The following is a 227,669-nucleotide window of genomic DNA, read 5'->3' as shown; positions in this document are numbered from 1 at the left end:
TGACCCAGCGCACCGCCGCTGCCATCGCCACGAACATCGTCGTCGGCCACTCCGGTCCGCAGCGTCTGCTGAGGCTCGGTGCCAGGGCGATCGGCGCCGACGCGGCGTTCGTCGGGGACACCGCGGATGGTCCGTCGCTCGACAGGGTGGTGCGGCCACGCGTCGTCCCGATCAGGAGCCTTCCGCTGCCCGCGCGCCTGATCGGCCTGACCGGTCCGCATCCGTCTGCCCGCCCCGGCGACGGCGGCGAGTTCCGCGACGTGGATCGGTTCCAGCCGGGGGACAGGCTGCGCCGCATCGACTGGAAGGCGACGGCGAGGCGCTCCCAGAATGCGGGGGAGCTCTTCGTCCGCCGCACAATGGCGACCTCGGACGCCTCTGTGCAGTTCGTCATCGACAGCAGGGACGATCTGACCGCGAGGGTGGCCGACTGGGCGGCACTGCATCCCCTGCCGGGGGTCTCGTCGCAGGACTTGGCGCGGGAGGCCGTCGTATCGCTCGCCGGGGCGTATGTCGCCGCGGGGGACATGGTCGGCTTCGACGACCTCGCCGATCCTGCTCGTGCCGTCCCGCCGCGCGCGGGGGCACGTCACCTGCACCGGGTGCGTCGCGCCGTCGAGCTCACCGCTCCCCGGGGCGCCGCGACCGAGCGGGTCCGCGCCCCGATCCTCGCGCCCGGCGCGCTGGTCTACGTGATGTCGACGTTCCTCGACGAGCAACCGCTGCGGCTGGCGCTCGCCTGGCGGGCGGCCGGGCACCGGGTGATCGCGGTCGACGTCCTCCCGGCCAGGCTCACCCGCGACCTGCCCGCCAGGGAGCGGCTGGCGCTCCGCGTCGTGGAGCTGGAACGCACCCTGCGCCTCCGCAGGCTGGCCGCAGCGGGCATCGACGTGCTCGTCTGGCAGGATGCCGACGCGTCCGGCCTGCCGACAGGAGCACGGGATGCGCGGCTGCGCGAGCTGAGCAGGCCGCGGAGGGCGCGATGAGCGACGCGACCACCCCGCAGCCGGAGCTCGGCTTCACCGTGCCCGGCTGGTGGGTCAGGGCACTGTTCGCCGTCATCGCCGTATTCCTCTGCGTCACGGTCGCCGACTCCGGCTTCTGGGTGGCCGTCTCGCTCGCACTGACCGCCGCGGCCGTGGCGGTTCCGCGCTGGCTGACCGCGTGGTTCCTCATCGGGGCGCTCGCGTTCACGGTGCTGCTGCATCCCCAGTCGGTCGGGGAGTGGCGCGTATACGCGCTGATCGCCGGCGCGCACGCCCTGCACCTCACGGCGACGTGGATGCTCGTCGTCCCGCCGTTCGCGCGTCTGCAGCCCGCCGTCCTGCTGTCGTCGCTGCGCAGGTTCGCTCTCGTCCAGGTGCCCGTTCAGGCGGCGACGGCCGGTCTGCTCGCGCTCACCGGTGCCGCGCGCGGCGCCGCCGCGATCTGGCCGGCCGTGCTCGCCGGGGCGACGGTCGTCGCCCTCGTGCTCGTCGCCGCCCCCGTGCTGCTGCGCCGTCCGCACCAGTGATCCGCCGCTGTCTCCAAGCAATGTCGGTGGTGCGGCATAGACTCGGCGGCGTGCGGTGACAGGTCTGTCGATGAGCCGGTACAATCGAACATATCTTCGATCTGCGCTGGGCGAACACGGCTGGCGTGCGGCGGAGAGTAGCGGAGAATTGATCGAGTGACTGAAATTGATCGGGTGGTTATGGGCAAGGTGACCGGTTCACACCTCAGCGTGCGGGGAGCGCGTGTGCACAACCTGCACAACGTCGATCTCGAGATCCCGAGGGATTCGCTCGTCGTCTTCACCGGGCTGTCGGGGTCGGGCAAGTCGTCGCTCGCCTTCGACACGATCTTCGCCGAGGGGCAGCGCCGCTACGTCGAGTCGCTGTCCGCGTACGCGCGCCAGTTCCTCGGTCAGGTGGACAGGCCGGACGTCGACTTCATCGAGGGTCTGAGCCCCGCCGTCTCCATCGATCAGAAGTCCACCAACCGCAACCCGCGGTCCACGGTCGGCACGATCACCGAGATATACGACTACATGCGCCTGCTCTGGGCGCGCATCGGCGTGCCGCACTGCCCGGTCTGCGGCGAGCCCATCCAGCGCCAGACGGTGCAGCAGATCGCCGACCAGCTCATGGAGCTCGAGACCGGCCGTCGCTACCAGGTGCTCAGCCCGGTCGTCTCGCAGAAGAAGGGCGAGTTCGTCGACCTCTTCAAGGAGCTGGCCGCCAGCGGTTACTCGCGCGCGCTCGTCGACGGAGAGCCGGTCCAGCTCAGCGACCCGCCGACCCTCAAGAAGCAGTACAAACACGACATCTCCGTCGTCGTCGACCGCCTGGTCGCCGGGCCAGACATCCTGAGCAGACTGACCGACTCGCTGGAGACCGCTCTGCGGCTCACCGACGGTCTCGTCCAGGTCAACTTCGTCGACGAAGAGGGCCCGGATGCGTGGCGCACGTTCAGCGAGAAGCTGTCCTGCCCCAACAACCACCCCATCCAGCTCACCGAGATCGAGCCGCGCACCTTCTCGTTCAACGCACCGTTCGGCGCCTGCCCGGAGTGCTCCGGCCTCGGCACCCGCATGGCGGTGGACGAGGATCTGCTGCTCGGCGACGAAGACGTCAGCATCGCCGATGGCGTCATCATCCCGTGGACGACGCAGGGCAGGGGACTGTTCCAGTACTACGAGAAGCTGCTCGACGGCCTCGCCCGCGACCTGAAGTTCTCCCTGAAGACGCCGTGGAAGAAGCTCTCGGAAGAGGTCCGCAACGCGGTCATGCGCGGCGACAACTTCGAGGTCAAGGTCAAGTGGAAGAACCGCTACGGCCGTGAAATGAGCTACACCTCCGGCTTCGAGGGCGTCGTGCCGTACATCGAGCGTCAGTACCTCCAGGCCGAGACCGACACGCAGCGCGCCCGGTGGGCGGAGTACCTGCGCGAGGTCCCGTGCTCCGTGTGCGGCGGCAAGCGCCTCAAGCCCGAGGTCCTCGCCGTCCTCGTACACGGCGCCAGCATCGCGGACGCGTCACAGCTCAGCCTCAGCGACGCCCGGCTCTTCATGGACAAGCTCCACCTCACCGAGCGCGAGGAGAAGATCGCCGCGCAGGTGCTGCGCGAGATCAAGCTCCGTCTCGACTTCCTCATCCAGGTGGGGCTCAACTACCTCGACCTGTCGCGCGCTGCCGCAACGCTCTCCGGTGGCGAGGCCCAGCGCATCCGGCTGGCCACGCAGATCGGCTCCGGCCTCACGGGCGTGCTGTACGTGCTCGACGAGCCGAGCATCGGGCTGCACCAGCGGGACAACCGACGCCTGATCGACACCCTCGTCGCCCTGCGTGACCTCGGCAACACCCTCATCGTGGTCGAGCACGACGAAGACACCATTCGCACGGCGGACTGGGTGGTCGACATCGGCCCAGGCGCCGGCGTCAACGGAGGTCACGTCGTGCACTCCGGCTCCTACGACGAGCTGCTGCAGAACAGAGACTCTCTGACCGGCGACTACCTCTCCGGCCGCAAGGAGATCGAGATCCCGGCCAAGCGCCGCAAGATCGACAAGAAGCGCATGATCTCCGTGGTCGGCGCCGAGGCCAACAATCTGAAGAAGGTCACGGTCGACTTCCCGCTCGGCACGTTCGTGGCCGTCACCGGGGTGAGCGGCTCCGGCAAGTCGTCGCTCGTCAACGACATCCTCTACCGGGTGCTCGCCAACAAGCTCAACGGCGCTCGCAAACTGCCGGGCAAGCACAAGGCGGTCACCGGGCTGGAGAACCTCGACAAGGTCGTCCACGTCGACCAGGCGCCGATCGGGCGCACCCCACGGTCCAACCCGGCCACCTACACGGGCGTCTTCGACCGCATCCGCACGCTGTTCTCCGAGACGATGGAGGCGAAGTCGCGCGGTTACCTGCCCGGCCGGTTCAGCTTCAACGTCAAGGGCGGGCGCTGCGAGGCGTGCTCCGGCGACGGCACGATCAAGATCGAGATGAACTTCCTGCCGGACGTCTACGTCGCGTGCGAGGTCTGCGGGGGAGCGCGCTACAACCGCGACACCCTGGCCGTGCACTACAAGGGCAAGAACATCGCAGAAGTGCTCGACATGCCGATCAGCGAGGCGGCGGAGTTCTTCCGGCCGATCTCGGCGATCCACCGCTTCCTGCAGACCCTCGTGGATGTCGGACTCGGTTACGTCCGGCTCGGCCAGAGCGCCACCACCCTCTCCGGAGGCGAGGCGCAGCGCGTCAAGCTCGCCACCGAACTGCAGCGCCGTTCCAACGGCCGCAGCGTCTACGTGCTCGACGAGCCGACCACCGGTCTGCACTTCGAAGACGTGCGCAAGCTGCTGCTGGTGCTCAACGGGCTCCTCGACAAGGGCAACACGGTCATCGTGATCGAGCACAACCTCGACGTGATCAAGTCGGCGGACTGGATCATCGACATGGGCCCGGAGGGCGGTGCCGGCGGCGGCGAGGTGATCGCGACGGGCACACCGGAGCGCGTCGCGGAGACACCGGGCAGCCACACCGGATACTTCCTCAAGGAGATCCTGCAGGGCGAGAGCGCCCGGGGCGCCGCGTAGGGCCCGCGGTGGCAGACACCGTCAGCTACCGGCCCAAGACCGGGGAGATCCCGACGCAGCCGGGTGTGTACCGCTTCCGCGACGCCAACCGGCGCGTGCTCTACGTCGGCAAGGCCAAGAACCTGCGCGCGCGGCTGAGCAACTACTTCCAGCCGCTCCGCAGCCTGCACGAGCGCACCAGGCGCATGGTGACCACCGCCGCCTCGGTGGAGTGGACGGTCGTCGCGTCGGAGTTCGAGGCGCTGCAGCTCGAGTACACCTGGATCAAGGAGTTCAACCCTCCGTTCAACGTCCAGTTCCGGGACGACAAGTCGTACCCGTACCTGGCGGTGACGCTCGGGGACCGCATCCCGAGGGTGATGGTCACGCGCAACCGCGGAGTGAAGGACGCGCGCTACTTCGGCCCGTACACGAAGGTGTGGGCGATCAGGGACACGGTGGACCTGATGCTCAAGGCGTTCCCGATGCGGAGCTGTTCCGACGGGGTGTACCGCCGTGCGGAGCTGACGGGGCGGCCCTGCCTGCTCGGCGACATCGGCAAGTGCGCTGCGCCCTGCGTCGGCAGGATCAGTCCCGAGGATCACCGCGGCCTCGCCGAGGACTTCGTCTCGTTCATGGCCGGCAACGACACCAAGGCCATCCGGCAGCTCACCGAGCGCATGAAGGCGGCGGCCGGCACCCAGGACTACGAGGCGGCGGCCAGGCACCGCGACGCCATCCAGGCGCTCGAGGCCGCGATGGGCAAGAGCGCCGTCGTGCTTCCGGACAACGTGGATGCGGACGTGTTCGGCATCGCGCATGACGAGCTCGCGGCCGCCGTGCAGCAGTTCATCGTGCGCGGGGGCCGCATCCGCGGGGTGCGCAGCTGGGTGGTCGACAAGGAACTCGACGTCGAGCTCGGCGACCTCGTCGAGACGGTCGTGCAGAACGCGTACGAGGGCGCGGATGCGCCACCGCGCGAGATCCTGGTGCCCGAGCTGCCGGACGACGCGCTCGAACTCGAGCAGTGGCTGACGGCGCGCAGGCAGGAGATCGGCGACCCTGCAGCGCCGCGCGGGCGGCTCTCCGGGCGCGTCGAGTTGCGCGTCGCTCAGCGCGGCGACAAGGCAGCGCTCGCCCAGACGGTCGAGATGAACGCCAAGAACGCGCTCGTGCTCTACAAGACCAGGCGCAGCTCGGACTTCGTCGCGCGCTCCAAGGCGCTCAACGACATCCAGGATGCGCTCGGCATGGCCGACGCACCGCTGCGGATGGAGTGCTACGACGTCTCGCACCTGAGCGGCACCAACATCGTCGCATCGATGGTCGTGTTCGAGGACGGCCTGCCACGCAAAGACCAGTACCGGCGGTTCAGCATCCCGGAGTCCACGGACGACACGGAGTCGATCTATCAGGTCATCACGCGCAGGCTCGCCTATCTGAAAAACCCAGAGGCTGAGTTCGCGGATGCAACGGAGGAGGCGCCGGTGAGACCGGCCGACTCCGCCGACGACGGAGACGACCCGGAGATCGACATCGACGCCGAGCTCGCCGAGGCGGCGGAGAAGCGGCGCAAGAAGTTCGCGTACCCGCCCAATCTCCTCATCGTCGACGGCGGGCAGCCGCAGGTAGCCGCGGCCAGGCGGGCGCTGGAGGAGTCCGGGGTGCAGGGCATCCAGTTGGTCGGAATCGCCAAGCGCCTCGAGGAGATCTGGCTGCCGGACTCCGACTTCCCTGTCATCCTCCCGCGCAACAGCGACGCGCTGTTCCTCATCCAGCGCATCCGCGACGAGGCGCACCGGTTCGCCATCACCTACCAGCGTGCGAAGCGCAAGCGCGACATCGGCTCCGTGCTCGGCGAGATCCCCGGGCTGGGGCCGTCGAGGGTCAAGGAGCTGCTGAAGCACTTCGGCTCCGTCGCGCAGCTCAGGAAGGCGACGCCGGACGAGATCGCGCAGGTGCGCGGAGTGGGTCCGACCCTGGCGGCGGCCATCCACGAACGACTCGCCAGTCGCTAGGCTTGGGGGACACCTTTCGAGCGGAGGACAAGGCTGATGAGCACCGACACCGAGCAGCAGGAAGTGCTGATCGTGACCGGGATGTCGGGAGCGGGGAGGTCGACGGTCGCCAACGCGCTCGAAGACCTCGACTGGTACGTGGTCGACAACCTCCCTCCGCAGATGCTGCGCCCCCTGATCGAGCTCGCGAATCGCGCGGAGTCCGGTCTGCCGCGCATCGCCGCCGTGGTGGATGTGCGCGGCCGCAACTTCTTCGTCGACCTGCGCGACCTCATCCAGAGCCTGCGCGAGGGCACCAAGGTGCGCGTGCTGTTCCTAGAGGCGACGGACGCCGTGCTGGTGCGCCGGTTCGAGCAGGTGCGCAGGCCGCACCCGCTGCAGGGCGACGGCACGATCCTCGACGGCATCACCGCGGAGCGCACCCGCCTGCGGGAGATCCGCGAGGCGAGCGACATCATCGTCGACACGTCGGATCTGAACATCCACCAGCTCGCCACCAACATCACGGAGACCTTCGCTGCGGAGAACACCGCGGGCGTCCAGGTCACCCTGATGAGCTTCGGCTTCAAGTACGGCCTTCCCGCCGACGCCGACCTGGTGACTGACGCGCGCTTTCTTCCCAACCCGTTCTGGAACCCGGAGCTGCGCCCGTTCACCGGGCTCGACGCCGTGGTGCGCGACTTCGTCCTCGAGCAGCGCGGAGCACAGGAGTTCATCGACGCGTACGTCGCAGCACTGCGCCCGATCCTGGACGGCTATCAGCGTGAGAACAAAAGGCACGCCACGATCGCGGTAGGCTGCACGGGGGGAAAACACCGGTCCGTGGCGATTGCGGAAGAGCTCGCCGCCCGGTTGAAAGAGATCCCAGGGCTCGCGGTGAACACAAAACACCGCGACCTCGGCCGTGAATGAAGCCGGCCACACCCTCCACGGCCCCACGACAGGCCGTTCGACAGAAAAGGAACACGATTGGCTCTCACCGCCGACGTCAAAGATGAACTCACGAAGGTCGAGGTCAGCAAGACCACCGTCCGGGCAGCCGAACTCGCGACCATCCTGCGGTTCTCCGGTGGTCTGCACCTGATCAGCGGCCGCATCGCCGTCGAGAGCGAGCTGGACACGCCCGAGCTGGCGCGCCGCGTGAGGAAAGACCTCGCCGAGCTGTACGGCGTCCGCAGCGAGGTCTCCGTCATCTCCGCCTCCGGCCTCCGGCGAACCAGCCAGTACCTCGTCCGCGTGCTCGACGGCGGAGAGACCCTCGCCCGTCAGACCGGACTGCTGGATGCACGCCGCCGCCCGATCCGCGGCCTCCCGAACCGCCTCACCACCGGCTCCCGCGAGGAGCTCGCGGCCGTCTGGCGCGGCGCGTTCCTCGCGCACGGCTCGCTCACCGACCCCGGCCGCTCCGCGGCACTCGAGATCACCTGCCCCGGCAACGAGTCCGCGATGGCGCTCGTCGGCGCAGCTGGACGCCTCGGCGTCGCCGCGAAGGCCCGCGAGGTCCGCGGTGTGCACCGCGTCGTGATCCGCGACGGCGACGCCATCAGCGCGATGCTCGTCCACATGGGCGCCGCCAAGACCGTCGAGAACTGGGAGCAGTTGCGTCAGCGCCGCGAGGTGCGCGCTACTGCTAACCGTCTCGTGAACTTCGACGACGCCAACCTGCGCCGCTCCGCCCAGGCCGCCGTCGCCGCCTGCGCCCGTGTGGAGCGCGCGATGGAGATCCTGGGCGACGACGTTCCCGACCACCTGCGCTACGCCGGTGAGCTCCGCCTGAACTTCCGCGACTCGAGCCTCGATGAGCTCGGTCACCACGCCGACCCGCCGATGACGAAGGATGCGGTCGCCGGCCGCATCCGTCGGCTGCTCGCCATGGCGGACAAGAAGGCCGTCGACCTCGGCATCCCCGGCACAGAGGCGAATCTGCCGTCCGACCTCGACGAGGTATAGACCCCCAGCCTGGGGAAGCAACCGGTGGTCAAGACGGTTGCGCTCAGTAGACTGGAAACGTCGCTCGAAGCCCGGTGCGAACCGCTCGCGCAGGGAACCACATGAGGAGATGAGTAATGGCTGACTACACGCTCGCAGACCTTCCATACGATTACTCGGCGCTTGAGCCGAACATCAGCGGTCGGATCATGGAGCTGCACCACGACAAGCACCACAAGGCGTATGTCGACGGTGCGAACACCGCCATCGCCAAGCTGGCAGAGGCGCGCGACGCCGATGACCTTGGCAACGTCAACAAGCTCCAGAAAGACCTCGCGTTCAACCTCGCGGGTCACGTCAACCACACGGTGTTCTGGAACAACCTGTCGCCGGACGGCGGGGACAAGCCCACCGGCGAGCTCGCGGCGGCAATCGACGAGTTCTTCGGATCGTTCGACAAGTTCCGCGCACACTTCACCGCGTCCGCCCTCGGCATCCAGGGCTCCGGCTGGTCGATCCTGGCGTGGGACTCGCTCGGGCAGAAGCTCATCATCGAGCAGCTCTACGACCACCAGGGCAACCTCGCCGCGGCCACGGTTCCGCTGCTCCTCCTCGACATGTGGGAGCACGCGTTCTACCTGGACTACGTGAATGTGAAGGCGGATTACGTCAAGGCATTCTGGAACATCACCAACTGGGGCGATGTCCAGGAGCGCTTCACCAGGGCGCGCGAGAAGACCTCCGGCCTGCTGCTACTGTCATAGCGGGAACGGTGTCCCGGATGGTTCGCCGCCCGGGACACCGCCGTCCGCTCCCTACCCACAACACCGCGCCGTCGGGCGCCCATCAAGTAACTGGAGACATCTGTGTCCGTAAAGATCGGAATCAACGGGTTCGGTCGCATTGGTCGTAACTTCTTCCGTGCCGCTCTGGCCAAGGGCAGCGACCTCGAGATCGTCGCCGTCAACGACCTGACCGACAACAAGGCGCTCGCGCACCTGCTCAAGTACGACTCGATCACCGGTCGTCTGGATGCGACGGTCGAGCTCGACGGCGACAACATCATCGTCAACGGCAAGGCCATCAAGGTCCTCGAAGAGCGCGACCCCGCCAACCTCCCGTGGGGCGAGCTGGGCGTCGACATCGTCATCGAGTCCACCGGCCGTTTCACCAAGTCCGAGGATGCGCGCAAGCACATCGCGGGCGGCGCCAAGAAGGTCATCGTCTCCGCTCCCGCCACCGGCGACGACGTGGCCACGATCGTCCTCGGCGTCAACGAGGAGACCTACGACAGCGCCGTGAGCGACATCCTGTCGAACGCGTCCTGCACCACCAACTGCCTGGCCCCGCTCGCGAAGGTCCTGCTCGACAACTTCGGCATCGAGCGCGGTCTCATGACCACGGTTCACGCGTACACCGCAGACCAGAACCTGCAGGACGGCCCGCACAGCGACCTCCGTCGTGCTCGTGCGGCCGCCGCCAACATCATCCCGACCTCCACCGGTGCCGCCAAAGCCCTCGGCCTGGTCATCCCCGAGCTCGTCGGCAAGCTCGACGGCTACGCCCTCCGCGTCCCGGTCATCACCGGCTCGATCACCGACCTCACGGTCGAGGTCGCCAACCCGGTCACGGTCGAGCAGGTCAACGCCGCGTACAAGGCTGCCGCCGAGGGCCCCCTCAAGGGCATCCTCAAGTACACCGAGGACCCGATCGTCTCCACCGACATCGTCAGCGACCCGCACTCGTCGATCTTCGACGCCGGCCTGACCAAGGTCATCGGCGGCACGCAGGTCAAGGTCGCGTCCTGGTACGACAACGAGTGGGGCTACTCCAACCGTCTCGTCGACCTGACCGAGTACGTGGCCGAGCGCCTCTAACGACAGGGAACCGACGTGACGCTCCGCACACTTGATTCACTCGGTTCGCTCGCCGGCAAGCGGGTCATCGTCCGCTGTGATCTGAACGTCCCCCTGAAGGACGGCCAGATCACGGACGATGGCCGCGTGCGAGCGTCGATTCCCACCCTGAACGCCCTGATCAATCAGGGTGCGAAGGTGGTCGTCATCTCCCACCTGGGACGCCCGGAGGGCGCCCCGGATGCGAAGTACAGCCTGGCGCCGGTTGCCCAGCGGCTCTCCGAGCTGCTGGGCAAGCCGGTGACCTTCGCCAAGGACACCGTCGGCTCCGGCGCAAAGGATGCGGTGGACGGCCTGCAGGACGGCGACGTCGCCCTGCTGGAGAACCTCCGCTTCAACCCGGGCGAGACGAGCAAGGACGACGCAGAGCGCGAGGCCTTCGCCGCGAAGCTCGCCGCCTTCGGCGACGCCTTCGTCTCCGACGGCTTCGGCGTCGTGCACCGCAAGCAGGCGAGCGTCTACGAGCTGGCTAAGGCCATCCCGAGCGCCGCCGGACAGTTGATCGCCACCGAGCTGGATGTGCTCGACCGCCTCACCGAGAACCCGGAGCGACCGTACGTGGTCGTCCTCGGCGGCTCGAAGGTGTCCGACAAGCTCGGCGTCATCGGCCACCTGCTTCCGCGGGTGGACTCGCTGCTGATCGGTGGCGGGATGCTCTTCACCTTCCTCGCGGCGCTCGGCCACCCCGTCGGCTCCAGCCTGCTGGAGGCCGACCAGATCGACACCGTCAAGGGCTACCTCGCGAAGGCGAAGGAGCTGGGCGTCGAGATCGTCCTCCCGCGCGACGTCGTTGTTGCCTCGAAGTTCGGTGCGGACGCGGAGCACGTCGTGCGCCCCGTCGACGGCATTGAGAACACCGACTGGGGCTCCGCAGGTCTCGGGCTCGACATCGGCCCGGAGACGGGCACCCTGTTCGGCGAGTACATCCGCGGCGCACGCACCGTGTTCTGGAACGGCCCGATGGGCGTGTTCGAGCTCGCGCCGTTCGCCGCAGGCACCAAGGCCGTCGCGCAGGCGCTCACCGAGATCGACGGCCTCGGGGTCGTCGGCGGAGGCGACTCCGCCGCCGCCGTGCGCGCTCTCGGATTCACAGACGACCAGTTCGGTCACATTTCTACGGGTGGCGGTGCGAGCCTCGAGTTCCTCGAGGGCAAGCACCTGCCGGGACTGGAGGTCCTCGGATGGCAGCAGTGAGCTCTTCGGTGCGGCGTACGCCGCTCATCGCGGGCAACTGGAAGATGAACCTCGATCACCTGCAGGCGATCGCGTTCGTCCAGAAACTCGCGTGGAGCCTCAAGGACGCGAACCACGACTTCGCCAGCGTCGAGGTCGCCGTGTTCCCGCCGTTCACCGACCTGCGCAGCGTGCAGACCCTGGTGTCGGCCGACAAGCTCCCGCTCACGTTCGGCGGGCAGGACGTCTCCGAGCACGAGTCCGGTGCATACACGGGTGAAATCTCCGCGACCTTCCTCGCGCAGCTCGAGTGCCGCTACGTCATCATCGGTCACTCCGAGCGGCGCACGCTGCACGGAGAGACGGACGAGCAGGTCGCCGGCAAGGTCGCTGCGGCGCTGTCGCGCAACCTGTCACCGATCATCTGCGTCGGCGAGACGGCGGAAGACCTCGAGGTGCACGGCGCGAGCGCTGTGCCCGTCGCTCAGCTTCGCGCCGCCCTGGCGAACGTCACCTCGGCGGCCGACCTGGTGGTCGCGTACGAGCCCGTCTGGGCCATCGGCTCTGGTCAGGCTGCCACCCCGGAGCAGGCCGAGCAGGTCTGCGCCGCGTTGCGCGCCGTACTGGTCGAGGTGCTCGGCGAGGATGTCGCGGCGAAGACGCGCATCCTCTACGGCGGCTCGGTGAAGTCCGGCAACATCGCGAGTTTCATGCGCGAACCGAACGTCGACGGAGCCCTCGTCGGAGGCGCGAGCCTCGATGTCGCCGAGTTCGCGAGCATCGTGCGATACCAGAAGCACGTCGGACTCTGACCCCACCGGTTATACTGGTCGTTGGTCTTCCCGGGCGCTGAGTCCGGGTGCTTTGCGAAAGGTACGTCGTGCAAATTCTCCAGGTCGTCCTGCAGGTCCTGCTGGGCATCACCAGCCTCCTGCTGACGCTGCTCATCCTCCTGCACAAGGGGCGCGGCGGTGGTCTCTCCGACATGTTCGGTGGAGGCGTCACCTCCAACCTCGGCGCATCCGGTGTCGCCGAGCGCAACCTGAACCGCATCACCGTGGTTCTCGGGCTCGTCTGGATCATCTGCATCGTCGTGCTCGGACTCATCACCAAGTTCGATTCCGGCGCGTAGGCGCCCTAGTTCACCACGAGGAGCAGCATGGCATCCGGAGGAAGTGCAATTCGGGGTTCGCGCGTCGGCGCGGGCCCGATGGGGGAGCAGGATCGTGGTTTCCACGCTGAGCGCATCACCATCTCTTACTGGGACGCTCTCGGAAACGAGACGGTCCGCCACTTCGCGGCGAACCTTCCTGAGGAAGAGATCCCCGATGTGATCGACTCGCCGTCGTCGGGTCTGCCCGCCGGCCGCGACAAGGAGAACCCGCCGTCGGTCACCAAGCTCGAGCCGTACAAGACGCACCTGGCCTATGTGAAGGAGCGTCGCACGGAGGAGGAAGCCGAGCAGCTCCTCGAAGACGCGCTCAACCAGCTCCGCGCCCGTCGCGGCAAGCTGAGCCCCACCAACTAAAGCACGACACCAACGACGAAGCCCCGCCGGTCTCAGACCGGCGGGGCTTCGTCGTTGGTGCGTGTCGTGTCAGCTCAATAGCTGGGCGCGATCAGGTTCTCCGGCACGTCGACGGCCGCATCCTTGTCGACGAAGAACACCGTGCGCTTGCGGCCCTTGGCCCCGGCGACAGGGACCTCGGTGTAGCTGGCGCCGGCGAGGGCGAGACCGAGGGCGCTCGCCTTGTCGCTGCCGGCGAGCACCAGCCAGATGCGGTCGGATGCGTTCAGCACCGGACGCGTCAGGCTGAGGCGGGCGGGCGGCGGCTTGGGGGAGTCGCGCTCGGCGATCACCGTCGCCTCGGTCTCCCGGATACCGGCACGGTCGGGGAACAGCGAGGCGATGTGGCCGTCCGGCCCGACACCGAGGAAGGTGATGTCGAACCGGGGAGCGCGGGCGCCCTCCGGCGCGAACGCCTCCAGCTCGGCGGCGTACACCGCTGCGGCCTCGTCGATGTCGGGGATCTCATCGGACGCGGGGAACGCGTGGATGTTCTCCGGCGGCACCGCGATGTGGTCGAGCAGGGCTTCGCGGGCCTGCGTCTCGTTCCTGTCCTCGCTGGCCTTCTCGACGAACCGCTCGTCACCCCACCAGAAGTGGACCTTCGACCAGTCGACGCTGTCGCGTGCGGGGGACTCGTTGATCGCCTCCAGCACCGCGATGCCGACAGACCCTCCGGTCAGCGCGATGTTCGCCTCATCGAGCTCGTCGAGGATGTCGACGGTCTTGGTGAGGAATCGAGCTGCGACCGATCCGGTGAGCGCCTGCTTGTCGGGGTGGACGAGCACCCGTCGTTCGTTGGTCATGCTGTCGCGCCCGCTCCCTTGTCGGCGGTCTCGAGCTGTTCGAGGCCTCTGGTGATCACCTCACCGTACAGATCATCAGGGTCCAGCCTACGCAATTCCTCGGCGAGGCAGTCGCGGAGGCTGCGGCGCGGCAGGGAGAGGTCGTGCGTCGGCTGGTTCGGCTGCGACAGCCTGGCGACGTTCGGGATCTCGCGCTCGAGTTCGATGACACCGGATGCGCGCTCCATGCGGACACCGTGGATGCCGCTCGAGCCGGTCGCACGCGAGGTCAGGTCGTACTGGACGGGGACCTGGAGCTGCAGCGCCAGCCAGGACGCGAGCAGCATGGTCGACGGGGAGTCTGCCGCCCCTGCGACCTCGACGGCCGTGATCGGCTCATATGGCGGCTGATCGAGCACGGCGGCGAGCTGGGCACGCCACAGGGTGAGCCTGGTCCAGGCGAAGTCGGTGTCGCCGGGGGCGTACGTCTTCGACAGGTGACGCAGCGCCTCCTGCGGGTCCGGCTGCGCCGACGCGTCCGTGATGCGACGGGTCGCGATGCGGCCGAGCGGCGACTTCGAGACGACGGAGGGGGCGATCCCCGGCCACCAGACGACCACAGGCGCGTCGGGAAGCAGGAGCCCGGTGACCAGGCCCTCCTCGTCGCTCGCGGTCTCACCGTACGCGCGGAGCACGATGACCTCGCTCGCTCCGGCGTCGCCGCCGACGCGGATCTGCGCATCCAGCCGGCCATCGCCGTTGGACGTGCGCTCCTCCTCGGTGGAGACGACGATCACGCGCATCGGGTGCTCGCGGGAGGCGTCGTTGGCGGCCTCGATGGCCTCCTCCTCCTGGCCGAGGTGGGTCGCGATCACCAGGGTGAGCACGCGACCGAGGGCGACGGCGCCGCCCTCCTCGCGGATCTTGACGAGCGCCTTCGAGATGTTGCTCGTCGTGGTGTCGGGCAGATCGACGATCATGGACGCCTCCAAACGCGGCCGTCGCGGGCGAGAAGCTCGTCCGCGGAGCTCGGGCCCCAGGTGCCGGGACGGTACTGCTCCGGCTGACCCTGGGTGGCCCAGAATTCTTCGATCGGGTCGAGGATCTTCCAGGAGAGCTCGACCTCCTCATGACGGGGGAAGAGCGGCGGGTCGCCGAGCAGCACATCCAGGATGAGCCGCTCGTACGCCTCGGGGCTCGCCTCGGTGAAGGCGTGGCCGTAGCCGAAGTCCATCGACACGTCGCGCACCTGCATCCCGGCGCCGGGCACCTTGGAGCCGAAGCGGATGGTGACACCCTCGTCCGGCTGCACGCGGATGACGAGCGCGTTCTGGCCGAGCGCCGACGTCTGGCTCTCGGCGAAGAGCTGCTGCGGAGCACGCTTGAAGACCACGGCGATCTCCGTCACGCGACGGCCGAGTCGCTTGCCGGCGCGCAGGTAGAACGGCACGCCTGCCCACCGGCGGGTGCCGATGTCGAGCTTGATGGCCGCGTATGTCTCCGTGGTGGACTCCGGGTTCATCCCGTCCTCCTGGAGGAAACCGACGACCTTCTCGCCGCCCTGCCATCCGCTGGAGTACTGGCCGCGCGCGGTGGAGGTGCTCAGGTCCTTCGGCAGGCGGACCGCCGCGAGCACCTTCTCCTTCTCTGCGCGCAGGTCGGCCGCGTCGAAGGAGATGGGCTCCTCCATCGCGGTCAGGGCCAGAAGCTGCAGCAGGTGGTTCTGGATGACGTCGCGGGCGGCGCCGATTCCGTCGTAGTAGCCGGCACGGCCACCGACGCCGATGTCCTCTGCCATCGTGATCTGCACGTGGTCGACATAGTTCGCGTTCCAGATCGGCTCGTACAGCTCGTTGGCGAAGCGCAGCGCGAGGATGTTCTGCACCGTCTCCTTGCCGAGGTAGTGATCGATGCGGAAGACGGAGTCGGCCGGGAAGACGGACTCGACGACCTTGTTCAGCTCGCGCGCCGTCTTCAGGTCGCTGCCGAACGGCTTCTCGATGACGACACGACGCCAGCCGGTCTCGGACTGGTCGGCCAGTCCCGACCGGCGAAGCTGCTCGGTGACGAGCGGGAACGCCTTGGGCGGGATCGACAGGTAGAACGCGTGGTTGCCCATCGTTCCACGTTCTTTGTCGAGTTCTTCGACCGTCTCCTTGAGACGCTCGAAGGCCGCGTCGTCGTCGAACTCGCCCGGTACGAACCGGATGCCCTGGGCGAGCTGCTTCCAGACGTCGTCCTCGAACGGCGTGCGAGCGTACTGCTTCACGGCGTCGTAGACGACCTTCTCGAAGTCCTGGTCCTCCCAGTCACGACGGGCGAACCCGACGAGGGAGAAACCGGGAGGCAGGAGGCCTCTGTTGGCGAGGTCGTAGACAGCGGGCATCAGCTTCTTGCGGGACAGGTCACCTGTCACGCCGAAGATGATGAGGCTGCTCGGGCCGGCGATGCGATTCAGTCGGCGATCGGAGGGCAACCGCAGTGGATTGAACTCCGGGGTGATTTCCACCGGGGACATTGAGCTCCTAGGTCAGGAAGGATTCGCTGTTAGTTGACGGCCTCGAACAGCGAGACGACGCTCGCCTCGGGGTTCGTCAGGTTCAGGGTGAGGACCGGACGCCCGTGCTCGCCGAGCACGCTCGCGTCGCCCGCTGCCTGCGCCTGGATGAGCTGGCCGAAGGTGAACGGACGTTCCGGGATCTCCAGATCCTCCGGCGCTGCGGCCGTGATCTGCAGGAACACGCCGACGGCGGGGCCGCCCTTGTGGAACTGACCTGTCGAGTGGAGGAAGCGGGGTCCCCAGCCGAACGTCACAGGACGCTTGGCCTTGGCGGCGAGGAGGTCACGCATTCCGGCGAGCTGCGGGAGGGCGAGGCGGTCGACGTACGCCTGGATGGAGACGTAGCCGTCCGGGCCGAGCTGGGCGAGGAGCGCATCCACTGCCGCGTCGAGCGTGGCGGCGTCGCCCAGGAAGTCTCCCGTGGTGCGGACCTCGACGCCGTTCGCGACGAACGCGGGGGTGGCAGGCTCCGGACGGTTGTCGAGCAGCGAACGAGCGGCGACCTTGGCAGCCTCCACATCCGGCTGGTCGAACGGGTTGATCCCGAGCAGGCGACCGGCGACGGCCGTGGCGTACTCCCACACGATGAGCTGTGCGCCGAGGCTGCCGGAGACGAGGATCTCGCCGTCGTGGCGGTTGGCGGGGAACAGGTGGTGGGCCTCAGCGTTGTCGACGAGTCGCACGATCTGCAGGTCGGGGAGGTTCTCGCCGACCTCGGGGGAGAGCGGGTCGAGCACGACGGGAAGGAGGCCGGTGCATTCCTTGCCTGTCGATTCGGCGATCAACTGCTCCGCCCAGTCGGCGAAACCGACGATGTGCGTGCCGTCGGCGATGATGCCGAGCTTGTCTTTGAGCGGGCTGGTGCCGGCGATGGCAGCGCCGAGCACGAGCCCGGGGTTCTCGTCGTTGTCGACGGCGAGCTCGATCAGCGTCGCCTCCGCCTCGTCGAGCAGTTCGCCGATGTTCACTCCGGCGAGCCCGGACGGCACGAGGCCGAACGCGGTCAGCGCCGAGTAGCGCCCTCCCACATTGGGGTCGGCGTTGAACACGCGGTATCCGGCCTCGCGAGCCGACGCATCGAGCGGGGAGCCGGGGTCGGTGACGACCACGATGCGCTCGGTCGGGTCGATGCCTGCGTCGCGGAACCACTTCTCGTAGATGCGACGCTGGCTGTCGGTCTCGAGCGTCGAACCCGACTTGCTGGAGATGACGACAGCGGTCTCGGCGAGACGGTCGCGCAGCGCGGAGAGCACCTGGCCGGGGTCGGTGGAGTCGAGCACGGTGAGCTCGGCCTCCGCCGTCTTCGTGATGACCTCCGGAGCGAGCGAGGATCCGCCCATGCCGCCCAGCACGATGTGGTTGACGCCCTTGGCGTGCAGTTCCTCGCGCAGAGCGGTGATCTCGGCGACGAGCGGACGGGAGATCGCGACGGCCTCCGTCCAGCCGAGGCGCTTCGCCGCCTCGGCCTCGGCCGCGGGGCCCCACAGGGCGGGGTCCTGCGCGGTGATCCCGGAGGCGACGCGGTCGGCGACGAGCTGCGGGACGACGGCCTTGACGGCCTCGGCGGTGGCGCCCGTGACGTGGATGCGGAACGTCACTTCGCCGCCTCCAGCGCTGCGGTCACGGTGTCCAGCAGTTCGTTCCAGGACACGATGAACTTCTCGACGCCCTCCTTTTCAAGGAGCGCGGTGACGTCGTCGTACGAGATGCCGAGCGCGGCGAGCTGGTCCAGCACCGACTGCGCGTCTGCGTAGTTGCCCGTGACGGTGTCGCCCGTGATGACGCCGTGGTCGAAGGTCGCGTCGAGCGTCTTCTCCGGCATCGTGTTGACGGTGTTCGGAGCGACCAGCTCGGTCACGTAGAGCGTGTCGGGCAGGCTCGGGTCCTTGACGCCGGTGGACGCCCAGAGCGGACGCTGCTCGTTGGCGCCGGCGGCGACGAGCTCCTTGGCGCGGTCGGTGGCGAACGCCTCTTCGTAGACCTGGTAGGCAAGGCGGGCGTTCGCGACGCCGGCCTTGCTCTTGAGCGCGAGCGCCTCGTCGGTGCCGATGGCGTTCAGGCGCTTGTCGATCTCGGTGTCGACGCGCGACACGAAGAACGAGGCGACCGACTGGATGCCGGAGAGGTCGATGCCGGCGGCCTTGGCCTTCTCGAGACCGGCGAGGTACGCCTCGATGACGCCGCGGTAGCGCTCCAGGCTGAAGATGAGCGTGACGTTGACGCTGATGCCGGCGCCGATCACCTCGGTGATCGCCTCGAGGCCCTCGACCGTCGCGGGGATCTTGATGAGCACGTTGGGCTTGTTCACCTTGGCCGCGAGCTTCTTGGCCTCGGCGATGGTGCCCGCCGCGTCGTGGGCGAGGCCGGGCTCGACCTCGATGGACACGCGTCCGTCCGTGCCCTCGGTCTGCTCGAACACCTCGTTGAAGATGTCGCTGGCGGTGGCCACGTCATCGGTCGTGATCTCGAAGACCGCGTCCGTGACGTTCGCTCCGGCCGCGGCGAGCTCGCGCACCTGCGCGTCGTACGCCTCTCCGTTGGAGAGCGCGGTGGCGAAGATCGTCGGGTTCGTGGTCACGCCGACCACGTTCTTCTCCGCGATGAGCTTCTGGAGGCCACCGGAGTTGATGCGCTCACGGGACAGGTCGTCGAGCCAGATGCTGACGCCCGCTGCGGAGAGCTGTGCGGTGGGGGTGGAGTCTGTCATTTTCTTCTATCTCCTCTTGTCTCGCGCTCAGAGCGACGCGAGCGATTCCTTGGCTGCGGCGACGGCGTGCTCGGTGGTCATGCCGAACTCGCGGAACAGCGTCTTGTAGTCGGCCGACGCACCGAAGTGCTCGATCGAGACGCTGCGGCCGTGGTCGCCGACGTACTTCCTCCAGCTCAGCGCCAGGCCGGCCTCGATGGAGACGCGGGCCTTGACGGCGGAGGGAAGCACGGCTTCCTTGTACTCGTCGCTCTGCTCCTCGAACCATTCGAGGCTCGGAGCGGAGATGACACGGGCGTTGATGCCTTCGCCCTTGAGGACCTCGCGGGCCTCGACGGCGATCTGGAGCTCGGAGCCCGTGGCGATCAGCAGGATGTCCGGGATGCCGTTCGGCGCCTCGGCCAGCACGTACGCGCCCTTCGAGACGTTCGCAGCCGACGCGAAGGTGTCACCAGACGCCTCGCCGTCTCCACGCTCGAACACGGGGATGTTCTGGCGGGTGAGGGCGATTCCGGCCGGTCCGTTGCGACGCTCCAGGATGGTCTTCCACGCGTACGCGACCTCGTTCGCGTCGCCGGGGCGGACCACGTCGAGCTGCGGGATGGCGCGGAGGGTCGAGAGCTGCTCGATCGGCTGGTGCGTCGGGCCGTCCTCTCCGAGGGCGACGGAGTCGTGCGTCCAGACGAAGATCGACGGGGCCTTCATCAGTGCGGCCAGACGGACGGCCGGGCGCATGTAGTCGCTGAAGATCAGGAACGTTCCGCCGAACGGACGCGTCGGCCCGTGCAGGACGATGCCGTTCAGGATCGCGGCCATGGCGTGCTCGCGGATGCCGAAGTGCAGCACGCGGCCGTACGGGTTGCCCGTCCACTCGTGCGTGGAGTGCTCGGACGGCACGAAGGACGCAGCGCCCTCGATGGTGGTGTTGTTCGATTCTGCGAGGTCGGCAGAGCCGCCCCACAGTTCGGGGATGACGGCGCCGAGGGCGTTGAGCACCTTGCCGCTCGCTGCGCGGGTGGAGACGTCCTTGCCTGCCTCGAAGACGGGAAGCGCCTCTTCGATGCCCTCGGGAAGCTCCCCGGTGAGAAGGCGGTCGAGGAGCTGCTTGCGCTCCGGGTTGGCCGCTGCCCAGGCGTCGAAGCCCTTCTGCCACTCTGCACGCTGCTCAGCGCCGCGCTCGACGGCCTTGCGGGTGTGCTCGATGACCTCTGGTGCGACGTCGAAGTTCTTGTCGGGGTCGAAGCCCAGGACCTCCTTGACGGCGCGCAGCTCGTCCGCGCCGAGAGCAGAACCGTGGATCTTTCCCGTGTTCTGCTTCTTCGGGGCCGGCCAGCCGATGATCGTCTTGAGGATGATCAGGGACGGCTTGTCCGTGACGGCCTTGGCGGCCTCGATGGCGTCGTGCAGCTCCTGCACGTCTTCCTCGTAGACGCCCGTCTTCTTCCAGTCGACGACCTGGACGTGCCAGTGGTACGCCTCGTAGCGCGCCTTCACGTCTTCGGTGAACGCGATGTTGGTGTCGTCCTCGATCGAGATCTGGTTGCTGTCGTAGATCGCGATCAGGTTGCCGAGCTGCTGGTGGCCTGCGAGCGAGGACGCCTCGCTGCTCACGCCCTCCTGCAGGTCGCCGTCTCCGGCGATCACGTAGACGAAGTGGTCGAACGGGCTGGTACCCGCATCGGCGTCCGGGTCGAACAGGCCGCGCTCGAAGCGGCTCGCGTACGCGAAGCCGACGGACGAGGAGATGCCCTGGCCGAGCGGGCCGGTGGTGATCTCGACTCCGTCCGTGTGGCCGTACTCCGGGTGACCGGGCGTGAGCGATCCCCAGGTGCGGAGCTTCTCCAGGTCGTCGAGCTCCAGGCCGTATCCGCCGAAGTAGAGCTGGATGTACTGCGTCAGCGAGCTGTGTCCCGCCGAGAGGATGAAGCGGTCCCGGCCGAGCCAGTGCTGGTCGTGCGGATCGCGGCGCATCACCTTCTGGAAGAGGAGGTAGGCGGCTGGTGCGAGACTCATGGCGGTCCCGGGATGCCCGTTACCCACCTTCTCGACTGCGTCCGCCGCGAGGACGCGAGCGGTGTCTACTGCCTTGTTGTCAATGGGATCCCATTGCAGAGCTGCCACGTGAAAACTGACCCTTCGTAGAAAATGGTGAGGGCCGTCATGGTCCCGCACCGGTTGAGGTAGTGCGCGCCGTGGACGTCATCGGCGCCGGATTCGCATCCGTCCGACTCCTACAAAAGGACACGGGGATCTGCGGGTTCCGGCTGGCGAGCATCTCCAAGTATAGGTAACGCACACGAAACATGGGGTGTTCCCTCGGCCGGTTGTGGATAAGCCGCGAGCGGAGTACACGGGGGAGGGATCGGCGGCGGTATCGTAGAATCGCCTGGGGGAATCGGTCTAATCGTTAGAGGAGCAATGGACGTCGCTGTAGAGAGCCGTGTCGAATCGGGCCGAATCGGCTTCGCCCGCAAGGTCAAGGCCTACTTCTCTCTGACGAAGCCGCGTGTCGTCGAGTTGCTTCTCGTTACGACCGTGCCGACGATGATCCTGGCAGCCAACGGCATCCCGAACCTGTGGCTGGTGCTCGCCACCGTGATCGGCGGATACATGTCCGCCGGCTCCGCCGGCGCGTTCAACTGCTACATCGACCGCGACATCGACCGGGTGATGAAGCGCACCAAGAGCCGCCCGCTCGTCACCGGGGAGCTGACCGACCGCGAGGCGCTGGTCTTCGCGTACGCCCTCGGTGTCGCATCCGTTCTCGTGCTCGGCTTCTTCACCAACTGGCTCGCAGCAGGGCTCTCGCTCGTCGCGATCCTGCTCTACGTGGTCTTCTACACGCTGATCCTGAAGCGCCGCACCCCGCAGAACATCGTCTGGGGCGGCATCGCGGGATGCATGCCCGTGCTGATCGGCTGGGCGGCCGTGACCGGATCGCTCGACTGGCCGGCGTTCATCCTGTTCGGCGTCATCTTCCTCTGGACGCCCCCGCACTACTGGCCGCTGTCGATGAAGTACCGCGACGACTACAAGGAGGCCGGGGTCCCGATGCTCGCGGTCGTCCGCGGCCGCGCCGTCGTCGGGCTGCAGGTCATCCTGTACGCCTGGGCGATGGTCGCCTGCTCGCTGCTGCTCATCCCTGTGGCGCACATGGGGCTCGTCTACACCACGATCTCCGTGGTCGTCGGCGGCTGGTTCCTGTACGAGTCGCACCGCCTGTACAACCTGGCGATCCGTCACGCCGCCGTGTCGCCGATGCGCGTGTTCCACGGCTCCATCGCCTACCTGACGCTGATCTTCCTCGCCGTCGCGATCGACCCGCTGCTGCCGTTCTGACCATGACCGTGCTGCGCACAGAACGCCTGGTTCTGGATGCGCCGCGCGAGTCGGACATCGACGCCGTGTATGCGGCGTGCCAGGACCGGCTCATCCAGCAGTGGATCCCGCTGGCCTCGCCGTACACGCGCGAGAACGCCGAGTTCTTCGTCCGCAGCTACGTGCCCCACGGCGCGGCGAGCGGCCGGTTCACCGTGTGGGCGTACCGGATCGGCGACGGCCCGCTGCTCGGCGTGGTGGAGGTCCGCACGGACGAGGCGGAGGGTTCGGCGTCCCTCGGCTGCTGGCAGGCTCCGGGTGCGCGCGGGCACGGCTACATGCGCGAGGCACTGGCGCGTGTGGTCGCGCACGCTCTCGCTCCCGACGGGATGGGGTTCGCCCGGCTGCGCTGGGAGTTCCTGACCGGCAACGAGCAGAGCAAGCGGCTCGCGAACGACCTCGGCTTCGCGTTCGATCCGGCGAGCGTGCACACCGTCGATTTCCGCGGTGAGTCACGGGAGGCGGTCTTCGGCGTGCTGCGACGGAACCCGTCAGGCGACGGCGGCCCCGCGCCGCTCTGACGCTGCATTCGCCGGCGCGACGTCGGCGACCGGCGCCTTGAGCGACAGCACGACGGCGGTCATGGCGGCGGCGAGCGTGGCGGCGAGCATCATGTGGATGCCGACGAGGATGCCGGGCAGCCCGGTGTTCGCCTGAATCAGGCCGACCGCGATCTGAAGCACCTCGACTGCGAGGAGGTACATCGTGTAGCGGTGGACCCGCGTGGTGCGGATGCGGAGGGATGCGATGACGAGCACCAGCGTCAGCGCGAAGGTCACATACGCCGGAATGGCGTGGACGTGCTGCAGGATCTCCGGGTTGAGGTCGTTCCTCGGGGCGTTCGCGTCGCCGGCGTGCGGGCCGGAACCGGTGGTGAGGATGCCGACGACGATCGTCACGGCGACGACGAAGCTCGTGATGTGCGTGATGATGGCGAACCAGGCCGGCACGGCGCGCATCCGGGGTCCGGGGGCAGCGTAGAGGCGGAACAGGAACGTGGTGCACAGCGCGACGAGCACGATCGAGACGACGAAGTGCAGGCCGACGACGTACGGGTTCAGCTCGGTGAGCACGCTGAGGCCGCCGATGACCGCCTGGGCCGGGATACCGAGCCCGGCGAGCAGGGTGAGCCAGAACAGGTCCTTGCGCTCCTTGCGCAGGCGAAGGATGGCGACGAACGCCACGATCGCCACGATCCCGAGCAGCACGCCAAGAAGCCGGTTGCCGAACTCGATGACGCCGTGGATGCCCATCTCCGGTGTGTTCACCAGTGAATCGGCCGTGCACTTGGGCCAGGTGGGGCAGCCGAGGCCGCTCGACGTGAGTCGGACGAGCCCTCCTGTGCCGACCAGCACGATCTGACCGACGAGGTAGATCCACGCGATGACCTTCAGGCGAACGTCCACGCGGTCGGGCAGCCAGGCGATGATGCGCTTCATTCTCGGTCTGTTTTCCTTGCTTCTGGGTCGGATACTCGGGCAACGCGCAGGCGCGTCTCTACTATTACCGGCTCGCACCTGTAGAATTGGTGGGTTCGAGAAACGCGCCCGATGCGCGTGCCTGCAGCTTCTTGCAGCCGGGGCGATGGAGCCCGAGTCTCCGAACAGTTTAGGTACGCACACCAGCCACCCGCACAATCAGGACGCTCGTGCAGGTCGTGTATTCGACCTGTCCGAGGGAATGAGCCGGAATGATAGCCGGTTACGAGTGGAAGGAAACGAGGTAGATATGTCAGACATCCTGATCGACCGCCCCGAACTCGAGAGCCTTGGGCAATACGAGTTCGGCTGGGCGGACTCCGACGCTGCGGGGCAGTCCGCGCGCCGAGGGATCTCGCCTGAGGTGGTGACCGATATCTCCGCGCTCAAGAACGAGCCGGACTGGATGCGCGAGCGCCGCCTCAAGGCTCTGCAGCTCTTCGAGCGCAAGCCGATGCCCACCTGGGGCGCCGATCTCTCCGAGATCGACTTCGACAACATCAAGTACTTCGTGCGGTCCACCGAGAAGCAGGCCCAGACCTGGGAAGACCTGCCGGAGGACATCCGCAACACCTACGAGAAGCTCGGCATCCCCGAGGCGGAACGTCAGCGCCTCGTCGCCGGCGTCGCGGCTCAGTACGAGTCGGAGGTCGTATACCACCAGATCCGCGAGGACCTGGAGCAGCAGGGCGTCATCTTCCTCGACACCGACACCGCGCTCAAGCAGCACCCGGAGATCTTCCAGGAGTACTTCGGCACGGTGATCCCCGCCGGCGACAACAAGTTCGCGGCGCTGAACACCGCGGTGTGGTCCGGCGGCTCGTTCGTCTACGTCCCGAAGGGCGTGCACGTCGAGATTCCGCTGCAGGCCTACTTCCGCATCAACACGGAGAACATGGGGCAGTTCGAGCGCACGCTGATCATCGCCGACGAGGACAGCTACGTGCACTACATCGAGGGATGCACGGCTCCGATCTACAAGTCGGACTCGCTGCACTCCGCCGTGGTCGAGATCATCGTCAAGAAGAATGCCCGTGTGCGCTACACGACCATCCAGAACTGGTCGAACAACGTCTACAACCTCGTCACGAAGCGTGCGACGGCCGCCGAGGGCGCGACCATGGAGTGGATCGACGGCAACATCGGCTCCAAGGTCACGATGAAGTACCCGTCGATCTACCTGATGGGGGAGCACGCCAAGGGCGAGACCCTGTCGGTCGCCTTCGCAGGCCCCGGTCAGCACCAGGACGCCGGCGCCAAGATGATCCACATGGCGCCGTACACCCAGTCGTCGATCGTCTCGAAGTCGATCGCCCGCGGCGGTGGCCGCGCAGGCTACCGCGGTGAGGTGCGAGTGGATGCGAACGCGCACCACGCCGCGAACACCGTGCGCTGCGACGCTCTGCTCGTCGACTCCATCTCGCGCTCCGACACGTACCCGGCGATCGACATCCGTGTCGACGACGTGCAGCTCGGGCACGAGGCGACCGTCTCGCGCGTGAGCGAGGAGCAGTTGTTCTACCTGATGTCCCGCGGTCTCCCTGAGGACGAAGCCATGGCGATGATCGTGCGCGGCTTCATCGAGCCCATCGCCAGGGAGCTCCCGATGGAATACGCACTCGAACTCAACAAGCTCATCGAGATGGGCATGGAAGGCTCTGTCGGCTAAATGACCACCGCCACCCCGAAGACCATCGAAACCGAGGGAACGGCAGCGCCGAAGCACATGCGCAGCGCTGTGCCCGTTCAGACCCGCTCGGACCGTTTCACATCTACTGTCGTCTCCGAATTCCCGGACGTCACCGGCCGCGAGGCCGTCTGGAAGTACACGCCGGTCGCCCGTCTCGCCGAACTCATCTCCGGCGAGTTGGACGGCGCGCCGTACGTGTTCGACGCGACCGTCGCATCCGGTGTCAGCACCGAATGGGTCGGCCGCGACGACGCGCGCATCGGCAGTGCCGGCACGCCGGAGGACCGGGCGTCCGCGAACGCCTGGACGGCGTTCCAGCAGGCGCTCGTCATCTCCGTCACCGGAGACGACGACAAGGAGTTCACCCTCACCCGCTCCGCGCTCGGCAGCGGCCCTCGGGCGGCGCACACCGTCGTCGTGGCGGCGCCGAACAGCCGTGCCACCCTCATCCTGCAGAACAGCGGAGCGGCTCACCTCGCCGAGAACGTCGAGTTCATCCTCGGTGAGGGAGCGCACCTCACGGTCGTGACCGTGCAGGAGTGGGACGACGACGCACTCCATGTCGCCACCCACTTCGCGAGCATCGGCAAGGATGCGCTGCTCAAGCACGTCGCCGTCACGCTCGGCGGCAGTGTGGTCCGCCTCAACCCGTCGGCGCACCTCGCGGGCGAGCGCGCGGACGCGGAGCTCTTCGGAGCGTATTTCGCTGATGCAGGACAGCACCTCGAGCAGCAGGTGTACGTCTTCCACGACGCTCCCTCCACCCGCAGCCGTGTCACGTACAAGGGCGCTCTGCAGGGCGCCGGCGCACGCACGGTGTGGATCGGCGACGTGCTGATCGGCCCGAAGGCCGTCGGCACGGACACCTACGAGCAGAACCGCAACCTGGTGCTCACGGACGGCGCACGCGCAGACTCCGTGCCGAACCTGGAGATCGAGACCGGCGACATCGTCGGGGCCGGCCACGCGAGCGCGACAGGCCGCTTCGACGACGAGCAGCTCTTCTACCTGCAGTCCCGCGGGATCACCGAGGACGAGGCCCGTCGACTGGTCGTCCGCGGGTTCCTCGCGGAGATCGTGCAGCAGATCGGCTCTCCCGCACTGCAGGAGCGTCTGCACGCGGCCATCGAGGCTGAGCTCGAGTCCGTCGTCACGGTGGGGAGCTGATGGGCACGCGCGTCTGCTCCGCCGACGAGCTGGTGGTCGACCAGGCCACCCGCGTCGTCGTCGAAGGCACCCCGATCGCCGTGGTCAAAGACTCGGCGGGAGCCATCCACGCCATCGGCGACACCTGCACGCACGGCGAGATCTCGCTGTCGGAGGGTTTCGTCGAGGGCGAGACGCTCGAGTGCTGGGCGCACGGATCGCAGTTCTCCCTCCTCACCGGCAAGCCCATGAACCTACCGGCGTACGAGCCGGTCCCCGTCTACCAGGTCGAGCTCATCGACGGTGACGTCTACATCGACCCGAACGCAACGAAAGAGATTTAGTCCATGTCAGTCCTTGAGATCCGCGACCTGCACGTCACCGTCGAGACGGAACAGGGCGTCAAGCCCATCCTGAACGGCGTCGACCTGACCATCCGCGAGGGCGAGATCCACGCGATCATGGGCCCGAACGGCTCGGGCAAGTCCACCCTCGCGTACACGATCGCCGGGCACCCGAAGTACACCGTCACCGGCGGAACCATCACGCTCGACGGCGAGGACGTCCTCGCGATGACCGTCGACGAGCGCGCCCGCGCCGGCCTGTTCCTCGCGATGCAGTACCCGGTGGAGATCCCCGGTGTGACCAACACCAACTTCCTCCGCACCGCCAAGACCGCCATCGACGGCGAGGCGCCGTCGATCCGCTCCTGGGTCAAGGACGTGCGCGAGTCGATGGGCAAGCTTCGAATGGACTCGTCCTTCGCAGAACGCAACGTCAACGAGGGCTTCTCCGGTGGCGAGAAGAAGCGCAACGAGATCCTCCAGCTCGAGCTCCTCAAGCCCAAGTTCGCCGTGCTCGACGAGACCGACTCCGGTCTCGACGTCGACGCGCTGAAGGTCGTCTCCGAGGGCGTCAACCGCGCCAAGGAGAACACCGGGCTCGGCATCCTGCTCATCACGCACTACACGCGCATCCTGCGGTACATCAAGCCGGACTTCGTGCACGTCTTCGTCGCCGGCCGCGTGGCAGAGCAGGGCGGCCCAGAGCTGGCCGACCGGCTCGAGGAAGAGGGCTACGACCGTTTCGTGGACGCTCCGGAGCCGGCCAAGGCCGACGCCGCAGAGCTGACAGAGGCGTAGGCTTCCGGTATGCCCGCCACGCTGAGCCCCGCGCTCTTCGACCAGGTCGAAGAGGCGCTCAAGAACGTCATGGACCCCGAACTCGGGATCAACGTCGTCGACCTCGGCCTCATCTACGACCTGGCCTGGGACGACGAGAACAACGCGCTCATCATCTCGATGACGCTGACGAGCGCAGGCTGCCCGCTCACCGACGTGCTCGAGGAGCAGACGGCTGAAAGCCTGGACGGCATCGTGGAGGCGTTCCGCATCAACTGGGTGTGGATGCCGCCGTGGGGTCCTGATCGGATCACCGACGACGGGCGCGACATGATGCGCGCGCTCGGCTTCGCCATCTAGCGACACCCCCCAAACACCAAGAGAGTGGTCCCGAATTGCCGCGTGAGCTTCGGCTCGTACGGCGATTCGGGACCACTCGTGTGAACAGAATGGATTGACTGTGCTTGCCGTGCAAGACCTCGAGCTCCGAGTCGGAGCCCGGTTGCTCATGGAGAACGTGAGCTTCCGTGTCGCGCCCGGCGACAAGATCGGTCTCGTCGGCCGAAACGGAGCGGGGAAGACCACCCTCACGAAGGTGCTGGCCGGCGATCTGCTGCCGAACGGCGGCAAGGTGGACCGCACGGAGGAACTCGGCTATCTGCCGCAGGACCCGCGCTCCGGCAACCTGGAAGACCTGGCGCGCACCCGCATCCTGGATGCACGTGGCCTTGGGTCTATCGTGCTCGGGATGCAGCAGGCCACCGTCGACATGGCGAGCACGGACGAGAAGGTGTCCGCCGCCGCGATGAAGAAGTACGGCACGCTGGAGGAGCGCTTCCACATGCTGGGCGGCTACGCGGCGGAGGCGGAGGCCGCGTCGATCGCGAGCAACTTGAACCTGCCAGACCGCATCCTGGACCAGCCGTTGAAGACCCTCTCGGGTGGTCAGCGCCGCCGCATCGAGCTTGCGCGCATCCTGTTCTCCGACGCGCGCACGATGATCCTCGACGAGCCGACCAACCACCTCGACGCCGACTCGGTGATCTGGCTGCGCGAGTTCCTCAAGAACTACACCGGCGGCTTCATCGTGATCTCGCACGACGTGGAACTGGTGGGGGAGACCGTCAACCGCGTCTTCTACCTGGATGCGAACCGCCAGGTCATCGACATCTATAACATGGGCTGGAAGCACTACCAGCGCCAGCGCGCCGCCGACGAGGAGCGCCGCAAGAAGGAGCGCGCCAACGCGGAGAAGAAGGCGGGCGTGCTGCAACTGCAGGCGGCCAAGTTCGGCGCCAAGGCGAGCAAGGCTGCCGCGGCTCACCAGATGGTGGCCCGCGCGGAGAAGCTGCTGGCCGGTCTCGAGGACGTGCGCGCCGTCGACCGCGTCGCCAAGCTGCGCTTCCCGACCCCCGCACCGTGCGGTCGCACGCCGCTGCAGGCGAGCGACCTGTCGAAGAGTTACGGCTCGCTGGAGATCTTCACCGCTGTCGACCTCGCGATCGACCGCGGCTCGAAGGTGGTCGTCCTCGGCCTGAACGGCGCGGGCAAGACCACCCTGCTGCGGATGCTCGCCGGGGTCGACAAGCCCGACACCGGCCAGGTGGAACCCGGCCACGGCCTCCGCATCGGCTACTACGCGCAGGAGCACGAGACGATCGACGTCGAACGCTCGGTGCTGCAGAACATGATGTCGGCGTCACCGAACCTGGCGGAGACCGAGGCGCGCCGCGTGCTCGGGTCGTTCCTGTTCACCGGCGACGACTCGCACAAGCCGGCGGGCGTCCTGTCCGGTGGAGAGAAGACGCGTCTCGCCCTGGCGATGATCGTCGTCTCCGGCGCGAATGTGCTGCTGCTCGACGAGCCGACCAACAACCTCGACCCCGCGAGCCGCGAGGAGATCCTGGATGCGCTGGCGCACTACGAGGGCGCCGTCGTGCTGGTCAGCCACGACGAGGGCGCTGTGGAGGCGCTGAACCCGGAACGCGTCCTCATCCTGCCGGACGGCGTCGAGGACCACTGGAACAAGGACTACCTGGAATTGATCTCGCTGGCCTAGCGCACGGCGTCGATCAGCTCGTCTTCCACGTCGGAGTCCGTGCGCTTCAGCGCGCGTTTCCTCCGGCGCTCAGCGGCCTTGGCCTGCTCTTCCGGGGTGTGCTCGTTGCGCTTGCGGTACTCGGTGAGCAGCGCATAGCCGAGGCCGAAGAACCCGATCAGGGCGAAGATGATCCACTGGATCATGTACGACCAGTGAAGCCCCTCATCCTGGGTGGGAGGGTCGGTGACGGTGGGTGTCGGCGTGGAGGCGGGAGACGGCTTCTGCGAGTCGAGCAGGCCGTATGCGCCGGTGTACACCTCGTCCGTGTCGAGTTTCGACTTCACGACGGAGAGCTGGATGGTGCCGACCTGGCGGCCGACCGCCGTGCGGCCGGGAATGGACGGCTCGCTGGCCTTCAAGCGGGCGACGACCGTGACCGTGCCGGACGGCGCGGCGGGAACGTGGTCCGGCGCATCCGTGGTGTTGCCTGTCGGCACCCAGCCGCGGTCGACGATGAACAGCGCGCCGTCCGCCGTGCGCAACGGGGTGAGCACTTCGAAGCCCGGGCTGCCGTTGAACGGCCGGTTGCGCACCAGCAGTTCCTGGTCTTTCTCGTAGGTGCCGGTGACCTGCACGCGCGTCCATTCCTGGCCGGGCTTGTACGCCGTGAGGTCGGCGAGCTCGTCGGTGAGGGGGACGGGCTTCGAGTAGAAGTTGTTGGAGATGAGCGCGTTCGCCGCAGCAGCCTCCTTGCTGCGGGCGAGCTGCCACGCGGACAGGCAGCCGCAGGCGATCGCGAACGCGACGGCGAACGCCAGGTAGCCCAGCCAGCGACGCGAGAACGCGAACCGCCAGCTTCCGCGCTCCGTGCCGGTGCCGTCACCGGAGTCGTTGCCTGCGCCGCCGCTCACGCCGTCGTCCGCTCGGAGACCGGCGGCACCACGGGGTGCACGCTCAGCGGGAAGTCCCGGGCGCCCAAGAACTCTCTCAGGAAGTCGACGTGCTCGTCGCAGGCGAGCCAGACTTTCACGCGGTCCTCCGTGTGGATCTTCGGGTTGCGCCACTCGATGCGCCAGGACGCCTGTTCGTGACAGTTCGCTCGCGAGCAGGTCAGAGGTTCCGGTTCACCGAAGCCGATCACTCGTCCGTGTCCTTCGTGTCGTCGCGGGGTCCCGCCGGTGGCGGAGGGGTCATGGGAAGGATATTCCCCGGACGCTGAACTTCCGCTCGACGCGGGTCGGTGGAGACGTTCGCGACGACGACGGCGAAGTACGGAAGGAAGATGGCGCCGATGAGCGGGATGATCGCCCACCACCCCGGCACGAACAGGATCGCGAAGATGCAGAGCACACGGATTCCCATGGCGACCGAATACTTGATCATTCGGTGTCGTCGCTCTTCGTCGGGTGAGAGCGGAAGATTCGTGATCGACTGGTGTGGCTGCTTCATGTGCGTTGGTTCAAGACTACGTCCATAAACTGGTGATCGTTTCTATTGAAAGGAAAATGCATGACTACCCAGCGCACCGTGCTCGTCACCGGAGGAAACCGCGGAATCGGCTACGCCATCGCCGAGGAGTTCCTGGCTCAGGGGCACAGGGTCGCCGTGACGGCGCGCTCCGGCGATGGGCCGGAGGGGGCGCTCACCGTGCGCGCCGATGTCACGGACTCCGCCGCCGTGGATGCGGCCTTCGCCGAGATCGAGGAGAAGCTCGGCCCGGTCGAGGTCGTCGTCGCGAACGCGGGCATCACCCGCGACACCCTGCTGATGCGCATGACGGACGAGGACTTCGACACGGTGGTCGACACGAACCTCGGCGGGTCGTTCCGCGTCGTGAAGCGTGCATCCAAGGGGATGCTCAAGGCGCGTTTCGGCCGCATCGTCTTCATCTCCAGCGTGGTCGGCCTCTACGGCAGCGCCGGCCAGGTCAACTACGCGGCGTCGAAGGCCGGGCTGGTCGGCATGGCCCGCTCGATCACCCGCGAGCTCGGAGCGCGCGGCATCACGGCGAACGTGGTGTCTCCCGGCTTCATCGAGACCGACATGACCGCAGCGCTGCCGGAGACGCAGCAGGCCGAGTACAAGCGCAACATCCCCGCTGCACGGTTCGCCACGGCGAACGAGGTGGCGAAGGTCGTGGCGTGGGTCGCGGGGGAGGACGCCGGGTACATCTCGGGCGCCGTCATCCCGGTCGACGGCGGCCTCGGAATGGGGCACTAATCGAGTTTCAATATTGTGATATCCAAATGTCAATGTAAGTAGTGCACACGTCATTATCCCGATAGGTTTGCGCCAACCGGGATGCGGACGGCGAACGTTTTGCTGGCTCCACCGCATCCCGTGCAGCGCGAAAGCGCTCTATCTGGAGGTGGCAACAATGGCCAAGACCCTCACGCCCAAGGTCAAGATCCTGGCAGCCATGGGCATCGTCCTGACCGCAGCGGTCGGCATGACGCTCGCGGCGTTCACGGACTCGGGCAACGTGGAGACCCAGTTCACTGCGGGCTCGCTCGACCTGAAGTTCGACGACGACCAGGACGGCAATCCCACCAACTACCTGGTCGACTTCAGCGCCGGCTTCGACAACCTCGCGCCGGGCGACACGGTCGACCGCGACTTGCAGGTGTTCAACTCGGGAACGATCGACGCCGACGTCGTCCTCGCCGCCCCGCAGATCACGAACGACGCCGGCACACCGGCCGCAGCGCTGGAGGACAGCCTCTCCATCGTCATCACCGACGCCACCGTGCCTGCATCCCCTGTGACGCTCTACAGCGGCCCGCTGACCGCCGCGGCGTTCTCTGCACTCGACATCTCGTCGGGTGGCTCGGCCAACGGCCGCACCCTGCACCTCGAGGTCACGCTCGACCCGGCGGCGACTGTCGACGTCGCGGGGCAGAGCATTTCGGTGGTGTTCCCCTTCTCGGCTACGCAGGCGTAGCGGACGAGATGCAACGACGAGGGGATGCACGATGCAGCCAGACATGTCCGTCCAGCGCTCGTCGCTGATCTCAGACCCGCCGGGCCTGACGTTCAGCGATCTGCAGCCTGGCGACTCGGTCGACAGGACGGTGACGGTGACCAACACGGCGCCGTACCCGGTCGAGCTGAGCAGTCACGTGACGCGCGACGGCACGCTATTCGAGGGTGCGCATCCCCTCGTCGTCTCATTCGAGGTGACGACGGACGCTGCAAGCGGGAGCTGTCCTGGCGTCGCCGAGTCTCTGGCGGCGAACGCCACAGCGACCGTGCACGTCCTGGCCGACTTTCCCGTCGAGGCCGGTAACGAGTACCAGTCTCAGACCGGCACAGCGACGCTCTTCTTCACAGCCACCCAGTTGGCTCCCGCCGAGTGCGACGGCAGCGCCGTGTCTCGTCCGCCTGTCGTCGCCGATACGGCGCCGCGGCTGCCGCACACCGGCATCGACGCGACCGGAGTCGTGCTGCTCGCGGTCGTCCTCCTGGTGCTCGGCGTCGCGGTGCGGGCGGCCATCCGACGAAGCGACAGACGAAAGGCGGGCGTATGAGAGCGCCGCTGCGCATCCACCTGCTCGCTGTCGCGGGACTGGTGATCGTTGCGGGGATTCCCGCGTCGTCGGCCGGGTTCGTCGACGCTGGCCGGGTGGAGACGACGCTCGCGGCGACCGCGCCCACCAGGCTGGTGTTCGCGGGAGTCGACGCGGGAGTCGACTTCTCCCTGGGCTGGACGACGGACGGCCGGCTGTTCTCCTGGGGCGCCAATGCCCTCGGGCAGCTCGGTCTCGGCGACACGGTGAACCGTGACGAGCCGACCAGGGTGTGGATGCCAGGCGGGGCCGCTGTTGCGTCCGCATCTGCTGGCGTCGACGGTTCGATCGCGCTCACGGACGCCGGGGACGTATACACCTGGGGCAACAGCGACTATGCGCCAAGCGGGGTCGTTCCCGGGATCGTCACGCAACTGTCTGGACAAGGCGTCGTCGGCGTCTCCTCCGGCGGGTTCTACTTCCTCGCCTGGACGGCGGACGGGCGCCTGTTCTCCTGGGGCAACAACGGCGGAGGAAGGCTCGGCCGGACGGGTTCGGGAGTCGTTCTCACGCCCGGACAGGTGACCGCGCAGGGTGTGGCAGGCCGCTCCGTCGTCAGCGCATCCGCCGGCCGGCATTTCGGCACGGCGCTGGTCGACGGCGGCACGCAGATCCTGGGCTGGGGCTCGTTCTTCAACGCGACGAACGGCGTGACGTTCAGCGGCCTCCCGAGCGACTCCTCGATCGACGGCATCAACGCGGGCGACGCGTTCGTATTCGCCTGGACGGCCGACGGACGGCTGTACAGCGGCGACGGCACGTACGCGTTCACACAGAACACCGCGCTTGCCGGCGTCGCCATCCGCCACGCCGACGCGAGTATGCCGCAGTCGGGGCCGAGCTCGTACTTCGCCTGGGGCGACGACCACGTGCTCTATGGCTGGGGACTGAACAGTTCGGGCCAGCTCGGCGTCGGGGATACGGCGAACCGATCGGCGCCGACGCCCGTTCCCCTGCCGGACAGTGCAGGCGTCGCGGACGTCGCGGAAGGAAACGCGCACACTCTGCTCATCGGGACGGACGGCTCGTTCTCGGCCGCGGGGTCGAACTCCTCCGGTCAGCTCGGCACCGACGACACGGCGGACAGAAACACCTTCAGTTCACCGATCGCGATCCGCCGGTGGCCGTGACGACAGCTCGTCCACTCGGCAGGGCAGCCCGGATCACGCTCAATGCGGCGGCCAACGTCGGCCTGCTCTGCCTGGCGGCCGGCGCGGTCGCGTTCCTGACCGGGGTACGCCCGATCATCTTCCAGACGGGGTCGATGGCACCGGGCATCCCCGCCGGGTCGCTCGCGCTGACGGTGCCGGTGTCCGCCGCGAACATCCGGGTCGGTGACGTGCTGAGTGCGCCGAGAGCGGGCGACGGCAGACTGGTGACGCACCGGGTGGTGGCCACGGAGCGCCACGGCGACCTCCGGCTGGTGCGGATGCGCGGCGACGCCAACCACGCCGACGACGCAACGCCGTACGACGTGACGAACGGGGCCGCACGCCTGGTCTGGTCGGCGCCGGGCGTCGGCGCGACGATGGCGGACCTGCGCAGCCCGTGGCTGCTGGTCGGGACGCTCGCGCTGCTGGTGCTCATCGCGGTGCCGACCAGGCGGGCCAAGCACCGTGCGGCGAGGAACGCCAGGGTGGACGCTGCCGAGGGCGCCGCCGCGATCAGCCGCGCAACCCCAGGAGGGGGAGCACCTGCGACAGATCCTGGCGGTCGATCACGACGTCGGCCTCCGCGCGCACCCTCGGCTTGGCGTTGAACGCGACAGCGAGACCGGCGACCGCCATCATCCGCAGGTCGTTCGCGCCATCGCCGATCGCGACCGTCTGAGCCAGCGGGATGCCCGCCTGCTCCGCCCACGCACGCAGCGCAGCCGCCTTGGCCTCCGCATCGACGACCCCGCCTGTCACGGCTCCGGTGAGCACCCCGTCGACGACCTCGAGCCGGTTGGCGCGCCAGTGGTCGAGCCCGAGACGTTCGCCGAGCGGGTCGAGCGTCTCGTGGAAGCCCCCGGAGACCACCCCGACGACGCCGCCGGCAGCGTGGACGCCGGCGATCAGCTCCGGCACGCCGTCGGTGACCGTGATGCGCTCACCGACCCGCGAGAACACGGACGACGGGAGCCCGGCGAGCGTCTTCACCCGCTCGCGCAGACTCTGCTCGAAGTCGAGTTCCCCGCGCATCGCGCGCTCGGTGACCTCAGCGACCTCCTGGCGTGCGCCTGCCTCCTCTGCCAGCAGCTCGATCACCTCGTCGTGGATGAGGGTCGAGTCCGCGTCGAGGACGACGAGGAAGCGCGGCGTGCGCCGTGGCGTGGTGGAACGGGATGCTGTTCGGTTGTCACTGCCGGTCATGGAACGACGTGCACTCCCTTGCCGACCACGGTGAGACCGGAGTCGGTGACGGTGAATCCGCGCGCGCGGTCGCGCTCGGGGTCGACGCCGATGGATGCGCCCTCGGCGACCACGACGTCCTTGTCCAGGATCGCGCGCCCGACGAACGCGTTCGCGCCGATCACCGCGCGCTCGAACACGACGGAGTCGACGACCTTGGCGCCGGAGTCGACCTTCGCCCACGGTCCGAGGACGCTGCGCTCGAGGTGGGCGCCGGAGATCACAGAGCCGAGCGACACGATCGAGTCGATGGTGGTGCCGAGCGCTCCGCGGCCGTCGCGGACGATCTTCGCCGGGGGAGAGTTCAGCACCTGGCTGAAGATCGGCCACTCGCGGTTGTACAGGTTGAACACCGGGAGGGCGGAGATGAGGTCTTGGTGGGCCTCGAAGAACGAGTCGATCGTTCCGACGTCCCGCCAGTAGTAGCGGTCGCGGTCGGTCGAGCCTGGCACGTCGTTGCGGTTGAAGTCGTAGACGGCCGCCTCATCGCGGGACACGAAGTCGGGAATGATGTCGCCGCCCATGTCGTGGTTGGAGTCTGGCCGGTCGCCGTCGCGCACGACAGCGTCGATCAGGGCGTCGGCGTCGAAGACGTAGTTGCCCATGGATGCGAGCACTTCGTCCGGCGAGTCCGGCAGCCCGATCGGGTCGCTCGGCTTCTCCCTGAACGCGCTGATGCGGTCGGCCCGCGCCGGGTCGACCTCGATCACGCCGAACTGGTCGGCGAGTCCGATCGGCTGGCGGATCGCGGCGACGGTGGCCGGAGCGCCGGAGGCGATGTGCGCCTCGATCATCTGACCGAAGTCCATCCGGTAGACGTGGTCGGCTCCGACCACGACCACGATGTCCGGCTTCTCGTCGCGCAGCAGGTTGAGGCTCTGCAGGATGGCGTCGGCCGATCCGCTGAACCAGCGCTTGCCGAGGCGCTGCTGCGCAGGAACGGACGCGATGTACGAGTTGAGCATCCCGTCGAGGCGCCAGGTCTGCGAGACGTGACGGTCGAGGCTGTGCGACTTGTACTGCGTGAGCACGACGATCTGGCGCAACTGCGAATTGATGAGGTTCGAGAGCGCGAAGTCGATGAGACGGTACTGTCCGCCGAACGGAACGGCTGGCTTCGCGCGGTCGGCCGTCAACGGCATCAACCGCTTCCCTTCGCCACCCGCGAGAACAATGCCGAAGATCTTCTTGCCTGCCATGCCACCACAGTAGAGGCAACATGCGACCTGTACTAGCGTTCACGACATGCGCGTTGATCTTCTGACCCGGGAATACCCGCCGGACATCTATGGCGGAGCCGGTGTCCACGTGACCGAACTGGTGCGCGCTCTGCGCACGGACACCGAGGTGCAGGTGCGCTGTTTCGGCGAGCCGCGCACGGAGGCCGACGTGCACGCATACCGCGTGCCGCATGAACTCGCCGGGGCGAATGCCGCGATCAGCACGCTCGGCGTGGACTTGCAGATGGCGCAGGACTGCGGGGGAGCCGACCTCGTGCACTCGCACACCTGGTACGCGAACGGCGCAGGTCACATCGCGAAACTGCTGCACGGCATCCCGCACGTCGTCACGGCGCACAGCCTGGAGCCGTTGCGGCCGTGGAAGGCCGAACAGCTCGGAGGCGGCTACCGCGTGTCGAGCTGGGCGGAGAAGACGGCGTTCGAGGGCGCGGACCGCGTCATCGCGGTGAGCGAGGGGATGCGCAGGGACATCCTGGCCGCGTACCCCGCGCTCGACCCCGAGCGGGTGACTGTGATCTACAACGGCATCGACCTGGAACGCTGGCGACCGCTCGACGACCGGGAGCGTGCGCGCGCCCTCGGCATCGACCCCGACCGCCCCGCGGTCATCTTCGTCGGCAGGATCACCAGGCAGAAGGGCCTGCCGTACCTGCTGCGCGCGGCCAGGCTGCTGCCGAAGGAGGTTCAGGTCATCCTGTGCGCTGGGGCTCCGGACACGCCGGAGATCATGGCGGAGGTGACGCGCGGCGTCGAACAGCTCCAGGAGGAGCGAGACGGCGTGGTGTGGATCGATCGGCTGCTCTCCCAGGAGGAACTGCGCGTGGCGCTGACCGCATCCACTGTCTTCGTCTGCCCGTCGATCTACGAACCGCTCGGGATCGTGAACCTGGAGGCGATGGCCTGCGGGCTGCCCGTCGTCGGGACAGCGACAGGGGGCATCCCCGAGGTGATCGTGGACGGCGTCACCGGCAGGCTCGTGCCCATCGCCCAGGCGACGGACGGCACGGGAACTCCCACGGACCCGGATGCGTTTGTCGCCGATCTTGCGGCGGCCCTGACCGAGGTGGCCGGCGACCAGGAGCGCGCGGCGCTGATGGGCAGCGCCGGCCGGCTGCGGGCGGAGACGGCGTTCAGCTGGGAGTCGATCGCGGAGCAGACACGGGAGCTCTACCGGTCCGTCACCGCCTGACGTCGCCGCTAGGCTAGAGGGTATGTCCAGCGTTCTCCAGCTTCACGATGTGTCCGTTGTCCGCGACGGGAATACGGTTCTCGACTCGGTGAACTGGACGGTGGAGCCCGACGAACGCTGGGTCGTCCTCGGGCCGAACGGCGCGGGCAAGACCACGCTCCTGCAGATCGCCGCCGCCGCGCTGCACCCCACCTCGGGTGAGGCGGAAGTGCTCGGCGAGCCGATCGGGCACAGCGACCTGTCCGAGCTGCGTCCGCGGCTCGGCTTCGCGTCGAGCGCGCTCGCCAGGCGCATCCCGCGCACCGAGACCGTGCTGGACGTCGTCATGACGGCGGCGTATGCGGTCACCGGGCGCTGGAACGAGGAGTACGAGGAGATCGACGAGCGTCGCGCCCGCCGCGTGCTCGGCGAGTGGAACCTCGACCACCTCGCGGAGCGCACCTTCGGCAGCCTGAGCGACGGCGAGCAGAAGCGCGTCCAGATCGCCCGCTCGGTGATGACGGACCCGGAGATCCTGCTGCTTGACGAGCCCGCCGCGAGTCTCGACCTCGGCGGACGCGAGGAGCTGCTGCAGCTCCTCGGCGGTTACGCCAGCGACGCCAACTCGCCCGCCATCGTCATGGTCACCCACCACGTGGAGGAGATCCCGCTCGGCTTCAACCGGGCCCTGCTGCTCGCGAACGGCGCCGTCGCCGCCCAGGGCACCCTCGACGAGGTCATCACCGCGGAGCGCCTCAGTGAGACGTTCGGCGTGGAGGTGGACCTCACCGAGCAGGACGGCCGCTACGCCGTCCGGGCGCGTCGCGGCACCGCCGACTGAACATCTGCTAAACTCGATAGCTGGCCCACCAGCCGACATACTTTCCGCCCTGTGCTTCCACGCACGGGCACGACCGACAAATCACTACGCAACAAGGAAGTCCTGATGAAGACTGACATCCACCCCGACTACGCTCCGGTGGTTTTCCGCGACCTGGCCTCGGGTGCGACGTTCCTCACGCGCTCGACCGTGACGAGCGAGAAGACGATCGAGTGGGAAGACGGCACCGTCTACCCGGTGATCGACGTCGAAATCTCCTCGGAGTCGCACCCGTTCTACACGGGCAAGCAGCGCATCATGGACTCGGCCGGTCGTGTCGAGAAGTTCAACTCGCGCTACAAGAACTTCGGCAAGTAAGACCGCTGACCTTCTGCGCTGACTCGTCAGCGCCACGATAAAGGCCCCGACCGTTCTGGTCGGGGCCTTCGTCGTTGGCGCCGCTCGCTGGCGGCGCCAACGCGGATCAGGATCAGTACGTGTACGTGGACGGGTTGGCGGCGATGATCGCGACGATCGCGATCGTGAAGATGATGCCGATCACGATCTCCGCGAAGCCGATGATGACGGCGGCGATCGCGAGGCCGCGGCCCTGCTCGCCGGTCTTCTTGATCTGGGAGAGGGCGACGAAGCCCAGGATGATGCCGACGATGTTCACGAAGAACGCCAGGATGAAGGCCACGATGGCCATCGTGTTGTAGCCGCGCGCGGCAGGGGTGCCTTGGTACGGCTGCTGGTACTGCGGCTGCTGCTGGGGCGGAAGGGGCTGTGGGTTGAGGTCTGAATCGCTCATACCCGTGATGTTACCGGTCAGCAGATTCTAAGCCAACCGACAGGAATACACGCCGTGGAGCTCAGCGCAGCGGCCACGCGCCCGACGTCGTGAAGTGCGGGTCGCGGACGCGGCGCATGTACTCCTGGAAGTCGGCCGCCTGCTCGCGGCACCAGTCCACCTGCATCCGGTGAAGTTCCGCGGCCTCGAAAGCGAGGGCTTCGGTGTGCACCCTGGCGAGCGCCTGCGCCACCCGGCCGGCCGCGATGGCGTCTGCGCCCGCATCGTGCGCGTCGGTGAGGTCCACGCCGTAATAGGTGGCCGTGACCTCGAGTGTGCGCTTGCCCCTGCGGTACTTGTCCACGGCCTTGTCGATCACCAGAGGGTCGACGATGGGGCCGGGGGAGACGAGCGGAGCGACGCCGTGACGGCGCGCCTCACGGTCGAGCAGTGTGAAGTCGTACGGCGCGTTGTACGCCACCACGGGGATGCCGCGGCTGAACAGGTCGCGCAGCGCCTCCACGATCTGAGCGGTCGCCGCCGCGGCGTGCATCCCGTTGGTGCGCGCGTGCTCGGTGGTGATGCCGTGCACCGCTGTCGCACCCGCGGGGATCTCGACGCCGGGGTCGACGAGCCAGTCCTGGCGCTGCACAATGGTGCCGCTGTGGTCGAGGAGGCCGACGTGCGCCGTGACGATGCGCGCCGACTCCACATCGATGCCGGTGGTCTCCAGATCGAAGACGCCCAATTCCTGATGCCACTCACTCATGAAATCAGCGTATGAGCGACCACCGTCAGCCCGGGGACCGACACGGCGAACCGTGGATGCGCCCTGCTGGCTCCCAGCCGGGCGTCCCCGTCAGTTGTGGCGCGGCTCGACGTGCAGCCAGTAGAAGTTCTGCGTCCCGAGCGTCAGCGTGAAGCGGCCATCCTCAGCGACGGTCGGGAACTCTGCGCCGCCGAACAGGTCGTAGAGCGTGGAGCCGGCGAACTCCGGGGCCTCCAGCGAGACCGAGACCGGGTTGTGCGCGAACGAGAACACGCACAGCACGTCTTCCGGCTGGTCGCCGAAGTGCGTGCCGCTGCCCTCGTAGGAACGCACGAACGCGAGCACCGACTCGTGGTTGGTCTGCAGCACGCGGATCGTGCCGAGGCCGAACACCGGATGCGCCTTGCGCACGTGGATGACGTTGCGGATCCAGTGCAGCAGCGAGCGCGACTGGGCGAGCTGCGCCTCCACGTTGACCTGGTTGTAGTGGTAGACCAGCGACTGCACCACGGGCAGGAACAGCTTGCCCGGGTCGGCCGTGGAGAACCCGGCGTTGCGGTCGGGCGTCCACTGCATGGGGGTGCGGGAGCTGTCGCGGTCGGGCAGCCAGATGTTGTCGCCCATCCCGATTTCGTCGCCGTAGTAGAGGAACGGGCTCCCTGGGAGGGAGAACAGGAGCGCGTGGGCGAGTTCGAGCTCGGCGCGCGAGTTGTCGAGCAGCGGCGCGAGCCGGCGCCGGATGCCGATGTTGGCGCGCATCCGCGGGTCGTATGCGTACCAGCCGTACATGGCCTGGCGGTATTCTTCGCTCACCATCTCGAGCGTGAGCTCGTCGTGGTTGCGCAGGAACACGCCCCAGGCGGAGCCGTCGGGGACGTCCAGGGTCTCGGACAGCACCCGCACGAGCTCGGCGGACTGCTGCGAGCGCAGCGCGTAGAAAATGCGCGGCATGACGGGGAAGTCGAAGGCCATGTGGCATTCGGGCTCGTCCTCGGTGCCGAAGAACGCGGCGACCTCGCGCGGCCACTGGTTCGCCTCGGCGACCATCATGCGGCCCGGGTACTCGCGGTCGACCATCTCGCGGAGCTTCTTGATGAACTCGTGCGTCTTCGGCTCGCCCTCGCCGTTGCCCTCGTCGGACTCGTAGAGGTAGGGGATCGCATCCAGCCGGAAGCCGTCGACGCCGAGGTCGAGCCAGAACCGCACGATCTCGAACATGGCGTCGTGCACTGCGGGGTTCTCGAAGTTGAGGTCGGGCTGGTGCGAGAAGAAGCGGTGGAAGTAGTACTGGCGGCGCGCCTCGTCGAAGGCCCAGTTGGAGTCCTCTGTGTCGACGAAGATGATGCGGATGTCCGGGTATTTGTCGTCGGTCTCGTTCCAGACGTAGAAGTCGCCGTACGGGCCCTCTGGGTCGGAGCGGGACTGCTGGAACCACTCGTGCTGGTCGGAGGTGTGGTTCATCGGCAGGTCGATGATGATGCGCATGTTGCGCTCGTGCGCCTTCGTCACGAGGTCGCGGAACTCGTCGATCGTGCCGAACTCCGGCAGGATCGCGCGGAAGTCGGACACGTCGTATCCGCCGTCGCGCAGCGGGGACTGGAAGAACGGCGGGAGCCACAGCGCGTCGATGCCGAGCCACTGCAGATAGTCGAGTTTGGAGGTGAGTCCGGCGAGGTCGCCTGAGCCGTCGCCGTTGCTGTCGACGAACGACCGCACCATCACTTCGTAGAAGACGGACCGGCGATACCACTGCGGATCCAGGGTGAGCCCGGGCAGCGTGATGGGCGCAGTGAAACTCACGGTTCTCCTTCCGGCGCGAAGCCGATGCAAGCGATTACAACCAGTCGAGTCTAGGTGCTTGCGCTGGTGCTCTGTCCAGTCCTGGCAGCACATTGCCGGATGCGGTGATCCGCGCTGCCTAGACTGGTCTGCGATGACCGCTTCCTCGCCATACGCAGCTTCACCATACGCCGACGCGCTCGGCCGTCTCCCGGTGCGCACAGCGGACGTGTCCGTCCTCGGCGGCACGACCCGCTACTGGGACTACGGGGACCCTGCCGCGCACACGACGCTTGTGCTCGTGCACGGGTTCCGCGGCGACCACCACGGTCTGGAGCCCGTCGTCGCTCAGCTCGGCGGCGTGCGGATGATCTCACCCGACCTCCCCGGCTTCGGCGCATCCACTCCGTTGACGGAGGCGAAGCACGACATCGACGGCTACGCGCGCTGGTTGAGGGCGTTCGTGCGCGAGCTCGGCATCGACGGCCGGTTCGTGCTGCTGGGGCACTCGTTCGGGTCGATCGTGGTCTCGGCGGCCCTGGCCGACACGGCAGCTCCGGATGCGCTCCACCCGCACGACGTCGTGCTGGTGAACCCGATCGGGCAGCCGGCGCTGGAGGGACCGCGCGGCATCATGACCAGGCTCGCGATCTTCTACTACTGGCTCGCGGCAGCACTGCCGCGGACGCTCGGCTTCGGCCTGCTGCGCAATCGCGCCATCGTGCGCGTGATGAGCGTGACGATGGCGAAGACGAAGGACAAGACGCTCCGGCGCTGGATCCACGACCAGCACGACCGTTACTTCAGCGCGTTCAGCGACAGGGAGGTGGTGCTCGACGCCTTCCGCGCCTCGGTGTCGCACGACGTCAGCGAGTACGCGGCGCGCATCCAGGAGCGCACCCTGCTGGTGGCGGCGCAGAAGGACGACATCACGCCCCTGTCGGCGCAGTACCGCCTGCAGACGCTGTTCCCGGATGCGCGTCTGGTCGTGATCCCGGAGGTCGGCCACCTGATCCACTACGAGACGCCCTCCGAGGCGGCCAGGGCGATCGAGGACTTCCTGGCATGAGGATCGTCTTCGACTGCCGCTACACCAGGATCGGCCGCCACGACGGGATCAGCCGCTACACGGCCGGACTCGTCGCCGCGCTGGCGAAACGCCACGCCGTCACCATGCTCATCAGCGATCACCGCCAGCTCGAGATGCTGCCGCACCTGCCGTGGGAGCTCATCGGCGCTCCGACCAGCGCCGGCGAGCCGTGGGTGGCGAGACAGGTCAACCGGTTGAAGCCGGACGTGGTGTTCACGCCGATGCAGACCATGGGCGGCTGGGGCAGGCGCTACCGGCTCGTGCTCACGGTCCATGACCTCATCTACTACCGCAACCGCACGCCACCGCGCGACCTGCCTGCCCCCATCCGGCTGCTGTGGCGGCTCTACCACCTGGCCTGGTGGCCGCAGCGAATGCTGCTCAACCGGTCGGATGCGGTGGTGACGGTGTCGCAGACCACCAAGCAGCTCATCGCTGAGCACAAGCTCACCCGGCGCCCCGTGCACGTCGTGCCGAACGCGGCGGACATGCCGGAGCTCGACCCCGTGCGGGCAGCCAGGACAGGGCCGGAGTCGAAGTCGCTCGTCTACATGGGCTCGTTCATGCCGTACAAGAACGTCGAGACGCTGGTGCGCGCCGCCGCCTTGCTGCCGGACTACGAACTGCACCTGATGAGCAGGGTGTCCGACGCCGAGCGAGACCGCCTGACGGCGGTGGCGCCGGATGCGCGGATCGTGTTCCACGACGGAGCGAGCGACGAGGAGTACGCGGAGACGGTCGCAGCGGCCACGGCCCTGGTGACGGCGTCGCACGACGAAGGCTTCGGCATCCCCCTGGTGGAGGCGATGACGCTCGGCACGCCCGTGGTGGTCAGCGACATCCCGATCTTCCGTGAGATCGGGGGAGAGGCCGCCCTGTTCTTCTCGCCGGACTCCGCACAGGAGGCGGCCGCGCGCATCCGTCATCTGGAGGAGGAGGGCGTGTGGGCGGCGCGGTCGGAGGCGTCGAAGCGCGAGGCGGCCCGGTTTACCTGGGACGCGTCGGCTGAACATCTTCTCACGGTGCTGACCGCGGCCGCGGCGAGGGCGAAACGGAAGCTGGATTGATGCCATAATCCGATATGTGCACAGGTGCACTATTCGAGTGGGGGGACAATCGATGTCGGGTAAACGGTGGATCAGGACGGCCGCGGCCGTGGGAATCGCGGCAGCGACCGCGATCGCGGGGACAGTGCTCGGGGCGATGCCTGCCAACGCAGCGCAGTCGATGTATCGGATCGTCAACACGCTGCCTGCCGCCCCAGGAACCGACCCGTGGGCGACCGTCCCGACGATGGCCGTCGACCCGGCGACGAACACGATGTTCGCGCTGGTGTCGAGCAGCAGCGCCAGCAGTCTGACCGTGCTCGACCTCGCCGCCGGCTCGGTGAGCAAGACGCTTCCCCTTCCGCACATCCCGAACGGCGTGGACATCGACGCTGGGCGCGGACTCGTCTACGTGACGGTTGCGGACACCACACCAGGAACGGCCTCGCTGGCGGTGTTCGCGACGGCGACCAAGACCCAGGTGGCGACCATTCCGCTCGGCACCGTGAACCTGGTCGGCTCCAGCGGCAACAGCGGGATGGCCGTCGACACCGCCACCGGCTCGGTCTACTTCGTCGGCACGCGTTCCGTCGGCGGGACACCGACGCCGTCGCTGCTGGTGCTGACGGCGGCGCAGATCGCGTCCGCCATCGGCGGGACCGGCGTGACGCCGACGGCCGTGCCGCTGCCGCCGACGATGCAGGGCCCGATCGCCGTGACGGTCGACGCGGCGGGGGGCGTCGTGTATGCCGCGACGAGTTCGCCGACCGCCTCCACACTGTACGCGTTCAGCACCTCGACGAACGCGCTGAAAGCCACGGTTCCGCTGACCGGGGTCGCCGGCGTGGCGACGGTCGATCCGGCGACGGGCACCGTGTACGTCTCTCGCCGCACTGCGCCGTCGTCGACGACGTACGAGCTGGCGCTCGTTCCGCGCGGCGCGTCCGCCGTATCGTCGACCATCCCGCTTCCCGCGCAGGCCGAGTCGCTGGAGGTCGATCAGACCGCCGGCACGCTCTACGCTGCGGTCTCCCAGCCTTTCGAGGGCGGCACGATCAACGAGGTGCTGGCGATCGGCACCGCCTCGAAGTCGATCGTCGCCGGGGTGCCCGTGTCCGCGCCGGCGGACGTCGCGGTCAACCCGACGACGGGAACGGCATACGTGTCAGGCGCACGCGCCGGGGACACCCTGATCTCCGTCGTCCGGAAGCTCACCACCGACCGGGTGGCGGGCAGTGACCGGTTCGCCACCTCGGTCGCGGTCTCGAAGCGGGCGTTCCCCGGCACGGCTCCGGTGGTCTACATCGCGTCCGGCCTGAACTACCCGGATGCTCTAGCCGCAGGCCCGGCAGCGGCGAAGCGCGGAGGACCACTGCTCCTCACGCCCGCGACCGGACTGACCGCCGACGTCGCGGCAGAAGTCGCCCGTCTCAAGCCGGCGAAGATCGTGGTCGCCGGCGGCCTGGCCTCCGTCTCCGACCGGGTGCTGAGCCAGTTGCGGACGGCAGCGCCATCGGCGAGCGTGAGCAGGGAAGCGGGGGACGACAGGTTCGCCACGTCGCGCTCCGTGGTGAAGGGTGCGTTCACCTCCGCGAGCACCGTGTACCTGGCTTCCGGCACCAATTTCCCCGATGCTCTGTCGGCGGGAGGAGCCGCAGGCTCGAAGGGTGCTCCTGTGCTGCTCGTCGACGGAGCGGCGAGCGGCATCGACTCCGCGACGTCAGCGCTCCTGACGTCGCTCGGCGCGAGGACTGTCAAGCTCGTTGGCGGGAGCTCCGTGATGTCGAGCGGGATCGAACTCGCGCTGACGGGCGCGGGATACACGGTCGACCGTCTCGCGGGCTGGGACAGGTACTCGACGGCGGAGGCGGTCAACGTCAACACATACGCCAACGCCTCCACGGCGGTCCTCGCCACCGGATTCGGCTATCCTGACGCCCTCGCGGCGAGCAGCTGGGCCGGCACAACGTCGTCGCCCCTGTACCTCGCTCCTGGCGACTGCGTGCCGAGCGGCGTGCTGGCCGACATGGGGCGCCTCGGCGTCCGGACGGTCACGCTGATCGGCGGCCCGGCAGTCCTCACCACTGCCGTCGAGTACCTCACGCCCTGCAACTGGTGACGCGCGACCGCGGTTCTTGGTCCGGTCCTCTCGGCTAGAGCACGGAGGCGGTGAACAGGTCCCGGTCCTCCGGGTGCAGGTTGAAGCGGTCGAGCGTAAGGGTTCCGTCTTCGTAGACGAACTCGTGCACGGAGCCGTTCGGGATGACCTCGCCGGGGCCGGGGAGGGCGTGGCCGGTGACATGGCGCACCAGCGACCCGATCACGCCGCCGTGGCTCACGACGATGACCGACTCGCCGGGGTGCTGCTCGCCCAGCGCCAGCAGGGCGGGCAGCGCGCGCTCCACGACCTCGTCGCGCGACTCGCGGCCCGGCACCGGCGTGCCCTCCGGCCAGCGTGCCAGGATCTCGGCTCCGGTCAGGCCCTCAGCATCGCCGTAGCGGCGTTCGGCGACCTCGGGAAGGGGGAGGGGAGCATCCAGACCGGTGTGCGACGCGATGATGGTGGCCGTCTCGGTCGCGCGGCTCAGCGGGCTGGCGTAGATGGCGTCGTAGCGTCCTCCGGCGAGCGCGCGGCCCGTGGCCTCGGCCTGTTCGCGTCCGGTGCTGTTCAGCGGGATGTCGCTCGACCCCTGGATGCGTTTGGCGAGGTTCCAGTCGGTCTGACCGTGGCGAACGAGGGAGATTCTGGTCACGCGCGTCCTTTCATCGCGGACGCGGAGGCCCCCGGGAGCTAGGTGAGTCTGGCGGCGAGTTCGACGAGTGTCTCCGTCGTCCCTGCGTTCAGCTTAACGGTCGCGCGGCCGTCGCCCTTCGTCTCGCCCCTGTTGACGATCACGATGGGGAGCTTGCGGCGCCTGGCCTCCTCCAGCAGCCGGATGCCCGAATTGACCGCCAGGGACGACCCGGCGATCAGCAGCGCGTCCGAGCTGCGGACGAGCGCGCTCGCCTCGCGGTACTTCTCCGCGGGGATGAACTCGCCGAAGAACACCACGTCCGGCTTGAGGTGGCCGCCGCAGACCGTGCAGTCCGGAACCTGGAACGCATCCACATCGGTGACGATGGCGTCGCCGTCCGGGGCGATCTCGACGGCGCCGTCCGCATCCAGCCACGGGTTGGCCTGCTCGATGCGGGCGGCGATGGCCTCGCGGGCGAAGATCTGGCCGCAGACCAGGCAGAGCACCCTGTCCATCGCACCGTGCAGATCGACGACTTTGCGCGAGCCGGCCTGCTTGTGCAGGCCGTCGACGTTCTGCGTGACGACGCCGTTGGCCGCGCCGCCGAGCTCGAGAGCTGCGATCGCGCGGTGGCCGTCGTTCGGGGCCGCTGCCGCGAACCGGCGGTAGCCGAGATGGCTGCCTGCCCAGTAGCGCTTGCGATACGTGTCGTCGGCGAGGAATTGCTGGAACGTCATCGGGGTGCGCTTCGGTGCGCCCTCGCCGCGGTAGTCGGGGATGCCGGAGTCGGTCGAGACGCCTGCGCCGGTGAGCAGGGCGAATCTGCGACCTGCCAGCAGGTCGACCGTCCTGTCGAGGTCGCGCGCCAGCTCGGCAGAGAGCTCCGTCGTCACTGTTGCCACGTGCGCCTCCTGTCGATGCTCCTTGCAGTCTAAACACGCGAGTTTTCCGGAATGTTTCCGACGACTGGCAATCTGTAAGCTGCACCGCGATCCTTCGGTGCATGACGAGAGGCCTCAGCCGTGCGCATCCACCGCATCACCGACCTGACAGCAAACGGGCTCGCGGACTACTCGCGACTCACCGACGTCGCCCTGCGGCGCGTCAGCGAGCCGGAGGGCGGGCTCTACATCGCGGAGTCGTCGAAGGTGATCACGCGCGCGCTGGCGGCGGGGCACCGGCCGCGCTCTGTGTTGCTGCAGGAACAGTGGCTGGCCGACCTGGAACCGTTGCTCGCCGACTACCCGGACGTGCCGGTGTTCGTGGGGGACAGCGGCGTGCTGGAGGAGCTCACCGGCTACCACCTGCACCGCGGAGCGCTCGCGGCGATGCACAGGCCGACGCTGCCGGAGCCCGCGTCTCTGCTGCGGGATGCGCGGCGCGTCGTGGTGCTGGAGGACATCGTCGATCACACGAACGTCGGCGCGATTTTCCGCTCGGTCGCCGGGCTCGGAGCGGACGCCGTGCTGGTGAGCCCGCGCTGCGCTGACCCGCTGTACCGCAGGAGCGTGCGGGTGAGCATGGGTACGGTGCTGCAGGTGCCGTGGACGCGCATCCCGGAGTGGGACGAAGCGGCGCCGATCCTGCACGACGCCGGGTTCGAGATCGCCGCGCTGGCGCTAGCGGACGACGCTGTCGAGCTCGGCGCGTACGCGGAGAGCTCGCCGGAGCGGGTGGCGCTCGTGCTCGGCTCGGAGGGCGACGGCCTGAGCCGGAGGGCGTTGGCCGCCGCCGACACGGTGGTGACCATCCCGATGCTGCACGGAGTCGACTCGCTGAATGTGGCGTCGGCGAGTGCGGTGGCGCTCTGGGCGCTCACGCGCTAGCCGCGGCGCTCTCGGGGGTTATGGCGCGTTCTCAGCGGACGCCTCAGTGGCCCCGCATACAATTCTCGGGTGCAAGACCAGTCCCGTCGAGTTTCCCCCCAGGTGTACCGCCGTCGCCGGATCGTCGTCTTCAGCCTCGTCGGGGTCGTCCTCGCGAGCCTGATGTACCTGTCCGGGTCGCTGTTCGGACCCGTGCCGGCCACGGCCGCCGTCGTGCAGCACGAGAAGAGCATCGTGCAGCCTGCGGCGCAGCTCGCCTGGCCGGGCTGGGGCGCGAGCGCCATCTCCGCACCGGATGTGGACGGCGCGACCGAATACCACGGCAGCGACAAGAGCCTGCCGATCGCGAGCGTGACGAAGACGATCACCGCGCTGGTCGTGCTCGACAAGAAGCCCATCACCGGAGGATCGGACGGGCCGACGATCGATTTCACCCAGAAGGACGTCGACATCTGGAACGAGGTCATCAGCGAGGGCGGGTCATGGGCGCCGGTCGTCGCCGGGACGTCGATGACCGAGAAACAGGCGCTCACCGCGATGCTGCTGCCCTCGGCGAACAACTACGCCATCTCGCTCGCCAACTGGGCGTACGGCTCCACGGGTGCGTTCGTGAAGGCCGCGAACGCCTGGCTCGACCGCAACGCGTTCACCGGCACGCACCTCACCAGCCCCGACGGACTCGATCCAGGCAGCGTCAGCACCACCAAGGACCTGATCGGCATCGGCAAGCTGGTGCTCGCCGACCCCGTGCTGTCGGCCATCGTCTCGCAGAAGTCGGCGACGCTGCCCGGCGCCGGCGCACAGGACAACACCAACACGCTGCTCGGCTTCGAAGGCATCGACGGGATCAAGACGGGCAACACGGACGAAGCGGGCAACTGCCTGCTGTTCTCGGCCGAGATCGGCGTCGGCAGCACCAAGGTGCGCGTGGTCGGAGCCGTGCTCGGCGCGCCGACCCACGACGACCTCTGGGCCGCCGTCAAGGCGCTGCTGGTGAGCATGAAAGGCGGCTTCCACCAGGTGGATGCGTCCAGCGCCGGCCAGTCGTACGGCACGTACTCGACCCCCTGGGGAGCGAAATCCGCCCTCGTCTCCACCTCGACCAAGAGCTTCGTCGTGTGGTCGGACACGCCCATCCAGGTCGATCTGCAGACGCGCACCATCCAGTCGGGGCGCAAGGGCGATGTGGTCGGTCAAGTGACCTTCACGCTCAACGGCAAGACGCAGACGGCCGAGCTCGCGCTGGCGCGCGACGTGCCGGACCCCGGCTTCGGCTGGCGCCTCGCCCATCCCGGCGGCCTCGGCGCCTGACCCCGCCCGCCGCGCCCCGTCCCGTGCGCCGCGCCCCGTCCGCCCGCGCAGCAATCGAGCCCAGGCTTTTTCACCTTTAGATCCGGTTTGAAGGTGAAAAAGCCTGGGCTCGATTGCTTGAGGCGTGGGCGGTGCGGGAGCCGGTCAGAGTTCGGGGAGGCGGAAGGGACCGGCGTCTGGGCGTTTGGGGAGGACGTGGTCGCCGGAGGACTGGTGGCGGATGCGGCGGAGCACCCAGGGCACGAGGTATTCGCGCGCCCAGGACAGGTCTTCCGAGCGGGCCTGGCGCCAGGTGCGCTCGGGGAGCGGCTCCGGCTGCAGCGGCTGCAGATCGTTCTCGACATTGAGGGCGGCGAGCACCATGCGCGCCACCGTGTGGTGGCCGAGCGGCGCCAGGTGCAGGCGGTCCGGCGCCCACATCCGCTGATCCTGGATCTCGGTGAGCGCCCACTGGTCGGCCACGATGCAGTCGTACCTGGCCGCGACGGCGCGCACGTTCTCGTTGTAGATCGCCACCTTGCCGCGGATGCCGCGGAAGACAGGGGAGAAGCCGACGTCGACGCCGGTGAAGACGACAATGGTCGCCCCGTCGACGCTGAGCCGGGAGACGGCGTCGTCGAAGAGGGCGGCGATGGCGTCCGGGTCCGTGCCGGGGCGGATGACGTCGTTGCCTCCGGCGGAGATGGTGATGAGGTCCGGCCGGAGCGCGACGGCCGGCTCGACCTGCTCATCCAGGATCTGCTTGATGAGCTTGCCGCGCACGGCGAGGTTGGCGTACGCGAAGTCGTCGGTCTGCTGGCTGAGCACTTCGGCGACGCGGTCCGCCCAGCCGCGGTGACCGCCCGGGCTGCCAGGCTCTGGATCGCCGATGCCCTCCGTGAACGAGTCGCCGAGAGCGACATAGCGGGACCACGGATGCTGAGCGACTGCCATACCTTCATTCTGCACCCAGCCATTCTGCTCGCCCGCCGACCGCGGCGATCGAGCCCAGGGTTCTTCACCGCAACACCGCTGTTTGCGGTGAAAAAGCCTGGACTCGAGGGCTGCGAGGGATGCGGCACGCCCGGGGGTGGGGGACGCGTGGGCGAGTGTCGGTGGGAGCCGGTAGATTTGATCCAAGTGGAACAGCCGACAGAACCCGAGACCTCGCTTCGCCCTGGTGCGCACGCCGGAACCTTCGCCGCTGAACACCTGTCGCCCTCCTTCCCGGAGAGAGCGGCCTGGGGTACAGCAGGAAAACTGCGTGCCTGGCAGGCCGAAGCGCTCGACGCATACTTCGAGCACGAGCCACGCGACTTCCTAGCCGCCGCGACGCCCGGCGCGGGAAAGACGACGTTCGCTCTCCGTCTCGCCACCGAACTCCTCGCGCGGCGCGTGGTCGAGCGCATCACCGTGGTCGCACCGACCGAGCACCTGAAGCGGCAGTGGGCCGAGGCGGCAGAGCGCGTCGGACTGCATCTCGACCCCGAGTTCAAGAACTCGGACGGCCGGTACGCCCGCCACTACAAAGGCGTCGCCGTCACGTATGCGCAGGTCGCGATGCGGCCGAGCCTGCACAAAGACATCACCGAGAACTACCGCACGCTCGTCATCCTCGACGAGGTGCACCACGGCGGAGACGCGCTGAGCTGGGGCGACGGCATCCGCGAGGCGTTCGAGCGTGCCACCAGGCGCCTCTCGCTCACCGGAACGCCGTTCCGCTCCGACACGGCCCCCATCCCGTTCGTCACGTATCTGCCAGACAAAGCGGGAATCCGCACCTCCCTCACCGACTACAACTACGGCTACGGCCGCGCCCTCGCGGACGGTGTCGTGCGGCCGGTGATCTTCCTGGTCTACGCCGGGCACATGCGCTGGCGCACCAAGACCGGCGACGAGATGGAGGCGCGGCTCGGAGAGGGCAACACCAAAGACATCACCTCGCAGGCCTGGCGCACGGCGCTCGATCCGCGCGGGGAGTGGATCCCCGCCGTTCTGAACGCCGCGGACCGCCGCCTCACCGAGGTGCGGAATGCCATCCCGGATGCGGGCGGTCTGGTCATCGCGACCGACCACTATGCGGCCCGTGCGTACGCGGACCTGCTGCAGCAGATCTCCGGGGAGCCGGTCACGGTGGTGCTCTCCGACGAGAAGGAGGCGAGCGACAGGATCGCCGAGTTCGCGGCAGGCACGTCGAGGTGGATGGTCGCGGTGCGCATGGTGTCGGAGGGTGTCGACGTGCCCCGGCTGGCGGTCGGGGTGTACGCGACCAGCGCATCCACGCCGTTGTTCTTCGCGCAGGCGATCGGTCGTTTCGTGCGCGCCAGGCGCCGCGGAGAGACGGCGTCGGTGTTCCTGCCGAACGTGCCGACGCTGATGGCGCTGGCGAACGCTCTCGAACTGGAGCGCGACCACGCGCTCGACCGGCCGACGGACGAGAACGCCGAGGGCGACTTCTTCAACCCGGAAGACGCCATGATGGCGGAGGCGAACCGGCAGGATCGCGCATCCGAGGGGCTGATGGACGAGTTCTCGTTCGAGGCCCTCGGCTCGGAGGCGAACTTCGACAGGGTGCTGTACGACGGTCAGGAGTTCGGCAGCTTCGCGGTGCCCGGAAGCGACGAGGAGCACGACTTCATCGGCCTGCCGGGAATCCTGGAGCCCGAGCAGGTGCACGAGCTGCTGACGCAGCGGCAGCAACGCCAGGCGCGCCGCACGAGCTCGCGCCCACCGACGGCAGACGGGCACCCGCCTGCGCCGCTGTACCGCAACCTCAAGGAGCAGCGCAGCCTGCTGAACAGCCTGGTGGGGCTGTACTCGAAGAACACCGGTGAGCCCCACGGCCTCATCCACGCCGAGCTTCGCCGCGCCTGCGGCGGGCCGGCCGTGGCGCAGGCATCGGTGACGCAACTCCAGTCCCGCATCGACTACCTGCGCCGCCGTCTCGGCCGCGGCTGACGGACGCCGCCGCTACCGCCCGCGCCCTGCGAGACGTGCGGTGCCGCGCGCGGTGACCGCACGTGTCGCACGAGGTGACGGGATGCGTGGGTCGGGGGCTGCGCACGAGTCGTGCGAACGGTGCGGTGCGGGGCGAGGTGACCGTACGTTTCGCACGAGGCGAGGGGATGCGTGGGTCGGGGGCTGCGCACGAGTCGTGCGAACGGTGCGGTGCCGGGCGAGGTGACCGCAGGTGTCGCACGAGGTGACGGGATGCGTGGGTCGGGGGCTGTGCACGAGTCGTGCGAACGGTGCGGTGCGGGGCGAGGTGACCGTACGTTTCGCGCGAGGTGACGGGATGCGTGGGTCGGGGGTTGCGCACGAGTGGTGCGAACGGTGCGGTGTCGGGCGAGGTGACCGCACGTTTCGCACGAGGTGACGGGATGCGTGGGTCGGGGGTTGCGCACGAGTGGTGCGAACGGTGCGGTGTCGGGCGAGGTGACCGCACGTTTCGCACGAGGTGACGGGATGCGTGGGGCCGGGGGCTGCGCACGAGTCGTGCGAACGGTGCGGTGTCGGGCGAGGTGACCGCACGTTTCGCACGAGGTGACGGGATGCGTGGGGCCGGGGGCTGCGCACGAGTCGTGCGAACGGTGCGGTGCGGTGTCGGGCGAGGTGACCGCACGTTTCGCACGAGGCGACGGGATGCGTGGGGCCGGGAGCGGCGCACGAGTCGTGCGAACGGTGCGGTGCGGGGCGAGGTGACCGCACGTGTCGCACGAGGCGAGGGGATGCGGGGGCCGGGGCTGGACGGCGCGGACAGCGCGCCCGGTGGGCGGACGCGCAGCGCGCCGCCGCCCACCGCACGACGCGCGCCTAGATGACGCCCATCGCGATCATCGCGTCGGCGACGCGGGTGAAGCCCGCGATGTTGGCGCCGAGGACGTAGTCGCCGGGGGCGCCGTACTCGTCGGCGGTCTCCGCACAGCGGTCGTGGATGCCGACCATGATCTCGGCGAGGCGGCCTTCCGCGTACTCGAAGCTCCACGCATCCCTGGAGGCGTTCTGCTGCATCTCCAGGGCCGAGGTCGCCACGCCGCCCGCGTTCGCCGCCTTGCCGGGCGCGAACAGCACGCCGGCGGCGCTCAGCACGCGTACCGCGTCCGGCGTGCACGGCATGTTCGCCCCCTCGACCACGGCCGCGACGCCGTTGTCGGCGAGGGTCTTCGCCGCGTCGCCGCCGAGTTCGTTCTGGGTGGCGCACGGGATGGCGACGTCGATCGTCGTCTCTGCCGCCAAGGCCCAGGTGTCGCCGCCGGCGCGGTACTCGGATGCGGTGCCACGCGCCTCGGCGTAGTCGCTGAGGCGTCCGCGGCGCTGCTCCTTGATTTCGCGCAGGAGGTCGAGGTCCAGTCCGTCGCGGTCGAAGACGACGCCGGTGGAGTCGGAGCACGCGACGACGGTTCCGCCGAGCTGCTGCACCTTCTGGATGGCGTAGATGGCGACGTTGCCCGAACCGGAGACGAGCACGCGGGCTCCCTCGAACGAGCGGCCGCGGGTGGAGAGCATCCGGTCGGCGAACACGACGGCGCCGAAACCGGTGGCTTCCGTGCGCACCAGCGAGCCGCCCCAGCCGATGCCCTTGCCGGTGAGGACGCCGGACTCGTAGCGGTTGGTGATCCGCTTGTACTGGCCGAACAGGTAGCCGATCTCCCGGCCGCCGACGCCGATGTCACCGGCGGGCACGTCTGTGTATTCGCCCAGGTGGCGGTACAGCTCCGTCATGAACGACTGGCAGAACCGCATCACTTCGGCGTCCGACTTGCCCTTGGGGTCGAAGTCGCTTCCGCCCTTCCCTCCGCCGATCGGCAGCCCCGTGAGCGCGTTCTTGAAGATCTGCTCGAAGCCGAGGAACTTCACGGTGCCGAGGGTGACGGTCGGGTGGAACCGCAGGCCGCCCTTGAACGGGCCGAGTGCGGAGTTGAACTCGACGCGGAAGCCCCGGTTGATCTGCACGCGACCGCGGTCATCCGTCCACGGAACGCGGAAGATGATCTGCCGCTCCGGCTCGCACAGCCGCTCGAGGACGGCGGCCTCCGCGTACCGCGGGTTTCTGGCGATCACGGGACCGAGGGAATCGAAGACCTCCCTCGCCGCCTGATGGAATTCTGGTTCTCCGGCGTTCCGCTTGAGGACGTCGTCGAGGAGGGTGGTGAGGTCAGTAGTCACTCGCGGCCTTTCGATGGTGCACAAGATTTCTGAGTCTACTCTCAGAAACCTGACCCCTCCGCCGTGTGACGACGACGGGATGCGCGGGTGGATGCGCGGGAATGCACGACGGGATGCACGGGGATGCGCGTGTTCGGTGAGCCTGCACATGCTGGCAGCGCACGCCCCGACTTCCTAGGCTGAGCCCATGAGCGAGCAACAGGTCGACGGGCAGCACGCGGGGGAGCCGCACAAGGAAGGACTCGCCCAGCGCCTCAACTGGCTGCGGGCGGGGGTGCTCGGCGCCAACGACGGGATCGTGTCCGTGGCGGCGGTCGTGGTCGGTGTCGCGGGTGCGACGGGCGACATCGCGCCGATCCTCACGGCGGGGATCGCGGCGCTCGTCGGCGGGGCGATCTCGATGGCGCTCGGCGAGTACGTCTCGGTCAGCAGCCAGCGTGACAGCGAGCACGCCCTCATCGCCAAGGAGCGCAGGGAGCTCGCTGAGATGCCGGAGCAGGAGCTCGCCGAACTGGCCGGTCTGTACGAGGCGAAGGGCCTGAAGCCGGAGACGGCCAGGCAGGTCGCGGTCGAGCTCACGGAGCACGACGTGCTCGCGGCGCACCTGTCGGCCGAGCTCGGGATCGACCAGGACGACGTGGTGAGTCCCTGGCACGCCGCCCTCGCGTCGGCGGTTGCGTTCACAATCGGCGGGCTGCTGCCGCTGCTGACGATCCTGCTGCTGCCCGCATCCATTCGCATCCCCGTCACGTTCGTGGTGGTGCTGCTGGCCCTGGCGATCACGGGATACGTCGCGGCATACATCGGCGGGAGCTCGCGCGGCAAGGCGACGCTGCGGGTGGTGGTCGGGGGAGCGCTGGCGCTGATCGTGACGTTCGCCATCGGCGCGCTGCTCGGCACGTCGGGCGTGGTGTGATGGGGATGCGGGGCGCGCGGAGTGACGGGTGCGCCGGATGCGGGCTGGCATGAAGAGGCAGGCGGGATGACGAGGCTGGCACGAAGAGGCGGCCAGGGATGACGAGGCGGGTAGCGATGAAGGAGCAGTGGCGATGAGCAGCGAGACCGTGTTGACGGGCGTGACCGGCCTGCGGGACAAGCGCGACATCGTCGCCAACTGGCTGCCCCGCTACACGGGCACGGCGCTGGAGGACTTCGGCGAGCACATCCTGCTCACCAACTTCGGCGACTACGTGCAGCGTTTCGCCGAGTGGTACGGCGCGGAGGTGCGCGGCGCAGACAGGCCGATGCCGAACGCGACGGCCGACGGCATCACGATCATCAACTTCGGGATGGGCAGCCCCAATGCGGCGACGGTGATGGACCTGCTCAGTGCGGTGACGCCGAAGGCTGCGCTGTTCCTCGGCAAGTGCGGCGGGGTGAAGCGCAAGAACCAGCTCGGCGACCTCGTGCTCCCGATCGCGGCGATCCGCGGCGAAGGCACCTCGAACGACTATCTGCCGCCCGAGGTGCCGGCGCTTCCGGCGTTCCAGTTGCAGCGCGGTGTGTCGACCACGATCCGCGACTTCGGCCACGACTACTGGACGGGCACGGTCTACACGACCAACCGCCGCGTCTGGGAGCACGACGAGACGTTCAAGGCTCGGCTGCGCGAGACGCGCGTGATGGCAGTGGACATGGAGACGGCGACGATCTTCGCCGCCGGCTTCGCCAACCGCATCCCGTGCGGTGCCCTGCTGCTGGTGTCCGACCAGCCGATGATCCCCGAGGGCGTGAAGACGGCCGACAGCGATCGCAGCGTGACAGGCCAGTTCGTGGAGCGGCACATCCGCATCGGTGTCGAGTCGCTGCGGCTGGTGCGGCGCAACGGGCGCAGCGTTCGGCACCTGCGGTTCGAGGACGAGTAGGTGGGCTCGACAGGAGAAGTCGGGCGACACGCCGTCGCGGGCTCCGTTCGGACGGAGAACGGTGGGCTGGGGTGCGGAATCTCCGTCTGAACGGCGCGCGGGGGCGCGGTAGGTCACAGGGGCAGGGCAGGGCAGGGCAGGGCTGGGCAGGAGCAGGCAGGGGCGGGGTCAGCGGAAGTCGCGCGACATGGTGCGCATCCCCGCGTCCAGCGGCTCGAGGCGGTCGGCGATCACGTTGACCACGCCCTCCTCGCTGCGCTCGAGCATCCCGCGGATCACCATGGCGGGGGCTTCGCGGGCCACGCGGCGGTAACGGTTCCAGACACCGACAGGGCAGATCACATTGATGAGGCCGGTCTCGTCCTCCAGGTTGAGGAACGTGACGCCCGCCGCCGTCGCCGGGCGCTGCCGGTGCGTGACGACGCCGCCGACCTCGATGCGGCGGCCGGACTCCGCCGTCGCCAGGGCGTCGGCCGCGTACACCCCGCGGGCGCGCAACTGCGGGCGCAGGAAGCCGATCGGGTGGTCGTCGGTGGAGATGCCGGTGGCCCACAGGTCGCTCGCGAGCTGTTCGGCCGGGCTCAGCATCGGCAGCAGAGGAGGCTGCACGCTGATCGACGTTCCCGCCAGATACTCCGGCTTCTCCTGCGCGGCATTGCCAGCCTCCCAGATCGCCTGGCGGCGGCTCAGCCCGAAGCTCTCGAACGCGCCGGCAGCGGCGAGCGCCTCCAGCTGCGCCACGTTCAGTCCCACCCTCCTGGACAGGTCGCCGAGACTCAGGTAGCGGCCACCGGATGCGCGTTCGGCGACGATGCGCTCTGCCAGCTTCTCGCCGATGGTCGTCACTCCGGCGAGTCCCAGCCGCACCACGTGTCCTGCGTCGCGGCGGTGCAGCGCGTGGTCGAGCGGGATGCTGCGGTCGAACGGCGCGATCTCCGGCTGGTCGTGGGCGAGGCACGGGTCGGTTCCGGTCGGGCCGGCCGCAGCCGCATCCATCGGCTCGAGCACGGGGAACACCTGGGAGCGCTCGATGTCCGGCCGCTCCACCACCACGCCGTGCCTGCGGGCGTCGGCGGTGAGCGTGCGCGGCGAGTAGAAGCCCATCGGCTGCGCCCGCAGCAGGGCGGCGAGGAACGCGCCGGGGTAGTGCAGCTTCAGCCACGAACTCACGTAGACGAGCAGCGCGAAACTGATCGCGTGGCTCTCCGCGAAGCCGAAGTTGGCGAACGCCTCGATCTTGGCGTAGATGGCGTCCGCGTCGTCGCCGACGATGCCGTTGCCCGCCATGCCCGCGTAGAGCTTGTCGCGCAGCGAGCCGATCTTCTCCTGCCCGCGCTTGGAGCCCATCGCCCTGCGCAGCAGGTCGGCGTCCTCCGCCGTGCAGTCGCCGACGGCCACGGCCATCTGCATCAGTTGCTCCTGGAACAGCGGCACCCCCATCGTGCGTTCGAGCACAGGCTCCAGCGCCGGATGCAGGTAGGTCACCTTCTCCTGGCCGAGCTTCCTGCGGATGTACGGATGCACGGCGCCGCCCTGGATGGGGCCGGGACGGATGAGCGCGATCTCGATCACCAGGTCGTAGAACGCGCGCGGCTGCAGGCGGGGCAGCGTGCCGATCTGCGCGCGGCTCTCCACCTGGAACACGCCGATCGAGTCGGCGACGCAGAGCATGTCGTACACGCCCTGCTCCTCCTTCGGGATGCTGTCGAGCGTCCACTGCTCGCCGAGCGACTCCGCGATGGTCTTCATGGCGTAGTCGATGGCGCTCAGCATCCCGAGCCCGAGCAGGTCGAACTTGACCAGGCCCATCCAGGCGCAGTCGTCTTTGTCCCACTGCAGCACGGTGCGGTTCTCCATGCGGGCGTGCTCGATCGGGCAGACCTCGCCGACGGGGCGGTCGGTGAGCACCATGCCACCGGAGTGGATGCCCAGATGCCGCGGGAACTTCAGCACCTGCGTGGCCAGGTCGACCACCGCATCCGGGATGTCGTGGTCGGCTGTCGGCTGGATGGAGCCCCACGAGTCGATCTGTTTCGACCAGCCGTCCTGCTGGCCGGTGGAGTACCCGAGCGCCTTCGCCATGTCGCGCACGGCGTTCTTCGGCCGGTAGGTGATGACGTTCGCGACCTGTGCGGCGTTGTGCCTGCCGTATTTGCGGTAGACGTACTGGATGACCTCCTCGCGCCGGTCGGAGTCGAAGTCGACGTCGATGTCCGGCTCCTCCTCCCGCATACTCGACAGGAACCGCTCGAACGGCAGGGCGTACTTGATCGAGTCGACCGCGGTGATCCCGAGCAGGTAGCAGACGGCGGAGTTCGCGGCAGACCCCCTGCCCTGGCAGAGGATGCCCTGGCTGCGGGCGTACCGCACGATGTCGTAGACGATGAGGAAGTAGCCGGGGAAGTCCTTCGCTTCGATCACGTCCAGCTCGCGGGCGATGCGCTCCCGTTTGGCCTGGTCGCCGGCGAGGTCGGGGTAGCGCTCCTCCGCGCCGCGCCAGGTGAGCTCGCGCAGCCAGCTCATCGGCGTGTGACCGTCTGGCACTTCCTGCTTCGGCAGTTTCGGGCGGGCGCTGCGCAGCCGGAACTCGAGGTCGTCCGCGATCTCGACGGTGCGCTCCACCGCGCCGGGATACCGGGCGAACCTGGCCGCCATCTCCCTGCCGCTGCGCAGGTGGGCGGCGTCGGACGCCGGCAGCCAGCCGTCCATCTCGTCGAGGCTTCTGCGGGCGCGCACCGCGGAGAGCGCGGACGCCAGCGGGTATTGGGCCGGCGAGGCGTAGTGCACGTTGTTGGTGGCGACCACGGGCATCCCAAGCCTGGCGGCGATGCGGGCGAGCGCGTCGTTGTCTGTGGTGTCTCGCGGGTTGCCGTGATCGATCAGCTCGACCAGGACGTTGTCGCGGCCGAACAGCTCGCCCAGCCGCGCGACCTCCCGCTCCGCCGCCCGTTCGCCGTCGGCGGCGAGGGCGAGCCGCACGTCACCCTTTCGGCAGCCGGTGAGCGCCATCCACTCTCCGGCTGCGCGTGCCGCCAGAGCGTCGATGTCGTAGACCGGTCGTCCTTTCTCCTCCCCGGCGAGCTGGCCGTCCGTGATGGCGGCGGCGAGCCGGTGGTAGCCCTCCTGACGCCGGGCGAGCACGACGAGGTGACTGCCCTCCGGGTCTGCCTCGCCGTTCTGCGGTCGGCTCAGCTCCAGCGAGAGCTCTGCGCCGAACACGGTCTTCACCCGCTCGTACGCCTCGGCGGCCTCGGCCAGGTGCACGACGCCGTACAGACCGTCGTGGTCGGTGACCGCGAGGCCGTGCAGGCGCAGCCGGGTGGCCTCCTCCAGCAGCTCCTCCGGTGAGCTGGCCCCGTCGAGGAAGCTGAAGTTGGTGTGCGCGTGCAGCTCCGCGTACGGGACATGGCCGCCCTCCGGCTCCTCCACGGCGTCCGGGATGGGGGCAGGGACGTACGCGGGGCGCTTGCGCGACGACGGACGTTCGTCCGCCTGCTCGCTGGTGCGCCTGCCGGAGAGCCGCCGCTCGAACTCCGACCACGGGATGGGCGGGTTGTTCCAGCCCATCAGTCGCGCCTCGCCATCAGTCGCGCCTCGCCATCGGTCGAGTGGTCCCGAATTGCCGTGTGGATGCGCTGGCCCACGGCAATTCGGGACCACTCGATGCAGGCGGGCGTCCGCAGAGGTCAGTCATAGCGCGCTTCCGCCACCCAGGCGCCGTCCGCCAGCACCAGCAGCCAGGCGTTCCCGTCCGCGTCGACCACCTGGAACCGGTGCGCCGTGCGCGCGGCCGCCGCATCCCACCAGCGTTCCCGCACCGGCCACGGGCCGGCCCAGGAGTCCACGGGACGCGCATCCCGTGCAGCACCGGTCGACGAGTAGAGGGCGATCGGCGCCGTGACCACCCCGCGCGCCGTCACGCCGACCGGTTCGCCGTCGCCGCCCAGCACGGCCACCGCGCGCGGAGACTCGAACACCGTCGACGGCGCAGGCGCCGGCAGGCTGCCCGGCCACGGCTGGTCGGCGCGCGCCACCCCCACCGCCCTGTCTCCCCACGGCACGAGCACCTGCCGTTCGGTCAGCCCGCGCCCACCGCCGATGGTGGCCGTGAGCACGGCGTCGTGCCCCAGGATGCTCTGCACTCGCGACAGCCCGTGATGGATGCGCTCGTCGGCGCCACCGCCCCACAACCCCTCCTCGTGGTGCCCGATGTCGTCCACCGCCTCCGGCTCCACCAGCACGCGCGCGATCGGCGAGCCCAGCCCGCTCTCGATGCTGCCTGCGCCCTGCAACTGCCAGCGCACCCTGTCCACCACGTCCGCCGCGGAGAACAGCCGAGGGTGCAGCCAGGTCCGCTCGCTCACCCTGCCGGTCTCGTCCGTCACCTCGATCCGCAGCGCCGTACACACCAGTCCGGCCTTTGTCAGCCCGCCGATGAACGTCTCCGCCGTGCCGCGGAACGCGAACGTCACCTGATCCACCCTGTCCAGCGGCGGCTCGAACTCGATCGCCCTCTCCAACTGCTTCGGCGGAGTGCGCGGCACCACCGCCGTGCTGTCGAGGCCGCTCGCGATGGTGTGGCACCAGGCGCCGCGCTCCCCGAACCGCTCCCGCACATCCGTCGCCCCCAGTGCGGCCAGGTGGCCGAGGGTGTGGATGCCGAGCCTCCGGAACAGCGGCGTCAGTTCGTCCTGCCCGAGCTGCGCGATCGGCAGCGGGGAGAGGAAGGCGGGGGAGTCGCCAGGGGGGATCACCCTGACCCGCTCCGTCCCTGTCGTGCGGGCGGCCTGCTCAGCGGCGAACGGCCCGTCTGCGATGCCGATCCGCGCGTCCGGGATGCCGAGCCCCTCCAGGCAGCGCAGCAGTTCGGCGGCGGCCTGCTCCTCCCCGCCGTAGTAGCGGGCGGGGCCGCGGGCGCGCAGCACGCAGGTGCCTGGGCGCACCGGCTGGACGCCGGGGGTGATCTGCTCGATCGCGGCCAGCACAGGGTCGAAGGCCCGCGCATCCAGCACGGGGTCGTACGGCAGCACCTGAAGCCGGGTGCACCTGGACTGGGCCTCCCGGATGCGCAGCCCCCGCTTCACGCCATCGGCGCGGGCGGAGGAGGAGCAGGCGAACACGAGGTTGCGGTCGACGAGTGCCAGCGGGGTGTCCGCCGGCAGGTCGCCCGCGTGCAGGGCGGCGGTCACCGGCCAGTCCGGGCACCACAGCACGATCGCGCGGGTGACGGCCGGCATGTCAGCTCACCGCCTCCAGCCGGGTGGTGCCCGCCGCGGCGCGGAAGCTCTCGTCGAGACCGGGCAGCCAGAGCTCCGCGCGGCGGCGCTGGCCGGTGCCGCCGCGCGGAGCGGATTCGACGGTCACCCTGCGCGACGACAGGTAGCCCGTTCCTCCGCCGAGCCCGTCCCAGCCGCTGCGGGAGACCGTGAGTGTCGCCTCGACCTGCGGCCAGTCGCCCACCACGATCAGGGTGGCCTCGCGCTGCCGCAGCCGGGCGGAGAGCCGGGCGATGTCGCCGTCGCGTGCGCGGCTGGCGGGGGAGACGACGACCACGCTCAGCACGTCCACCACCGCGGCGGTGACGGTCAGCCACTGGTCGCCGGGATGCGGGACGAGCACCAGCCGGTCGAGGTCGACCCCGAACCGGCTCGCCGCCTCTGCGCCGAAGTCGGGCATCCCGACCACCCCGCACCAGGCGCCCGCGGCGCTCGGCCCGGCCAGCATGGCCATGACGAGTGTCGTCGACCCGCGGACCGCGTATGCGGCGCCCGCTTTCAGAGCACCGCCCGGCAGCAGAGGGGCGAGCGCGGGGTGCGTCTCCAGCCGCCTGCTCTCCAGCGTGGTGGCCTGCATCTGCCGGATGCGCGACTGCAGCTCGTGCACCTGCGCCCGGTCGACGACCGGTTCGGCGATGGCGGCTGCTGCTGACTGCATACCAACATTTTCGAACATATGTTCGAAGATGGCAAATGCATTTTTCGGGCGGGCGCGCCTCTCACGCAACCCCAGCAGCTCCGTTCACGCGGAGAATTCGCCGAATGCGGGCGATTTCTCCGTCCGGACGGTGAAACGAACGGCGTGTCGCCCGGGAGCTCCTGCAGAACAAAAAAACGGGGCCGCGCCGAAGCGCGACCCCGTTCGAAGCTCAGGGTTAGAGCGGGCGGATGTTCTCCGCCTGCAGGCCCTTGGGGCCCTGCGTCACCTCGAACTCGACCTTCTGGTTCTCCTCGAGCGAGCGGTAGCCGCTCGACGCGATTGCAGAGTAGTGAGCGAACACGTCAGCGCCGCCGTCGTCGGGAGCGATGAAGCCGAAGCCCTTTTCCGCGTTGAACCATTTGACCGTACCAGTAGCCATATCTCCTCCAGGAGCGATATTCCTCGACCCCGACTGTCGGGGCCTCGTCGCGTGTTCTCCTGCTCCTGTAAAGCTGGCAACGCTCCGGGTTTGGGACGCACCTATCCAACACATGCAAAACACACGACTGGGGTTAGCCTAGCCGCCAACCCGCGAAAAACACACCAGTGACGCCGAATCAACCTCACGGTTCGGTGACGAAATCGATCAACTGCTCGACTCTGCCGAGCAGCTCAGGCTCCAGATCGGCGAACGAGCGCACTGTTCCGAGGATGCGCTTCCAGGCGCGCGCGGTGTCGGCCTGCGTCTCGTTGGGGAGCCCGAGAGCGGCGCAGATCCCCTTCTTCCACTCGATCGAGCGCGGGATGCTCGGCCACGCCTCCAGCCCGACGCGCGCCGGCTTCACGGCCTGCCAGATGTCGATGTACGGATGCCCGACCACCAGCACGTGCGCCCCGTACGGCCCGCGTTTGACCGCGTCGGCGATCCTGCTCTCCTTGGAGCCAGGCACGAGGTGGTCGACAAGCACGCCGATGCGACGCGAGCGATCCGGCGCGAACTCGCGGACGATCGCATCCAGATCGTCGACGCCCTCCAGGTATTCGACCACGACGCCCTCCACCCGCAGGTCGTCGCCCCAGACCTTCTCGACCAGCTCTGCGTCGTGTCTGCCCTCGACGAAGATACGGCTCGCGCGCGCGATCCTGGCCTTCTGGTCGTCCACCGCGAACGAACCGGATGCGGTCCTCGCCCTGCCGCCGCCGCTCTTCTTCGCGTGCACCAGCGTGACGGGCTCCCCGTCGATCAGGAACGATCCGGAGATCGGGAAGACGCGTTTCTTGCCGAAGTAGTCCTCCAGCTCGACGAACTGGCCTTCGAGACGGGTGACGGCGCCGCAGAAGCCGCTCGCCGCATCCTCGACCACCAGGTCGCGCACGGCTTCGACCTGGGGGACGGCTTTGCGTCCGGCGTTCTTCCAGTCGCTCGCAAGCACATCGGTTCCATAGCGGTCGTCGTTCACCCGGTGAGACTAAGCGGTGCGGGGACTGTGGGAGCGGAGGCACGCCATCAGTCGAAGATCCTCACCAGGTGCCAGCTCCGGCTCGCGTTGTCGTGGCGAACGTCGAACACGTGCGCGCATCCCGCCTCGTCCGTCGCCTGGAAGCGCCAGCCGCCGATCTCCCTCGGCAGACTGCCGACGCCGTAGCGGTGCTCGCCGAACGGGCGCCACCACGCGCACACCTCCGCCCAGACCGTCGGAGTGTCGGTGACGCGGTAGCGGGTCGACCGCCAGACCAGCCTGGTCGGGATGCCATCGTCTGTCGTCCACACCGCGACGGCCTCGCCGATGTCGGTCATCGTACTCACCTCGATTCGACGTGCTCGAACGTATGTTCGATTAACGAGTGTACGACCATCGACCGACGAACGCACCTGCGCCATACTGGCTGCATGACCGACCTGACCGATCCTTCCGGCGCATCCCTTCGGCTCAGCGACGACGAGCGCGAGCGCGCCGTCGCCGCCATCCAGGCGCACGCTGCGCAGGGGCGCCTGACCGACGCCGAGGTGCAGACGCGGGTGCAGTCGGCCAGGGCCGCCGTGACCCGCGGCGACCTCGCCCCGCTGCTCGCCGACCTGCCGGGCGGCGTCGACCTCGACGGCGGGAGAGCAGCAGGAGCAGCAGGAGCAGCAGGAGGCGCGGGGGCCGGTGCGGGCGCAGCGTACGCGGCGCCCTCGTATGCGGCGCAGCCCGGTCGCGATCCGTACGCGGCGCGCTCGGACGACGCCGCCAGGCCCGCCAACCGCCGCTGGGGCCTCGCGATCGTCTCGGTGGCGCCGTTCGTCGCCGTGATCCTGTTCTTCGTGACCAGCTCGGTCTGGGGCTACGCCTATAGCTGGCTCTGGTTCCTGATCGTCCCGATCACCGGCGCCATCGTCTACGGCGCCGACGGCGGCCGCGACCGCGACCGACGCTGACGAGTCCTCCGAGCCACCCGTCGTCCCCCGCCGCGTGCGCGTTGAGTGGTCCCGAATTGCCGTGCGCACACGGTGACACACGGCAATTCGGGACCACTCAACGCACTGGCGGGCCCGGATGCGCGGGCTAGCCGATCGTCGCGCCGAAGAGTAGGCCGAGCAGGTACGTCGCCGCCGCAGCCCCGTAGCCGATGGCGAGCTGCCGCAGCGCCCTCTTGAGCGGCGACGCGCCGGACAGCAGCCCCACGATCGCGCCCGTTCCGAGCAGCACGATGCCGACCAGCACGGATGCGACGATCACGGCCGTCGTGCCCTGCAGCCCGAACAGGTACGGCAGGATCGGGATGAGCGCTCCGGAAGCGAAGAAGCAGAAGCTCGACACCGCCGCGTTCCAGCCCTTGCCGACCGCTTCGTGCTCGTCGATGTCCTCGCCGACCACCGGCACGGGCGCGGTCTCGACGGCGTGGGCGTGCAGTCGCGCGAGGACCGTGTCCGCGTGCGCCTTCGCCTCGTCGGGAGCCATTCCGCGCGCCCGGTAGACCAGAGTGAGCTCGTTGGCGTCGACGTCGAGATTCGGGAGCGCGGAGCTGGTCTCCGGATTGGGGCTGGACGCCTGCAGCAGTTCGCGCTGCGAGCGCACGGAGACGTACTCGCCTGCGCCCATCGACAGCGCTCCGGCGAGCAGGCCGGAGATGCCGGTCAGCAGCACGACGTGGTTCGCGACGCCGCTCGCGCTGATGCCGAGCACGAGGGCGAGGTTGCTGACCAGTCCGTCGTTCGCGCCGAACACGGCGGCGCGGAAGGTGCCGGACAGCCGCTGCCTGCCACGCGCGGCGAGCGCGCGCACGACCTCCTCGTGGATCTGCTCGTCCGCTGCCATCTGGGGTGTCGCATCCGCGTCGTCGCTGTACGGGGAGCGTGCCTCTGCGCGCTGCGCGAGCGCGAGAACGAAGACGGAGCCGAAGCGTCTGGCCAGGAAGCCGAGCACGCGAGTGCGGATGTCGCCGCGCAGTGGACGACCGACGTCGTCGCCGAGCAGGGTGAGCCAGTGCTGCTCGTGCCGGCCTTCGGCGTCGGCCAGTGCGAGCAGGATCTCGCGCTCCTCGCCCGTGCGCCGGCCGGCGAGGTCGCGGTAGACGGCGGCTTCGGCGCGCTCGTCCGCGAGGTAGCGGCGCCAGCGCCGGATGTCGGCCTGACTCGGCTCGCGCGGCGGGGATGCGGGGGCGGGGGCAGTCGTCATAACGATTCGACAGTCTATGTGACGGGCTGCGCGGCGCCGCCGCCTGCGCGGGTGAACCGCTCGCCCCACACCCGGGCCAGCTCGGCGACCTCCCGCGGCGCGAGGATATCGAACCGCGCATCCACTGCTGCCAGACCGAACAGCGCCCACTCCGCGCTGTCCGCCGACATCCGGATGCGCGTGGTCGCCGCATCCACCGCCTCCGCTGTCGCCCACCGGCCGATCCGGCTCTCCACCAGTTCGGCGGGCGCGTGCACGATCGCCTCGATCGCGAGCGTCTCCGCCGACGCGCCGAGCGACGCGGACACGAACGCCGCCGCGTCCTCCGCCGGGAGCTCGCGCGGGCGGAACCGCTGGCCGGTGGGATGCGGCTCCGCGAGCCGGTCGAGCCGGAAGCTGCGCCAGTCGAACCGGCCGAGGTCGTAGGCGACGAGATACCAGCGGCGCTCGACCGACACTAAGCGGTGCGGTTCCACCCGGCGCTCGGTCCGCTCCCCGTCGCGGGCGACGTAGACGAAGCTCATGCGCTCCTCGTCGCGGCAGGCTTGAGCGACCACAGTGAGCACTCCGGCGTCGACCGTCGGTCCCTGGCGGATGGCACCGGCGACGGTGGCGGAGCGGAGGGCATCCACGCGGCGTCGGAGCCTCGACGGCATCACCTGGACGACTTTGGCGAGGGCGCGCACCGAGGCGTCCTCGATGCCGGCGATGCCGGACTGCGCCGCTGTCCGGAGGCCGACGGCGAGTGCGACCGCCTCCTCGTCGTCGACGACGAGTGGAGGGAGGGATGCGCCTGCGGCAAGCTGGTATCCGCCGTCGACGCCGCGGCTCGCATCCACCGGATAGCCGAGCTCGCGCAGCCGGTCGACGTCGCGCCGCAGCGTGCGCGCGGACACCTCGAGGCGCGCTGCGAGCTCCGGCCCCGGCCAGTAGCGGTGCGTCTGCAGCAGCGCGAGCAGTTGCAGCGTCCGCGATCCCGTCGTGCTCATGTCCTCATCCTCCCTCCGATTCCGGCCACCATCCGTCCGCAATCTGCCGTCCCGCCCGCCGCGCAGCCATCGATCCGGGACTTGTGTACGCCCGAACCCGGCGTGTCGCGTGCATAACTCCCGGCTCGATGATCAGGGGGCGGGGGAGAGGAGGAGGGGAGCCGCGCCGGGGCGGGAGAGGGTGAGGATGGCTTCGGCGACGTGCGGGTCGGCCTCGAGTGCGCCGCCGATCGCCACGAGGTCGGCGGCAACGTCGGACTCGCGGTCGTTGCCGACCAGGTCGACCGCCGCCACCACGTAGATTCGCTCCGGGCCGACGAACTCCAGGTGCAGGTACGTGACCGTCTCCACCTCCGGATGCGCGAGCAGGGCCGACAGCACCGCCCGCGTCACCCGTTCTGGCGCCTGCTCGCCGAGGAGGAACCGCCTGTTCCTGTCGATCAGCACCAGCGCCACCACGGCCAGCAGCACGCCGACCAGGATCGAGCCGATCGCGTCGTAGACCGCGTCGCCTGTCAGCTCGTGCAGCAGCAGGCCGAGGAAGGCGATCACCAGTCCGATCAGCGCGGCCGAGTCCTCGAAGAACACCGCGCGCAGCGTCGGGTTCGACGTGTTGAACACGTGCGCCAGCGTTCCCGTCCCTCGCTCGTCCGCGCCGCGCCTGGCCTGCCGGTACGACTGGATGAACGAGAAGCCCTCGAAGACGAACGAGACGGCGAGCACGAGGTACGCGATCCCGTAGTCGGCCCCCTTCTCGTCGTTCCCCAGCTCGGAGACGCCGTGCGTGATCGACACGACCGCTCCCGCTGTGAACAGCCCGACCGCCGCGAACAGCGACCACACGTACGCCTCGCGCCCGTACCCGCCGGGATGCGCGGCGTCGCGCGGGCGCACGGACGAGCGTTCGGCCTGCAGCAGGAAGATCTCGTTGCCCGCATCCGCCCAGGAGTGTGCGGCCTCTGCCACCATCGACGCCGACCCGGTGAGCACCGCCGCGAAGGTCTTCGCCACCGCGACGACGACGTTGGCGCCGAACGCGATGACGACGGTGAGGAGGCTCGACGATTTGGCGGTGTCCGGCATAGCCGCAACAGTAAACCGGATCGTGCGCTCGGCCGAAGGGGTGGTCCCGAATCGCCGTGCGACATACGGGTGGCACGGCAATTCGGGACCACTCGATGGGAACCAGCGGGAAACGACGAAACCCCGGCCTTTCGACCGGGGTTTCTCTCTGTGTCCGAGGGGGGACTTGAACCCCCACGCCCTATACGGGCACTAGCACCTCAAGCTAGCGCGTCTGCCATTTCCGCCACCCGGACAGGTGTTTCATTCCGGCGACCGAACCGGCCGCCGAAGAAAGACATTAGCACGAAAACAACCGCAGCTTTCACTCGGCCGAGCATCCCGGGCGTGGCGCGTACGCAGCGTTGGCGACGTGCCGTCTCGCCGGTAGCGTTGAGCGCATGACGGATGCCTTGAGCGACGAGCAGTTGGACGAAACGGCGGTCATCGCCCGCGATCTGATCCGCTTCGACACCACCAACTACGGGGAGGGGAAGTCGAACGGAGAGACCGACGCGGCGGAGTACGTCGAGGCGCGCCTGCGGGCGATGGGCCTCGAACCGCGGATGTTCGACTCCGATCCGGGCCGCACCAGCGTTGTCGCTCGCGTTCCCGGCCGGAACGCCGGCAAACCGGCGCTCGTCGTGCACGGCCATCTGGACGTCGTCCCCGCCGACCCGCGCAACTGGTCCGTCGACCCGTTCGGCGGCGTCATCAAGGACGGACTGCTCTGGGGCCGCGGCGCCGTCGACATGAAGAACATGGATGCGATGATCCTCACCGCGGTCGGCAACCTGCTGGCAGCGGGGGAGCAGCCGGAGCGCGAACTCGTCGTCGCCTTCTTCGCCGACGAGGAGGACGGCGGCCGTCGCGGCTCGCACTTCCTGGTCGACAACCACCCAGAGCTGTTCGCGGGAGCCACCGAGGCGATCAGCGAGGTCGGCGGATACTCGATCGACCTCGACGGCCAGCGCGCATACCTGATGCAGACGGGGGAGAAGTCGCTCGTCTGGATCAAGCTGATCGCCCGCGGCCGTGCCGCCCACGGCTCCCGCCTGGTGCGGGAGAACGCGATCACCCGGCTGGCCGAGGCGGTCGTGGCGATCGGCCGCTGCGAGTGGCCGATCCAGCTCACCGACACGACGACGCAGCTCCTGGCCGAGGTCTCGCGCATCCTGAGCATCGACCCGGAGCAGGTCGGTCCGGACGAGGTCGTGCTGCGCACGGGGACGGCGGCGGGGTTCATTCTCGCCACGCTCCGCACCACCACGAACCCGACGCTGCTCGACGCCGGGTACAAGCACAACGTCATCCCGGACACCGCCGAAGCGCTCATCGACATCCGCACACTGCCAGGCGAGGAAGACGCCGTGCTCGCACAGGTGCAGGAGATCGTCGGCGACGACATCGAGATCGCGATCATGCACCGCGACGTCGGCCTGGAGGCCGCGTTCGGCGGCCCGCTGATCGACGCGATCGTCGACACCATCGGAGAGCACGACCCCGGCGCGCCCGTGCTGCCGTACCTCCTCTCTGGCGGCACGGACAACAAGGCGCTCAGCAAGCTCGGCATCACCGGCTACGGCTTCGCGCCGCTCCAGCTTCCGAAAGAGCTGGACTTCCCCGGCATGTTCCACGGCGTCGACGAGCGCGTCCCGCTCGACGCGCTAGTGTTTGGCAGGTCCGTGCTGCGCGACCTCCTCCGCAGCTACTGACCTTCCCGGCCTCCGCCGCAGCCACGACGTTCAGCATCACTTCCGAAAGCACCGCATGGAATTCATCAACGCCCTCATCCTGGGTCTCGTCCAGGGGCTCACCGAGTTCCTCCCGATCTCGTCGAGCGCGCACATCCGCATCGTCGGCGAGCTGCTCGGCACGGGAGGCGACCCTGGGGCCCGGTTCACCGCGATCATCCAGCTCGGCACAGAGGCTGCGGTGCTGCTGTACTTCTGGAAGGACATCGTCCGGATCGTCGGGCAGTGGTTCCGCTCGCTGTTCGGCAGGGTTCCGCGCAACGATCCGGATGCGCGGATGGGCTGGCTGGTCATCCTCGGCAGCGTGCCGATCGTCGTGCTCGGCCTGCTCTTCCAGGACACGATCGAGACCACGTTCCGGTCGCTGTGGATCGTCGCCGCGACGCTGATCGTGTTCGGCATCCTGCTCGGCGTGGCCGACTACGTCGGCAGCAAGACCAGACGGCTCAAGGAGCTCACCTGGGGGCACGGCATCATCTTCGGCCTCGCCCAGGCGCTCGCCCTCATCCCCGGTGTCTCGCGCTCGGGCGGCACCATCACGGCCGGGCTGTTCATGGGCTACCAGCGCAGGGCGGCGGCTCGGTACTCGTTCCTGCTCGCGTTGCCCGCGGTGTTCGGCAGCGGGTTCTACCAGCTCTACAAGTCGATCAAGGAGCCGTGCACGCAGGCACTCGCAGCGGCGAACACCTGCACCGTCGAGGTGTTCGGCCCGCTGGAGACCGCGGCGGCGACGATCGTGGCTTTCGTGGTGGGCCTTGTCGTGATCGCGTTCTTCATGGGCTACATCTCGCGCCGCAGCTTCCTGCCGTTCGTGATCTACCGCATCGCCCTCGGCGCGCTCCTCATCGTCCTGCTCTCCACCGGAGTCCTCGCCGCCTGACCCCCACGCAATCGAGCCCAGGCTTTTTCACCGCAAATCGCGTTCTAACGGTGAAAAAGGCTGGGCTCGATTGCTTGGGGAGGCGGTGGGGTCAGGAGCGCCAGGGCTCGTCGGGGCGGCCGCCGGCCTGGCCGTCTCCGCGGCGGCGGAGGTAGCGCTCGAACTCCTGCGCGATCGCTTCGCCGCTCGCCTCGGGAGAGTCGACGGTGTCGCGCGCCTGCTCGAGCTGCTCGATGTATGCGGCCATCTCGTCGTCGTCGGCTGCGAGAGCGTCGATCCCCGCCTCCCAGGCGGCGGCCTCGTCGACCAGCGTGCCGCGGGGGATGGTCACATCCACCAGCTCTTCCAGCTTGTCGATGAGCGCGAGCATCGCCTTCGGGCTCGGCGCATTATGCACGTAGTGCGGGACGGACGCCCAGATCGTGACGGTCGGGATGCCGACGCCCTCCGCACCCTCGGCGATCGCGCTCAGAATGCCGACAGGACCCTCGTAGGTGGAGCGCTCGATCGACAGCTCGGCGCGCACGGCCGCGTTCTCGCTCGACGCGAAGATGGAGATCGGCCTGGTGTGCGGAACGTCGGCGAGCATGGCGCCGAGGAAGACGATCACGCCGATATCGGCGGCGAGGGCCGCATCCAGGATCTCGGCTGTGAAGCTCTTCCAACTCCGGGACGGCTCCGTGCCGAGCAGCAGGTAGATGTTGCCGACGTTGTCGCCGCTGACGCGCACGGCGTCTCCTGCGAGGTCGCCGGCCAGGTCCTCAGCGGCGGCGCCGGGGTTCGCCGGGCCGTACATCACGGCGGACGGCCAGATGAGGTGGCGGTGTCCGTCGTCGTCCGCGACCACCGGCCGGTTGAACTGGAAGTCGAAGTACAGCTCTGGGTCGACCTCGGAGATGGGCACGACGTCGAGAACGTCCTTGAGGGTCTTGACGGCGCCGCTCGCTGCCTCACCGGCGTCGTTCCAGCCTTCGAAGGCGACGACCAGGATGCGGCCGCCGAGGAAGTCGTTTCCGTCAGTCACAGTGGATGTACCTCTGTCCTCTCCAGACGACCGTGCGGACGCCATCCATCCAGGATAGGCCCGCCGGTCACCGTTAGACTTGTGGCCCGTGACCTCACTGACTCCTCCGAGCCCGCCGGCCGCCGTTTTCTGGGACATGGACGGCACCCTCGTCGACACCGAACCGTACTGGATGGCCTCCGAAGTGGAGCTCGTCTCCTCCTTCGGCGGCGTCTGGACCCACGAGGACGGCCTCCAGCTCGTCGGTCTCGGGCTCTGGAACTCCGCCGAGATCCTCCGTGCGCACGGCGTGGATCTCAGCGCGGACGAGATCGTGCAGTGGCTCACGAACCGGGTTCAGCAGAAGCTCGACACGGACGGCGTTCCGTGGCGGCCTGGGGCGCGCGAGCTGCTCGCCGACCTGCGCGAGCGCGGCATCCCGACCGCCCTGGTCACCATGTCGGTGCGCAGGATGGCGGAGCAGATCGTCGCGAAGATCCCGTTCGACGCGTTCGACGTGATCGTCAGCGGCGACGAGGTCACGGAGGCCAAACCGCATCCGGAGCCGTACCTGCGCGCGGCAGAGCTGCTGGGCGTCGACCCGGTGGATGCGGTCGCCATCGAGGACTCGCTGGTCGGCCTCACCTCAGCGGTCGCCTCCGGAGCCGCCACCATCGGCGTGCCGCACATCGTCGCGCTCCCGGAGAGCGCGGAGCACACGCTGTGGGAGTCGCTCGCCGGCAAGACAGCAGACGACATCGCCGCCGTAGCCGCGAAGGGAGCGCTCCTGTGAGCGATCAGCAAGGCCAGCCGGGCCAGCCGGGCCAGCCGGGCCAGCCAGGCCAGCCGTACACCCCGCAGCCGCAGAACAGCGGCCCGTTCCGCGCGGGCGACCGCGTGCAGCTCACGGGCCCGAAGGGCAAGCTGAACACCATCACGCTCGAGCCGGGCAAGGTGTTCCACACCCATCGCGGCATCCTGGAGCACGACGCGATCATCGGGCTTCCCGACGGCTCCGTCGTGTCGAACAACGTGGGCGTCGAGCACCTGGCACTCCGCCCGCTGCTCAGCGATTTCGTGATGTCGATGCCGCGCGGCGCCGCCATCATCTACCCGAAGGACGCGGCGCAGATCCTGTCGCTCGCCGACATCTTCCCCGGAGCGAACGTCGTCGAAGCCGGCGTCGGCTCCGGCGCGCTCTCGCTCTGGCTGCTGCGCGCCATCGGTCCGACCGGCACGCTGCGGTCGTTCGAGCGCAGGGACGAGTTCGCCGATGTCGCGAGGGCGAACGCCGCGACCTTCCTCGGTCACGACCCGGAGAACTGGACCGTCACGGTCGGCGATCTCCAGGATGCGCTGCCGGAAGCCGTCGAGGAGCAGAGCGTCGACCGCGTCGTGCTCGACATGCTCGCGCCGTGGGAGTGCCTCGACGAGGTCACGGCCGCGCTCAAGCCGGGCGGCGTGCTGCTCTGCTACATCGCGACGGTCACGCAGCTCTCGCGGGTCGCCGAGGCGATCCGTGCCTCCGGCGACTACACCCACCCGCAGTCGAGCGAGACGATGGTGCGCGGCTGGCACGTCGAAGGGCTCGCGGTGCGCCCAGACCACCGGATGATCGGGCACACAGGCTTCCTGATCACCGCGAGGCGCCTCGCGCCGGGCTCCGTCCTGCCCGAGTTGAAGCGCCGTCCGTCGAAGAGCGACTACAGCGACGACGACGTCGAGGCCTGGACGCCAGGCGCGCTCGGCGAGCGGCAGTCGAGCCCGAAGAGCCTGCGCAAGCGGGTGCGGGCTGCGGCCGCGAGCGCCGAGCTGTCGAAGGCGCGCACGGCGGAGGCCGCTGCGGCGGACGACGCGGCGCACGAGGACGACCCCACCATCAACTAGCATGGGGAGCCGGAGACCTCCGTGTCGTCCGACAACCCCACCGATCGCACCGAAAGAGGACTCGTGCGCAGAGCTACCGCACTCGTCGTAGCAGCAGGACTGCTGGCCGTCACGCTGACGGGATGCTCGTCAGACCCGAACGCGAACTGCGACACCGCGCTCAAGCCAGGCGCAGCATCGAACCTCATCACCGCGACGGGAGCGGTCGGGTCCAAGCCCAAGGTGAGCTTCCCGACGCCGATCGACACCACGACCTCGCAGGCGACGACGCTCGTCACCGGCACGGGCGGGGCGGTCCAGAAGGGCCAGATGGTCAAGATCCAGTACACGCTGCTGGACGGCGAGTCCGGTTCGACGATCGGGCAGAGCTCGTTCACGAAGAGCCAGCCGACCCTCATCCCGGTCGGCAAGAGCGGCGTCCCCGGTATCGACAAGGGCCTGCAGTGCGCAACGGTCGGCTCGCGTGTGGCGATCGCCATCGCACCGAAGGACAGCGGCCAGGACGGCACCACCAGCTCGGGTGTCGCCGTCATCGACGTCGTCGGCTCGTTCCTGCCGCGGGCGAACGGCGCCGTGCGTCCGTCCGTCTCCGGCTTCCCGACGGTCGTGCTCGCGCCGACCGGTCAGTCCGGCATCACCATCCCGTCCGGCGGGGCTCCGACGAAGGTGCGCAGCGAGACGCTCAAGGCGGGTGACGGCACCGCCGTCAAGAGCGACAGCTCGGTCGTTCTGCATTACACGATGGTCGGCTGGGAGAACAAGAACCTGGTCTACAGCACCTGGAACTCCGGCGCGCCGGACCTGGTGCTGATGAAGACGGGCCAGAGCAACGCCAACCAGGTGCTTCCGCAGGCGATGCTCAAAGAACTGGTCGGCGCCAAGGTCGGTTCGCAACTCGTGATCGAGACCCCGGCGGACTCCAGTGTTCCCGCCGGAGCGTGGGTCGTCGACGTCCTCGGGGTCCTGTAGCCGATTAGGATGGACGGGTGCCTCCGTCCTCGTCTTCGCCTTCCCGTGTGCCGGTCGAAGAGCGCCTGTTCAGTCTCGTGCTGGCGTTGCTCGCGACCGAGACGGGCCTGACCAAGAACGAGATCCTGTCCACGGTTCAGGGCTACCGGCAGCGCTACGTCACCCACGGCGACAACAGCAGTCTCGAGCGGCAGTTCGAGCGCGACAAAGACGACATCCGCGAGCTCGGCGTGCCGTTGGAGACGGTCGAGTCTCCTGGCGACGCGGGCAACAACCAGCTCCTGCGCTATCGCATTCCCAAAGGGGCATACGATCTGCCCGCCGATGTGGTGTTCTCCCCGGAGGAGATCACGCTGCTTGGTCTGGCGGCCACGGTGTGGAAGGAGGGCTCGCTCTCCGGCGAGTCCCGCAGGGCTCTGATGAAGCTGCGCTCGCTCGGCGTCGAGGCCAACGACCCGATCGTCGGGTATGCGCCCCGGCTCCGGGCACGGGAGAGCGCGTTCGAGCCGCTCAACCAGGCGCTCGAACGCAACGCCATCGTGCAGTTCCCCTACCTCAAGCCGGGCGAGAGCGCATCCAGGATCAGGACGGTCGCCCCGCTCGCCATCGTGCAGCACCAGGGCCGCTGGCACCTGCAGGGGATCGACCAGGATGCGCATGGCTCGCGCACCTTCCTGCTCTCGCGCATGGTCGGCCCTGTCAAGATCACCGCGCGCACCTTCGTGCCGGACGGCTCCGACTTCGCCGCGAAAGCTCTCGCCGACCTCGAACGGATCTGGGCGGACAACGTGGCAACCATCGAGGTGACCGCGGGAACGGATGCGGCGACGCGTCTCGGCAAGCGGTACGGGGACGCTGTGCCCGTCGCCGGGGACGGCGAGTCGTTCCAGCTCACGGTCAACTACTCCGACATCAACATCGTCGCCGACCAGTTGGCGAGCTTCGGTCCCGAGGTGCTGGTGCTGGCTCCGGAGGTCCTGCGGCAGGCGGTTCGCGACCGCCTGGTCGCCACCGCGGCCGCGCACGAGGGGAGCGATCGTGGCTGAGCGCCGCAAGCAGCCGATGCAGGCGCAGGACAAGCTCGCCTTCCTCCTCGCGCTCGTGCCGTACCTGATGGACAGAGACAGGGTGAGCGTCGCCGAGGCGGCGGAGCACTTCGGCGTCGACGCATCCCAGTTGCGGGATGCGGTGCGACTGATCGCCGTGTCCGGCATCCCCGGCGAAACCAACCAGTACCAGCCTGGCGACCTGTTCGACATCGCCTGGGACGACTTCGAGGAGAACGACCAGATCGTCCTCACCCACCAGGTCGCCATCGACGACTCGCCGCGCTTCTCGGCCAGGGAGGCCGCGGCCCTCATCGCCGGCCTGCAGTACCTCTCCGCCCTGCCGGAGAACGCCGACCGCGACGTGATCGGCTCCCTGATGGCGAAGCTCGCCCGCGGGGCGTCCGCGGCGCCCAGCCAGGTCGCGGTCGCAGGGTCTGCGACGGATGCGACGCTCGCCACGATCCGGGATGCGGTGGCGAGCGGCACACAGCTCGACTTCGACTACCTCAACTCGCGCGGTGAGCGGGAGCGCCGTCGCGTGGATCCGCTGCGCATCGAGTCGATCGACCAGGACTGGTACCTCCGCGGCTGGGACCACGTCCGCACGGCCATCCGCACCTTCCGGCTCGACCGCATCGACGACCTGCGCGCCACGGACGAGCCGATCACCTACCGTCCGGGAGACGTCACACTGCCGGAGACGCTGTTCGAGGGAACGCCCGACGACCTGCTGGTGACCATCGAGGTCTCCGCCTCCGCCGTGCCGCTGGTCGAGGACTACATCCCGGAGGGTGCAGCCCGGCAGGAGCACGACGGCGTGGTGCGCACGAGCGTCCGCGTCGCGCACTTCCACGGGCTGAAGCGCCTGGTCGCCGGACTGTCCGGCGTGCTCACCGTCCTCGACCCTCCGGAGGCGCGCGCCGTCGTCGCCGCGTGGGCCACCGCGGGCGCGGATCGCTACCGGTAAGTAGGCTGGGGTCATGCCGTGGTGGTCGTGGGTCGTGATCTGGGTCGTGCTCGTACTCGGCCTGCTCGGGATGCTCGCGTACTTCGCCGTCCAGCTGTTCCGCAAACTCATGGCTGCCGGCAGGGAGGCGTCTGCGCTGATCGCGAAGACGGACGTGCTGAGCCGACGCGTCGACGACCTCAACGAGGCGGCCTTCCATCCTGCGGCATTGGCCGATGTCTCCGTGTTACGCGCGGAACGCGAGCAGACGCGTGCCGACAAGGCCGTCGCGAGGCAACTTCGCAGGGATGCCAGGGTCAGACGCGGTAAACTACTCGTCAATGCCGATCCACGTCGGTACACATACCTGATCAAAAAGGATTGACTCATGCTCGGCGGCCTGACCGGATGGCACCTGCTCATCATCCTCGCAGTGATCCTGCTGCTCTTCGGCGCGCCGAAGCTTCCTGCTCTCGCCAAGAGCATCGGCCAGTCGATGCGCATCTTCAAGGGTGAGGTCAACGAGATGAAGAAGGACGGCGACAAGCCGGACGCTTCGTCGGAGACGCCGGCCGACGGCGGCACCACCGCCTCGCCTGAGACGCACACGAAACCGTAGTCGGTGGCCTCCACCAAGCGAGGCAAGAACCGCGAAGGACGAATGACGCTCGCCGAGCACTTCGTCGAGCTTCGCAAGCGCCTCTACCGCTCAGCCATCGCGCTGCTCGTCGGAGCCGTCGGCGGCTGGTTCCTGTCCGGCTACCTCCTGGATGCGATGCGCGTCCCGATCACGGAGATCGCCACGCAGCAGGGCCGAGTCGCCACGCTGAACTACGACAGCATCACCGGCGCGTTCGACCTCAAGATGCAGATCGCGATCACCATCGGCGTGATCATCTCCAGTCCGGTCTGGCTCTACCAGATCTGGTCGTTCTTCGTCCCGGCACTGAGCCGCAAAGAGCTCAAGTACGGTCTGGGGTTCTTCTTCACCGCCGTTCCGCTGTTCCTCATCGGCGCATACGTCGGCTGGCTGCTGGTCCCGCACATCGTGTCGCTGCTCACCAGCTTCGCGCCGTCCGACGACTCCGCGATCATCTCCGCGAAGACGTACTTCGACTTCATCCTGAAGCTGTCGCTGGCGGTCGGCGTGGCTTTCGTGCTGCCCGTGTTCCTGGTGCTGCTGAACTTCGTCGGCGTGCTGAGCGCATCCTCGATCATCAGGTCGTGGCGCTGGGCCATCATCCTGATCGCGCTGTTCACGGCCATCGCAACGCCCGCCGCCGACGTGCTCTCGATGTTCCTGCTCGCCGTGCCCATGGTGGTGCTGTATCTGGCGGCGTGGTGCGTTGCCTGGCTGCACGATCGGCGCGCGGCGAAGGTCGCCGATCGCCTGGAGGCGGAACTGGCGGCATAGCCGGTGTGCGCGGCATAGGCTTGTGCGTGTGACCGATCAGCTCACCCCGGCCGAACGCTATGCGGCGTCGCGCACGCGCACGCGCCAACCTCTTGTCGAGGCCTTCCGCGAACGGCTCAGGTTCGACCTCGACCCGTTCCAGCGCGAGGCGTGCGCGAGCCTGGAGGCGGGCAGGAGCGTACTCGTCGCCGCCCCGACCGGCGCGGGCAAGACGATCGTCGCCGAGTTCGCCGTGTTCCTCGCGATGCGCGAGGCGAGCGCGAAGGTCTTCTACACGGCTCCGATGAAGGCGCTGAGCAACCAGAAGTTCCAGGAGCTGGTGGAGGAGTACGGCTCGGAGTCCGTCGGTCTGCTGACCGGAGACACCAACATCAACTCGCATGCCCGCATCGTCGTGATGACGACCGAGGTGCTGCGCAACATGCTCTACGCCGACTCCGACCTCCTCGCCGATCTCGCCTACGTGGTGATGGACGAGGTGCACTACCTGGCCGACCGTTTCCGCGGCGCCGTGTGGGAGGAGGTCATCATCCACCTTCCCCAGGCGGTGCGGATGGTGTCGCTGAGCGCCACGGTGTCGAACGCGGAGGAGTTCGGCGACTGGCTCCAGGCGGTGCGCGGTGACACGGACGTGATCGTGTCCGAGGAGCGCCCTGTGCCGCTGGAGCAGCACATCCTGATGCGGTCGAAGCTGATCGACCTGTTCGACTCGTCCGGGCTCGCCGCGACCAACCGGGTGAACCCGGAGCTGGTGCAGATGGCGCGCTACGGCGGCCGCGTGCTGAGCAGCAGGCAGATGCGGGATGTGGGCCGCTACCACTCCCGCGGCGGCCGGCCGGACACCTACCGGATGGACAGGGCCGACCTGGTCAAACTGCTCGGCGAGCACAATCTGCTCCCGGCCATCTTCTTCATCTTCAGCCGCAACGGGTGCGATCAGGCCGTGCGCCAGACCCTCCGCTCCGGCGTGAAGCTCACCGAGGCGCACGAGCGCGACGAGATCCGCGCGATCGTCGAGGAGCGCTGCAGGACCCTGCTGGACGAGGATCTGGCGGTGCTCGGCTACTGGGAGTGGCTGGAAGGGCTGGAGCGCGGTGTCGCTGCGCACCACGCCGGGATGCTGCCCGCGTTCAAGGAGGTCGTGGAGGAGCTGTTCCGGCGCAAGCTGGTCAAGGTCGTGTTCGCGACGGAGACCCTTGCGCTGGGCATCAACATGCCCGCCAGGACGGTCGTCCTCGAGAAGCTGGAGAAGTTCAACGGCGAGGCGCGCGTGCCGATCACGCCGGGGGAGTACACCCAGCTCACCGGGCGTGCCGGCCGCCGCGGCATCGACGTCGAGGGGCACTCCGTCATCCAGTGGCAGGACGGCCTCGACCCGCAGGCCGTCGCCTCGCTCGCGTCCCGCCGCAGCTACCCGCTCAACTCCAGTTTCCGGCCCACGTACAACATGGCCGTGAACCTCATCGACCAGTTCGGGCGCGAGCGCACCAGGGAGATCCTGGAGTCGTCGTTCGCGCAGTTCCAGGCCGACCGTGCCGTGGTCGACCTGGCGCGCAAGGTGCGCCAGCAGGAGGAGTCGCTCGCCGGGTACGAGAAGGCGATGACCTGCCACCTGGGCGACTTCCGCGAGTATTCGGGCATCCGGCGCGAACTGAGCGACCTGGAGCGCAAGGGCGCGTCGATGGAGCACGCCTCGCGCGCCGACCGCGACAAGCGCCAGCGCAGGCTCATCGCTCTGCGCAAGCGGATGAAGGAGCATCCCTGCCACCGCTGCCCGGACAGGGAGAAGCACGCCCGCTGGGCGGAGCGCTGGTGGAAGCTGAAGCGGGAGACGGATGCGCTGAGCTCGCAGATCCGGTCGAGGACCGGAGCCGTGGCCAAGGTCTTCGACCGCGTCTCGGACGTGCTCCTGGAGCTCGGATACCTGACCCGCGAGGACGACGTCACGGCCCTCACGGTGCACGGCCGCACCCTCAAGCGCATCTACGGCGAACGCGACCTCCTCGTGGCCGAGTGCCTGCGCAGGAACATCTGGAATCAACTGGATGCGCCGAGCCTCGCCGCGATGGCGTGCGCCCTGGTCTTCGAGCCGCGCCGCGACGAGGGCCTCGCGCACGAGCGCAGCCTTCCGCGCGGGGCGTTCCGGCCGGCCCTGGACAAGACCATCGACATCTGGAGCCGCCTGGACGACCTGGAGAGGGAGAACCGGCTCTCGGGCAGCGAACCGCCGTCGACCAGCCTGGCGATGGCGATGCACGCGTGGGCGAAGGGCACGAGCCTGAACACCGTGCTGCAGGAGGCGGACATGGCCGCCGGCGACTTCGTGCGCTGGACGAAGCAGACCATCGACCTGCTCGACCAGCTCTCCCTCGTTGCCCAGGGGCCGGTCGGGCGCACGGCGCGGCAGGCACTCGACTCGATCAGGCGCGGCATCGTTGCTTACTCATCCGTCGCCTAGCATTTCTGCGGCGAACGCCGAACGGCGTCCTCTAAGCTCTCCACTCGTGACCCCCACCCCGCGCGCCGTGCTGCCCTTGTGGCTCGCACTGATCCTCGCTGCGGGGGCGGGGCCGGTGCTGGATGCGGGGTTCCCCGACCGAAGCTGGTGGCCGCTCACGTTTGTCGGGATCGCGATGGTGCTGCTCGCGGTGCGCGGTCGGCGGGCCGGGTCCGCCTTCCTGGTCGCCTGGGTGGCGGGGGAGTCGTTCTTCCTGTTCCATGTGGCCTGGACGGCGCTGTACCTCGGGCCGCTGCCGTGGGTGGCGCTCGCCACCCTGGAGGCGATCTTCTATGGTCTGGGCGGGATGCTCATCGCTCTCGCCTACCGCTGGGTGCCGCGTGCGTGGCCCACCAGGCTCGGTCGCCTCGTGTTGATTCCGGTGATCGTCGGCGGCCTCTGGACGCTGCGCGAGTACGTGTCGGGCAACTGGCCGTACGGCGGGTTCTCCTGGGGAAGGGTCGCCGAGTCGCAATCGGAGAGCCCCTTTGCGCCGCTGGTGGCGTGGCTGGGCATCTCCGGGCTGAGCTTCGTGATGGTGTGGCTGGTCGCGCTCCTGATCCAGGTGTGCGTCGAGGTGGACCTGCGTGGCGCGTGGCGCGCATCCATCGCGGTGGGTGCTGTCGCGGTGGTGCTCGTCGTCCCTGCCTGGCCCGCGACGACGCAGGGCACCACGAGGATCGCGGCCGTGCAGGGCAACGGCCCGGCCGGCTACTTCGACAACGCGCCGCCGGATGCGGTGCTCAACTCGCAGATCGCCGAGACGGAGCAGATCGAGGACGAGAAGGTGGACATGGTCGTCTGGCCGGAGGGCGCGGCCCAGCCGGACCCGACGCGCGACCCGCAGACGGCGGCGATCCTGGATGCGCTCAGCAAGCGGATGGACGCGCCGTTCATCGTCGGGACGATCACCGCCCGCGACGGGAAGTACTTCAACACCTCCCTGCTCTGGAAGAGCGGTCAGGGCGCGGTGGACTACTACGACAAGAAGCATCCCGTGCCGTTCGGCGAGTACGTGCCCGACCGGGCGTTCTGGCGGCCGTTCGCACCCGACCTCATCGACCTGATCGGGCGTGACTACACCCCGGGCACCAGGGACAACGTGTTCGACGTGAACGGCGTGCGCGCCGGGATCTCGATCTGCTTCGACATCGTCGACGACCAGTTGCTCACCGACATGATGCAGGGCGGAGCGCAGGTCATCCTCGCGCAGACGAACAACGCCGACTTCGGTCAGACCGACGAGAACGAGCAGCAGCTCGCCATCGCGCGGCTGCGGGCGATCGAGTCCGGCCGGTCGCTGGTCAACATCTCCACGGTCGGCAGCAGTCAGATCATCGGCCCGAGCGGGCGGACGATCGCGGAGATCCCGCCGTTCAAGCCGGGCCACATGGTCGCCGACGTGCCGCTCGGCACCACCACGACGCCCGCGACACTGCTGAGCCGGGGCATCGAGTTCCTCGTCGCCGGGCTCGGCCTGTTCGGCCTCCTCGTCGCCTTCACCGCCCGCAAAGCGATCGAGCCCGCAGTTATTCACGCGAAACGCCGCGCCAAGGGTGATTAAGTGCGGGCTCGATGATGTGGATGCGGGGGCAGAGAAAAGGCCGCCCTCACCGGTGCGGTGAGAACGGCCTGGCGTGACGTGGAGGTCAGGCGCCGATCTTGTGCTCGCCCGTGCCGCGGCGAGAGCGCAGGTAGGTGAGCCGCTCCTCCAGAAGCTCCTCGAGCTCGTCGCGGGTGCGGCGTTCGAGCAGCATGTCCCAGTGGCTGCGGGGCACCTTCACGTCTGAGCGGTCGACCTCGACGGGGGTGTCGCCGACCAGCAGGGTGGCCTCGTGGCCGCAGTGCTTGCACTCCCAGGTCTGGGGTGCATCGGCCTCGGCGGAGAAGACCATGTCGGTCTCCTTGCCGCATTCGGGGCAAAGGTAAATGTAACGGGAACGCGGGGAGTACACGACGCCTTCTTCGCTCTGTAAGCTCTGGGCGCCAAGCCTCATTCCGCGCAAACTGCGATCTGCCATTGTGTGGTTCTCCTCTGTGCGCGCGTACTGCACAGTTATAAACCCACAAGCTGGGGGTTCTCTTTCCGTCGGGGCCTTACTCTCAGGGCCCTCTCAGGTCAGATTCGCGCGTCGACCAGCGCTTTCAGTACATCGCAACGGTCGGTGACCAGCCCGTCGACTCCGAGATCCAGCAGGCGTGTCATGGCTGCTGGATCGTTCACGGTCCAGACGTGCACCTCGACGCCCGCTGCGTGCAGGGTGCGCACCGTGCGCGGTGAGACGAGTCGCACGCCGCCCTGCCGCTCTGGCACCTGAACGGCCACCAGGCCGCGGAGGGCGCGGCGCGCAGCAGAGACGGAACCGGCCTTCGCCGCGGCTATCGCGGGGAGGAACCGGGTGACGGAGGCCGAGCTGGCGACGCCGGGGAGCGCATCCACTGCGGCCCTCCTGCGCTTCTCGTCGAAGCTCGTGATGAGCACGCGATCGGTCGCCCTGGCCTTGAGGATCGCGGCCGCCGCCGGGGCAGCGGACGCCGCGTCTTTGATGTCGATGTTGAACCGCGCCTGCGGGAAGGCGTCGAGCGCTTCCGCGAGGGACGGGAAGGTCTGTCCATCGCCCAGTTGGATGCGCCGCAGCTCGGCCATCGTGAGCTGCTCGACCCGCACGGAACGGCCGGCGACGCGCGACAGGTCGGGGTCGTGGCTGATCACGGCGACGCCGTCCGCACTCGCGTGCACATCCGTCTCGAGGTGCGTCGCTCCGGCGTTCAGCGCGCGCAGGAACGCGAGGAGGGTGTTCTCCGGGGCCTCGCTGGCGAGGCCCCGGTGGGCGATGATCCGGGGGAGAGGACCGCTCAGGTACGTCACGCCGGTGGAGTCTGCTCTCCGGGCGGCTCCTCCGTGGTCGGAGCGCCGGTCTCCGGCACGTCCGGGATTCCGGCGTCGGGGATGCCGACCTCCGGAGCCCCCGGCGCCGCCTGCGCTGCAGCGGCGGCCGCCGCCTCCAGCGCCGCGGCGACCTCGGCGTGCGCGTCCTCGGCGGCCGCTGCGGCCTCGGCCTGGGCGGCCTCCGCCGCCTTGGCCACGGCGGGGTCGGGGATCACGGGGGAGCCGGGCACGCCGGGGATTCCCTTGTCTCCGAACGCCTTGCCGATGCCCTGCAGCGCCTGCGTGAGCTCGCTCGGGATGATCCACAGCTTGTTCGCCGGACCCTCCGCCAGCTTCGGCAGCGTCTGCAGGTACTGGTACGCCAGCAGCATGTTGTCCGGGTTCCCCTGGTGGATGGCGCCGAAGACGGTCGTGATCGCCTTCGCCTCGCCCTCCGCTCGGAGCACCGCGGCCTTCGCGTCACCCTCTGCCTTGAGGATCGCGGCCTGCCGCATCCCCTCCGCGTTGAGAATCTCGGACTGCTTGGTGCCCTCTGCGGTGAGGATGACCGCTCGGCGGTCACGCTCTGCGCGCATCTGCTTCTCCATCGAGTCCTGGATGGAGAGGGGCGGGTCGATCGCCTTCAGCTCGACGCGCGATACTCGGATGCCCCACTTGCCGGTGGCTTCGTCGAGCACGATGCGGAGCTGGCCGTTGATGTTGTCGCGGCTGGTGAGCGCCTCTTCGAGGTTGAGGCCGCCGACCACGTTACGGAGGGTCGTGGTGGTGAGCTGCTCGACCGCGCCGAGGTAGTTGGCGATCTCGTAGGTGGCTGCTCGCGCATCCGTCACCTGGAAGTAGACGACCGTGTCGATCGACACCACCAGGTTGTCCTCGGTGATCACCGGCTGCGGCGGGAAGGAGACCACCTGCTCGCGCATGTCGAGGAGCGGCCGCACCTTGTCGACGAACGGCACCACCACGTTGAGCCCCGGGTTCAGGGTCTTGTGGTACTTGCCCAGTCGCTCGACCACGCCGGCGCGCGCCTGCGGGATGATGCGGATCGCCCGGAACAGGGTGACCAGGACGAAGACCACGATGATGACGATGATGACCGTCACCACGATCCCCACGACCAATTGGCTGGCGTCTGTCACGACGCGCTCCTTTCTGTGAAGTCGTCCGCGCCCGCCGAGACAGGGGCGGGCGCCACGACGGCGGTCGCCCCCTCGATCGCGACGACGACGACGTGCTCGCCAGGGACCAACTGCGGCGGTCCCGACGTGAGGCCGGTCGCGAGGCGCGCCGTCCAGGTCTCCCCGACCGCCAGCTTGACCTGGCCGGTCGTGCGCGAGACGGTGTCGACGACCGTGCCCGCCATGCCGATCAGCGCATCCACATTGCTCTTCGCCGGATCTCCGCCGCGTTTGAGAGCGTGCAGGAGCGGTGGCCGGATGAAGAAGATGAGGATGACCGAGAGCGCGGCGGCGATGATGAGCTGCAGCCACCACGGAGCGCCGACCAGGCCGGAGACGAGGCCGCCGACGCTTCCGACGGCGATCATCAGGAAGACGAAATCGAGCGTCAGCATCTCGATGATGATGAACACGAGGATGAGGACGAGCCAGACGATCCAGGCGAAGGATGCGATGTCCACGGCGACTCCCTTCACTGTCGTACTCCGACCGTATCAGGTGGCGAACCGGCGACGCGGAACCCACTTGGTAGTCTCAGGGACGAGAAAACCCATCTTTCTAGGAGTCTTCGTGTCCAACCCTCTCGCTGCTGGTTCCCTCGACGGGAAGCGCGCGCTCATCACCGGTTCGTCCCGCGGAATCGGTGCAGACACCGCCCAGTACCTCGCCGCCGCCGGCGCGCGTGTCGTCATCAACTTCCGCAACAAGGAGGCCCGCGCCGTCAAGCTCGCGGACAGCATCAGGGAGGCGGGCGGCACGGCGATCACGGTCGGCGCCGACCTCACCGATCCCGCATCCGTCTCCGGGATGTTCGACACCGTCCGCTCCGAATGGGGCGGCCTCGACATCCTGGTGCTGAACGCGTCCGGCGGCATGGAGTCCGGCATGGCGGAGGACTACGCGATGCAGCTCAACCGCGACGCGCAGGTCAATGTCCTGACGGCCGCCCTTCCGCTGCTCGACGCCGGTTCGCGCGTCGTGTTCGTGACCAGCCACCAGGCGCACTTCATCAACACCACGCCGACGATGCCGGAGTACGAGTCCGTCGCCATCAGCAAGCGCGCCGGCGAGGACGCCCTGCGCGCGCTCATCCCGGCGCTGACCGAGAAGGGTGTCGAGTTCGTTGTCGTGTCCGGCGACATGATCGAGGGCACCATCACGGCGACGCTGCTCAACCGGCTGAACCCCGGCGCCATCGACGCACGCAAGGAGGCGGCCGGAAAGCTCTACAACGTGAGCGAGTTCGCGGCCGAGATCGCGCAGGCGGTGGTCGACCCCATCCCCGCGGACCACACGCGCCTGGTCGGCGACGTCTCCGATTTCGCGCCGGTCGCCGAATGAAAGCCGCCGACCTCGGGCTGCTGACCGGCGTCTCCACGCCCACCGTGCACCCCGGCGGAACGCGCGCCGTCGTCGCGGTCACGCATCCCTCGCTGGAGGCCGACGCGACGGTCGGTCAGCTCTGGACCGTGCCGCTCACCGGGCACGCCGCCCCCAAACGGTTCACCCGTGGCTTCCGGGACACCGCTCCGCAGTTCTCCCCGGACGGCCGGCTGATCGCGTTCCTGCGTTCCGTGCCGAAGTCCGCCCCGCAGCTCTACGTGGTGGATGCGGCGGGCGGCGAGCCCGTGCAGGTCACCGACAGGAAGCTCGGCGTGTCCGAGTTCGCCTGGGCTCCCGATGCGCGCGCGCTGGCGTTCGTCAGCCGCGAGCCGGAGCAGGGCCGCTACGGCACCGTGGACGGACGGGAGGCCAACGCGGAAGCGCCTCGCCACATCCGCACCCTGAAATATCAGGCGAACGGTCTCGGATACACGAACGACCGGCGTGCGCACGTGTTCAGCGTCCCTGTGCCGGACGTGTGGGGCGAGCCGGTCCCGAAGGCGGCGCCGGAGGCGGACGGGACCACCGCATCCACGCCGCTGGTGGAAGAGCCGCGGCAGTTGACCTCGGGGGAGTGGGACGACGCGTCGGTGGCGTTCTCGCCGGACGGCGCGACCATCGCGTTCGTGTCCGCCCGCCACGACGGCAGGGACGACGATCTGCGCTCCAGCGTGTTCCTGCTCGCGGCCGACGGCTCCGGCGACCCGCGTGACGTCACCTCTGAGCACGGGAACTTCTCCGTCGTCGACTTGGCATACGGTCTGAACGGCGTGCTCTACTTCTCCGCACAGGACGTGGGGGAGAGCGGCAGGGACTTCGTCGGCCGCAACACGGCGCTCTACGCCATCGATCAGCAGGGCGCGATCGACCAGCAGGGCGAGGCGCCGCGGCGGCTCACCGACCCAGAGACGGTCGACCTCACGGAGAGCGCCATCGTGGCATACACTGACGACTCCGTGCTGGTGACCGACCGCAGCAGGGGAGCACTCGCGCTCACGGCTGTGACGTCCAGTGGCGAGGTGCGCCGTCTCACCGATCCGGTGACGGTGGTCGGGGGCGTCGCCGTGGCCGGGGACGTCGTCGTGGCGTCGGTGGCGGACGCGGAGACCGCTGGCGACGTCGCCGTCGTCGGAGACGGCGGGCTGCGGAAGCTCACCGACTTCTCGGCGGCGCTGCGCTCCGCCGGGGTGCTCCCGATCCGCGAGGCGACCGTGACCGCGCGCGACGGATACCCGGTGCACGGCTGGGTGGTCGCGCCGGAGGGGGATGGACCGCATCCCGTGCTGTTGAACATCCACGGCGGCCCGTTCGCGGCGTACAACGGGAGCCTGTTCGACGAGGCGCAGGTGTATGCGGCAGCGGGCTACGCGGTGGTGATGTGCAACCCCCGCGGCTCGGCAGGCTACGGGCAGGAGCACGGCCGGGTGATCCGCCAGGCGATGGGCACCGTCGACCTGACCGATGTGCTCGACTTCCTGGACGGGGTGCTCGCGGAGAACGCGGGCTTCGACGCATCCAGGGTCGGCATCATGGGCGGATCGTACGGCGGCTACCTCACCGCGTGGACCATCGCGCACGAGCACCGTTTCGCCGCGGCCATCGTGGAGCGCGGCTTCCTCGATCCGGAGGGCTTCGTCGGCACGAGCGACATCGGCAGCTTCTTCGGCGACGAGTACGTCGGCACCGATCCTGAGCTGATGCGGTCGCAGAGCCCGCAGGCCGTGGTCGGCGACGTGCGCACCCCGACGCTGGTGCTGCACTCCGCCAACGATCTGCGCTGCCCGCTCGGGCAGGCGGAGCGCTACTACGCGGCGCTCAAGCGCAGCGGGGTGGATGCGGAACTGCTCATCTTCCCCGGAGAGGACCACGAGCTGAGCCGGGCTGGGCGCCCGCGGCACCGCGCGCAGCGGTTCGACGCGATCCTGGACTGGTGGGCGCGGCACCTGCCGAGCGCTGACAACCGTCCTTAACGGCGAGTGGTCCCGAATTGCCGCGGGCGCAGACGCGCGTGCGGCAATTCGGGACCACTCAGTGTGTTAGGCCGCGGCGGGCGCCGAGGTGGCCGCGAGCACGTCCCTGCCGAACGTGAAGGCGCGGACGATGCCGATGATGCCGAGCACGATCAGTGCGATCGCGGCGAAGATCAGCAAGAACAGTGCGGACGACGCCGGCAGGAACAGCACCACGATTCCGGCAAGGATGCTGATGATGCCGAAGGTGATCGCCCAGCCGGACGACGCGGCGCGGCCTGCCTCGGCGATGGCCATGATGCCCTCGATGATCCACGCGACGCCGACGAAGGCGATGGCGAGGATGACCAGGGTCGCGGCGGCGACGGTCACGTTCTTGAGGGCGATGATTCCCGCGAAGACGAGCAGCGCACCGAACACGATGTGCATCGCACGGATGCCGCCGGTGATCCCCTTGCTGAAGATCCCGATGGCCAGCCGCATGACGCCGGCGACGATGAAGTAGATGCCGAGGAAGAACGCGACGACCGCGATGGTCTTCACCGGCCAGAACAGCAGTACGACGCCCAGGATGAGCGCGACGGCACCGCTGATGCCGAGAGCGGCGCGCACGCCGTTGATCGCGCCGCGGGTGAGATCCGCTGCGTTGAGGGCGAACTCTTGGAACGGAGCTGAAGTGGAGCCTGGTGTCGACATGATGATCCCCTTGATCCTTCGGTGCCGCGACATGCTGCGGCTCTCCTGCTGACACTATCGCTCCCGTAGCGGTGGCCACCGGCGTATGACGGCGTTTCCGCGCGGCCGGCGCGGCGGCGGACGGGCGGCGGACGGGGGAGTGCGGAGGCCGCCCATCCTTGCCGTCAGGTGAGGAAAGCTCTACATTAACGACCAGGCACCCGCGACGCCAGCAGCCGCGGTCGTAGATTCGAGGTGCTGTGTGCCTTCCGTGCTCTATTCACTCGGCCGTTGGGCGTTCCGGGCGCGCGGACGGGTGCTGGCGTTCTGGGCCGCCGTCATCGTGGTGTTCTTCGCGACGGCCGGACTGCTGAGCACGGGCACCGACAATACGTACACGATCCCCGGCACCGAGTCGCAGCAGGCGCTGGATGCGCTCGCCAGGACCTTCCCGCAGGTCAGCGGGACCTCCGCGCAGCTCGTGGTGGTCGCGCCGGCCGGCGCGGACGTGCGGGATGCCAGCATCCAACCGCTGGTGGAGTCCGCTGTGGCGGCGATCGGGGAGGTTCCGCAGGTGTCGAGCGCGACCTCGCCGTACGGTTCGAGTTCGACTACGAACATCAGCTCGGACGGCGCGGCGGCGCTCGCGCCCATCCAGTTGTCGGTGGCGCAGAGCCAGGTGCTCGACAGCACGAAGGATTCGCTGCAGGCCGAGGGGAGGAAGCTCGCCGCATCCCTGCCGCACGGATCGCAGGTGGCGGTGGGCGGACAGCTCTTCGCGCAGACCGACACCGGAATCAGTGTGACGGAGCTGCTGGGCATCGCGGTGGCGTTCGTGGTGCTGGTATTCACGTTCGCGTCGTTCGTGGCCGCTGGGCTGCCGCTGGTCACGGCGCTGCTCGGGGCAGGGCTGTCGCTGTCGCTTATCTTCGTCGCGACCCGGTTCACCACCATCACGTCCACCACGCCGCTGCTCGCGCTGATGCTGGGCCTGGCGGTGGGGATCGACTACGCGCTGTTCATCATCTCCCGGCACCAGGACCAGCTCGAACACGGCGTCGAGCCGGAGGAGTCCGCCGCGCGAGCGGTGGCGACAGCGGGGTCGGCGGTGGTGTTCGCGGCCATGACCGTCATCATCGCGCTGCTCGGCCTGTCGGTGGCCGGCATCCCGTTCCTGACGACGATGGGGGTGGCCGCCGCGCTGGCCGTGGGAATGGCCGTGGTGATCTCGATGACGCTGACGCCGGCGCTGCTCGGGTTCGCGGGGATGCGGGTGGTGGCGAAGCGGTATCGCGGGGTGCGGGAGGGGGCCGGGGTCGAGGTCGCCGACGAGCCCGTCACGCGCGGCTTCTTCCTCGGCTGGGTGCGCACGGCGACGAAGTGGCCGATCGTGACCGTGCTCGCGGTGGTCGCGCTGCTCGGACTCGCGACCGTTCCGGCCGCCCAGCTCAGGCTGGCGCTGCCGGATGCCGGGTCGCTCGACACGCACGAGCCCGCCAGGATCGCGTACGACCTCATCGGGACGCATTTCGGCCCAGGGTACAACGGTCCGCTCGTCGTGACCGGGCAGATCATCCAGAGCACAGACCCGGTCGAGCTCATGGACGAGCTGGCCACCGAGATCCGGAGCGTTCCCGGTGTCGCGGCGGTGCCGCTGTCGACCCCGAACCAGCCGGGCGACACCGGAATCGTGCAGGTGATCCCTGTCGGCGGTCCGGACTCGGAGCAGACCAAGGACCTCGTCGCGGCCCTCCGCGGGATGCACGAACACTTCCTCGCCGAGTACGGCGTCGACCTGTCGGTCACGGGATACACGGCGGCCGGCATCGACATCTCCGCCAGACTCGGTCAGGCGCTGCTGCCGTTCGCGCTCGTGGTCGTCGGCCTGTCGCTGGTGCTGCTCGCGATGGTGTTCCGCTCGATCGTCGTTCCTGTCACCGCGGCTCTCGGCTACCTCCTGTCGGTCGGCGCCGCATTCGGGGTGACGAGCCTGGTGTTCGAGAGCGGTTTCCTCGCGGGCCCGCTCGGTGTGAGCTCTCTCGGCTCGGTGATCAGTTTCATGCCGATCATCCTGATGGGCGTGCTGTTCGGGCTGGCGATGGACTACGAAGTGTTCCTGGTCAGCCGGATGCGCGAGGACTACGTGCATCACGGAGCGGCCAGGCGCGCAGTGGAGCAGGGCTTCGTCGGCTCCGCGCGGGTGGTGACGGCGGCGGCACTGATCATGTTCGCGGTGTTCGCCGCGTTCATCCCGGACGGCGACGCGTCCATCCAACCGATCGCCCTCGGGCTGGCGGTGGGCGTGCTGATCGACGCGTTCGTGGTGCGGATGACCCTCATCCCCGCGGTGCTGGTGCTGTTCGGCGACAGGGCGTGGTGGATGCCGGTCTGGCTGGACCGTGCTCTGCCGTCCTTCGACGTGGAGGGCGAGGCGCTGCAGGAGGAGCTCGCCGCCGCCGACTGGCCGGAGCCGGGGGAGCGGATCGCGATCGCCGCGTCGGAGGTGGCAGTCGGACGTCCGTGGCGACCGGTGGTGAGCGGCATCGACGCTGTGGTGCCCGCCGGGGATGCGCTGGTGGTGTGCGGCGGAACCGCGAGCGCGCGCACCGCGGTGCTGCTGGCGCTGGCGGGGCGGGCGCGCGTGGGAGGCGGGCGACTGAAAGTGGCCGGGTACGTGCTCCCCGCGAAGTCCGCGGCGGTGCGGCGGGCGGTGGGCGTGGCGCGGCTCGGCGGGGGCGGCGCGGGTGCTGTGGATGCTGGCGGTGTGGATGCTGGCGGCGTGGATGCTGGCGGCGTGGACGCAGACGGTGTGGATGCAGACGGTGTGGACGCAGACGGTGTGGACGCAGACGGCGGGGGAGGCATGAACGCTGCCGCTGCGGTGCGGGCGGCCCTGCAGGGCGGGGTGCGCGTGCTGGTGGTCGATGACGTGGATGCGGTGCGCTGGCCGAGCGAGCGGGCTGCGGTCGCGAACGTGCTCAGGAGGGCGGGTCGCCGTCGTGCCGAAACGGTCGGCACGGTGCGGGAGGATGCGGTGCGGGAGGACGGGGCCGGCCCCGCGCATCCACTGACGATCGTCGTGTCGTGCATGGAAGCGGACGGCGCCGATGACGTGCTGCCAGGGGGCATGAAACGTTTCGTGCTGGACCTCGACGCCCGTGGAGGGTCGAGCACGGCACCCGCGACACCCGCGACACCCGCGGCGGAGCCGGAACGGGAGCTGATCTGACATGGGCGGCAGGGCGTTCACGGCGCGGTTCGGGCTCGAGAAGATCGGGCCGTTCACGGTCGTCGGCTTGTTGGTTCTGCCGCTGGTGGTCGGCGGACTGCTCATGCTGGCGCTGTGGAATCCCAGCCAGAACCTGAACAGGGTGACAGCGGCGATCGTCAACGACGACCTTCCGGTGAGCGTGAACGGTCAGACGGTGCCGCTCGGGCGGCAGTTCGCGGCCGGGCTGATCGGCGGCGGGGCGTCGTCGGCGTCCGGGCAGCAGGGGGCGTCCCCGGACGGCTCCGCGAACGACACCGCGAACCTCTCCTGGGTGCTCACCAACGACTCCGACGCGAAGGACGGACTGGCCGCCGGGCGGTATGTGGCGGTCGTGACCATTCCGCCGTCGTTCTCCGCAGACGCGACCTCGATCTCCGGGCCGGCGGCCGACGCGAGGAAGGCGACGCTGCACGTGACGACGAGCCCGGCCTCAGCGCTTCTCGACCCGACCGTGACGGCGGCCGTGGTGCAGGCTGCGACCACCTCGCTGAACACGCAGCTCACCAGCCAGTACCTCAGCAATGTGTACGGCGCGTTCAACACCATCGGCGAGCAGATCGGACAGGCGGCGACCGGGGCGCAGAGCGTCGCATCCGGTGCGGACTCGCTCGCGTCTGGCGCACAGTCGGCGGCGTCGGGGGCGGCGTCTCTGTCGGCCGGGCTGGTGCCGCTCGACGCCGGCGCGAGCAGCCTCGCTGCCGGGCTCGCCGAGCTCAGCGCCGCCGCCGCACCGCTGCCAGGCCAGACCGAAGCGTTGGCGCAGGGTGCAGGAGGGCTCGCGGGCGCGGCGGGGACCGCATCCGGGTCGGTGGCGCAGGCGACGCAGCGGTTCTCCGCTGTCGTAGCGCGGATCTGCCAGACGCCGGGAAGGCTGTGCGACGACGCGACGAACGCGCTGGCGTCGCTCGAAGCCGCGAAAGGGGGAGTCGCGCAGTTCGCGGCGGGCGCGGATCAGGTCGCTGCCGGAAACGCGGCGCTGGCCTCTGCGATGCCCACGCTCGTCGCCGGAATCGACTCGTCGGCGTCGGGGGCGGCGTCCGTCGCCTCCGGCGCCGCCCAGGCGGACTCGGGGGCGAGCACGCTGGCGACGGGGACCGCGTCGGTAGCGGCGGGGGCGACACAGGTGGATGCGGGAGCGACGCAACTCGCCCAGAGCCTGGCCGAGGCGGCGCAGAAGATCCCGGCATACAGCGACTCCGACATATTAACGCTGTCCGCGGTCGCGGCGCACCCGGTTGACGACGCGACGGTGCGCGGCCACGACGATCGGCAGACGGCGCCGCTGCTCGCAGTGATCGCCCTGTGGGTGGGAGGGCTCGCCACGGCGCTCGCCCGTCGCTCCGTGCCGACGAGCGAACTGCTGTCGACACGCTCATCGGTGCGCCTGGCAGCGCAGAGCGCCTCGCTCACAGCACTGGTCGGCGTCGGCCAGGGCGCGCTCGTCGCGGCGGCCGCGCAGGTGGGACTGGGCCTCACACCCGGCGGCTGGCTGGGGTTCACGCTGCTGTGCTGTGTGACCGGCGCGGTGTTCGGGCTGCTGAACCAGGGGCTGGCTGCCGCGTTCGGCGCGGTCGGGCGGCTGGTGGCGGTGATCGTGGCGCTTGTGGCGTTCGGGGCCGGGCTGACGTCGACGGTGCCGCCGGTGCTCGCGGGGTTCGCGGGGTCGCTGCCGACCGCATCCGGATTGGCCGTGCTGCAGCTGGGGATCGGGATCGGGGATGCAAACGGGGGAGCGCTGGCGGGCGCGGTGGTGGCTGTGGTGGCGTGGGGTGCCGTCGGCCTGGCGCTGGTGTGGGCAGGGGTCGCGGCGCGGCGGGGGATTCGAGTGCGGGGGCGAGCAGTGGATGCGGGTGGGTCGTTTGCTGGCGCTCAGATTGAGCAGGGGGATAACATTCGCCAACGAGAGAGGGGCTGCTAATGAGCATCGGTGAACCTCCAATCTGGACAACCTACTTCGACGAGGTCGAACTCCCGGAGCCGGTGAGGGTTGCGATAGGACGGGCCGCCGAACGAATCGGCGAAGTGGACGTCAACCGACCGGACGGGCAGGCAACCGCATTCGAGCCGTTCGACGTCAGTGCGCCTGTCGATCCGCTGGACGTTATCCGGCCTGTGGAATTCGCCTTCCGTTTGCAGGGCGAGGAGGACCGCCAGTGGTCGCCGGTGTTCCGCAGCTACTTCGTGGAGTCGGTCGCTGCTCTGGCGCTGACGAGGGCCCGGTCTGGGCTGCCTCCGCTCGCGAGTGAGGATGTTGTCACCCTGCTCCGTGACGGGCTGAAGGTCTTCGAACCGTTCTGCGCTCCCGCGTAGACGGACGCTGCACTCATGCCTCATACGAAACTCTCGCGGTGGCCGCCTGAGGACGAGCCAGTGGGCAAGCGCATCGTGCGCTACGAACTGGGCATCCAGCGGTGCGCCTACATCGGCGCCGGGTACGGTGGCGTGTTCCTCCTCGCGGGGCTGGGCGGAGACCGAGTCTTCGCAACCACCTGGTGGTGGATAGAGCCAACGCTGGCGTCGGTGCTCACGCTCGGCATCCTCCTGCTGGCATGGGCCTACCTGAGCTTTGCGTGGGCTCTGCGCGATCTCCGACTGCGAGCCTACGACGCAACGCCTCCTGTAACGGCCGGCACATATCCACGCGTCGCGCACTGGATGTATGTGGCCTCATTCGTTCCGCTCGTTGCCGCCACGATGATCGTGCTCGCGTCGACCTGGATAGCGGCAAGCGCCCAGATGCCGGAGCCCGCGCAGCCGACGACCGTTGTGCCGTCGTCCACGCCGTGACGCTGAGGCGGGGCGCCCTGCGACGCCCGATGTTGGGTAGCTGATGATAATGATTTCGTAGCAAGGGCGGTGTTGGGGATTGCCAGCGATTCGGCCATCGTGGTGCCCGACGCGCGAATAGAGGCGAATCGGGACCCGTGTCGACGACTTGGTCTCGCACCCTGGTTCACTGGTTGAGTGCAGCACGCTCATCTCGCTTGAGCTGCGCGGGCAGGGTGCGGGTCGGAGGTGCTGAACCGAGGGACCGACGTTGAGGCCGGGTATCGGGACACCACCGCGACGATACTCGTTCAGGGAACGAAGAACTTCGCCCTTCTTCTGATGAGCGCTGGAGATTTTGCTCGCGCCCGGGAGGCGACGCTCCTGTGCAGGCGACGCTTCGTCCAGACCTAGAGTGCTGAGCTCGCCTGCAGCGGTGGAAGCTTCGATTGGTCAATCATCCACGTGAGTTCTGATCGGTTCCAGAGTGCCGCTTCGGTTTCGATCAACTGGATAGACCATTCGACAAGGGTGCACATGGAGCGACCCCGGTACATGTCTATTGTTGTGGGATCCCACGGTTCCGGGTTGGTGCGTCGGACCAGTGGTGGGTCATTCGCAGCGCCGTTGCAATACACGAATCGCCCCCAGTTGTCGTGACTGAGGGGCAGCCATCCCTCTGCGAAGTCAAGTGTGTCGGGCTCGTTGTCCGGGTCGCTGATCAGTTTCATTAGCGCGTCGTATCTCGAGAGCGCGTCCTCCAGAGAGGAATTCTCTAGGTATGGGATCGGTGGGGCGGACGCGTCGTGTGCGGAGGGCGCGTGCCATCCGTTGGACCACTCGAACCATGTGACAAGTTCGTCGGGAGCCCCCAGTTCGTGCTCGGCGAGCAGTTGTCTGACACGGCGAGCGGATAGTCCGGGCGCAAGCATTTGAGACAGAGGAACCCCTGCATTTGTCAGGGTGGAGTGGAGCTGATCAAGAAGAACGGTAAGAGCGGGTGCTCCGGCTGGGATTGCAGATGGTCCGTCGGCGGTTTCGACAATCACGCGGCTCTCATCTCTTGGCGTAAACGGGCGGAGGAGCTGGAATCTTGGGCGGAAGCGCAACCACGAGGAACTGTCGCATTAGCGTGTCCGTTGCTGGCACGCCAGCGAAGCATGCCCGGGCGAATGCACAGTGCAGTGTATGGGCGAAGCGTCTCGTAGGTATCCCGCGTTAGGCGTGCCGGTACCGGCTTGCCGCCCCCATCAGCTTCGTGAACCGCCGACGCGGCGCGTGTCAGCGCAAATAGCCCTAGGCCGAGCCCGAGCAGAGTGATAACAATGAATCCCGCGCACCACACAAGGGATTTGACCAATCCGCCGCCTGTAGCGATGACTATTAGCGGAGTTCCAAATACCAGAAGAAGCAGGACGATTGCGCGCGCGACGCGCATCGAGCGAACGAGTCCGAACACAGTCATGCTCTCACCATTCAAATCGCGGAGGTCCGGCGCTTATCAATTGAAAGCCACCAACCAGCGACGAGAATATCGGGCCTCCCGGGATCACAGCCACGAGAAAGCCGAAACCGCCAATTGCAAGGTTGGCCCAGCATGAGCTGTCGAGTCCGGTGGCAGCGCAACCCGCGAGGGCCCCAACCATGCCAACACCTGCAGCTACATAGGCAGTGTACATAGAGGCTGCCAATAGAAACGGTGCTGCCTCTGGACCGACGGACCTAAATTCAGGCAGCTAAACCCGCAGTCACAAAGGGCCGATAATGCACATTATGTCAGCTTGTAACATAGCTATACGCAAATTCTGCAGATAGCCCTAAATCGTGTATCCCCCACTCGCATCAACGAATACTCGATCTGATCGGCACTTTCTTGGCGCAGCGAGTCTTCAGTGGAATGTGGACTACACCACGGAATCGTTTTGTCGCTCGCTCCAGTAATGCGCGTCTGACCGGTACTTTCTTCCTTGCTACCTGCACGGATTGCGGATAGTCTGCAAGAAATGCAGACGGCTTGGGAGGCGAAATGGTCGACAAGATTGGTGGCCTCTCGTTCCTGCCGCTGCCCGATCGTGGGCCCGATAAGGATGCCTTCCTAGGCGAGGTTCTGACGGGTTGGAAGCGTCAACAGTTCACTAAGAACTTCGCAGAGAAGACCATCTCGCGACGGGTGAAGCGCGTTCTTGCATTCTGCGATTTCACAGGCAAGTTCCCGTGGGAATGGATGCCGGTTGACGCCGACGACTACTTCTCCCACCTCGTCAACGTGAAAGGCCTCGTCCAAGAGACGATTCGTGCCTATCAAAGCGATATCTCGCTATTTTGCGAGTACGCGACAAGTGATAGCTACCCGTGGAACGAATCCTGCGGCCGGATTTTCGGCACGCCGATGTCTCAGGTCATCACCGATCTGAACAAGGCACGGCACACTCAGGAAGCCACGATGGGGCCCGAGAAGCGGCCATTTGAGCTGGACGAACTTCAGCAGTTCTTTGACTTTGCAGACGACGAGGTGCGGAGGATCATCAAGTCGAGGGTGAAGGGCGGTCTCGCGGCTTGGCGGGACGTCACGGCGCTAAAGGTCTGCTACGGCTGGGGGCTCCGTCACGACGAACTGCGAAAACTCCAGTTGGTCGACTTCTCCCCGAGTGCGAAGGCACCATACTTCGGCGACTACGGTCTTCTCAGGATCCGCAACGGCAAAGCCAATAAGGGCGCACCCAAGAAGCAGCGGACGGTCCAGACCCTTCTCGACTGGGCAGCAGAGGCGGTCGCCGACTGGGTGGAGTATGGACTCCCCCGCTTCGGTGAGCCGATTACGCATCTCTTTCCGACCTCCTCGGGCGGCCTGGTAGCCGAGAATGACCTCTACATCCGGTTCAGGGGCTTCGTTGATTCGCTCCGCCTCGAGCCGGGCCTCGATGTCCATGGACTGCGGCGGTCCTACGCCACACACATGATCACCGTCTACGGCTATGACGAGAAGTTCATCTCGATGCAGCTCGGCCACGTGAACACCTCGACGACAACGATCTACACGCTCCCCTCAGCCGACTTCGCCGCAAGCGAGATGCAGCGGGTGCTCACAAAGGATCTCCTCAAGAGCAAGGGCAGACTCCTTCTCAAACCAGCCAGGAAGACAGGAAGGACACCACGATGAAGCATCAGATCGAGTACAAGTTCCATGTTCGGGAGCTGATGGCTCGAGTCGGAATCCACTCCAGCCGGGACCTGGTTGAGCCACTCCGCGACCGCGGAATCACCCTCTCTGAATCGCAGATCAACCGGATCGTCGCCCATAACCCAGAACGCATCTCATTCCAGGTCCTCGCCGCGCTCTGTGATGTCTTCGGAGTCGAAATGAACGAGCTAGTCACGTTTACCAGCAGTGAGGTTAAAACGACGCGCCGCAGAGTAGCCGGCGACGGCACAGACGTTCCGCTCCTAGAGGCGTACCGGCCGGTTCGAGCCCGCATCCGGCGCCCCGGTGATGACTGAGTTCAAACCGCGGGGTCGACCCCGCACGAACACGACTGGATTCAGCTGTGACCGCTGCGGCCGCGAAACAGGCAAGATCCGCGTCCGGTGGCCGGATGGAAGAATCTGCGGCATCTGCTTCACCAACGCTGTCCACACCTACGGGACCTGCCCTCTCTGCGACGAGAACAGGATGCTACCTGGCCGGTATGAAACGGGCGACGACATCTGCGCGGACTGTGCCGGGATCAGAACCAACCTGACCTGCGACAACTGCGGACTCGAGCGCGAACGATTCCGCGGCGGACACTGCATGGTCTGCGTCCTTACCACCGAACTGACCGCCCTCCTCAAACCTAACGATCCACCGGATCTTCGACTTAAACGCCTCATCACTGTTCTCACCGCGGTCGAGCGCCCCGAGAGTATCTACACCTGGCTACGCACCAGCGGCGGCGCCTCTACCGCGTTGCTGCGCCGCATCGGAGACCGCGAAATCACGTTGTCGCACGAGGCATTCGACGCGCTCCCGAAAACCCACGCGGTCGAGCACCTTCGGGCCATTCTGACGCACAACCGGATGCTCCCCGCGCAAGAGGATCGACAGCTCGCCATGTTCGAGCAATGGCTCGACGAGCGTCTCGAGCAGCTCGAGACAACACCAGAGATCCACTCCCCCATCGAACGATTCGCGAAATGGCACCACCTCCGCCGACTCAAGGCAGAGTCGTCGGAGACGAAGAACATGAACTACGCGATGCGGAACGCGAAACAGGAGATCACCGAAGCAGGCAAATTCTTGCGTTGGCTTCTTGACGAGCACGGCAAAACGAGCGCCTCGATGGGTCAGGTCCACATCGACCAATACTTGTCAGAAGGAACCTCGACGCGGAAGCATATTCGCAACTTCATCCGCTCCCTCAGTCGCGAGAAGAGCGTTACCGGGGTCGACGTACCCGTCCGCCAGGCGCAGACCACGCCGATGCTGACCCAGGGACAGCGCCTCGATCACATAAAGACACTGCTCGAGACGGTCAACATCAGCGAGTCCATCCGGCTTGCGGGCCTCATCTTTCTTCTCTATGGCATTCCAATTGGCCGGCTCTGCATGATGACCGTTGACCAAGTCGAGGTGAAACCGAACATCGGCATCAGGGTCACGTTCGGACGGAACCCGGCGCCCGTCCCCGACGAGTTGATCCCGCTATTCCTCGCTCACCTCGACGCACGGGATCGCGGCGGCACCGTGAACACAGGAACGAACTGGCTCTTCCCCGGCACCAGGGCAGGGCGTCCCCGCTCCCCAAATACGCTCCTGGCCCACTTACGAGAACGCGTCGGAATCGACCTCCAAGGCGTCCGGAACACCACTATCCGCGGACTGGTTGAAGAGATCGACCCCACGTCTCTCTCCCGCATGCTCGGTTACAGCAAACAGATCATGGCCAAGCACGCCACTGCAGCCGCGGTCCCCTGGTCGAGCTATGTCATCGACAAGAACCCGCAGTATGCCTCCGAGCGTCCCCGTGGGGACAGTCCGAAATTGCGACGCTAAGCAATTCCGCCTTCGTAGGCCGAGCGACGCTGACAGTTAAAAGTGACGCATCGGCAAGGTGATCTTTTGGCGTGGCATTTTAGAACTCAGCCTCGATTGCTCCGACTGCTATCGGCGCCGCAAGTCTGGAGCGGGGCTGGGAAGGAGGTCGCTTAGATCAACCTCAAGTGCCTGAGCGATCCCTAGCAACGAGCGAAGGGAAGGGTTGACCGGAGCACCCGGCCTCGACTCCCCCTTCTCATACTTCTGATACGTGAAGCGAGTGAGTCCCGCACGGTACGCAACGTCTTCCTGACTGAGGTTCAAACGCTCCCGAGTGGCGCGGAGGGAGGTAGCGAATCGCTGAGCGTACTCGCTCCAGTCCGCCCCAGGTTCCTTGCCTCGTCGTGCCACGCTTCAAGCGTCGCGAAGACGGGCTTCGGGTATGGCCTATTCCGTATGGCATAATTTCGTTGGCCATACGAAACAATCGACTTCTGCCGGATCACCTCCACTCTGCACGTGTGCTGCCCGCCTTGAGGACGCCGGTCGCACCGCGGGGCGGACCCGACCCGTGCGACCGCGATTGTGATGGTGAAGGTGCCGAACAAGGCATTCCCGACTTGGTGGCGCGGCGCCCCCCACCCGCCGCCCGCCTCATGGAAGTACACTTTCGAGCTGTTCACCGGAGATGACACAGGCGACGAATGGGCCCTTGCCGCTGCGATCTTCGTTGCCCAATATCGCCGACGTCACCCTTACGGCCCTACCTTCCGCGAGCTCTTCGAGCACCTCCTGGAGGACACCGGCGGGGTTCCCGCACGACTTCCGCGGGAATGGGATCGGCTTGAGCGAAGTCACGCCAACGGAGGGTTTCGAGGACACGTAACGCTCGATTGGCGACGGCGCGGCTACATCGGTTTCGACAAACACGTCACCCGTAGTCTTCGAGTGGGCCCGCGCTTTCGCGAACGATCTCGCCAGCTCCAGAAGGCTCGGAGGCTCGAACGTGAAGGCGTTTCTGACGAACAGGTTGTTTCTCCGATCGCATCGGAGCCAATCGCAGGACCGACGCCTTCCATATGGTTGGCAGTTGATGCATCCGGCCCCCTCGAAGGCTTAGGAGAAGTTGCTCTGACCGCCGACGAAGTACTCGCACGACTACACGTCACACCTTCCGCCCTAAAGCGATTCCGTGAGGCCGGTTACCTCCACGCAATCGACTACGACGGTGAAGTGCGGTACCCCGCGTGGCAGTTCGCCAGCCAATTGAATCGTCCGGTTCTTCCAGGAATCGACATTGTCGCCACGGCGATACCGCGAGATTGGGAGCCCGCCCTGGTTCAGGCTTTCATGCGCACGCCGCTCGAAGACTTAGAACTCGACGGCGACCGCCAAACCCCTGTGCAGTGGCTCGATCGGGGTGGCGATCCGGTCACCGTCGCGGCAGTACTCAAGGCGCGCCGGCAATGACCACAAACAGAGCACCCCACCAAAGCGCTTCCGAGCGGCCCCTGCACCGAACCAGGGACCCAATCTCGAACGGTGAGGCCAAGGCACTCGAGAGCCTCATCCGTGCGGCACAGTTGCGCGGCAGAGATATGAAACTGGTCATTGCACTACTTCGCACCATGGCTGAGTTTGTAGCGGACGGCCATGACGCGGTATCCAGATCGAACGCACCTGCGGTCGCGGCGGAGGAGCTGAATCGCGATGACCCTCAGGCGAGCTCGATCGTGGACCCGAACCGAGGCTTGACGATATCGCCCACTTTGAAGGCACTTCTGAGCGCAGTGATCGACTCCCTCAGCGATGACGAGGCGGCACGCCACTTATCAATTGGCGTCCGTCAGGTGCGTCGTCGCGCCCTCGACGGCAGCCTCTATTTCTTCCGCGTTGGACGCAAGCGCAGGTACCCGCGTTGGCAATTCGCTGACAACCGCTACGTGTTGCCCGGCCTCACCGCTGTCGCTCAGGCTCTACCTCGCCATTGGTCGCCCGAACGAGCGCAGGCATTCATGGAGAACCAAGATCCTCGTCTTCGCCTTCGTGGCACCTCTCGATCTCCCGTCGAGTGGCTGCGGTCCGGCGGGGACCCGTCCCGGATTGCCGAGCTAATCGCTGGCATCCACATTGTCGATGACAGTGCAGAAGTAGACCACCTTGCCGGACAAGAACGCGGTGACACGGCTGCGGGACCCGGCGAACCGGACGGCACAGCGAGGGACCCGGGCCCCGCGAAATGAAGGGATCGCGATTGTTCCTGGCGACAATTTCTTCAATCTCCACGATCTACTTATGAAGAGCAACGGAGCGAGGCCCTGGCTTCGAGCTGAGGACGAAGCCCGCAGACTACCGATCAATCAGGTCGTCGTGCGCCTTCGCGCCGTATTAGGCGCGCGACTGGTTGCTTACATCGGGAACGTCACAATCACGAGCGTCGTACGAGAGTGGGCCGACGGGAAAGCCGTTCCGGATGCTGAGAACGACACCCGGCTCCGAACGGCCGTTTACGCGCTGGGCATCCTTGAACTGTGCCTTGACCCGGTAACCATCGGCACCTGGTTCAAGGGGATGAACCCGGTCCTGGGCGACGAGTCGCCCGCGCGCTTCATCAGAAACGCTGCACCAGATGCGGCGACCGATGTTCTAGTAGCCGCGCGTTCGATGCTGATCAATTAGCGCCCATCCCGCGGAAGGACGTCGTGCCCTCCGGCCTTGCCAGGAACCGAAGCACACGTGAGTGAGGCATTCAGATGCCTTCGCGCCGGGAGATGAGCATGCGCTCCATAAGCCGACATCCTTCTGGCGCCTCGCGTTGTCGTGGGCGCAGGCTATCGTTCGCGCCGTCTCTGTGCCTGCCGACCCGGTCTCAAATGGTGTTGACTTCATCGAGAGCGGAAGCAGTCTTGATTCGAGAGGGTTGATAGTGTCGCAGCCACATCAGATGCCGAGTCCGACTGGAGTGCGTATCGCCGGCGACGAGTACCAGTGGCTTCACGTTTGGAGGGCCTGTCTCCAGATCTTGCACGACCAGGTCAACGGCTCCGCGAACCCCGGTGCCTCAGTTGGCGTCGAAGAGCCGGGCGTTGGCAATGGCGATGACTTAGTGATCCACCGCGCCGCGCCGCCACACTCCTACGGCCAGGTCAAGTACACGGTCGACGCTTCAACGCCAGTGAACCTCGACTATCTCAAGCGCAGTGGAGTCCTGAAAAAGCTGGTCGCGACACACCAAGCTCTGACGGCCGATGGGACCCCGTGCGAGATCCGGTTAGTAACCAACCGAGGCATCGATTCGGCTGACGTGCTTCTGCGGGATCGCGATGGCCGTGATGGCCGTCTCGTTCCACGGGCGGCGCAGGGAGGGCCCAATTCAATACGTGGAGTTGCTCGCAAGGAGTGGGCAGACGCGGCAGAGGTGGACGAGGACGCTTTGCTCGCGTTTCTCAACGTCTTCTACCTCGATCTCGGCTTCGACGTCGAACGACTCAGGCAAGAAGTCAGTCTCCTCATGACCGCCAACGGCCTCAAATCCGACCCCGCATCGGTAACGCTGGCGACGAACTGGGTTCACGGCAAAGTAATCAGCGGCCAACGCGAGTTGTTTCTCGCGGACATCAAATCCGCAATCGCCGAGCTCGGCCTTCTAGCTGGCACCCCTTGGACGACGGCTTCCATCGCTACGCTCGCGCACGACCCCTTGGCCGACCAGGCCCTAGCGGCTGTCGATTGGGTCGATCGGATGGATGGCGATTCGCCCTGGAATCGCGTGCAGCCTGAGCCGCCGAACACATTCGAGGACCTCGCGAGGGACCTAGACGCCCTGATCGCAGGTGTGGGGACCCACCGACGCGTTCTGCTGACTGGCAGCTTCCGTCAAGCAACCGGCTTTTACGTCGGTTCGGTCTTCAGACAGGTTCTCGGCTACGATGTCGCGATCCGTCAGAGGGCGGATCTCTGGTCTAGTGAGGCACCGACTCCAAGTTTCGCGGTCGCGGTGGAAGAACGGGACCTCGCCGGCGGTGACGACGTCGCCATCGTGGCCAACATAGCGACGGAGATAACCGACGATGTTGCCACTTGGGTGCGGGACCAAGACCTGCCCGTCGGAAAGCTTCTGGCCCTGACACCTGCACACGGTGCTGGACCAAACGCTGTGAACGGTCCCGGTGACGGTCATGGGCTCGCGATCGCAATTCGCGATCTCGCTCGGCGGAACGCTTCGGGTGGCGGGCGCACCCACCTTTTCCTTGCGGGACCCCTCGGACTGTCGATCCTTCTTGGACATCATTGGAGTCGAGTTGGGACGACGGAAGTCTACGAGGACACCAGGCCAGGGTACGTGCTGGCCTACGAGGTGATCGGCTGAATTGTGACGGTGTAACTAGCGATCGACCTTCGTGATGAGTTCGATGCGCTGTAGGCGGGACGTGGTGACTGCCCACGCGGCAAGGGCGACGCCTCGATCCGTGCTTCGAGCGACAACCGACAGGAACGATGTAAAGCCGAGCTCCGGATCCTCTAGATGTTGCCTATAAGTTCCGAGGTCTGCATCGCTCGGCATCAGCGATCCATGAGGATGGGTATGCCAGTCGCCAATCCATTGGGCCTCGTCTGCATTCCAGGCATCCGTAGCGAGCGATTGCGCGTGAGTCAGGTCCCGCAGAAAGAAGTCGCGCCTGTGGACCGCATACGGTCCGGGATCACCTGCTACCGAAACCAAGAACCCGCCAGACTCTAGATGACCCAACAGAATCCCGCCGGTTTCCACCACCGTGTCGCCAGTAGCAACCTCCAACACGATTGCGTCGATCGCGCCCTTCTGCAGGACCGCCCGGCTGGGAATCGAAGTCAGCTGATCGAACAAGTCGCGCATCCAAGTCGTGGCGGTGGTATGGAATCCCAGCGGAGCTCGCCGGCGTACGTGAGGTCGAACGGAGGCGTGAGACCAGGCTGCGGGCGCAATCCCAGGAGCGCATGCTCACCCGGCAGTTGTTGCGTTGCATCCCCGTGGAGCGACTCGAGAAGGGTAGCCACGGTGACCTTCGCAGCCAGGTTTCCGACAAGGCTCAGATCGTGCGGTATCGCCGTCATTGGCTTGTGAACCAGACCCGTCCCATATGCGAGTTCCTGGTTGGCCTCAGCGTCCAAAGCCCCAGCTTCACTCAACGCGGCTCGCTGGCACAGTAAGCACCCGAATCTGCGACCGGGCCGAAGGCGGATGATTTCGCCGATTCCGCCATCGTTCAGAACGCACGCCATCACCGCGGGTTTGCCGGCAATTCGAGCCAGATGGCTGACGACCCGCCTTGGGGCGATGCCGTCAGCTGTACAGAGCACAAGATCGACGTCGGCCAACAGCGCCGCGAAAACCTCAGCGCGAGCCACAACGTCAAGGCTGTGCGCCTCGACCGTGGTCCGAGACTCGGGCGCCGAATGCGCTGTTCTCTGAGCGATCATGTCGCGCAGTCCAGCGACCTTGCTGGCGCCAACACCGGCTGGACCGAGTCGGTGACGCACCAAGTTGTGCCAGAGCAGCCGATCTGGATCGATCAATACCAAGCGGCCGAGGCCCAACTCTGACATCGCGAGAGCGGCATGCCCGCCAATGCTCCCGGCACCCACAATCGCGACCGAATTTCTGGCCAGCTGTTCTACCGGCCACGCCTCTGAAAACTGAACTGCGCCGTACGCAGAGGGCTCGACGTGAAGAGGAAGAGGAGTGACACCATCCCGAGTGATTTGCCATCCAGTGAACTCCGGCAACTCATGTCCGCCATCACGCGGCATCAGGCGCGTGACAAGGAGGCCGGTGTTGCCGCCGGGGTCTTCTACATTACGCGCGAGCTCACGGAACTTGTCGAACGGATACGCCCCAGAGGGACGGCTGCTAAGCCAGATATGAAGGAGCGTCAAATCGACGTCATTAGATTGCATCCACTGGGCGCGGAAAGTTTCGTCGCCGTACTTGAGGGCCTGGAACTCTGCAGGAATCGCTACCTGAATTCGAACGTCCGGCGCTGTCTCGACCTGATCGATGACGAAGGCGTCAGTGGCCGGCGAGCGATGCATTCGCAAATCTCCGCGGACAGACGTGGAGTCGCGGATCAGTCGAACTGCGTCAGAAGTCAGAACAATGAACGGTTCGCTCTGCATTATGCGTCCCGGGATTCGCGGCGGTGTAGCGCCTCCGCGACGAGATGGTCGTGCGAGCCGTCGGAGACAATGCCCGCGACGGTCATCTCATCAATTACTCCGGAACGCATCAGCGTGTACTCGACGTGCCAGGCACATGCCTTGAGTAAGAGGTCCACGACGCTAGCCTCCGGGATCCAAAGTCCCTCTGACTGCAATAGGCAAAGAGCTCCACCGGGCAACACATGCCAGCGCGTGAGGGATTCTTCGTGCATTTGAGGTTGCGGGTCGATAGGTACGATCACCGGCGGAACCATCGGATGAGCCGACGAGAACAGCAGCGCTACCTCGATCGGTTCCGGGAGCAACTCGCTCAGACCCTTCGGCACCGGCCGCTCGAAGGGCCAAACAGGCAAGGTCCCGTGATACCCGCCGTAAGAGAATCCCTGGCTACGTGGTTCCACATACTTGAGGCCCGGGGCAAATTCCTCGACCTCTGCACGGTCACGCTCGAGTCGCGCCGGATCCCAATCCGACCAGATGCGGAGCGCCTCAACGCGGACTTCCGAGGTCATCCTTGGGGGGTGTCCTTCACTGGGCGAGGTTCGCTCGTGGCCGCCGCGCCTGTGGCCGCAGTGATCACAGGGAAGCTGGGGCCGAAGATTTTCGCCCAGTGTTCGGTGGCTGAGGCAGGATTGTTCGCGCCTTGTGCCGAGATCGCAGCCGACGCAGAGTCACGCGCGTCAGACAATGCAGACTCGAACTCGGCATAGTCGAGGTCTCTTTGAATCGGACCGCACAACCCCGCCGGGTCCGAAACATCGGTACCGCTACCGATGGCGAACGCGGCACCCGCAAAGAACTTGACGATTGCCCCGGGCTGGTTGGAGTCAGTGGGCAGATGGTCCAGGGCGAGTGTCTCCATCACCAGTGACTTAATCTTGGTCGGCTGATTCGAAGCCCACCACTTCAGCATTCGGACGGTGCCCGCGTATGAGCGCCATTCGGCGTGGCGCCTCCGGACCTCCTCGATCAGGTACTCAGGGTTCGTGCGGATCCACTGCTGTGAGTAGTTTTCGGGAACAAGGAATCCCACATCAGTTCGAAGCGCCGGCATGACGTCGACCGTTAAAGCATTAGCGTCATCAGGATCGTCAAGGAAACACTTGACCGCGTGGTTTCGCTTGTCTGCGCGCCGGACGATTTGATCAATCTCGCCCTTGGAGCCAAGTAGAGTTCGAACTCGTTCTTGTGCGTGGAGCAGGGCGTCATCTGCTGATGCGCCGGTCTGTCCCCAAGTCGAATGTAGGGCGGCGTCGAATACAACCACGAGGTCTACGTCGTGAATGGGGTCCTTGTGCGTGCCTCGCGCCAAGGAACCAGACGGCACGACTTCGACCACATCAGCCTGGGACGAGAACGCGATTTCGAAAATACTGCGTCGCCGCCGCGCTTCCTTGACGGCTTCCGGGTCTGCATTGACTACCGATTGAAAAGACTTGAACGAATCGAGTACGGACACGAAGCTCCTTCGGGTAGAGGCCGTAGAAAGACCGTACCGTTTACCGCCGACGCTCCGCCGGTGAAAGCGCCGGTGTAAGTTGTCCTTCCCTCCGACTGCAGCTCGGGAAAATCTGAGTGTCGGCCCCCAAGGGATGTGTCTGCCGTCGGCGCGGATTGTCCTTTCGTCACGCAACTCGTCCCTTGCTGCGTCATCAACACCTCGAGGTGGGGCCCGGGTTCACCGACGCAGCGGATACATGGGGTCCGGGCGATACAGCTTGTATTCGGAACTGTGCAGGGTCGACCCGGTTCCGAGATCGATCGCGCGGTCGAGCGAGCGAACCGCAAGCTAGCGGACGGGACCATCTAGCCGGCGGTGAGACCAGCCAATCTAGTGACAGCAATTGCAGTAAAAGTTCCGTAGTGACAGGCTTCAAAGCCGATCGACGCGACGGCGCTGTAGACCGTCCGAATGCGCTGTCTTTTCGCTCGGTAGGTTGTGGATCAGATCTCACTTTCTCCCAGCGAGGTCGATGCTGATCGAGGAGGGCAAGCGTGGCGTGATTTCGCGAGTTGGGCTCAGATCGCGGTTGTGCGAACAGGCATTTCACCAGAGTCCGTACTGATCACCGATAACTTGGCGCAGAGCAATGGCGACTTCCACGTGCCCTTCCCGTTCGATGATCTCGGCTGCGAGGGCCACGCAGTGCCAGACAAGGACACCAACGATCGCGAGATCTGGCTCGGTCGAGCTAGGGCTGGACCCATAGACGCCCACGTGGGAGACTCGTGCGTAAGCTTCCGCGAGCCTCACTCCTGCGTGGGACAACCACGTCTCTGAGAGCCAAGCTCCGTAAAAACCATCCGTAAGGCCCAGATGCTGAGCCAGGGCCTTGAACGCCGCCAAGTTATCGGACGAGGTGTCCCCAGAACTCGCAACGATTGCGGATCCGCCCGTATCGGCGCCCCCTGGAAACCAGTCGCTCCCGAGTGTCTGGATCGCCTTGGACGCCTCGTTCTGCGCCTTACGAGCAAGAGCGTCAATCAAAGGTTGTCCTCGGCGGTTGAGACCCTCTAGATTCACCGCAAGCTCGAAGAGTAGACGCCTGTTCGGTGCCAAGTGCTCACCGTTGCCAGCGTCTTCGCCGTCTACGATTGTGATCCCTTGCGCGAGCGCCGCGAGCATCCACCCCACTGCGACACGAGACTCGGAGGAGGTCGCGGTGGAAAAGTCGACGGTACGGACCTGTGTCGCTGCCGCCCGTACAAATTTGGCGCGATCCGCGCGAAGAGCACGAGGATCGGAGGCGCTCTCCTCCTCACGCCTCTTCGCCTTGGCTCGCTTTCCGCTAGTCACCGCAGTCCGTCCAGTGACCGATCAGTGTGACAATGATCGCAGGTGTGATCGTCGGTGCAGCTCATGAGTTGCACCGGGGCGACGCCTGCCGCGTGGACTTCGGTGGAACGTTCCGAACACCAGCAATCCTGCGAACTGCCCTAAGAATTGAAGACGGCGACAACTCTCCCCCTGACTAGTTAGCTGAAGATGGCCAACGGAAGAACTCTGAGCGACTTGCCCCTGACGCGGGAGTCGAGCTTGAGGTCTAGGAACTCGTCTGGCTGCATTCCTGCAACCTCGTTTCCACCCGCGAGGGTCGAACGCATTTGGCTCAGCAACTGGTCGAACGCATCCGCCGACAGGTTGCGAAGGAGCTTGTTTCGGGCGAACGTCGGTACGTCCTCCTCGACGCTGGAGATCACTTTGCCAAACACCGTGAATGTTCCGTCGAGGAGGCGGTCGGGATCGTCTGTGATGAAATGCTCACGCTCGCAGACCGTAATTGCGGTCAGCGCCGGCTCTTGGGTGATTCGCCCGTAGTACTCACGTGTCGTGCCCTGCCGAGCGTCGGCCTGTACTGCCGTAGCAACCGCCCTCGCGAAACTGCCCTTCGCTTCCATATCGACTCTCATCTTTTCAGCGTGAGCGCGGACAGCCTCGTACCCGCCCTCGGCGGGATAGGAGTTCGTCCACTGCTTTCGCGCCGCCCACTGTGCGATTGCGTCGACGAGTTCGGGTGTAATCACTTCGAGCGCGAGCGTGAGTTCCACAGGATCGAATGATGTCGTAAATTCGATGAAGCTTCCGGGCGCCACAGAATCTGCATCTTCTGCCCCGCGCAGTAGGGTGAGCTGGCCGTCGCTCAAGAGTCGCTGACGAACGAGGTGTAGGTAGTAGGCCTGTGAGTAGACAAATTGCTGCCGAGCGGCAGTGCCGGTGCTCGAAGTCCAACTACCCGATGCGCCAAGGTCACCTGCGGCTCTCACCTTCAGTGCCCCCAGGACCGGAACCCTCACCCCCGCGTCCCCTCCAGCGGAAGCGGCCGCGGAGATTGACGCGTCGTCACCCGAAGTAGAGGAGTTGTCGCGAGTCTCTTCGACGATGAGAGGCTGGCCGAACAACTGCTGCAAGACCCCGGCGACTTGGTCCGAATTCTGGTAGATGGTGACGACCGGACCGCGCGTTGCCATTGTTGGCGCATCAGTGCCTGACGCTTTTCGAGGATTCATGATTGCATGATTACCCACTTAGCACCTCGCGGCGACGGAACACTCCGAGTTCAGCGTCGGTCCGTCGATCGGCGAGACGTTCCACGCAGCGGACATGTTGGAACCCGGTTGGCACAAAGACCTCTCCCATCCATCGGACGCACGTGCCCCGCCTCAGAGCCTCGTTCTGAGCCCGACTACGTCGCCGCCGAATAAACACCGTTACCACTCGAACATTGGGCCCGTTGCCATTGGAAGGCATTCTGCTTGCCGCGGACCAGCAAGGCAGCACGTGCCGGCCTGGGTCCGTGATCGCCTCAATTCGCCCGAATCACCCTGACGAAGCACACTACGGAACTCGCTTGCCTCGCCAACATGCCTCTCGTGCGCTCTGCGGGCAACACCTCGCTCCGTATAGTTTCGAGCAACATCTAGGCAAAAGGGGCGGCCGTCAACGACGATGGCAATCAGTGGACTCGTCCGCAAGATAACTCGTGAGGGGATAATGGCGACGCTATCTGCCGGGTTTCGGGCAAGCCGGGCCAACATGGTGCAGTCTGACAATGCGGTTATGGCTCTATTAGTTGGGGCGCATCTCGCCTCAGCGAGCTTGGCCCTCGCTCATGAATCGTCCGTGCTCATTTCGAAGATGTACCCCACCGTTCCGCATATTGCGCGTTTCGCCTTGCGCCCAGAGCGCGCTCAACGTGAACTTAGTGAGTCGGAGGAACACCTAGCGCGGATCGCGATCCCATATGCGCTCTCGGTGCATGAAGACTTCATCAATCGCCTTCGTAACGACCTCCTGGCCGCTAGCGTGCCTCTGCTGACCAGAGGTAAGAAGTGGAACGCCGAGAACATGCACACGATCGTGTTCGATTCAATGGGCGCTGCGTTGCCTGACGAGCTGCCCACCTTTGATCTTCTTCGACGCATCAGGAACGCACTGATTCATTCGGGCGGCCTGGTGGATCAGTACCTCGAAGATGGGATCGCAGCAGTTCAGGGTGACGCGGAGAAGCGGTGGTTTCGAATCGCGGGACACCCGCCGAAGGCTATTGTCGACGGCGAGCTGGTCACGGTCGGTGCCGGTGAAATCATGGTCGCCTTCTCTGTGACCAGAAGCCTCTCGAAACTTGCACATGAGGCGTCTCTCGTGGCAATTCCCAGGACACTTTGGCTTGCAGAATGCGTCGATGACTTCTTGGCACATCATCGTGAGCACGTACGAAGCGGTCGATTGCTGAAATCCAGGCTTGAGCAATGGGCAGATCGCTTTTATGAAGACTTCCATTTCTCATGGGCCGAGCTTGATGGCGCCGCGAGATCGGCCGGAGCGCCAGGAGCGCAGCTTCGAAATCGTGTATCCCGATCGCATTGAATCGCTCGTTCACGGCTTAGTCACGGTTGCGACGTCGGGACCGCAGCAAATCCAGTACGGTCGGGTCATGCGACTACTCACGGACGGATGGTGCGCACGTGGCCCATCGTTAGCAGAGGCCGCCGCCGAGCTGGCCCCACCGTCCACCCTTTGGTGGGAGTCGGAAGAGTTTCGGGATGCTCCAAGCGACGATCTCAGGGCTGCGCTCAACACCTGGATTCTCACGGGACATGTCCCGCACCGAAGGGATGTGAAGGGTGCGGGTGACGGGCTCGTGGACCTCGTCCTATGCCCCACCAATGCGCCGAAAGAACCGCTTGAGATCCTGGCAACCATCGACTGGAGTTATCAAGCTGCGGTGCCGCGAGCCGAAGCGCTGGTGGCCGAGTTGAATGGCAGTGACCCTCCGGAACTCTATTTCGCGATTCACATGGAGCGCGGCTGGCAGCCACCCAAGACCAAAGGGCGTAAGGCACGGGAAGCCGGGGATCGTTGGCGCGCGGCCGTAGAGCGTGTCCGCGGTGAGGCTCGCGCGGGGGCGATCAGCGACGATGCGGCAGAGGCGATTCAGGAGGTCTTTCCGGGGCTTGAGTTTCGGCCGCCAATCTATGCGCAGGGCAAGTCCGGCTTCGCGCTCGAATCGTGGAACGCGGCGGTTTCTGATTCCGGTGAAATCCCTTACCTCGAACGACTGTCAACCTTCCTCGCGACAGCAGAACGTCCCGTCCACCATCTGGCAAAGCTCGAACGTGAAGCTGTTGAGCTTGGTGCACAACGCCAGCACCTGTATCTGTTGATGGCCTCAACAGGCCGTTGGGGCAACTTGGCTCCGACTTCGCCGAGTTGGTTCACCGAGGGCATATTCACGGCGCCGGATGGCCTCACAGACCTCTGGCTCGACGGTGGTACCGGCTACATAATCCGTTGGCGACAAGAGCGTGGGTGGACGTACCACGAGCAGGACTAGCGACCAACTGCGTCTCGATGGCTTGCGCCACAGGGAGGACGACTTACTACGTCACCGTCTGAGCGCTCGACGTCGATAAGAGCGACGTCCCGACGCTGCGTTCGCAGCGCTGATTTCGAACACAACGGGATCCCACGTCATTGGACGGGCAACGCGTTCGGCGCCGCCGGTCTCGCGGCCACACTGGCCGGATGCACGCCGGCCGAGCGGCGGCAGCGCGTGACGCCCGGTGAGCCCACCCCGAAAAGGAACACCGATGACCGATGAACCCAGCACCAGAACACTCCTCACCTACTTCTTCCGGCCGGGCGAGAACTACTACTACGGCGATCGGATCGACCTTGAGGTTGGCAACACCCAGGTCGTCGTCGGGATGATCGCCGCCCGCAGGAGTCTGGACACGCACCGCATCGAGGCCGTCGACCCCTACTCTCGCGACTACGAAGCCACCGTCCGGCGCAACATCCGCGAACAGCAAAGCAACGCGCCCCCCGCGATCGCCGGCGCGGTGCCCTCGCTCAACGCGTACGACACGATTCTGCTCGGCAGCCCTGTCTGGAACGTCCGAGCTCCGATGATCATGCGCACCTTCATCGAAGCCGTCGACCTCAACGGAAAGACCATCCACCCCTTCGTCACCTACGCCGTCAGCGGCATGGGCACCGTCAGAAACGACTACGCAAAGTGGTGCCCAACTCCACCGTCAGAGACGGACTCGTGATCCAAGGCGAGAAGGCGCGCAACGCCCTATCCCTGATCGAGAAATGGCTCACCGAACAGGCCGCTCGCTAGACGCGAAGAATCGCGATCAAGGCGACCCATAGCCCAGATAGTGATATCTAGGTTATCCAGTTGCAGTTGGCGTATCTGCAAAATATGCGATTACACCCGCCCCTGATATCACCCAATTGACGCCCGCCGGGCAGAATCCGCGGACGGGGGCGGCCGCGTCCGTCCGCAGCGAGCTGATGCCCATACGCGCGTCGTCCTGAAGGCGACACCACAGGCGGGTATGCATGTCACCTTACAGTGAAGCCCAGCGCTTCATCTGACGCCGCCCAGAGCAGGTCGACGCCGATCTCCGCAGCTCAACTTCTCTTGCCAGTCGTCGTTTGGCGATCTGACGCAAGGCTGCAAGTATGCGCTCCTCGTCCCGAGCCCCTCGCACCATTAGTGGAACGACAAGCGCCATCCATCCCGCCAGCACTGCCGCAATTAGTGAAGTGATCACCCAACTGGTGTCGGAAGGAAACCGCAACGTCGTAACACCAAGCACCGTCGCAAAGAGTACGCCCGCGAGTATCAGTCCGGTGTCGAAGAGTCGACGGCTCGACTGCAAACGCAACGACAGGGATCCTTCGACTGAGTCGAGGCCCGCAATCGATGTCCGACCCGGAGTCTCTATCGCCAACTCCACCCAAGCGACAACGCCCGACACGCCAATACCTGCCGGCCAGATACGACCACTCCCCCAACTGGGCGCCAAAACAGCTTCCGAGGCCTCTTGCTCACTCGCCACACCATCACGCTACAACGCCGCCAGCACGTCACACGGGCTGTCGACCGGGTCAGTCAGGCCGACGCAGCATCCAGTCGTATCGCGTGTGTTAGGTCAAGCCTGCAGATACACCCTCCTCTGATAGCCCGACCCGGCGTGTTCAGTCGTCGCGTACGGTGAGCGTGAACCAGCGACGCCGCCCGGCCTGGAGAACATCCTGCGCCCGGACGGCTGCCGCTTCGTCGCTGTCAAATCGCTTCACTCCGTTGATGCGGACACCGCCCTCGGCGATGAGCCTGCGCGCCGCCGAACGTGTGAGTTCCGGGCGCGCGTCAGAGACGAGGTGCAGCACGGTCGCGTGCCGGGACACGTCGAGCTGCGGCATCACGTCTGGGAGGCCCCGTTCGGAGAAGACGTCGAGGAAGGCGCGCCACGCTCGCTCGGCCTGCGACGCACCGTGGTGACGTGCGACGATTGCCTCGGCGACGTCGAGCTTGGCGTCACGCGCATCGACGCCGCCGAGCGCCGCGCGACGGTCGAGTTCGCCGACAGCGGCGATCGGGAGGTCGGTGTAAACCTTCGCCCACACGCCGATGAGATCGTCGTTCAACGTCATGAGACGGCCGAATTTGTCTTCGGCGGACTGGGCCAGACCGACGTAGTTGCCCAGTGACTTCGACTGCTTCGCTCCGCCGCCGAGTCCGGGGGTGATCGTGCTCGTGATCACGGTCTGCGGTCGCTGCCCGTGCTTCGACTGGAGTTCGCGCCCCATGTTCTCGTTGAACAATTGATCGGACCCGACGATCGTCAGGTCCGATCGCAGTGCGACGCTGTCGAAGCCTTTCAGTACGGGGTAGATCAGCTCGTGCATCGCGATCTCCCGGTGCTCCTCGACGCGCCTCTGGAACATATCTCGGGCCATCAGTTGATTGTGCGTAACGAGGCTCAATTCGCTGATCAGGTCCGTGATGCTCATGGCGTCGTACCACTCAGAGTTGCGACGGATCTCGAGCACCTCCGGGTCCTGCCGCAGAACAAGACTCACCTGATCGAGGAACGCCTGCGCGTTTCGTTCGATTTGCTCCGCAGTGAGCACGGGGCGGGTGGTACTTCGTCCCGTCGGGTCGCCGACACGAGTCGTGGTGTCACCCAGAAGGAAGATGACGACGTGACCGAGGTCCTGCAGGTAGCGCATCATCCACAGGTTCACGGCGTGCCCGAGATGCAGGTCGGGTGCGGTGCAGTCGACGCCGAATTTGATCCGGAGCTGTTTGCCGGAGGCGAGGCGGTCGCGCAGGTCGTCGAGGCCGAAGGTCTGCTCCGTCGTGCGGCTCAGGTGTTCGAGGACCTGGTCGGGCGTGGTCATGGGGTTCTCCTTCGATTGTGCGAACGGAGAGCTCCCAGCAGACCCGCTCGCGCTGAACGCAAGAACGGTGAGGACCGAATGGTCCTCACCGGTGGGCTCTGGGATGTTCCGAGTATCTGGGATCAGAGCTGGGCGCGCCGACGGCTCACTCCAGAGCCGCCGAGATACACGAAACCAAACATCATGTCGTGATCATACCGACAACGCCGTACCCAGTAGTGCTTACACCCGCGGCGATAACCCCGCTATCCAGTCGTGAACCAGCCCGCCCCCTTCGCGGGACATCGGCGCGGGCGTGCGTTCGCGTAGCATCACCCAGGGCAGCGTTGAAGAAGGAGCCGGAGATGAGCAGAACAAGCTGGAGGCAGGTCGCGCCCATCGCGCTCGCCATCGGGGCGATCCTGGCGGGCTTGCTGGGCGCGGCTGCCCCGGCATCCGCCGCCCAACTGAAATCGGCCTCGAGCCGTACGCTGACCACACCGGCCGCCGACCGGGTGCTCGTGACGGAGACGTTCCCTTTTCCACAGGCCACCGACACATTCCAAACGCAGTCGCCGCTCGTTACCGGTCCTGACGGTGCTCTGTGGTTCCTCCACGGGACGGATGACATCGGACGGATGACGACGGACGGCGTGTATACACGCTTCGCGGCCTATCCCCCAGGCGGATTGTCCTGGGTGGGCGCCGACCTCGTTCGCGATGACCGAGGCGGGTTCCTCTATGTGGTCGCCGTCGGCGAGGCGTACGTCCCGCACGTCATGCATATCGCGCTCAATGGTGCGGTTTCCGAGATCCCCCAGCCGGCAGGGACGACGTTGACGGGCGGCTTGATCGCGGGAAGCGACGGCACGGCGTGGTACGAGGCTTCATCGGCTCAGGATTCAGCCACTTCTAACATCGTTGTTCGAGTCGCTCACGGCGTCGCCCGCCCCTTCGCTGTGGCCGGGGACGCATACTCCATCGTTCCCACGGACGATGGCGGCGCATGGGTGGGCGTGCGTGGATCCCTCACTCGCATCGCTCCGGATGGGACAGTCACCGCTCCGCCCGGCGTCGCAGGCCGCGTGGCGTCGAACCTGTGGCCTGGCACGGGCAATTCTCTCTGGTACGTCGGAAGTATCATCGGCGACTCGGTCGGCAGAGTCGGGCTGGTACAAGCCGATGGGTCTGTCGTTGAGAGACCGCTCGGCGCTAGCGTCAGCCTGTTGCCCGTGACCCAGCAGGCGCAACGATCGGAAACGTGGATCAATGTGGTGAAGCGGGATGGGTCGCAGGCCGTCTATGTCGGCACCACCCCGGCGAATCTGCGACCGATCCCCCTGTCTGTCTCAAGTGAGCAACTGTTCACGGGCGTCGAATCCGGGGGGCGACTCTGGATCGTCGATCACTCGGCGACGTCAGACGGCAAGCTGATGTCACGCATTTTCTCGCTTGGGGTCGATGGTTCTGTGCAGGACCGCGCTGAGCTGTCAGACGGTCAGTTCTGGCCCCTCGCCGCTGAGCCGGACGGCACCATCCTCCTGACGGGTGACACCGTCCGGGACGGAGACATCCCTGGCGCTTCACAAGTTCTTGCGCTGCGCCCGGATGGCGCGCTTCTGCGCGGCGCCATCGATGACACTGCGGTATTCCGCGCCGCGTTCGACGCGCAGGGGCGGCCCTGGTTCGTGACCCGCACCGGCATCGCCACCGTGGGCGACGCCACGGCAGAGCGTCTCGGCGGCGGTGACCGTTACGAGGCCGCCGTCGCCATCGCGCGAGCTGCGTTCCCCTCCGGAGCCCCTGTCCTCTACGTCGCATCGGGCGAGAACTTTCCGGACGCCCTTTCTGCCGGCCCACTCGCGGCAGCGAGTCACGGCCCACTGCTCCTCACGCTGGGGGGTGCTCTACCCGCTGCGACTCGAGCAGGGATCGTCACCCTTGCGCCGTCGAAGATCGTCGTCGTCGGAGGACCCGCCGCTGTCTCGGACGCCGTGGTCGCTCAACTGCGGAAACTCGCTCCCACGGTGCAACGGGTCAGCGGACCGGACCGCTATGCCGTGTCCCGCGGCATCGTCGCGGCGAAGCAGCACGCGGGGAAGCCGCTGTTCGTGGCGACCGGCATGGGATACGCGGACGCGGTCACCGCCGGCGCGGCCGCGGCGCGATCCGGCGGGCAGTTGCTGCTCGTGCCCGGAGGTTGGGCTGGACTTCCTGCGGGATACGCGTCGTTCATCCGGGGTCTCCACCCGTCGTCGATCGCCGTCGTCGGCGGCCCGGTTGCCGTCAGCGACGGGATCCTGGCCGGATTGCGTGGCATCGCTGCGACCACTCGCTATGGCGGCGCGGATCGCTATGCCGTCTCTGCGGCCGTGCTCAAAGGGTTCGGGACCCCGTCGACGGATATCTATTTGACGACCGGACAGAACTTTCCCGATGCCCTCGCGGCGGCCCCGCTCGCCGGACGCATCGGCGCGACGCTGGCCACCGTTCCGGGCGGTTGCGTCCCCGTCGACACCTTCCGCGCAATCCAGCGCCTCCGACCGACATCGGTGACGATTCTCGGCGGCACATCCGCAGTCGGAGCGGACGTCGCTTGGCTCCGCACCTGTTGACGCTTTCCCTGCTTTTGGGGCACGGGAACCCAGCCGAACGTTGAAGCTTGAGGGGTCACGCCGAAGGCGTCACGCATACCCACCCAGTTGAACGGCGTACGCGGGAACGAACCGCAGTTCCTGGTCGGTGAAACGGGTCGACCCAGGCGCAAGCACTCATCAACCTGTCGAACACGATCGCCGACCTCGCCACCTATCACCCCAGCCACGACGTCGAGACAGGAACCATCGCAGTGGGCGAAGCGGAAGTGTGAATGTCTGAGCCCTTTTCAAGGGTAGGACCGCACCTGGGCGGTTGCTTGGACAGATACGGTGGCCCGCCGGGAAGGCTGATGGTCTGTTCCTGGACATGGTTGGCTCTGGTGAGCGTGACCGCAGCCGCGTCTCCCCCGCCCGCGTAGGCGTAGTTGGTAACGGTGGCGGCCCCGCCCGTCGGCGTTTGGGTGACGCTTATGATGCGGTCAGTCGCGTCTCGTTTGTAGACGATGCTAGTGCCGTCCGCGAGTGTGGTGGCCATGTGCCTGCTGGCGTCGTCGTAGGTCAGGGTTTCGGTGGCGAGTTTAGTGATGTCGCGATGGCTGTCGTACGCCAAGAGAGTGCACCCGGAAGTGATAACCCCGTTATCCAGTCGTCCGCTTCACCGTCATTCGTTCGAGTCGCGCTGGTCCTTGGAAGACCTCCCTCAGGACCTCTGCCATCAAGGCGAGCAGTTCTTCTGAATCAAGGTCATCGTTGGGTTCAGCGCGTAACCCCCACGATGATGGCCAGGAGCCCGATGACGATCGCGAAAGCGCCCACCGAGCCGAAGTAAACGCTACTGAACATCCAGGTCAGTGCGCGACTCGAGGAGGACGGACGGTGCACGAGCCCTGCAATACGCGAGCGAAGAACAATGGTCGCAAAGCCAACCAGGACCAACAACAGTCCGAGGATGAGGGCAAGTACCGAGAACACACTACGAACCGCCAAGGCGCTGAATGAACGACACAACCCCGAACATAAGCATGACTGCTCCCAACAGCGCAATTGCGACCCCAGTGACGCCAGCCCAAAAAGGCGTCTGCAGCAGACCAAGCGAATTTCCGCGGTCATCTCCGAGCGCGGACTTTTCGGAAGAAACGATCCACTCTCTCAATTGTTTGCGAAAGACAACGATCAGAATGCCGCCCGCTAAGACGAGCGGTCCGATGATGAGGTTGGGAACGATTATTCCCGGATCCAGCACGTGCATGTCACCAACCCCATCCGACGCCGCCACTACACCCTAGGTTTAGTCCAGGTGGGTACCCTCCGCCACCATGGCCGAAAGGACCGTGCTCTTGAATCCCGCCTTCAACGTAAGCACCGACGGGTCCGAGTCCGGCTGAACAGTCTCCGCCGAGATACCAACCGGGTTCCGTCTCCGTGGTGAAGCCAACCTTATATTCAATGCCGGCTTCGGGTCCGACGCCAAGTCCAACGCGACCGTGACCGTCTGCTCCGACGTCAACGTTCACGCACGCCAGTGCGCAGCCAACACCTGCGCGCGCCTAGGCAACGGGGTCGCCTCCCCAGCAGAAGCGGGTATCACGTACCCTTGTCCTCCAAACCGCGCGCACCGCGTACCCTGATGGCAGGCTCTAAACCCGACCGCGACGGTCGGTGAGGACGTGAGGAGAAGCACGATGGGTGTCGAGTTCCCGGCGGGCTCGGTCTCCGTCACGACCGCGGACGGCGACATTGTGATCCTGCGTATCTGCGATCTGTGCGGTGCAGCCGTTGTCGAGGCCGAGGGAACCGATCTCGCGTTCCACAAGCGCTGGCACCGGGTCACCGGTTCCGGCAACTGGGTCGACCCAGCGACCGGCCAAGTCCACGGTCCCGGGAATCCGCTCTTTTCAGGCGGCCCGTCCGACTAGCGGCTAGAGCCGCATTCGCGATCGTCGCCCGTGCTCGACCCGCGACGCTGTGACGAAAGCCGCGCCCGACAAGAGGCGACCGAGGGATCACTGCCCGGCCAGCGCGCTCCCGGTCAGTTCGTGGCGGGAGAACGTGTAGACGATGCAGTAGTACGAGCGGTCGCCCGTCGCCCACTTCGCGTCCGTGTCCGGGTAGCGCAGGTCGAGCTGGACGTCTTCGCCCCAGATGGCGACCCAGTGCCAGTTGAGGAACGGTTCGCAGAGGTCGCTGATCTGCGCGTCCAGCGCGGCCGTGCCGGGAAACGGCGAGCCTGCAGCCTGGGGAAGATCGCCTGTGGTCAGGAGCTGTGCGATGTGCTGCCGGGAGCAGTCGATCACCGGGTAGTCCTCCGCCCACTTCGAGTCGTAGGTCTGGAGGCAGTCACCGGGGGCGATGGATGCGACGGGTTCCGCCGGCACGGTGGCGACGTGGGTGGTGGTGGGCCGCGGTGGCAAGCCGAGCGGAGTCGGCGCCGAACCTGGGTCGAACGTGTGCGGAGTGAGAGCCGCGGGCGACGGAGACGTCGCCGCCCGCGCGCCGCTGCTTGGGATGCCGGTCGCGACAAGCCCGACCATGAGCAGCACGACGCCGACACCGGCGGTGATCGCGACAAGGAGGAGCCAGCCGCGCCGCGACAGGCCAGCCTGGATGGTCGCATCCGGATGGTCGGGGCGAGGACGCGATCGACGTGCCTTCACGCGCTGCCCTCCTCTCCCCCGTTCAGAGCCGGATCCGGTGCTGCATCCGGTGCCCATCTGCCGCGAAGGCCCGGTCCCCGGGGAACCAACCGCCCCGGATCGACCGCCACAGTAGCATCGGCGCCTGTGCCATGCATGGTGAGCGCATGGACCTCATCATGGTCACGCTGGGCATCGTTCTCTCGGCAGGGGTCGTCGAGGGGGCCGGAGTAGGTGCGGCCCGGAGCGGCACTCCCCCGGGCCGGCGTGAGCTCACTTGACCGGGCTACCGCGCCCGGTCCTGGAAATGGCGTCACCCCGCCGGCCTGTGCCGATGCACAGGCCGACGGGGTGACGGTTCGCCGACGACGTCGGCACTCACATCATTCCGTCACTCCCCTTCCTTCGGAATGACGGCCCCGAGCACGCACCGGACGGTGGTCCCGGCCGGCGCAGCGAGATCCGTCTCGACCTTCCACTTCGCCGTCGCGCCGGGCGCGGCTTCCGTGACGGTGTGGACAGCCCTCGCGTACGCAGTCGATGTCGCCGAGTCGACCCAGCTCACCGACACGACGGGCGTGCCCTTCGTGCCCTTGGGAAGGGCGATCGTCCCCGACGCCGTCACGGCGCCGTTCTCCGTCGAGCAGGAGGTCAGCTTCGTCGCCCGGATGATCCCGGTCCCCTCGGGGATGTCCGCCAGCGCCTCCAACGAGGCCGGCCGTGCGCTGGCCGTGGACGGTGCCCCCTGACCAGGATCGGCCGAGCAGCCGGCGAGGCCTGCTGCGGCCCCTCCCCCCATCACGAGGAGGAGTGTCGCGCCGACGAGACGCCGATGGATGCGGCGGCCCATCTCAGCGCACCGCCTTCGCAGCGGAGCCTGCACGGACCCGTGCGGCAACGCGCACAGCGACGCCGACCAGCACCAGCAGGGCCGCGAGCACGATCAGTGCGCCCACGATGGTCGTTCCCGTGAACGCGAGCACCTCGCCCGGCTGCGGGACCGACACCTCAGCGCTGTCCTCCGCCGACTCAACGCGCTCCGCGTCGTCGCCCGGGGGCGTCCCGACGGCGAACGCGGTGTTCAGCACGCGGCCCGCGCTCAGGTCTGCGCCGGTCAGCGCGTAGGAGGCGGTCGCGACGACCCGCTCGCCAGGAGCGAGGACGCCGTCCTCCCCCGGCCAGGCGTAGTCCAGTTCGGAGAGACCGGGCAGTTCGTCGATCACCTCGACGTCGCTCAACGTCACGTTGCCGATGTTCGTCACCACGAATGAGTACCGGATGAGGTCCCCGATCGCGCCTGGGCTCTGGACGCCGGAGTCGTCTGCGGTCTTCTCGAGGGTGAGCGCCGCTGTCGCGGGCAACGGCGTGTCCGTCTCGCTCGGCGGTGTGATGTACACGCTCGCGTCCGGTCCCGGAGGGGTGCCTTCTGCGGTCGCCAGGTTCGCGATGTGGCCGGCGTCGATGTCCGCCTGTGTCAGCGCGTACTCCGCGGTCGCCGTCACCTCCTCGCCCGGTGCGAGCATCCCCTCGGCGCCTGGCCAGCGGTACTGCAGCTCACCGAGCCCGTCGAGCTCGTCCACGATAACGACATCCGACAGGGTGACGTTGCCGTTGTTGACGGCGGTGAACGTGAACACGAGCGTGTCGCCCGGCTGCGGGCGCTCCTGGAGGCCAGCGTCGTCGGCGGTTTTGACGATCGTCAGCTCCGCAGCCTGGACGAGCGGGGTCAGGGTGTCGTCGTGGTTCGACGGCACCGTCTCCTCCGGCCGTCCCGAATCGCCGGAGCCGGTGGGCTCGGGCGCACCGGGCACGGTGACCCCGTCCGCGAACGCGTCGTTCGCGACCTCGCCCGCGTCGATGTCGGCCTGCGTGACGACGTACGTCGCCGTCGCGGTCAGCCGCTCACCGGGGACGAGGACTCCCTCGGCGCCTGGCCAGGTGTACGCCAGGGCGCCCAGGCCGGGCATCGGGTCGTGGATGTCCACGTTCTTCAGCGTGACGTTGCCGGTGTTCGTCGCCGTGAACGTGTATGCGATCAGGTCGCCGACGACGGCGGGACCTTCGACCTGCGAGCTCGCGGTCTTCTCGAAGACGAGCTCCGGGGCGACCGGGATCCGCGGCGTGCTGGTCGTGGGCTCGCCCGGAACCGCCACCCCGTCCGGTGTCGCGGCTTCCGGAGTCGCGACGTTGTGGACGTAGCCGCGATCGATGTCGGCCTGCGTGATCGCGTAGACGGCTGTCGCGGTGCCGGTCTGACCCGGCTGGAGCACGCCATCGGCGGCCGGCCACGAGTACTGCAGGGCGCCGAGGCCCGGCAGCGGATCGTCGATCCGCGCATCGTGCAGGGTGACGTTGCCGGTGTTGACCAGTGCGAAGGCAAACGTGATCACGTCGCCGACGCGGGCCGGACTGCCGAGCGCCGAGGTGTCGGCCGACTTGGTCAGCGCGAGACCGGGCTCTCCCGGGAGCGTGTCATCTGTCTCGCCCGGATTCGAGGGAATCGCGGGGCCGGACGGCGGTGTGCCGGTGGCGAGGGCCGTGTTCGCGACGTGTCCCCTGTCGATGTCGGCCTGGGTGATCGCGTAGTCCGCGGTCGCGGTCGTCGACTCGCCGGGGAGCAGGGTCCCTGCGTTGCCGGGCCAGACGTAGCGCAGCGCACTCAACCCGGTGAGCGGGTCGTTGATCGTGACACCGGTCAGCGTGGTGGAGCCGGTGTTCGTGACAGTGAACCCGTAGACGATGGTCTGCCCGGGCGCCGCCAGAGCACCGACCGCGGACGCGTCCGAGGTCTTGACCAGGGTGAGCGCAGCGTCGGAATCCAGCGGAGTGTCCGTGGACGCCGGTGCCGTGCTGACCGCGGGGCCGGACGGCGGTGTGCCAGTGGCGAGGGCCGTGTTCGCGACGTGCCCCCTGTCGATGTCGGCCTGGGTGATCGCGTAGGTCGCGGTCGCGGTCGTCGACTCGCCGGGGAGCAGGGTCCCTGCGTTGCCGGGCCAGACGTAGCGCAGCGCACTCAACCCGGTGAGCGGGTCGTTGATCGTGACACCGGTCAGCGTGGTGGAGCCGGTGTTCGTGACAGTGAACCCGTAGACGATGGTCTCCCCGGGCGCCGCCAGAGCACCGACCGCGGAAGCGTCCGAGGTCTTGACCAGGGTGAGCGCAGCGTCGGAATCCAGCGGAGTATCCGTGGACGCCGGTGCCGTGCTGACCGCGGAGCCGGACGGCGGTGTGCCGGTAGCGAGGGCCGTGTTCGCGACGTGTCCCCTGTCGATGTCGGCCTGGGTGATCGCGTAGTCCGCGGTCGCGGTTACGGTCTCCCCCGGCTGGAGCGTGCCTGCGGCGCCGGGCCAGACGTAACGCAGCGCACTCAACCCGGTGAGCGGGTCGTTGATCGTGACACCGGTCAGCGTGGTGGAGCCGGTGTTCGTGGCCGCGAAGGTGTAGGTGATCGTGTCACCGGCACTGGCCTGGTCGGAGATCCCCGACGCGTTCGCGGACTTCGTGAGGGTCAGCGCAGAATTGCTCCGCAGCGGCGTGTCGGTGGTGGACGGCGAGGATTCGACGGGTGGACCGGTCGGCGGAGTTCCCGTGGCTGCGGCGGAATTGTCGACGTGGCCGGCGTTGATGTCGGCCTGGGTGATCGCGTACTTCGCGGTCGCCGTCACGGTCTGCCCGGCGAGCAGCGTTCCGGGGGTGCCCGGCCACGAGTACGTCAGAGCGCCGAGCCCGGGGAGCCGGTCGGCGATGGAGACGCCGGTGAGCGTCTCGCCGCCGGTGTTCTTCGCTGCGAAGGTGTAGACGACGGTGTCGCCTGCCCGCGCCGGGTCCTTCACGCCGGATGCGTCCGCCGTCTTGACGAGGCTGATCGACGGGCCCTCAGCGGTGCTGGCAGCGCTGGCGGAGCAGTCGGGAGAGCAGCCGGCGTCCACCGCGCCCGCGGGCGGGGTGACGGTCGCGGTGTTCGTCAGGGTGCCTGCGGCGTTGGCCGGAAGCGTGCCGGTGATGGTGTACCGGAGGCTGCCGCCCGCAGGGATGGTGACAGTGTCGTTGATGCTCCCCGTGCCTTTCGCGGTGCAGGATGCACCGGACGACGGGGCGCAGGTCCAGCCGAAGGCTTTCGCTGCTGCCGGCAGGACGTCGACGACGCGGGCGCCGTCGGCCGTGCTCGGGCCGGCGTTCGACACGTCGACCGTCCAGGTCAGCGGCTGACCGGGCACGTACACGGCCTTGTCGACCGACTTGGCGACGCTCAGCGCGACAGGGACCTCGAAGGTCACCGCGGCGCATTCGGAGGCCTCGAAATCGAGCCCGACAACGGACGTGACGTTCGCGGCGCAGTTCTGGTAGACGCCTGGCACCGCGGTCACGTCCACCGTGATGGTGCAACTGACGTCTTCGTGCGCGAGCACACCATCCTCGACGCTGAGCTGGTTCGATCCGGGCACGGCCGTGACGGAGGCCGGGCAGGTGCCGCCGATGTTCGGCGTGTTCGAGACCTTCATCCCGGGCGGCAGGGCGTCGATGAAGCTCCAGCCCTCCTTCTTGGCGAGCTCCGACGTGTTGGTGACCGTGAACGTCAGCGTCGTCGTGCCGCCGATCTGGACGGGCCGAGGGGGGAACGAGGTGTCGATCCGCGGCGTCGCATCGAGGATGAGAACTTCGTCGATGGCGCCATCGTTGCCCATCGCTGCCTCGCGCGAGGTGTTGTGGATCTCGAGCTGGACGCTGTCGCTGCTGAACAGCGCCGAGTTGTCCGCGACGAACTCCGCCGCCTTCACGCACCCGCCGAAGTAGCCGAGCGGGACGGTTGTCCACTCGCCCCGGGGATCGGAGTGCACGCTGATCGGCTCGTCGGTGACGTCGTGGCTCACGCCCGCGCCGTCCACGAGCGTGTATTGCAGCACCGGCGAGCTGGACGCACTCGGTGGGCAGATGTCGTTGGAGGCAGCGAACGCGGACTTTACGGTCAGGAACCGGCTGTTGCCCGCGAGCGAGATCGGCGATGAGCCGAGCATGAGGGTCTGGCCGGCCGGCGGCTGGGTCGACGACGTGTTCATCGACAACGCGAAGTTGGCACCGGGGTCGCTCTGCCCGAGAATGGTGCCGAGCTGCTTCGCCTTGGCCTGGACGGCGTTCCACTCCTTGCCCTGGTCGCCGCAGTATCCAGACGGCTGCGTGCTAGCGGTGCTGAGGACGAAGCCGTTGCACTCGTACGTGTTGGCCCAGAAAGGGTCGGCCCGATACGTGACGCCGTGGTCGCCGACGTACGCGTCGATGGTCGCGACGGTCGTCCCATCCGGATGGTTGCTGAACGTCTCGTCGAACAGGACGACGGGGTCGTGCGGCACACCGGGTGTGCTCCCGGCGGAGGCGACAATCTCTTGAGGGGCGCTCGTCGCGGCGCCGGGGAACCCGGTGGCCGCCGCCCCCTGGGCCGGCAGGGTCAGCCCGGCCCCTGCCAGCAAGGCGGTGAGTGCGCCTGCGAGCAGGCTTCGTCGGCGACGGGCCGACGTTCGCGGTGCCCCGCCTGCCGTGAGCCTTGGAGGGCTCGTGCGATGTGTTGTCATACTTGTCTTTCTGATTCGACACGTGAAATGTGGTCACAGGCATCGTGGGACGGGCCGCACGCGGCCCAGCAAGGCACGGCCGTCGATCTGCGTGGAATTCAGTACGGCCCCCGACCCTGTCGGTAGCCGCCGGGTGGGACGTGCGGTCTACCCACGGAGAGCGGAGGGCGTGCGACAGCCGTGCGACCGGATCAGAACCAGTCCAGCTTCGCCATCTCCGCGCGGGCGGAGACGCCGAGTTTGCGGAAGATCTTGAGCACGTGGCTCTCGACCGTGCGAGAGCTGATCCCGAGCCTGGAGGCGATCTCCGGGTTCGAGAAGCCGTTTCCGACCAGCCGCGCGATCTGGGCCTCGCGGGTGGTCAAGTGGGAGTGCGAGGCCTCCACCCGCCGCGTGCCGGGATCGGCCGCATCGAGCAGCCCGCGCGCCGTGCGCAGAAGTCGCGCCACCCTGCCGCCTTCGACACTCTGGGCGCCTTCGTCGCCCTCCGCGCTCGCCTCGCCGGTCAAGAGCCGCTCGGCCGCCGTGAGAGCCAGGGCCGCCTGGTCGATCCGCTCCTCGCGGAGGAACCACTCGCCCAGCGCGACGAGAGCGGGGGCGTCGGATGCGTCCAGTGCTGTGTGCAACTCGCGGTACGGCGCGATGAGGGACCCTTCCGCGTCGAGCTCGGACGACGTGCCGATGACGGCCGCGGCGGTGCGCCCGAGTGCCGCGAACGCGATGACTGGGTGCGTCGCAGCGGTGAAGGCGTACCCGCGGCCGGACGCCGCGGCGACTCCGGCGGCGAGCGCGGCGGAGGCGGCGACGTCGTCGCCGTTGGCGGCCAGGAGCGCGGACTCCGGCAGCGCTGTCAGCATCCCGGGCCACGGGCCGGTGCTGTGGCCGGTCGCGGCGGCCTGCCGAGCGAGCGACTCTGCCGCGTGCAGGCGGCCACCGCGGACGGCGAGCAGCGAGCTGACAGCGAGCGCGCCGAAGTGGAGAAGCTGCTGCCCGATGCCGGGCGTTCCCAGCGCAAGCACTGTGCCGAGGAGCCGCTCGGCCTCCGCGTAACGCCCGAGGGGTATGGAGGCGATCCCGGCGACGTACGTATGCTCCCGGTACCGTTCGATGTCCAGCTCGGCGCGGGCGAGCTCGCGCTGGTGCATCGCGTACCGCGCGGCTTCGACGCACTCCCCCGACAGCAGCAGTGCCCACGCGCGTGTGGCGGCGTACGCACGCGCGGTGTCCGGGGAGGAGACGTGGTCCACAGCGCTCAGCACGGCGAGCGCTTCCACGGGACGTGCTGAGAGGACAAGACCGGTCGCGCGGGCGACCTCGACGGCGGCCCAGTCGACCTGCTCCTCGGGGTCGAACCTGGTGAACCGGTCGTGGACGTCGTCCGGCACGCCGCACAGCTCGAGCTCGAGGGAGGTCGCGGTCGCCTCCAGGAGGGCGGCGAACCGTCCGAGGCCCCGCGCACTCTGGCGGAGCAGGCTCGTGGCGCTGTCGAGGTCTCCGCAGTCGTGGGCCAGCCAGCGGGCGCGATGGATGCGGTGGGCGGCGAGCGCCGCCGGGTCGGCGCCGTGCCCGCTGGTTCGTGAGAACACCTGTTCGAGGTCGCGTGCGCTCCGCTCACCGGCGAAGAGCGCCGCCAGGTAGGCGTTGGCCGAAGCCATCGTGCCGTCCCTCAGCCAGTCGGCCTCTGTCGCGCGCAGCCGCTCTTCGCGCTCCTCGTGGAGGAGACGGATCAACGCCGACGCATCGTCGGCGGCTCTGCGGTCCGCGCCGGGCGAGGCGTTCTCGCCGATCGTCGCTGTCGGCGACGGTTCGATCGGGGCCGTCCCGCCGCGGACGCGATCGAGGATGCGGGCGCGCCGCGACGTCGCAGGCTGGTGCTGGAAGTGCGCGCCCACCAGCCCGGGGCTCACGACCACGGAGGTGCGCCCGAGCGGACGGATGCTCTGGACGAGCCCACGCCTCTCCAGGTCTTCGATCACCTGATAGCCGAACAGACTCGTCGCTGAGTCCAGGTCGAGCGCGCCCGTCAGCGACAGCGTCTCCAGCAGTTCGCGCTGCTCGTCTGTGCAGCCGTAGAGGAGGCGGTCGACCACCGTACTCATCGCCGGGTGCCAGACCTCCGCGCCGACGCGCCACAGCTCGCCCACCTGCGTGATGGCACCGCGTGCGACGCCGATCGTGATCATGGCGCAGACGAGGCCTGGGCGGCCGTCCGAGTTCGCGTAGAGCCTCCCGATCAGGTCGACGTCGACAGTGCCGCCGAGCATCTCGTGGGCGATGTCCGAGACCACTCCGAAGGTCACGGGCGCGAGGTCGACGGCGGCCGACACCAGCGGGAGAAGCTGATCGAACGCTCTGGCGGCGCCAGGGTCCGCCGTCGATGCCGTCGCGAGGACGGGGACCCCCATCCGAACGCTGACCGCGCCGAGCGCAGCCGCGGACTGGAGGTCGATCGACGGTGCGTCGTCGACCACGATGACGCTACGCCTGGACAGCAAATACGTGCCCAGCGCATCCACGACGCCGGAGACGGACGGCGGTTTCGCGGACTTCGCGAGAAGCCCGGTCGCCTCCAGGCTCTCGAACGGGCGGACGGTGTGGTGCTTGAACGCGGGAGGGACGATCGTCTCGTAGCCGCGTTCGTCCAACGACTCGATGACGTGCCGTGCGAAGGTCGTGCGACCGGCCGCGGGAAGCCCGATGAGCTGGACACTCGTACCGGCCAGCAGGTAGTCCAGACTCTGTCGCAATTCGGTCGCCCGGGCGAACAACATGCTTGCTCCTCCATCGGCTAGCTGAGCGACCTGCACACGCCGTACGTGCAAGGAGCATTCTCCGGAGGAGTCCGCGGGCGCAGGTGCGGCGCGGGGCCAAATGCGCACGGTCCCGACGGGATTCAGTGCCACTGGTGGCGCGGCCTCAGTACGTTTCCGTAGGGCGGCGCCCACGTATTGTACTAGTGACTACATTTCACATGACGCGCGCAGGCGTCACCGCTCCAGCTCCAGCTCCAGCTCCACCCGCAAGCGCCGCGCCACCTCGAGCACCGCGGTCAGTTCCCCCGGCTCCACGGAGCGCGCCGTCCGCTCGGCCCACTCCGTGCGCAGCGGCCGGATGCGTCCGAGCGTCGCCCTCCCCTGGTCCGTCAGGGTGACGAGCGGTGCCCTGGCGTCGTCCGGGTCCGGGATGCGCGCCACGAGGCCGGCGCGCTCCAGCGCGGCGACGCTTTCGGCGGCTGACTGCCTTCGCATCCCTCGTCGGCGGGCGATCCCCGCGACGGTCAGCGGTCCGTGCGCGACGGCTCCGAGGGTGAGCCAGCGTGCAGCGGTCAGCCCCTCCGCCGCCACGATGCGGTCCCCTGTCCTCGTGAGCGCGTCGGCGAGGCGGAAGACCTCGTCGACGAGTTCGGTCAGGCGTGCGCTCTCGACGTTCACGGTCGCTCGACCAGGCAGGCGATGTGGCCGTCGCGGTCGCGCACGACGGCCATCCGCTCGCCCCACGGCTGGACGGCCGGCGCATCCACCACCGTTCCCCCTGCGTCGACCCAGCGTGCGACGGCCGTGTCGAGGCCGGTCACGGCGAAGGTCAGCGCCACCGCCGCATCCGAGGACTCCGTCGGGCGCTCGTGCACCATGAGCTCGACGCCGTCGGCCGTGCGCAACCAGGCGAATCCCTCGCTCCGGCGTTCGACGCTGAGGCCGAGCGCGCCGCCGTACACATCGATGGCGTTCGCGAGCGACGAGGCCGAGAGGACGATGCGATGAAGGGCCGAGCCGGAGGTCATACGGCCATGGTGCTCGATTGACAGGGCCCTGTCAATCGTTCACGCGCTCAGCTCGTCCCGCCGACTCCGGAGGTATGCGAGCTCGGCGGTGTTCACCGCGCGCGCCATCGCCGTGTCGTACGCGTCGCGCGCCTCGGCTGTGCGCCCCAGCCCCCGCAGCGCATCCGCCCGGGCGGCGTGATACGGGTGGTACGCCGTCAGCTCGGGCTCGAGCGCGTCGATGAGGGCGAGCCCGGCGTCGAGGCCGTCGCGCTCCCCCACCGCGATCGCCCGGTTGAGACGGACGATCGGCGAGGGGTCGAGCGGCAGGAGCTGGTCGTAGAGCGCCACCACCTGAGCCCAGTCCGGGGCGTCGCCGTCGGTGTGCACCGCGTTGATCGCGGCGAGAAGCTGGTAGCGGCCGGGCGCCGCACCGGCGGCGAGGCGTTCTCGCACCAGTGCGTGGCCCTCGGCGATCATCGCCTCGTCCCACTGGCCCCTGTCCTGCTGTGGCAGTGGGACGAGCACGCCCGCCGACGACACCCGCGCCGAACGCCGCGCCTCGATCAGCAGCATCAGCCCGAGCATCCCGGTCGTCTCGCCGTCGTCGGGGAGCAGCGCGTGAAGCAACCGCGCGAGACGGATGGCCTCGGCGGTGAGGTCGACACGCACCGGGGCGGTCGCAGGGCCGGAGGCGAGGTAGCCCTCGTTGAAGATCAGGAACAGCACCGTGAGCACGCCGGAGACGCGCCGGGGCAGATCATCCATCGTCGGCACGCGGAACGGGATGCCCGCGGCGGCGATCTTCGCCTTCGCCCGGGTGATGCGGGCCCCCATCGTGGTGTCCTGCACCAGGAAGGCGCTCGCGATCTCCGGCACGCTCAGTCCGCCGACCATCCGGAGCGTGAGCGCGACGCGCGCCTCCATCGCGAGGGCAGGGTGACAGCAGACGAAGAGCAGCCGCAACCGGTCGTCGTCGATGGCGCCGATCTGCTCCGGCTCCGATTGCACGTCGTACACGAGCAGCGCCTCCCTGTGCCGCGCATCCCTGATGCTCTCCCGCCGGATGCGATCGATCGCCTTGCGGGTCCCGGTCGTGGTGAGCCACGCGCCCGGGTTGGGCGGGACGCCGTCCTGCGGCCAGCGCTCAGCCGCCGTCGCGTATGCGTCGGCGGCGGCGTCCTCTGCGGTGTCGAGACTCCCGAACCGCTTGGCGAGCGTCGCCACCACCCGCGGCCACTCCTCGCGGTGGGCGCGGGTCAGCGCATCCTGAGTGTCTGTCACGCCGCCGGTCACTCCTGCAGGAGAGGGCGCACTTCGAGGCGTCGGTTGCAGGCCCTCGAGCCCTCGGCCATCAGCTCGAGCGCGACGTCGAGATCCGGTGCCTCGATGATCCAGAGCCCAGCCGCCCACTCCTTCGCCTCGACGAAGGGTCCGTCGGTGAAGACCGGCTCGTCGCCGCGGCCATCCACGACGGTCGACACCGTGGGGTCTGCGAGCCCTGCGGCGAACACCCAGTGCCCGCCCGCGCGGAGCTTGTCGTTGAACACGTCGATCGCGGCGCCCTCCTCGGCCGTTCCCGAGTTGCTGCGGCCGTCGATCACGTTGACCAGGTACTGCATGATCCGATCCTCCCCTTATCCGGCGATCCTGCGCTGCGGTCCCGCGCCCTCGGGAATGTCGCCGTGCAGGTGCGGGGTGTACACGAGCTTAAGCGTGCGGCCGTCGAGCACGGACGATTCGACGAGGTCCAGATCGAACTCCGGGCCGCCGTGGAACAGGGCTGCGTGTCCGGCGCTGCCGGAGATCGCGGGGAACATCATCAATTCGACCCTGTCGACGAGTCCGGCGGCGAGGAGGGCGCGGTTCATGGACACGCTGCCGTGCGACCGCAGCGGGATGTCCGTGGTGCGCTTCAGCCGGTCGATCGCGGTCACCGCGTCCTCGGCGAGCACAGTGGAGTTGTCCCAGCCGAGCGGTTCCTCGAGGGTGCGGGAGAAGACGATCTTCGGCAGCCGGTCGAGGCTGTCGTAGTACGGCTCGTCGAAGACGTTCACGAACGTGCGGAACTGGCGGAACGTGGTCGCGCCGAAGACGAGCACCTGCTCCTGCTCGAAGGTGGCCACGCGGTCGGCGATCACCTCCGGCCCTTCCTTGCCCCAGTATCCCGGCCAGTTGTCGGCCATGCCGTAGCCGTCGACGCTGCAGAAGAAGTCGACCGTCAGTGTGGTGCTCATCGTGATGCTCCGTTTCGTCGGTGGCCGCCCCGGTCGGGGTGCCCTCACTCCTGCAACGAACGGAGCCCGACCGTTTCGACAGCGCGCCGAAAAGAATGTCGGAGAATCGTCGCGCATAGACTCATATCTATGGATGCGGCCCCCGAGCACGATGCGCTGCGGAGCGTGTACAGGATCAGCGACCCGACGCGCGCCCGCATCCTCAATCTGCTGCTCGACGCTCCGGATGGGCGGGGCTCGGTCACCAAGCTTGCCGACGCGCTCGGGCTGCGTCAGCCGACCGTGTCGCACCACCTCTCGCTACTGCGCGCCGAAGGCGTCGTGGAACGGACGCAGGAGGGGCGGACCGCCTGGTACACGATCACGCCGGCCGAAGTGGATCGCGTCGCCTCACTGGTCCGCGCGGAGCAGCCGGCCGACGACGGAGCGGCAGTGGCTCGGATCGTGGACGACCTCTCCGTCCGTTTCCGGGGAGAGCTCTCCCGCGAGACCATCGGGGAATACACCGCGGACAGCTACCGGCGGCTGGACGGCCGGACGAACCGCGCCGCGCTGGCCGGTGCGTTCACGATCACCAGGCTCGACGCCCTGCTGCGAGCAGAGCGGACGGGTGACGCCGAGGCTGCCGGACGACCGCGCACCGACGTGCCGCACGTCCTCTTCGTGTGCGTGCAGAACGCCGGGCGCTCCCAGCTCGCCTCCGCGATCCTGCGTCGCATCGCCGGCGACCGCATCCGGGTCGGCACGGCGGGGTCGGAACCGGCCGGTGCGGTGCGCTCCACGATCGTCACAGCGCTCGACGAACTCGGGATCCCGCTCGGCGGCGAGTTCCCCAAGCCGCTCACCGATGAGGCCGTGCGCGCCGCCGACTACGTGATCACGATGAGCTGCGGCGACGCCTGCCCGGTCTACCCCGGCCGCACCTACCTCGACTGGGGCATCCCGGACCCGGTCGGCCTCCCACTCCCCCGCGTTCGGGAGATCCGCGACGACATCGCCGACCGGGTGCGGCAGCTCGTGACGCGCATCCACGCGGAGTGGGGCACGAACGCGCCGATCGAGGACGGCCCGCATCCATAGATATTGGTCTATGCTTTCGCTACGAGTAGAAGGCGAGACCACCGTGACCGGCCCCACCCCCACTGTCCTGTTCGTCTGCGTCCACAACGCCGGTCGTTCCCAGATGGCCGCCGGCTATCTGCGCACGCTCGCCGGAGGACGCGTCGACGTTCTCTCCGCGGGCTCGGAGCCGAAGGATCGACTCAACCCGGTGGCGGTGCAGGTGATGGCCGAGGATGGCATCGACATCGCGGGCGAGCAGCCGAAGGTGCTCACGACCGAGGCGGTCAGGGAATCCGACGTCGTCATCACGATGGGCTGCGGCGACACCTGCCCGATCCTCCCCGGCAAACGCTACGAGGACTGGGACCTCACCGATCCGGCCGGGCGGCCGGCGGACGAGGTCCGGCCGATCCGCGACGAGATCAAGCGGCGTGTGCAGACCCTGCTCGCAGAGCTGGTGCCCGCGTCCTGAGCGTCAACCAGGTCGGCGCGCACTCTCCCTGCGCTGGTCGACCAGCAGCTCGGCCGCCGCGCTCGCCTGGTCGGCGTCGTCGATGGTGATCGCGATATCGACGCCGCGCCGCCGCGCAATCACCACGCCTTCGCTCCGCCTGGTGACGTACGCGATGCCTCTGGCCGAGATGCGATAGCCCCAGCCGCCCCAGCGCAGTGGGCTGATCTCCTCCGCGGTCACCCTTTCGATGTCGTCCAGCCGCACCCGGATCAGGGGGATCAGGAACACCGTGGAGACGAGGCGGATGCCGCGGGCGTCGACGGAGAGGCGCACGCGCGCCAGGAGCAGCAGCGTGCATCCCACCAGCAGGAGGATCACTGCGGGGGCGATCAGGCCGGGCGTCCCGGTCGCCAATGAGGCGATCAGGCAGGAGACGCCGCCCGCGACCAGGGCGAGGGCTGGGACCCCGAACCAGACGCTCCCGGTCGTGCCGGACCAGACGAGGCGGTCGCCGTCGCGCAGCGGCGGAGCCGGTCGCTCCTGCGCCTCACCGTCGTCGTCGAGCGGCTCTGCGTCGGCAGGTGGGAGCACGATGGACACCAGCGCTCCCAGCGCCGCGACGGGAATCAGGAGCAGGAGCCGCGCGCCGAGCACGGCCTCCTCCGGGGTCGGTGCCGCTGCGGTGGCCTCGGCGGACGCCGTCCAGGCGAGGGCCGAGACACCGGCGAGGGCGACGACGATGCCTGCCGAGAGGCGTGCGGGAGCAGACGTGCGCGAGGCCACGACGAGCGCCACCGCCCCGATGGTGAGTCCGGCGACGATCGCGCAGAACATCCAGAACGACAGCCAGGTGTCCGCAAAGCCGTCCGGGGTCGCGGCGCCCGACCAGTGCGACCCCATCCGCGGCCCGAGTCGCGGCCCGACCGTCACGGCGGTGACGATCAACCAGGCAAGTGGGATCAGGCTCAGCAGCAGAGCGATGGTCCGGCGCACGATCCCTCGACCCCTCACGCGATCCCCCTGATGATGACGGAGAGCTCGTTCGAGCTGATCCCCGCGCGAGCCGCCTCGGAGACGAGGGATGCGGCCGCCTCGATCAGCGTGCGCACCGACGCCGTGTCGCCGGCGACGACCACCGCCCCGCGCCCCCGTCGGAGGTCGATCACTCCGGCCTCGCGCAGATCGTCGTATGCGCGCAGCACCGTGTGCATGTTCACCCCGAGCGACCCGGCGAGCTCGCGTGCGGACGGCAGCCGCTCCCCCACGCGGATCTCGCCCCTGGCCACCCCGAGCCGCACCTGCGCCACAATCTGCTCGGCGAAGGATGCGGCGGACTCGGCTTCCAGACGAATCAACATGTTTGCATTCTATACAAACAAGTGGCATCGTCGGCCTCTGTGCATACCGACCGCCGCTCAGGCCGACGGCTCGAACCGGGGGTACGACGACGACGACAGCGTCGCCGACGCGCACGCGCGGCCCGGCCGCCGCGCCCAACAGTGGGCTCGATACCGGCCCGTGTCCTGGCACGGAACGTCGATCTTCACCCCGATGGCGGCGGCCATCCTCGCGGACCTGTGGCAGACGTATCCGAAGGCCACCTCCAACCAGATCATCCGTTCGGCACATCTTCGTGGGCGGTGCTTGCGCATCCCGTGCCGCACAGTGGATGCTGTCCCCCGACGAGAGGATGCACGAGTGCCACCCATGGAATCCCCCGCGCACCATCCGTCGCGGCGCACACTGCTCGTCGGCGGAGCCGGCATCGTCCTGGGGACGGTGATCCCGCTGATCACCCAGGCGCTCTTCCTGATGCAGCTCCCCGGCACGTCTTGGCTCTCTGCCGTCGAGACGCCGGTCCTCGGCACCTGGTCCGCCGTCATCCTGATCGTCGCGTTCGTCGTCCTGGCCGTCGGTATCGGTGGCGAACCGGGCATCGCGGGCCGGTCCGTCGTCGGCAGGGCCGCGCTGATCGTGTTCGGTGCCGCGAGTCTCGCTACAGCCGGGTACTCCACCTGGGCCGCGCTGTCGGTCGAGACGAGTGCCGGTCTCGTGACGCTGGTCGGCGTGCTGGAGGTCTCGCTCACGGCACTGTGGCTGGCGGCGCTGATCGTCGGCTCCATCTTCGTCGTGCGCGCCGGGGTCGTTCGTGGCGTCGCACGGTGGGGGCTCGCCGTTCTGGCGGCGCTGACCGTGCTGGACCTGCTGGCGTCGCGCATCCCCCTGCCCGCCGCTGTCGGCGTGTGGATCTGGGGTTTCGTCGCGCTCCGGGCGGTGCAGCTCCTGATCGGCGTGCTGTTCATCGTGCAGGCGCTGGCTGTGGCGCCGAGGCAAGATGCTGCGTTCGGATCGGGGTACGCGCGCTAGCCTGGTCGGAGCATCGATCGAGGGGGCGACGTGGCGGATCCGGGGAGGCGAGACGTCTTCCGGATCCGCGGGTTCCCCGCGTACTGGGCGTCGTACACCGTCTCCGGTTTCGGCAGCTATGTCACCGTGCTCGCGCTGCAGGTGCTCATCGTGGTGCAGCTCCACGGAACGGCCGTGGATGTCGGCCTGCTGAACGCCGCTCGCTGGGTCCCCTACCTGCTGTTCGGGCTGATCGTCGGGGCCATCGTCGACCGCCGACGGAGGCGACCGCTCCTGATCGGCAGCGATCTGGGCAGGGCTGCGGTGCTGCTCGTGATCCCGGTGCTGTTCCTGGCCGGTGCGCTGAGCATCCCGCTGCTGCTGGTCGTCGTGGCGGTCGTCGGCCTGCTCTCGCTGATCGGGGATGCGGCAGCGCAGTCGCTCGTCCCGCGCATCGTGCCCCGCTCGGCGCTCGTGGCCGCGCACGCGCGCACGGACCAGAGCGACGCCGTCGCGCAGACGGCGGGCCCGATGGTCGCCGGCGCCATCGTCTCACTCGTCGGCGCGGCGTTCGCACTCGTGGTCGACGCCGCGTCGTACCTGTTCTCCGCCGTCGCGATCTGGCGTGTCACTATCGACGAGGCGCGGGAACCGGCCGGTCAACGGTCCACGGTTCGGAAGGAGATCGTCGAAGGCCTCCGCTGGGTCTACCGTCACCGGACGCTCGCGCCGATGGCGATCGGATCGCACGCGTGGTTCTTCTTCAACAGCATCCTCGGCACGGTCTTCACGTCGTTCGCACTCCTCGGGCTGCACCTGACCGCATTCCAGCTCGGCGTCGCGCTCGCGGGCGCCGGTGTCGCAGCCCTGCTCGGCAGCTCACTGTCCCTGCGGGCGGGACGCCGGTGGGGCGCGGGCATCGCGGTGATCGCGAGCAACCTGATCATGGTCGTCGGCTGGGGCGTGATCGCGCTCGCACCAGGCGCGTCGCACACCTGGGCAGCGGTGGTCGTCCTCGCCATCGGGCAGGGCTTCTACGGCCTCGGACTCGGCCTGAGCAACGCGAACGAGATGGGCTACCGCCAGGGCGTGACCCCGGATGCGCTGCAGGGCCGCACGAACACCACGCTGCGGTCCGCGAACCGGGCCATGATCGTCATCGGCGCCCCGCTCGGCGGTCTCCTCGCCACCTGGCTCGGCTATCGCCCTGCCCTCTGGATCGGCGTCGCCGGGATCGTGGTCACGACAGCCTTCCTCGCGCTCTCGCCATTCCGTTCCGCGCGTCACGAAGCGGACGAGGCGGCGACCTGACCGCACCCGGGTTGTATCCTTGCTGCGATCGCCGACCAGGAACAGGACCACCGATGACCGCCCCCTCCCACTGGATCGAACACCGCCGCGGAGACGGAGAACTGCTCGGCTGGATGGAGCAGGACGGCGACGGCTTCGTCGCCATCGACCTCCTCGGGCGACGCGTCACCGACGTGGTCGACTGGCTCGACGCCGAAGCGCACCTGGATGCGCTGGGCATCGGCTACCTCGCCGACCGCTTCGAGCTGCGGCTCGACGACGGACGCTGGCTACTCGTACGCATCACCGAGGTGTCGACGGAGGCGATCCGCGTCAAGAAGGACGACTGGGGCGACATGGGCGCCACGCTGATCGAGTACACGGTCCCGTTCCCGCTGCCGGCCGGGCTGCGGCCGCTCGCCGCGGACCGGACGGTGTCCTTCCCCGACGGTTACACCTCGGACCGCGCGTGAAAGCCGACCTGAAGAAGGAGGTGACCGGCTACGCGGCCACGCGTGGACGCTTCGACATCGTCACCGTTCCCGCGCGCCGCTACCTCATGGTCGACGGACGCGGTGACCCCAACACCGCGCCGGAGTACGCGGCGGCGCTCGCCGCGCTCTACCCGCTCGCATACAAGCTCAAGTTCTTCAGCAAGAACGAGCTCGGCCGCGACTACGGGGTCATGCCGCTCGAAGGTCTCTGGTGGGCCGACGACCTGGACGCCTTCACACGGGCGCGCGACAAGACGCAGTGGCAGTGGACCATGCTGAACCTGGTCCCCGACTGGATCGCCGACGAGCACATCGCGGTTGCGCGCGCGGCGGCGCCGGGAAGCGAAGCCGTCAGAATCGGCACCCTGGACGAGGGCCTCTGCGTGCAGACCCTGCACGTCGGCAGCTACGACGACGAGGCGCCGATCCTGGATGCTCTGCACACCTCGTTCATCCCGCAGAACGGACTGCGGATGACCGGGAAGCACCACGAGATCTACCTCAGCGACGCGCGCAGGACCGCGCCGGAGAAGCTGCGCACGATCCTGCGTCAGCCGGTGGCGCGCATCCCGTCGTAGCGGTCGCCGTGGTGGCGCCCGACACTCCTGCCCCGCTTTCGACGCGAGTGCCCTTGCTTCAGGCCGGATGCCCGCCTACTGTTCGCCGCGACGAGCGCGCCCTCCGCGAACCCCACGACAGGAACCCCGATGCCGACAGACCCAGCGAACGAGCTCACCCCCGACGAGAAGCGGGAGGATCAGTTGACCGCGGCCCCGAAGGCCACGGACGCCGACGCGAAGCCGCGCATCGCCGTCGAGGAGGCGGAGCCCGGCGTGACCCGCATCGACATCAGGGACGACGCGTACGCGCGTCCGGGCAAGCCGGACTCCGAGCGGGCCTGACGCGCTCTCGACGGGGGAGGCCGCGCGGCAGGCGTAGGCTCGGAAGCCCGTACGAAAGCGCGTACGGAAGCCCGTCCGAAAGGCGCCCAGCATGACCCTCAGCACACTCGACCAGAAGACCGCCCTGATCGTCGTCGACCTGCAGAACGCCATCCGCGCATACCCTGTCGCGCGCCCCTCCGAGGAGGTCTTCGCGAACGCGGGTGCGCTCGCCGACGCCTTCCGTGCCCACGGTCTTCCCGTCGTGCTGGTCAACGTCGCGGGCGGCGCGCCCGGCCGCACGGAGACGCAGCGGCGGACAGGCGGCGAGCGTCCGGCCGACGCGCTGGAGTTCGTCGCCGAGCTGCACAGGGCGGAGAGCGACCACATCGTGACCAAGCACACCTGGGGCGCGTTCACCGGAACCGACCTGGATGCGTACCTGAAGGCCGAGCACGTCACCCAGGTCGTGATCGCGGGCATAGCGACGAGCGCCGGTGTGGAGTCGACCGCGCGCCACGCGCACGAGAACGGCTACAACGTCACTCTCGCCACCGACGCGATGTCGGACAGGAGCGCCGAGGTCCACGACTTCGTGGTGAGCAACGTCTTCCCGCGCATCGGCGAGTCCGGCACGACGGCGGAGGTCATCGAACTGCTCGCGGCCACGCGAGCGTGAGCGGAGCGGGGTGCTCCGCTCAGCGCTCTTCTTCGTGCTCCGCTCGACGCTCTGATCTGGGGTAGTCGCCGTGCCGGAGTTTCGCATCCCGCACCAGCGGCTCCTCACCGTCGCGTTCGGAGCCGATGTATGTGCCCACGACCGTGCCGTCCGGGCCATCTCCCCCGGCCTCGGTGTACTGCCCGGCCACCTGGCGCGCCTCCGGCGCCTCGTCGTCGTGCTGCGTGTATGTGCCTTCGACGTCGTCCCTGGTCAGGCGGCTGTCGCGGTCCTCTGACTTCGACATCCTCACCATCTCCTCACTTGCGCTATCGCAATTATTGCACTAACGCCACCGTTTCGGAATACTGGACAGATGACGATCGACGAGCACCCGGATGCAACGGGCACCCTCAGCCGCGAACGCGCGGTCGACGCTGCCCTCGCCGCCGCCAACGTGATGATGCGCGTGGCGGCCCGCTCGGTGATCGACGTGGAGGCGGCCGTGACCACCCCGCAACTTCGCGTGCTCATGCTGATTCGTGCCTCCGGACCGCAGAACCTCGGCCAGGTCGCCGCCGAACTGGACGTGCATCCATCGAACGCGACCAGAACCTGCGACAAACTGGTGCGCGCCGGGTATCTCGCCCGCACGGAGGACCCGGCCGACAGACGATTCGTGCACCTCGCTCTCACGCCGGAGGGGCTCGCGATCGTCGATCACGTCCTCACCGCCCGGAGGAGCGCGCTGACCGATGTGCTCTCGGCATTGCCGGAGTCCGACCAGGAAAGCATCGCCGCCGCCTTCTCCGCGTTCGCTGCAGCCGCGGGCGGCGAGCCGACGCACGACGGCCGATTCGCCCTCGAACTGCGCTCCTGACAACCTGCGTCTCCGCCTGACGGCGCCTCGGCCTCCGGGGCTTGCCAATCAGCCGATTCGGTGTTCGATGACCGGCATGACAGACGCACGCGACGACCAGAGCGATATCGGCTTCGACGGCCAGACCTCGTACAGCGAAGAAGGCACGCCGTAGCGCGTCCCGACCGCCGCGGGCGATGACGAGTATCCCTGGCATGGGCAGTCAGCAGAGCACCTGGACCAGACTGGGCAGGGTGCCGTGGTGGCCCATGTTCGCGTTCGCCTCGCCCATGCTTCCGACCTTCGTGTTTCTCGACTGGCTCGTGACGGCGCTCTTCATTCCCGACGACGGATCCCTGCTGGTGCGCAGCCTCGTGGCCGTCGCTATCGCCGTCGTGGTCTGCGGCCTGATCGTGATCTCGTTCCGCCTGTGGGCGCCCGTCACCTGGGTCGACGTTGCGGGCGGCCGCATCCGGAGCGGGCGCCATGTCGCCGCGTTCTCCGACATCGTGGAATGCCGGTTGCTGGTCAGCGCGTCCCTCGATCGCCGCACGCTGAGCCTGATGCTCGGAGACGGCCACGGGATGCGCGCGGGCGTGCTCCTCCGCGATGCCAGGGATCGACCCCTGCCCGCCAGGGACGCCGCCACACTCGGGGCTGCGGTGCTCGGCTCGAACATCGCCATGCCGGTCTCCCGCGACGATCCGAAGGGCCGGTTCGCCCGCTACAACTTCCCCGACCACGTGACGAAAGCGGAGGCCGCGCAGCTCGTCGCGGCTCCGCCGTCGTTCGGCGACCCGCTTCCGCTGCCGTCGCGCGTCTGAACCGGATCCGGTGCGCGCCACCGGCGCTCACTCCCAGGCGCACCAGCAACGACTGCTCGATCCGGCGACCGGCGCGCCGGTCCTCCCTCTCGTGATCGACGTCCACAGCGAGCCCTGCACGGTAGTCCTCCAGCATCGCCCGCCGCCACTCGTCGTGGTTCTTACCGACCAGCGCGAACGTGTCGTGGCCCCGTGCATCCATCGCCGCCAGGATGCGGTCAGCGGTCGCCCGCTCGGAGTGCGGCGCGTGGTCCGGCTGCGGGCAGTGGATGCGCCGTAGCCGGGCGGATCGGGGACCACCACCGTGAACCCCCGCTCGACCAGCACCGGCGCCACCCGATACCAGGGCGCCCCGGTGCGCGGGTGCCCGTGCAGCAGGACGACGACGGGTCCGCCCCGCCGTGCCGGACGTGGACGACGCCGTCCCCGACGGCGATGCCGTCGGTGTCGAACCCGGCGAACATCCCGGTCAGAGCTGGTCGTCGTCGAGCGGTTCCGCGGCGATGTCGTCGGTGCCGGCGTCGTCATCCCCAGCGCTACCGCGCGGTTCGACGACGCCGTCCGCGTCGTACGGCTCGCGGCCGTCCAGCAGCTTGCCCTCCTCGGTCTCCGGGTCCGTGTCGTCCGGTGCCGTCTCGTGCGGTTCTCCGGACGGGGTCTCCGGTGCTGTGTCTCGTGCGTCGCTCATCGTTGTGCTCCTGTTCCTGTGTGTCCCGACGTGAGTGATCTCGTGTTCGCGCGATTCCCCCACTGTGCGCTCAGCCCTCGCGCTGCGCGCGGTCGATGCCGCCCAGCAGGTCTTTCAGCGCCTTCTCGATGGCCGGATGGTCGTACTGGCCCGCCCTGCTCTCGCCCGAGATCACCGCGCAGCGGTGCAGTGTGCGGAAGTCGCCGTACGGGAACGAGTACCGCCCCTTGGTGCCCTCCGTCTTCGAGGTGTCCTCCCCGAGATGCCACTTCGCGTACTCGGCCATGCCGTGCTTGTCGATGAACGCGTTCTCGTCGTCCGCCGACGGAGCGTGCTCGCTCCAGTCGTCGCGCTCGTCCGCAACCACGTCGCCGCTGCGCAGCAGTCCGCGGGCGTGTGCGAGGGCGTCCTTGTTGAGCTGTACCGTCACTGGTCCTCCGTCCATCCTCGGGGTGCCTTCGCATCCGGGGTGTCCCGTATTCGCGGTTTCCGTGTTCGGTGTCCGCAGGTCGGCCACCGCCCGCCACCGGGATGCGGTCCCGACGTCGAGGACGGCGACCGTGCGGTCCTGCACGGCCGCCGCCACACCGGGCCTGCGGTTGTGTCGTCCGCCCCTGTCAGATCGACCCGCCATCCGGCTCGCCGCTCACCGTGGCCCTGCGCGGGCCGCTCGTCAATCCCCTGGCGCGTCCGTTTCCGCGGTGTTCCTCTCTCCTGCCGCCCCGTCCCACCACTCCAGAACGCGGGTGGCGTAGAAGGTCAGCCACTTCGACGGCTGCCCTGGTGGCACGTCGACCTCGAACCAGACGCGTCCAGGATGGCGGTATTCCTGCATCCACCTGCCGTCTGATGTTCGGGATGCACGGATCACCTCGATCGCCTCCGCCAGTCGCGGGTCGGGCTCGGCGTCGTCGTGCAGCGCGGCCGCCCTGGCGTAGTCCGCAGCGTTCAGCACGCTGTACTGCCACCGGAACGGGTAGCCGAATCGCGTCGCCCACGGGGCGACCACCTCACCCGTCGACCGGCGATGCAGAAGCTGGCGTTCCAGGAGATACTCCTCCCCGGCGTGCCGCGCCGCCCGCAGCGCGTCGCTGCCTCCGGTGGCGCCCTCGAAGAAGAGCAGCCCCTTCACGCTGTTGAGGGTGGAGTGGAACGACGACCTGGTCGAGCCTTCCACCCATTCGCAGTTCCAGCCACCGTCCGCCATCCGGTGCTCGACGAACCACTGCGCGAGTCCGGAGACGTCCGCGCCCAGCCATGCCCCGTTGGCGAGGGTGAACGCGTTGATGCAGCAGTCGACCTCGCCGCCCCAGTACGGCAGGTCGTCGTACTCCCACCGGCTGTTCGCGGCGAGCCTGTCCGCGGTGCCGGCGAGGGCGGAGGCGTCGACGCCCCACTCGCGCAGGGAGTTGAGACTCCAGGTGGTGGCGGTGTACGGCTGCCCGCCCTCGTCTCGCTGGTCGGGGTGGTCGAACTGCATGTCGCCGGGGAAGTACGCCCCTCCCGCCCACTGCCCGTCCGCAGCCTGCGTGGCCAGTAGCCGCGCGCCGAATCCCTCGGTGGCGACGCGCGCCCTGGTGGCCGCCCACACCTCGGGAGGCGCGCCGAGCAGGTCGCGCTCGACCTGCCAGCGCAGGGCGGGGTCGGAGTCGAGCATCCAGTCGAGGACGGCGGTGTCTGCGCTCATGCGAGGCAAGGTACACCCGGGCTCGTCGGCGCGAAAGCGCGCGGGCGGGCCGTGCGGCTCACTCCTCCTCGTCGAGGTCCTCGTCGTCGAGGCCGAGGTCGGCACCCTCCGCCTCGTCGAGCGCGACGTCGAGGCCGTCGTCATCGTCGTCGTCGTCGTCGTCAGCGTCTTCGTCGTCTTCCTCGTCGTCGACGTCGTCATCGCCTTCGGCGTTCGCGACCTCTTCGATCCAGTCGACATCCTCATCGCTGAGGTAGCTGCCGGGCGGAACGTCCTCCGAATCGTCCGCCTCGCCGACGATCTGGACCACTCCTCCCGCCTCCACGATCGACGCGACGATGCCGTCCGGAATCGCATCCCCGTTGTTCGCGATGAGCCACTGCTGCTCGAAGCCCGACAGATCGCTCCACCACTCCTCGATACCCATGCCCGCAGTCTGCCACCGTCGCCGCCGATGCGCCGCCCCCACTTTCACCGGGCGGGGGTGGATGCGGCGCGGAATCGCACCGACGTCCCCGTGCGACGCCGTCGGCCTACCGCGGCCCCGCCCCCAGCATCCGCTCCACCAGTGTGCGCACCTTCCGCTGCTCCGCCGCCCCGAGCGCGGACGTGTACGGCGCCAGCTCCCTCCGCAGCTCCGCCGTCAGTCGAGCGCCGAGATCCCGCCCGGTGGCTGTGAGCCGCACCTCCACCACCCGGCGGTCGGTCGCAGACGGCGTCCGCTCGACGAGCTCGCGCTTCTCCGCACGATCCACCAGCCCGGACAGCGTCGACTTCTCGAGCCCCAGATAGTCGGCGATCGCGGTGATCCGGAGCTGCCGGTCGCGCAGGATGCCGAGCACCCGCAACTGGGTCAGCGACAGGTCGTTCTCGGCGGCGAGCCGGCTGAGAACGCCCATCGCGCGGTAGGAGAACTGCACCAGGGCGTCGATCAGGGCGTCGTCGTCCGCTTCGCGGCGTGCATCGTCTGTCACGGGTCGCTTCTCCTTGACATGGTTGGCGTTACGAACTAATAATATTTCGTGTTACCAACTATATCGTGGAGGATGCCATGAAGGCCGCAGTCGTCTCGTCGTTCGATTCCGCGCCGGTGTACACCGACGTGCCCGCCCCGAAGGCATCGGGGCCCGACGAGCTGGTGGTCGACGTCCTCGCCGCCGCCCTGCATCCGCGAGTGCGCTCACAGGCGGACGGCAGTCACTACACGAGCACCGACGAACTCCCCCTGGTGCCCGGCATCGACGGCGTCGGACGCGACTCCTCCGGCACGCTTCGCTACTTCATCCTTCCGGACACCGCCCTCGGCTCGATGGCGCAGCAGACCGTGATCGACCGCCGCCGTAGCATCCCGTTGCCGGACGACACCGACCCGATCCTTGTGGCGGCGGCGATGAACCCCGCCATGTCGTCGTGGCTGGCCCTCCGCAGCCGGATGCAGTTCGAGCGTGGGCAGAGCGTGCTCGTCCTCGGCGCCACGGGCAGCGCCGGACGCCTCGCCGTCCAGGTTGCCCGCTTTCTCGGAGCCGACCGGATCGTCGCCGCCGGGCGTGACAGCACGAAACTCGCCGCCCTGACGGCGCTCGGCGCGACAGCCACCACGTCGATCGCCGGAGACCCCGACGACGTGGCGAGGGCCATCGGCGAAACAGCATCCGACGTGGATGCGGTGCTCGACTATCTCTGGGGCGAGCCCGCCGCAGCAGCCATCACCGGCCTCGTGACCGCCCGTGGAGACCGGTCGCGCCCGCTCACCTGGATCGAGATCGGCTCTGTCGCCGGCCGCACCTCCCCCATCCCGTCGGCGGCTCTCCGCGCCGCCGACCTCCGCATCGTCGGCAGCGGCCAAGGCTCGGTCCCGACGCGCGACATCCTGGCCGCCCTCCCGCAGCTGGCGACCACGATCGCCGCCGGCGCATTCCAGGTGGATGCGGTCCCCGTCCCCCTCGCGGACGTCGCCACCGCCTGGGCCGACACGGCCACGACCAGCCGCGTGGTGCTCACGCCCTGATCGCGCTACGTGCGCCACCCGCACTACCCGCGCCACCCGCGCCACCCGCGAGTTCGTACACCCACGCGTTCACGCGAATCGGGTGCCCTTTCGGGTACTCGAACCCTTCCTCCCCCGCGCACTCGAACCCGACCGCCCGGCACAGCGCGTTCGATGCCGCGTTGTCCACCCGCGGAAACGCGAGCACAGCGCGCCGGTCGCCGCGCATCCTCGCATCACCCAGGCACGCGGCAAGCGCACGAGAGGCGATCCCGCGCCCCTGGTATCCGCTCGCCACACCCCAGCCCGCCTCGTACACCGGTTCGTCATGCCAGACCGTCTCCCAGTACCCCACCGATCCCACCGGCTCCGGCTCGCCGTCGAGGCGGATCGTGAACATCCTCGCCTCGCCGTTCTGCCAGTAGCGCAGGTAGCGTTCGTGCCGGTCGAGCACCTTCTCCTCTGGCTCAGGCCCACCGAGGAAAGCCGTCATCTCGGCTGTGTTCGCGCGGTGCAGGACGGGAAGGTCCGCCTCCGACCAGCGATGGATGCTCACGTCACCGCGCGACGCGATCCGATCGCCGGGGCGCGTGGCGGTGTCGACCTTCACGCGAGCGAGACGTCGGCCGCTGCGACCACCTCGGCGGTGCGGCCGGGAGCGCGATGGTTGCCCCAGTAGAGGTTCGTGTGAGCGACGACGAGGTCAGGCGTCGGCGCTCCCCACTCACTGAGGTCTTCCGTGGTGTGCGCGTCGCCCACCAGGGTCACGTCGTAGCCGCGGGTCAGCCCGCCGTGGATGGTCGACCGGATGCACTCGTCGGTCTGCGAGCCTGTCACCACGATGCGTCCGACGCCCGCTGCGGCGAGCACCTCTTCCAGCGTGGTCTCCTCGAAGGCGTCCGCGTAGTGCTTGGGAACGAGCGCCTCATCGTGGGCGCGGTGCAGCTCGGGGACGTACTGCCAGGCCTCGCTGCCGTATTCGATGTTGTCGTCGGAGTGCTGGATCCACACCACCGGCACCCTCTCGTCCCGCGCCCGCTCGACGAGTGAGCGGATCGTGCCGACCACCTCGTCGCGGCGGTACGCGCCGTCGATGACGCCGTTCTGCACATCGATCACCAGCAGCGCAGACGCGTCGCGCCCCTCCAACGTTGACATGTGCTCCCCTATCCCGGTTATCAATCCACCATGACGCTACGCCCGGCCACCGACAGCGGCGGCCCGCTCGGTGCCCGTCCTTTCACCGACCGCCCCCCGAACCCATCGCGCAGCGTCACCCCAAGGTGGACGTTCGCCTGGTCTCGTGCCCGATCGGCACCACCAGCACCGACCGCTGCTGCGCCCGCGTGAGCTGCACCGCCACCGAGCCAGACAGCCACTCCTCCACGGCGTGCCCGAACCCCGCCTGGTGGGTGCCGACCACGATGAGCGCCGCATCCACCTCGTCCGCCACCCTTGCGAGTGCCTTCGCCGGGTCGCCGGCGAGCATCCGCAGCACCCAGCCGCCGGGCAGCGCGCGCGCACCGGCCGCCCCGCGCCGTGCCGTGGATGCCTCACCGAGCATCCCGTCGGCCACATCGTCAGCCACATCGCCGGGCTCGTCGCCCGACCCCGCCGCCGCGTCCGACCCCGCCGCGTCCGACCCCGCCGCTCCCGACCCCGCCGCCGCTCCGGGCAACGCCGACGTGATCGCAGCGGCGAGGTCGATCGCAAGCCGTTCGTCCTCCGGCGCGACACCCTCCGGATGCAGGGACGCCTCGCGCCGCAGGTCTGCACGCTCCCACTCGGTGAGATAGCTGTCCGGGGTCACGTAGCCGCACACCATCGGGCGTTCGAGCAGCGCAGCCAGCGCCGCCGCCTCCTGAACAACGGCGACCGGCTGGCCGGGGTACACCCCCACCACGACGGGTCCGGAAGCCGACGACAGGCTCATGCCGGGCTCACCCCTGCGGCGGCGTTCCGGCGATGTTCACCAGCCAGGAGACGCCGAACTTGTCCACGGCCATCCCGAAGCTGTCGCCCCACGGCGCCTTCGACAGCGGCTCGACGACGGTGCCGCCCTCGATGAGCTTGGCGAAGTATCCGGACAGCTCCTCCTCGTCGTCGCCGCTCAGCGAGACCGAGATGTTGGAGCCTTCCGCCAGGTCCATGTGCTTCGGCACGTCCGCCACCATCAGCGTGAAGCCGGACGGCGTGGTCAACTGCGAGTGCATGATGAGGTCTTTCTCCTCCGGGTCTGTGCTGACCTGGAACTCGGCGAAGGTGCTCCGCTGCACGTCCCCTCCGAAGACCGACTGGTAGAAATCCATCGCCTCGCGCGCCTGGGTGCGGAAGTTGAGGTAGGGGTTGAGTGTCGAAGCCATCGGCCTGTCCTTACTGTCTGTTCTCCCGGCCGTTCGTCGGCCGGTACGGGTTCAGCGTAGCCATGCCCACCGACCTTGCACGAGTGCAGAGTTTCCGCGGAATTGCGTGCATTTCAGGTGCATTCCCGCCCCGCGGCGTCAGCGCCGGTACGCGCCGACGATCAGTTCGCCCCTGATCTCCCCCAGCCTGTCCAGGATGCGGTCGACCAGCACAGCGCTCACCCCGCCGGCGGTCAGGTCCCACGGCCCGATCGGCTGCAGTTTGCCGCACCGGATGCGCACCACTTCCCAGCCGGCCGCCCGCAGCAGCCTGTCCTTCTTCCTGTCCGTCGCCTCCCGCCGCCCGACGTGCTCGAGCCCGTGCCTGCCGGTCGTGTCGTACTCGATCGCGATCCTGAGCTCGGGGATGACGATGTCCGGCCAGACCTCGAGGTGCGAGAAGAACGGTCGCGCGACCCGCACCGCGTTGTTGCCGAGGTCGACCTCGAGCCGTTCCGCGATGCGCTGCCGCAGCGCAGGCTCCGCCGCGGACGCCGGGCTCGGCGCCCACCTGCTCACGAAGGCCTCGCCGACAGGCACAGCGTCCGCCCCCGCCGCGGCGTGACGGCAGACCGGGCACCGGCGACCGCCCAGGATGCGCTCGACGCTCGCCTCGTAGGCCGGGTGCCCCCTGTCGCACTGCCACGCGTGCGTGCGTGCCGTGCCGTTCTCCACAGACACCGCAACCCGCGACCCTGGCGCTGCCAGCGTGACCAGCTCCTCGCGCGTGAGCCGCGCCCCGTCGAGTCTGCGACACAGGTAGCAGCGGTCGTCGCCGGGCTCGTGCTCGATCCGGCGCGGGTCGCGAGCGTGGCCGCACGCGTGCATCCCGTCGTCCGGCTGCGGCATCCGGATGCGGCGCGGGGCGGCCCCCTCCGCGCAGGCCGGGCACCACGCCGACCGCCGCCGCGTGCCGCCCGGCCGCGAGCGCTGCTCCTCGGGGGTCGCGACGAAGCGGTGCCCGGAGTCGCACTCCCAGAGCAGGTAGACCTCGGCGGCGGGAGGCACCTGACTGAGGACGATCCCGTGATTGAGGTCGGGGTGGTACTGCCGGATGAGCATGGGGTAGCGCTCCCAGTCGGTGCGATACCGCCCGATCGGGTACGGCGTCTCCGCGCCTTTCGACCACTGGCGGCGCGCCCACCACTGCTCGACGCTCTCCGGCACCGCTCCACTCCGTTCGTGTCAACACGTCACGCCTGCCTGGACGCGACTGCGGCCAGCGTACGCGGCACCACCGTCAGAGCGGTCGGCAGCCTGGATGGCGTTCGTCAGAGCAGGTACGGCACGATCGCCTTGCGCTCAGGAGGATAGTCGTCGAACGTCTGCCGATACCAGCGGTGGTTGGCCATCGCCCGTGGTGCGAGGTTCGCGACCGTGTACAGCGCGAACGCCAGCCCGGCGAGCGACCACGTCGCTATCACCCAGCCGGTCCACTCCACCATCTCGCCCGGATAGTTCGGGCTCGACACCCAGCGGTAGCCGCCACCACGCGGGATGCTGTACCCGCCCGACCGCGCACCGCGCAGCCTGCGCAGGATGCGGTCGGAGCCGACGTTGAGCGCGAACCCCGCGAGGAACACGACCACCCCGATCCAGAAGCGCGGGTCGGCCAGCCAGGTGTTCGCGTACTGCCCGTACTCCGAGATCCACCGTGCGTTCACCCAGGCGTTGAGCAGGTTGAACAGGATCGCCATCGCCACCACGGACACGGGCATCCGCGACCCTGTGCGCATCAGGAACGGGTACACGAACGCGCGCTGCACATAGTGGAGCTGCCACAGCGCCAGGAACAGCAGCGGCACCAGCTCGAACCGGTGCTCGCCGAGCAGGTAGAACAGCAGGAAGACGATGGATGCTGGACTCTCCATCACGACCCAGCCGACGCGGGCAGGGACGGTCGGCCCCCATCCGGAGCGGCCGTGCCGACCGTATGGCGCCACCACGAAGCACAGCGCGACGAAGGTGACCACCGCGAGGGCGATCTCGGCGTACACGAACCAGCGATAGGGGCCGTCGGGCATGGCGGGAGTCTAGCGACGCTACGCCGCCGCAGACTCCCATGACCGGCGCAGGCCTTCGCGGGCACGGTAGGCAAGGGCGGCCGCTGCATTCGCCGTGATGCCGAGCAGGCGGCCGAGCTCTGGCGGACTGAGCCGTTCGACCTCGCTGTACCAGAGCGCCTGACGCCACCGCTCCGGGAGAGCGCAGAAAGCCGCGGCGACGCGCCGTCCCTCCCACACGATGTCCTCGCGTTCCTGGCTGAATCGCGCGTCGGCGAAGAACTCCGCATGGTCGATGGCGACCTCGTTGCGCGCCGCGCCCCAGGAGGCCGCGGTGTTGCGGATCGTGGCGTAGAGGTAGGAGCGGAAGCCGTTGCGCGGGCCGTTGCCGTTGCGCAGGGCGATCATGATCTTGACGAACGCCTCAGAGACGAGGTCGGCGGCGTCGAACGTCGACGTGACGGTTGCGGCGTACGCGAGACCGGCGCCGGAGTGCCGCCTCCAGAGCTCGGCGTACGCGTGCGTGTCTCCCGCACGGCTGCGGGTCACGAGGGTGTCGTCGACGGCGGTTTCTGCGGGGGTGCGCATCCGGTGCTTCCTTGCTGGTCGGTTCGCGAACCACCGTAGGAAAACCGCGTGCGGGCGGCTAGCCGTTTTACGCCGTCACAGAAGCCACTTTGCGCCAGACGCAGAGGAAGAGTGTGGTGGGCCCTGCCGGGATCGAACCGACGACATCCACGGTGTAAACGCGCTTACCGTTGCCAGCTACTCGCAACTAATCGCAAGCAACCAGGGAGAATCGCTGGCCGAGAGCGTGACTCGGGCATCTCGCAGATGCGGCGAGTGTGGGAGGTTTGCGGGTGTTTGTTGGTTTCACGACCACCACACGACCACCATCATTTGCGGAGCTGCGATTCGATGCGGATTCTCCAAGCGCTGCCGTCCTGCTTGGCTGTGATGCCTACGCATGCTATTTAACGCGATATCCGCCGGTTCACTTGACGAATGACACGCGCCTCCACCTCGCTCGCGCACGGCCGATTCCACTCCTGCGAGCGGCGCCATCACCGACGACCTGGGTGTGAGTCCAGAGCAGTACCTTGCAAATGGCCCGGCGGTCGTCACGGATTCTGTCGGCAGTCTGCGCCGCTGCTGAGGCGAGAACAAAGGCGGCGGGGTCGAGATGCACCCGTCGCCTTTATCGTTCTCCCGGATCAGCGGAACATCATCTTCTCGTACAGAGTCCGGCCGGTGACGTGATCGGTGACGTCGTCGAGCGCGATGTCGAGGTCGAAGTCCGCGTTAAAGTCGTAGTACATCGGGTGCTCGCCGCCGTGCAGGACGCGGGCGATTCCGTGCCGCTGGGGGCTCATGTCCAGCGACTCGATAAGCGTCGGGTCCGTCGCCGTCATCGTGATCGTGCCGCGCTCTGACGCCCACGACCACACCATACGCGTGGGGTAGGTCTGGTGGCCAGGGCCGGCGACCTCCCCGCTGGTCTCCAACCGGAGCGGGAGCAGGTCGTCGGTGATGAGCGCATCGCCTTTCGCCAGGTAAAAGGTCGGGATGTTCAGCTCGCCGAACCCCATCAGCCCCTTCGTCGTCATGCGCACGTAGACGACCGTGTATTCGCCGACATGCGCACGACCCCAGTACCAGTGGTCGAGGAACGACCCCATGAGATGGTTGCCCCAGTTGTGGTCGTGGTAGGCGCTTCCAGCGAGCTCGGAGCTCGTCTCCCCCTCGGTGATGGTCGCTGTGACGCGGCCGTACGGCACGGGGACAACCCACGCCAGGTAGTGCGTGCGGGCTGAGTCGAAGTAGTTGATGCCGGCGCCAGGGCGCCACGACGGAGCCTCCCGGTCGATCGTCACGTCAGCGACGATGCCGTCGGCCTCGATGTGCAAGACGTAGTGGTCGAGGTCCCCGGAGACCGTGTTGTTCCCGATGCGCACGTCGCAGCCGTCGGTCGCCGCGCTGAACTCCGACGCCGGGAACGCGGGCTCGAGGTGCAGCCGCGTGCCGTCGGCGAGCTGCCGGATGATCAGGACGGTCGGCGTGAGCGGCCCGGACGGATCCGTGTGCGGCTTGTTGGAGAAGGTGACAACGAGCGTCGAGCCGTCGGTGAACTGGCAGTCGAAGTACCACCACTCGAATGTGCTGTCCGCTGCGGCGGCCGCCCGGTAGCCGTCCTCCCACGCTTCGACGGTGGGTCCGAGTCCAAGGGCGGTCATGCCCTCCTGCTGGCCGACCGCCATGCGCTCCCGGACCTCAGCGGTGTCGGGAATATCGTGCACTGTCATCTGGCTCCTTCGGCGTCCTAGTTGGCACTCGAAAGCTACCAAGGGCGCCGAGACTCGCGCTCACCCGCGTTGTGGGGTGTCAATGGTGGGCCCTGCCTCGGGCACTGCATCGAACCGGCGTCGAATGCATCAATGGTGGGCCCTGCCTCAGGCACTGCATCGAACCGGCGACGAGTGCATCAATGGTGGGCCCTGCCTCAGGCACTGCATCGAACCGGCGACGAATGCATCAATGGTGGGCCCTGCCGGGATCGAACCGACGACATCCACGGTGTAAACGTGGCGCTCTACCAGCTGAGCTAAAGGCCCTTCAGCGCGTTCAGCCTAGCCGACGTGCAGCGGCAGCAGCTCCAGCGCCGCCTTGTACGCCTCGATCGAGCGCGCCTCGCCGGGGGCGGTGATGAACGACGCCCGGATGATGCCGGACTCGTCGATCACGAACGTGGCCCGGTTGGCGAAGCCCTTCTCCTGCAGGAACACGCCGTACTCCTTGGAGATCTCGCCGTGCGGCCAGAAGTCGGCGAGGAGGGTGAAGTCGTAGCCCTCCTGCTCTGCCCACGCACGCAGTGTGTACTTGGAGTCCACCGAGATGCCGATCAGCTCGACCGCGTGGTCCTTGAACAGGTTGAGGTTGTCGCGCAGCGCGCACAGCTCGCCGGTGCACGTGCCGGAAAACGCGAGGGGGAAGAAGACGAGCGCCACCGCCTTCTTGCCGCGGAAGTCGCTGAGTCTCACCGTCTGGCCGTACTGGTCGACGAGTTCGAAGTCGGGTGCCTGGGTGTCGTTCTCCAGAGCCATGGTGTTTCCTTTCGACGCTCGCGCGCCGGAATGCCGCGCACGCACGAGGACACAGCTTAGACCCGCTTGCCGTGGAGTCAAATGGAGCGGTCAACAGGAGCCTCGGAGTGAGGCTAGGCTGGCAGATGGTGCCATCGCCCTTGTTGTGACCCGACAGCGATCAGCTCCGTCTACCATCTATCCGACACAAGAAAGAGGTCGAGGGTGACTGTAAACGACCAGGACCCGTACTCGGTGAATCACATCGATTCGGACCCGGAGGAGACCGCCGAATGGCAGGAATCCCTCGACGCACTGGTTGCGGCCCATGGCCACGAGCGCGCTCGTGAGATCATGCTGAGCCTGCTCAAGCGCTCCAAAGAACTGCAGCTCGGTGTTCCGATGGTTCCGACCACGGACTACATCAACACCATCTCCCCCGAGAACGAGCCGGAATTCCCCGGCGACGAGGAGGTCGAGCGCCGCTACCGCGCCTGGATCCGCTGGAACGCGGCCGTCATGGTGCACCGCGCGCAGCGTCCGGGCATCGCCGTCGGCGGCCACCTCTCGAGCTACGCCTCCAGTGCGACGCTCTACGAGATCGGCTTCAACCACTTCTTCCGCGGTCAGGACCACCCGGGCGGAGGAGACCAGGTCTTCTTCCAGGGCCACGCCTCCCCCGGCCCGTACGCCCGCGCCTTCCTCGAAGGCCGCCTGAGCGCCGACCAGCTCGACGGCTTCCGCCAGGAGAAGTCGCACGCCGGCGGCGGTCTGTCGTCGTACCCGCACCCGCGCCTCATGCCGGAGTTCTGGCAGTTCCCGACCGTGTCGATGGGCCTCGGCCCGATCAACGCGATCTACCAGGCGCAGCTCAACAAGTACCTCACCAACCGCGGCATCAAGGATGCGAGCGACCAGCACGTCTGGGCGTTCCTCGGCGACGGCGAGATGGATGAGGTCGAGAGCCGCGGCCAGCTCCAGGTGGCCGCGAACGAGAAGCTCGACAACCTCACCTTCGTCGTCAACGCCAACCTGCAGCGCCTCGACGGTCCTGTGCGCGGCAACGGCAAGATCATCCAGGAGCTCGAGAGCTACTTCCGCGGCGCCGGCTGGAACGTCATCAAGGTGATCTGGGGCCGCGAGTGGGACGACCTGCTCGCCCGCGACTCGGATGGCGCCCTGGTGAACCTGATGAACCAGACCCCGGACGGCGACTACCAGACCTACAAGACGGAGAACGGCGCATACGTGCGCGAGAACTTCTTCGGCCGCGACCCGCGCACCCTCGAACTCGTCAAGGACTACACGGACGACCAGGTCTGGGGCCTCAAGCGCGGCGGTCACGACTACCGCAAGGTGTACGCGGCGTTCAAGGCGGCCACCGAGCACAAGGGCCAGCCCACCGTCATCATCGCGAAGACCATCAAGGGCTATGGCCTCGGTCCGAGCTTCGAGGGCCGCAACGCGACCCACCAGATGAAGAAGATGACGCTCGACAACCTGAAGACGTTCCGCGACGCCATGCGCATCCCGGTGTCGGATGCGCAGCTCGAGGAGAACCCGTACCTTCCGCCGTACTACAACCCCGGTCCGGAGGACGAGGCGATCCAGTACCTGCACGACCGTCGCCGCGCGCTCGGCGGCTACGTGCCGGAGCGTCGCAGCAAGTACACGCAGCTCACCCTCCCGGACGACTCGGCGTACGCCATCTCCAAGAAGGGCTCCGGCACGCAGGAGATCGCCACCACCATGGCGTTCGTGCGTCTGCTGAAGGACCTGCTGCGCGCGAAGGACTTCGGTCACCGCATCGTCCCGATCATCCCGGACGAGGCGCGCACCTTCGGCATGGACGCGTTCTTCCCGAACGCGAAGATCTACAACCCGAACGGCCAGCACTACACCTCGGTCGACCGCGAGCTGCTCCTGGCATACAAGGAGAGCCCGCAGGGCCAGATCATCCACGTCGGCATCAACGAGGCGGGAGCTCTCGCGGCGTTCACCAACGTCGGAACGTCGTACGCCACCCAGGGCGAGCCGCTCATCCCGGTGTACGTGTTCTACTCGATGTTCGGCTTCCAGCGCACGGGCGACGCGATCTGGGCGGCAGGCGACCAGATGGCCCGCGGCTTCATGATCGGCGCCACCGCCGGACGCACCACGCTGACCGGTGAAGGCCTGCAGCACGCTGACGGCCACTCGCTCGTCCTCGCGAACACCAACCCGGCCGTCGTCTCGTACGACCCGGCGTACGGCTACGAGATCGGCCACATCGTGCGCAACGGCCTGGAGCGGATGTACGGCGGCAACCACCCCGACCCGAACGTCATGTACTACCTCACGGTGTACAACGAGCCGATCGTCCACCCGGCCGAGCCGGAGGGCGTCGACGTCGACGGGATCGTGCGCGGCATCCACCGCCTGAGCGTGTCGGACGTGTCCGGCCCGAAGGCGCAGTTGCTCGCATCCGGCGTCTCCGTGCCGTGGGCGCTCGAAGCGCAGCACCTGCTCGCGCAGGACTGGGGCGTGTCGGCCGACGTCTGGTCCGTCACCTCGTGGTCGGAGCTGCGCCGCGACGGTCTCGCGGCAGAGGAGCACAACTTCCTCTACCCGCAGCAGGAGAAGCAGGTGCCGTACGTCACCCGCAAGCTGCAGGATGCGGACGGCCCGTTCGTCGCGGTCACCGACTTCATGCACGCGGTCCCCGACCAGATCCGGCAGTTCGTGCCCGGTGAGTTCGCGACGCTCGGTGCGGACGGCTTCGGCTTCTCCGACACCAGGCCCGCCGCTCGCCGGTTCTTCAAGATCGACGGTCCGTCGATGGTCGTCCGCACCCTCGAGCTGCTTGCGGCTCGCGGCCAGGTCGACCCGAACGCTCCGGCCTGGGCGATCGAGAAGTACCTGCTGCACGACGTGAACGCGGGAACCACCGGCAGCGCCGGCGGCGAGAGCTGACGTCGGCTCCCGTGCCCGATAAGGCAGATGCCGCGCCGAAGAAGCCGGACGCCGTGCCGAAGAAAGCAGCGGAACGGTCGAAGGCTGACACCCTGGCGTGGCTGCGGAAGATCTCCGGCGAGCTCGCAACGGCAACCCTGAAGCGCCTCGAGGACACCCTGCCGTGGTACCGCGACATGCCTCCTGGCAGGCGGTCGGCGGTGGGCCTCGTGGCGCAGGCGGGCATCTCGTCGTTCATCTCGTGGTTCGACGACCCGCGGTCGACGCCGTGGATCGCAGCGGACGTCTTCGGGGCGGCTCCTCGTGAGCTGCTCCGGAGCGTCAGCCTGCAGCAGACCCTGCAGCTCATCAAGGTGACCGTCGAGGTCGTCGAGGACAGGGTCAAGAACGGCGGAGAAGCACTCCGGGAGGCGATCCTGCTCTACTCGAGGGAGATCGCTTTCGGGGCCGCCGACGTCTACGCGCGCGCCGCCGAGGCTCGCGGTCTGTGGGACGCGCGGCTGGAAGCCCTCGTGGTGGACAGCATCCTGACCGGCGAGTACGACGACGAGCTGCCCAGCAGGATCGCCGCGCTCGGCTGGCACGGTCACGGCGAGGTCTCCGTGCTCGTCGGCACGGCGCCCAAGCTTCTCGACGTCGACCAGTTGCGCCGCACCGCACGGCACATGTCGGCGGACGTGCTGATCGGCGTTCAGGGCAGCAGGCTGGTGCTCGTCATCGGACGGGCCTGGCCGAGCGCATCCACTCCGGACGACGCCATCGGCGCGACCCCTGTGGTCAGCTTCCTGGAGATCGCGACGCAGTTGGAGCCCGGTTTCGGCGCCGGCCACCTGGTGCTCGGCCACGAGGTGCCGAGCCTGGTGGATGCGTCGAAGAGCGCCAAGGCCGCCCTGGCCGGTTTCGCGGTGGCCCGCGCCTGGCGCAACTGCCCTCGCCCCGTGCACGCGGACGACCTGCTGCCGGAACGCGCCCTCGCCGGGGACGGTCTGGCGCGCGCGACGCTGATCAACCGCATCTACCGTCCGCTTCAGGCGCACTCGACCGAGCTTCTGACGACGCTCTGGTGCTACCTCGACAACGGCCGCTCGCTGGAGGCGACGGCCCGCGAGCTGTTCGTGCACCCGAACACCGTCCGCTACCGGCTGAAGCGCGTCTCCGAGGTCATCGGCTGGGATGCGACGGGCGCCCGCGAGGCCCTCATCCTCCAGGCGGCGCTCATCGTCGGCTCCATCAACGAGCCGGACGGGCCGCGCCGCCCGTAGCTCGCGGCGCCGGCCTGGCACCCCGACGGCGGTCGGGTTCCCGTTCTACTGAGCCCGGCCGTTGTCACCCGTTGACAAACGTTTGCGGAATACTTGGTATCCGTTCGACACATCCGCTGAGCGGAAGATTGGCAGACTGGAACCCGTGATCGTCATCGTGTGCCCTGGGCAGGGCTCCCAAACCCCTGGCTTCCTCGACCCGTGGCTCACCGAGCCGCGGTTCCGCGAGCAGCTCACCGGCATCTCCGACGCCGTCGGCATCGACCTCGTCGCCCACGGCACCGTGAGCGACGCGGACACGATCCGCGACACGGCGGTCGCCCAGCCGCTCATCGTCTCGGCCGGGCTCCTGACGCTCTCCGCGCTGTTCGCGGACGGGCGCCGTGACCGCATCGGCGGCATCGCGGGGCACTCGGTCGGCGAGCTGACCGCCGCTGCGGGCGCTGGCGTCCTCAGTGAGACCGACGCCGTCGCGTTCGTCCGCGAGCGCGGAGCGGCCATGGCGGCCGCAGCAGCAGAGGCCGCCACCGGCATGAGCGCCGTCATCGGCGCAGACGAGGCCGAACTGCTGGCGAAGCTGGACGACCTCGGCCTCTCCCCCGCCAACTACAACGGTGCAGGCCAGATCGTCGTCGCCGGTGCAGTGGATGCGCTCGCCGCGCTCTCCGAGAACCCGCCGGCCCGCGCACGGGTCATTCCGCTGCAGGTCGCCGGGGCGTTCCACACCCGCTACATGGCGCCGGCCGTTCCCGCCCTGGAGGCGTTCGCATCCACGGTGCCGACGAACGATCCGACGCTGCCGCTGTGGACCAACAAGGACGGCTCGCGCGTCGACTCCGGCGCAGAGTTCCTCAGGCTCCTGGTCGGCCAGGTGTCCTCTCCCGTGCGCTGGGACCTCTGCATGGAGGCGTTCCAGGCCGCCGGTGTGACCGGTATCGTCGAGGTGGCCCCCGCCGGCGCTCTCGTCGGCCTCGCCAAACGCGGCCTGAAAGGCATCCCGAGCGTCGCCGTCAAGACGCCGGACGACCTGCCGGCCGCGTTCGACCTCATCGACCAGGCCGCCTAGGAGAACCCAGATGACCCACCCGACACTCCAGCAGGCCCACGGCCCGCAGTACACGCGCATCCTGTCGATCGGTGCGGCACGCGGCGACCTCGTCGTGCCCAACGACGACCTGGTCGGCCCCATCAACTCCTCCGACGAGTGGATCAGGCAGCGCACCGGCATCGTGACCCGCACCAGGGCGAGCCACGACGTTCTCGCCGTCGACCTCGCCACCGAGGCGTCGAAGGAGGCGATCGCCGCTTCCGGCGTCGACCCGGCGCTGATCGACCTCGTGATCGTCGCCACCATCAGCAACGCCCGGCAGACGCCGTCGCTCGCCGCCGTCCTCGCCGACCGGGTCGGCGCGAACCCGGCCGCCGCATACGACATGAACGCCGCCTGTGCGGGCTACGCGTACGCGGTCGCGCAGGCGGACGCCCTCATCCGCACGGGTGTCGCGCACTACGCGCTCGTCGTCGGAGCCGAGAAGCTGTCCGACGTCGTCGACCCGACCGACCGCACCATCTCGTTCCTCCTCGGCGACGGCGCAGGCGCTGTCGTCATCGGCCCGAGCGAATACCCCGGCATCTCGAAGACCATCTGGGGCTCGGACGGCTCGAAGGCCGACGCGGTCGGCATGGACGGCACCCTCGTGGAGTTCCGCGACGGGGAGAAGCCCTGGCCGACGCTGCGCCAGGAGGGCCAGACGGTCTTCCGCTGGGCGGTCTGGGAGATGGCGAAGGTCGCGAAGCAGGCACTGGATGCGGCGGGCGTCACCCCCGATCAGCTCGCCGCGTTCATCCCCCACCAGGCCAACATGCGCATCGTCGACGAGTTCGCCAAGCAGCTCAAACTGCCGGAGACCGTCGCCATCGCGCGTGACATCGAGACGACCGGGAACACCTCGGCGGCTTCCATCCCGCTGGCGACGCACCGACTGCTGCAGGAGCATCCTGAGCTGTCGGGCGGGCTCGCATTGCAAATCGGCTTCGGCGCGGGCCTCGTGTTCGGCGCACAGGTCGTCGTGCTGCCCTAAACTGTTCAACGGTCAAAACGACACCCCTCAAGGAGAAAACACCATGGCATTGTCCACCGAAGAAGTTCTCGCCGGCCTGGCCGAGCTCATCAACGACGAGACCGGCATCGCGACCGACACTGTCGAGCTGGGCAAGTCGTTCACCGACGACCTGGACATCGACTCCATCTCGATGATGACCATCGTGGTCAACGCCGAGGACAAGTTCGACGTCAAGATCCCGGACGAAGAGGTCAAGAACCTCAAGACCGTCGGCGACGCCGTCGAGTTCATCGTCAAGGCTCAGGCCTAAACCCCGCACGAGAAACGTCCCTCGCGGTCGGGACCGGCTCGGCACCCCCGATGTCCGGTCCCCCGCGGTTGGCCGCGCCATGAGCGCGTGCCGTGTTCCATCTACGGAGAGTTGCCGTTATGACCAAGAAGATCGTCGTCACCGGCGTGGGCGCAGCGTCGCCCCTCGGTGGCACCGCCGCTGAGAGCTGGAAAGCGCTGCTCGCCGGCGAGTCCGGCGCGAGAACCATCGAGAAGGAGTGGGTCTCCGAGCTGGAGCTCCCCGTCACGTTCGCCGCGCAGGCGAGGGTCGACGCCGCCTCCGTGCTCGAACGCCACGAGGTCAAGCGCCTCGACCCGTCCAGCCAGTTCGCGCTCATCGCCGGACGCGAGGCATACGCGGACGCCGGCTCCCCCGAGGTCGAGCCGGAGCGGCTCGCTGTCGACTGGGCGACCGGCATCGGCGGCGTCTGGACCCTGATCGACGCGTGGGACACCCTGCGCGAGCGCGGACCGCGCCGTGTCATGCCGATGACGGTCCCGATGCTCATGCCGAACGGCCCGGGCGCCGCGATCGGCATGGACCTGCACGCCCGCGCAGGCATCCGCACCGTCGTGTCCGCCTGTGCATCGTCCACGGAGTCGATCGCCAACGCATACGACCACCTGCAGCAGGGCCTCGCCGACGTCGTGATCGCCGGAGGGTCTGAGGCGGCCATCCACCCGCTGCCCATCGCGTCGTTCGCCGCCATGCAGGCACTGTCGAAGCGCAACGACGACCCGGCCACCGCATCCCGCCCGTACGACGTCACGCGCGACGGCTTCGTGCTCGGCGAGGGCGCTGCCGCGCTCGTGCTCGAGACCGAGGAGCACGCCAAGGCCCGCGGCGCGAAGATCTACGCCGAGCTGGTCGGCGGCTCCGTCACCAGCGACGCGTACCACATCACCGCTCCCGACCCCGAGGGTTCGGCAGCCGCCCGCGCGATGATCGCCGCGGTCGAGGGTGCTGGTGCTTCGCTGTCCGACGTCGCGCACATCAACGCACACGCCACCAGCACGCCGGTCGGCGACATCGCCGAGTACAACGCGCTGCGTCGCGTCTTCGGCGACCTGCTGGACGGCATCCCCGTGTCGGCGACCAAGGCGTCCACGGGCCACCTCCTGGGTGGCGCCGGTGCGATCGAGGCGCTGTTCACGGTCATGTCGCTGCACGAGCGCGTCGCACCGCCGACGATCAACCTGACGGAGAAAGACCCCGAGATCCCGCTCGATGTCGTCACCTCGCCGCGCAAACTCGGCGACGGCGACCTGCTGGCCATCAGCAACTCGTTCGGCTTCGGCGGCCACAACGCCGTCGTCGCGTTCCGCTCGGTCTGATCCGGACCGAGGCTGCACGCACGAAGGCCCCGACCGGTTCACCCCGGTCGGGGCCTTTCTCGTTTCACCGCGTGCGGGCGGCAGCGCGTGATGCCTGGGCCGGCCCGCCGCGGGAGCCTGTCGCTGAGCCTGCCGGTCAGCCGACCTTGTGCAGCCAGACCACGCTGGTCTCGTCGCTGGCGTGCCGGAACGGCTCGAGCTCGTCGTCCCACGCCTGGCCGAGGGCGAGCCGCAGCTCGCGGTGCAGCTCCCTGGCGTTGGCGCCCGCGATCTCCATGGCGTATCGCACCCTGTCCTCGGGGACGACCATGTTGCCCGCGGTGTCGGTCTGGGCGAAGAAGATCCCGAGGTCGGGGGTGTGCATCCACCGGCCGCCGTCCGAGCCGAGGCCCGCATCCTCTGTGACCTCGAAGCGGAGGTGCTCCCAGCCGCGCAGTGCGGAGGCGATGGCCGCTCCGGTGCCCTGCGGGCCCTCCCAGAAGAACTCGGTGCGCTGGGAGCCCTTCAGCACCGGCTGGGACTCCCAGGTGAAGTTCACGGCGCGACCGATAGCGCGTCCCGCAGCCCACTCGATGTGGGGGCAGAGCGCGCCAGGGGAAGAGTGCACGTAGAGCACTCCCCGACTTGCGTGTGCCGCCATGATGTCCTCCGTTCGATTGGATGCGTCTTCCCCAACGACCAATCGGCGGTACTCACCGGCACTGTGTGAAATTGTGGACCGTAACGGCCACTCCTGTGAATTATGCCGCAGAAACCCCGCATGTCACAAGATTGCAACGGTTTGGCTGCGGCGTGGCGGCCGAACGGCGGCGCAACGGAATAGCATACCGAGTATGTCGGTACAGAATGGCTTCCTCGCCCTGCTCACCCAGGGCGCAGCATACGGCTCGCAGTTGCAGGGCGAGTTCCTGGCGCGGGCTGCGCACCGCCGTCAGCTCAACGCCGGTCAGGTGTACTCGACGCTCGACCGGATGGCCGATCAAGGTCTCGTCCAGTCCGCGGGCACCACGGACGACGGGCTCCCGCTCTACGCGCTCACGGCGGACGGCGCGGCGGCGGCGGAGGACTGGCTGACCTCCGGCCCGGTGGATGCGCGCCCGGACTGGGACGAGATGCAGGACCAGGTGCTGATCGCCGCATCGCTCGTGGGAGCGGACGCGCCGGCCGTGGTCGCGGACTACCGCGCCGCGTTCGCCGAGCGCATCCGCGAGCTCAGCCACGACGCTGACTCGCGTGCCGTCCTCGCCGCGAACCGCGCGGCCGAGCTCGGAGCACGCGCGGCCATCGAGTGGCTCGACGAGGTCTCCGCGACGCTCACCGCGCATCCGGACGCACTGCTGCTCGCCCGCTCCGCCGAGCGTCCCCGTCGGGGCCGCCGCCCCGCCTGATCCGCTCCTCCCGCACGATCACGATCATCGAGCCGGGACTTATGCACGCGACACGCCGAGGGCGAGCGTGCACAAGTCCCGGCTCGATGGAGTGGGGAGGGGATGGCTCAGTGGAGGAGCTGGCCCGCCTTGTTGAGGACGTTCTTCTCGCCGGCCTCGATGGGGACCGCGAAGCGGTTCTGCGCCGGCGGCAGTGGGCAGTTGAAGTTGTAGCTGAACGCGCAGGGCGGCAGCACGGCGAGGTTGAAGTCGAGCGTCACCGTGCCGTCCGGATTCGGAGCCACGAACAGGAACCGGCCGACGGAGTACGTCGAATCGCCGTTGGTGCTGTCGGCGAAGACGAGCTGCAGGGCGCGCCCCGCCTTGAACGCGGCGAGGTTGTAGTCGACCCCGTCCTTGCTGAACGTGATCTCGCCGGGGATCACCTTCTCCCTGGTGCTGCCGTCGTCCTTGAGGTGCTCGAAGCCGACCGTCTTGCCGCCCTCGATCGGCGAGAACCGCGCCTGGATGATCCACTCCGGGTTGAAGTCGAACGCGTCGATCGACCCGAACTCCTGGATCGCCTCCGAGTTGGAGTCCCAGACCCGCAGTGCGTAGTCGCCGTCCTCGCTCGCGATCACGAAGCCGGTCACCGTGTCGCTGAAGACGATCTCGCTCGGAGCGGCGTCGTCCTTGCCGCGCACGATCGCCTCACCGTCGACCAGGGTGCCGTCCACCACGATGCCGTCGGCGGCCGTCGCGACGACCTTCAGCCCGGACTGCCCCTTCGAAAGCGGCGCCCAGAGCCCGGGGACGCCCCATACCGGCTGTGCTGCAGCCTCCGGGTCCCCGGTGATCCACTGGGTGTTCACGAGGGCCAGGTTGCCCTTCGGCGCCGTCACGGCCTGCTCGCGGCGTTGGCGGTACCTGGCCAGGATGTCGCGGGGGTCTGCTGGCGCTGTGGCGGTGTCTGTCATGGTCTCCATCCTCGGTCAGATCACTCGGCACAACCAACTCCGACACAGCTTCATTCCGCGTGTCGCGCCGTCGTGCTCACTTCGCCTCTGCGTAGTCGTCTACCACCGCCGCCGTCACGGGGAACTCGACGGGGAAGTCGCCGAACAGCAGCCGTCCTGCCGCCTCGGCGGAGGCGACCACCGCATCCGCTGCCTGCTGCGCGAGCTCCGCCGGTGCGTGCACGATCACCTCGTCGTGCAGGAAGTACACCAGGTGGGGGCTCTCCAGCAGCGGCCCGTCCGCGCCGAGCACGGTGAGTCGCCTGCGGAGGTCGGCCATCCAGCACAGCGCCCACTCCGCCGCGCTCGCCTGCACCACGAAGTTGCGCGTGAACCTGCCCCAGTCGCGGGCCTGGCTGCGGGCTCGGCGCTCGTCCGCAGCCGTCGACTCCGGCGCGGACGCCGCCGCCTGTGTCGCCGCCCACGATCCGCCTGGCCTGGGTGAGCTGCGGCCGAGCCGCGATGTGACCACCTCGCCGCGCTCCCCCGCCCGCGCCGCTTCCTCGACGAGCCGGATCGCGCGAGGGAACGCCCTGGTCAGCCGGGGCATCAGTCGCCCGCTCTCCCCCGTCGTCGCGCCGTACATCGCCCCGAGCATCGCGACTTTCGCCTGAGCGCGCTCTTCCACGGCGCCGGACGCGACGATGCCCTCGTACAGGTCTTTGCCGCGACCGGCCGCCGCCATCGACTGGTCGCCGGACAGCCCGGTCAGGATGCGCGGCTCCAGTTGAGCGGCGTCGGCCACCACGAGCTTCCAGCCAGGGTCGGCGACCACCGCTGCCCGCACCTGCTTGGGAAGCTGCAGCGCTCCGCCGCCGCGCGTGGCCCAGCGGCCGGTGACGACCCCGCCAGGCACGTAGTCGGGGTGGAACCGGCCGTCTCGCACCCAGGTGTCGAGCCAGGTCCAGCCGTTGGCGCTCAGCAGCCGGGCGAGCTTCTTGTACCGCAGCAGCGGAGGGATGGCCGGGTGGTCGACATCGCGCAGCTCCCACGACCGCGTCGAGGTCACCATGAGGCCTGCGCGTTTGAGCGCCCGCAGCACCTCGGGCGGGCTGTCCGGGTTGAGGTCGGGGCTCTCCAGTTGCGCCCGGAGCTCGGCGGCGAGGGTGTCGAGCACGGCGGGTCTTCCCGCAACGGGGCGAGGACCGAGCAGGCCGGTGAGCAGGGCGTCGTGCCGGTCGGCGCTGTACGGGAGTCCGGCGAAGCGCATCTCCGCGGCGATCAGCGCGCCCGCGGACTCGGCGGCGAGCAGCAGCCGGAGGCGGCCGGGGCTCGCGCTGCCGTCGACCGCTGCGCGCTGGGACCGGAACTCGTCCAGAGCGGACGGGGCCGGCTGCTGCTGTTCGTGCTCGTCGAGGTCGAAGAGGGCGGTGTGGACGGCCGGATGCTCCTCGGCGAAGGCGGGCAGCGCATCCCACGGTCCGAGTGGCGCGGTCGCGAGCGCGGAGCCTGACGACAGGGACGACATCCGCAGGATGGTGTGATTGAGCTGCAGATCGTCGCAGCGCTCGATGCGCACGCCTGCGGCCAGCAGGGGCGGATACCAGGGCCGTGTGTCGCTCCACGCCCAGCGCGGGCTCGCCCGCTCCTCGTCGCGGACGAAGTCGACCAGCGCGTCGGCATGGAGTGTCTCCTCACCGACCACCGCTCCGCCGGCGTCGACCCTGGTCGCCAGGATGCTGCCGGGCGACGGCCGGTCGAGTACGAGGTGCACGCATCCATTCTGCGGCCAGCGGACGACACTCCTGGACGCGTCTTGCCACCGCCGACGAACGTGAGGATAATTCACTCAACGACGATGCCGACCCGAAAGGCGATCGACGATGACCGCATACCTGCACGACAGCCAAGGCACCTGGATCGCGTACCGGATGGACGACACAGGACGATTCCTGTTCAATCCGGACGGAGACTGGATCGGCTGGTTTCCCTGGAACGACGACGACGTGGTGACCCCCGACGGGCATTACCTCGGCACTGTCGTCGGCGACCGCCTGCTCACGGACACCGATCACCCGTTCCGCGGGACGCCGGACTACCCGGGCGCGCCGCGCTACCCAGGGCAGGTGAGCTATCCGGGAGCTGCAGCGTTCGTGAGCGTGCCGGTCGGCTACCAGGACGTAGCCGGCTCACTACTCTGGCCGCGCGTCGCATCCTGAGCTGGTCGCATCCTGAGCTGGTCGCATCCTGAACCGACGGTCAGCCGCTCAGTCGGCCAGGCCCACCAACCGCGCCCGCAGCTCAGGCCACGCCGCGGCGAACCCGGGATGCAGCGGCAGCTCCGTCACGCCGCCCACCTCCACCCAGCGCAGCTCGATGCTCTCCGGGTCGGCGACCAGCGCCTCGAACGGGCGGACGGCCTCGGCGACGACGGTGGTGTACGACCAGAACCCCAGGTCGAGGACGCTCGTGAACAGCACGGCCACCGCATCCCTCGGCACGGAGGCCTCCTCAGCGGCCTCCCGCAGAGCACCCTCGACGGCGGACTCGCCGTCGTGCCGCGCGCCGCCCGGCAGGCCCCAGGTGCCGCCGAAGTGACTCCAGTCCGCCCTGTGCTGCAGCAGGATGCCGCGACGGCTGTCGTGGACGAGCAGACCGGCCGCACCGAAACGGCCCCAGAACCGCTGACCGTCCGGACCTTCGACCCACGCATCGCCACTGTTCACCCCTCCACGTTAGTCGCCGTCTATTGCGTTCCTGTCACACGGTGTCACGGTTCTAGGGTGTTGCCATGACCCTCGAACGCTGGCACCGCACCACCGAATGGCCGCTCACCGGCGCGGCCGCCCTCTTCCTCGTCGCGTACGCCTGGGAGGTCATCGCCGACCTCTCCGGTCCGCCTCTCGTCGTGGCCGAAACCGTCATCTGGCTCACCTGGGGCGTGTTCCTCGTCGACTACTTCGTGTGTCTCCTGCTGGCACCGAATCGGTGGCGCTGGTTCTACACGCACCTGTTCGATCTGGCGATCGTCGTCCTGCCGATGCTGAGACCGCTGCGCCTTCTGCGGCTCGTCACGATCCTCTCCGTGCTGCAACGAACGGCGGGCGCCGCATTCAGGGGCCGCGTTGTCGTCTATGTGGTCGGGGCGGGCGCGCTGCTGGTGTTCACGGCGGCGCTCGCGGCACTGGACGCGGAACGCCACGCTCCCGGCGCGCACATCAACACGTTCGCGCGCGCGGTCTGGTGGGCGTTCGAGACGATCTCGACGGTCGGGTACGGCGACTTCACCCCGGTCACCGAGGTGGGGCGGCTGGTCGCCGTCGGGTTGATGATCGGCGGGATCGCGATGCTGGGCATCGTGACGGCGACCCTCGCGTCCTGGATCGTCGAACGCGTCGCCCAGACGGAGATCGACACCAGGGCCGCCACCCGCGGGCAGATCACGGCGCTGTCTGCGCAGGTCAGTGAGCTGCGCGAACTCCTCGAACGGAAGTCGGCCTGATGCCCGGCGTGCGCAGCGCGGGCATCCTGCTCTATCGTCGCCGGGCGAGCGTGGAGGTGTGGATCGCGCACATGGGAGGCCCGTTCTGGGCGAGGAAGGACGAGGGCGCCTGGTCGATCCCGAAGGGCATCGTGGAGGCGTCCGACGTCGAGGGTGAGCTCGCCGCCGCCCGACGCGAATTCGAGGAGGAGATCGGGTCGCCCCCACCGGACACGGAGTACGCGGCCCTCGGCGACTTCCCGCTCTCCTCGGGCAAAAGGGTCGCGGTCTTCGCTGCTGCGGCCGAGGCGTTCGAGCCGGAGTCGGTCACGAGCAACGCGTTCGAGCTAGAGTGGCCGCCCCGGTCGGGACGCATCCAGTCGTTCCCCGAGATCGACGACGCCCGCTGGACTCCGATCGAGCTCGCGCGCACCAAGCTCACGAAGGGCCAGCGCCCCATCCTCGACGCGCTGCTCACGCACCTCCAGCCTTAACCCCGCCCCCACCCCTGCCCCGAAGCAATCGAGCCCAGGCTTTTTCACGCTATTCCTCGGGTTTGCGGTGAAGAACCCTGGGCTCGATTGCGGAGGAGCCGGGATGGGGTGGCGGAATGGTCAGCGTGCGCTGTATGGTCAGTGGATGCTGACCAGTGCTTCCCGACTCGACGTGATGAACCGTCTCGGCCGGGCCATGGCCGACCCCACCCGCTCCCGCATCCTGCTCGCGCTGATCGACCGACCGGGGCACCCGGGCGCGCTCGCCACCGAACTGGGGCTCACCCGCTCGAACGTCTCGAACCATCTCGCCTGCCTGCGCGGCTGCGGCATCGTGGTGGCGGTGCCGAACGGCAGGTCGACCCGCTACGAGATCGCCGACCCGCACCTCACTCGGGCGCTGACGAGCCTGGTGGATGTGGTCCTCGCGGTCGACGACGGCGAACCGTGCGCCGACGAGCACTGCGACGTGCCCCTGTGCTGCGGGCCGGGCGCGTCGGCGTGAGCGCGACCACCGCATCCACCGGCCGTCCCATCGACCCCGCGCGCAGACGCACGCTGCAGCGCCGCATCCGCTGGGTCGTGGCGGTCACGATCGGCTACAACGTGATCGAGGCCGTCGTCGCCATCGCGGCGGGGACCGTGGCGTCGAGCGCTGCACTCATCGGGTTCGGCCTGGACTCCGTCGTGGAGGTGCTGTCGGCCGCGGCGGTCGCCTGGCAGTTCTCCGCCGCCGACCCCGAGAGCCGCGAGCGCACCGCTCTGCGCGTGATCGCCGTCTCGTTCTTCGGCCTCGCCGCGTACGTGACCGTCGACAGCGCCCTGTCGCTGCTCGGGATGCGCGAGGCCGCACACAGTCCTGTCGGCCTGGTGCTCACCGCGGTGAGCATCGCGGTGATGCCCGTGCTGAGCTGGTTCGAGCGCCGCACAGGACGCGAACTCGGCTCCGCCTCCGCGGTGGCCGATTCGAAGCAGACCCTGATCTGCAGCTACCTCTCGACCGCCGTCTTCCTCGGGCTCGCCCTCAACGCCCTGTTCGGCTGGACCTGGGCGGATGCGGTGGCCGGCCTCGTGATCGCCGGGTTCGCGGTGCGCGAGGGCGTCGAGGCGTGGAAGGGCGACGCGTGCACCGTGTCCGTGAGCGAGCTGACGGGCGAGAGCTGAGGCCCGGCCCCGCGGAATCCGACTCCTCGACAACGCGGCGAGAGCGCCGCTACCCTGAGCACACGTATCGCTGGTGACACGGAGGTGGGCTGTGGGGCACGTGGTGGCGACGGGGGCCGGAAGGGCCATGATGGATCGGCGGAACGATCCGACACACGACTACATCCTGGGGCTGACCGGCAAGGAACGGCCGCGCGTGCTGTTCCTCGGCACCGCGACCGGAGACGACGCCGCGTACATCGTGAGCTTCTACTCGACCTACGACTCCGACCGCTGCGCACCGCATCACCTGCCGCTGTTCCATCGCGCGGTCGGGGATCTCGCGGGGTTCGTGCGCGGCTTCGACGTCATCCACGTCGGCGGCGGCAACACGGCAAACATGCTCGACGTGTGGCGACGGCAGGGTCTCGACGCGATCCTGCGGGAGCTGTGGGACGACCCGTCGTCGAATGTCGTCTTCACCGGTGGGAGCGCGGGCGGCATCTGCTGGTTCGAGGGCGGAACGACCGACAGCTACGGCCCGCCGCTGCGGGTGCTCCCGGAAGGCCTCGGCTTCCTGCACGGCAGCTTCTGCCCGCACTACGACGCCGAAGACCAGCGGAAGCCCCTGTTCCACGCCGCACTCCTGAGCGGTGAGCTCAGCACCGGGTACGCCGTCGGCAACCTCCAATCGCTGCACTTCGACGGCGGCGGGTTCGTGACCGCCATCAGCCCCGTGGATGCGCCGCTCGCCGTGCGCGTCGAAGCGATCGACGGCCAGATCGTGGAGACTCCCCTGCCCACCCGCATCCTGACCGGCTCTGCGCCCGTCACCGCTGGACCGTCCTCGTGAACGACAACGTGTGGGTGCTCGTCGCGCAGCTCGTCGTCGTGGTCGCCGCGATCTACATGGGAACCCGCACCAGCGGGATCGGGCTCGGCGTGTGGGGTCTCGTCGGCGTCGCCGTGCTCGTGTTCGGCTTCGGCGAGGCGCCGGGCAGTGCACCCGTGGATGCGGTCTTCATCGTCATCACGGTGATCACCGCCGCCTCCACCATGCAGGCGGCGGGCGGCATCGAGTGGATGGTGTCCGTCGCGGCCAAGGTGATCAGGCGCCGTCCCCGCTCCGTGGTGTTCCTCGCTCCGGCGATGTCGTTCCTGTTCACGGTCGGCGCGGGAACGGGCAACATCTTCTACCCGCTGCTGCCGGTGATCTACGACGTGTCGTACCAGCAGAAGATCCGTCCGGAGCGTGCCCTGTCGGTGTCGGCGGTCGCCTCTCAGGTGGGCATCCTGTGCTCCCCCGTCTCCGCGGCCACCGCGTCGATGGTGGTGCTGCTCGCTCCTCAGGGTGTCGACCTCGGCGGGCTGCTGCTGATCATGTGGCCTGCCTCGATCGCAGGGCTGTTCGTCGCGGCGCTCGTGATGATGCGCCACGGAAAGAACCTGGAGGACGACCCGGTCTTCCAGAAGCGCCTCGCCGACGGTCAGATCCAGCCGCCCACCGAGGATGCCCACGACCAGAAGCTCCCCCGCCAGGCCGTCCTGTCCGCTGCGATCTTCCTCGTCGGGGTCGGCGTGATCGTGTTCTTCGGACTGTTCGAGGGTCTTCGCCCGGTGATCGGGACGAACGACGACGGCAGTCCGCTCCGGCTCAGCGTGACGGTCATCATCGAGGTGACGATGGGCGTCATCGCCGCGCTGATCTTCGTGCTCTGCAGGGTGAAGGCGTCCGACGTGCCGAAGCAGGCGACGTTCCCGGCCGGGATGGTGGGCGCCATCGCGCTGTTCGGGATCGCGTGGCTCGCCAACACGTTCGTCGCGGCGAACCAGAAGCTCATCGTCGACGGGCTCGGTTCCGTGGTGTCCGGTTCGTCGGCGTTCCTCGGGGCTGTGCTCTTCGCCCTCGCGCTGTTCGCGGTGGCGATGCTGACCACCAGCCAGTCGAGCGCCACCAACGCCATCGTGCCGATCGGCATCACGATCGGATTGCCGGCAGCCCTTCTGGTGGGCCTCTGGCCGGCGACGATGGGCATCTACACGCTGCCGGCCAACGGCAGCCAGGTGGCGACAGTGGCGTTCGACCAGACAGGGACCACCAAAATGGGACGGTTCGTCGTCGACCACTCGTTCCAGCTCCCGAACCTGGTCTACATCGGCGTCGCCATCGTCGTCGGGGTTGCGCTGTCGTTCGCGTTCTCCTGACGGCACGGCTCCCGGCGCTCTCGGCGGGCTCCTCCCCCGCCCTCGACCGGCGTCGGCCGCCCTGGATACCATGCAGCATGGCTATCAAGTTCGAGAACGTGGGGATCGCCGTGCGCGACCTCGAAGCGACCATCTCCTTCTTCACCGACCTCGGTCTCACCGTGCTCGGCCGCGACACGGTCAGCGGGGAGTGGGCGGACACCGCTGTCGGCCTCGACGGCAATCACGCCAAGATCGCGATGCTCCAGGCCCCGGACGGCAGCGGCCAGCTCGAACTGTTCGAGTACATCCACCCGGACGCGATCGAGACGGAGCCGACCCTGCCCAACGAGATCGGGATGCACCGCGTCGCCTTCTCGGTGGACGACATCGATGCCGCCCTCGCGATCGCCGCGAAGCACGGCTGCTTCCCGCTGCGCGGCGTGGCGACGTACGAGGACGTCTACAAGCTCACCTACCTGCGCGGGCCGAGCGGGATCATCGTGATGTTCGCGCAGGATCTCACAAAGGGCTGATCAGGCGTTCGCCGCACTCAGCGCTTCCTGCCGCCGACGCCAGGCACGGACGTGACCTGCCGCATCCAGTCGGCGAGCTGAGGCTCGTCGATGTCGTCTTCGGATGCGAGCTCGACACCGCGGGTGGCCTTGCCCATCCCCACCGGGGTCACCGGGGGCACAGGGTCGAGGGCCGTCCCGTTGATGAACATGAGCTTGACGTGACCGGCGAACCCTCCCGAACTGAAGCACCAGCCGTCGCCGACGCCGTAGTACGCCATCCCCCACTTCACCGACCGCTGCAGGCCGGGCAGGGTCGCCGCCGCCAGCGCATCCACCCGTTCGGCGATACCGCGCTGAGGCTGCGGCAGGCTGGCGATGTATGCGAAGACCGGCGCGTCGCCGTCCTTGGCGGGGGCAGCGCTCGCCCGGCCCGTCATGGCCACCGGCAACGGAGAGCCGTCTGCTGCCGTGTCTGCGCCGTGCTGGTTGCTGGTCATTGCCGCCTTCTTTCCCACGAGCATCCGGATGCCCGCGCGTCCTGAACGGGTGCACGTCCACGGACTGAATGTACGCCGTCAAGCCTGGTGCGCCGCCGCCGCCTCGTCAACAGACGCGTCATGGATCGGCGGCGCGTCAGTCCCTTCTGCAGACGCGACCCCGCATCGTGGGAAGTCCCCCTCGCCCGGCCGTCGACCGTCACCCAGAATGGATGCCATGACCACAGTTCTCCCTGCCGCGGTCGTCGGAGGCGGCCCAGCCGGTCTGCAGGCGGCGCTCACCCTGGGGCGGATGCACGTCGAGACCGTGCTGTTCGACGACGCCCGCTACCGCAACGCGTCCTCGGCGCGGATGCACAACGTGCTCGGCTGGGACGGCGCCACTCCGGCCGCACTGCGCGCCGCAGGACGAACAGAGCTGGCCGCATACCCGTGGGTGCGTGTCGTGGAGGAACGCGTCACGTCCGCCCTCGCCGCCGACACCGGCCTGGTGCTCACGGCCGAGACGTCGGAGTGGCTGGTCGGCAACCTGCTCATCGCGAGCGGCGTCGACGACGCCATGCTGCCCATCCCCGGCCTGCACGAGCTGTGGGGCGACGTGGTGCTCCCCTGCCCGTACTGCCACGGCCACGAGTTCTCACCTGGTCCGATCGCCATCATCTCCATTGGCGATCACGCGAACCATGTCGGGGCCCTCCTCCGCGGGATCTCCGACACGGTTCCCGTGCTCGACCCCGACGAGGTCGCTGCTGTCACGCGCTCGGGGACAGGCGTGACGATCACCCTCCGCACCGGCGCCACGGTGGAGGCGTCGTGCGTGTTCATCCCGCCGAATGCATCACCGCGCTCCTCCCTCGCGCACGACCTCGGAGCGATCTCCAGCGCAGACGGCATCGACGTCAACGCGCTCGGACGCACCAGCGCACCGAACGTCTGGGCCGCCGGCGACGTCGCGCGGCGCGCCGATCCGCGCATCCCTGCCGCGGTCGTCACCGCGATGGCATCAGGGCTCACCGCCGCCGCTGACATGGCGGCCTGCATCGGCCGTGCACGGGATGCGCGACACTGACGAACCAGGGCCGCCGGAGCGCCGCGCTCAGCGGCGGTCCGTCCGCCTCAACGCCATGGCGATGTCCTCATCGTCGAGTATCCGGGCGAGCGTGCTCCGCCCGAGGGCGCTCATCCCCGGATTGGACTCCCGGTAGTACCACGGCAGGCCCATCGCCTGCTGGAACGCCCACGCCGCCCCACGCAGCCACTCGGCATCGTCGCAGCCCAGCTCGGAGCGCAGGAGGCCACGGGCATGGCCGTCGAGCAGGTGCCAGGCGGCGACGAGGTCGAGCGCAGGGTCGGCTGGTGCGAAATCGCCGCCGTCCACCACCCCGACGAGCCGCTGGCCATCGACCAGGACATTGGCCGGGATGAGGTCGCGGTGGCTCATGACGACCGCGGTCGCACGTGGAAGGGAACGGAACCCGCTCCAGAGCGCTCGGAGCCGACCGACAGGGAGCAGACCGTCGCTCTCGCGGAAGCAGACCTCCATCCAGTCGTCCGAGTCCTGCAGCAGACCGCCTCTGCCCGTTCCCGGAAACCCGCGCCCTCCGGTGTCCGCGGCACGAAACGCTGAGAGAAGCGCGACGAGATCCCTGGCGAAGCGCTGCGACCCGGCCAGGCCATCGGGGGTCGCGACCTCCCCGCCGAGCCAGGTCTGCACCGACCAGGGCAGCGGATAGCCGTGGCCGGGCGCACCCATCGCGACGGGCACGGGCGTCGGGACCGGGCAGCATCCGCCCAACTCCCGCATCGCCTCGGCCTCCCGGTCATGCTGGGCCGCAACGTGAGCAGGGTCGTCGGCTCGCAGCGGGAAGCGTGCGGCCAGATCGGCCCCGATCCGGTAGATCGCGTTCACGGTTCCGACGCTCGCAACACGCCGGATCGGTTCGTGTCGCCACTCGGGGAACTGCTCGACGATCAGCCGCCGCACAATCGCGTCGTCGATGGGGATCTCGTCGACGTGCATGGCCATAGAGGCGACCCTAACCGATCGGATCACGGCGGGACGCGGTGCGGCGTCGGTAGGCGGCGCGCGGTCGGCGCGCGCGGTCGGCGTCGGTAGGGCGGACGGGACTTGAACCCGTGACCGGCGGATTATGAGTCCGATGCTCTAACCAGCTGAGCTACCGCCCCGTGTGCCCGTTCAGTCGGTGCTGGGCACTGGTGGGGCCGATTCCGTCACCGGATCGGCCACCGGCTCACCACGATACAGGCTTTCGAACGTGCTGATCGTCGTCTGGATGTCGTGCGCGGCGACGATGCGGAGCGACGCGTTCTTGAGCACGTCGAGCTCGTCCTGCGGCAGGGTGAGGACGTGCTCCAGGCGGTCGGCGAGGTGCTGCGCGTTGCCAGGCTCGAAGAGGTAGCCGTTCTCGCCGTCGTGCACGAGGTGCGGGAGCGCCATCGCGTTCGCCGCCACCACCGGCAGAGCTGACGCCATCGCCTCCATCGTCGCGATCGACTGCAGCTCGGCGATCGACGGCATCCCGAACACGGTGGCCCTGGTGTACGCCTGCCGCAGTTCCTCGTCGGTCACATAGCCGGTGAAGGTCACCCGGTCGGCGATCCCGAGCTGTTCGGCGAGCGACTGCAGGTTCTTGAGCTGGTCGCCGCCCCCGACGATCTCGAGCTGCGCATCCAGGTCGGACGGCAGCAGCGAAACGGCCTTGAGCAGCACATCGATCTGCTTCTCGCCGGTCACCCGGCCGACGAACAGGATGCGGTTGGCCGTGCGCGGCGTGAAGTCCGGCGTGTAGTTGTGCGCCTCGATGCCGCAGGAGATCGCGTGAACGTTGCGCAGCCCGGTGTACTTCTCGAGGAACTGGGCGGCCTTCGCCGTCGGCGTCGTCACCGCTTCCGCACGGCCGAAGGTGCGGCGCGCCGCCTTCCAGGCGAGCCCGATCGCGTAGTCCTGGATGAACCGCGGCAGCAGCGTGAACTCCAGCATGTTCTCCGGCATGAAGTGGTTCGTGCCGATGATTCGGATGCCGCGCTTCTGCGCCTCCTGGGACAGTCCACGACCGACGACGATGTGCGACTGGAAGTGCACGACGTCCGGCTTCACCTCGTCCAGGATGCGCGCGCTGTTCTGCTTGATCCGCCACGGGATCGCGAACCGCAGCCAGTCGTGCGGGTACCAGCGCCAACTGTAGAGCCGGTGCGCCGTCATCTTCTGGCCTTCGTGCTCCTCCACCCACGTGCCGTGCTTCCGGCTCGCGGCCGGAGCGACGATGTGCACGTTGTGCCCGCGGGAGACGAGCCCGGCTGCAAGACGCTCCGCGAACCGCGCGGCGCCGTTGACGTCGGGGGCGAAAGTGTCGGCCCCGATGACGACGGTCAGCGGCTTCTTGGCCGGAACGGGGGGCTGGGCGGGCGTACTGCTCGGCTGTCCGCTCGTATCGGGCACGTGGTGGATCCCTACGTTAGTGGGCCGGGATGGTGAATCCGGCGACGGTGTTCGCTCGCCGATCGGGGCCCGACCGGCTGATTCAACGGCCTAGTCTAAGCCGGAATCCGTTGTTTTGTCGGCAACCGCTGCCGCGACCGGCGCGGCGGAGGCCGCCTGCGGGTGGTGTTTCGCGAGCTGGAAGACGCCGTAGATCGCCACCGCGCCGGAGAGCACGAAGCCGACCATCGCCCACCAGGGCGCCCCTGCCGCCTCGTCGAGGATGACGATGCCGATGGTCACCGCGACCAGCGGGTCGACCACTGTCAGGCCCGCGATCACCAGATCGGGAGGCCCGGACGAGTACGCGTTCTGCACGAAGTACGCGCCCAGTATCGCGGCCGCCAGCAGCGCCACGATGCAGAGCACCAGCAGCCAGTCCCACTCCTGCCGGGAGATGCGGTCGATGACCACCTTGGCGAGCGTCGCGACGAAGCCGTAGAGCACCCCGGCGCCGATGATGTAGATGATCGCCTTGAACCTGGCGCGCAGGAAGTAGAACAGGGCGCCGAAGGCGAGCAGCACCACCGCGAGGATGATCAGGATCTCCACGAGCGCCTGCGTCGTCACCGGCCGGTCGCGGGCGTACACCGCGGCGATCAGCACGAACGCGCCGACACCGCCGACGCAGAGGCTCACCGCGATCACCGACCGGTGGTTGAGCTTCACCCCGCTGACCCTGGCGTTCAGGATGCTCGTGATGACGAGTCCCACCACGCCGAGCGGCTGCACCAGGATGATCGGTGACAGCTTCAGGCTGACGAGCTGGAAGACGATGGCGAGCCCGAGCAGCACCGTGCCGATGACCCAGGACGGGCGGGCGAGCAGCAGCCCGAGCTGGCGGAGGTTGAGGCCGGACTGCGCATCCTGCGTGTTGGCCTCGACCTTGGCGACGCCGTGGTGCTGGAGCTGAGCTCCGATGGACAGGAAGCACGCGCCGATGAGCGCGATCGGGATGCCCAGGAGCTGACTCGGCTCATAGGCCAGGTCGAGCGCATCCATCAGTTCCGTACCCACCCCACGACCCTATCCAGTTTCCCCCCGATATTCTTGCTGAATGGCCGTCCTTCCCATCCGGATCACCGGAGACCCCGTCCTGCACGCACCAGCTTCTCCCGTCACGGAGTTCGACGACGCGTTGCGCACCCTCATCGACGACATGTTCGAGACGATGGACGCCGCCCCCGGCGTCGGGCTCGCCGGCCCGCAGGTGGGTGTGCCCCTCCGCCTGTTCGTGTTCGGCTGGACGGACGACGACGACGTGCTGCACCGCGGCGTCGCCATCAACCCCGTGCTGTGGATCAGCCCCACCGGCATCGACGAGCTCGACGAGGACGCCGAGGCGGAGGGCTGCCTCTCGTTCCCCGGAGAGCGGTTCCCGCTGCGGCGCGCGGAGAGCGTCATCCTGGAGGCCGTCGACCTCGACGGCACGCCGTTCGAGATCCGCGCCGACGGCTGGCTGGCGCGCATCTTCCAGCACGAGTTCGACCACCTGGACGGCGTGCTCTACGTCGACAGGCTCAGCCACCCGTTCGCCAAGGCGGCGAAGAAGGTGCAGAAGAAGAACTCCTGGGGCGTGCCAGGGCTGAGCTGGCTGCCCGGCCGCGACCACCTGGACGACTGAGCGCAGGCTGCCGGGCCGAGCGGGCGCGAGCCAGCGTCACCGCCCCAGGTCGACCCCGTGCACCCCGTTGTGGAACTTCAGTGCTGGGAAGACCACCGACAGCGAGAACCCGACGCCGGGAACAGTGGATGCGTTGAGCACGCCCCCGAACAGCGCAGCACGTTCGCGCATCCCGGTGAGTCCAGCCCCGTCGTACGTCTCGGTGAGAGCCCGCAGGTCTTCCTCGATCGTGTACTGCGTCGCCTGGTCGACCGCGGCGCCGTCGAGCCCCATCCGGCGTGCGGCCGAGCGGATGCCGTCGTCGTCGACGCTGACCTGCAGGCCGTCGCCCGTCCAGGTGAAGCCGATCGAGACCGCGGTGCCGGGGCCGCCGTGCTTGAGCGCGTTCTCCAGGCTGGACTGCAGGATGCGGAACACCGCGAGCTCCGCGCCCTGGCGGAGGTCGAAACGGTCGCCGGACTCGGTGAACGTGACGTCGAGTCCCGCGTCCCGCATCACCCGGAACAGGTCGCGGGCGGAGTGCAGGCTGGGCTGAGGCATCGCGGCGCTCTCGCCGTCGCGGACGACGGTCTGGATGCGCCGCAGGTCGCCGAGCGCATCCCGCGCCGAGGTCTCGAGTGCCGCCACGGAACGTGCTGCGGCGTCCGGGTCGGAGGCGGCGGCGTAGCGGATGCCCTCCGCCTGCGACGCCAGGCGCGACACCGACTGGATGGCGACGTCGCCGAGTTCGCGCACGATGCGGAACCGGCCGGCCTGCTCCGCCAGCTCCAGTTCTCTGTCGATGCGGTCCCACTCGCTCTCCTCGCGCTGGCCGCTCAGCCGGACGTGCGAACGGCGCGAGCGCAGCCAGAGCACGAGGAAGACGACGGCGGCGACGAGGAGCGCGGCTCCGGCGATGGCGAGCACGAGCGCGAGGCTCCTGGCGTCCGCCGCTGACAGAGCGTTCATAGCCTCATCCTTCCGGCCGTGACGGGGGTCGTCGGCCCGGACGATCATATCCGCCCGCCCGACAGCCCGCTTCTCGTGCCGCCGTCGCCGTCCCGCGTGCTACTGCCCTGACGGGCGGTTGGCGCGGAGCACTTCGAGCCTGGCGCGGTACTCGACCTCGTCGATGTCGCCCTGTGCGAAGCGCTCCGCGAGGGTGGCCTCGGCCGACCTGGTGCCGCCAGGGCCGCCCCAGCCGCGGCCGTAACCAGGGCCGTAGCCCGCGGCGGCTGCTCGACGCCAGCGGCGTCCGGCGAACGCGAAGATCAGGACGAACACGGCGATCCAGAACAGCGGGATGAGGAGGAACAGGAAGCCGAACCCTCCCGCCCACGGGCCGACCCAGTGGGCGGCGACGGTGGTCGCGGCGATGGTGCTGAGCATGATGATTCCAATCGTGACTGCGGTTCGCGTCGGATGCGAACCGTCACCATCAGCCTCGTCGGATGCGGTGCCGAGCGAATCGGCCGGGCGGAGTGATTCCGCGTACTCCCGCGGGACGAACGAGTGCCGAGCGCAGCTCCCGCTACTGCCACCCCGGCTGCACGAGCCCGCTCTCGTAGGCGAGCACCACGAGGTGCACCCTGTCGCGCGCATCCAGTTTCTGCATGATCCGGGAGACGTGGGTTTTCGCCGTGAGCGGGCTGAGGTAGAGCCGTTCGCCGATCTCGCCGTTGCTCAGCCCCTGGCCGACGAGCGCCAGCACCTCCCGCTCCCGCTCGGTGAGCGCATCCAGGGCCGTGGTCGGCGGCGCGGGTCGCAGCCCGCCCGCCACGCGTTCGAGGAGCCGCTTGGTCACGCCGGGCGACAGCAGCGCATCCCCCGCGGCTGCGACCCGCACCGCCCGGATGAGATCCACCGGCTCTGTGTCCTTCACCAGGAACCCGCTCGCGCCGGCGGTGATCGCCTGGGCGACGTACTCGTCGAGCTCGAAGGTGGTCACGATCACGATGTGCGTGTCCGCCAGCTCTGCGTCGCGGACGATCTCCTCGGTGGCCCACAGCCCGTCGCCGTCCGGCATCCGGATGTCCATGAGCACCACGTCCGGCCGCTGCTGTTTCGCCAGCGCGACGGCGGCCTGTCCTGTCGCCGCCTCGCCCACCACGTCGATGCCGTCCTCCGCCTCCAGCAGAGCGCGGAAGCCCGCGCGCACGAGGTGCTGATCGTCGGCCAGCAGCACCCGGATCACAGCAGCACCCGGATCACAGCAGCACCCGGATCACGCGGCGCCCGCCGTCCTGATCGGGATGCGGGCGGTCACGGTGACTCCCCCGCCCTCCTCGGACACGGCCTCGAACCGGCCGCCGAGCAGTTCGGCGCGCTCGCGCATCCCGAGCATCCCGCCGCCGAGGTCATCGTCGTCCGGAAGGCCGCGTCCGTCGTCGATGATGGAGACCACGTATTCGCGGTCGTCCTGGCCGAGCGCGATCCAGACATGGGTCGCCTGGGCGTGCCTGCCGATGTTCGTCAAAGACTCCTGCACGATCCGGTAGACCGCGAGCTGGATCGCGGGCGCGGGGACGGTGCTGAGCGTGTTCTCGTACCGCACCTCGAGCCCGGCCCGCCGGTACGTCTCCACCAGCACCGGGATGCGGTCGATGTCCGGCTCCGGCGCCCGTGCGGCCCCGTCGCCCTCAGAGCGCAGGAAGCCGAGCACTCCCCTGACCTCTTCCAGCGCCTGCCCGCTGGTCGACCTGATCGCCTCCAGGCTCTCCCGCGCCTTGTCCGGCCGGGAGTCGAACAGGTGCAGCCCCACACCGGCCTGCACGCTGATCTGCGAGAGCGAGTGCGCGAGCACGTCGTGCAGCTCCCTGGCGATGCGCAGCCGCTCCGCCTCCGCGGCCGACTCCCGCCTGGCCGCGATCGTGCGCGACAGTTCTCGGTAGCGCTCCCGTCTGTTGCGGATCGCCTCGCCGACGCCCACCAGCAGCAGCAGGATGAGCGCGACGATCAACGGCCGGATGATCGCGGTGGGCTGCACGCTCAGCAGGTATGCCGCGAGCGGCCCGAGCACGGCGAGCCCGGCGAGTGTCCACCACGCCCACACCCGCGCTCCGCGCACCACGGCGCTGACCACGGCGAAGGCGAGCGGCACCGCCGCGAACGGCGGGCCGGCGCTCACAGCGATGGCGGGCGCGCACAGCAGCCCGATCACCGCGACGACGACACCCGGATGCTTCCTGGCGGCGAGGAGGACGAACGACGACGCGAAGGCGACCAGCACGAACGCGAGCGAGAGTGCATCCCGTCTGGCGTCGTGGAAGGCGATGACGAGGCCGGGCACTTGGATGAGGGCGGCGACGACGACCGGGAACCAGCGGGCGGCGGGGGGCCGGGGGCGGTTTGTCCAGCCCCGTTCGGCGCGCGCGAGCCGTGCTTGCTCATCCGCGCTCCAGGCCATCCGTCCATGCTAACGAGCGGGACGGAAAGCGACGACCGCCGGGAGGAGGTTCTCGGTTACTCCCCCGGGAGTACACGGGTGCGCGTCGTGTATGCCTTACAGGACATATGCGTGATGGTTAACGAGGAAACCCCCGAACTTCCGGGGAAGTTCGGGGGTTCAACGCTCCCCGACTTGGACTCGAACCAAGAACCTGCCGGTTAACAGCCGGCTGCTCTGCCAATTGAGCTATCGAGGAATGCTTGAATCAGCGTAGCTACTCTAGCAAGGAATCCTCGGCCAACAAAAATCGGCCGGGACGCCCGCGCGCGTCGCTCGCGGAAGCACCGATCGTCAGTAACCTTCCGCCGGATCGACCACGCCGACGAACCGGCCGTCGTCGAGGAACGCGCGCGCATTGAGGCGGATGCGCTCGGCCAGCAGCGGCGCCGTCATCTCCGGCGTGTCCGCCTGGTGCGGCGTGATGAGGCAGTTCGGCTCCTCCCAGAGCGGGTGCCCATCCGGCAGCGGTTCGGGGTCGGTCACGTCGATCCCCGCTCCCGCGATGACGCCGGAGGCGAGCGCGGTCACGAGCGCGTCGCTGTCGACCAGGCCGCCGCGGGCGATGTTGACCAGGTAGGCGGTCTCCTTCATCGCGGCGAACTCCCGTTCGCCGAACAGGTGGTGCGTGCCTCCGGTGAGCGCGGCGGCGATCACCACCACGTCGGCGTCGGGCAGCACCTCGGCGAGACGGTCCGCCGTCACCGTGCGGCTCGCGCCGGCGACGGGGTCGGCGGAACGGCGGACGATCGTGATGTCCGTCCCGAACGGCTCCAGCAGCTTCATCAACTCCAGCGCGATGCCTCCTGCGCCGACGATCACGACGCGCAGGCCGTACAGTGAGCGGCCCTCCTGCTCGGTGGCCCAGGAGCGGGCGACGACGCGCTTCGGCAGCACACGCAGAAGCGCCAGCGTGAGCGCGAGGGCGTGCTCGGCCACCGGCTGCGCGTACGCGCCCTTCGCGCTCGTCCAGACGAGGCCGGGCCTGTCCTCGGCGGCCAGGATGTCGGCGAAGGCGTCGACCCCGGCGTACGGCAACTGCACCCAACCGATCTGAGGATGCGATTCCAGCGTCTCCGCGAGACCGTGCGCATCCCGGTAGGTCAGCCAGACTAAGCCGCGCGTCGCGTCGGAGAGCGCAGCGACCGTCCCTCCGCCGGCGTGCACGGCGTCGGCGAAGGTCTGCTCCTCGGTCGGCATGATGGCGATGGGGCCGGGCTCTGGCCGCTTGTCGTCGGGCAGCGGCTCCGCCTCGACCGCGAGGACGGCGCGGTGCTGCCGCACGGCGGCGGACGCTGCGGCGGTGTCTGCGGTGTCGGCGGTGCTGGCAGTGTTCTCGGCGGTCATCGGTTCTTCTCCGAACGTCTCGGGCGTCGCTCCGTGCGGCGCTGCGGTGGTTTCAGTGCCTTCGCGAGCCCGTCGACGAAGGGATGCTGCGGGTCGGCGAGCACGTCCTCGATCGGCCCGTAGCCCACGACACGGCCGCCCTGCAGCACCATGGTGTTGTCGCTCGCCCTCCGGAGCACCGACAGGTCGTGGCTGACCAGCACGGCGGAGAATCCCTCGTGGTCGCGGAGCTGCGCGAGCAGGTCGATGACGGCATCCCGCACCGTCGCGTCGATGCCTGCGGTCGGCTCGTCGGCGACGAGCACGGACGGACCGAGCACCAGTGCACGCGCGAGCGCAACGCGCTGTCGCTGCCCGGAGCTCAGCTCGTACGGGTACTTGTTCAGCACGCTGAGCGGCAGGTGCACGGTGTCGAGCATCGTCGCCGCCCGCTCCCCGGCGGCGCGCCTGCTGTAGTGCTCGTCGCGCTCGAAGATCGGCAGGGCGACGTTGTCGGAGATGGTCAGCGACGGCTCGAGGGTGTTGGCCGCATCCTGGGCCAGATAGCCGACGTGGAAGGTGACCTCGGCGACATCGCGCTTCTTGGCCTTGCGGAGCGATTTGCCCAGCACGGTCGCGTCTCCTCCGCTGATCCGCGGGCCCGGCTCAGAAGCGCGCAGCGGCAGACCACGGCCGGCCAGGATCGCCGCCAGTGTCGACTTGCCGGAGCCGGTCTCCCCGAGAACGCCGAGCACCTCCCCCGTCTCCACGCGGACGTTGATGCCGCGGAGGGCGACGCAGGAGGCGCTCGGGCCCCGCGCTGGGTATTCGACGGACAGGTCGCTGACGACGATCGCGGGGTTGGAACTCACACAACGACCCTAGGCGCTCTCCGCTCGCAAAGCGCGCAGGGTCTCCCGCCGGTCGGCCTGTTCGATCGGATCAGGCACGGGCAGCGAGGCGAGCAGGCGCTGGGTGTACGCCTGCTGCGGGTTGCCGAGCACCTGCGCGCCCGTCCCCTCCTCCACGAGCTTGCCGCGGTGCAGTACCGCGATCCGGTCGGCCAGGATGTCGACGACCGCAAGGTCGTGGCTGATGAAGAGCGCCGCGAACCCGAACTCCCTCTGCAGCTCGGCGAAGAGCTCCAGCACGCGCGCCTGCACGGAGACGTCGAGTGCGGAGGTCGGCTCGTCCGCGATCAGCAGCGTCGGCTCCAGGGCGAGCGCCCTGGCGAGGCTGGCGCGCTGGCGCTGCCCGCCGCTCAGCTCGTGCGGGAAGCGGTCGCCGTAGCTCTTGGGGAGCTGCACGGCTTCCAGCAGGTCGTCGACCCTGCTCCGTGCATCCGCCGGACTGGATGCGCGACCGTGCACGACGAGCGGTTCGGCCACGCAGTCCGCGATGGTCAGCAGCGGGTTGAAGCTCGACGCAGGGTCCTGGAACACGAAGCCGATGTCGCTTCTGACCGGCTTGAACTGCCGCTCCTTCACGCCGTTCATCTCGTGACCGAGCACCCGCAGCGAACCGCCCGTGACCCGGTTGAGGCCGCCGATGGCGCGTCCGATCGTCGTCTTGCCCGATCCGCTCTCCCCGACGAGGCCGAGCACCTCCCCGGCGCGGATCTCGAAGTCGACGCCGTCCACAGCCACGAAGCCGGGCCGGCCGAGCCGCCCCGGATACTGGATGCGCAGCCCCTCGGCCTTCACGACGGGAACGGATTGGTCCCAGTCCGTCCCGCGCGCTGCGGCCCTGTCCTGGGTGGACGAGAGCCCCTGCCCGATCTTCGGCACCGACGCGAGCAGCTTCTTGGTGTAGTCGGCCTGCGGGGACGCGAACAGGGTGCGCGCATCCGCCTCCTCGACGAGCTTGCCCTGGTACATCACGGCCACCCGGTCGGCGAGGTCGGCGACGACGCCCATGTTGTGCGTGATGAGCACGATGGCAGCGCCGAACTCGTCGCGGCAGCGGCGCAGCAGGTCGAGGATCTCGGCCTGCACGGTCACATCCAGGGCCGTCGTCGGCTCGTCCGCCACGATCAGCCCGGGGTTCAGCACCAGCGCCATCGCGATCACGATGCGCTGCTTCTGCCCGCCGGAGAACTGGTGCGGGTAGTACTTGACCCGCTTCTCCGGCTCCGGGATGCCCACCCGCTGGAGGATCTCGACCGCCTGCGCCTGCGCGGCCTTCTTGGAGATCTTGCTGTGGGCGCGCAGGCCCTCGGCGATCTGCCAGCCCACCGGGTACACCGGGTTGAGCGCGGTGGACGGCTCCTGGAACACCATGGCGACGTCCGTGCCGCGCACCTCGCGGAGCTGCCGTTTGCTCAGGCTGATGACGTCGGCCTCGCTCTGGCCGTCCTTGCTGCGCAGGATCACAGCGCCGGAGGCCGTGGCCGTCTCCGGCAGCAGCCCGAGGATGGTCTTGGCCGTGACCGTCTTGCCACTGCCGGACTCGCCGACGATGGCCAGGACCTCGCCGGGTGCGACCCGCAGGGACACGTCGTCGACGGCCTTCACGGCGCCGGCGTCGGTGGAGAACGAGACCACCAGGTTGTCGATCTGTACGACGTCGCTCATGGCTTGACCTCGATTCCGTGTTCGTCGAAAGATTCCCCGCCCTCGAGGCCGTCAAGCCCTCCCGGACCGGCCTCCAGCGTTCCGCCGGGGACCACAGAGGTCTCCGCGACCGTTCCCGCCGCCTGAGCGACGGCACGGCGACCGCGCAGCCGCGGGTCGGCCAGGTCGTTCAGGCTCTCACCGACGAGCGTGATGCCGAGCACCACCAGCACGATCGCGACGCCGGGGAACACCGCGGTCCACCAGATGCCGCTCGTCACGTCCGACAGCGCCTTGTTGAGGTCGTAGCCCCATTCGGCGGCCGCGGTCGGCTCGATGCCGAACCCGAGGAAGCCCAGCCCTGCGAGCGTCAGGATCGCCTCGGACGAGTTCAGCGTGAAGATCAGCGGCAGCGTACGGGTCGAGTTGCGCAGCACGTGGCGGAACATGATGCGGCTGTTGCTCGCGCCGACCACCTTCGCCGACTCGACGTACGCCTCCGCCTTGATCCGCACGGCCTCCGCGCGGATGACGCGGAAGTACTGCGGGATGAACACCACGGTGATCGAGATCGCCGCCGCCAGGATGCCGCCCCACAGGTTCGACTGGCCGCCGCTGATGACGATGGCCATCACGATCGCCAGCAGCAGCGACGGGAACGCGTAGATCGCGTCGCAGACCACCACGAGGACCCTGTCCAGCCAGCCGCCGAAGTAGCCGGAGACCAGACCGAGGAAGATGCCGACGAAGATCGACAGGATGACCGCGACGATGATCACGGAGATCGCGGTCTGCGCTCCCCAGATCGTGCGCGAGAACACGTCGTAGCCGCCGACGGTCGTCCCCCAGATGTGCGCGCCGCTCGGCGGCTGCTGCGAACCGAACTGGCCGTTCGCATCCCGCAACTGAGCGAAACCGTACGGCGCGATCAGCGGGGCGAAGATCGCGACCAGGATGAAGACGCCGGTGATGACCAGACCGGCCACGAGCATCCCACGCTGCAGTCCGACGCTCTGCCGGAGCTGGTGGACGATGGGGAGCCTGTCCAGAATGCTGCGCTTCGCCATCTCAGTACCTCACTCTCGGGTCGATGAGCGCCGCGATGATGTCGACGATGAAGTTGGTGAGCGCGACGACCACCGCGAGCAGGGCGACCATGCCCTGCACGGCGACGAAGTCGCGCGCCTGCAGGTAGTGCGCGAGCTGGAAGCCGAGGCCCTTCCACTCGAAGGTGGTCTCCGTCAGCACCGCGCCGCCGAGGAGGAGCGCGATCTGCAGGCCGATCACGGTGATGATCGGGATGAGAGCCGGTCGGTATGCGTGCTTGCGCACGAGCCGGAACTCGCTGACGCCGCGCGACCTGGCCGCATCCACATAGTCGGTGGAGAGGGTGCCGATGACGTTGGTGCGCACCAGCCGCAGGAACACGCCGGCGGTGAGCAGTCCGAGCGCGACGGCGGGAAGGATCGCGTGCGTCAGCACGTCGCCGACCACAGCGGGGTCGCCGGTCTGGAACGCGTCGATCAGGTAGATGCCCGTCTTGTTGGGCAGGAGCTGCATCTCCAGCTCTGAGCTGGTGGATGCGCGCCCAGCGACGGGAAGCCAGTTCAGCCAGATCGAGAACACCAGCTTGAGCAGGAGGCCCGCGAAGAACACCGGCGTCGCGTAGCAGAGGATCGCGAAGACGCGGAGGGACGCATCCTGGCCCTTGTCGCGGAAGTACGCGGCGACCATGCCGAGCGGGATGCCGACGATGAAGGCGACGATGAGCGCGTAGAACGCGAGCTCCAGCGTCGCCGCACCGTAGGTGAGCAGGATCTGCGTGACCGGTTGGTGGTCGGTGAAGCTGGTGCCGAAGTCACCGCGCAGGATCTGCCCGAGGTAGTCGAAGTACTGCACGAGCAGCGGCCGGTCGTATCCGGCCTCGTGGATGCGCTGCTGCAACTGCGCGGGAGGCAGCTTGCCGCCGAGCGCCGCGGTGATCGGGTCGCCCGTCGAGCGCATCAGGAAGAAGACGAGGGTGACGAGGATGAAAATCGTCGGAATGATCAGGAGGGCACGGACCAGGATGTACCGGCCGAGGCCGCCTCCCGATCGCCGCTGCTTCGTCCTGGTTCGTTCTGGACCGGGCGCTGCTGGCGCGGCCGGGCCGGTGACAGTCGCTGTCATGGAAGCCAATCGTGGGTGGTTCGAGGAGAGGGGCGGCCCGCGCTGTGCGGACCGCCCCCGGTCGGCTAGCTGGCTAGCCTGCTGATATCAGCCCTTGGAGAGGGCAGCGTAGCGGAACTTGAACGACGGGTCGAGCGTCTTGTCGGCGCCGTTCACCGTCTTTCCGACCACGGCGACCTGGGCGCCCTGCAGCAGCGGCAGGGTGGACAGGTCGGCCCCGACCTTCGCCTGGATCTCCTCGATCAGCTTCGTGCGGGCGGCCGCGTCGGTCTCGCCGAGCTGCTGCTCGATGAGGGACTGGACCTCCGGGTTGTCGTAGTGGTTCGCAAGGAAGTTGTCCTTGATGAAGAACGGCGACAGGTAGTTGTCAGCGTCCGAGTAGTCGGGGAACCAGCCGAGCTGGTACGCCGGGTACACGTCCGCGGTGCGGTCCTTCGAGTACTGCACCCACTCGGTCGACTGCAGGTTGACCTTGAACAGGCCACCGGCCTCGAGCTGCTCCTTCACGAGCGCGTACTCGTCGCCCGAGGACGGGCCGTAGTGGTCCGGGTTGTACTGGAGGTTGAGCGCGACGGGCGTGGTGACGCCAGCGGCCTGCAGCGCAGCCTTCGCCTTGTCGAGGCTCGGTCCGCCGTTGCCGTCGCCGTAGAGGTCCTTGAGCACGGTGGTCGCGCCGGTCAGGCCCTCGGGGACGAACGAGTAGAGCGGGGTGTACGTGTCCTTGTAGACCTGCTTGGCGATGGTCGCGCGGTCGACGAGGTCGGCAGCGGCCTGACGGACGGCGAGCGACTTCTTCGCGTCGGCCTCCGGCGTGGTCGCACCGTACGGCATGGTGTTGAAGTTGAACACGATGTAGCGGATCTCGCCACCCGGGCCCTTCACGACCTTGACGTTCTTGTCGGTGGAGAGGCTGTCGACGTCCGTGGCCGTGAGGCTGCGGAACGCGACATCGATCGCGCCCTTCTGGATGTCGAGCTTCAGGTTCGACGACTCGGCGTAGTACTTGACGTTCACCTTGTCGGTGGCCGGCTTGCCGAGGAGGCCCTGGTAGTTCGGGTTGGCCTTGTACGCGATCAGGTTGTTGAAGTCGTAGCTGGTGATGTCGTACTGACCGGCGAACGCGTGACCCTTGACGATGGTCTGGTCGGGCGTCACCTTGTCGGCCGAGAAGACCTGCTCGTCGACGATCGGGCCGGCGGGGCTGGAGAGCACCTGCGCGAAGGTCTGGTCGTTGGCGACCTTGAGCTTGAACACGACCGTGGTCTTGTCCGGGGCCGACACGCTGTCGAGGTTCGCGAGCAGCGACGCCGGACCGTTCGGGTCGTTGATCTTCTTCTGACGGTCGAAGGTGAACTTCACATCGGAGGAGGTGAGGTCGTGGCCGTTGGCGAACTTGAGTCCTGGCTTGAGCTTCACCGTGTACTCGTTCGGCGAGGTGAAGTCGGCGCTCGCCGCGATGTCGGGCTTCACGTCCGGGCTGCCGTACGGCGAGTTCAGAAGGAACGGGTAGACCTGGTTCATCACTGCGAACGAACCGTTGTCGTACGAACCGGCCGGGTCGATCGAGGTGATCTTGTCGGTGGTGCCGATGGTCAACGTTCCACCGCTGCCGCCGGAGCTGTTGTTGTTGCTCCCGGAGCAGCCGGCGAGCACCAAGGCCGTCGCCGCGAGTGCGGCGGACACGGCCAGCAGGCGCTTGCCGCTGATGTGTGCGGATCTCATATCCGAGTACCTCTTCCTGGTGTGGGGTCACTGACTCGGCGCGCAGAGATCTGCAGCGGTGCCGAATCGCGTAGGTATGTCCTAACACGAAATGCGCGCGGTGGATGCATCCGAATGCACTTCGTAGCGAGATCTTTACGTTAGTGCAACATAACTGCGCTCATGTGCGCATGATGCACACGAAAAGTGCTTTGATGCCCTATTCTCCGCGCAACCGCATCCGTTCGGCGTCGATCGACGCCATCGCGACCTGCAGCGAGCGGCGCAGTTCTGTCTCCTGATGATCGGTGCGAGCGAGCCTGTTGGTGAGCTCTGCCTTCTCGCGGAGCAGATCGCGGTCGATCAGGCCGTCGACGATCGAGCGGGCGTACCGGGAGACGTCGCCCGCCGCCTGCGGGAGGGTGCCGACGGCGAGGGCGTTGACGGTCGGCCCGTAGCCCTGGGGCACCTCCGCGAGCACCCGGTCGACCCAGCCCGGCTCTGTCATGGTGGTGAGCTGGCTGGCGATCGCGTCTTTGATGACGGCGTGCGTGGGGTTCACGAACGGCACCTGCACGGCGCGCGCCGCTCGCTCCTGCCCGACCTCGGCGGGAAGCTGCAGCAGCACCATGAGCGACTCGCGCTCAGTGCGCTGCGTCGGATCGCGCAGATCGGCCTGATGCACGACAGCAGTGGATGCGGTCCCGTCCTGGCCGAGCTCGCCCTGCTGGCCGCGCTGCTCGGCTCCCCCCGCCGGTCGCTGCCCTGCCCGTCCCGCGTTCTGCTCTGCGCGCTGCTCGCCGCGGCGGGCGGCCTGCACGGCTCGTAGCGTGTCCTGCAGGTCGGCGCCGGACAGCCGCGCGAGCTCGCGAGCGTACCCGTTCTGGGAGGCTGGGTCGCGGATGGTCGCGACGATCGGTGCTCCCCCGCGCATGGCCGCTGTGCGTCCCTCCACAGTGTCGAGGTCGTACTTATCGACCACCTGCCTGATCATGAACTCGAACATCGGCTTCTTGGCGTCGATCATCCGGCGCACGGCATCGTCGCCCTTCGCGAGCCGCAGGTCGCACGGGTCGAGCCCGTCGGGGCCGACAGCGACGTAGGTCTGGGCGGAGAAGCGCTGCTCTTCGCCGAACGCGCGGGTCGCGGCCTTCTGACCGGCCGCATCCGGGTCGAAGGTGAAGATGACGGAGCCTGTGCTGTTGTCGTCGCCCATGATGCGCCGGATGACCTTGATGTGGTCGACGCCGAACGCGGTGCCGCAGGTCGCGACAGCGGTGGTGATGCCGGCCAGGTGGCAGGCCATGACGTCGGTGTATCCCTCGACCACGACCACCTGGTCGAGCTTCGACACGTCACGCTTGGCGAGGTCGAGTCCGTAGAGCACCTGCGCCTTCTTGTAGACCGGTGTCTCCGGGGTGTTGAGGTATTTGGGGCCCTTGTCGTCGTCGAGCAGGCGGCGCGCGCCGAATCCGATGGTCTGGCCTGTCACATCCCGGATGGGCCAGATCAGTCGCCCGCGGAACCGGTCATAGACTCCCCGGTCACCCTGCGACACGAGCCCGGCGGTGGTGAGCTCCTCGGTGGTGTAGCCCTGTGCGCGCAGGTGCTTGGTGAGCTCGTCCCAGCTCTTGGGGGCGAAGCCGACGCCGAAGCGGCCGGCGGCGATGGCGTCGAAGCCGCGCTCCCCCAGGAACCGCCGACCGATCTCCGCCTCCGGCGAGCCGAGCCTGTCGCGGAAGAACTCTTCTGCTGCACCGTTCGCGGCCAGGATGCGCGCGCGGTTGCCGTGCTCGGACGGGCCGCCCGTGCCGTCCTCGTAACGCAGTTGGTATCCGATTCGAGCAGCCAGTCGCTCGACGGCCTCGGTGAAGGAGACGTGGTCGAGCTTCTGGAGGAACTCGTAGACGTCCCCGCCCTCGCCGCACCCGAAGCAGTGGTAGCGCCCGACGGCGGAACGGACGGTGAAGCTCGGGCTCTTCTCGTCGTGGAAGGGGCAGAGACCCTTGAGCGACCCGACACCGGCGGACTTGAGGCTCACGTAGTCGCCGACGATGTCGGCGATGTTGGTGCGGGCTTTGACCTCTTCGATGTCACTCTGTCGAATTCGGCCGGCCATAGAACGATTCTACTGAGCCGCAGCGACTCTTCTCGCGTGTCGTGGTATCTCGTGGCCCAGCGGCCAGGTTGATGCTCGGAGGGGCGGCCGGAAACGCGGTCCGCAAGGAGGTCGGGCCGGCGCCTGGCTGGGCGGCGGTCCGCAAGGCGGTCGGGCCGGCGCCTGGCTGGGCGGCGATCCGCAAGGCGGTCGGGCCGGCGCCTGGCTGGGCGGCGATCCGCAAGGCGGTCGGGCCGGCGCCTGGCTGGGCGGCGGTCAGACTGGCCGCTGACTGGCAGCGTCAATCGCGTTGCTTCGAGCGCTTCCTGGTGTTCTGGGCGATCTCGATGATCGCGACGAACACTTCGATCCCGACCCGCAGCAGAAGCACGCTCAGCATGGCGCCGACGAGGGTGATGATGACGCCGAACAGGAACACGAACGCGCCGACGACGGAGTGCGTGCCGATGGCGAGCGTCAGACTGTAGACGAGCGAGAGCAGGGTGCTCAGCCCGATCAGCACCAGCCCGACCACGTAGACGGGCCCGGCGAGCTTGCGCGTGACGTAGTTGGTGAACGTGAAGTCGAACAGCGACGAGAAGAACCGCGTGTCATCGAGCCGGTCTGCGAAGTCGGAGACGGTGCGACCGTGCCCGGCCACCGGAGCGCCGGCGGCAGCGTCCGCCGCTGAGGGCGCGCCCGGCCACGCCGGTGCGGACGGCGGCGGCGCAGGCGTCGCCCCGCCGGGGATGCCCTGCCCGCCGACGACACTCTCCGGAAGGCGCACGGTCTCGGCGGTGGTGGCGGCGGTGGCGGGAGTGGCGGGGGTGGCAGTGGCGTCGGGGGCGGCGGTGGCACTGGAAGCGGGAGCGGTGGCGGTGGGATCGATCACTGCTGACGCAGGTTCCACCGCGGGTGTGGCGGAGGCTGCAGGAGTCGCCGCTTCCGAGGGCGTCGCAGCAGAGGCTGGTGCCTGGGTCTCGACGGGAGCCGCGATCGGGTTCGCTGCGCCGAGCGCGGCATCCATGATCGACGGAGCCTCCCCGTTCGGGGCCGCGGGGGCTGGCTTGTTCGCCGCCGCACGCTTGGTGCGCGCGGTCGGCGTGGTTTTCGCCGCGGAGGCGGCCTTGGAAGCGGCGGTGGCCTTGGAAGCGGCGGGCGTCGTAGGCGCGGCAGGCGGCTTCGAAACGGCCTTGGCGGCGGGAGTCGTAGGTGCGGCGGGCGTCGTAGGTGCGACGGGCGTCTTCGAAACGGCCTTGGCGGCGGGAGTCGTAGGTGCGACGGGCGTCTTCGACGCAGTCCTCCGCGCTGGCGTCTTCGGAGCCGTCGCATCCGCGGCAGACGCGTTCCGAGCCGCAGCGCCCGCGGCCGGCTTCTTCGCCGTGCCATTCGCCGCGGCGCGTGTGGCGCGCGTCGTCGCGCGCTTGGCCGGAGTCGCGGCCGCGTCAGCGTCAGTGCCAGGCTCGACAGCGTCAGCGCCGGGCGCGGCCGCGTCAGCGGTAGGCGCGGCCGCGGCAGGCTCGACCGGGGCTGGCTCGACCGGGCTGGTGGCATCGTCGGGCGTCGGCTGGTCGCCGTTCGCCGGGGGTAGTGGGGTGCTCATCTTTTCCTCTCGATGCCGAGAACTCCAGCATTCTGCACTGGGGTCGGCGTTTCAAGCCCGCTGAGTGAACTCATCGGCGCCGCTCAGTGCTGCACCAGCCGCTCGTACCAACTGAGGGCAGACTGGTCGGTGAGGCTTGCGACCTGGTCGACGATCACGCGCTTGCGCTGCGTGTCGTCCCCCGCATCCTTCCAGTCCTCGGCGAAACCGGGGTCGAGCTCTGCCGGGCCGCGCGAGTAGAGCAGGTCGGCGAGCGTGGTGAGGATCTGGCGCTGCTGCGCGTAGATCGGCTGGCGCGTGTTCTTCGACATCACGAACGTCGCCACGATGCCCTTGAGCACGGCGATCTCGGCCTGGATCGGGGCGGGGACCACCACGTCGGCGCCGAACCGGATGAGGTTCGTGCTGCCGGAGTTCTCCTTGGTCGCGTGCACGGCGGCGTGCGCGAACCGGCCGATGAGCTGGCTGGTGAGGTTCTTCAGCCTGGCCTGCGAGCGGCGGCTTCCGTCCCAGCCATCGAGCCAGATGTCGAGGTTGTCGAGCCGGTCGAACGCCGCAATCAGTTCGTCGTGGCTGAACTCCCCGCCGATCCAGTCGTACATCGACCGCACCAGGTCGTCATGGTCGACCCTGCTGCCGAGCGCGGCGACGTCGATGTAGCCGTTGACGACCGCGTCCTCGAAGTCGTGCACCGAGTACGCGATGTCGTCGCTCAGGTCCATCACCTGGGCCTCGATGCAGCGCACGCGGTCGGGAGCGCCGGCGCGCATCCACTCGAACACCGCGTTGTCGTCGCGGTAGAAGCCGAACTTGGCGCGACCGCTGGGGTCGGCGACGGACGAGCTGTCCGGCCAGGGGTACTTGCAGCTCGCGTCGAGGCTGGCCCTGGTGAGGTTGAGGCCGTACGGGCGCCCGTCGCGGCCGAACACCTTCGGCTCGAGCCTGCTGAGCAGCCGCAGGGTCTGCGCGTTGCCCTCGAAGCCGCCGATGTCGTCTGCCCAGGAGTTGAGCGCTCTCTCGCCGTTGTGCCCGAACGGCGGGTGGCCGATGTCGTGTGCGAGGCAGGCCGTGTCGACGATGTCCGGGTCGAGACCGAGGCTGTTGGCGAGCTCGCGCCCCACCTGGGCGACCTCGAGCGAGTGCGTCAACCTGTTCCTGGCGAAGTCGAGCCCCGCCGTCGGGCTGAGCACCTGCGTCTTGGCCGCGAGACGCCGCAGCGCGCTGGAGTGCAGCAGCCTCGCCCTGTCGCGAGCGAAGTCGCTGCGCCTGCTGGAGTGCTGCTCAGGCAGCCAGCGCTCGCGATCGTGCTCGCTGTACCCGGAGCCCGAGCCCCCGCCGGTGGCCCCTGAGCCGGTGGCCCCTGAGCCGGTGGCCACTGAGCCCGCGGCCACTGAGCCCGCGAGCCCAGCGCCCGCAGCATCGCCGTGCGCGTGATCGGCATCGTGCCCGACGCCATGAACCACCGGGCTATCCACCACTGTTGTGCACCTCCGCGTCGGCGACCTCTGCGCGCTGGAACCCGTCGAGGTCGCGGCTGGCGAGCCAGCCGTCCGGCAGCGCCGGCTTCTTCGGGCTGCCCGCTCGTCCGCGCTGGCCCTCCGCGGCCTCTCCCGGGTACTCCTGATCCCAGTCGAGCGTGGCGAGCAGGTCGTCCAGGTGCGCGAGCGTGTCGACAGTGGCGAGGCTCGCCCGCAGGTCGCCGCCCACCGGGTAGCCCTTGAAGTACCAGGCGACGTGCTTGCGGATGTCGCGGCAGCCCCGCTCCTCGCTGTCGAAGAACTCGACGAGCAGTTCGGCATGGCGGCGGAAGGTGGCGGCGACCTGCCCGAGCGACGGGTGCGCCTGCGCCCGCTCGGCCTCCGCGGCGTCGATCTCGCCCGCTCGCGCACGGAACGCCGCGGCCAGGTCGCTGAACAGCCACGGACGACCGAGGCAGCCGCGACCGACGACGACGCCGTCGCAGCCCGTCTCCTCGACCATCCGGATGGCATCGGCCGCCGACCAGATGTCTCCGTTTCCGAGCACCGGCGTGCCGGTGATGGTCTGCTTGAGCTTGGCGATGGCCGACCAGTCCGCGTGGCCGGAGTAGAACTCGGCCGCCGTCCTGGCGTGAAGGGCGATGGATGCGACCCCCGCGCCCTCGGCCGCCTTCGCCGCTTCGAGATAGGTGAGGTGGTCGCTGTCGATGCCCTTGCGCATCTTGACCGTGAGCGGGATGCTGCCCGCCGCATCCACTGCTCCCTCGACGATCTCGCGGAACAGCCCGAGCTTCCAGGGCAACGCGGCTCCCCCGCCCTTGCGGGTGACCTTGGGCACCGGGCAGCCGAAGTTGAGGTCGATGTGGTCGGCGCGGTCCTCCGCGACGAGCATGGTGACCGCCTCGCGGACGGTCTTCGGGTCGACTCCGTAGAGCTGGATGGAGCGCGGCGTCTCCGACTCGTGGTGGGTGATGAGACGGAGGGACTCCGGGGTGCGCTCGACGAGGGCGCGCGAGGTGATCATCTCGCTCACGTAGAGACCGGCGCCGAACTCGCGGCAGAGCCTGCGGAACGCGGTGTTCGTGATCCCGGCCATGGGCGCCAGCACGACGGGCACGTCGAGGGCCAGCGGACCGATGGTCAACTGTGGCGCGTGGCTTATCGTTGCTGTAGTAGTCATTTCCTCAATTCTCCCAGATAGAGCGGAGCAGCATGACCGAGCGACCAGAAGCTGGGGAGAATCAGGGCGAAAGGCTGGCTGTGGACAACGCCGCAGCACCCGACACAGCATTCGACGGAGCACCCGCGGACAGCGGCAGGGCGCGCGTCGAGGCGGACGCGGAGGCCCGCGGGGTGAGCATCCGGGTGATCGAACGCCCGGCCGCCCGCAGCCTGGAGGAGGCGGCGCAGCTCCTCGGAATCGCGCCGTCCGACATCGTCAAGACACTCGTGGTCAAGCGCAGCGACGACACCTTCGTTTTCGCCCTCGTGCCGGGCGGCCGCAAGATCTCCTGGCCGAAGCTCCGCGCCGTGCTGCACGTCAACAAGCTGCAGCTCCCGGATGCGTCCGTCGCGTTCGAAGCCACAGGGTACGAACGCGGCACCATCACCCCGTTCGGGAGCCGCACGGCCTGGCCGGTCGTCGCCGACGCGTCCATCCCCGGCCGCACCGTCTCGATGGGCGCCGGCCAGCACGGCTACTCCCTGTTCGTGGACGCCGACGACCTCGTCGCCGCATACGAGGCCACCGTCGCCGACATCACCGACCCGGAGTAGCCAACCCCCGCACGCCGCTAAGCGTTCCCCCACCCGCCTCACAAAGCATTGAGTGGTCCCGAATTGCCGTGCGAGCGCGGGGGCGCACGGCAATTCGGGACCACTCAACGCAGGGCTGTGGACAACTTCTGCGAGCGGGTGCGCGACTGTGGCACGGTGTGTGGATGCCGACGCCCGCACCACTGCCTCTCGCGTTCCGCGACCGAGCATTCTCGACGACGGATGCGCTCCGTGCCGGGATGCGCCACTCCCGGCTGCGACGACGCGACCTGGCAAAACCCTTCCACGGCGTGCGGGCCGCGTCGGACGACACGTTCTCCGAACGGTGCGCGGCTGCGCAGACCCGGTTCGATGAGCGGCACTTCTTCAGCCACACCACTGCGGCGCGCATCCTCGGACTGCCGCTGCCGGCCCGCGAGGAGGACGCATCCACTCTCCATGTGGCCGTCGTCCCGCCCTTTCGCGCGCCGAAGAGCGAGGGGGTCATCGGCCACCAGCTTCGGGTCGACCCCGCGAGCATCCGGGAGCGCGGCGGGCTCCGCATCCCGGGCGCCGTCGAAGTGTGGTGCGAACTCGCGGCCACGCTCGCGCTCGACGAGCTCGTTCAGGCCGGGGACGCGCTCGTGCGCAGGAACGCGCCTCTCTCCGACGTCGACCAATTGGAGTCTGCCGTCCGCGGCGCGCGCCACCGTCCCGGTGTGCGGCGGATGCACGACGCGCTCGCGCTGATCCGTCCGCGGACGGACTCTCCGATGGAGACCGTCCTCCGGCTTGCGCTCGTCCGAGCCGGGCTTCCGGAGCCGCTGGTCAACCCACCGCTCACCGATGCGGCGGGCGCCTTCGTCGCCTTCGGCGACCTCGTGTACGAGCGGGACGGCATCGTCATCGAGTACGACGGCGAGCAGCACAGGCTGGATGCAGCGCAATACGCCGCCGACGTCGACCGGCTGTGGCGGATCGAGAGCCTCGGGTGGAGGGTGATCCGCGTGAACCGCTCCCACCTTCGCGACGGCGGCGTCGAAGCAGTCCGGCGCGTGCGGGCCGCCCTCAGCGAATGAGTGGTCCCGAATTGCCGTGTGCACGTGCGGTCGCACGGCAATTCGGGACCACTCGATTCAGGATGCGGGCGCCTCCGCCGCGGGACCAGCGCTGGGGATGAGGCACGCATCGCCTTCGCATGCGGCCGCGTTCACGTCGCCGAGGGCGATCAGCGGAAAGGACGGGGCTGCCGGAACGGCAGGCGCAGCGGGCGCAGCGGGCGCACCCGCATCCACCGCGCTCACGCAGTCACCTCGGCGCGCTCGGTCCAGACCTGCTCGAGCACCTGCGCGAACGTCGCCGCGTCCTGCGCGCCCGAGACGCCGTAGCGGCCGTCGATCACGAAGAACGGGACGCCCTGGATGCCGTACTCCTGCGCCAGCGACTGGTCGGCACGCACGTCGGAGAGGAACTCGTTCGATTCCAGAGCGGCGACGGCCGCAGCACGGTCGAGTCCGACCTCGGCGGCCAGATCGGCCAGGTCCTCGATGCGGCCGACGTGCTTGCCCTCGACGAAGTACGCCTTGAACAGGCGCTCCGCGAGCTCGAGCTGCCTGCCGTTCGCCTTCGCGAAGTGCAACAGTTCGTGCGCCTTGACGGTGTTGGTGTGCTTGAGGACGTCGAAGTCGTAGTCGAGTCCGACCGACGACGCGATGCCGGTGACGCGCTCCAGCATCCCCTGCACCTGCTCTGGCTGCATCCCCTTGTGCCCGGCCAGGAAGTCGATCTCGCTGCCGTCGAAGTCGACGGGGGTGTCCGGCGAGAGCTCGAACGAGTGGTACTCGACCTCGACGGCGCGGTCGTCTCCGCCACCGGCGAACAGGCCGCTTCCCGCTTCGAACTTGCGTTTGCCGATGTAGCACCACGGGCAGGCGATGTCGGACCAGATGTCGATCTTGATGGGTTCACTCACACCAGGGCCAACGGATGCGGTCACGCCTTCATTCCCGGCGCATCCACTGCCCCGCCGAAGCGGCGGTTGCGATTGGCGTAGATGTCGATCGCGTTCCACAGGTCGGCGCGGCTGAAGTCGGGCCAGAGGGTGTCGAGGAACACCATCTCGGCGTACGCGCTCTGCCACAGCATGAAGTTGCTCGTGCGCTGCTCGCCCGAGCTGCGCACGAACAGGTCGACGTCCGGCAGGTCGGGGGCGTACAGGTGACGCTGGATGCTCTTCTCACTGACCGCGGACGGTTTCATCCGCCCGGCCGCCACGTCTTCCGCGATGCTGCGCACCGCATCCGCGATCTCGGTGCGGCCGCCGTAGTTGACGCACATGGTCAGGGTGAGCACGTCGTTGCCCGCGGTGAGCTTCTCGGCGAACTGCAGCTCTTTGATCACCGACGACCAGAGTCGCGGCTTCCGCCCGGCCCAGCGCACGCGGACACCCCACTCGTTGAGCTGGTCGCGTCGGCGGTGCAGCACATCCCGGTTGAAGCCCATCAGGAAGCGGACCTCGTCGGGTGAGCGCTTCCAGTTCTCGGTGGAGAACGCGTACACGCTGAGGTGCTTGACGCCGATCTGGATGGCGCCGGCGACCACGTCGAGCAGGGACGCCTCCCCTGCCTTGTGGCCCTCGATCCTGGTCAGCCCTCTGCCGTTGGCCCAGCGGCCGTTTCCGTCCATCACGATCGCAACGTGATCGGGCACCGCGGCGACCGGGATCGCGGGCGGGTACACGCCTGTCCAGTCGAGCGGGCGGAACTCCACCGCGTCCTTGTGCGTGTATGGCTTGGGACTCATCCGTTCGCTTTCCGTTCGTGCTGCACGTGCTGGAGCGAGCGCAGCCCGCGTTCCAGGTGCCACTGCGTGTACGCGGCGACGACGCCGCTCGCCTTCGACCGCGTGTTGTCGTCCGTCTCGTCCGCCGCCGCCCAGTCTCCGGTGAGCAGGGCGCCGAGCAGCGCGATGGTCTGCGCATCCAGCCGGGGCGCCCCCTGCGGCGCGCAGTCGTCGCAGACCACGCCGCCGAGTTGCACCACCAGATGGTCGTGCGGGCCCGCCGTGCCGCACCGGGAGCAGTCGAGGAAGCTCGGCGCCCAGCCCGCGAGCGACAGCGCCCGCAGCAGGTACGAGTCGAGGGTGAGGGATGCGCCGTGCTCGCGCTTCGACAGCGAACGGAGCGCGCCGACCAGCAGGAGGTACTGCTGCAGGGACGCTTCCGCCTCGGTGAGCCTGTCCGCGGTCTCGACCATCGCGTTCGCCGCCGTGTAGCTGGCGTAGTCGTCCGCGATCAGCGCGCCGTACGCGCCGAGCGACTCGGCCTGCGTCACCACATCCAGGCTGCGGCCCTCGTACAACTGCACGTCGGCGACCATGAACGGCTCCAGCCGCGACCCGAACTTGGATGCGGTGCGCCGCACCCCTTTCGCGACCGCCCGGACCTTGCCGTGCTGCCTGGTGAGCATGGTGACGATGCGGTCGGCTTCCCCCAGCTTGTGGGTGCGGAGCACGACGGCTTCATCACGGTAGACAGGCACACTCCAGTATCCCGCGTAACGCCGACAGTTCCGTCAAGCCGCGCATGGTACAAGTGACCTATGAGCACGACGGCCTTCACGATTCCGCTGTGGGCCGATCTGGTGGCCGTGGGTGTCGGCAGCCTGCAGGGCGCGATGTTCGCCTCCGGTTTCCGCGACCGCAAGCTCGACCTGCTCGGCGTCGCCATCATCGGCGTCGCCACCGGGGTCGGCGGCGGTCTCCTGCGCGACCTGCTGCTGGTCACACGGCCGGTGGCGCTGCTGTCCAACTGGTATCTGCTGACCACCGTCGTCGCCGCACTGCTCGGGATGCTCCTCATCCGGTTGTTCCGCAGGCTCGACCCGATCATCACCTTCCTCGACGCCCTCACGATCGGGCTGTTCGGCGCGATCGGCGCGACCAAGGCGCTCGCGCTCGGCCTGCCGGAGGTGCCGGCGGTGTTCGTCGGGGTGGTGTCGGCGGTCGGGGGGTCCATCCTGCGCGACATGCTGCTGAACCTGCCGATCGCGCTGATGCACGTCGGCTCGCTCTACGCCGTCGCGGCGGGAGCGGGCACCGTCGTGCTCGTCGTGCTGGTCGACCTCGGGGTTCCGATCAGCGTGGCCGCCGCGGTGTGCGTGGCCGTCACGCTCATCATCCGGCTGCTGGCGGTGCGGTTCGGCTGGAGTCTGCCGGAGCAGCGCGAGCTCGGCCGCATCCCGCGCCCGCGATGGCCGCGCATCCCCCTCCGTCGCCGGGTGGAGGCCCGCACCGAGGAACGCACCGAGACCGGATCCATCCCCCGCTACAAACTCGACCGCCCCGACTGACGCCCGCCCGTCTCGCCCGCCCGCCGAAGCAATCGAGCCGGGACTTGTGCACGCCGACAGCGGCGTGTCGCGTGCACAAGTCCCGGCTCGATGGCTTGGGGACGGGGGTTAGGCGGAGACGAGGGCGGCGGGGGCGGCGGAGCCGGCGGTCGCGCGGATGGCGCGGTTGACGGCGGAGACGACGGCCTTGAAGGAGGCCGTGGTCGTGTCCGCGTCGATGCCGACACCCCAGAGACGGGTGCCGTCCACATCCACCTCGACGTAGGCGGCGGCCAGGGCCGATTCGCTCGCCGACAGCGTGTGCTGCGAGTAGTCGTAGAGGTGCACGTTGATGCCGCGGTCGTTGAGGATGTCGAAGAACGCCGCGATCGGGCCGTTGCCCTCGCCGGACGCCTTGGCGACCGTGTCGCCGTCGCGCAGCGTCACGGTGAGCGCGACGTGGTCGCCGGTCTCGTTGGTGGTGCTGGTGCTGCCCAGCTCGAAGCGACCCCACTTGGCGTCGGCCTCGTCGACGGGCGCCGGCAGGTACTCGTCCTGGAAGATCGCCCAGATGTCGTCGCTGGAGACCTCGCCGCCCTCGGCGTCCGTCTTGGCCTGCACGACCCCGGAGAACTCGATCTGCAGTTTGCGCGGCAGGTCGAGCGCGTGGTCGTTCTTCAGCAGGTAGGCGACGCCGCCCTTGCCGGACTGCGAGTTGACGCGGATGACCGCCTCGTAGCTGCGACCCAGGTCCTTGGGGTCGACCGGCAGATACGGCACGGCCCAGACCAGCTCGTCGACGGTCGTGCCCTGACGCTCCGCGTCGGCGGCCATCGCCTCGAAGCCCTTCTTGATCGCATCCTGGTGGGAGCCGCTGAACGCGGTGAACACCAGGTCGCCGCCCCACGGGCTGCGCTCGCCGACCGGCAACTGGTTGCAGTGCTCGACCGTGCGCTTGACGGAGTCGATGTCGCTGAAATCGATCTGCGGGTCGATCCCCTGCGTGAACAGGTTGACGCCGAGCGTCACCAGGTCGACGTTGCCCGTGCGCTCTCCGTTGCCGAACAGGCAGCCCTCGATGCGGTCGGCGCCCGCCATGTAGCCGAGCTCCGCAGCGGCGACGGCTGTGCCGCGGTCGTTGTGCGGGTGCAGCGACAGGATGACGTTCTCGCGGTGGTTCAGGTGGCGCGACATCCACTCGATCGAGTCGGCGTAGACGTTCGGCGTCGCCATCTCGACCGTGGCGGGCAGGTTGATGATGACCTTGCGCTCCGGCGTCGGCTCGAAGACGTCGAGCACCTGGTTGCAGATGTCGACAGCGAACTCCAGCTCGGTGCCGGTGTAGCTCTCCGGCGAGTACTCGTAGTAGATCTCGGTGCCGGGGACCGTCGCCTCGAACTGCTTGCAGAGACGAGCGCCCTCCAGCGCGATGTCGACGATGCCCTGCTGGTCGGTGCGGAAGACCACATCCCGCTGCAGGATGCTCGTGGAGTTGTAGAGGTGCACGATGGCCTGCTTGGCGCCCACCAGCGACTCGTATGTGCGCTTGATGAGGTGTTCGCGCGCCTGGGTCAGCACCTGGATGGTGACGTCGTCGGGGATCGCGCCCTCTTCGATGAGGCTGCGCACGAAGTCGAAGTCGGTCTGGCTCGCCGACGGGAAGCCGACCTCGATCTCCTTGTAGCCCATCCGGACCAGCAGGTCGAACATGATGCGTTTGCGCTCTGGGCTCATCGGGTCGATGAGCGCCTGGTTGCCGTCGCGCAGGTCGACGGCGCACCAGCGCGGGGCGACCGTGATGCGGGCATCCGGCCAGGTGCGATCGGGCAGCTCCACCCGGATCTGCTCATGGAACGGGCGGTACTTGTGGATCGGCATGGCGCTCGGCGCCTGAGTGTTCTTCATGGTCTGTCTTCTCCTCGCGAGGTGTGGTGGAGAGCCAACGACGAACTCCGCGACGAGTGAGGCCCAGAACTAGGACTCGTCGCGGCAGCTAAGGAGGAGCAGACCGTACACAGAAAACAGGGTAGCACGGGGCGTGCGAGCGGTCAGCACCCCGTCAGCGTGCGGTCACCCGCGCCCGCTCGCCAGCGCCACCGCCTGCCGCACCGACAGCTGCGGCAGGTAGGCGCGCACCAGCGCGATCCCGATGGCGGGAAGTGCCACAGGGTCGGGGTACGCCATGATCAGCGGGTGCAGCTCCGGCTGGAACTTGCGCTTGAAGTTGAGCAGCGACCGGAAGCCGTACACCGGCTCCAGCGACACACTGAGGAAGTTCAGGATGCGGTCCATGCCGCGCGACTCCCCTTCGCCTCCCTGCCCTCCCGCACTCGCGGTGTGGGCGAGCGGCGCGGCGGACAGGCTCATGAACTCGACGCCCTCGTCGCGCATCCGGGTGGCTGCCTCGGCGATCAGGAACTCCATCACACCGTTGATGCTGCCTGGTCGCCTGCGCATGAAGTCGAGCGTCCAGCCGACGACAAGGCCGTTGCGGTAGCTGGGCAGCCAGCTCGTCACGCCCTCGATGCGCCCCGACTCGTCGATTGCGAGCATCAGCATCACGGCGGGGTCGCGCAGTTCGTCGAGACCGCCGAGCGTGAAGCCCATTTCCGGGAGGTCCTTCTCTGCCACCCACTGCTCGGAGATGTCGGAGAGCTGCACGGCGGAGCTGAGCGGAAGCGCCTGGTACGTCGTCCACTCCGCGCGGATGCCTGCGCGCTGCGCACGGTTGATCGAGCTGCGGACGTCCTGCCACTTCTTGCCGGTGGTCTCCCACTGCTGCGGGCGGATGACGGTCTCCTCTGCCACGACCATCGTCGACCATCCCATCTGCTCGAACAGCGGCTGGAGGCCGGCGTCCACGCTGTAGAACACGGGTGTCCAGCCGTTGTCGTCGCAGAACCTGGCGAACCGGTCGATGGACCGGTCGTGCGGTGGATGCGCGCCGAACGGCCCGCCTGTGGTGATCGCGATCCTGCCCACCACCCGGTATGCGATGGCCCGGCCGTCCGTCGGGTCGAACCAGTAGTCGTTGCCCGGCCAGGTGGCCATGAACGAGATCGGGTCTCCCCCGCCGCGCTCCAGGAGCTCGCGCACGCGCGAAGCATCGCTCGTCCCCTTGCGCCACGACGCCCTGCCGCGCATCACCGGGATCGCCCCGATGATCACGATGAGCCAGAACACGGTGCCGATGTTGCGGTAGACGAAGATCGCGAGCGGGGTGGTCGGCAGGTACTGCACCGGCTCGCGGCGCAGGAAGCTCACCGGCACGAACCGTTCGAGCACGTCGTCGAGGAGGTCGCTCAGGTCGAGCGGCCTGGTGAACCCCGTGTCTTTCTGCAGGTAGCCGACCAGCACGTACAGTGCGGCGAGCACGACGCCGGAGATGAGGACCGTGAGCACGTAGCGCCGCACCGACCGCGCGGGAGGGCGCACAGGGAAGTGCTGCCGGAACGCGATCAGCAGGATGGCGATGGCCAGCGGCAGCAGCGCGGAAAGCGCCAGGATGGCCGTCACCTCCCAGTAGCGCGCGCCGACGTGCGGGTGCGGGGCCGAACCGAGCGGGAGGATGCCGAAGTAGAGCGCAGAGAGCACGGCGAGCAGCGCGTTCACCGACACGGCGAGCCAGAGCGCGAACCGGTTGCCGCGCAGCAGCCCGTATGCCGCGACGAGCAGAACGAGCAGCGGGAGCACAGAGAGCAGGATCGGCCCGAGGCCGTTGATCCGCTCGATGGTCAGATCGTGCACGCACTGCCTGGTCACCGCGAACGCCTGGCAGCGCTCGAGCACGGAGCCTTTGTCCGGAACGTCGGAGGTGAACAGCAGGGCGATCGGCGACAGCAGACCGTAGCGCGCTGTGGTGAGCAGCCCGATCACCGGCCCGATCGCGGTGATCGTCACCGCGGACGCGAGCAGCACCCGGATCTCGTGATGGGAGCTGCGAACCCACCCGGCGAGGCGTGCACGCGGCCGCAGCAGCACGCCGAGGCCCAGCCCGGCGAGCACTGCCAGCAGCCGGTAGACGTCGGAGGGCATCCCGGAGTAGAGCACGTACATCACGGCGATCAGCACCGTCAGCACCCGGATGCGCCTGCGCCACAGGGCGCCGGCGAACGCGCTCGCGGCCATGATCGTGCCGCCGAGCGCGGTGAAGACGTCGAGCACGACGAGGTTGTGCACGTTCCTCGCCCACATCTCTCCCGTGGTGGAGGCGAGGAGCTGCAGGCCGATGCCGCCGACTGTGCCGACGAACGCGGTGGCGAAGTACGACAGCGCCGTGCGCCAGGTGCCCATGAGCTGCTCGGCAGTTCCGACCAGCAGCACGGTCAGGATGAGGGCGACGATCAGTTCTGCCAGGTTGTCCGTGAACAGCACGGAGGTGACCGGCGTCCACCAGTGGCCGTCGACCAGCGGACCCGGCCCCGTGCCGAGCCAGATGTGCAGCGGCCGTCTCGGCCCGTGGATGGGGCCGGTCGCGAGAGCGAGCACCAGGATCAGCGCGGTCATCGCCGCGGTGAACGGGTGCGTCGCGATCAGCGTTCCTGTGCGGCGGGCGACGCGCGCGAGCCAGGCCGTCACGGCGGTCACTGGGTGAGCCCCAGGTGTGCTGCGATGAGCGGGAAGCCGTTCCGCAGGGTGTACCGCACGGTGTTCCAATCGTGTGCCGTGCCGGGCGAGATGAGGAGCCGCGTGCGGATTCCGGCCTGTGTCGCATCGGCGTCGAGTGTTCGGGCGAACGAAGTGTACTTCGCGTCGTTCTGGCCGACGCCGAGGATCAGCATCGAGTTCTCATAGGGAGCGTGCGTGGTCATCAAGTGCGCGGGCTGCGCGTCCTCGAACGCCGTCACCGATCCGCCGAAGCCGGACTGGACAGTGGATGCGCGGTCCCCCAGTGTCGGGCCGAGCTCGCTCGACGACGCGAGCGCCGAGCCGAAGACGGTCGGATGCCCGGTGAGGAACTGCACGGCGCAGGTGGCTCCCTGCGAGTAGCCGAACACGCTCCAGGCGGCCGGGTCGCTGCTGACCCGGAAGTGGGCTTTGATCCAGGCCGGCACATCCTTCAGAAGGTAGGTGGCCGAGTTGCCGAATTTGGCCGAGTCGACGCACATCGGGTTGCGGCCGGGTCCGCCGAGCTGGTCGGCGGCGACCACGATGGGCGCGATGCCGTGGTGGGCCGCGGCGAACGCATCCATCGTCTGGCCGATCCTTCCCGCCGTGAACACATCGGCCGGGGCGCCAGGCTGGCCGGAGAAGGCGTAGAGCACGGGCAGCACAGGCGGCTTCGGCGTGAGGGCGGCCGGCGGCAGGTAGACGACGGCCTTCCTGGCTGCGAATCCGGACTCGGTGGCCGGGATGCGCACCGTGCCGATCGTGCCCTTCGCTGGGACGCTCGCCGGCGCTGTCCAGGTGGAGCCGTAGTCGGTGCCGACGTCGGCCACCTCACCGCGCTCAGCGTGGAAGGAGAGCGCCGGGTACGGCACGACGCCAAGCGCGTCGTTGAGGTCGCGGTACTCGCCGAAGTCGACGTTGATGCCCGCGGCCGCCACCACCACGAAGACCGGGATGCTCAGCACGGCGACGAGCTTCCTCCACCAGCGCGAGCGGAACAGGTTGGCCACGGCCAGCCCGATCCCGGCGAACGCAAGCACCGCCCACATCCGGGTCACCGGAGTGAGCGCGACGCCGAAGACGTCCAGCACGTCGACGAGGAGCCAGGTCGCCAGCCAGCCGAGCCCAGCTCCCACCGCGGCTGCGGCGAGTCCGGCCAGCGTGCGTCTGACGGTCGGCCGCACCAGCAGGTACAGCGCGAGGACCGCGGCCAGCACATCGACGGCCACCAGGAACGGCGGCTTGTCGATGCGCAGGGTCATGAGCCAGTTCAGAGCGGTTCCTCTCACAATGCGTGCAAAAGCGGTTCGATTATCGAGCACTCAGGCTCTGGAAGGCTGAGGCCGGGCTGACACTCAGCTGACTCCGAGCGTGCGCCGGGACCCGTCGCAGGGTCAGTCGACCGCGAGCGCCGCAACGGGAGCGACCGCCGTCGCCCGCCTGGTCGGCGCGAGCGACGCCAGGAGGGCCAGGATCGCGGCCGCCACCACGATGATCCCGATGAAGGACCACGGGACCACTGGCGCCTGCAGCCCACCGCCAGGGATGCTCCCCAGCAGTGACTGCGCGCCCACCCAGCCGTAGGCGGTTCCGAGCACCAGCCCGGTGATCACGGCGGCGATGGTGAGCTGGGCGCTCTCGGCCAGGATCATCCTGCGCACCTGCGACGCACTGAATCCGAGCGCCCGCAGGAGGCCGAGTTCGCGTCGCCGCTGCAGCACGCTGAGGGAGAGGGAGTTGATCACCCCGACCGCCGCGATGATCGCCGAGAAGCCGACCAGCACGCTGAACACCAGCATGGTGACCGTGAGCACACTTTCAGCTCCCGCATACAGCTCAGGCTCGTTCTGCGACGCCTGCCGGATCATCTGGAGGTACGACTGGGCGGCCACGACGAACATCGTGATGAGCGTGACGCCGATCACCAGCCCGATCGTGGTGCGCGAGCTCCGCTCGGGGTTGCGCACCGCGTTCGCCGCGGCGAGCTTGCCCGCCGCTCCCCGGCCGAACAGCATCCCGACTCCGCGGAGGACGGCGGGCATGAAGAACGGAGCGGCCAGCACGATGCCGGTGAACGACAGCACGCCGCCCGGCATGGCGATCAGCACGCCGTACCCGCTGGCGATCGGGATGCCGGTTCGTGCGAACACGCCGAGCCCGAGCAGCAGCCCGAAGACGAGCAGCGCCAGCCCAGCGACCAGCAGCGCGGCGGCGACGACGATGCGCGCTCGCTGCCGCACGGCGGCGGGCGGCCGCTCCTCCGCGGCGCCGAGCGCCTGCACGGGCGTGACGGTGAGCACGCGCCTGCTGCCGACCCACGAGGCGAGCCAGGTGGTCACGACGACCACGGCCACGGGGGCGAGCAACGGGGGCGTGATGACCGGGTAGAGCACATCCGGCAGCACGCCGACGGCGACGAACAGCCGCACCGCGGCGAGCGAGAGCACCGCGGCGGTCACCCCGCCGATGGCGGCCCCGATCAGACCGACCGCGAGTCCTTCGCTCGCGACGGAGCGACGCTGAGTCCGTGCGCTCGATCCGATCAGCCGCAGCAGTGCGATGGTCCTGGTGCGACCGGCGATCACGGTCGCGAACGTGTTGGTGGTCACGATGGCCCCGACATAGACGGCGATGACGAAGAACACCCCGGCGACGATGCCGAGCGCAACGCCCACTGAGGAGTACGCGCCGACCTCGCTGGCGGCGATGTACGCCGACAGCACGCCCGTGGTGGAGAGCAGCGCGACACCGAAGGCCGCGCTGAGGGCGGCGACCAGGATGCTCGCGCGGTGGTCCCTGGCGTTCGCGCGGAACGCGGAGAACGGGCGGCTCACGCGCGCTGCTCCATGCCGAGCATGTACGACGAGATGTCCTCGGCGGCCGAGCGTGGACGCTCCGCCGCGACGCGGCCGTCGGCGAGGAACACGATGCGGTCGGCGTAACTCGCGGCGATCGGGTCGTGCGTCACCATCGCGATGCTCTGACCGTATGTGCGACTCGCCTCCGCGAGCAGCGCGAGCACCTCGCGGCCGGTGCGGGAGTCGAGATTCCCTGTGGGCTCGTCCGCGAAGATCAGGTCGGGCCGGGTGGCGAGCGCTCGCACGATGGCGACGCGCTGCTGCTGCCCGCCCGACAGCTCGTGCGGGCGGTGGGTGAGCCGTGAGCGCAGGCCGAGCGAGTCGATGAGGTGGTCGATCCACTCCCCCTGCGTCCTGGTCGGGCGGCGCCCGTCGAGCTCGAACGGCAGGTGGATGTTCGCGGCGACGTCGAGCGTCGGCACCAGGTTGAACGACTGGAACACGAAGCCGACGCGACGGCGCCGCAGGACGGTGAGCTCCGCATCCCCCAGGCTGGTGATCTCGGTGTCGCCGAGGAACACCTGACCGCCGGTGACGGTGTCGAGCCCGGCCATGACGTGCATCAGGGTCGACTTGCCGGAGCCGCTCGGCCCCATGATCGCGGTGAAGCGTCCGGCGGGGATGCCCAGCGAGACGCCGTCCAGCGCGTTCACGGTGCCTGCGCCGGTGCCGTAGGACTTCGTGGCATCCACCACGCGGGCCACCAGCGGCTCTTCCGGCGGAATGGTCGAGCTGGCTGAGGTGACGGTCTCGGTGGTGATGTTGTCCATACTCCCCACGCTAGAGAGCCGGGCCGGGGCGCCGAATCGGGCGGTGGGGCTATCCGCTATCAGCCCTCAGGATGATCTCTGGGGCGCTATTCGGCGGACGTGAGCCCGTGCTCGAACGCATAGACCACCATCTGCACGCGGTCGCGGAGGCCCAGCTTGCTCAGGATGCGGCTGATGTGCGTCTTCACCGTCGCCTCGCTCAGATACTCCGTCGCCGCGATCTCCGAGTTGCTGAGGCCGCGGGCGGCGAGCACGAAGATCTCCTTCTCGCGCGCGGTGAGGCTGCCGAACTCCTCCGGCTCCGGCTTCACCGGCACGCTGGAGGAGAAGAACTGGAACAGTTCGCGCGTCGCCCCCGCCGCGATCACGGCGCTTCCCGCGTGCACGGTGCGGATGGCCGCGAGCAGAAACTCGGGCTCTGCGTCCTTCAGCACGAACCCGCTCGCGCCGCCGCGGATGGCGCGGGCGGCGGCCTCGTCGAGGTCGAACGTGGTCAGCACCACGATGCGCGGCGCGGAGCGTGCCTCCCTCGCGGCGCTCTCGATGATCTCCGTGGTGGCGGCGATCCCGTCCATCACGGGCATCCGGATGTCCATCAGCACGACGTCCGGCGCCGTCTCGCGAGCGAGCTGCACGCCCTCCGCACCGTTGGCCGCCTCTCCGACGAACTCGAGGTCGGCCTGGGAGCCCACGAGCATCCTGACCCCCGCTCGGAACAGCGGCTGGTCGTCCACCAGCAGCACCCGGATGCGCTCGGTGGCGCCGTGCGCGCCCGGCACGCGGTCGCCGCTCGCGCCGTCGCCGCTCACGCCGTCTCCCCCGCAGGAAGGAACGCGCTCACCAGGAAGTCGGCGCCGGCCGGCCCCGCCGCGAGACTGCCGCCCGCGAGGGACGCGCGCTCGCGCATCCCCGGCAGGCCGTGGCCGATCCGCGGCAGCGCGCCGCTGGAGGGGGTGTCGATGGTGACGGTCTTCATGGTGTTCCTCACGGTGATGGCGACGCCGGCGCTGCCGTCACCGCGTCCGCGGTCGCCCTGGGCGACTTCGGCGAGGACGACGGTGGCCGGCTGGCTGGTGTCTCCGTGCCGGAGCGCGTTGGTGAGCGCTTCCTGCACGATGCGGTATGCGGCGATCTGCTGGGCGGAGCCGAGCATCCCGTAGCCGCCGATGCGCTCGACGGTGACGTCGAGCCCTGCTGCGCGCACCTGCTCGACGGTGCGGTCGAGGTCGTCGAGCGACGGCTGCGGGCCCTCCGGCTGGGCGTGGCGCAGCTCGGCCAGCAGCACGCGCACGTCGCCGAGCGCCGACCGGGCGGTGGATGCGATGGTCTTGAGCGCCTCGTCGACGGAGTCTGGGTCGGCGTGCCTGGCGTACCGGGCGCCGTCCGCCTGAGCGATCACGACGGCGAGCGAGTGGGCGACCACGTCGTGCATGTCGCGGGCGATGCGGGTGCGCTCCTGCTCCACCACCACGTCCTCCACGGCGCGGGCCCTGTCGAACTCGGCGACCACCTGCGCCCTGCGCGACACGCGCGCGTTGCGCCAGGTGCGCATGAGCAGGCCGAGCACCCACGACAGGCCGAGGACCGTGGCGCTGACGACGACGAGGAAGAAGAACTCCAGCGCCAGCCGGGAGATCGCGCCGGACAGCAGGTCGAGGTAACTCTGGTTCAGTGCGGCGGTGAGCGACAGGTACAGGGCTGCGACGACAGCGCCGAGGCCCGCGGAGATGAGGCCAGACCAGCGCACGATGCGGTCGCCGTACGCCGCGGTCGCGTACAGCACGATCAGGATGCCGACATCGCTGAACTGGATGCTGTGCCCTGTGGTCATCTGCAGCACGGCGGTCAGCCAGGCGATGGCGAGCGCGACCGCGGGCGAGATCCGCCGCACCGCCACAGCCACCGTGAAGCCGATCACGACGACGATCGCGGAGCGCGCTCCCCCGTCGCCGCCGACCCCGAACAGGCCGGCGGAGTCCAGAGGGAGGCAGAGCACGGCGAACAGCACGGCGCCCGCGATGTCGAAGGTGAGCTGCCGCCCGGTGAGGCGGCGCACCAGCCCCGTCCTGTTCGGGTCGCTGGCCGACACCGGCGTGCCACCCGAGGATGCGAGCCAGACGAGCACGGAGTGGTCGGCGGCACCCGTTCCCGCCGCGCTACTCGCGCGCTGCCTGGCCACCAGGAAGCCGAGCAGCCAGCCGGCGACGAACGTCACGGCCAGCAGCAGACTCATCAGCAGCAGCCCGACGCCCTGGCTGGTGTAGTACCCGCCGATCACCGGCCCGATCAGCGGGAACTTGAGCTCGCCGCGCACCGTGAACAGGTAGGCGAGCATCGGGGAGATCAGGATCGCCGACGCGAAGTCGAGCCAGCGGACAACGTTTCCGGCGTGGGCGGCGATGCTGAACACCGCGATCAGCACCGCCAGGGCCGAGATCACCCGGAAGGGCATCGGCATTGAGACGGTTTCGGTCGCCTCCGTCAGCACGGCCAGCCAGAGCATCCCGAGCGACAGCGGCGGCAGCACGCGCGAGATGGCCACGGCGGCGCTGTAGAAGGTGAGCGCGAGCGCGGACTGGAATTCGAACGGCAGCCCGGTGATCAGCCAGGCGAGAAAGAGGACGACACCGAGCGCCGGTTCGAGGACCCAGCGATACGGGACGATCCTCTCGACCAGGCTGGAACGGTTCGGCATCCCTCTACGCTACGGGGCGCACGGGCAGGACGCCGCGCCGAGACGCGGATTTCATCCCAGGGATGTACGCGCAGTCCGGAAGCGCGGCGCGCAGAACCGCGGCGCGCAGAACCCCAGCGCTCAGAACCCCAGCCGCCCGAGCTGCTTCGGGTCGCGCTGCCAGTCCTTCGCAACCTTGACCCTGATCGACAGGAACACGTGCTTGCCGAGCAGCTCCTCAATCGGAACGCGCGCCGTCGCACCGACCTCCCTGATGCGGCTGCCGCCCTTGCCGATCACGATCGCCTTCTGGCTGTCGCGCTCCACGAACAGGTTGGCGTAGACCTCGACCAGGTCTTTGTCGTCGCGCTCGATGATGTCGTCGATGGTGACGGCGAGCGAGTGCGGCAGTTCGTCTTCGACGCCCTCCAGCACGGCCTCGCGGATGTACTCCGAGATGCGGTCCTCCAGCCCTTCGTCCGTGACGGCGTCCGACGGGTACAGCGGGGCAGGCGAGAGCGGCAGCAGGCGCATCAGCTCGCTGGTGAGCGTGTCCAACTGGATGCGGCTGGTCGCCGACAGCGGAACGATCGCCTCCCACTCGCGCAGCGCGGACACCGCGAGCAACTGCTCGGCGACGGCCGCCTTGCTCGCCGCGTCGATCTTGGTCACGATCGCGACCTTCTTGGCCCGCGGGTACTCATCCAGCTGCTCGTTGATGAAGCGGTCGCCCGGGCCGATCTTCTCGTCGGCGGGCACGCAGAAACCGATCACGTCCACATCCCCGAGGGTGGACTGCACCAGCGAGTTCAGACGCTCGCCGAGCAGCGTGCGCGGCCGGTGGATGCCCGGGGTGTCGACCAGGATGAGCTGGCCGTTCTTCTGATGCACGATGCCGCGGATGGCGCGGCGAGTGGTCTGCGGCTTGGAGGAGGTGATCGCCACCTTCTCGCCGACGAGTGCGTTGGTCAGGGTGGACTTGCCGACGTTGGGGCGGCCGACGAACGACGCGAAGCCGGCATGGAAGTCGTTCACGAGTGGTTCTCCTCTTCCGACGCCCCTGGCGCCGAGATCAGTGCGGCGTCGCGTTCGACGAGCACGGTGGTGACGTGTTTGCGGCGGCCCTCAGTGCGGTCCACCGTGAAGCGGAGGCCGTGGCTGGAGGCGGTGGAGCCGACATCGGGAAGGCGGCCGAGCGCCTTGGCGACCAGTCCGCCGACGCTGTCGACGTCGTCGTCCTCGATTTCGACATCGAACAGCTCGCCGAGGTCGTCGAGCGGCAGGCGTGTGCTCACCCGGTACCGGCCGTCGCCGATCTGCTGCACCAGCTCGACCTCGTGGTCGTACTCGTCGGAGATGTCGCCGACCAGCTCCTCGATCAGGTCTTCCAGAGTGACCAGCCCGGCGATCCCGCCGTACTCGTCGACCACCATCGCCAAGTGGTTGGACTCGAGCTGCATCTGCCGCAGCAGCGCGTCTGCCTTCTGCGACTCCGGCACGAACAGCGGAGGGCGAGCGATGTCGCCCATCGTGATCTGGTCGGCGCCGAGCGGGCTCTCGAAGCTCAGTTTCGCCACATCCCGCAGGTAGAGCACGCCGACGACCTCGTCCGGGTCGCCGTCGATCACGGGCATCCGGGAGACGCCCTTGCTGAAGAACAGGCCCATCGCGGTGCCGAGACCTGCGGTCTTGTCGACCGTGACCATGTCCGTGCGCGGGATCATCACCTCGCGCACCACGGTCTCGTTGAACTCGAAGATCGAGTGGATGAGCTCGCGGTCGTCCTCCTCCAGCACGTCGAACTCGGTGGCCTCGTCCACGATGCTGAGCAACTGCTCCTCGCTCGCGACCGGCGCCGAGCGGGCACGGGATGGGGTCACCCGGTTGCCGAGCGCCACCAGGCCGCCTGCGATCGGACCGAGCAGCACCCGGATGAACCGCACGAGCGGAGCGGTCAGCCGAAGCAGCATGGTGGAGTTGGCGCGCCCGACGCTGCGCGGGCTCGCGCCGACCAGCACGAACGACACCGCCGTCATGATGAGGGCGGACAGCAGCAGCGAGATCCACCACTCCTCGAAGATCTGCTCGAACGCGAGCGTGACGAGCACAGCCGCTGTCGTCTCCGCCGTGATGCGGCTGAAGTTGATCGCGTTGAAGTGCGCGCCCGGGTCGGCGGCGATGGCGAGCAGCGACTTCTTCGCCCGCGACGTCTCCGCCAGCTCGGCGATGTCGTTCCTGGACTGCACGGACAGCGCGGAGTCCACAGCGGCCATCAGGCCGCCGAAAGCGACGAGCAGGAACGCGACGATGAAGAACAGCGTTGCGAGCATCCGGCGCCTATCGCTGTCGGTCGTAGCGGGAGAACCCCACCAGGATGTCGCGCTGGATGCCGAACATCTCGCGTTCCTCAGCCGGTTCGGCATGGTCGAAGCCGAGCAGGTGCAGGATGCCGTGCGTCGTGAGCAGCAGCAACTCCTCCATCAGGGAGTGCCCGGCCGTCTCGGCCTGAGCCTGGGCGACCTGCGGGCAGAGCACGACATCGCCGAGGAGCCCTGCCGGTGCCGGTTCCTCCTCCGTGCCTGGGCGGAGCTCGTCCATCGGGAAGCTGAGGACGTCCGTCGGACCTGGCTCGTCCATCCACTGCACGTGCAACTGCTCCATCGCCGCCTCGTCGACCAGGACGATGGCGAGCTCGGCATCCGGATGCACGTGCATGATGTCGAACGCGTACCCCGCGAGGCGCTGCAGCGCCGCCTCGTCCACCGCGATGGCCGACTCATTGTTGACTTCGATACTCATGGGCCGGGCCTAACGTCGTTTCGGGAAGCGGTCGCGCGGGACGGAGGAGCGGCGCTCGGCGCGGTTGGCGAACTCGGCCGCCTGCTCGCGCTCATAGTGCAGCGCCTGCTTCTGCGCGTCGTACTCGGTGTATGCGTCCACGATGCGTCCGACCAGCGTGTGCCGGACGACGTCGTCGCTCGTGAGCCGCGCGAAGTGGATGTCGTCGATGTCTTTCAGCACGCGTGTCACCAGGCGCAGACCGCTCGCCGCGGTGGGCAGATCGACCTGCGTGATGTCGCCGGTCACGACCATCCGCGAGCCGAAGCCGAGCCTGGTGAGGAACATCTTCATCTGCTCCGGCGTGGTGTTCTGCGCTTCGTCGAGCACGATGAACGAGTCGTTGAGGGTGCGCCCGCGCATATACGCCAGCGGCGCGACCTCGATCGTTCCTGCCGCGAGCAGCTTGGGCACGATGTCCGGGTCCATCATCTCGTTGAGGGCGTCGTAGAGCGGACGCAGGTAGGGGTCGATCTTGTCGGTGAGCGTGCCGGGAAGGTAGCCGAGGCGCTCTCCTGCCTCGACGGCCGGGCGCGTCAGGATGATCCGGTTGACCTCTTTGCGCTGCAGGGCCTGAACGGCCTTCGCCATCGCAAGGTAGGTCTTCCCCGTGCCGGCCGGACCGATGCCGAACACGATCGTATTGTGATCGATGGCGTCGACATACTGCTTCTGACCGAGCGTCTTCGGCCGGATCGCTTTTCCCCTGGCGGTCAGGATCGCCTGGCTCAGCACATCGGACGGGCTCAGGCCGAGACCGGTGTCGAGCATCTTCGCCGAACTGGTCACCTCGGCCGGGCTGATCTCCTGGCCGTTGCGCACCATCAGCAGCAGCTCCTCGATCAGGCGGCGGGCCGCATCCACCTGGGCCGGGTCGCCCGTGAGCGAGATCTCGTTGCCGCGCACGTGGACGCTGACCTGCGGGTACTGCCGCTCCAGAGTGGTCAGCAGGCGGTCCTGCGGGCCGAGCAGCCGCACCATCTGCACGCCGTCGACGTGCAGGCGCGCCTCGGACGTGTCCGCCGAATCCGTGGCTTCCGGTTCTTCCGCTGCAGGCGTTGATTCGCTAGTCGGCAAGGCTTCCTTCCTCGAGCTCTCCGCTCAGAACGTGGGCGTGGACGTGGAACACGGTCTGCCCCGCGTTCGCCCCTGTGTTGAAGATCAAACGGAAATCGCCGTCCGCGTGTTCCTCGGCGAGTCGTTTCGCCGTCGCGACCAGCTCGGCGAGCAGCGCGGGATCGCCGGCGGCCAGCTCGACGACATCGCGGTACTCCTCGGTCTTCGGCACCACCAGAAGGTGCACGGGCGCCTTGGGCGCGATGTCGCGGAACGCGATGATGCGCTCGCCGTCGTAGACGATGTCGGCCGGGATCTCCCCCGCGATGATGCGCGAGAAGATCGAGGGCTGCTCGGTTTCCATGTGTTCCATCTTAAGCGCCGACTACCAACGACCGATGGATGCGTTCAGCACGGCCAGAGCGGCGGGCCCGGCCGTCGAGGTGCGCAGCACCGTCGCGCCCAGGCGCACGAGCTCGGCCCCCGCAGCGCGGAACGCGTCGAGCTCGGACGGTGCGATGCCGCCTTCAGGGCCGACGACGAGCACCAGCGGGCGCGCATCGCTGCTCGCCTCGCGCACCGCATCGGTGAGCTTCGCCTCTGCGTCGGGCTCCAGCACGAGCACTCGGGAGTCGGCGCAGAGCGCGGCGACCTGCTTCGTCGTGGCCAGCTCGCCGACCTCCGGCACCCAGGCGCGGATCGACTGCTTCGCCGCCTCGCGCACGATGGTCGACCAGCGCTCGCGGCCTTTGGCGACCTTCTGCCCCTCCCACCGGGAGACCGAACGGCTCGCGGCCCACGGGACCACCGCATCCACACCGAGCTCGGTGGCCGCCTGGATCGCGAGTTCGTCACGGTCGCCCTTTGCGAGCGCCTGCACGAGCGTGATCGCCGGAGCCTGCCGCTCGACGCGCTGCACGTCGGCCACGTCGATGGTGAGCTCGGCGCTGGTCGCCTCGACCACCTCGCCGCCCGCCACCAGGCCGCGGCCGTTGCCGATCATCACGGTCTGGCCCGGCCTGGTGCGGTTCACCGTCGCCGCGTGCTTCGCCTCCTGCCCCGTGATCGACAGGCGTTCGCCGACCGAGACCTCGGCCAGGTCTTCGCGCAGGTAGAGGGAGCTCATCGCAGGTTCAGACGTTCAGGAAGCGGTCGCGCAGCTTCGCGAACAGGCCCTGCTGGAACCGCGCGAGCGACGGCTCGCCCTGCTTGTGCGTGCTGGCGAACTGCTTGATCAGCTCGCGCTCCTTGTGGTCCAGCTTGGTGGGGGTGACCACCTGGATGCCCACTCGCAGGTCGCCGCGGCCGTTGCCGCGCAGGTGCGTGATGCCGCGATCCTTCACCGTGATGATGTCGGCGCTCTGGATGCCGGCCTTCAGCTCCAGCTTGATGTCGCCGTCGAGTGCCTTCACCGTCGCCGTGGTGCCGAGGATCGCATCCGTCATCGCCACTTCGAGCGTGCAGAGCAGATCGTCGCCGTCGCGGCTGAACACGTCGTGGTGCTTCACCTTGATCTCGAGGTACAGGTCGCCGTTCGGGCCGCCGGCCGGACCGGCCTCTCCGCTGCCCGGCATCTGCAGGCGCAGGCCGGTGTCGACACCGGCGGGGATGTCGACGGGGACGGTGCGACGGGCGCGCACGCGGCCCTGACCCATGCAGGTGACGCACGGCGTCGCGATCACGGTGCCGTATCCGCGGCAGGTGCCGCACGGCGTGGACGTCATCACGTTGCCGAGAAGCGACCGGACAGAGCGCTGGATGCTTCCTGTCCCGTGACAGATGTCGCAGGTGACGGGAGCGGTGCCCGGCTGGCAGCACGAGCCGTTGCAGGTCTCGCAGACGATGGCGGTGTCCACCTCGAGGTCGCGGTGGGTGCCGAAGATGACCTCGTCGAGGTCCACCTCCACGCGCAGCAGCGCGTCCTGGCCGCGCTCGCGGCGCGACTTCGGGCCGCGGGACTGCCCGCCGCCGCCGAAGAAGGTCTCGAAGATGTCGCCGAAGCCGCCGAAGTTCTGGCCGGCTCCGCCGAACCCGGCCTGCGGCCCGAGGTCGTACTGCTCGCGCTGCTGCGGGTCGCTCAGCACGTCGTACGCGTGGGTCACCAGCTTGAAGCGTTCGGACGCCTCGGCGGACGGGTTCACATCCGGGTGCAGCTCACGGGCGAGGCGGCGGTACGCCTTCTTGATCTCATCGGGGGTGGCGTTGCGCTCAACGCCCAAAACTTCGTAGTGGTCGGCCACAGACGGCTTATCCTTCGTGTTCGTTGTCTTATTCGCCGAGCAGGCGGGAGAGGTAGCGGGCCACCGCTCGCACGGCGGCCATGTTGCTCGAATAGTCCATGCGGAGCGGGCCGAGCACGCCGAGACGCGCCAGCTCCGACCCGGATGCGGTGTAGCCGCTCGACAGCACGGACGTCTCGGCGAGCCCGAACGACGCGTTCTCGCGCCCGATGCTCACCGCCACCCCGTGCTGATCGCCCGCCATCTCACCGAACAGCTTCAGCAGCACGACCTGCTCCTCGATGGCCTCGAGGACGGGGTAGATGCTCCCGGAGAAATCGTGCTCCGTGCGCACCAGGTTCGCGGCTCCTGCCATCACCAGCTTGTCCTGACGGTTCGCAGCGATCTGCTCCATCAGGGCGGAGGCGACGGGAGCGACCAGCGCCTGCGTGCGCTCGGTCAGCGCATCCGGAAGCTGGGCGAGCCTGGCGGCGGCGTCCGCGAGGGGAAGCCCGGCCGCTGCCCCGTTGATGGCGCCGCGGATCTCCGCGACCTCCTCGTCGGACAGATCGGCTGCGAGTTCGATGGTGCGCTGCTCGACGGCGCCGGTGTCGGTGATCAGCACGCTGAGCAGCCTCCGCGGCGCCAGCGTGACCAGCTCGATGTGCCGGATGCGCGACCGCGACACCGACGGGTACTGCACGAGAGCGACCTGGTTGGTGAGCTGCGAGAGCATCCGGACGGTGCGCGCGAGCACATCGTCCAGGTCGGCCGACTCGCCGAGGAACACCTCGATGGCCTGCCGCTGCGCCTGGCTGAGCGGACGCACCTCCGCGAGGTGGTCGACGAACAGGCGGTAGCCCTTGTCCGTCGGCACCCGACCGGAGGAGGTGTGCGGCGCGGCGATCAGGTCTTCCTCTTCCAGGGCCGCCATGTCGTTGCGGATCGTCGCGGCGGAGACGCCGAACGAGTGACGCTCGACGATGCTCTTGGAACCGACCGGTTCGCGCGAGGCGACGTAGTCCTGCACGATCACGCGCAGCACCTCGAGGCTCCGCTCAGAAACCATCCGACCCGCCTCCCGAAGACCCTTAGCACTCACTGAACCTGAGTGCTAATCATAACGCGCTGACACGCCCACGCGACCATTGCCCCACCGCGAGCGGCGGCAGTACGGTATGCGCACAGGTTCGATTCGTACGATCCGCGAACGAAAGGCTCCGACCATGAGTGACCCGAACCAACCGCCGGTCGATCCGGCAGGCGGCGGCGTCCCACCGCAACAGCCGAACGTACCGCAGCAGCCGACAGGCCAGGTGCCGCCGCAGGCGCCGCAGCCTCCTCAGCAGCCGCAGCAGCCGTACGGCGGGCAGGTGCCTCCGCAGCAGCCGTACGGTCAGCAGCCGCCCCAGCAGCCCGGCCAGCCGTATGGGCAGCAGCCCGGCCAGCCGTACGGGCAGCCTCAGCAGCCCGGCCAGCCGTACGCGGCCCCCGCCGCGCCGCTCGACCCCGCGCAGGACAAGCAGTGGGCCTCGTTCGCTCACCTCGGCGGAATCCTCTGGATCCTGCCGTCGCTGATCATCTTCCTCGTGTTCAAGGACCGCGGGCAGTTGACCAACCAGGAGTCCAAGGAAGCGCTCAACTGGCAGATCACCTGGATCATCGTCTGGGTCGCCTCCCAGATCGTCGGCGCCGTGCTGGCGTTCACCGGCTTCGGCTGGCTGATCTTCGGCCTGCTCATCCCGTGGGTCCTCTACGTCGTCAACCTGATCTTCTCGATCCTCGGGTTCGTGAAGGTCAACGGCGGCGGCACATACCGCTACCCGGTGAACTTCCGGTTCATCAAGTAGTCGATCCGGCCGCGTCGAAGACGCCGAGAGACCCCGCGTCTCTCGGCGTCTTCCCAGTTTCGGCACGTTTGCCCTACTGTTGTGGCTGACGATCCCGTCCACGACCCCGCCCGCCCCAGTCGGGCGAAGCCAAGGAGAGAACAATGTCCGCAACGCCCCCGCCGCCGCCCAGCGCACCGTACGGAGGCCAGTCCCAGCAGCTCAGCCCCTCGGATGAGAAGCTCTGGGCGACGCTGGTCCACATCGGTGGCATCATCTTCAACTGGATCCCGGCGCTCGTCGGCTACCTCGTCCTCAAGGACAAGGGACCGTTCGTCCGCGCGCACACCGCCACCGCACTGAACTTCCAGATCACGATCTTCATTGCATACATCGTCGGCGGCATCCTGTCGATCGTGTTCGTCGGCGTGATCATCATCGCCGCCGCGGCCGTGCTGAACATCGTCTTCAGCATCATCGCCGCCATCAAGGCCAACCAGGGTCAGTACTACGTCTACCCGGTGGCGATCAAGTTCGTCAGCTAGCACGACCGGTCGGTTCCGTCATCGAGTGGTCTCGAATTGCCGTGTGCACTCCTGCACCCGCGGCGATTCGGGACCACTCGTTGCGTCTGGTCAGTCGTCGAGCAGGCGGCGGACGACGGCGTCGGCCAGGAGGCGGCCGGAGAGCGTCAGCTCGATCGTCCCGCGGAGGGCGGCACGCGCATCCACCAGTCCGTCGGCGATGAGACCGGCGACGGCCGTGCGGCCGTGCTGGTCCAGCTCCGCGATAGCGATGCCGTCCCGGATGCGCGTGAGCAGCAGCACCCGCTCCACCCGCCTGGTCTCCGCATCCAGGGTCTCCCTGCCGGCGGCGGGCGACTCCCCCGCCAGCACGCGGCCGGCGTATGCGGCGGGATGCTTCACGTTCCACCAGCGGACGCCGCCGACATGGCTGTGCGCGCCCGGTCCGACGCCCCACCAGTCGTGGCCCTGCCAGTACGCGAGGTTGTGGCGCGACCGGTGATCGTCGTCACGCGCCCAGTTGCTGACCTCGTACCAGCCGTATCCCGCGTCGGCGAGCCGCGCATCCGCCAGCTCGTACATGTCGGCCTGCAGGTCTTCGTCCGGCTCGGCGACCTGGCCGGACTTGATCTGCCTCGCCAGCTTCGTCCCCGTCTCCACGATCAGCGAGTACGCAGACAGGTGGTCGGGGCGGCAGGCGACGGCGGAGTCCAGCGACCGCGCCCAGTCGTCCAGCGACTCTCCCGGTGTGCCGTAGATGAGGTCGAGGCTCACCTGAAGTCCCGCATCCCTCGCCCACTCGACCACCAGCGGAACCCGCTCCGGGTCATGGGTGCGCTCCAGGGTGGCCAGCACGTGCGGCACCGCCGACTGCATCCCGAACGAGACGCGCGTGAATCCGGCGTCGGCGAGGCTGCGCAGGTAGGCGGCGTCGACGGAGTCCGGGTTGGCCTCGGTGGTGACCTCCGCGCCGGCCGCGAGGCCCCACGCATCCCGGACGGCGGCGAGCATCCCCGCCAGGTCGGAGGCGGGCAGCATCGTCGGGGTGCCGCCGCCGAAGAACACCGTGGATGCTTCGCGGGCGGGAAGGCCGCTCTGCTGCAGCGCCGTTGCAGCGAAGCCGACCTCGCGCTGGGCATGACCGGAGTACTCGGACTGCGACACCCCGCGCAGCTCGGTGGCCGTGTAGGTGTTGAAGTCGCAGTACCCGCAGCGCACACGGCAGAACGGGACGTGCAGGTACACGCCGAACGCGCGCTCGGCGACACCGTCGAGCACGGAGCCGGGCAGGAGGCCGTCTGCGGGAGCAGGGTCGCCGAGGGGAAGAGCGCTCGGCACCTCAGGCCGCCCTGGCGGGAAGCAGCGACCGCAGGTATTTCGCGGTGTAGTGACGCTGGGCGAGCCGCAGGATCGGCGACACGAACCGGTAGAACGCGGTCGACGGACGGTAGAACGCGCGCAGAACGAACCACACCGACCCGTCGTCGCGCAGCTCCACCAGGAACGCCTCCTCGCCGGACTCGGGATGCCCGTGCAGCGTCCCGTACGCGAACCCGGCACGGTGCGGCTCGTCGATGACGTAGACGACGCGGACCGGCGCCGACACATGGACCGGCCAGAACGGGATTTTCAGCACGGCGGTCATGCCGTTGGCGATGTACGGCGAGCCGTCATCGGCGAAGATCGCCTCGGACGGGCGGTGCTCCTGCATCTTCGCCGGGGTGCCGTCCGCGTTGAAAACGACGCCCTCGTACTGCACGCCGGTGCCCTCGTGGGTCTCGGTGACCTTGATGCCGCTCCCCCGCTGCACCCCCCACGTCATCAGAGCGGTGACCGTGGATGCGAACCGCTCTTCGCCGCTGCCGATCCTCGCCTGACGGATGAACGACTTGTAGCCCTTCGGCGGGTAGTAGAGCAGGTCGGGAGCCTGCGTGCCACCGACCGCACCGTAGGTGACGGGCTGATCGGTGAACGTTGAGCGACGCATGGGTGCTGTTTCTCTTCCTCGGGCGAGCGGTCCCAGTTTGCAACGGACGGAGCCAGACGACAACTCTACTTGGCGCGTACCATGCGGGATGCACGGGGCGGGCGTGGGGCGGACGAGCGACGGACGAGCGACGGACGAGGAGGACCGGCGATGGGCAGGATCGTGGTGCAGGAGTTCATCACCCTCGACGGGGTGGTGCAGGGCGGCGGAGGGCCGGACGAGGACAGGGAAGGCGGCTTCGACCTCGGCGGCTGGGCGATGGAGGGCGACGCGAACGGCTCGGAGGGCTCGGAGGGCTCGGAGGGCGACGAGGGCGACAGCCTGGTCGCCGACTGGGAGTCGAAGGCGGAGGCGCTGCTGCTCGGCAGGAAGACGTACGACATCTGGGCAGGTGCGTGGGGCGTCTGGGACGAGAACGCGGACGGCATGATGGGCGAGCTCACGAGACGCTACAACCGCATCCCGAAATACGTGGCGTCGCGGACGCTGACGACGCTGGAGTGGCAGAACGCGCACCTGCTCGGCGAGGATGTGCCGGAGGCGGTGCGGTCGGTGCGCGACACGGTTTCCGGGGAGCTGCGGGTGTGGGGCAGCACGGGGCTGGTGAGGACACTGGCCGCGGCAGACCTGGTGGACGAGTACCGGCTGCTGGTGTATCCGCTGGTGCTCGGCTCGGGGAAGAAGCTGTTCCCGGAGGGGTTCCCGACCACACGGCTGACGCTGGCGGAGAGCAGAGCGCTGGCGTCGGGCGTGGTGGTGAACGTGTACCGGCGGGAGCGTGCGGACTAGAGCCCGCGCCCGTTCGGAGGAATGAGGGCATTCGCATCGCGATCCTTCGAACGTTTCCGCTGCACGCTCCTATCACGGATCAACGCGCTGGACGACGGCAGCCACAGCAGCACGGTCGCCGTTACGCTCAGTGCGTCGAGAAGCAGAGCCGGAGACGGGTCGCCGAGGGAGAGCGCGGCGAGAAGCGCCGTCAGAACCGTCACGACGACGCGTGCCCACGCGTGCCCACGGATCGCCAGCCAGCCGAAGAGCACCGGCAGTTCGACGATCGCGAAGGCGATGAGCCGCGTCGCCAGAGCGAGCACGACCGTCGTCGCCACCATTCCGGGGATCCGGTCGTCCGGCACCCCCTTCGCCATCAGACCGCTGGACGCCCTGGCGACGAAACCGGCCCAGTCCTGCGACACCAGACCCACGACGAACATCGTCGCGGAGACGACGCCGCTCGCAGTGAGGAGCGCGACCGCCAGTCGAAGCGGCAGTGGCGTCCCTCCCCGGACGCGACCAGCACGGCTGTCCGCGTCCGACGGCTCCGTCACGATTCGTCCGCCGGCGGGGTTCGGCGTGCCAACCTACTTCTTGTCCTTCTTCTCCACGTCGCCCGACAGCGCAGCGATGAACGCCTCCTGGGGGACCTCCACGCGGCCGACCATCTTCATGCGCTTCTTGCCCTCCTTCTGCTTCTCGAGGAGCTTGCGCTTGCGGGTGATGTCGCCGCCGTAGCATTTCGCGAGCACATCCTTGCGCATCGCCCTGATGCTCTCGCGGGCGATGATGCGCGCGCCGATGGCCGCCTGGATGGGCACCTCGAACTGCTGGCGCGGGATCAGCTCGCGCAGACGGCCGGTCATCAGCACGCCGTACGCGTACGCCTTGTCGCGGTGCACGATGGCGCTGAACGCATCCACCTGCTCTCCCTGGAGGAGGATGTCGACCTTGACCAGGTCGGCCTCCTGCTGGCCGGTGGGCTCGTAGTCGAGTGAGGCGTATCCGGCCGTGCGGCTCTTGAGCTGGTCGAAGAAGTCGAAGACGATCTCGCCGAGCGGCATCGTGTAGCGGATCTCCACGCGGTCCTCGCCGAGGTACTCCATGCCGAGGAGCGAGCCGCGGCGGCTCTGGCAGAGTTCCATGATGACGCCGACGTAGTCCTTCGGCGCGAGGATCGCGGCCTTCACCATCGGCTCCTCGACCTTGGCGATCTTGCCGCCCGGGAACTCGCTCGGGTTGGTGACCGTGATGACCTTCTTGTCCTCCGTGGTCACCTCGTAGATCACGCTCGGCGCGGTGGTGATGAGGTCGAGGCCGAACTCGCGCTCCAGGCGCTCGGTGACGATCTCCAGGTGCAGCAGGCCGAGGAAGCCGCAGCGGAATCCGAAGCCGAGGGCGACAGAGGTCTCCGGCTCGTAGACGAGGGCCGCATCCGACAGTTTGAGTTTGTCGAGCGCCTCGCGCAGTTCGGGGTAGTCGCTGCCGTCGATCGGGTACAGGCCGGAGAAGACCATCGGTTTGGGCTCGGTGTAACCGGGGAGCGCATCCGTCGCCGGTTTGGCCGCCGAGGTCACCGTGTCGCCGACCTTGGACTGGCGCACGTCTTTCACGCCGGTGATCAGGTAGCCGACCTCGCCGACGCCCAGCCCCTTCGACGGGGTTGGCTCGGGGGCGGAGACGCCGATCTCGAGGATCTCGTGGGTGGCCCTGGTCGACATCATCTGGATGCGCTCGCGCGGCGAGAGCTGGCCGTCGATCATGCGCACGTAGGTGACGACGCCGCGGTAGCTGTCGTACACGGAGTCGAAGATCATGGCGCGCGCAGGCGCGTCCTTGACGCCCACCGGAGCGGGGATGAGGTCCACGACCCTGTCGAGCAGCGCATCCACGCCGATGCCGGTCTTGCCGGACACGCGCAGGACGTCCTCCGGCTTGCCGCCGATCAGGCTGGCGAGCTCGGCGGCGTACTTGTCCGGGTCGGCGGCCGGCAGGTCGATCTTGTTCAGCACGGGGATGATCGTGAGGTCGTTCTCGAGCGCGAGGTAGAGGTTCGCGAGCGTCTGCGCCTCGATGCCCTGCGCGGCGTCGACCAGCAGGATCGCGCCCTCGCACGCGGCGAGAGACCGGGACACCTCGTAGGTGAAGTCGACGTGACCGGGGGTGTCGATCATGTTCAGCGTGAACGCCTGGCCGTCGTCGTCCGCCCAGGGCATCCGGACCGCCTGGCTCTTGATCGTGATGCCGCGCTCGCGCTCGATGTCCATGCGGTCCAGGTACTGCGCGCGCATGTCGCGCTCGGCGACGACGCCGGTGATCTGCAGCATCCTGTCGGCCAGGGTGGACTTGCCGTGGTCGATGTGGGCGATGATGCAGAAATTGCGGATGAACGCCGGATCGGTCGCGGCGGGCTCAAGGGCCTTCAGAGCTCGTGGTGACATTGTGCTGCGATTCTCCCACGCCGACGGGCGCGTCTCCTATTCGGGGCCGGCGACGAGCCGACAGCTCGTGCCGAAACGCCGTGCGGCGCGGGCGCGCACGGCGTTTCGGCACGAGTGGATGCGCGGTCAGGCGAAGCGCTCGGCGCGCTCGACGACCGTTCCCGCGCCGTTCTCCCAGCGGTAGACCTCTGCGCCTTCGATGAAGACGCGCTCCGCGCGGGAGTTGACGTCGAGCGGGTCGCCTGACCAGATCACGACGTCGCCGTCGAGGCCGGGGGTGAGCGAGCCGACCCTGTCGTCGAGCCGCAGGAACGACGCAGGGTTGACGGTCAGCGCTTCGAGGGCGGTCTCGCGCGGCAGCCCCTCCTTCACAGCGAGGGACGCCTGGTGCACGAGGAAGTTGATCGGCACGACCGGGTGGTCGGTGGTGATCGCGACGCGGACGCCTGCGGCGGCGATCTTCGCGAGGTTGCCGATGGCGCGGTCGCGCAACTCCACCTTGGAACGCGAGGTGAACATCGGGCCGAAGATGACCGGGATGTCGCGCTCGGCGATCACGTCCGCGATCTTGTGCGCCTCGGTGCCGTGGTTGATCACCAGGCGGTAGCCGAACTCGTCGGCGAGGCGGATCGCGGTGGCGATGTCGTCGTGGCGGTGGGTGTGCTGGTCCCAGGCGAGCTCGCCGTCGAGCACCCGCACCAGCGTCTCCTTGCCGAGGTCGCGGGCGAACGGCTTGCCCTCCTTCTGCGCGTCGTCGCGCTGGGCACGATAGTTCTGCGCATCCACGAACGCCTCGCGGATGATCATGGCGACGCCGAGCCGCGTGCTCGGGATGACGTTCTTGCCTCCGTAGACCCGTTTCGGGTTCTCGCCGAGCGCTGACTTCACGCTGACGGCCTCCCGTAGCACCTGCTCGTCGATGGTGCGGCCGCCCCACGACTTGATGGCGACGGTCTGGCCGCCGATCGGGTTGCCCGAGCCCGGCTTGACGACGATGGAGGTGACCCCGCCGGAGAGTGCGTCCCTGAACCCTTCGTCGTCGATGTTGATGGCGTCGATGGCGCGGACGGCCGCGGTGTTCGGGGTGGTCATCTCGTTCGTGTCGTCGCCAGCGGGACCGTTCGCCTCCTCGTGGATGCCCACGTGACCGTGCGACTCGATGAAGCCGGGGAGCACCCACTTGCCCGCCGCATCCACGGTCTCCACGCCGTCGGGAACGCTGACCTCCGTGCCGACGGCGGAGATCGTGCCGTCCTGGATGAGGACGGTGCCGTTCTCGATCGGGTCACCGGCGACCGGGACGATGTAGGCGTTGACGATGGCGACGGAAGAGGTTGTGGTCATGGATTCGAGCCTACGCCCGGGTGGTGCGGGAGGTGCTGGCGATGGTACCCGGGAATGGATCGGGTGGATGCGCGATTGTGGTCTGCATGAGCATTCTTCTGACCGGCGCGACCGGCTTCATCGGATCATCCGTCCTCCCCCTCCTCATCGAGGAAGGACACAGCGTCACGGCGCTGGTCCGCGACGAGGCGAAGGCGGGCCAGGTCGAGGCAGCGGGCGCGACGGCGCTCATCGGCGACGCGACCGACGTCGAACTGGTGGAGCGGGCGGCTCGCGAGAGCGACGGCGTCATCCACCTGGCATCGGCGAAGGACGTGGACCCCGGCTTCGTGGAGGCGGTGCTCGCCGGACTCGCGGGCAGCGGCAAGCCGTTCGTGCACACGGGCGGGATCTGGACGTACGGCTCCAACGCGGACATCGTCGAGGACTCCCCTGCCGCCCCGCCCGCCCTCACCGCGTGGCGCGGGGCGACCGAGGCGCGCGTGCTCGCGGCAGAGGGCGTTCGCACGGCCGTGGTCGTTCCCGCGGTGGTCTACGGACGCGGCGCGGGCATCCCGACCGTGATCGTGGATGCGCCCCGCGGCACCGGTGTCGCCCCGGCGCTCCGCCTGGTCGGCGACGGCACGCAGCACTGGACGACGGTGCACGTCGACGACCTCGCGGCCCTGTATGTGCTCGCGTTCGAGAACGGCGACGCCGGTGCGGTGTACCTGGGCGCGAGCGGCCAGAACCCGACCGTGCGCGAGCTCGGCGAGGCGGCTTCCGCTGCCGCAGGCCTTGCCGGCGGCGTACAGGAGGAGACCCCGGCCGACAGCCGCGACCGTCTCGGCGCGGCGTTCGCGGACGCCCTGCTGCTCGACCAGCAGGCCAGAGGGACCAGGGCGCGGATCGACCTCGGCTGGGAGCCCAACGGCCCGACGCTGCTCGAGGAGATCGCGAGCGGTTCGTACGCACCGCAGGCGGTCGGTGCGGAGTAGTCACTGGCCGGTCGGTGCTGCGCACGCTCGGCCGCAACTCCGGGGATGCGCCGCCTGCCTGACCGGGTCCGGCGCATCCTCGGTCCGGTTTGGCGCTGAGGCGGCGCACTGGTAAAGTTGTTTGTTGGCTTGCGTGTGGGTTCGTCCGCACGACTGCCGCAAGGCGCCCTCTCTCGCTGAGCGGCTCATCCGAAACTCACTTCTAACGAAAGTAACCACGTGGCAAACATTAAGTCGCAGATCAAGCGCATCGGCACCAACAAGAAGGCGCAGGAGCGCAACAAGGCTGTCAAGAGCGAGGTCAAGACCGCCGTTCGCGCAACCCGCGAGGCCGTCGCGGCAGGCGACAAGGACAAGGCGACTTCGGCGCTGAAGCTCGCTACCAAGAAGCTCGACAAGGCCGCCAGCAAGGGCGTCATCCACAAGAACCAGGCCGCCAACAAGAAGTCGGCGATCGCCAAGCAGGTTGCAGCTCTCTAAGCAGCGCCAGCATCCCGGACCAGGTCCGGCAGCGAAGAGCCCCCGTCTCCGGACGGGGGCTCTTCGCGTTGACGGGGGGGGTCGCTCGCTGCGCGGGCTAGCCGCGGCCGCGGGAACTGACGATGCGGATCATGCGTTCCAGCGCGAAAACGGGGTCGCGGCCGCCGCCTTTGACGTTCGCGTCGGTTTCGGCGAGCACCTCGATGCAGCGGCCGAGGCCGTCTTCCGTCCAGCCCTGAAGGTCGCGCTTGGCGCGGTCGACCTGCCACGGGGCGAGTCCGAACTGTTGCGCGAGCTGGCCGGAACCGCCGCGGGCGCCGGACAGCTTGGCCATCGTGCGGACCTTGCTGGCGAACGCGGCGACCATCGGCACGGGGTCGGCGCCGGACGCCAGAGCGTGGCGCATCGTCACCAGCGCCTCGCCGTACCGCCCGGCGATAGCGGCGTCGGCGACGTGGAAGGCGTTCGTCTCGACCCGGCCGCCGTAGTACTTGT

217 protein-coding genes and 4 tRNA genes (2 of these 221 only partly in view) are annotated in these 227,669 nt (G+C 68.3%); 102 read left to right on the top strand and 119 right to left on the bottom strand.

The annotated features are described in order from the left end of the window. The 12 genes from ACYVGI_RS07510 to ACYVGI_RS07455 form a co-directional block, all read left to right on the top strand. Positions 1–986, top strand: partial view of a DUF58 domain-containing protein gene (locus tag ACYVGI_RS07510; protein WP_460632002.1) — the 3' portion only. It extends 454 nt beyond the left edge of the window; the window shows 986 of its 1,440 coding nt (coding positions 455–1,440); the start codon falls outside the window, past its left edge; its stop codon occupies positions 984–986. Then, positions 983–1,513 carry a hypothetical protein gene (locus ACYVGI_RS07505; protein WP_460632001.1) on the top strand — a complete coding sequence of 177 codons (531 nt, stop codon included), beginning with the start codon at positions 983–985 and terminating at the stop codon, positions 1,511–1,513. Before ACYVGI_RS07510 ends, ACYVGI_RS07505 begins: the two co-directional genes overlap by 4 nt. A 180-nt stretch (positions 1,514–1,693) precedes the next feature. Then, positions 1,694–4,570, top strand: coding sequence for an excinuclease ABC subunit UvrA (uvrA, locus tag ACYVGI_RS07500; RefSeq protein WP_460632418.1), 2,877 nt, complete (start codon positions 1,694–1,696; stop codon positions 4,568–4,570). Between the two features lie 8 nt (positions 4,571–4,578). After that, positions 4,579–6,567, top strand: a complete 1,989-nt coding sequence (uvrC, locus tag ACYVGI_RS07495) for an excinuclease ABC subunit UvrC (protein ID WP_460632000.1) — start codon at positions 4,579–4,581, stop codon at positions 6,565–6,567. A gap of 36 nt (positions 6,568–6,603) precedes the next feature. After that, positions 6,604–7,479: an RNase adapter RapZ gene (rapZ, locus tag ACYVGI_RS07490; RefSeq protein WP_460631999.1), complete on the top strand. Its 876-nt coding sequence runs from the start codon at positions 6,604–6,606 to the stop codon at positions 7,477–7,479. Between the two features lie 57 nt (positions 7,480–7,536). Next, positions 7,537–8,517, top strand: a complete 981-nt coding sequence (whiA, locus tag ACYVGI_RS07485; RefSeq protein WP_460631998.1) for a DNA-binding protein WhiA — start codon at positions 7,537–7,539, stop codon at positions 8,515–8,517. Between the two features lie 116 nt (positions 8,518–8,633). Continuing rightward, entirely contained in the window at positions 8,634–9,260 is a 627-nt protein-coding gene (locus ACYVGI_RS07480) for a superoxide dismutase (protein WP_055894023.1), read from the top strand. 102 nt (positions 9,261–9,362) lie between these two features. Then, entirely contained in the window at positions 9,363–10,373 is a 1,011-nt protein-coding gene (gap, locus tag ACYVGI_RS07475; protein WP_055894021.1) for a type I glyceraldehyde-3-phosphate dehydrogenase, read from the top strand. A 15-nt stretch (positions 10,374–10,388) separates the two neighbouring features. Further along, a complete protein-coding gene (locus ACYVGI_RS07470; protein ID WP_460631997.1) occupies positions 10,389–11,606 on the top strand; it encodes a phosphoglycerate kinase in 1,218 nt (405 codons plus the stop codon). After that, a complete protein-coding gene (gene tpiA / locus ACYVGI_RS07465) occupies positions 11,594–12,397 on the top strand; it encodes a triose-phosphate isomerase (protein WP_460631996.1) in 804 nt (267 codons plus the stop codon). Before ACYVGI_RS07470 ends, tpiA begins: the two co-directional genes overlap by 13 nt. A 68-nt stretch (positions 12,398–12,465) precedes the next feature. Beyond that, the gene (gene secG, locus ACYVGI_RS07460; RefSeq protein ID WP_055894015.1) at positions 12,466–12,717 is read left to right on the top strand and encodes a preprotein translocase subunit SecG; all 252 of its coding nucleotides are present in this window, start codon (positions 12,466–12,468) and stop codon (positions 12,715–12,717) included. 27 nt (positions 12,718–12,744) lie between these two features. Next, a complete protein-coding gene (locus tag ACYVGI_RS07455; RefSeq protein WP_055894014.1) occupies positions 12,745–13,113 on the top strand; it encodes an RNA polymerase-binding protein RbpA in 369 nt (122 codons plus the stop codon). Between the two features lie 74 nt (positions 13,114–13,187). On the opposite strand, the gene pgl is transcribed toward ACYVGI_RS07455, so the two are convergent. The 6 genes from pgl to tkt are packed head-to-tail and all read right to left on the bottom strand — an operon-like array spanning position 13,188 to position 21,325. Then, a complete protein-coding gene (pgl, locus tag ACYVGI_RS07450; protein ID WP_055894012.1) occupies positions 13,188–13,958 on the bottom strand; it encodes a 6-phosphogluconolactonase in 771 nt (256 codons plus the stop codon). Next, the gene (locus ACYVGI_RS07445) at positions 13,955–14,917 is read right to left on the bottom strand and encodes a glucose-6-phosphate dehydrogenase assembly protein OpcA (protein WP_460631995.1); all 963 of its coding nucleotides are present in this window, start codon (positions 14,915–14,917) and stop codon (positions 13,955–13,957) included. The genes pgl and ACYVGI_RS07445 overlap by 4 nt, the downstream gene beginning before the upstream one ends. Further along, the gene (gene zwf / locus ACYVGI_RS07440; RefSeq protein ID WP_460631994.1) at positions 14,914–16,455 is read right to left on the bottom strand and encodes a glucose-6-phosphate dehydrogenase; all 1,542 of its coding nucleotides are present in this window, start codon (positions 16,453–16,455) and stop codon (positions 14,914–14,916) included. The genes ACYVGI_RS07445 and zwf overlap by 4 nt, the downstream gene beginning before the upstream one ends. Positions 16,456–16,484: 29 nt before the next feature. Next, entirely contained in the window at positions 16,485–18,095 is a 1,611-nt protein-coding gene (locus ACYVGI_RS07435) for a glucose-6-phosphate isomerase (protein WP_460631993.1), read from the bottom strand. Further along, positions 18,092–19,204 carry a transaldolase gene (tal, locus tag ACYVGI_RS07430; protein WP_460631992.1) on the bottom strand — a complete coding sequence of 371 codons (1,113 nt, stop codon included), beginning with the start codon at positions 19,202–19,204 and terminating at the stop codon, positions 18,092–18,094. The genes ACYVGI_RS07435 and tal overlap by 4 nt, the downstream gene beginning before the upstream one ends. A gap of 27 nt (positions 19,205–19,231) precedes the next feature. Continuing rightward, positions 19,232–21,325 (bottom strand): transketolase, encoded by a 2,094-nt coding sequence (gene tkt, locus ACYVGI_RS07425; RefSeq protein WP_460631991.1) that lies wholly within the window; start codon positions 21,323–21,325, stop codon positions 19,232–19,234. A 297-nt stretch (positions 21,326–21,622) separates the two neighbouring features. On the opposite strand from tkt, the gene ACYVGI_RS07420 reads away from it, so the two are divergent. Further along, positions 21,623–22,543: a heme o synthase gene (locus ACYVGI_RS07420; protein WP_460631990.1), complete on the top strand. Its 921-nt coding sequence runs from the start codon at positions 21,623–21,625 to the stop codon at positions 22,541–22,543. Between the two features lie 2 nt (positions 22,544–22,545). Further along, the gene (locus ACYVGI_RS07415; RefSeq protein ID WP_460631989.1) at positions 22,546–23,103 is read left to right on the top strand and encodes a GNAT family N-acetyltransferase; all 558 of its coding nucleotides are present in this window, start codon (positions 22,546–22,548) and stop codon (positions 23,101–23,103) included. Here ACYVGI_RS07415 and ACYVGI_RS07410 read toward each other — a convergent pair. Beyond that, positions 23,074–24,021, bottom strand: coding sequence for a COX15/CtaA family protein (locus ACYVGI_RS07410; RefSeq protein WP_460631988.1), 948 nt, complete (start codon positions 24,019–24,021; stop codon positions 23,074–23,076). The two genes, ACYVGI_RS07415 and ACYVGI_RS07410, sit on opposite strands and share 30 nt — an antisense overlap. A gap of 289 nt (positions 24,022–24,310) precedes the next feature. Between ACYVGI_RS07410 and sufB the strand changes: the two genes are divergently transcribed. The 6 genes from sufB (at position 24,311) to ACYVGI_RS07380 (ending at position 30,076) form a co-directional block, all read left to right on the top strand. Then, complete coding sequence (gene sufB / locus ACYVGI_RS07405) at positions 24,311–25,729, top strand: Fe-S cluster assembly protein SufB (protein WP_460631987.1); 1,419 nt, start codon at positions 24,311–24,313, stop codon at positions 25,727–25,729. Next, on the top strand, positions 25,730–26,917 hold the full coding sequence (sufD, locus tag ACYVGI_RS07400) for a Fe-S cluster assembly protein SufD (protein ID WP_460631986.1): 1,188 nt from the start codon (positions 25,730–25,732) through the stop codon (positions 26,915–26,917). It begins immediately after the preceding gene. Further along, complete coding sequence (locus ACYVGI_RS07395) at positions 26,917–27,240, top strand: non-heme iron oxygenase ferredoxin subunit (protein ID WP_402850037.1); 324 nt, start codon at positions 26,917–26,919, stop codon at positions 27,238–27,240. Before sufD ends, ACYVGI_RS07395 begins: the two co-directional genes overlap by 1 nt. A 3-nt stretch (positions 27,241–27,243) precedes the next feature. Next, complete coding sequence (gene sufC / locus ACYVGI_RS07390) at positions 27,244–28,038, top strand: Fe-S cluster assembly ATPase SufC (protein ID WP_055893976.1); 795 nt, start codon at positions 27,244–27,246, stop codon at positions 28,036–28,038. 9 nt (positions 28,039–28,047) lie between these two features. Next, positions 28,048–28,377, top strand: coding sequence for a metal-sulfur cluster assembly factor (locus ACYVGI_RS07385; protein ID WP_460631985.1), 330 nt, complete (start codon positions 28,048–28,050; stop codon positions 28,375–28,377). 100 nt (positions 28,378–28,477) lie between these two features. Further along, on the top strand, positions 28,478–30,076 hold the full coding sequence (locus ACYVGI_RS07380; protein ID WP_055893972.1) for an ABC-F family ATP-binding cassette domain-containing protein: 1,599 nt from the start codon (positions 28,478–28,480) through the stop codon (positions 30,074–30,076). Here the strand turns inward: ACYVGI_RS07380 and ACYVGI_RS07375 are convergent. The 3 genes from ACYVGI_RS07375 to ACYVGI_RS07365 are packed head-to-tail and all read right to left on the bottom strand — an operon-like array spanning position 30,073 to position 31,507. Then, positions 30,073–30,969 carry an SURF1 family cytochrome oxidase biogenesis protein gene (locus ACYVGI_RS07375; protein WP_460631984.1) on the bottom strand — a complete coding sequence of 299 codons (897 nt, stop codon included), beginning with the start codon at positions 30,967–30,969 and terminating at the stop codon, positions 30,073–30,075. The two genes, ACYVGI_RS07380 and ACYVGI_RS07375, sit on opposite strands and share 4 nt — an antisense overlap. After that, a complete protein-coding gene (locus tag ACYVGI_RS07370) occupies positions 30,966–31,199 on the bottom strand; it encodes a hypothetical protein (protein WP_460631983.1) in 234 nt (77 codons plus the stop codon). Before ACYVGI_RS07370 ends, ACYVGI_RS07375 begins: the two co-directional genes overlap by 4 nt. Further along, entirely contained in the window at positions 31,196–31,507 is a 312-nt protein-coding gene (locus ACYVGI_RS07365; RefSeq protein WP_082581325.1) for a DUF3099 domain-containing protein, read from the bottom strand. The genes ACYVGI_RS07370 and ACYVGI_RS07365 overlap by 4 nt, the downstream gene beginning before the upstream one ends. Before the next feature lie 60 nt (positions 31,508–31,567). Here ACYVGI_RS07365 and fabG point away from each other — a divergent pair, with 60 nt between their 5' ends. From fabG to ACYVGI_RS07340, 5 genes are all read left to right on the top strand, one after another. Beyond that, positions 31,568–32,278, top strand: coding sequence for a 3-oxoacyl-ACP reductase FabG (fabG, locus tag ACYVGI_RS07360; protein WP_460631982.1), 711 nt, complete (start codon positions 31,568–31,570; stop codon positions 32,276–32,278). A gap of 157 nt (positions 32,279–32,435) precedes the next feature. Then, the gene (locus tag ACYVGI_RS07355; protein WP_460631981.1) at positions 32,436–32,999 is read left to right on the top strand and encodes a TasA family protein; all 564 of its coding nucleotides are present in this window, start codon (positions 32,436–32,438) and stop codon (positions 32,997–32,999) included. A gap of 43 nt (positions 33,000–33,042) precedes the next feature. Then, positions 33,043–33,585, top strand: coding sequence for a hypothetical protein (locus ACYVGI_RS07350; protein WP_460631980.1), 543 nt, complete (start codon positions 33,043–33,045; stop codon positions 33,583–33,585). Next, entirely contained in the window at positions 33,582–34,754 is a 1,173-nt protein-coding gene (locus ACYVGI_RS07345; RefSeq protein WP_460631979.1) for an RCC1 domain-containing protein, read from the top strand. Before ACYVGI_RS07350 ends, ACYVGI_RS07345 begins: the two co-directional genes overlap by 4 nt. After that, on the top strand, positions 34,745–35,383 hold the full coding sequence (locus ACYVGI_RS07340; RefSeq protein ID WP_460631978.1) for a S24/S26 family peptidase: 639 nt from the start codon (positions 34,745–34,747) through the stop codon (positions 35,381–35,383). The genes ACYVGI_RS07345 and ACYVGI_RS07340 overlap by 10 nt, the downstream gene beginning before the upstream one ends. On the opposite strand, the gene serB is transcribed toward ACYVGI_RS07340, so the two are convergent. Next, positions 35,289–35,978, bottom strand: coding sequence for a phosphoserine phosphatase SerB (serB, locus tag ACYVGI_RS07335; protein ID WP_460631977.1), 690 nt, complete (start codon positions 35,976–35,978; stop codon positions 35,289–35,291). The genes ACYVGI_RS07340 and serB overlap by 95 nt on opposite strands. Continuing rightward, on the bottom strand, positions 35,975–37,216 hold the full coding sequence (glgC, locus tag ACYVGI_RS07330; protein ID WP_460631976.1) for a glucose-1-phosphate adenylyltransferase: 1,242 nt from the start codon (positions 37,214–37,216) through the stop codon (positions 35,975–35,977). The genes serB and glgC overlap by 4 nt, the downstream gene beginning before the upstream one ends. Before the next feature lie 46 nt (positions 37,217–37,262). Here glgC and glgA point away from each other — a divergent pair, with 46 nt between their 5' ends. The 3 genes from glgA (at position 37,263) to ACYVGI_RS07315 (ending at position 39,624) form a co-directional block, all read left to right on the top strand. Further along, complete coding sequence (glgA, locus tag ACYVGI_RS07325) at positions 37,263–38,447, top strand: glycogen synthase (RefSeq protein WP_460631975.1); 1,185 nt, start codon at positions 37,263–37,265, stop codon at positions 38,445–38,447. A 22-nt stretch (positions 38,448–38,469) separates the two neighbouring features. Beyond that, positions 38,470–39,267, top strand: a complete 798-nt coding sequence (locus tag ACYVGI_RS07320) for an ABC transporter ATP-binding protein (RefSeq protein ID WP_460631974.1) — start codon at positions 38,470–38,472, stop codon at positions 39,265–39,267. A 105-nt stretch (positions 39,268–39,372) separates the two neighbouring features. Continuing rightward, a complete protein-coding gene (locus tag ACYVGI_RS07315) occupies positions 39,373–39,624 on the top strand; it encodes a type B 50S ribosomal protein L31 (protein WP_055893950.1) in 252 nt (83 codons plus the stop codon). 112 nt (positions 39,625–39,736) lie between these two features. Here ACYVGI_RS07315 and ACYVGI_RS07310 read toward each other — a convergent pair whose 3' ends face one another. From ACYVGI_RS07310 to treS, 3 genes are all read right to left on the bottom strand, one after another. Next, a complete protein-coding gene (locus ACYVGI_RS07310; RefSeq protein WP_460631973.1) occupies positions 39,737–40,057 on the bottom strand; it encodes a DUF4190 domain-containing protein in 321 nt (106 codons plus the stop codon). A 61-nt stretch (positions 40,058–40,118) separates the two neighbouring features. Beyond that, on the bottom strand, positions 40,119–40,805 hold the full coding sequence (locus ACYVGI_RS07305) for an exonuclease domain-containing protein (protein WP_460631972.1): 687 nt from the start codon (positions 40,803–40,805) through the stop codon (positions 40,119–40,121). A 90-nt stretch (positions 40,806–40,895) separates the two neighbouring features. Continuing rightward, complete coding sequence (treS, locus tag ACYVGI_RS07300; protein ID WP_460631971.1) at positions 40,896–42,605, bottom strand: maltose alpha-D-glucosyltransferase; 1,710 nt, start codon at positions 42,603–42,605, stop codon at positions 40,896–40,898. A gap of 133 nt (positions 42,606–42,738) precedes the next feature. On the opposite strand from treS, the gene ACYVGI_RS07295 reads away from it, so the two are divergent. The 3 genes from ACYVGI_RS07295 to ACYVGI_RS07285 all read left to right on the top strand — a co-directional run bounded on the left by ACYVGI_RS07295 (position 42,739) and on the right by ACYVGI_RS07285 (position 46,839). Next, positions 42,739–43,653, top strand: a complete 915-nt coding sequence (locus tag ACYVGI_RS07295) for an alpha/beta fold hydrolase (protein WP_460631970.1) — start codon at positions 42,739–42,741, stop codon at positions 43,651–43,653. Next, complete coding sequence (locus ACYVGI_RS07290; RefSeq protein ID WP_460631969.1) at positions 43,650–44,741, top strand: glycosyltransferase family 4 protein; 1,092 nt, start codon at positions 43,650–43,652, stop codon at positions 44,739–44,741. The genes ACYVGI_RS07295 and ACYVGI_RS07290 overlap by 4 nt, the downstream gene beginning before the upstream one ends. An 88-nt stretch (positions 44,742–44,829) precedes the next feature. Continuing rightward, positions 44,830–46,839, top strand: a complete 2,010-nt coding sequence (locus ACYVGI_RS07285) for a cell wall-binding repeat-containing protein (RefSeq protein ID WP_460631968.1) — start codon at positions 44,830–44,832, stop codon at positions 46,837–46,839. 34 nt (positions 46,840–46,873) lie between these two features. Here the strand turns inward: ACYVGI_RS07285 and ACYVGI_RS07280 are convergent, their stop codons facing one another. Continuing rightward, positions 46,874–47,473 carry a histidine phosphatase family protein gene (locus ACYVGI_RS07280; RefSeq protein ID WP_460631967.1) on the bottom strand — a complete coding sequence of 200 codons (600 nt, stop codon included), beginning with the start codon at positions 47,471–47,473 and terminating at the stop codon, positions 46,874–46,876. Between the two features lie 38 nt (positions 47,474–47,511). Beyond that, positions 47,512–48,357 (bottom strand): Sir2 family NAD-dependent protein deacetylase, encoded by an 846-nt coding sequence (locus ACYVGI_RS07275; RefSeq protein WP_460631966.1) that lies wholly within the window; start codon positions 48,355–48,357, stop codon positions 47,512–47,514. 120 nt (positions 48,358–48,477) lie between these two features. On the opposite strand from ACYVGI_RS07275, the gene ACYVGI_RS07270 reads away from it, so the two are divergent. Beyond that, positions 48,478–49,281 carry a TrmH family RNA methyltransferase gene (locus ACYVGI_RS07270; protein WP_460631965.1) on the top strand — a complete coding sequence of 268 codons (804 nt, stop codon included), beginning with the start codon at positions 48,478–48,480 and terminating at the stop codon, positions 49,279–49,281. Between the two features lie 69 nt (positions 49,282–49,350). Then, the gene (locus ACYVGI_RS07265; RefSeq protein ID WP_460631964.1) at positions 49,351–50,592 is read left to right on the top strand and encodes a D-alanyl-D-alanine carboxypeptidase family protein; all 1,242 of its coding nucleotides are present in this window, start codon (positions 49,351–49,353) and stop codon (positions 50,590–50,592) included. A gap of 144 nt (positions 50,593–50,736) precedes the next feature. Here ACYVGI_RS07265 and ACYVGI_RS07260 read toward each other — a convergent pair whose 3' ends face one another. Beyond that, complete coding sequence (locus tag ACYVGI_RS07260; protein WP_460631963.1) at positions 50,737–51,525, bottom strand: SGNH/GDSL hydrolase family protein; 789 nt, start codon at positions 51,523–51,525, stop codon at positions 50,737–50,739. Between the two features lie 186 nt (positions 51,526–51,711). On the opposite strand from ACYVGI_RS07260, the gene ACYVGI_RS07255 reads away from it, so the two are divergent. Further along, entirely contained in the window at positions 51,712–53,529 is a 1,818-nt protein-coding gene (locus ACYVGI_RS07255; protein WP_460631962.1) for a DEAD/DEAH box helicase, read from the top strand. An 855-nt stretch (positions 53,530–54,384) separates the two neighbouring features. Here ACYVGI_RS07255 and gdhA read toward each other — a convergent pair. Next, the gene (gdhA, locus tag ACYVGI_RS07250) at positions 54,385–55,737 is read right to left on the bottom strand and encodes an NADP-specific glutamate dehydrogenase (RefSeq protein WP_460631961.1); all 1,353 of its coding nucleotides are present in this window, start codon (positions 55,735–55,737) and stop codon (positions 54,385–54,387) included. A 187-nt stretch (positions 55,738–55,924) separates the two neighbouring features. On the opposite strand from gdhA, the gene ACYVGI_RS07245 reads away from it, so the two are divergent. Further along, the gene (locus ACYVGI_RS07245; RefSeq protein WP_460631960.1) at positions 55,925–56,653 is read left to right on the top strand and encodes a VIT1/CCC1 transporter family protein; all 729 of its coding nucleotides are present in this window, start codon (positions 55,925–55,927) and stop codon (positions 56,651–56,653) included. 133 nt (positions 56,654–56,786) lie between these two features. Further along, positions 56,787–57,602 (top strand): AMP nucleosidase, encoded by an 816-nt coding sequence (locus ACYVGI_RS07240; protein ID WP_460631959.1) that lies wholly within the window; start codon positions 56,787–56,789, stop codon positions 57,600–57,602. Between the two features lie 168 nt (positions 57,603–57,770). Here ACYVGI_RS07240 and ACYVGI_RS07235 read toward each other — a convergent pair whose 3' ends face one another. From ACYVGI_RS07235 to ACYVGI_RS07210, 6 genes are all read right to left on the bottom strand, one after another. Continuing rightward, positions 57,771–61,169 (bottom strand): error-prone DNA polymerase, encoded by a 3,399-nt coding sequence (locus ACYVGI_RS07235; protein WP_460631958.1) that lies wholly within the window; start codon positions 61,167–61,169, stop codon positions 57,771–57,773. 119 nt (positions 61,170–61,288) lie between these two features. Next, a complete protein-coding gene (locus ACYVGI_RS07230) occupies positions 61,289–62,839 on the bottom strand; it encodes a DNA polymerase Y family protein (protein ID WP_460631957.1) in 1,551 nt (516 codons plus the stop codon). Between the two features lies 1 nt (position 62,840). Continuing rightward, a complete protein-coding gene (locus ACYVGI_RS07225; protein WP_460631956.1) occupies positions 62,841–63,536 on the bottom strand; it encodes a hypothetical protein in 696 nt (231 codons plus the stop codon). 217 nt (positions 63,537–63,753) lie between these two features. Further along, complete coding sequence (locus ACYVGI_RS07220; protein ID WP_055893908.1) at positions 63,754–63,957, bottom strand: cold-shock protein; 204 nt, start codon at positions 63,955–63,957, stop codon at positions 63,754–63,756. A 184-nt stretch (positions 63,958–64,141) separates the two neighbouring features. After that, positions 64,142–64,978 carry a DUF3097 domain-containing protein gene (locus tag ACYVGI_RS07215; RefSeq protein WP_460631955.1) on the bottom strand — a complete coding sequence of 279 codons (837 nt, stop codon included), beginning with the start codon at positions 64,976–64,978 and terminating at the stop codon, positions 64,142–64,144. Between the two features lie 47 nt (positions 64,979–65,025). Next, positions 65,026–65,316 carry a DUF6504 family protein gene (locus tag ACYVGI_RS07210; RefSeq protein ID WP_460631954.1) on the bottom strand — a complete coding sequence of 97 codons (291 nt, stop codon included), beginning with the start codon at positions 65,314–65,316 and terminating at the stop codon, positions 65,026–65,028. 93 nt (positions 65,317–65,409) lie between these two features. Here ACYVGI_RS07210 and ACYVGI_RS07205 point away from each other — a divergent pair, with 93 nt between their 5' ends. Beyond that, entirely contained in the window at positions 65,410–65,937 is a 528-nt protein-coding gene (locus tag ACYVGI_RS07205) for a DUF1707 SHOCT-like domain-containing protein (protein WP_460631953.1), read from the top strand. Between the two features lie 127 nt (positions 65,938–66,064). Here the strand turns inward: ACYVGI_RS07205 and ACYVGI_RS07200 are convergent, their stop codons facing one another. The 4 genes from ACYVGI_RS07200 to ACYVGI_RS07185 all read right to left on the bottom strand — a co-directional run bounded on the left by ACYVGI_RS07200 (position 66,065) and on the right by ACYVGI_RS07185 (position 69,485). Then, positions 66,065–67,177, bottom strand: a complete 1,113-nt coding sequence (locus tag ACYVGI_RS07200) for a VIT1/CCC1 transporter family protein (RefSeq protein WP_460631952.1) — start codon at positions 67,175–67,177, stop codon at positions 66,065–66,067. Positions 67,178–67,191: 14 nt separating this feature from the next. Next, positions 67,192–68,166, bottom strand: a complete 975-nt coding sequence (locus ACYVGI_RS07195) for a helix-turn-helix transcriptional regulator (protein ID WP_460631951.1) — start codon at positions 68,164–68,166, stop codon at positions 67,192–67,194. Positions 68,167–68,298: 132 nt separating this feature from the next. Next, the gene (locus tag ACYVGI_RS07190; protein WP_460631950.1) at positions 68,299–69,249 is read right to left on the bottom strand and encodes a cation diffusion facilitator family transporter; all 951 of its coding nucleotides are present in this window, start codon (positions 69,247–69,249) and stop codon (positions 68,299–68,301) included. Between the two features lie 151 nt (positions 69,250–69,400). Then, positions 69,401–69,485: transfer RNA gene (locus ACYVGI_RS07185), tRNA-Leu, on the bottom strand. Between the two features lie 144 nt (positions 69,486–69,629). On the opposite strand from ACYVGI_RS07185, the gene ACYVGI_RS07180 reads away from it, so the two are divergent. Together ACYVGI_RS07180 and ACYVGI_RS07175 are read left to right on the top strand one after the other, a co-directional pair. Next, positions 69,630–70,943, top strand: a complete 1,314-nt coding sequence (locus ACYVGI_RS07180; RefSeq protein ID WP_460631949.1) for a M20/M25/M40 family metallo-hydrolase — start codon at positions 69,630–69,632, stop codon at positions 70,941–70,943. Positions 70,944–70,998: 55 nt separating this feature from the next. Beyond that, positions 70,999–71,862, top strand: a complete 864-nt coding sequence (locus ACYVGI_RS07175) for an undecaprenyl-diphosphate phosphatase (protein WP_460631948.1) — start codon at positions 70,999–71,001, stop codon at positions 71,860–71,862. A 91-nt stretch (positions 71,863–71,953) separates the two neighbouring features. On the opposite strand, the gene ACYVGI_RS07170 is transcribed toward ACYVGI_RS07175, so the two are convergent. Next, on the bottom strand, positions 71,954–72,886 hold the full coding sequence (locus ACYVGI_RS07170; protein WP_460631947.1) for a proteasome assembly chaperone family protein: 933 nt from the start codon (positions 72,884–72,886) through the stop codon (positions 71,954–71,956). Positions 72,887–72,974: 88 nt separating this feature from the next. Between ACYVGI_RS07170 and ACYVGI_RS07165 the strand changes: the two genes are divergently transcribed. The 10 genes from ACYVGI_RS07165 to lnt all read left to right on the top strand — a co-directional run bounded on the left by ACYVGI_RS07165 (position 72,975) and on the right by lnt (position 83,191). Further along, positions 72,975–73,658 (top strand): HAD family hydrolase, encoded by a 684-nt coding sequence (locus ACYVGI_RS07165; RefSeq protein WP_460631946.1) that lies wholly within the window; start codon positions 72,975–72,977, stop codon positions 73,656–73,658. After that, positions 73,589–74,752, top strand: a complete 1,164-nt coding sequence (locus ACYVGI_RS07160) for a tRNA (adenine-N1)-methyltransferase (protein WP_460631945.1) — start codon at positions 73,589–73,591, stop codon at positions 74,750–74,752. The genes ACYVGI_RS07165 and ACYVGI_RS07160 overlap by 70 nt, the downstream gene beginning before the upstream one ends. 63 nt (positions 74,753–74,815) lie before the next feature. Continuing rightward, entirely contained in the window at positions 74,816–75,721 is a 906-nt protein-coding gene (locus tag ACYVGI_RS07155; RefSeq protein ID WP_460631944.1) for an FKBP-type peptidyl-prolyl cis-trans isomerase, read from the top strand. A gap of 17 nt (positions 75,722–75,738) precedes the next feature. Further along, the gene (locus tag ACYVGI_RS07150) at positions 75,739–76,767 is read left to right on the top strand and encodes a helix-turn-helix transcriptional regulator (RefSeq protein ID WP_460631943.1); all 1,029 of its coding nucleotides are present in this window, start codon (positions 75,739–75,741) and stop codon (positions 76,765–76,767) included. Further along, entirely contained in the window at positions 76,760–77,737 is a 978-nt protein-coding gene (locus ACYVGI_RS07145) for a helix-turn-helix transcriptional regulator (RefSeq protein ID WP_460631942.1), read from the top strand. The genes ACYVGI_RS07150 and ACYVGI_RS07145 overlap by 8 nt, the downstream gene beginning before the upstream one ends. A 13-nt stretch (positions 77,738–77,750) precedes the next feature. Next, positions 77,751–78,101, top strand: a complete 351-nt coding sequence (locus tag ACYVGI_RS07140) for a hypothetical protein (protein WP_460631941.1) — start codon at positions 77,751–77,753, stop codon at positions 78,099–78,101. A 3-nt stretch (positions 78,102–78,104) separates the two neighbouring features. Beyond that, positions 78,105–78,335: a Sec-independent protein translocase subunit TatA gene (tatA, locus tag ACYVGI_RS07135; protein WP_460631940.1), complete on the top strand. Its 231-nt coding sequence runs from the start codon at positions 78,105–78,107 to the stop codon at positions 78,333–78,335. Between the two features lie 42 nt (positions 78,336–78,377). Further along, a complete protein-coding gene (gene tatC / locus ACYVGI_RS07130; RefSeq protein WP_460632417.1) occupies positions 78,378–79,130 on the top strand; it encodes a twin-arginine translocase subunit TatC in 753 nt (250 codons plus the stop codon). 28 nt (positions 79,131–79,158) lie between these two features. Further along, positions 79,159–81,588, top strand: a complete 2,430-nt coding sequence (locus ACYVGI_RS07125; RefSeq protein ID WP_460631939.1) for a DEAD/DEAH box helicase — start codon at positions 79,159–79,161, stop codon at positions 81,586–81,588. A 46-nt stretch (positions 81,589–81,634) separates the two neighbouring features. Beyond that, entirely contained in the window at positions 81,635–83,191 is a 1,557-nt protein-coding gene (lnt, locus tag ACYVGI_RS07120; RefSeq protein ID WP_460631938.1) for an apolipoprotein N-acyltransferase, read from the top strand. Positions 83,192–83,276: 85 nt separating this feature from the next. Here the strand turns inward: lnt and ACYVGI_RS07115 are convergent, their stop codons facing one another. The 4 genes from ACYVGI_RS07115 to ACYVGI_RS07100 all read right to left on the bottom strand — a co-directional run bounded on the left by ACYVGI_RS07115 (position 83,277) and on the right by ACYVGI_RS07100 (position 86,153). Continuing rightward, positions 83,277–83,648, bottom strand: coding sequence for an RNA polymerase-binding protein RbpA (locus ACYVGI_RS07115; RefSeq protein ID WP_055894472.1), 372 nt, complete (start codon positions 83,646–83,648; stop codon positions 83,277–83,279). A gap of 98 nt (positions 83,649–83,746) precedes the next feature. Then, entirely contained in the window at positions 83,747–84,496 is a 750-nt protein-coding gene (locus ACYVGI_RS07110; protein ID WP_460631937.1) for a glycerophosphodiester phosphodiesterase, read from the bottom strand. After that, a complete protein-coding gene (locus ACYVGI_RS07105; protein WP_460631936.1) occupies positions 84,493–85,653 on the bottom strand; it encodes an SPFH domain-containing protein in 1,161 nt (386 codons plus the stop codon). Before ACYVGI_RS07105 ends, ACYVGI_RS07110 begins: the two co-directional genes overlap by 4 nt. Beyond that, complete coding sequence (locus ACYVGI_RS07100) at positions 85,650–86,153, bottom strand: NfeD family protein (protein WP_460631935.1); 504 nt, start codon at positions 86,151–86,153, stop codon at positions 85,650–85,652. The genes ACYVGI_RS07105 and ACYVGI_RS07100 overlap by 4 nt, the downstream gene beginning before the upstream one ends. A gap of 109 nt (positions 86,154–86,262) precedes the next feature. Here ACYVGI_RS07100 and ACYVGI_RS07095 point away from each other — a divergent pair, with 109 nt between their 5' ends. Both ACYVGI_RS07095 and ACYVGI_RS07090 read left to right on the top strand, forming a co-directional pair. After that, positions 86,263–87,033 carry an SDR family oxidoreductase gene (locus ACYVGI_RS07095; RefSeq protein WP_460631934.1) on the top strand — a complete coding sequence of 257 codons (771 nt, stop codon included), beginning with the start codon at positions 86,263–86,265 and terminating at the stop codon, positions 87,031–87,033. Further along, positions 87,030–89,045, top strand: coding sequence for a S9 family peptidase (locus tag ACYVGI_RS07090; RefSeq protein ID WP_460631933.1), 2,016 nt, complete (start codon positions 87,030–87,032; stop codon positions 89,043–89,045). Before ACYVGI_RS07095 ends, ACYVGI_RS07090 begins: the two co-directional genes overlap by 4 nt. A gap of 66 nt (positions 89,046–89,111) precedes the next feature. Here the strand turns inward: ACYVGI_RS07090 and ACYVGI_RS07085 are convergent, their stop codons facing one another. Further along, on the bottom strand, positions 89,112–89,741 hold the full coding sequence (locus tag ACYVGI_RS07085; protein ID WP_460631932.1) for an HdeD family acid-resistance protein: 630 nt from the start codon (positions 89,739–89,741) through the stop codon (positions 89,112–89,114). Positions 89,742–89,982: 241 nt separating this feature from the next. On the opposite strand from ACYVGI_RS07085, the gene ACYVGI_RS07080 reads away from it, so the two are divergent. The 7 genes from ACYVGI_RS07080 to ACYVGI_RS07050 all read left to right on the top strand — a co-directional run bounded on the left by ACYVGI_RS07080 (position 89,983) and on the right by ACYVGI_RS07050 (position 100,789). Next, positions 89,983–92,949, top strand: a complete 2,967-nt coding sequence (locus ACYVGI_RS07080; RefSeq protein WP_460631931.1) for an MMPL family transporter — start codon at positions 89,983–89,985, stop codon at positions 92,947–92,949. Between the two features lies 1 nt (position 92,950). After that, complete coding sequence (locus tag ACYVGI_RS07075) at positions 92,951–94,909, top strand: ABC transporter permease (RefSeq protein ID WP_460631930.1); 1,959 nt, start codon at positions 92,951–92,953, stop codon at positions 94,907–94,909. Continuing rightward, positions 94,909–95,301: a hypothetical protein gene (locus tag ACYVGI_RS07070; protein ID WP_460631929.1), complete on the top strand. Its 393-nt coding sequence runs from the start codon at positions 94,909–94,911 to the stop codon at positions 95,299–95,301. The genes ACYVGI_RS07075 and ACYVGI_RS07070 overlap by 1 nt, the downstream gene beginning before the upstream one ends. Positions 95,302–95,361: 60 nt before the next feature. Continuing rightward, positions 95,362–95,778 carry a hypothetical protein gene (locus ACYVGI_RS07065; RefSeq protein ID WP_460631928.1) on the top strand — a complete coding sequence of 139 codons (417 nt, stop codon included), beginning with the start codon at positions 95,362–95,364 and terminating at the stop codon, positions 95,776–95,778. Positions 95,779–97,783: 2,005 nt separating this feature from the next. Further along, entirely contained in the window at positions 97,784–98,917 is a 1,134-nt protein-coding gene (locus tag ACYVGI_RS07060; RefSeq protein ID WP_460631927.1) for a tyrosine-type recombinase/integrase, read from the top strand. After that, on the top strand, positions 98,914–99,255 hold the full coding sequence (locus ACYVGI_RS07055; protein ID WP_460631926.1) for a helix-turn-helix domain-containing protein: 342 nt from the start codon (positions 98,914–98,916) through the stop codon (positions 99,253–99,255). Before ACYVGI_RS07060 ends, ACYVGI_RS07055 begins: the two co-directional genes overlap by 4 nt. Further along, entirely contained in the window at positions 99,248–100,789 is a 1,542-nt protein-coding gene (locus tag ACYVGI_RS07050) for a hypothetical protein (RefSeq protein WP_460631925.1), read from the top strand. Before ACYVGI_RS07055 ends, ACYVGI_RS07050 begins: the two co-directional genes overlap by 8 nt. 108 nt (positions 100,790–100,897) lie before the next feature. Here ACYVGI_RS07050 and ACYVGI_RS07045 read toward each other — a convergent pair whose 3' ends face one another. Next, complete coding sequence (locus ACYVGI_RS07045) at positions 100,898–101,182, bottom strand: helix-turn-helix domain-containing protein (RefSeq protein ID WP_460631924.1); 285 nt, start codon at positions 101,180–101,182, stop codon at positions 100,898–100,900. 186 nt (positions 101,183–101,368) lie between these two features. Here ACYVGI_RS07045 and ACYVGI_RS07040 point away from each other — a divergent pair, with 186 nt between their 5' ends. From ACYVGI_RS07040 to ACYVGI_RS07030, 3 genes are all read left to right on the top strand, one after another. After that, positions 101,369–102,241 carry a hypothetical protein gene (locus ACYVGI_RS07040; protein ID WP_460631923.1) on the top strand — a complete coding sequence of 291 codons (873 nt, stop codon included), beginning with the start codon at positions 101,369–101,371 and terminating at the stop codon, positions 102,239–102,241. 690 nt (positions 102,242–102,931) lie between these two features. Next, a complete protein-coding gene (locus ACYVGI_RS07035; protein WP_460631922.1) occupies positions 102,932–103,450 on the top strand; it encodes a hypothetical protein in 519 nt (172 codons plus the stop codon). 172 nt (positions 103,451–103,622) lie between these two features. After that, positions 103,623–105,140, top strand: a complete 1,518-nt coding sequence (locus ACYVGI_RS07030; protein WP_460631921.1) for an SAVED domain-containing protein — start codon at positions 103,623–103,625, stop codon at positions 105,138–105,140. A 15-nt stretch (positions 105,141–105,155) separates the two neighbouring features. On the opposite strand, the gene ACYVGI_RS07025 is transcribed toward ACYVGI_RS07030, so the two are convergent. The 5 genes from ACYVGI_RS07025 to ACYVGI_RS07005 all read right to left on the bottom strand — a co-directional run bounded on the left by ACYVGI_RS07025 (position 105,156) and on the right by ACYVGI_RS07005 (position 110,938). Further along, complete coding sequence (locus ACYVGI_RS07025) at positions 105,156–105,638, bottom strand: Mov34/MPN/PAD-1 family protein (RefSeq protein ID WP_460631920.1); 483 nt, start codon at positions 105,636–105,638, stop codon at positions 105,156–105,158. After that, complete coding sequence (locus ACYVGI_RS07020) at positions 105,623–106,927, bottom strand: HesA/MoeB/ThiF family protein (protein WP_460631919.1); 1,305 nt, start codon at positions 106,925–106,927, stop codon at positions 105,623–105,625. The genes ACYVGI_RS07025 and ACYVGI_RS07020 overlap by 16 nt, the downstream gene beginning before the upstream one ends. Continuing rightward, positions 106,927–107,481, bottom strand: coding sequence for a hypothetical protein (locus ACYVGI_RS07015; RefSeq protein WP_460631918.1), 555 nt, complete (start codon positions 107,479–107,481; stop codon positions 106,927–106,929). Before ACYVGI_RS07015 ends, ACYVGI_RS07020 begins: the two co-directional genes overlap by 1 nt. Continuing rightward, positions 107,478–108,428: an SMODS domain-containing nucleotidyltransferase gene (locus ACYVGI_RS07010; RefSeq protein ID WP_460631917.1), complete on the bottom strand. Its 951-nt coding sequence runs from the start codon at positions 108,426–108,428 to the stop codon at positions 107,478–107,480. Before ACYVGI_RS07010 ends, ACYVGI_RS07015 begins: the two co-directional genes overlap by 4 nt. Positions 108,429–109,945: 1,517 nt before the next feature. Further along, positions 109,946–110,938 carry a DUF6414 family protein gene (locus ACYVGI_RS07005; RefSeq protein ID WP_460631916.1) on the bottom strand — a complete coding sequence of 331 codons (993 nt, stop codon included), beginning with the start codon at positions 110,936–110,938 and terminating at the stop codon, positions 109,946–109,948. A 1,274-nt stretch (positions 110,939–112,212) separates the two neighbouring features. Between ACYVGI_RS07005 and ACYVGI_RS07000 the strand changes: the two genes are divergently transcribed. Together ACYVGI_RS07000 and ACYVGI_RS06995 are read left to right on the top strand one after the other, a co-directional pair. Next, a complete protein-coding gene (locus tag ACYVGI_RS07000) occupies positions 112,213–113,304 on the top strand; it encodes a hypothetical protein (RefSeq protein ID WP_460631915.1) in 1,092 nt (363 codons plus the stop codon). A gap of 256 nt (positions 113,305–113,560) precedes the next feature. Further along, positions 113,561–114,025 carry a flavodoxin gene (locus tag ACYVGI_RS06995; RefSeq protein WP_460631914.1) on the top strand — a complete coding sequence of 155 codons (465 nt, stop codon included), beginning with the start codon at positions 113,561–113,563 and terminating at the stop codon, positions 114,023–114,025. A 937-nt stretch (positions 114,026–114,962) separates the two neighbouring features. Here ACYVGI_RS06995 and tyrS read toward each other — a convergent pair. Continuing rightward, positions 114,963–116,168: a tyrosine--tRNA ligase gene (tyrS, locus tag ACYVGI_RS06990; RefSeq protein ID WP_460631913.1), complete on the bottom strand. Its 1,206-nt coding sequence runs from the start codon at positions 116,166–116,168 to the stop codon at positions 114,963–114,965. A 344-nt stretch (positions 116,169–116,512) separates the two neighbouring features. On the opposite strand from tyrS, the gene ACYVGI_RS06985 reads away from it, so the two are divergent. Continuing rightward, the gene (locus ACYVGI_RS06985) at positions 116,513–118,762 is read left to right on the top strand and encodes a cell wall-binding repeat-containing protein (RefSeq protein WP_460631912.1); all 2,250 of its coding nucleotides are present in this window, start codon (positions 116,513–116,515) and stop codon (positions 118,760–118,762) included. 955 nt (positions 118,763–119,717) lie between these two features. Here the strand turns inward: ACYVGI_RS06985 and ACYVGI_RS06980 are convergent. Continuing rightward, on the bottom strand, positions 119,718–119,993 hold the full coding sequence (locus tag ACYVGI_RS06980; protein ID WP_460631911.1) for a hypothetical protein: 276 nt from the start codon (positions 119,991–119,993) through the stop codon (positions 119,718–119,720). 433 nt (positions 119,994–120,426) lie between these two features. Here ACYVGI_RS06980 and ACYVGI_RS06975 point away from each other — a divergent pair, with 433 nt between their 5' ends. Further along, positions 120,427–120,660 (top strand): histidine ammonia-lyase, encoded by a 234-nt coding sequence (locus ACYVGI_RS06975; RefSeq protein WP_460631910.1) that lies wholly within the window; start codon positions 120,427–120,429, stop codon positions 120,658–120,660. Positions 120,661–120,747: 87 nt separating this feature from the next. Here ACYVGI_RS06975 and ACYVGI_RS06970 read toward each other — a convergent pair whose 3' ends face one another. After that, on the bottom strand, positions 120,748–121,398 hold the full coding sequence (locus ACYVGI_RS06970; RefSeq protein ID WP_460631909.1) for a septum formation family protein: 651 nt from the start codon (positions 121,396–121,398) through the stop codon (positions 120,748–120,750). A gap of 389 nt (positions 121,399–121,787) precedes the next feature. Between ACYVGI_RS06970 and ACYVGI_RS06965 the strand changes: the two genes are divergently transcribed. After that, on the top strand, positions 121,788–122,126 hold the full coding sequence (locus tag ACYVGI_RS06965) for a hypothetical protein (protein WP_460631908.1): 339 nt from the start codon (positions 121,788–121,790) through the stop codon (positions 122,124–122,126). 102 nt (positions 122,127–122,228) lie between these two features. Here ACYVGI_RS06965 and ACYVGI_RS06960 read toward each other — a convergent pair whose 3' ends face one another. The 7 genes from ACYVGI_RS06960 to ACYVGI_RS06930 form a co-directional block, all read right to left on the bottom strand. After that, positions 122,229–126,842, bottom strand: a complete 4,614-nt coding sequence (locus ACYVGI_RS06960; protein WP_460631907.1) for a DUF7507 domain-containing protein — start codon at positions 126,840–126,842, stop codon at positions 122,229–122,231. A gap of 293 nt (positions 126,843–127,135) precedes the next feature. Further along, complete coding sequence (locus ACYVGI_RS06955; RefSeq protein WP_460631906.1) at positions 127,136–129,715, bottom strand: helix-turn-helix transcriptional regulator; 2,580 nt, start codon at positions 129,713–129,715, stop codon at positions 127,136–127,138. 216 nt (positions 129,716–129,931) lie between these two features. Then, positions 129,932–130,375, bottom strand: coding sequence for a MarR family winged helix-turn-helix transcriptional regulator (locus ACYVGI_RS06950; RefSeq protein ID WP_460631905.1), 444 nt, complete (start codon positions 130,373–130,375; stop codon positions 129,932–129,934). Then, complete coding sequence (locus ACYVGI_RS06945; RefSeq protein ID WP_460631904.1) at positions 130,372–130,725, bottom strand: VOC family protein; 354 nt, start codon at positions 130,723–130,725, stop codon at positions 130,372–130,374. The genes ACYVGI_RS06950 and ACYVGI_RS06945 overlap by 4 nt, the downstream gene beginning before the upstream one ends. Positions 130,726–130,764: 39 nt before the next feature. Next, positions 130,765–131,988: an RNA polymerase sigma factor gene (locus tag ACYVGI_RS06940; protein ID WP_460631903.1), complete on the bottom strand. Its 1,224-nt coding sequence runs from the start codon at positions 131,986–131,988 to the stop codon at positions 130,765–130,767. An 8-nt stretch (positions 131,989–131,996) separates the two neighbouring features. Next, entirely contained in the window at positions 131,997–132,326 is a 330-nt protein-coding gene (locus ACYVGI_RS06935; RefSeq protein WP_460631902.1) for a YciI family protein, read from the bottom strand. A gap of 15 nt (positions 132,327–132,341) precedes the next feature. After that, the gene (locus ACYVGI_RS06930) at positions 132,342–132,941 is read right to left on the bottom strand and encodes a dihydrofolate reductase family protein (protein WP_460631901.1); all 600 of its coding nucleotides are present in this window, start codon (positions 132,939–132,941) and stop codon (positions 132,342–132,344) included. Positions 132,942–133,070: 129 nt separating this feature from the next. Here ACYVGI_RS06930 and ACYVGI_RS06925 point away from each other — a divergent pair, with 129 nt between their 5' ends. Then, positions 133,071–134,021, top strand: a complete 951-nt coding sequence (locus ACYVGI_RS06925; RefSeq protein ID WP_460631900.1) for a metalloregulator ArsR/SmtB family transcription factor — start codon at positions 133,071–133,073, stop codon at positions 134,019–134,021. 10 nt (positions 134,022–134,031) lie between these two features. Beyond that, entirely contained in the window at positions 134,032–134,475 is a 444-nt protein-coding gene (locus tag ACYVGI_RS06920) for an arsenate reductase ArsC (protein WP_460631899.1), read from the top strand. 3 nt (positions 134,476–134,478) lie between these two features. Here the strand turns inward: ACYVGI_RS06920 and ACYVGI_RS06915 are convergent, their stop codons facing one another. Together ACYVGI_RS06915 and ACYVGI_RS06910 are read right to left on the bottom strand one after the other, a co-directional pair. Further along, positions 134,479–135,450, bottom strand: coding sequence for a hypothetical protein (locus ACYVGI_RS06915; RefSeq protein WP_460631898.1), 972 nt, complete (start codon positions 135,448–135,450; stop codon positions 134,479–134,481). 14 nt (positions 135,451–135,464) lie between these two features. Next, positions 135,465–135,815, bottom strand: a complete 351-nt coding sequence (locus ACYVGI_RS06910) for a GntR family transcriptional regulator (protein ID WP_460631897.1) — start codon at positions 135,813–135,815, stop codon at positions 135,465–135,467. A gap of 340 nt (positions 135,816–136,155) precedes the next feature. Here ACYVGI_RS06910 and ACYVGI_RS06905 point away from each other — a divergent pair, with 340 nt between their 5' ends. The 6 genes from ACYVGI_RS06905 (at position 136,156) to ACYVGI_RS06880 (ending at position 140,147) form a co-directional block, all read left to right on the top strand. Next, on the top strand, positions 136,156–136,824 hold the full coding sequence (locus ACYVGI_RS06905) for a hypothetical protein (protein ID WP_460631896.1): 669 nt from the start codon (positions 136,156–136,158) through the stop codon (positions 136,822–136,824). Positions 136,825–136,854: 30 nt separating this feature from the next. Then, complete coding sequence (locus tag ACYVGI_RS06900) at positions 136,855–138,114, top strand: MFS transporter (RefSeq protein WP_460631895.1); 1,260 nt, start codon at positions 136,855–136,857, stop codon at positions 138,112–138,114. Positions 138,115–138,167: 53 nt separating this feature from the next. After that, complete coding sequence (locus tag ACYVGI_RS06895; RefSeq protein WP_460631894.1) at positions 138,168–138,566, top strand: hypothetical protein; 399 nt, start codon at positions 138,168–138,170, stop codon at positions 138,564–138,566. Continuing rightward, positions 138,563–139,165 (top strand): GyrI-like domain-containing protein, encoded by a 603-nt coding sequence (locus tag ACYVGI_RS06890; RefSeq protein WP_460631893.1) that lies wholly within the window; start codon positions 138,563–138,565, stop codon positions 139,163–139,165. The genes ACYVGI_RS06895 and ACYVGI_RS06890 overlap by 4 nt, the downstream gene beginning before the upstream one ends. Before the next feature lie 129 nt (positions 139,166–139,294). Beyond that, positions 139,295–139,489, top strand: coding sequence for a hypothetical protein (locus ACYVGI_RS06885; RefSeq protein WP_460631892.1), 195 nt, complete (start codon positions 139,295–139,297; stop codon positions 139,487–139,489). A gap of 91 nt (positions 139,490–139,580) precedes the next feature. After that, entirely contained in the window at positions 139,581–140,147 is a 567-nt protein-coding gene (locus ACYVGI_RS06880) for an isochorismatase family protein (protein ID WP_460631891.1), read from the top strand. Between the two features lie 19 nt (positions 140,148–140,166). On the opposite strand, the gene ACYVGI_RS06875 is transcribed toward ACYVGI_RS06880, so the two are convergent. Next, entirely contained in the window at positions 140,167–140,433 is a 267-nt protein-coding gene (locus tag ACYVGI_RS06875; RefSeq protein WP_460631890.1) for a hypothetical protein, read from the bottom strand. Between the two features lie 69 nt (positions 140,434–140,502). Between ACYVGI_RS06875 and ACYVGI_RS06870 the strand changes: the two genes are divergently transcribed. Both ACYVGI_RS06870 and ACYVGI_RS06865 read left to right on the top strand, forming a co-directional pair. After that, a complete protein-coding gene (locus ACYVGI_RS06870) occupies positions 140,503–141,006 on the top strand; it encodes a MarR family winged helix-turn-helix transcriptional regulator (RefSeq protein ID WP_460631889.1) in 504 nt (167 codons plus the stop codon). 194 nt (positions 141,007–141,200) lie between these two features. Then, positions 141,201–141,809 (top strand): hypothetical protein, encoded by a 609-nt coding sequence (locus ACYVGI_RS06865; RefSeq protein ID WP_460631888.1) that lies wholly within the window; start codon positions 141,201–141,203, stop codon positions 141,807–141,809. Positions 141,810–141,836: 27 nt separating this feature from the next. Here ACYVGI_RS06865 and ACYVGI_RS06860 read toward each other — a convergent pair whose 3' ends face one another. From ACYVGI_RS06860 to ACYVGI_RS06835, 6 genes are all read right to left on the bottom strand, one after another. After that, entirely contained in the window at positions 141,837–142,337 is a 501-nt protein-coding gene (locus tag ACYVGI_RS06860) for an alpha/beta fold hydrolase (protein WP_460631887.1), read from the bottom strand. Continuing rightward, positions 142,279–142,497, bottom strand: coding sequence for a hypothetical protein (locus ACYVGI_RS06855; protein ID WP_460631886.1), 219 nt, complete (start codon positions 142,495–142,497; stop codon positions 142,279–142,281). The genes ACYVGI_RS06860 and ACYVGI_RS06855 overlap by 59 nt, the downstream gene beginning before the upstream one ends. A gap of 70 nt (positions 142,498–142,567) precedes the next feature. Beyond that, positions 142,568–142,927, bottom strand: a complete 360-nt coding sequence (locus ACYVGI_RS06850) for a hypothetical protein (protein WP_460631885.1) — start codon at positions 142,925–142,927, stop codon at positions 142,568–142,570. Between the two features lie 243 nt (positions 142,928–143,170). Beyond that, entirely contained in the window at positions 143,171–144,184 is a 1,014-nt protein-coding gene (locus ACYVGI_RS06845; RefSeq protein ID WP_460631884.1) for a squalene cyclase, read from the bottom strand. Between the two features lie 58 nt (positions 144,185–144,242). Further along, a complete protein-coding gene (locus ACYVGI_RS06840) occupies positions 144,243–144,611 on the bottom strand; it encodes a hypothetical protein (protein ID WP_460631883.1) in 369 nt (122 codons plus the stop codon). 106 nt (positions 144,612–144,717) lie between these two features. Next, on the bottom strand, positions 144,718–145,158 hold the full coding sequence (locus ACYVGI_RS06835; RefSeq protein WP_460631882.1) for a MarR family winged helix-turn-helix transcriptional regulator: 441 nt from the start codon (positions 145,156–145,158) through the stop codon (positions 144,718–144,720). 77 nt (positions 145,159–145,235) lie between these two features. Between ACYVGI_RS06835 and ACYVGI_RS06830 the strand changes: the two genes are divergently transcribed. Beyond that, complete coding sequence (locus ACYVGI_RS06830) at positions 145,236–146,192, top strand: quinone oxidoreductase family protein (protein ID WP_460631881.1); 957 nt, start codon at positions 145,236–145,238, stop codon at positions 146,190–146,192. Here the strand turns inward: ACYVGI_RS06830 and ACYVGI_RS06825 are convergent. The 10 genes from ACYVGI_RS06825 to ACYVGI_RS06780 all read right to left on the bottom strand — a co-directional run bounded on the left by ACYVGI_RS06825 (position 146,182) and on the right by ACYVGI_RS06780 (position 153,677). Next, complete coding sequence (locus ACYVGI_RS06825) at positions 146,182–146,781, bottom strand: GNAT family N-acetyltransferase (RefSeq protein WP_460631880.1); 600 nt, start codon at positions 146,779–146,781, stop codon at positions 146,182–146,184. The genes ACYVGI_RS06830 and ACYVGI_RS06825 overlap by 11 nt on opposite strands. Beyond that, positions 146,778–147,329: an isochorismatase family protein gene (locus ACYVGI_RS06820; protein WP_460631879.1), complete on the bottom strand. Its 552-nt coding sequence runs from the start codon at positions 147,327–147,329 to the stop codon at positions 146,778–146,780. Before ACYVGI_RS06820 ends, ACYVGI_RS06825 begins: the two co-directional genes overlap by 4 nt. 115 nt (positions 147,330–147,444) lie before the next feature. Continuing rightward, complete coding sequence (locus ACYVGI_RS06815; RefSeq protein ID WP_460631878.1) at positions 147,445–148,104, bottom strand: universal stress protein; 660 nt, start codon at positions 148,102–148,104, stop codon at positions 147,445–147,447. A gap of 7 nt (positions 148,105–148,111) precedes the next feature. Beyond that, complete coding sequence (locus ACYVGI_RS06810; protein ID WP_460631877.1) at positions 148,112–148,534, bottom strand: VOC family protein; 423 nt, start codon at positions 148,532–148,534, stop codon at positions 148,112–148,114. A 138-nt stretch (positions 148,535–148,672) separates the two neighbouring features. Further along, on the bottom strand, positions 148,673–149,740 hold the full coding sequence (locus ACYVGI_RS06805) for a zinc-ribbon domain-containing protein (protein WP_460631876.1): 1,068 nt from the start codon (positions 149,738–149,740) through the stop codon (positions 148,673–148,675). A 104-nt stretch (positions 149,741–149,844) separates the two neighbouring features. Beyond that, positions 149,845–150,597: a DUF1295 domain-containing protein gene (locus tag ACYVGI_RS06800; RefSeq protein WP_460631875.1), complete on the bottom strand. Its 753-nt coding sequence runs from the start codon at positions 150,595–150,597 to the stop codon at positions 149,845–149,847. Between the two features lie 18 nt (positions 150,598–150,615). Beyond that, positions 150,616–151,164 (bottom strand): RNA polymerase sigma factor, encoded by a 549-nt coding sequence (locus ACYVGI_RS06795; RefSeq protein ID WP_460631874.1) that lies wholly within the window; start codon positions 151,162–151,164, stop codon positions 150,616–150,618. 626 nt (positions 151,165–151,790) lie between these two features. Beyond that, positions 151,791–152,879, bottom strand: coding sequence for a hypothetical protein (locus ACYVGI_RS06790; RefSeq protein WP_460631873.1), 1,089 nt, complete (start codon positions 152,877–152,879; stop codon positions 151,791–151,793). A 233-nt stretch (positions 152,880–153,112) separates the two neighbouring features. Continuing rightward, a tRNA-Val gene (locus tag ACYVGI_RS06785) sits at positions 153,113–153,188 on the bottom strand. A gap of 15 nt (positions 153,189–153,203) precedes the next feature. Further along, a complete protein-coding gene (locus ACYVGI_RS06780) occupies positions 153,204–153,677 on the bottom strand; it encodes a peroxiredoxin (protein WP_460631872.1) in 474 nt (157 codons plus the stop codon). Between the two features lie 204 nt (positions 153,678–153,881). On the opposite strand from ACYVGI_RS06780, the gene aceE reads away from it, so the two are divergent. The 6 genes from aceE to ACYVGI_RS06750 all read left to right on the top strand — a co-directional run bounded on the left by aceE (position 153,882) and on the right by ACYVGI_RS06750 (position 161,598). After that, entirely contained in the window at positions 153,882–156,608 is a 2,727-nt protein-coding gene (aceE, locus tag ACYVGI_RS06775; protein ID WP_460631871.1) for a pyruvate dehydrogenase (acetyl-transferring), homodimeric type, read from the top strand. A gap of 53 nt (positions 156,609–156,661) precedes the next feature. Beyond that, entirely contained in the window at positions 156,662–157,870 is a 1,209-nt protein-coding gene (locus tag ACYVGI_RS06770; protein WP_460631870.1) for a PucR family transcriptional regulator, read from the top strand. Positions 157,871–158,015: 145 nt separating this feature from the next. Further along, a complete protein-coding gene (locus ACYVGI_RS06765; protein WP_460631869.1) occupies positions 158,016–158,936 on the top strand; it encodes an ACP S-malonyltransferase in 921 nt (306 codons plus the stop codon). Between the two features lie 10 nt (positions 158,937–158,946). Next, complete coding sequence (locus tag ACYVGI_RS06760) at positions 158,947–159,951, top strand: beta-ketoacyl-ACP synthase III (protein ID WP_460631868.1); 1,005 nt, start codon at positions 158,947–158,949, stop codon at positions 159,949–159,951. A 43-nt stretch (positions 159,952–159,994) separates the two neighbouring features. Then, positions 159,995–160,243, top strand: coding sequence for an acyl carrier protein (locus tag ACYVGI_RS06755; RefSeq protein WP_055893767.1), 249 nt, complete (start codon positions 159,995–159,997; stop codon positions 160,241–160,243). Between the two features lie 119 nt (positions 160,244–160,362). Then, positions 160,363–161,598 (top strand): beta-ketoacyl-[acyl-carrier-protein] synthase family protein, encoded by a 1,236-nt coding sequence (locus ACYVGI_RS06750; RefSeq protein WP_460631867.1) that lies wholly within the window; start codon positions 160,363–160,365, stop codon positions 161,596–161,598. Between the two features lie 136 nt (positions 161,599–161,734). Here ACYVGI_RS06750 and ACYVGI_RS06745 read toward each other — a convergent pair whose 3' ends face one another. Next, positions 161,735–162,238: a DUF3145 domain-containing protein gene (locus tag ACYVGI_RS06745; RefSeq protein ID WP_460631866.1), complete on the bottom strand. Its 504-nt coding sequence runs from the start codon at positions 162,236–162,238 to the stop codon at positions 161,735–161,737. 193 nt (positions 162,239–162,431) lie between these two features. On the opposite strand from ACYVGI_RS06745, the gene ACYVGI_RS06740 reads away from it, so the two are divergent. Then, a complete protein-coding gene (locus ACYVGI_RS06740; RefSeq protein WP_460631865.1) occupies positions 162,432–162,986 on the top strand; it encodes a PadR family transcriptional regulator in 555 nt (184 codons plus the stop codon). A 107-nt stretch (positions 162,987–163,093) separates the two neighbouring features. On the opposite strand, the gene ACYVGI_RS06735 is transcribed toward ACYVGI_RS06740, so the two are convergent. Then, entirely contained in the window at positions 163,094–163,942 is an 849-nt protein-coding gene (locus ACYVGI_RS06735) for a DUF1684 domain-containing protein (RefSeq protein WP_460631864.1), read from the bottom strand. A 76-nt stretch (positions 163,943–164,018) separates the two neighbouring features. Next, on the bottom strand, positions 164,019–165,695 hold the full coding sequence (locus tag ACYVGI_RS06730) for a bifunctional 3'-5' exonuclease/DNA polymerase (RefSeq protein WP_460631863.1): 1,677 nt from the start codon (positions 165,693–165,695) through the stop codon (positions 164,019–164,021). A 109-nt stretch (positions 165,696–165,804) separates the two neighbouring features. On the opposite strand from ACYVGI_RS06730, the gene ACYVGI_RS06725 reads away from it, so the two are divergent. Beyond that, positions 165,805–166,140 carry a hypothetical protein gene (locus ACYVGI_RS06725; RefSeq protein ID WP_460631862.1) on the top strand — a complete coding sequence of 112 codons (336 nt, stop codon included), beginning with the start codon at positions 165,805–165,807 and terminating at the stop codon, positions 166,138–166,140. A gap of 48 nt (positions 166,141–166,188) precedes the next feature. Here the strand turns inward: ACYVGI_RS06725 and ACYVGI_RS06720 are convergent, their stop codons facing one another. Further along, on the bottom strand, positions 166,189–166,647 hold the full coding sequence (locus ACYVGI_RS06720) for an NUDIX domain-containing protein (protein WP_460631861.1): 459 nt from the start codon (positions 166,645–166,647) through the stop codon (positions 166,189–166,191). A gap of 65 nt (positions 166,648–166,712) precedes the next feature. Between ACYVGI_RS06720 and ACYVGI_RS06715 the strand changes: the two genes are divergently transcribed. From ACYVGI_RS06715 to ACYVGI_RS06685, 7 genes are all read left to right on the top strand, one after another. Continuing rightward, entirely contained in the window at positions 166,713–167,423 is a 711-nt protein-coding gene (locus ACYVGI_RS06715; RefSeq protein WP_460631860.1) for a potassium channel family protein, read from the top strand. Next, on the top strand, positions 167,423–167,896 hold the full coding sequence (locus ACYVGI_RS06710; RefSeq protein ID WP_460631859.1) for an NUDIX domain-containing protein: 474 nt from the start codon (positions 167,423–167,425) through the stop codon (positions 167,894–167,896). Before ACYVGI_RS06715 ends, ACYVGI_RS06710 begins: the two co-directional genes overlap by 1 nt. A gap of 145 nt (positions 167,897–168,041) precedes the next feature. Beyond that, positions 168,042–168,401, top strand: a complete 360-nt coding sequence (cmtR, locus tag ACYVGI_RS06705) for a Cd(II)/Pb(II)-sensing metalloregulatory transcriptional regulator CmtR (protein ID WP_460631858.1) — start codon at positions 168,042–168,044, stop codon at positions 168,399–168,401. Further along, complete coding sequence (locus ACYVGI_RS06700; RefSeq protein ID WP_460631857.1) at positions 168,398–169,060, top strand: cation diffusion facilitator family transporter; 663 nt, start codon at positions 168,398–168,400, stop codon at positions 169,058–169,060. Before cmtR ends, ACYVGI_RS06700 begins: the two co-directional genes overlap by 4 nt. 73 nt (positions 169,061–169,133) lie before the next feature. Next, on the top strand, positions 169,134–169,892 hold the full coding sequence (locus ACYVGI_RS06695) for a Type 1 glutamine amidotransferase-like domain-containing protein (RefSeq protein ID WP_460631856.1): 759 nt from the start codon (positions 169,134–169,136) through the stop codon (positions 169,890–169,892). Next, positions 169,889–171,244: an anaerobic C4-dicarboxylate transporter family protein gene (locus ACYVGI_RS06690; RefSeq protein WP_460631855.1), complete on the top strand. Its 1,356-nt coding sequence runs from the start codon at positions 169,889–169,891 to the stop codon at positions 171,242–171,244. The genes ACYVGI_RS06695 and ACYVGI_RS06690 overlap by 4 nt, the downstream gene beginning before the upstream one ends. A 77-nt stretch (positions 171,245–171,321) precedes the next feature. Beyond that, positions 171,322–171,759: a VOC family protein gene (locus ACYVGI_RS06685; RefSeq protein ID WP_460631854.1), complete on the top strand. Its 438-nt coding sequence runs from the start codon at positions 171,322–171,324 to the stop codon at positions 171,757–171,759. A gap of 17 nt (positions 171,760–171,776) precedes the next feature. On the opposite strand, the gene ACYVGI_RS06680 is transcribed toward ACYVGI_RS06685, so the two are convergent. After that, complete coding sequence (locus ACYVGI_RS06680) at positions 171,777–172,238, bottom strand: DUF1801 domain-containing protein (protein WP_460631853.1); 462 nt, start codon at positions 172,236–172,238, stop codon at positions 171,777–171,779. A gap of 217 nt (positions 172,239–172,455) precedes the next feature. On the opposite strand from ACYVGI_RS06680, the gene ACYVGI_RS06675 reads away from it, so the two are divergent. Then, complete coding sequence (locus ACYVGI_RS06675) at positions 172,456–173,307, top strand: NAD(P)/FAD-dependent oxidoreductase (protein WP_460631852.1); 852 nt, start codon at positions 172,456–172,458, stop codon at positions 173,305–173,307. Positions 173,308–173,334: 27 nt separating this feature from the next. On the opposite strand, the gene ACYVGI_RS06670 is transcribed toward ACYVGI_RS06675, so the two are convergent. The 4 genes from ACYVGI_RS06670 to ACYVGI_RS06655 form a co-directional block, all read right to left on the bottom strand. Continuing rightward, complete coding sequence (locus ACYVGI_RS06670) at positions 173,335–174,264, bottom strand: aminoglycoside phosphotransferase family protein (protein ID WP_460631851.1); 930 nt, start codon at positions 174,262–174,264, stop codon at positions 173,335–173,337. An 87-nt stretch (positions 174,265–174,351) separates the two neighbouring features. After that, positions 174,352–174,425: transfer RNA gene (locus ACYVGI_RS06665), tRNA-Ile, on the bottom strand. 10 nt (positions 174,426–174,435) lie between these two features. Next, positions 174,436–175,698: a glycosyltransferase gene (locus tag ACYVGI_RS06660; RefSeq protein ID WP_460631850.1), complete on the bottom strand. Its 1,263-nt coding sequence runs from the start codon at positions 175,696–175,698 to the stop codon at positions 174,436–174,438. A 90-nt stretch (positions 175,699–175,788) separates the two neighbouring features. Further along, the gene (locus tag ACYVGI_RS06655) at positions 175,789–176,754 is read right to left on the bottom strand and encodes a DMT family transporter (RefSeq protein ID WP_055893704.1); all 966 of its coding nucleotides are present in this window, start codon (positions 176,752–176,754) and stop codon (positions 175,789–175,791) included. A gap of 40 nt (positions 176,755–176,794) precedes the next feature. Here ACYVGI_RS06655 and def point away from each other — a divergent pair, with 40 nt between their 5' ends. Next, a complete protein-coding gene (gene def / locus ACYVGI_RS06650) occupies positions 176,795–177,361 on the top strand; it encodes a peptide deformylase (RefSeq protein ID WP_460631849.1) in 567 nt (188 codons plus the stop codon). A 36-nt stretch (positions 177,362–177,397) separates the two neighbouring features. Here the strand turns inward: def and ACYVGI_RS06645 are convergent, their stop codons facing one another. The 15 genes from ACYVGI_RS06645 to dusB form a co-directional block, all read right to left on the bottom strand. Further along, positions 177,398–178,309, bottom strand: coding sequence for a sensor histidine kinase (locus ACYVGI_RS06645; protein ID WP_460631848.1), 912 nt, complete (start codon positions 178,307–178,309; stop codon positions 177,398–177,400). Positions 178,310–178,408: 99 nt separating this feature from the next. Then, positions 178,409–178,729: an SHOCT domain-containing protein gene (locus tag ACYVGI_RS06640; RefSeq protein WP_460631847.1), complete on the bottom strand. Its 321-nt coding sequence runs from the start codon at positions 178,727–178,729 to the stop codon at positions 178,409–178,411. Between the two features lie 142 nt (positions 178,730–178,871). Next, the gene (locus ACYVGI_RS06635; RefSeq protein WP_460631846.1) at positions 178,872–179,534 is read right to left on the bottom strand and encodes a response regulator; all 663 of its coding nucleotides are present in this window, start codon (positions 179,532–179,534) and stop codon (positions 178,872–178,874) included. A 30-nt stretch (positions 179,535–179,564) separates the two neighbouring features. Further along, positions 179,565–180,746: a sensor histidine kinase gene (locus ACYVGI_RS06630; protein ID WP_460631845.1), complete on the bottom strand. Its 1,182-nt coding sequence runs from the start codon at positions 180,744–180,746 to the stop codon at positions 179,565–179,567. A 165-nt stretch (positions 180,747–180,911) separates the two neighbouring features. Continuing rightward, a tRNA-Asn gene (locus ACYVGI_RS06625) sits at positions 180,912–180,984 on the bottom strand. 95 nt (positions 180,985–181,079) lie between these two features. Then, entirely contained in the window at positions 181,080–181,988 is a 909-nt protein-coding gene (locus ACYVGI_RS06620) for a D-isomer specific 2-hydroxyacid dehydrogenase family protein (RefSeq protein ID WP_460632416.1), read from the bottom strand. Positions 181,989–182,128: 140 nt separating this feature from the next. Next, entirely contained in the window at positions 182,129–182,983 is an 855-nt protein-coding gene (locus ACYVGI_RS06615; RefSeq protein ID WP_460631844.1) for an ATP-binding cassette domain-containing protein, read from the bottom strand. Positions 182,984–182,992: 9 nt separating this feature from the next. Continuing rightward, a complete protein-coding gene (locus ACYVGI_RS06610) occupies positions 182,993–184,684 on the bottom strand; it encodes a dipeptide ABC transporter ATP-binding protein (RefSeq protein WP_460631843.1) in 1,692 nt (563 codons plus the stop codon). Further along, the gene (locus ACYVGI_RS06605; RefSeq protein ID WP_460631842.1) at positions 184,681–185,730 is read right to left on the bottom strand and encodes an ABC transporter permease; all 1,050 of its coding nucleotides are present in this window, start codon (positions 185,728–185,730) and stop codon (positions 184,681–184,683) included. The genes ACYVGI_RS06610 and ACYVGI_RS06605 overlap by 4 nt, the downstream gene beginning before the upstream one ends. A 1-nt stretch (position 185,731) precedes the next feature. Next, positions 185,732–186,832, bottom strand: coding sequence for an ABC transporter permease (locus ACYVGI_RS06600; protein ID WP_460631841.1), 1,101 nt, complete (start codon positions 186,830–186,832; stop codon positions 185,732–185,734). Positions 186,833–186,919: 87 nt separating this feature from the next. Continuing rightward, positions 186,920–188,554, bottom strand: a complete 1,635-nt coding sequence (locus ACYVGI_RS06595; protein ID WP_460631840.1) for an ABC transporter substrate-binding protein — start codon at positions 188,552–188,554, stop codon at positions 186,920–186,922. Between the two features lie 199 nt (positions 188,555–188,753). Further along, entirely contained in the window at positions 188,754–190,652 is a 1,899-nt protein-coding gene (gene dnaG / locus ACYVGI_RS06590; protein ID WP_460631839.1) for a DNA primase, read from the bottom strand. 280 nt (positions 190,653–190,932) lie between these two features. Beyond that, the gene (locus tag ACYVGI_RS06585) at positions 190,933–192,234 is read right to left on the bottom strand and encodes a DUF4282 domain-containing protein (protein ID WP_460631838.1); all 1,302 of its coding nucleotides are present in this window, start codon (positions 192,232–192,234) and stop codon (positions 190,933–190,935) included. A gap of 83 nt (positions 192,235–192,317) precedes the next feature. After that, positions 192,318–193,610, bottom strand: coding sequence for a deoxyguanosinetriphosphate triphosphohydrolase (locus ACYVGI_RS06580; RefSeq protein WP_460632415.1), 1,293 nt, complete (start codon positions 193,608–193,610; stop codon positions 192,318–192,320). Between the two features lie 91 nt (positions 193,611–193,701). Then, on the bottom strand, positions 193,702–194,892 hold the full coding sequence (gene dusB / locus ACYVGI_RS06575) for a tRNA dihydrouridine synthase DusB (RefSeq protein WP_460631837.1): 1,191 nt from the start codon (positions 194,890–194,892) through the stop codon (positions 193,702–193,704). Between the two features lie 32 nt (positions 194,893–194,924). Here dusB and ACYVGI_RS06570 point away from each other — a divergent pair, with 32 nt between their 5' ends. After that, positions 194,925–195,488 carry an aminoacyl-tRNA deacylase gene (locus tag ACYVGI_RS06570; protein ID WP_460631836.1) on the top strand — a complete coding sequence of 188 codons (564 nt, stop codon included), beginning with the start codon at positions 194,925–194,927 and terminating at the stop codon, positions 195,486–195,488. A 164-nt stretch (positions 195,489–195,652) separates the two neighbouring features. Next, positions 195,653–196,546 (top strand): endonuclease domain-containing protein, encoded by an 894-nt coding sequence (locus ACYVGI_RS06565; protein WP_460631835.1) that lies wholly within the window; start codon positions 195,653–195,655, stop codon positions 196,544–196,546. 57 nt (positions 196,547–196,603) lie between these two features. Here the strand turns inward: ACYVGI_RS06565 and ACYVGI_RS06560 are convergent, their stop codons facing one another. From ACYVGI_RS06560 to recO, 4 genes are read right to left on the bottom strand one after another with little or no spacing between them, the layout of a single operon-like run. Beyond that, a complete protein-coding gene (locus ACYVGI_RS06560; protein ID WP_460631834.1) occupies positions 196,604–196,771 on the bottom strand; it encodes a hypothetical protein in 168 nt (55 codons plus the stop codon). Next, positions 196,768–197,439, bottom strand: a complete 672-nt coding sequence (locus tag ACYVGI_RS06555) for a DsbA family oxidoreductase (protein ID WP_460631833.1) — start codon at positions 197,437–197,439, stop codon at positions 196,768–196,770. Before ACYVGI_RS06555 ends, ACYVGI_RS06560 begins: the two co-directional genes overlap by 4 nt. Positions 197,440–197,459: 20 nt before the next feature. Next, positions 197,460–198,269: an isoprenyl transferase gene (locus ACYVGI_RS06550; RefSeq protein ID WP_460631832.1), complete on the bottom strand. Its 810-nt coding sequence runs from the start codon at positions 198,267–198,269 to the stop codon at positions 197,460–197,462. Further along, positions 198,266–199,006 carry a DNA repair protein RecO gene (gene recO, locus ACYVGI_RS06545; protein WP_402849756.1) on the bottom strand — a complete coding sequence of 247 codons (741 nt, stop codon included), beginning with the start codon at positions 199,004–199,006 and terminating at the stop codon, positions 198,266–198,268. Before recO ends, ACYVGI_RS06550 begins: the two co-directional genes overlap by 4 nt. A 60-nt stretch (positions 199,007–199,066) precedes the next feature. On the opposite strand from recO, the gene ACYVGI_RS06540 reads away from it, so the two are divergent. Next, positions 199,067–199,816 carry a trimeric intracellular cation channel family protein gene (locus ACYVGI_RS06540; protein WP_460631831.1) on the top strand — a complete coding sequence of 250 codons (750 nt, stop codon included), beginning with the start codon at positions 199,067–199,069 and terminating at the stop codon, positions 199,814–199,816. Positions 199,817–199,924: 108 nt separating this feature from the next. Here ACYVGI_RS06540 and leuA read toward each other — a convergent pair whose 3' ends face one another. The 15 genes from leuA to hrcA all read right to left on the bottom strand — a co-directional run bounded on the left by leuA (position 199,925) and on the right by hrcA (position 217,887). Next, the gene (leuA, locus tag ACYVGI_RS06535) at positions 199,925–201,700 is read right to left on the bottom strand and encodes a 2-isopropylmalate synthase (protein ID WP_460631830.1); all 1,776 of its coding nucleotides are present in this window, start codon (positions 201,698–201,700) and stop codon (positions 199,925–199,927) included. A gap of 165 nt (positions 201,701–201,865) precedes the next feature. Beyond that, on the bottom strand, positions 201,866–204,382 hold the full coding sequence (locus ACYVGI_RS06530; protein ID WP_460631829.1) for a phosphatidylglycerol lysyltransferase domain-containing protein: 2,517 nt from the start codon (positions 204,380–204,382) through the stop codon (positions 201,866–201,868). Then, a complete protein-coding gene (locus ACYVGI_RS06525; protein WP_460631828.1) occupies positions 204,379–205,665 on the bottom strand; it encodes an alpha/beta hydrolase in 1,287 nt (428 codons plus the stop codon). The genes ACYVGI_RS06530 and ACYVGI_RS06525 overlap by 4 nt, the downstream gene beginning before the upstream one ends. 132 nt (positions 205,666–205,797) lie before the next feature. After that, a complete protein-coding gene (locus ACYVGI_RS06520) occupies positions 205,798–207,237 on the bottom strand; it encodes an ABC transporter permease (protein WP_460631827.1) in 1,440 nt (479 codons plus the stop codon). Further along, on the bottom strand, positions 207,234–208,031 hold the full coding sequence (locus ACYVGI_RS06515; RefSeq protein WP_460631826.1) for an ABC transporter ATP-binding protein: 798 nt from the start codon (positions 208,029–208,031) through the stop codon (positions 207,234–207,236). Before ACYVGI_RS06515 ends, ACYVGI_RS06520 begins: the two co-directional genes overlap by 4 nt. 86 nt (positions 208,032–208,117) lie before the next feature. Continuing rightward, the gene (locus tag ACYVGI_RS06510; RefSeq protein WP_460631825.1) at positions 208,118–208,840 is read right to left on the bottom strand and encodes a response regulator; all 723 of its coding nucleotides are present in this window, start codon (positions 208,838–208,840) and stop codon (positions 208,118–208,120) included. Further along, complete coding sequence (locus ACYVGI_RS06505) at positions 208,837–210,726, bottom strand: sensor histidine kinase (RefSeq protein ID WP_460631824.1); 1,890 nt, start codon at positions 210,724–210,726, stop codon at positions 208,837–208,839. The genes ACYVGI_RS06510 and ACYVGI_RS06505 overlap by 4 nt, the downstream gene beginning before the upstream one ends. A 120-nt stretch (positions 210,727–210,846) precedes the next feature. Continuing rightward, positions 210,847–211,740: a GTPase Era gene (gene era / locus ACYVGI_RS06500; protein ID WP_460631823.1), complete on the bottom strand. Its 894-nt coding sequence runs from the start codon at positions 211,738–211,740 to the stop codon at positions 210,847–210,849. Next, positions 211,737–213,035 (bottom strand): hemolysin family protein, encoded by a 1,299-nt coding sequence (locus tag ACYVGI_RS06495; RefSeq protein WP_460631822.1) that lies wholly within the window; start codon positions 213,033–213,035, stop codon positions 211,737–211,739. The genes era and ACYVGI_RS06495 overlap by 4 nt, the downstream gene beginning before the upstream one ends. Positions 213,036–213,042: 7 nt before the next feature. Continuing rightward, positions 213,043–213,504 (bottom strand): rRNA maturation RNase YbeY, encoded by a 462-nt coding sequence (ybeY, locus tag ACYVGI_RS06490; protein ID WP_055893629.1) that lies wholly within the window; start codon positions 213,502–213,504, stop codon positions 213,043–213,045. 9 nt (positions 213,505–213,513) lie between these two features. Continuing rightward, positions 213,514–214,620, bottom strand: a complete 1,107-nt coding sequence (locus ACYVGI_RS06485; RefSeq protein ID WP_460631821.1) for a PhoH family protein — start codon at positions 214,618–214,620, stop codon at positions 213,514–213,516. Continuing rightward, positions 214,610–214,963, bottom strand: a complete 354-nt coding sequence (locus tag ACYVGI_RS06480; protein WP_460631820.1) for a histidine triad nucleotide-binding protein — start codon at positions 214,961–214,963, stop codon at positions 214,610–214,612. Before ACYVGI_RS06480 ends, ACYVGI_RS06485 begins: the two co-directional genes overlap by 11 nt. Before the next feature lie 21 nt (positions 214,964–214,984). Next, complete coding sequence (locus ACYVGI_RS06475; protein WP_460631819.1) at positions 214,985–215,725, bottom strand: 16S rRNA (uracil(1498)-N(3))-methyltransferase; 741 nt, start codon at positions 215,723–215,725, stop codon at positions 214,985–214,987. Positions 215,726–215,732: 7 nt separating this feature from the next. Then, on the bottom strand, positions 215,733–216,839 hold the full coding sequence (gene dnaJ, locus ACYVGI_RS06470) for a molecular chaperone DnaJ (protein ID WP_460631818.1): 1,107 nt from the start codon (positions 216,837–216,839) through the stop codon (positions 215,733–215,735). Between the two features lie 28 nt (positions 216,840–216,867). Next, positions 216,868–217,887 (bottom strand): heat-inducible transcriptional repressor HrcA, encoded by a 1,020-nt coding sequence (gene hrcA / locus ACYVGI_RS06465; RefSeq protein ID WP_460631817.1) that lies wholly within the window; start codon positions 217,885–217,887, stop codon positions 216,868–216,870. Positions 217,888–218,044: 157 nt separating this feature from the next. Between hrcA and ACYVGI_RS06460 the strand changes: the two genes are divergently transcribed. Then, entirely contained in the window at positions 218,045–218,668 is a 624-nt protein-coding gene (locus ACYVGI_RS06460) for a DUF4870 domain-containing protein (protein WP_460631816.1), read from the top strand. A 143-nt stretch (positions 218,669–218,811) separates the two neighbouring features. Continuing rightward, the gene (locus tag ACYVGI_RS06455; RefSeq protein WP_055893610.1) at positions 218,812–219,192 is read left to right on the top strand and encodes a DUF4870 domain-containing protein; all 381 of its coding nucleotides are present in this window, start codon (positions 218,812–218,814) and stop codon (positions 219,190–219,192) included. Between the two features lie 90 nt (positions 219,193–219,282). On the opposite strand, the gene hemW is transcribed toward ACYVGI_RS06455, so the two are convergent. Both hemW and ACYVGI_RS06445 read right to left on the bottom strand, forming a co-directional pair. Further along, entirely contained in the window at positions 219,283–220,509 is a 1,227-nt protein-coding gene (gene hemW / locus ACYVGI_RS06450) for a radical SAM family heme chaperone HemW (RefSeq protein ID WP_460631815.1), read from the bottom strand. Position 220,510: 1 nt separating this feature from the next. Next, positions 220,511–221,158, bottom strand: coding sequence for a DUF1990 family protein (locus tag ACYVGI_RS06445; RefSeq protein ID WP_460631814.1), 648 nt, complete (start codon positions 221,156–221,158; stop codon positions 220,511–220,513). 150 nt (positions 221,159–221,308) lie between these two features. On the opposite strand from ACYVGI_RS06445, the gene ACYVGI_RS06440 reads away from it, so the two are divergent. Beyond that, the gene (locus tag ACYVGI_RS06440; RefSeq protein ID WP_460631813.1) at positions 221,309–221,947 is read left to right on the top strand and encodes a dihydrofolate reductase family protein; all 639 of its coding nucleotides are present in this window, start codon (positions 221,309–221,311) and stop codon (positions 221,945–221,947) included. Here the strand turns inward: ACYVGI_RS06440 and ACYVGI_RS06435 are convergent. The 3 genes from ACYVGI_RS06435 to ACYVGI_RS06425 all read right to left on the bottom strand — a co-directional run bounded on the left by ACYVGI_RS06435 (position 221,944) and on the right by ACYVGI_RS06425 (position 225,717). Beyond that, complete coding sequence (locus ACYVGI_RS06435) at positions 221,944–222,486, bottom strand: hypothetical protein (RefSeq protein WP_460631812.1); 543 nt, start codon at positions 222,484–222,486, stop codon at positions 221,944–221,946. The genes ACYVGI_RS06440 and ACYVGI_RS06435 overlap by 4 nt on opposite strands. Before the next feature lie 33 nt (positions 222,487–222,519). After that, positions 222,520–224,373 (bottom strand): translation elongation factor 4, encoded by a 1,854-nt coding sequence (lepA, locus tag ACYVGI_RS06430; RefSeq protein ID WP_460631811.1) that lies wholly within the window; start codon positions 224,371–224,373, stop codon positions 222,520–222,522. A 126-nt stretch (positions 224,374–224,499) separates the two neighbouring features. Then, complete coding sequence (locus ACYVGI_RS06425) at positions 224,500–225,717, bottom strand: amidohydrolase (protein WP_460631810.1); 1,218 nt, start codon at positions 225,715–225,717, stop codon at positions 224,500–224,502. Positions 225,718–225,803: 86 nt separating this feature from the next. Between ACYVGI_RS06425 and ACYVGI_RS06420 the strand changes: the two genes are divergently transcribed. Both ACYVGI_RS06420 and rpsT read left to right on the top strand, forming a co-directional pair. After that, complete coding sequence (locus ACYVGI_RS06420) at positions 225,804–226,694, top strand: NAD-dependent epimerase/dehydratase family protein (RefSeq protein WP_460631809.1); 891 nt, start codon at positions 225,804–225,806, stop codon at positions 226,692–226,694. A gap of 219 nt (positions 226,695–226,913) precedes the next feature. After that, positions 226,914–227,174: a 30S ribosomal protein S20 gene (gene rpsT / locus ACYVGI_RS06415; protein ID WP_085371417.1), complete on the top strand. Its 261-nt coding sequence runs from the start codon at positions 226,914–226,916 to the stop codon at positions 227,172–227,174. A gap of 97 nt (positions 227,175–227,271) precedes the next feature. Here rpsT and holA read toward each other — a convergent pair whose 3' ends face one another. Further along, a protein-coding gene (holA, locus tag ACYVGI_RS06410) for a DNA polymerase III subunit delta (RefSeq protein WP_460631808.1) crosses the window boundary here: on the bottom strand, positions 227,272–227,669 show its 3' end. It continues 643 nt past the right edge of the window; the window shows 398 of its 1,041 coding nt (coding positions 644–1,041); the start codon falls outside the window, past its right edge — the gene reads right to left on this strand; the stop codon is at positions 227,272–227,274.

This window comes from Leifsonia lichenia (genome assembly GCF_054780215.1).
This window is presented reverse-complemented; position numbering and strand designations above follow the sequence as displayed.

Excerpts from the sequence above, each read along its gene's own strand:
- ACYVGI_RS06715 (WP_460631860.1), top strand. The coding sequence starts at position 166,713 with ATGACCCTCGAACGCTGGCACCGCACCACCGAATGGCCGCTCACCGGC.
- ACYVGI_RS07305 (WP_460631972.1), bottom strand. The coding sequence starts at position 40,805 with ATGAGTGAGTGGCATCAGGAATTGGGCGTCTTCGATCTGGAGACCACC.
- ACYVGI_RS06815 (WP_460631878.1), bottom strand. The coding sequence starts at position 148,104 with ATGAGCCTGTCGTCGGCTTCCGGACCCGTCGTGGTGGGGGTGTACCCC.
- ACYVGI_RS07345 (WP_460631979.1), top strand. The coding sequence starts at position 33,582 with ATGAGAGCGCCGCTGCGCATCCACCTGCTCGCTGTCGCGGGACTGGTG.
- ACYVGI_RS06495 (WP_460631822.1), bottom strand. The coding sequence starts at position 213,035 with ATGCTCGCAACGCTGTTCTTCATCGTCGCGTTCCTGCTCGTCGCTTTC.
- ACYVGI_RS06550 (WP_460631832.1), bottom strand. The coding sequence starts at position 198,269 with ATGAGTCCCAAGCCATACACGCACAAGGACGCGGTGGAGTTCCGCCCG.
- ACYVGI_RS06795 (WP_460631874.1), bottom strand. The coding sequence starts at position 151,164 with ATGCGCACCCCCGCAGAAACCGCCGTCGACGACACCCTCGTGACCCGC.
- ACYVGI_RS07050 (WP_460631925.1), top strand. The coding sequence starts at position 99,248 with ATGACTGAGTTCAAACCGCGGGGTCGACCCCGCACGAACACGACTGGA.
- ACYVGI_RS07195 (WP_460631951.1), bottom strand. The coding sequence starts at position 68,166 with ATGAGCACGACGGGATCGCGGACGCTGCAACTGCTCGCGCTGCTGCAG.
- glgA (WP_460631975.1), top strand. The coding sequence starts at position 37,263 with ATGCGCGTTGATCTTCTGACCCGGGAATACCCGCCGGACATCTATGGC.
- ACYVGI_RS06505 (WP_460631824.1), bottom strand. The coding sequence starts at position 210,726 with ATGCCGAACCGTTCCAGCCTGGTCGAGAGGATCGTCCCGTATCGCTGG.
- tatC (WP_460632417.1), top strand. The coding sequence starts at position 78,378 with ATGACGCTCGCCGAGCACTTCGTCGAGCTTCGCAAGCGCCTCTACCGC.
- ACYVGI_RS06945 (WP_460631904.1), bottom strand. The coding sequence starts at position 130,725 with ATGACCTCCGGCTCGGCCCTTCATCGCATCGTCCTCTCGGCCTCGTCG.
- ACYVGI_RS06995 (WP_460631914.1), top strand. The coding sequence starts at position 113,561 with ATGACCGATGAACCCAGCACCAGAACACTCCTCACCTACTTCTTCCGG.
- ACYVGI_RS07240 (WP_460631959.1), top strand. The coding sequence starts at position 56,787 with ATGAGCAGCGAGACCGTGTTGACGGGCGTGACCGGCCTGCGGGACAAG.
- ACYVGI_RS07355 (WP_460631981.1), top strand. The coding sequence starts at position 32,436 with ATGGCCAAGACCCTCACGCCCAAGGTCAAGATCCTGGCAGCCATGGGC.
- ACYVGI_RS06725 (WP_460631862.1), top strand. The coding sequence starts at position 165,805 with ATGACCGCATACCTGCACGACAGCCAAGGCACCTGGATCGCGTACCGG.
- ACYVGI_RS06865 (WP_460631888.1), top strand. The coding sequence starts at position 141,201 with ATGGGCAGTCAGCAGAGCACCTGGACCAGACTGGGCAGGGTGCCGTGG.
- ACYVGI_RS06750 (WP_460631867.1), top strand. The coding sequence starts at position 160,363 with ATGACCAAGAAGATCGTCGTCACCGGCGTGGGCGCAGCGTCGCCCCTC.
- ACYVGI_RS06605 (WP_460631842.1), bottom strand. The coding sequence starts at position 185,730 with ATGGCGAAGCGCAGCATTCTGGACAGGCTCCCCATCGTCCACCAGCTC.
- ACYVGI_RS07235 (WP_460631958.1), bottom strand. The coding sequence starts at position 61,169 with ATGGGCTGGAACAACCCGCCCATCCCGTGGTCGGAGTTCGAGCGGCGG.
- ACYVGI_RS06540 (WP_460631831.1), top strand. The coding sequence starts at position 199,067 with ATGAGCACGACGGCCTTCACGATTCCGCTGTGGGCCGATCTGGTGGCC.
- ACYVGI_RS06800 (WP_460631875.1), bottom strand. The coding sequence starts at position 150,597 with ATGCCCGACGGCCCCTATCGCTGGTTCGTGTACGCCGAGATCGCCCTC.
- sufB (WP_460631987.1), top strand. The coding sequence starts at position 24,311 with ATGTCAGACATCCTGATCGACCGCCCCGAACTCGAGAGCCTTGGGCAA.
- ACYVGI_RS07290 (WP_460631969.1), top strand. The coding sequence starts at position 43,650 with ATGAGGATCGTCTTCGACTGCCGCTACACCAGGATCGGCCGCCACGAC.
- ACYVGI_RS07350 (WP_460631980.1), top strand. The coding sequence starts at position 33,043 with ATGTCCGTCCAGCGCTCGTCGCTGATCTCAGACCCGCCGGGCCTGACG.
- ACYVGI_RS07230 (WP_460631957.1), bottom strand. The coding sequence starts at position 62,839 with ATGCCGGCCGTCACCCGCGCGATCGTGCTGTGGTGCCCGGACTGGCCG.
- ACYVGI_RS06740 (WP_460631865.1), top strand. The coding sequence starts at position 162,432 with ATGTCGGTACAGAATGGCTTCCTCGCCCTGCTCACCCAGGGCGCAGCA.
- sufD (WP_460631986.1), top strand. The coding sequence starts at position 25,730 with ATGACCACCGCCACCCCGAAGACCATCGAAACCGAGGGAACGGCAGCG.
- ACYVGI_RS06685 (WP_460631854.1), top strand. The coding sequence starts at position 171,322 with ATGGCTATCAAGTTCGAGAACGTGGGGATCGCCGTGCGCGACCTCGAA.
- ACYVGI_RS06870 (WP_460631889.1), top strand. The coding sequence starts at position 140,503 with ATGACGATCGACGAGCACCCGGATGCAACGGGCACCCTCAGCCGCGAA.
- dusB (WP_460631837.1), bottom strand. The coding sequence starts at position 194,892 with ATGACTACTACAGCAACGATAAGCCACGCGCCACAGTTGACCATCGGT.
- ACYVGI_RS06670 (WP_460631851.1), bottom strand. The coding sequence starts at position 174,264 with ATGGCCATGCACGTCGACGAGATCCCCATCGACGACGCGATTGTGCGG.
- ACYVGI_RS06565 (WP_460631835.1), top strand. The coding sequence starts at position 195,653 with ATGCCGACGCCCGCACCACTGCCTCTCGCGTTCCGCGACCGAGCATTC.
- ACYVGI_RS07020 (WP_460631919.1), bottom strand. The coding sequence starts at position 106,927 with ATGCAGAGCGAACCGTTCATTGTTCTGACTTCTGACGCAGTTCGACTG.
- ACYVGI_RS07315 (WP_055893950.1), top strand. The coding sequence starts at position 39,373 with ATGAAGACTGACATCCACCCCGACTACGCTCCGGTGGTTTTCCGCGAC.
- ACYVGI_RS07260 (WP_460631963.1), bottom strand. The coding sequence starts at position 51,525 with ATGGCAGTCGCTCAGCATCCGTGGTCCCGCTATGTCGCTCTCGGCGAC.
- ACYVGI_RS06480 (WP_460631820.1), bottom strand. The coding sequence starts at position 214,963 with ATGGAAACCGAGCAGCCCTCGATCTTCTCGCGCATCATCGCGGGGGAG.
- ACYVGI_RS06930 (WP_460631901.1), bottom strand. The coding sequence starts at position 132,941 with ATGAGCACCACACTGACGGTCGACTTCTTCTGCAGCGTCGACGGCTAC.
- ACYVGI_RS06975 (WP_460631910.1), top strand. The coding sequence starts at position 120,427 with ATGGGTGTCGAGTTCCCGGCGGGCTCGGTCTCCGTCACGACCGCGGAC.
- ACYVGI_RS06595 (WP_460631840.1), bottom strand. The coding sequence starts at position 188,554 with ATGAGATCCGCACACATCAGCGGCAAGCGCCTGCTGGCCGTGTCCGCC.
- ACYVGI_RS07180 (WP_460631949.1), top strand. The coding sequence starts at position 69,630 with ATGACGGATGCCTTGAGCGACGAGCAGTTGGACGAAACGGCGGTCATC.
- tatA (WP_460631940.1), top strand. The coding sequence starts at position 78,105 with ATGCTCGGCGGCCTGACCGGATGGCACCTGCTCATCATCCTCGCAGTG.
- ACYVGI_RS07075 (WP_460631930.1), top strand. The coding sequence starts at position 92,951 with ATGGGCGGCAGGGCGTTCACGGCGCGGTTCGGGCTCGAGAAGATCGGG.
- sufC (WP_055893976.1), top strand. The coding sequence starts at position 27,244 with ATGTCAGTCCTTGAGATCCGCGACCTGCACGTCACCGTCGAGACGGAA.
- zwf (WP_460631994.1), bottom strand. The coding sequence starts at position 16,455 with ATGTCCCCGGTGGAAATCACCCCGGAGTTCAATCCACTGCGGTTGCCC.
- tal (WP_460631992.1), bottom strand. The coding sequence starts at position 19,204 with ATGACAGACTCCACCCCCACCGCACAGCTCTCCGCAGCGGGCGTCAGC.
- tpiA (WP_460631996.1), top strand. The coding sequence starts at position 11,594 with ATGGCAGCAGTGAGCTCTTCGGTGCGGCGTACGCCGCTCATCGCGGGC.
- ACYVGI_RS06525 (WP_460631828.1), bottom strand. The coding sequence starts at position 205,665 with ATGACCCTGCGCATCGACAAGCCGCCGTTCCTGGTGGCCGTCGATGTG.
- ACYVGI_RS06790 (WP_460631873.1), bottom strand. The coding sequence starts at position 152,879 with ATGACAGTGCACGATATTCCCGACACCGCTGAGGTCCGGGAGCGCATG.
- ACYVGI_RS07455 (WP_055894014.1), top strand. The coding sequence starts at position 12,745 with ATGGCATCCGGAGGAAGTGCAATTCGGGGTTCGCGCGTCGGCGCGGGC.
- ACYVGI_RS06885 (WP_460631892.1), top strand. The coding sequence starts at position 139,295 with ATGCCGACAGACCCAGCGAACGAGCTCACCCCCGACGAGAAGCGGGAG.
- ACYVGI_RS07205 (WP_460631953.1), top strand. The coding sequence starts at position 65,410 with ATGACCGACCTGACCGATCCTTCCGGCGCATCCCTTCGGCTCAGCGAC.
- ACYVGI_RS07415 (WP_460631989.1), top strand. The coding sequence starts at position 22,546 with ATGACCGTGCTGCGCACAGAACGCCTGGTTCTGGATGCGCCGCGCGAG.
- ACYVGI_RS07320 (WP_460631974.1), top strand. The coding sequence starts at position 38,470 with ATGTCCAGCGTTCTCCAGCTTCACGATGTGTCCGTTGTCCGCGACGGG.
- ACYVGI_RS06455 (WP_055893610.1), top strand. The coding sequence starts at position 218,812 with ATGTCCGCAACGCCCCCGCCGCCGCCCAGCGCACCGTACGGAGGCCAG.
- ACYVGI_RS06475 (WP_460631819.1), bottom strand. The coding sequence starts at position 215,725 with ATGAGCTCCCTCTACCTGCGCGAAGACCTGGCCGAGGTCTCGGTCGGC.
- tyrS (WP_460631913.1), bottom strand. The coding sequence starts at position 116,168 with ATGACCACGCCCGACCAGGTCCTCGAACACCTGAGCCGCACGACGGAG.
- ACYVGI_RS07175 (WP_460631948.1), top strand. The coding sequence starts at position 70,999 with ATGGAATTCATCAACGCCCTCATCCTGGGTCTCGTCCAGGGGCTCACC.
- ACYVGI_RS07085 (WP_460631932.1), bottom strand. The coding sequence starts at position 89,741 with ATGTCGACACCAGGCTCCACTTCAGCTCCGTTCCAAGAGTTCGCCCTC.
- ACYVGI_RS06515 (WP_460631826.1), bottom strand. The coding sequence starts at position 208,031 with ATGGACAACATCACCACCGAGACCGTCACCTCAGCCAGCTCGACCATT.
- ACYVGI_RS07200 (WP_460631952.1), bottom strand. The coding sequence starts at position 67,177 with ATGACGACTGCCCCCGCCCCCGCATCCCCGCCGCGCGAGCCGAGTCAG.
- ACYVGI_RS07310 (WP_460631973.1), bottom strand. The coding sequence starts at position 40,057 with ATGAGCGATTCAGACCTCAACCCACAGCCCCTTCCGCCCCAGCAGCAG.
- ACYVGI_RS06895 (WP_460631894.1), top strand. The coding sequence starts at position 138,168 with ATGACCGCCCCCTCCCACTGGATCGAACACCGCCGCGGAGACGGAGAA.
- fabG (WP_460631982.1), top strand. The coding sequence starts at position 31,568 with ATGACTACCCAGCGCACCGTGCTCGTCACCGGAGGAAACCGCGGAATC.
- dnaG (WP_460631839.1), bottom strand. The coding sequence starts at position 190,652 with ATGGCCGGCCGAATTCGACAGAGTGACATCGAAGAGGTCAAAGCCCGC.
- ACYVGI_RS06610 (WP_460631843.1), bottom strand. The coding sequence starts at position 184,684 with ATGAGCGACGTCGTACAGATCGACAACCTGGTGGTCTCGTTCTCCACC.
- ACYVGI_RS06820 (WP_460631879.1), bottom strand. The coding sequence starts at position 147,329 with ATGTCAACGTTGGAGGGGCGCGACGCGTCTGCGCTGCTGGTGATCGAT.
- ACYVGI_RS06600 (WP_460631841.1), bottom strand. The coding sequence starts at position 186,832 with ATGACAGCGACTGTCACCGGCCCGGCCGCGCCAGCAGCGCCCGGTCCA.
- ACYVGI_RS06445 (WP_460631814.1), bottom strand. The coding sequence starts at position 221,158 with ATGCGTCGCTCAACGTTCACCGATCAGCCCGTCACCTACGGTGCGGTC.
- ACYVGI_RS07365 (WP_082581325.1), bottom strand. The coding sequence starts at position 31,507 with ATGAAGCAGCCACACCAGTCGATCACGAATCTTCCGCTCTCACCCGAC.
- ACYVGI_RS07005 (WP_460631916.1), bottom strand. The coding sequence starts at position 110,938 with ATGGCAACGCGCGGTCCGGTCGTCACCATCTACCAGAATTCGGACCAA.
- ACYVGI_RS06955 (WP_460631906.1), bottom strand. The coding sequence starts at position 129,715 with ATGTTGTTCGCCCGGGCGACCGAATTGCGACAGAGTCTGGACTACCTG.
- ACYVGI_RS06845 (WP_460631884.1), bottom strand. The coding sequence starts at position 144,184 with ATGAGCGCAGACACCGCCGTCCTCGACTGGATGCTCGACTCCGACCCC.
- ACYVGI_RS07190 (WP_460631950.1), bottom strand. The coding sequence starts at position 69,249 with ATGCCGGACACCGCCAAATCGTCGAGCCTCCTCACCGTCGTCATCGCG.
- ACYVGI_RS06675 (WP_460631852.1), top strand. The coding sequence starts at position 172,456 with ATGACCACAGTTCTCCCTGCCGCGGTCGTCGGAGGCGGCCCAGCCGGT.
- ACYVGI_RS06880 (WP_460631891.1), top strand. The coding sequence starts at position 139,581 with ATGACCCTCAGCACACTCGACCAGAAGACCGCCCTGATCGTCGTCGAC.
- ACYVGI_RS07070 (WP_460631929.1), top strand. The coding sequence starts at position 94,909 with ATGAGCATCGGTGAACCTCCAATCTGGACAACCTACTTCGACGAGGTC.
- ACYVGI_RS06755 (WP_055893767.1), top strand. The coding sequence starts at position 159,995 with ATGGCATTGTCCACCGAAGAAGTTCTCGCCGGCCTGGCCGAGCTCATC.
- ACYVGI_RS06440 (WP_460631813.1), top strand. The coding sequence starts at position 221,309 with ATGGGCAGGATCGTGGTGCAGGAGTTCATCACCCTCGACGGGGTGGTG.
- ACYVGI_RS07015 (WP_460631918.1), bottom strand. The coding sequence starts at position 107,481 with ATGACCTCGGAAGTCCGCGTTGAGGCGCTCCGCATCTGGTCGGATTGG.
- ACYVGI_RS07090 (WP_460631933.1), top strand. The coding sequence starts at position 87,030 with ATGAAAGCCGCCGACCTCGGGCTGCTGACCGGCGTCTCCACGCCCACC.
- ACYVGI_RS06585 (WP_460631838.1), bottom strand. The coding sequence starts at position 192,234 with ATGAGCACCCCACTACCCCCGGCGAACGGCGACCAGCCGACGCCCGAC.
- ACYVGI_RS07385 (WP_460631985.1), top strand. The coding sequence starts at position 28,048 with ATGCCCGCCACGCTGAGCCCCGCGCTCTTCGACCAGGTCGAAGAGGCG.
- ACYVGI_RS06985 (WP_460631912.1), top strand. The coding sequence starts at position 116,513 with ATGAGCAGAACAAGCTGGAGGCAGGTCGCGCCCATCGCGCTCGCCATC.
- ACYVGI_RS06680 (WP_460631853.1), bottom strand. The coding sequence starts at position 172,238 with ATGACCAGCAACCAGCACGGCGCAGACACGGCAGCAGACGGCTCTCCG.
- hrcA (WP_460631817.1), bottom strand. The coding sequence starts at position 217,887 with ATGGTTTCTGAGCGGAGCCTCGAGGTGCTGCGCGTGATCGTGCAGGAC.
- ACYVGI_RS06425 (WP_460631810.1), bottom strand. The coding sequence starts at position 225,717 with ATGACCACAACCTCTTCCGTCGCCATCGTCAACGCCTACATCGTCCCG.
- ACYVGI_RS06830 (WP_460631881.1), top strand. The coding sequence starts at position 145,236 with ATGAAGGCCGCAGTCGTCTCGTCGTTCGATTCCGCGCCGGTGTACACC.
- ACYVGI_RS06420 (WP_460631809.1), top strand. The coding sequence starts at position 225,804 with ATGAGCATTCTTCTGACCGGCGCGACCGGCTTCATCGGATCATCCGTC.
- ACYVGI_RS06570 (WP_460631836.1), top strand. The coding sequence starts at position 194,925 with ATGACCGAGCGACCAGAAGCTGGGGAGAATCAGGGCGAAAGGCTGGCT.
- ACYVGI_RS06760 (WP_460631868.1), top strand. The coding sequence starts at position 158,947 with ATGACCCACCCGACACTCCAGCAGGCCCACGGCCCGCAGTACACGCGC.
- ACYVGI_RS06710 (WP_460631859.1), top strand. The coding sequence starts at position 167,423 with ATGCCCGGCGTGCGCAGCGCGGGCATCCTGCTCTATCGTCGCCGGGCG.
- ACYVGI_RS07115 (WP_055894472.1), bottom strand. The coding sequence starts at position 83,648 with ATGGCAGATCGCAGTTTGCGCGGAATGAGGCTTGGCGCCCAGAGCTTA.
- rapZ (WP_460631999.1), top strand. The coding sequence starts at position 6,604 with ATGAGCACCGACACCGAGCAGCAGGAAGTGCTGATCGTGACCGGGATG.
- ACYVGI_RS06640 (WP_460631847.1), bottom strand. The coding sequence starts at position 178,729 with ATGCTCAGCACCATCGCCGCGACCACCGTCGCCGCCCACTGGGTCGGC.
- ACYVGI_RS06840 (WP_460631883.1), bottom strand. The coding sequence starts at position 144,611 with ATGGGTATCGAGGAGTGGTGGAGCGATCTGTCGGGCTTCGAGCAGCAG.
- ACYVGI_RS06980 (WP_460631911.1), bottom strand. The coding sequence starts at position 119,993 with ATGCACGTGCTGGATCCGGGAATAATCGTTCCCAACCTCATCATCGGA.
- ACYVGI_RS07220 (WP_055893908.1), bottom strand. The coding sequence starts at position 63,957 with ATGGCTACTGGTACGGTCAAATGGTTCAACGCGGAAAAGGGCTTCGGC.
- ACYVGI_RS06965 (WP_460631908.1), top strand. The coding sequence starts at position 121,788 with ATGACGGCCCCGAGCACGCACCGGACGGTGGTCCCGGCCGGCGCAGCG.
- ACYVGI_RS06855 (WP_460631886.1), bottom strand. The coding sequence starts at position 142,497 with ATGAGCGACGCACGAGACACAGCACCGGAGACCCCGTCCGGAGAACCG.
- ACYVGI_RS07245 (WP_460631960.1), top strand. The coding sequence starts at position 55,925 with ATGAGCGAGCAACAGGTCGACGGGCAGCACGCGGGGGAGCCGCACAAG.
- def (WP_460631849.1), top strand. The coding sequence starts at position 176,795 with ATGGCCGTCCTTCCCATCCGGATCACCGGAGACCCCGTCCTGCACGCA.
- uvrA (WP_460632418.1), top strand. The coding sequence starts at position 1,694 with ATGGGCAAGGTGACCGGTTCACACCTCAGCGTGCGGGGAGCGCGTGTG.
- serB (WP_460631977.1), bottom strand. The coding sequence starts at position 35,978 with ATGACCGGCAGTGACAACCGAACAGCATCCCGTTCCACCACGCCACGG.
- ACYVGI_RS07210 (WP_460631954.1), bottom strand. The coding sequence starts at position 65,316 with ATGACCGACATCGGCGAGGCCGTCGCGGTGTGGACGACAGACGATGGC.
- ACYVGI_RS07505 (WP_460632001.1), top strand. The coding sequence starts at position 983 with ATGAGCGACGCGACCACCCCGCAGCCGGAGCTCGGCTTCACCGTGCCC.
- ACYVGI_RS06645 (WP_460631848.1), bottom strand. The coding sequence starts at position 178,309 with ATGAACGCTCTGTCAGCGGCGGACGCCAGGAGCCTCGCGCTCGTGCTC.
- ACYVGI_RS06935 (WP_460631902.1), bottom strand. The coding sequence starts at position 132,326 with ATGCAGTACCTGGTCAACGTGATCGACGGCCGCAGCAACTCGGGAACG.
- ACYVGI_RS07420 (WP_460631990.1), top strand. The coding sequence starts at position 21,623 with ATGGACGTCGCTGTAGAGAGCCGTGTCGAATCGGGCCGAATCGGCTTC.
- lepA (WP_460631811.1), bottom strand. The coding sequence starts at position 224,373 with ATGTCACCACGAGCTCTGAAGGCCCTTGAGCCCGCCGCGACCGATCCG.
- ACYVGI_RS06745 (WP_460631866.1), bottom strand. The coding sequence starts at position 162,238 with ATGGCGGCACACGCAAGTCGGGGAGTGCTCTACGTGCACTCTTCCCCT.
- ACYVGI_RS07445 (WP_460631995.1), bottom strand. The coding sequence starts at position 14,917 with ATGATCGTCGATCTGCCCGACACCACGACGAGCAACATCTCGAAGGCG.
- ACYVGI_RS06925 (WP_460631900.1), top strand. The coding sequence starts at position 133,071 with ATGGATGCGGCCCCCGAGCACGATGCGCTGCGGAGCGTGTACAGGATC.
- ACYVGI_RS06810 (WP_460631877.1), bottom strand. The coding sequence starts at position 148,534 with ATGGCTTCGACACTCAACCCCTACCTCAACTTCCGCACCCAGGCGCGC.
- ACYVGI_RS07410 (WP_460631988.1), bottom strand. The coding sequence starts at position 24,021 with ATGAAGCGCATCATCGCCTGGCTGCCCGACCGCGTGGACGTTCGCCTG.
- ACYVGI_RS07395 (WP_402850037.1), top strand. The coding sequence starts at position 26,917 with ATGGGCACGCGCGTCTGCTCCGCCGACGAGCTGGTGGTCGACCAGGCC.
- ACYVGI_RS07295 (WP_460631970.1), top strand. The coding sequence starts at position 42,739 with ATGACCGCTTCCTCGCCATACGCAGCTTCACCATACGCCGACGCGCTC.
- ACYVGI_RS07140 (WP_460631941.1), top strand. The coding sequence starts at position 77,751 with ATGCCGTGGTGGTCGTGGGTCGTGATCTGGGTCGTGCTCGTACTCGGC.
- ACYVGI_RS06920 (WP_460631899.1), top strand. The coding sequence starts at position 134,032 with ATGCTTTCGCTACGAGTAGAAGGCGAGACCACCGTGACCGGCCCCACC.
- leuA (WP_460631830.1), bottom strand. The coding sequence starts at position 201,700 with ATGAAGAACACTCAGGCGCCGAGCGCCATGCCGATCCACAAGTACCGC.
- ACYVGI_RS07225 (WP_460631956.1), bottom strand. The coding sequence starts at position 63,536 with ATGCAGTCAGCAGCAGCCGCCATCGCCGAACCGGTCGTCGACCGGGCG.
- pgl (WP_055894012.1), bottom strand. The coding sequence starts at position 13,958 with ATGACCAACGAACGACGGGTGCTCGTCCACCCCGACAAGCAGGCGCTC.
- ACYVGI_RS06875 (WP_460631890.1), bottom strand. The coding sequence starts at position 140,433 with ATGTCGAAGTCAGAGGACCGCGACAGCCGCCTGACCAGGGACGACGTC.
- ACYVGI_RS06860 (WP_460631887.1), bottom strand. The coding sequence starts at position 142,337 with ATGACGACGCCGGCACCGACGACATCGCCGCGGAACCGCTCGACGACG.
- ACYVGI_RS06910 (WP_460631897.1), bottom strand. The coding sequence starts at position 135,815 with ATGTTGATTCGTCTGGAAGCCGAGTCCGCCGCATCCTTCGCCGAGCAG.
- ACYVGI_RS06460 (WP_460631816.1), top strand. The coding sequence starts at position 218,045 with ATGAGTGACCCGAACCAACCGCCGGTCGATCCGGCAGGCGGCGGCGTC.
- ACYVGI_RS07060 (WP_460631927.1), top strand. The coding sequence starts at position 97,784 with ATGGTCGACAAGATTGGTGGCCTCTCGTTCCTGCCGCTGCCCGATCGT.
- ACYVGI_RS06780 (WP_460631872.1), bottom strand. The coding sequence starts at position 153,677 with ATGGCTCTGGAGAACGACACCCAGGCACCCGACTTCGAACTCGTCGAC.
- glgC (WP_460631976.1), bottom strand. The coding sequence starts at position 37,216 with ATGGCAGGCAAGAAGATCTTCGGCATTGTTCTCGCGGGTGGCGAAGGG.
- ACYVGI_RS07055 (WP_460631926.1), top strand. The coding sequence starts at position 98,914 with ATGAAGCATCAGATCGAGTACAAGTTCCATGTTCGGGAGCTGATGGCT.
- ACYVGI_RS06735 (WP_460631864.1), bottom strand. The coding sequence starts at position 163,942 with ATGACAGACACCGCCACAGCGCCAGCAGACCCCCGCGACATCCTGGCC.
- cmtR (WP_460631858.1), top strand. The coding sequence starts at position 168,042 with ATGCTGACCAGTGCTTCCCGACTCGACGTGATGAACCGTCTCGGCCGG.
- ACYVGI_RS07480 (WP_055894023.1), top strand. The coding sequence starts at position 8,634 with ATGGCTGACTACACGCTCGCAGACCTTCCATACGATTACTCGGCGCTT.
- ACYVGI_RS06630 (WP_460631845.1), bottom strand. The coding sequence starts at position 180,746 with ATGGCCTGGAGCGCGGATGAGCAAGCACGGCTCGCGCGCGCCGAACGG.
- ybeY (WP_055893629.1), bottom strand. The coding sequence starts at position 213,504 with ATGAGTATCGAAGTCAACAATGAGTCGGCCATCGCGGTGGACGAGGCG.